General features: G+C 59.2%; 195 protein-coding genes, 2 tRNA genes, 1 riboswitch and 1 other annotated feature (2 of these 199 only partly in view). Of the genes, 115 read left to right on the top strand and 82 right to left on the bottom strand.

Annotated elements, in window-relative coordinates:
• The 3 genes from ftsE to rpoH all read left to right on the top strand — a co-directional run.
• Positions 1 to 270: the 3' portion of a cell division ATP-binding protein FtsE gene (gene ftsE, locus HG264_RS12115; RefSeq protein WP_169407923.1), read on the top strand. The gene continues 393 nt to the left of window position 1, outside the view; the window shows 270 of its 663 coding nt (coding positions 394-663); the start codon falls outside the window, past its left edge; it ends in the stop codon at positions 268 to 270.
• A gap of 2 nt (positions 271 to 272) precedes the next feature.
• Positions 273 to 1307: a permease-like cell division protein FtsX gene (gene ftsX / locus HG264_RS12110; protein ID WP_169407922.1), complete on the top strand. Its 1035-nt coding sequence runs from the start codon at positions 273 to 275 to the stop codon at positions 1305 to 1307.
• A gap of 125 nt (positions 1308 to 1432) precedes the next feature.
• Positions 1433 to 2296: an RNA polymerase sigma factor RpoH gene (gene rpoH / locus HG264_RS12105; RefSeq protein ID WP_169407921.1), complete on the top strand. Its 864-nt coding sequence runs from the start codon at positions 1433 to 1435 to the stop codon at positions 2294 to 2296.
• Positions 2297 to 2356: 60 nt separating this feature from the next.
• Here rpoH and HG264_RS18500 read toward each other — a convergent pair whose 3' ends face one another.
• The gene (locus tag HG264_RS18500; RefSeq protein ID WP_256663667.1) at positions 2357 to 2917 is read right to left on the bottom strand and encodes an AraC family transcriptional regulator; all 561 of its coding nucleotides are present in this window, start codon (positions 2915 to 2917) and stop codon (positions 2357 to 2359) included.
• Between the two features lies 1 nt (position 2918).
• Positions 2919 to 3311, bottom strand: coding sequence for a cupin domain-containing protein (locus tag HG264_RS18495; protein WP_218572989.1), 393 nt, complete (start codon positions 3309 to 3311; stop codon positions 2919 to 2921).
• Positions 3312 to 3468: 157 nt separating this feature from the next.
• On the opposite strand from HG264_RS18495, the gene HG264_RS12095 reads away from it, so the two are divergent.
• The 3 genes from HG264_RS12095 to hemN all read left to right on the top strand — a co-directional run bounded on the left by HG264_RS12095 (position 3469) and on the right by hemN (position 7156).
• Positions 3469 to 4827 carry a tetratricopeptide repeat protein gene (locus tag HG264_RS12095; RefSeq protein WP_169407920.1) on the top strand — a complete coding sequence of 453 codons (1359 nt, stop codon included), beginning with the start codon at positions 3469 to 3471 and terminating at the stop codon, positions 4825 to 4827.
• A 209-nt stretch (positions 4828 to 5036) separates the two neighbouring features.
• The gene (locus HG264_RS12090; RefSeq protein ID WP_169407919.1) at positions 5037 to 5642 is read left to right on the top strand and encodes a hypothetical protein; all 606 of its coding nucleotides are present in this window, start codon (positions 5037 to 5039) and stop codon (positions 5640 to 5642) included.
• 125 nt (positions 5643 to 5767) lie between these two features.
• Positions 5768 to 7156 (top strand): oxygen-independent coproporphyrinogen III oxidase, encoded by a 1389-nt coding sequence (hemN, locus tag HG264_RS12085; protein WP_169407918.1) that lies wholly within the window; start codon positions 5768 to 5770, stop codon positions 7154 to 7156.
• Positions 7157 to 7198: 42 nt separating this feature from the next.
• Here hemN and mtgA read toward each other — a convergent pair whose 3' ends face one another.
• Entirely contained in the window at positions 7199 to 7957 is a 759-nt protein-coding gene (gene mtgA / locus HG264_RS12080) for a monofunctional biosynthetic peptidoglycan transglycosylase (RefSeq protein ID WP_169407917.1), read from the bottom strand.
• A gap of 51 nt (positions 7958 to 8008) precedes the next feature.
• On the opposite strand from mtgA, the gene HG264_RS12075 reads away from it, so the two are divergent.
• The 6 genes from HG264_RS12075 (at position 8009) to gloA (ending at position 11853) form a co-directional block, all read left to right on the top strand.
• Positions 8009 to 8383: a DUF423 domain-containing protein gene (locus tag HG264_RS12075; RefSeq protein WP_169407916.1), complete on the top strand. Its 375-nt coding sequence runs from the start codon at positions 8009 to 8011 to the stop codon at positions 8381 to 8383.
• A 72-nt stretch (positions 8384 to 8455) separates the two neighbouring features.
• Positions 8456 to 8656 (top strand): sulfur carrier protein ThiS, encoded by a 201-nt coding sequence (gene thiS, locus HG264_RS12070; RefSeq protein WP_169407915.1) that lies wholly within the window; start codon positions 8456 to 8458, stop codon positions 8654 to 8656.
• A gap of 49 nt (positions 8657 to 8705) precedes the next feature.
• On the top strand, positions 8706 to 9497 hold the full coding sequence (locus HG264_RS12065) for a thiazole synthase (RefSeq protein ID WP_169407914.1): 792 nt from the start codon (positions 8706 to 8708) through the stop codon (positions 9495 to 9497).
• A 103-nt stretch (positions 9498 to 9600) separates the two neighbouring features.
• Positions 9601 to 10248 (top strand): tRNA (guanosine(46)-N7)-methyltransferase TrmB, encoded by a 648-nt coding sequence (gene trmB / locus HG264_RS12060; RefSeq protein ID WP_256663859.1) that lies wholly within the window; start codon positions 9601 to 9603, stop codon positions 10246 to 10248.
• Between the two features lie 122 nt (positions 10249 to 10370).
• Positions 10371 to 11219: a crotonase/enoyl-CoA hydratase family protein gene (locus HG264_RS12055; RefSeq protein ID WP_218572988.1), complete on the top strand. Its 849-nt coding sequence runs from the start codon at positions 10371 to 10373 to the stop codon at positions 11217 to 11219.
• A gap of 91 nt (positions 11220 to 11310) precedes the next feature.
• Positions 11311 to 11853 (top strand): lactoylglutathione lyase, encoded by a 543-nt coding sequence (gene gloA / locus HG264_RS12050; protein ID WP_169407911.1) that lies wholly within the window; start codon positions 11311 to 11313, stop codon positions 11851 to 11853.
• A gap of 1 nt (position 11854) precedes the next feature.
• On the opposite strand, the gene HG264_RS12045 is transcribed toward gloA, so the two are convergent.
• From HG264_RS12045 to HG264_RS12000, 10 genes are all read right to left on the bottom strand, one after another.
• Positions 11855 to 12289, bottom strand: a complete 435-nt coding sequence (locus HG264_RS12045; RefSeq protein ID WP_169407910.1) for a thioesterase family protein — start codon at positions 12287 to 12289, stop codon at positions 11855 to 11857.
• Positions 12290 to 12341: 52 nt separating this feature from the next.
• Complete coding sequence (locus HG264_RS12040) at positions 12342 to 13505, bottom strand: iron-containing alcohol dehydrogenase (protein WP_169407909.1); 1164 nt, start codon at positions 13503 to 13505, stop codon at positions 12342 to 12344.
• Between the two features lie 116 nt (positions 13506 to 13621).
• A complete protein-coding gene (locus HG264_RS12035) occupies positions 13622 to 13972 on the bottom strand; it encodes a hypothetical protein (RefSeq protein WP_169407908.1) in 351 nt (116 codons plus the stop codon).
• Between the two features lie 241 nt (positions 13973 to 14213).
• Entirely contained in the window at positions 14214 to 16121 is a 1908-nt protein-coding gene (locus HG264_RS12030; protein ID WP_169407907.1) for a beta-ketoacyl synthase, read from the bottom strand.
• Between the two features lie 451 nt (positions 16122 to 16572).
• Entirely contained in the window at positions 16573 to 17442 is an 870-nt protein-coding gene (locus HG264_RS12025) for a PHB depolymerase family esterase (RefSeq protein ID WP_169407906.1), read from the bottom strand.
• Between the two features lie 381 nt (positions 17443 to 17823).
• The gene (locus tag HG264_RS12020) at positions 17824 to 19164 is read right to left on the bottom strand and encodes an aspartate aminotransferase family protein (RefSeq protein WP_169407905.1); all 1341 of its coding nucleotides are present in this window, start codon (positions 19162 to 19164) and stop codon (positions 17824 to 17826) included.
• Between the two features lie 300 nt (positions 19165 to 19464).
• Positions 19465 to 21495, bottom strand: a complete 2031-nt coding sequence (locus HG264_RS12015) for a TonB-dependent receptor (RefSeq protein WP_169407904.1) — start codon at positions 21493 to 21495, stop codon at positions 19465 to 19467.
• 62 nt (positions 21496 to 21557) lie between these two features.
• On the bottom strand, positions 21558 to 22817 hold the full coding sequence (locus HG264_RS12010; RefSeq protein WP_169407903.1) for an osmoprotectant NAGGN system M42 family peptidase: 1260 nt from the start codon (positions 22815 to 22817) through the stop codon (positions 21558 to 21560).
• Positions 22818 to 22850: 33 nt separating this feature from the next.
• Positions 22851 to 24602: an N-acetylglutaminylglutamine synthetase gene (ngg, locus tag HG264_RS12005; protein ID WP_169407902.1), complete on the bottom strand. Its 1752-nt coding sequence runs from the start codon at positions 24600 to 24602 to the stop codon at positions 22851 to 22853.
• Positions 24603 to 24707: 105 nt separating this feature from the next.
• On the bottom strand, positions 24708 to 26480 hold the full coding sequence (locus tag HG264_RS12000; protein ID WP_169407901.1) for an N-acetylglutaminylglutamine amidotransferase: 1773 nt from the start codon (positions 26478 to 26480) through the stop codon (positions 24708 to 24710).
• A gap of 264 nt (positions 26481 to 26744) precedes the next feature.
• Between HG264_RS12000 and HG264_RS11995 the strand changes: the two genes are divergently transcribed.
• On the top strand, positions 26745 to 27212 hold the full coding sequence (locus HG264_RS11995) for a MarR family winged helix-turn-helix transcriptional regulator (RefSeq protein ID WP_169407900.1): 468 nt from the start codon (positions 26745 to 26747) through the stop codon (positions 27210 to 27212).
• 54 nt (positions 27213 to 27266) lie between these two features.
• On the opposite strand, the gene HG264_RS11990 is transcribed toward HG264_RS11995, so the two are convergent.
• Entirely contained in the window at positions 27267 to 28727 is a 1461-nt protein-coding gene (locus tag HG264_RS11990; protein ID WP_169407899.1) for a phospholipase D-like domain-containing protein, read from the bottom strand.
• Positions 28728 to 29096: 369 nt separating this feature from the next.
• On the opposite strand from HG264_RS11990, the gene HG264_RS11985 reads away from it, so the two are divergent.
• Genes HG264_RS11985 through HG264_RS11975 form a run of 3 tightly spaced genes read left to right on the top strand, consistent with a single transcriptional unit; the run spans position 29097 to position 32244 of the window.
• Positions 29097 to 31670 (top strand): YdbH domain-containing protein, encoded by a 2574-nt coding sequence (locus HG264_RS11985; protein ID WP_169407898.1) that lies wholly within the window; start codon positions 29097 to 29099, stop codon positions 31668 to 31670.
• Positions 31671 to 31689: 19 nt separating this feature from the next.
• Positions 31690 to 31881, top strand: coding sequence for a YnbE family lipoprotein (locus HG264_RS11980; RefSeq protein WP_169407897.1), 192 nt, complete (start codon positions 31690 to 31692; stop codon positions 31879 to 31881).
• 18 nt (positions 31882 to 31899) lie between these two features.
• Positions 31900 to 32244, top strand: a complete 345-nt coding sequence (locus HG264_RS11975; protein WP_169407896.1) for a YdbL family protein — start codon at positions 31900 to 31902, stop codon at positions 32242 to 32244.
• Between the two features lie 524 nt (positions 32245 to 32768).
• Here the strand turns inward: HG264_RS11975 and HG264_RS11970 are convergent.
• Positions 32769 to 32972 (bottom strand): hypothetical protein, encoded by a 204-nt coding sequence (locus HG264_RS11970; RefSeq protein ID WP_169407895.1) that lies wholly within the window; start codon positions 32970 to 32972, stop codon positions 32769 to 32771.
• Between the two features lie 197 nt (positions 32973 to 33169).
• Here HG264_RS11970 and HG264_RS11965 point away from each other — a divergent pair, with 197 nt between their 5' ends.
• Together HG264_RS11965 and HG264_RS11960 are read left to right on the top strand one after the other, a co-directional pair.
• Entirely contained in the window at positions 33170 to 33640 is a 471-nt protein-coding gene (locus HG264_RS11965; protein ID WP_169407894.1) for an NfeD family protein, read from the top strand.
• 20 nt (positions 33641 to 33660) lie between these two features.
• On the top strand, positions 33661 to 34590 hold the full coding sequence (locus tag HG264_RS11960) for an SPFH domain-containing protein (RefSeq protein ID WP_169407893.1): 930 nt from the start codon (positions 33661 to 33663) through the stop codon (positions 34588 to 34590).
• Positions 34591 to 34668: 78 nt separating this feature from the next.
• Here HG264_RS11960 and HG264_RS11955 read toward each other — a convergent pair whose 3' ends face one another.
• Together HG264_RS11955 and HG264_RS11950 are read right to left on the bottom strand one after the other, a co-directional pair.
• Positions 34669 to 37812, bottom strand: a complete 3144-nt coding sequence (locus HG264_RS11955; RefSeq protein WP_169407892.1) for an efflux RND transporter permease subunit — start codon at positions 37810 to 37812, stop codon at positions 34669 to 34671.
• Positions 37809 to 39065 carry an efflux RND transporter periplasmic adaptor subunit gene (locus HG264_RS11950; protein ID WP_169407891.1) on the bottom strand — a complete coding sequence of 419 codons (1257 nt, stop codon included), beginning with the start codon at positions 39063 to 39065 and terminating at the stop codon, positions 37809 to 37811. Before HG264_RS11950 ends, HG264_RS11955 begins: the two co-directional genes overlap by 4 nt.
• A 576-nt stretch (positions 39066 to 39641) precedes the next feature.
• Between HG264_RS11950 and HG264_RS11945 the strand changes: the two genes are divergently transcribed.
• The 3 genes from HG264_RS11945 to HG264_RS11935 all read left to right on the top strand — a co-directional run bounded on the left by HG264_RS11945 (position 39642) and on the right by HG264_RS11935 (position 43240).
• A complete protein-coding gene (locus HG264_RS11945) occupies positions 39642 to 41336 on the top strand; it encodes a long-chain fatty acid--CoA ligase (protein WP_256663666.1) in 1695 nt (564 codons plus the stop codon).
• A gap of 119 nt (positions 41337 to 41455) precedes the next feature.
• Positions 41456 to 42433 carry a calcium/sodium antiporter gene (locus HG264_RS11940; protein WP_178102810.1) on the top strand — a complete coding sequence of 326 codons (978 nt, stop codon included), beginning with the start codon at positions 41456 to 41458 and terminating at the stop codon, positions 42431 to 42433.
• A 90-nt stretch (positions 42434 to 42523) separates the two neighbouring features.
• Positions 42524 to 43240 carry a VC0807 family protein gene (locus HG264_RS11935; RefSeq protein ID WP_169407890.1) on the top strand — a complete coding sequence of 239 codons (717 nt, stop codon included), beginning with the start codon at positions 42524 to 42526 and terminating at the stop codon, positions 43238 to 43240.
• Positions 43241 to 43275: 35 nt separating this feature from the next.
• Here the strand turns inward: HG264_RS11935 and HG264_RS11930 are convergent, their stop codons facing one another.
• From HG264_RS11930 to HG264_RS11890, 9 genes are all read right to left on the bottom strand, one after another.
• Positions 43276 to 44400 (bottom strand): aminotransferase class V-fold PLP-dependent enzyme, encoded by a 1125-nt coding sequence (locus HG264_RS11930; RefSeq protein WP_169407889.1) that lies wholly within the window; start codon positions 44398 to 44400, stop codon positions 43276 to 43278.
• Positions 44401 to 44700: 300 nt separating this feature from the next.
• Complete coding sequence (locus HG264_RS11925; RefSeq protein WP_169407888.1) at positions 44701 to 45306, bottom strand: TetR/AcrR family transcriptional regulator; 606 nt, start codon at positions 45304 to 45306, stop codon at positions 44701 to 44703.
• 110 nt (positions 45307 to 45416) lie between these two features.
• Entirely contained in the window at positions 45417 to 46247 is an 831-nt protein-coding gene (locus HG264_RS11920; RefSeq protein WP_169407887.1) for an ABC transporter permease subunit, read from the bottom strand.
• Positions 46244 to 47149 carry an ABC transporter permease subunit gene (locus HG264_RS11915; protein ID WP_169407886.1) on the bottom strand — a complete coding sequence of 302 codons (906 nt, stop codon included), beginning with the start codon at positions 47147 to 47149 and terminating at the stop codon, positions 46244 to 46246. Before HG264_RS11915 ends, HG264_RS11920 begins: the two co-directional genes overlap by 4 nt.
• Positions 47146 to 48282 (bottom strand): ABC transporter ATP-binding protein, encoded by a 1137-nt coding sequence (locus HG264_RS11910; protein ID WP_169407885.1) that lies wholly within the window; start codon positions 48280 to 48282, stop codon positions 47146 to 47148. The genes HG264_RS11915 and HG264_RS11910 overlap by 4 nt, the downstream gene beginning before the upstream one ends.
• An 89-nt stretch (positions 48283 to 48371) precedes the next feature.
• On the bottom strand, positions 48372 to 49475 hold the full coding sequence (locus HG264_RS11905; RefSeq protein WP_169407884.1) for a polyamine ABC transporter substrate-binding protein: 1104 nt from the start codon (positions 49473 to 49475) through the stop codon (positions 48372 to 48374).
• Positions 49476 to 49693: 218 nt separating this feature from the next.
• Positions 49694 to 51067: an aspartate aminotransferase family protein gene (locus HG264_RS11900; protein WP_169407883.1), complete on the bottom strand. Its 1374-nt coding sequence runs from the start codon at positions 51065 to 51067 to the stop codon at positions 49694 to 49696.
• A gap of 72 nt (positions 51068 to 51139) precedes the next feature.
• Positions 51140 to 52486: a glutamine synthetase family protein gene (locus HG264_RS11895; protein WP_169407882.1), complete on the bottom strand. Its 1347-nt coding sequence runs from the start codon at positions 52484 to 52486 to the stop codon at positions 51140 to 51142.
• 7 nt (positions 52487 to 52493) lie between these two features.
• Positions 52494 to 53255 carry a gamma-glutamyl-gamma-aminobutyrate hydrolase family protein gene (locus tag HG264_RS11890; protein ID WP_169407881.1) on the bottom strand — a complete coding sequence of 254 codons (762 nt, stop codon included), beginning with the start codon at positions 53253 to 53255 and terminating at the stop codon, positions 52494 to 52496.
• Between the two features lie 300 nt (positions 53256 to 53555).
• Here HG264_RS11890 and HG264_RS11885 point away from each other — a divergent pair, with 300 nt between their 5' ends.
• Together HG264_RS11885 and HG264_RS11880 are read left to right on the top strand one after the other, a co-directional pair.
• Positions 53556 to 54938 carry a glutamine synthetase family protein gene (locus HG264_RS11885; protein ID WP_256663858.1) on the top strand — a complete coding sequence of 461 codons (1383 nt, stop codon included), beginning with the start codon at positions 53556 to 53558 and terminating at the stop codon, positions 54936 to 54938.
• 108 nt (positions 54939 to 55046) lie between these two features.
• Positions 55047 to 55841, top strand: a complete 795-nt coding sequence (locus HG264_RS11880) for a zinc-dependent peptidase (RefSeq protein WP_169409112.1) — start codon at positions 55047 to 55049, stop codon at positions 55839 to 55841.
• Between the two features lie 106 nt (positions 55842 to 55947).
• Here the strand turns inward: HG264_RS11880 and HG264_RS11875 are convergent, their stop codons facing one another.
• Positions 55948 to 56625: a DUF2931 family protein gene (locus tag HG264_RS11875; protein ID WP_169407879.1), complete on the bottom strand. Its 678-nt coding sequence runs from the start codon at positions 56623 to 56625 to the stop codon at positions 55948 to 55950.
• Positions 56622 to 58556, bottom strand: coding sequence for a PAAR domain-containing protein (locus HG264_RS11870; RefSeq protein ID WP_169407878.1), 1935 nt, complete (start codon positions 58554 to 58556; stop codon positions 56622 to 56624). Before HG264_RS11870 ends, HG264_RS11875 begins: the two co-directional genes overlap by 4 nt.
• 246 nt (positions 58557 to 58802) lie before the next feature.
• On the opposite strand from HG264_RS11870, the gene aguB reads away from it, so the two are divergent.
• Both aguB and aguA read left to right on the top strand, forming a co-directional pair.
• Positions 58803 to 59681, top strand: coding sequence for an N-carbamoylputrescine amidase (gene aguB, locus HG264_RS11865; protein ID WP_169407877.1), 879 nt, complete (start codon positions 58803 to 58805; stop codon positions 59679 to 59681).
• Between the two features lie 6 nt (positions 59682 to 59687).
• Entirely contained in the window at positions 59688 to 60785 is a 1098-nt protein-coding gene (aguA, locus tag HG264_RS11860; RefSeq protein ID WP_169407876.1) for an agmatine deiminase, read from the top strand.
• Positions 60786 to 60847: 62 nt separating this feature from the next.
• Here the strand turns inward: aguA and vapC are convergent, their stop codons facing one another.
• From vapC to argH, 3 genes are all read right to left on the bottom strand, one after another.
• Entirely contained in the window at positions 60848 to 61258 is a 411-nt protein-coding gene (vapC, locus tag HG264_RS11855; protein WP_150301754.1) for a tRNA(fMet)-specific endonuclease VapC, read from the bottom strand.
• A complete protein-coding gene (vapB, locus tag HG264_RS11850; RefSeq protein ID WP_169407875.1) occupies positions 61258 to 61488 on the bottom strand; it encodes a type II toxin-antitoxin system VapB family antitoxin in 231 nt (76 codons plus the stop codon). Before vapB ends, vapC begins: the two co-directional genes overlap by 1 nt.
• A gap of 200 nt (positions 61489 to 61688) precedes the next feature.
• Positions 61689 to 63089, bottom strand: a complete 1401-nt coding sequence (gene argH, locus HG264_RS11845) for an argininosuccinate lyase (protein ID WP_169407874.1) — start codon at positions 63087 to 63089, stop codon at positions 61689 to 61691.
• Between the two features lie 110 nt (positions 63090 to 63199).
• Between argH and HG264_RS11840 the strand changes: the two genes are divergently transcribed.
• The 7 genes from HG264_RS11840 (at position 63200) to HG264_RS11810 (ending at position 69922) form a co-directional block, all read left to right on the top strand.
• Positions 63200 to 64279: a sensor histidine kinase gene (locus tag HG264_RS11840; protein WP_169407873.1), complete on the top strand. Its 1080-nt coding sequence runs from the start codon at positions 63200 to 63202 to the stop codon at positions 64277 to 64279.
• Between the two features lie 3 nt (positions 64280 to 64282).
• Complete coding sequence (locus HG264_RS11835) at positions 64283 to 65032, top strand: LytTR family DNA-binding domain-containing protein (RefSeq protein ID WP_169407872.1); 750 nt, start codon at positions 64283 to 64285, stop codon at positions 65030 to 65032.
• 72 nt (positions 65033 to 65104) lie between these two features.
• On the top strand, positions 65105 to 66043 hold the full coding sequence (gene hemC / locus HG264_RS11830) for a hydroxymethylbilane synthase (protein ID WP_169407871.1): 939 nt from the start codon (positions 65105 to 65107) through the stop codon (positions 66041 to 66043).
• A gap of 8 nt (positions 66044 to 66051) precedes the next feature.
• A complete protein-coding gene (locus HG264_RS11825) occupies positions 66052 to 66801 on the top strand; it encodes a uroporphyrinogen-III synthase (RefSeq protein ID WP_256663665.1) in 750 nt (249 codons plus the stop codon).
• Between the two features lie 10 nt (positions 66802 to 66811).
• On the top strand, positions 66812 to 68221 hold the full coding sequence (locus HG264_RS11820) for a uroporphyrinogen-III C-methyltransferase (protein WP_169407869.1): 1410 nt from the start codon (positions 66812 to 66814) through the stop codon (positions 68219 to 68221).
• Positions 68214 to 69464 carry a heme biosynthesis HemY N-terminal domain-containing protein gene (locus tag HG264_RS11815; protein ID WP_169407868.1) on the top strand — a complete coding sequence of 417 codons (1251 nt, stop codon included), beginning with the start codon at positions 68214 to 68216 and terminating at the stop codon, positions 69462 to 69464. Before HG264_RS11820 ends, HG264_RS11815 begins: the two co-directional genes overlap by 8 nt.
• A 5-nt stretch (positions 69465 to 69469) precedes the next feature.
• A complete protein-coding gene (locus HG264_RS11810) occupies positions 69470 to 69922 on the top strand; it encodes a DUF3592 domain-containing protein (RefSeq protein WP_169407867.1) in 453 nt (150 codons plus the stop codon).
• Positions 69923 to 69935: 13 nt separating this feature from the next.
• Here the strand turns inward: HG264_RS11810 and HG264_RS11805 are convergent, their stop codons facing one another.
• The 4 genes from HG264_RS11805 to trxA form a co-directional block, all read right to left on the bottom strand.
• Positions 69936 to 70910, bottom strand: a complete 975-nt coding sequence (locus HG264_RS11805) for a 2Fe-2S iron-sulfur cluster-binding protein (RefSeq protein ID WP_169407866.1) — start codon at positions 70908 to 70910, stop codon at positions 69936 to 69938.
• Complete coding sequence (ubiD, locus tag HG264_RS11800; protein ID WP_169407865.1) at positions 70907 to 72376, bottom strand: 4-hydroxy-3-polyprenylbenzoate decarboxylase; 1470 nt, start codon at positions 72374 to 72376, stop codon at positions 70907 to 70909. The genes HG264_RS11805 and ubiD overlap by 4 nt, the downstream gene beginning before the upstream one ends.
• 153 nt (positions 72377 to 72529) lie before the next feature.
• Positions 72530 to 73795: a transcription termination factor Rho gene (gene rho / locus HG264_RS11795; protein ID WP_169407864.1), complete on the bottom strand. Its 1266-nt coding sequence runs from the start codon at positions 73793 to 73795 to the stop codon at positions 72530 to 72532.
• 212 nt (positions 73796 to 74007) lie between these two features.
• Positions 74008 to 74334, bottom strand: a complete 327-nt coding sequence (gene trxA, locus HG264_RS11790; RefSeq protein ID WP_150301767.1) for a thioredoxin TrxA — start codon at positions 74332 to 74334, stop codon at positions 74008 to 74010.
• A 167-nt stretch (positions 74335 to 74501) separates the two neighbouring features.
• Between trxA and ppx the strand changes: the two genes are divergently transcribed.
• Complete coding sequence (gene ppx / locus HG264_RS11785; protein WP_169407863.1) at positions 74502 to 76007, top strand: exopolyphosphatase; 1506 nt, start codon at positions 74502 to 74504, stop codon at positions 76005 to 76007.
• On the opposite strand, the gene ppk1 is transcribed toward ppx, so the two are convergent.
• Genes ppk1 through HG264_RS11770 form a run of 3 tightly spaced genes read right to left on the bottom strand, consistent with a single transcriptional unit; the run spans position 75986 to position 80513 of the window.
• Complete coding sequence (gene ppk1 / locus HG264_RS11780; RefSeq protein ID WP_169407862.1) at positions 75986 to 78217, bottom strand: polyphosphate kinase 1; 2232 nt, start codon at positions 78215 to 78217, stop codon at positions 75986 to 75988. The genes ppx and ppk1 overlap by 22 nt on opposite strands.
• 9 nt (positions 78218 to 78226) lie before the next feature.
• Complete coding sequence (gene hemB / locus HG264_RS11775) at positions 78227 to 79240, bottom strand: porphobilinogen synthase (protein WP_169407861.1); 1014 nt, start codon at positions 79238 to 79240, stop codon at positions 78227 to 78229.
• A gap of 43 nt (positions 79241 to 79283) precedes the next feature.
• Complete coding sequence (locus HG264_RS11770; RefSeq protein WP_169407860.1) at positions 79284 to 80513, bottom strand: GGDEF domain-containing protein; 1230 nt, start codon at positions 80511 to 80513, stop codon at positions 79284 to 79286.
• A gap of 250 nt (positions 80514 to 80763) precedes the next feature.
• Here HG264_RS11770 and HG264_RS11765 point away from each other — a divergent pair, with 250 nt between their 5' ends.
• Positions 80764 to 81312: a DUF6436 domain-containing protein gene (locus HG264_RS11765; RefSeq protein WP_169407859.1), complete on the top strand. Its 549-nt coding sequence runs from the start codon at positions 80764 to 80766 to the stop codon at positions 81310 to 81312.
• Here HG264_RS11765 and HG264_RS11760 read toward each other — a convergent pair whose 3' ends face one another.
• A complete protein-coding gene (locus HG264_RS11760) occupies positions 81313 to 81759 on the bottom strand; it encodes a YaiI/YqxD family protein (protein ID WP_169407858.1) in 447 nt (148 codons plus the stop codon). It lies immediately after the preceding gene.
• A 24-nt stretch (positions 81760 to 81783) separates the two neighbouring features.
• Positions 81784 to 83697, bottom strand: coding sequence for an ATP-binding cassette domain-containing protein (locus HG264_RS11755; protein ID WP_169407857.1), 1914 nt, complete (start codon positions 83695 to 83697; stop codon positions 81784 to 81786).
• A 106-nt stretch (positions 83698 to 83803) separates the two neighbouring features.
• Here HG264_RS11755 and HG264_RS11750 point away from each other — a divergent pair, with 106 nt between their 5' ends.
• Positions 83804 to 84298 carry a TIGR02444 family protein gene (locus tag HG264_RS11750; protein ID WP_169407856.1) on the top strand — a complete coding sequence of 165 codons (495 nt, stop codon included), beginning with the start codon at positions 83804 to 83806 and terminating at the stop codon, positions 84296 to 84298.
• Positions 84299 to 84322: 24 nt separating this feature from the next.
• Here the strand turns inward: HG264_RS11750 and HG264_RS11745 are convergent, their stop codons facing one another.
• The 6 genes from HG264_RS11745 to HG264_RS11720 all read right to left on the bottom strand — a co-directional run bounded on the left by HG264_RS11745 (position 84323) and on the right by HG264_RS11720 (position 87468).
• Positions 84323 to 84847: an AlgP family protein gene (locus HG264_RS11745; RefSeq protein ID WP_169407855.1), complete on the bottom strand. Its 525-nt coding sequence runs from the start codon at positions 84845 to 84847 to the stop codon at positions 84323 to 84325.
• Positions 84848 to 84849: 2 nt separating this feature from the next.
• Positions 84850 to 85332 carry a sigma D regulator gene (rsd, locus tag HG264_RS11740; protein ID WP_169407854.1) on the bottom strand — a complete coding sequence of 161 codons (483 nt, stop codon included), beginning with the start codon at positions 85330 to 85332 and terminating at the stop codon, positions 84850 to 84852.
• A 181-nt stretch (positions 85333 to 85513) separates the two neighbouring features.
• On the bottom strand, positions 85514 to 86032 hold the full coding sequence (locus HG264_RS11735; protein WP_169407853.1) for a disulfide bond formation protein B: 519 nt from the start codon (positions 86030 to 86032) through the stop codon (positions 85514 to 85516).
• A gap of 190 nt (positions 86033 to 86222) precedes the next feature.
• Complete coding sequence (gene secB / locus HG264_RS11730) at positions 86223 to 86720, bottom strand: protein-export chaperone SecB (RefSeq protein ID WP_169407852.1); 498 nt, start codon at positions 86718 to 86720, stop codon at positions 86223 to 86225.
• A 54-nt stretch (positions 86721 to 86774) separates the two neighbouring features.
• Positions 86775 to 87032, bottom strand: a complete 258-nt coding sequence (grxC, locus tag HG264_RS11725) for a glutaredoxin 3 (protein WP_169407851.1) — start codon at positions 87030 to 87032, stop codon at positions 86775 to 86777.
• A gap of 1 nt (position 87033) precedes the next feature.
• Positions 87034 to 87468 carry a rhodanese-like domain-containing protein gene (locus HG264_RS11720; protein WP_169407850.1) on the bottom strand — a complete coding sequence of 145 codons (435 nt, stop codon included), beginning with the start codon at positions 87466 to 87468 and terminating at the stop codon, positions 87034 to 87036.
• A 181-nt stretch (positions 87469 to 87649) separates the two neighbouring features.
• Between HG264_RS11720 and gpmI the strand changes: the two genes are divergently transcribed.
• The 4 genes from gpmI (at position 87650) to HG264_RS11700 (ending at position 92697) form a co-directional block, all read left to right on the top strand.
• Positions 87650 to 89188 (top strand): 2,3-bisphosphoglycerate-independent phosphoglycerate mutase, encoded by a 1539-nt coding sequence (gene gpmI, locus HG264_RS11715; protein ID WP_169407849.1) that lies wholly within the window; start codon positions 87650 to 87652, stop codon positions 89186 to 89188.
• Between the two features lie 13 nt (positions 89189 to 89201).
• Positions 89202 to 90386 carry a murein hydrolase activator EnvC gene (locus HG264_RS11710; protein ID WP_169407848.1) on the top strand — a complete coding sequence of 395 codons (1185 nt, stop codon included), beginning with the start codon at positions 89202 to 89204 and terminating at the stop codon, positions 90384 to 90386.
• An 89-nt stretch (positions 90387 to 90475) separates the two neighbouring features.
• Positions 90476 to 91759, top strand: coding sequence for a S41 family peptidase (locus HG264_RS11705; RefSeq protein ID WP_169407847.1), 1284 nt, complete (start codon positions 90476 to 90478; stop codon positions 91757 to 91759).
• Positions 91756 to 92697 (top strand): divergent polysaccharide deacetylase family protein, encoded by a 942-nt coding sequence (locus HG264_RS11700; protein WP_169407846.1) that lies wholly within the window; start codon positions 91756 to 91758, stop codon positions 92695 to 92697. The genes HG264_RS11705 and HG264_RS11700 overlap by 4 nt, the downstream gene beginning before the upstream one ends.
• 331 nt (positions 92698 to 93028) lie before the next feature.
• Here the strand turns inward: HG264_RS11700 and hisF are convergent, their stop codons facing one another.
• The 4 genes from hisF to hisB form a co-directional block, all read right to left on the bottom strand.
• Complete coding sequence (hisF, locus tag HG264_RS11695) at positions 93029 to 93802, bottom strand: imidazole glycerol phosphate synthase subunit HisF (protein WP_169407845.1); 774 nt, start codon at positions 93800 to 93802, stop codon at positions 93029 to 93031.
• Between the two features lie 38 nt (positions 93803 to 93840).
• Positions 93841 to 94578: a 1-(5-phosphoribosyl)-5-[(5-phosphoribosylamino)methylideneamino]imidazole-4-carboxamide isomerase gene (gene hisA / locus HG264_RS11690; RefSeq protein WP_169407843.1), complete on the bottom strand. Its 738-nt coding sequence runs from the start codon at positions 94576 to 94578 to the stop codon at positions 93841 to 93843.
• A gap of 108 nt (positions 94579 to 94686) precedes the next feature.
• Positions 94687 to 95334 (bottom strand): imidazole glycerol phosphate synthase subunit HisH, encoded by a 648-nt coding sequence (gene hisH / locus HG264_RS11685; protein ID WP_169407842.1) that lies wholly within the window; start codon positions 95332 to 95334, stop codon positions 94687 to 94689.
• A gap of 3 nt (positions 95335 to 95337) precedes the next feature.
• A complete protein-coding gene (gene hisB / locus HG264_RS11680) occupies positions 95338 to 95931 on the bottom strand; it encodes an imidazoleglycerol-phosphate dehydratase HisB (RefSeq protein WP_169407841.1) in 594 nt (197 codons plus the stop codon).
• A 111-nt stretch (positions 95932 to 96042) separates the two neighbouring features.
• On the opposite strand from hisB, the gene HG264_RS11675 reads away from it, so the two are divergent.
• The 20 genes from HG264_RS11675 (at position 96043) to HG264_RS11580 (ending at position 114968) form a co-directional block, all read left to right on the top strand.
• On the top strand, positions 96043 to 97155 hold the full coding sequence (locus HG264_RS11675; RefSeq protein ID WP_169407840.1) for an NAD(P)/FAD-dependent oxidoreductase: 1113 nt from the start codon (positions 96043 to 96045) through the stop codon (positions 97153 to 97155).
• A gap of 64 nt (positions 97156 to 97219) precedes the next feature.
• A complete protein-coding gene (locus tag HG264_RS11670; protein WP_169407838.1) occupies positions 97220 to 99388 on the top strand; it encodes an AsmA family protein in 2169 nt (722 codons plus the stop codon).
• The gene (gene mutY, locus HG264_RS11665) at positions 99385 to 100431 is read left to right on the top strand and encodes an A/G-specific adenine glycosylase (RefSeq protein ID WP_169407836.1); all 1047 of its coding nucleotides are present in this window, start codon (positions 99385 to 99387) and stop codon (positions 100429 to 100431) included. Before HG264_RS11670 ends, mutY begins: the two co-directional genes overlap by 4 nt.
• 32 nt (positions 100432 to 100463) lie before the next feature.
• On the top strand, positions 100464 to 100736 hold the full coding sequence (locus HG264_RS11660) for an oxidative damage protection protein (RefSeq protein ID WP_169407834.1): 273 nt from the start codon (positions 100464 to 100466) through the stop codon (positions 100734 to 100736).
• Positions 100737 to 100822: 86 nt separating this feature from the next.
• A tRNA-Phe gene (locus HG264_RS11655) sits at positions 100823 to 100898 on the top strand.
• A gap of 560 nt (positions 100899 to 101458) precedes the next feature.
• Positions 101459 to 102340, top strand: coding sequence for a DMT family transporter (locus HG264_RS11650; protein ID WP_306085233.1), 882 nt, complete (start codon positions 101459 to 101461; stop codon positions 102338 to 102340).
• Between the two features lie 240 nt (positions 102341 to 102580).
• On the top strand, positions 102581 to 103348 hold the full coding sequence (locus tag HG264_RS11645) for an ABC transporter ATP-binding protein (RefSeq protein WP_169407830.1): 768 nt from the start codon (positions 102581 to 102583) through the stop codon (positions 103346 to 103348).
• Positions 103349 to 103360: 12 nt separating this feature from the next.
• Positions 103361 to 104110: an ABC transporter substrate-binding protein gene (locus HG264_RS11640; protein WP_169407828.1), complete on the top strand. Its 750-nt coding sequence runs from the start codon at positions 103361 to 103363 to the stop codon at positions 104108 to 104110.
• A 46-nt stretch (positions 104111 to 104156) separates the two neighbouring features.
• Positions 104157 to 104849 carry an ABC transporter permease gene (locus HG264_RS11635; protein ID WP_169407827.1) on the top strand — a complete coding sequence of 231 codons (693 nt, stop codon included), beginning with the start codon at positions 104157 to 104159 and terminating at the stop codon, positions 104847 to 104849.
• Positions 104846 to 105547, top strand: a complete 702-nt coding sequence (locus tag HG264_RS11630; RefSeq protein ID WP_169407825.1) for an ABC transporter permease — start codon at positions 104846 to 104848, stop codon at positions 105545 to 105547. Before HG264_RS11635 ends, HG264_RS11630 begins: the two co-directional genes overlap by 4 nt.
• A gap of 3 nt (positions 105548 to 105550) precedes the next feature.
• A complete protein-coding gene (locus tag HG264_RS11625) occupies positions 105551 to 106774 on the top strand; it encodes a methyltransferase (protein ID WP_169407823.1) in 1224 nt (407 codons plus the stop codon).
• Between the two features lie 306 nt (positions 106775 to 107080).
• A tRNA-Thr gene (locus HG264_RS11620) sits at positions 107081 to 107156 on the top strand.
• A 250-nt stretch (positions 107157 to 107406) separates the two neighbouring features.
• Positions 107407 to 107895: a helix-turn-helix domain-containing protein gene (locus HG264_RS18830; protein WP_372240166.1), complete on the top strand. Its 489-nt coding sequence runs from the start codon at positions 107407 to 107409 to the stop codon at positions 107893 to 107895.
• Entirely contained in the window at positions 107892 to 108068 is a 177-nt protein-coding gene (locus HG264_RS18825; protein WP_169407820.1) for an AlpA family transcriptional regulator, read from the top strand. Before HG264_RS18830 ends, HG264_RS18825 begins: the two co-directional genes overlap by 4 nt.
• Positions 108069 to 108711: 643 nt before the next feature.
• On the top strand, positions 108712 to 109848 hold the full coding sequence (locus tag HG264_RS11610) for a DUF3883 domain-containing protein (protein ID WP_169407819.1): 1137 nt from the start codon (positions 108712 to 108714) through the stop codon (positions 109846 to 109848).
• A 177-nt stretch (positions 109849 to 110025) separates the two neighbouring features.
• Entirely contained in the window at positions 110026 to 110955 is a 930-nt protein-coding gene (locus tag HG264_RS11605; RefSeq protein WP_169407817.1) for a LysR family transcriptional regulator, read from the top strand.
• Between the two features lie 48 nt (positions 110956 to 111003).
• Entirely contained in the window at positions 111004 to 111900 is an 897-nt protein-coding gene (gene rarD / locus HG264_RS11600) for an EamA family transporter RarD (protein ID WP_043106078.1), read from the top strand.
• 420 nt (positions 111901 to 112320) lie between these two features.
• A protein-coding gene (locus tag HG264_RS11590) for an IS3 family transposase (RefSeq protein ID WP_169407816.1) occupies positions 112321 to 113543 on the top strand; the annotation gives its coding sequence in 2 pieces (ribosomal slippage) (positions 112321 to 112606 and positions 112606 to 113543; 1224 coding nt in all).
• Positions 112599 to 112715, top strand: a sequence feature (AL1L pseudoknot). (Overlaps the previous gene by 117 nt.)
• Before the next feature lie 31 nt (positions 113544 to 113574).
• Positions 113575 to 113982: a restriction endonuclease subunit S gene (locus HG264_RS11585; protein ID WP_256663664.1), complete on the top strand. Its 408-nt coding sequence runs from the start codon at positions 113575 to 113577 to the stop codon at positions 113980 to 113982.
• A 74-nt stretch (positions 113983 to 114056) separates the two neighbouring features.
• Positions 114057 to 114968 carry a restriction endonuclease gene (locus HG264_RS11580; RefSeq protein WP_169407814.1) on the top strand — a complete coding sequence of 304 codons (912 nt, stop codon included), beginning with the start codon at positions 114057 to 114059 and terminating at the stop codon, positions 114966 to 114968.
• A gap of 104 nt (positions 114969 to 115072) precedes the next feature.
• Here the strand turns inward: HG264_RS11580 and HG264_RS11575 are convergent, their stop codons facing one another.
• Genes HG264_RS11575 through HG264_RS11560 form a run of 4 tightly spaced genes read right to left on the bottom strand, consistent with a single transcriptional unit; the run spans position 115073 to position 121084 of the window.
• The gene (locus HG264_RS11575) at positions 115073 to 116245 is read right to left on the bottom strand and encodes a hybrid sensor histidine kinase/response regulator (RefSeq protein ID WP_169407812.1); all 1173 of its coding nucleotides are present in this window, start codon (positions 116243 to 116245) and stop codon (positions 115073 to 115075) included.
• The gene (locus tag HG264_RS11570; RefSeq protein ID WP_169407810.1) at positions 116242 to 116814 is read right to left on the bottom strand and encodes a chemotaxis protein CheB; all 573 of its coding nucleotides are present in this window, start codon (positions 116812 to 116814) and stop codon (positions 116242 to 116244) included. Before HG264_RS11570 ends, HG264_RS11575 begins: the two co-directional genes overlap by 4 nt.
• On the bottom strand, positions 116811 to 117641 hold the full coding sequence (locus HG264_RS11565) for a protein-glutamate O-methyltransferase CheR (protein WP_169407809.1): 831 nt from the start codon (positions 117639 to 117641) through the stop codon (positions 116811 to 116813). The genes HG264_RS11570 and HG264_RS11565 overlap by 4 nt, the downstream gene beginning before the upstream one ends.
• Positions 117641 to 121084, bottom strand: a complete 3444-nt coding sequence (locus tag HG264_RS11560) for a response regulator (protein WP_169407808.1) — start codon at positions 121082 to 121084, stop codon at positions 117641 to 117643. Before HG264_RS11560 ends, HG264_RS11565 begins: the two co-directional genes overlap by 1 nt.
• Before the next feature lie 844 nt (positions 121085 to 121928).
• On the opposite strand from HG264_RS11560, the gene HG264_RS11555 reads away from it, so the two are divergent.
• Together HG264_RS11555 and HG264_RS11550 are read left to right on the top strand one after the other, a co-directional pair.
• On the top strand, positions 121929 to 122951 hold the full coding sequence (locus HG264_RS11555) for a CNNM domain-containing protein (RefSeq protein WP_169407806.1): 1023 nt from the start codon (positions 121929 to 121931) through the stop codon (positions 122949 to 122951).
• 178 nt (positions 122952 to 123129) lie between these two features.
• Positions 123130 to 123897 (top strand): GntR family transcriptional regulator, encoded by a 768-nt coding sequence (locus HG264_RS11550; protein ID WP_150300097.1) that lies wholly within the window; start codon positions 123130 to 123132, stop codon positions 123895 to 123897.
• Between the two features lie 80 nt (positions 123898 to 123977).
• Here the strand turns inward: HG264_RS11550 and HG264_RS11545 are convergent, their stop codons facing one another.
• Both HG264_RS11545 and HG264_RS11540 read right to left on the bottom strand, forming a co-directional pair.
• Positions 123978 to 125333 carry an NCS1 family transporter gene (locus HG264_RS11545; protein ID WP_169407804.1) on the bottom strand — a complete coding sequence of 452 codons (1356 nt, stop codon included), beginning with the start codon at positions 125331 to 125333 and terminating at the stop codon, positions 123978 to 123980.
• A gap of 76 nt (positions 125334 to 125409) precedes the next feature.
• Positions 125410 to 126153: an aspartate/glutamate racemase family protein gene (locus HG264_RS11540; RefSeq protein ID WP_169407802.1), complete on the bottom strand. Its 744-nt coding sequence runs from the start codon at positions 126151 to 126153 to the stop codon at positions 125410 to 125412.
• A 153-nt stretch (positions 126154 to 126306) separates the two neighbouring features.
• Here HG264_RS11540 and puuE point away from each other — a divergent pair, with 153 nt between their 5' ends.
• Genes puuE through HG264_RS11525 form a run of 3 tightly spaced genes read left to right on the top strand, consistent with a single transcriptional unit; the run spans position 126307 to position 128613 of the window.
• The gene (gene puuE, locus HG264_RS11535; protein ID WP_169407801.1) at positions 126307 to 127242 is read left to right on the top strand and encodes an allantoinase PuuE; all 936 of its coding nucleotides are present in this window, start codon (positions 126307 to 126309) and stop codon (positions 127240 to 127242) included.
• A gap of 9 nt (positions 127243 to 127251) precedes the next feature.
• Positions 127252 to 128100, top strand: coding sequence for a bifunctional allantoicase/(S)-ureidoglycine aminohydrolase (locus HG264_RS11530; RefSeq protein ID WP_169407800.1), 849 nt, complete (start codon positions 127252 to 127254; stop codon positions 128098 to 128100).
• Positions 128101 to 128112: 12 nt separating this feature from the next.
• Positions 128113 to 128613, top strand: coding sequence for an ureidoglycolate lyase (locus HG264_RS11525; RefSeq protein WP_169407798.1), 501 nt, complete (start codon positions 128113 to 128115; stop codon positions 128611 to 128613).
• A 20-nt stretch (positions 128614 to 128633) separates the two neighbouring features.
• Here the strand turns inward: HG264_RS11525 and HG264_RS11520 are convergent, their stop codons facing one another.
• Positions 128634 to 129755, bottom strand: coding sequence for a hypothetical protein (locus tag HG264_RS11520; RefSeq protein WP_169407796.1), 1122 nt, complete (start codon positions 129753 to 129755; stop codon positions 128634 to 128636).
• A 191-nt stretch (positions 129756 to 129946) separates the two neighbouring features.
• A riboswitch (cobalamin riboswitch) is annotated at positions 129947 to 130179 on the top strand.
• A gap of 116 nt (positions 130180 to 130295) precedes the next feature.
• Between HG264_RS11520 and btuB the strand changes: the two genes are divergently transcribed.
• The 12 genes from btuB to HG264_RS11460 are packed head-to-tail and all read left to right on the top strand — an operon-like array spanning position 130296 to position 141494.
• On the top strand, positions 130296 to 132110 hold the full coding sequence (gene btuB, locus HG264_RS11515) for a TonB-dependent vitamin B12 receptor (protein ID WP_169407794.1): 1815 nt from the start codon (positions 130296 to 130298) through the stop codon (positions 132108 to 132110).
• Between the two features lie 11 nt (positions 132111 to 132121).
• On the top strand, positions 132122 to 132697 hold the full coding sequence (locus tag HG264_RS11510; protein ID WP_169407792.1) for a hypothetical protein: 576 nt from the start codon (positions 132122 to 132124) through the stop codon (positions 132695 to 132697).
• Complete coding sequence (gene cobO / locus HG264_RS11505; RefSeq protein ID WP_169407790.1) at positions 132694 to 133305, top strand: cob(I)yrinic acid a,c-diamide adenosyltransferase; 612 nt, start codon at positions 132694 to 132696, stop codon at positions 133303 to 133305. The genes HG264_RS11510 and cobO overlap by 4 nt, the downstream gene beginning before the upstream one ends.
• Positions 133302 to 134594 (top strand): cobyrinate a,c-diamide synthase, encoded by a 1293-nt coding sequence (locus HG264_RS11500; protein ID WP_169407789.1) that lies wholly within the window; start codon positions 133302 to 133304, stop codon positions 134592 to 134594. The genes cobO and HG264_RS11500 overlap by 4 nt, the downstream gene beginning before the upstream one ends.
• The gene (gene bluB / locus HG264_RS11495) at positions 134591 to 135238 is read left to right on the top strand and encodes a 5,6-dimethylbenzimidazole synthase (protein WP_169407788.1); all 648 of its coding nucleotides are present in this window, start codon (positions 134591 to 134593) and stop codon (positions 135236 to 135238) included. Before HG264_RS11500 ends, bluB begins: the two co-directional genes overlap by 4 nt.
• 34 nt (positions 135239 to 135272) lie before the next feature.
• Positions 135273 to 136181 carry an adenosylcobinamide-phosphate synthase CbiB gene (gene cbiB / locus HG264_RS11490; RefSeq protein WP_256663663.1) on the top strand — a complete coding sequence of 303 codons (909 nt, stop codon included), beginning with the start codon at positions 135273 to 135275 and terminating at the stop codon, positions 136179 to 136181.
• Entirely contained in the window at positions 136174 to 137175 is a 1002-nt protein-coding gene (gene cobD / locus HG264_RS11485; RefSeq protein ID WP_169407786.1) for a threonine-phosphate decarboxylase CobD, read from the top strand. The genes cbiB and cobD overlap by 8 nt, the downstream gene beginning before the upstream one ends.
• Positions 137163 to 138620: a cobyric acid synthase gene (locus tag HG264_RS11480; RefSeq protein WP_169407785.1), complete on the top strand. Its 1458-nt coding sequence runs from the start codon at positions 137163 to 137165 to the stop codon at positions 138618 to 138620. The genes cobD and HG264_RS11480 overlap by 13 nt, the downstream gene beginning before the upstream one ends.
• Positions 138617 to 139141, top strand: coding sequence for a bifunctional adenosylcobinamide kinase/adenosylcobinamide-phosphate guanylyltransferase (gene cobU, locus HG264_RS11475; RefSeq protein WP_169407784.1), 525 nt, complete (start codon positions 138617 to 138619; stop codon positions 139139 to 139141). The genes HG264_RS11480 and cobU overlap by 4 nt, the downstream gene beginning before the upstream one ends.
• Positions 139134 to 140195 carry a nicotinate-nucleotide--dimethylbenzimidazole phosphoribosyltransferase gene (cobT, locus tag HG264_RS11470; RefSeq protein WP_169407782.1) on the top strand — a complete coding sequence of 354 codons (1062 nt, stop codon included), beginning with the start codon at positions 139134 to 139136 and terminating at the stop codon, positions 140193 to 140195. The genes cobU and cobT overlap by 8 nt, the downstream gene beginning before the upstream one ends.
• Positions 140192 to 140731, top strand: coding sequence for an alpha-ribazole phosphatase family protein (gene cobC, locus HG264_RS11465; protein ID WP_169407780.1), 540 nt, complete (start codon positions 140192 to 140194; stop codon positions 140729 to 140731). The genes cobT and cobC overlap by 4 nt, the downstream gene beginning before the upstream one ends.
• A gap of 22 nt (positions 140732 to 140753) precedes the next feature.
• Complete coding sequence (locus HG264_RS11460; protein ID WP_169407779.1) at positions 140754 to 141494, top strand: adenosylcobinamide-GDP ribazoletransferase; 741 nt, start codon at positions 140754 to 140756, stop codon at positions 141492 to 141494.
• A gap of 10 nt (positions 141495 to 141504) precedes the next feature.
• On the opposite strand, the gene HG264_RS11455 is transcribed toward HG264_RS11460, so the two are convergent.
• Positions 141505 to 141795, bottom strand: a complete 291-nt coding sequence (locus tag HG264_RS11455) for a DUF2218 domain-containing protein (RefSeq protein ID WP_169407777.1) — start codon at positions 141793 to 141795, stop codon at positions 141505 to 141507.
• A gap of 137 nt (positions 141796 to 141932) precedes the next feature.
• Positions 141933 to 142994 (bottom strand): nitronate monooxygenase family protein, encoded by a 1062-nt coding sequence (locus HG264_RS11450; protein WP_169407775.1) that lies wholly within the window; start codon positions 142992 to 142994, stop codon positions 141933 to 141935.
• 327 nt (positions 142995 to 143321) lie between these two features.
• On the opposite strand from HG264_RS11450, the gene HG264_RS11445 reads away from it, so the two are divergent.
• Positions 143322 to 145445, top strand: a complete 2124-nt coding sequence (locus HG264_RS11445) for a bifunctional diguanylate cyclase/phosphodiesterase (protein WP_169407773.1) — start codon at positions 143322 to 143324, stop codon at positions 145443 to 145445.
• Here HG264_RS11445 and HG264_RS11440 read toward each other — a convergent pair.
• The 6 genes from HG264_RS11440 to HG264_RS11415 form a co-directional block, all read right to left on the bottom strand.
• A complete protein-coding gene (locus HG264_RS11440) occupies positions 145435 to 146400 on the bottom strand; it encodes a hypothetical protein (protein WP_218572985.1) in 966 nt (321 codons plus the stop codon). The genes HG264_RS11445 and HG264_RS11440 overlap by 11 nt on opposite strands.
• Complete coding sequence (locus HG264_RS11435; protein ID WP_169407772.1) at positions 146367 to 147890, bottom strand: hypothetical protein; 1524 nt, start codon at positions 147888 to 147890, stop codon at positions 146367 to 146369. The genes HG264_RS11440 and HG264_RS11435 overlap by 34 nt, the downstream gene beginning before the upstream one ends.
• Positions 147838 to 149742 carry a glycosyltransferase family 2 protein gene (locus tag HG264_RS11430; protein ID WP_169407770.1) on the bottom strand — a complete coding sequence of 635 codons (1905 nt, stop codon included), beginning with the start codon at positions 149740 to 149742 and terminating at the stop codon, positions 147838 to 147840. The genes HG264_RS11435 and HG264_RS11430 overlap by 53 nt, the downstream gene beginning before the upstream one ends.
• Positions 149743 to 149744: 2 nt before the next feature.
• Positions 149745 to 150635, bottom strand: a complete 891-nt coding sequence (locus HG264_RS11425) for a hypothetical protein (protein ID WP_218572984.1) — start codon at positions 150633 to 150635, stop codon at positions 149745 to 149747.
• Positions 150632 to 152560: a cellulose biosynthesis cyclic di-GMP-binding regulatory protein BcsB gene (locus tag HG264_RS11420; protein WP_169407769.1), complete on the bottom strand. Its 1929-nt coding sequence runs from the start codon at positions 152558 to 152560 to the stop codon at positions 150632 to 150634. The genes HG264_RS11425 and HG264_RS11420 overlap by 4 nt, the downstream gene beginning before the upstream one ends.
• Before the next feature lie 234 nt (positions 152561 to 152794).
• Entirely contained in the window at positions 152795 to 153649 is an 855-nt protein-coding gene (locus HG264_RS11415; RefSeq protein ID WP_169407768.1) for a thioesterase family protein, read from the bottom strand.
• A gap of 219 nt (positions 153650 to 153868) precedes the next feature.
• Here HG264_RS11415 and HG264_RS11410 point away from each other — a divergent pair, with 219 nt between their 5' ends.
• Complete coding sequence (locus HG264_RS11410) at positions 153869 to 156331, top strand: mechanosensitive ion channel family protein (protein ID WP_256663662.1); 2463 nt, start codon at positions 153869 to 153871, stop codon at positions 156329 to 156331.
• A 285-nt stretch (positions 156332 to 156616) separates the two neighbouring features.
• Here the strand turns inward: HG264_RS11410 and HG264_RS11405 are convergent, their stop codons facing one another.
• Positions 156617 to 157507 carry an alpha/beta fold hydrolase gene (locus HG264_RS11405; RefSeq protein WP_169407767.1) on the bottom strand — a complete coding sequence of 297 codons (891 nt, stop codon included), beginning with the start codon at positions 157505 to 157507 and terminating at the stop codon, positions 156617 to 156619.
• 93 nt (positions 157508 to 157600) lie between these two features.
• On the opposite strand from HG264_RS11405, the gene ligD reads away from it, so the two are divergent.
• The 3 genes from ligD (at position 157601) to HG264_RS11390 (ending at position 162709) form a co-directional block, all read left to right on the top strand.
• On the top strand, positions 157601 to 160210 hold the full coding sequence (gene ligD, locus HG264_RS11400) for a DNA ligase D (RefSeq protein WP_169407766.1): 2610 nt from the start codon (positions 157601 to 157603) through the stop codon (positions 160208 to 160210).
• A gap of 9 nt (positions 160211 to 160219) precedes the next feature.
• Positions 160220 to 160444 carry a DUF2188 domain-containing protein gene (locus HG264_RS11395; protein WP_169407765.1) on the top strand — a complete coding sequence of 75 codons (225 nt, stop codon included), beginning with the start codon at positions 160220 to 160222 and terminating at the stop codon, positions 160442 to 160444.
• Positions 160445 to 160729: 285 nt separating this feature from the next.
• Positions 160730 to 162709, top strand: coding sequence for a PAS domain-containing sensor histidine kinase (locus HG264_RS11390; protein WP_169407764.1), 1980 nt, complete (start codon positions 160730 to 160732; stop codon positions 162707 to 162709).
• 214 nt (positions 162710 to 162923) lie between these two features.
• On the opposite strand, the gene HG264_RS11385 is transcribed toward HG264_RS11390, so the two are convergent.
• Entirely contained in the window at positions 162924 to 163655 is a 732-nt protein-coding gene (locus HG264_RS11385; RefSeq protein ID WP_256663856.1) for an outer membrane protein OmpK, read from the bottom strand.
• 634 nt (positions 163656 to 164289) lie between these two features.
• On the opposite strand from HG264_RS11385, the gene HG264_RS11380 reads away from it, so the two are divergent.
• Genes HG264_RS11380 through rfbC form a run of 4 tightly spaced genes read left to right on the top strand, consistent with a single transcriptional unit; the run spans position 164290 to position 168103 of the window.
• Positions 164290 to 165336, top strand: coding sequence for an NAD(P)-dependent oxidoreductase (locus HG264_RS11380; RefSeq protein ID WP_169407762.1), 1047 nt, complete (start codon positions 164290 to 164292; stop codon positions 165334 to 165336).
• 58 nt (positions 165337 to 165394) lie between these two features.
• Entirely contained in the window at positions 165395 to 166171 is a 777-nt protein-coding gene (rfbF, locus tag HG264_RS11375; RefSeq protein ID WP_169407761.1) for a glucose-1-phosphate cytidylyltransferase, read from the top strand.
• A 36-nt stretch (positions 166172 to 166207) separates the two neighbouring features.
• Positions 166208 to 167515 (top strand): NAD(P)H-dependent oxidoreductase, encoded by a 1308-nt coding sequence (locus HG264_RS11370; protein ID WP_169407760.1) that lies wholly within the window; start codon positions 166208 to 166210, stop codon positions 167513 to 167515.
• A 39-nt stretch (positions 167516 to 167554) separates the two neighbouring features.
• On the top strand, positions 167555 to 168103 hold the full coding sequence (gene rfbC, locus HG264_RS11365; RefSeq protein WP_169407759.1) for a dTDP-4-dehydrorhamnose 3,5-epimerase: 549 nt from the start codon (positions 167555 to 167557) through the stop codon (positions 168101 to 168103).
• Here rfbC and HG264_RS11360 read toward each other — a convergent pair.
• The 3 genes from HG264_RS11360 to HG264_RS11355 form a co-directional block, all read right to left on the bottom strand.
• Positions 168071 to 169123, bottom strand: coding sequence for a glycosyltransferase family 2 protein (locus tag HG264_RS11360; RefSeq protein ID WP_169407758.1), 1053 nt, complete (start codon positions 169121 to 169123; stop codon positions 168071 to 168073). The genes rfbC and HG264_RS11360 overlap by 33 nt on opposite strands.
• 402 nt (positions 169124 to 169525) lie before the next feature.
• Positions 169526 to 169657 carry a putative transporter small subunit gene (locus HG264_RS18490; protein ID WP_218572983.1) on the bottom strand — a complete coding sequence of 44 codons (132 nt, stop codon included), beginning with the start codon at positions 169655 to 169657 and terminating at the stop codon, positions 169526 to 169528.
• A 45-nt stretch (positions 169658 to 169702) separates the two neighbouring features.
• Entirely contained in the window at positions 169703 to 171355 is a 1653-nt protein-coding gene (locus HG264_RS11355; RefSeq protein ID WP_169407757.1) for a sodium:solute symporter family protein, read from the bottom strand.
• A 463-nt stretch (positions 171356 to 171818) separates the two neighbouring features.
• Here HG264_RS11355 and HG264_RS11350 point away from each other — a divergent pair, with 463 nt between their 5' ends.
• From HG264_RS11350 to HG264_RS11340, 3 genes are all read left to right on the top strand, one after another.
• Positions 171819 to 172259, top strand: a complete 441-nt coding sequence (locus tag HG264_RS11350; RefSeq protein WP_169407756.1) for a hypothetical protein — start codon at positions 171819 to 171821, stop codon at positions 172257 to 172259.
• A gap of 368 nt (positions 172260 to 172627) precedes the next feature.
• Complete coding sequence (locus HG264_RS11345; RefSeq protein WP_218572982.1) at positions 172628 to 173806, top strand: acyl-CoA dehydrogenase family protein; 1179 nt, start codon at positions 172628 to 172630, stop codon at positions 173804 to 173806.
• Between the two features lie 18 nt (positions 173807 to 173824).
• The gene (locus HG264_RS11340) at positions 173825 to 174967 is read left to right on the top strand and encodes an acyl-CoA dehydrogenase family protein (protein WP_169407754.1); all 1143 of its coding nucleotides are present in this window, start codon (positions 173825 to 173827) and stop codon (positions 174965 to 174967) included.
• A 61-nt stretch (positions 174968 to 175028) separates the two neighbouring features.
• On the opposite strand, the gene HG264_RS11335 is transcribed toward HG264_RS11340, so the two are convergent.
• Entirely contained in the window at positions 175029 to 177545 is a 2517-nt protein-coding gene (locus tag HG264_RS11335) for a bifunctional diguanylate cyclase/phosphodiesterase (protein WP_169407753.1), read from the bottom strand.
• A 397-nt stretch (positions 177546 to 177942) separates the two neighbouring features.
• Here HG264_RS11335 and HG264_RS11330 point away from each other — a divergent pair, with 397 nt between their 5' ends.
• From HG264_RS11330 to cydC, 6 genes are all read left to right on the top strand, one after another.
• Positions 177943 to 178305 (top strand): CidA/LrgA family protein, encoded by a 363-nt coding sequence (locus HG264_RS11330; protein ID WP_169407752.1) that lies wholly within the window; start codon positions 177943 to 177945, stop codon positions 178303 to 178305.
• Positions 178302 to 179027: an LrgB family protein gene (locus HG264_RS11325; RefSeq protein ID WP_169407751.1), complete on the top strand. Its 726-nt coding sequence runs from the start codon at positions 178302 to 178304 to the stop codon at positions 179025 to 179027. The genes HG264_RS11330 and HG264_RS11325 overlap by 4 nt, the downstream gene beginning before the upstream one ends.
• A gap of 201 nt (positions 179028 to 179228) precedes the next feature.
• A complete protein-coding gene (locus tag HG264_RS11320) occupies positions 179229 to 180635 on the top strand; it encodes a cytochrome ubiquinol oxidase subunit I (protein ID WP_169407750.1) in 1407 nt (468 codons plus the stop codon).
• Position 180636: 1 nt separating this feature from the next.
• Positions 180637 to 181638 carry a cytochrome d ubiquinol oxidase subunit II gene (cydB, locus tag HG264_RS11315; protein WP_169407749.1) on the top strand — a complete coding sequence of 334 codons (1002 nt, stop codon included), beginning with the start codon at positions 180637 to 180639 and terminating at the stop codon, positions 181636 to 181638.
• 64 nt (positions 181639 to 181702) lie between these two features.
• Positions 181703 to 183313 carry a thiol reductant ABC exporter subunit CydD gene (gene cydD / locus HG264_RS11310; protein ID WP_218572981.1) on the top strand — a complete coding sequence of 537 codons (1611 nt, stop codon included), beginning with the start codon at positions 181703 to 181705 and terminating at the stop codon, positions 183311 to 183313.
• On the top strand, positions 183306 to 184982 hold the full coding sequence (gene cydC, locus HG264_RS11305) for a thiol reductant ABC exporter subunit CydC (protein WP_169407748.1): 1677 nt from the start codon (positions 183306 to 183308) through the stop codon (positions 184980 to 184982). The genes cydD and cydC overlap by 8 nt, the downstream gene beginning before the upstream one ends.
• A gap of 417 nt (positions 184983 to 185399) precedes the next feature.
• Here the strand turns inward: cydC and HG264_RS11300 are convergent, their stop codons facing one another.
• On the bottom strand, positions 185400 to 188690 hold the full coding sequence (locus HG264_RS11300) for a carboxyl transferase domain-containing protein (RefSeq protein ID WP_169407747.1): 3291 nt from the start codon (positions 188688 to 188690) through the stop codon (positions 185400 to 185402).
• Between the two features lie 216 nt (positions 188691 to 188906).
• Positions 188907 to 191306: a penicillin-binding protein 1A gene (locus HG264_RS11295; protein WP_169407746.1), complete on the bottom strand. Its 2400-nt coding sequence runs from the start codon at positions 191304 to 191306 to the stop codon at positions 188907 to 188909.
• A gap of 185 nt (positions 191307 to 191491) precedes the next feature.
• On the opposite strand from HG264_RS11295, the gene HG264_RS11290 reads away from it, so the two are divergent.
• The 12 genes from HG264_RS11290 (at position 191492) to HG264_RS11235 (ending at position 208780) form a co-directional block, all read left to right on the top strand.
• Positions 191492 to 192556, top strand: a complete 1065-nt coding sequence (locus tag HG264_RS11290) for a pilus assembly protein PilM (RefSeq protein ID WP_169407745.1) — start codon at positions 191492 to 191494, stop codon at positions 192554 to 192556.
• Positions 192556 to 193134: a PilN domain-containing protein gene (locus HG264_RS11285; RefSeq protein WP_169407744.1), complete on the top strand. Its 579-nt coding sequence runs from the start codon at positions 192556 to 192558 to the stop codon at positions 193132 to 193134. The genes HG264_RS11290 and HG264_RS11285 overlap by 1 nt, the downstream gene beginning before the upstream one ends.
• A complete protein-coding gene (locus HG264_RS11280; RefSeq protein ID WP_169407743.1) occupies positions 193131 to 193751 on the top strand; it encodes a type 4a pilus biogenesis protein PilO in 621 nt (206 codons plus the stop codon). The genes HG264_RS11285 and HG264_RS11280 overlap by 4 nt, the downstream gene beginning before the upstream one ends.
• Positions 193752 to 193756: 5 nt before the next feature.
• The gene (locus HG264_RS11275; protein ID WP_169409107.1) at positions 193757 to 194281 is read left to right on the top strand and encodes a pilus assembly protein PilP; all 525 of its coding nucleotides are present in this window, start codon (positions 193757 to 193759) and stop codon (positions 194279 to 194281) included.
• A gap of 57 nt (positions 194282 to 194338) precedes the next feature.
• Positions 194339 to 196507, top strand: a complete 2169-nt coding sequence (gene pilQ, locus HG264_RS11270; RefSeq protein WP_169409106.1) for a type IV pilus secretin PilQ — start codon at positions 194339 to 194341, stop codon at positions 196505 to 196507.
• Positions 196507 to 197013, top strand: coding sequence for a shikimate kinase AroK (gene aroK, locus HG264_RS11265; RefSeq protein ID WP_169407742.1), 507 nt, complete (start codon positions 196507 to 196509; stop codon positions 197011 to 197013). The genes pilQ and aroK overlap by 1 nt, the downstream gene beginning before the upstream one ends.
• A gap of 143 nt (positions 197014 to 197156) precedes the next feature.
• The gene (gene aroB, locus HG264_RS11260; protein WP_169407741.1) at positions 197157 to 198248 is read left to right on the top strand and encodes a 3-dehydroquinate synthase; all 1092 of its coding nucleotides are present in this window, start codon (positions 197157 to 197159) and stop codon (positions 198246 to 198248) included.
• Positions 198245 to 199723 (top strand): AAA family ATPase, encoded by a 1479-nt coding sequence (locus tag HG264_RS11255; RefSeq protein ID WP_169407740.1) that lies wholly within the window; start codon positions 198245 to 198247, stop codon positions 199721 to 199723. The genes aroB and HG264_RS11255 overlap by 4 nt, the downstream gene beginning before the upstream one ends.
• A gap of 459 nt (positions 199724 to 200182) precedes the next feature.
• On the top strand, positions 200183 to 204631 hold the full coding sequence (gene gltB, locus HG264_RS11250; protein WP_169407739.1) for a glutamate synthase large subunit: 4449 nt from the start codon (positions 200183 to 200185) through the stop codon (positions 204629 to 204631).
• 93 nt (positions 204632 to 204724) lie between these two features.
• Positions 204725 to 206143 carry an FAD-dependent oxidoreductase gene (locus HG264_RS11245; RefSeq protein WP_169407738.1) on the top strand — a complete coding sequence of 473 codons (1419 nt, stop codon included), beginning with the start codon at positions 204725 to 204727 and terminating at the stop codon, positions 206141 to 206143.
• Between the two features lie 132 nt (positions 206144 to 206275).
• Positions 206276 to 207358, top strand: a complete 1083-nt coding sequence (hemE, locus tag HG264_RS11240; protein WP_169407737.1) for a uroporphyrinogen decarboxylase — start codon at positions 206276 to 206278, stop codon at positions 207356 to 207358.
• Positions 207359 to 207505: 147 nt separating this feature from the next.
• Positions 207506 to 208780, top strand: coding sequence for a bifunctional O-acetylhomoserine aminocarboxypropyltransferase/cysteine synthase (locus HG264_RS11235; protein ID WP_169407736.1), 1275 nt, complete (start codon positions 207506 to 207508; stop codon positions 208778 to 208780).
• Between the two features lie 485 nt (positions 208781 to 209265).
• Here HG264_RS11235 and HG264_RS11230 read toward each other — a convergent pair whose 3' ends face one another.
• A complete protein-coding gene (locus HG264_RS11230) occupies positions 209266 to 211062 on the bottom strand; it encodes an SLC13 family permease (protein ID WP_169407735.1) in 1797 nt (598 codons plus the stop codon).
• A gap of 268 nt (positions 211063 to 211330) precedes the next feature.
• Here HG264_RS11230 and HG264_RS11225 point away from each other — a divergent pair, with 268 nt between their 5' ends.
• The 7 genes from HG264_RS11225 (at position 211331) to HG264_RS11195 (ending at position 222946) form a co-directional block, all read left to right on the top strand.
• The gene (locus HG264_RS11225) at positions 211331 to 213121 is read left to right on the top strand and encodes an acyl-CoA dehydrogenase C-terminal domain-containing protein (protein WP_169407734.1); all 1791 of its coding nucleotides are present in this window, start codon (positions 211331 to 211333) and stop codon (positions 213119 to 213121) included.
• Positions 213122 to 213840: 719 nt separating this feature from the next.
• Positions 213841 to 215628 (top strand): acyl-CoA dehydrogenase C-terminal domain-containing protein, encoded by a 1788-nt coding sequence (locus HG264_RS11220; protein ID WP_169407733.1) that lies wholly within the window; start codon positions 213841 to 213843, stop codon positions 215626 to 215628.
• A gap of 800 nt (positions 215629 to 216428) precedes the next feature.
• A complete protein-coding gene (locus HG264_RS11215; RefSeq protein ID WP_169407732.1) occupies positions 216429 to 217100 on the top strand; it encodes an ABC transporter ATP-binding protein in 672 nt (223 codons plus the stop codon).
• Positions 217093 to 219570: an FtsX-like permease family protein gene (locus HG264_RS11210; protein WP_169407731.1), complete on the top strand. Its 2478-nt coding sequence runs from the start codon at positions 217093 to 217095 to the stop codon at positions 219568 to 219570. The genes HG264_RS11215 and HG264_RS11210 overlap by 8 nt, the downstream gene beginning before the upstream one ends.
• Entirely contained in the window at positions 219560 to 220657 is a 1098-nt protein-coding gene (locus HG264_RS11205) for a lipocalin-like domain-containing protein (RefSeq protein ID WP_372240164.1), read from the top strand. The genes HG264_RS11210 and HG264_RS11205 overlap by 11 nt, the downstream gene beginning before the upstream one ends.
• Positions 220658 to 220716: 59 nt before the next feature.
• A complete protein-coding gene (locus HG264_RS11200; protein ID WP_169407730.1) occupies positions 220717 to 221886 on the top strand; it encodes an alcohol dehydrogenase catalytic domain-containing protein in 1170 nt (389 codons plus the stop codon).
• Between the two features lie 19 nt (positions 221887 to 221905).
• Positions 221906 to 222946 (top strand): proline racemase family protein, encoded by a 1041-nt coding sequence (locus HG264_RS11195; protein ID WP_169407729.1) that lies wholly within the window; start codon positions 221906 to 221908, stop codon positions 222944 to 222946.
• Between the two features lie 17 nt (positions 222947 to 222963).
• Here HG264_RS11195 and HG264_RS11190 read toward each other — a convergent pair whose 3' ends face one another.
• The 8 genes from HG264_RS11190 to HG264_RS11155 all read right to left on the bottom strand — a co-directional run bounded on the left by HG264_RS11190 (position 222964) and on the right by HG264_RS11155 (position 228617).
• A complete protein-coding gene (locus HG264_RS11190; protein WP_169407728.1) occupies positions 222964 to 223536 on the bottom strand; it encodes a HupE/UreJ family protein in 573 nt (190 codons plus the stop codon).
• Between the two features lie 2 nt (positions 223537 to 223538).
• A complete protein-coding gene (gene ureG / locus HG264_RS11185) occupies positions 223539 to 224180 on the bottom strand; it encodes an urease accessory protein UreG (protein WP_169407727.1) in 642 nt (213 codons plus the stop codon).
• A gap of 10 nt (positions 224181 to 224190) precedes the next feature.
• Entirely contained in the window at positions 224191 to 224877 is a 687-nt protein-coding gene (locus HG264_RS11180) for an urease accessory protein UreF (protein ID WP_169407726.1), read from the bottom strand.
• Positions 224864 to 225355, bottom strand: a complete 492-nt coding sequence (ureE, locus tag HG264_RS11175) for an urease accessory protein UreE (protein WP_169407725.1) — start codon at positions 225353 to 225355, stop codon at positions 224864 to 224866. Before ureE ends, HG264_RS11180 begins: the two co-directional genes overlap by 14 nt.
• Positions 225356 to 225365: 10 nt before the next feature.
• Positions 225366 to 227066, bottom strand: a complete 1701-nt coding sequence (ureC, locus tag HG264_RS11170; protein ID WP_169407724.1) for an urease subunit alpha — start codon at positions 227064 to 227066, stop codon at positions 225366 to 225368.
• A 62-nt stretch (positions 227067 to 227128) separates the two neighbouring features.
• Positions 227129 to 227434 carry an urease subunit beta gene (locus HG264_RS11165; RefSeq protein WP_169407723.1) on the bottom strand — a complete coding sequence of 102 codons (306 nt, stop codon included), beginning with the start codon at positions 227432 to 227434 and terminating at the stop codon, positions 227129 to 227131.
• A 9-nt stretch (positions 227435 to 227443) separates the two neighbouring features.
• Positions 227444 to 227746: an urease subunit gamma gene (locus tag HG264_RS11160; protein WP_169407722.1), complete on the bottom strand. Its 303-nt coding sequence runs from the start codon at positions 227744 to 227746 to the stop codon at positions 227444 to 227446.
• 13 nt (positions 227747 to 227759) lie between these two features.
• Positions 227760 to 228617, bottom strand: coding sequence for an urease accessory protein UreD (locus tag HG264_RS11155; RefSeq protein ID WP_169407721.1), 858 nt, complete (start codon positions 228615 to 228617; stop codon positions 227760 to 227762).
• 430 nt (positions 228618 to 229047) lie between these two features.
• Here HG264_RS11155 and HG264_RS11150 point away from each other — a divergent pair, with 430 nt between their 5' ends.
• A complete protein-coding gene (locus tag HG264_RS11150; RefSeq protein WP_169409104.1) occupies positions 229048 to 229998 on the top strand; it encodes an adenosine deaminase in 951 nt (316 codons plus the stop codon).
• Between the two features lie 225 nt (positions 229999 to 230223).
• Positions 230224 to 230686 carry the beginning of a hypothetical protein gene (locus HG264_RS11145; RefSeq protein WP_169407720.1) on the top strand. The gene runs 965 nt beyond the window's last position, so 463 of the gene's 1428 nt are visible here — the first part of the coding sequence; the start codon lies at positions 230224 to 230226; its stop codon lies beyond the right edge, outside the window.

Here is a 230686-nt window from a genome sequence, read left to right as displayed (position 1 = left end):
AATCTGTATCCCATCTCCCTGTCCGGTGGTGAACAGCAGCGAGTCGGTATTGCCCGGGCGGTGGTTCACAAGCCCGCCCTGCTACTGGCCGATGAGCCCACGGGTAACCTTGACCCGGCGTTATCGGCGGAAATCATGACGCTGTTCGAGGACTTCAACCGTGTCGGCGTGACAGTTCTGATCGCCAGTCACGATCTGCCGCTGATTGCGCGGCTGGATCATCGCATGCTTACCTTGCGCGAAGGTCGCCTGGTCAAGGACGGGGAGTAGGCATGGCCGAAAACAAGCGAAACCCGGGGCCGCGCACGCGTCAGCCTGCTGAAACGCCCGAGGTCAAACGCAGCAATACGCCGAAAGGCGCGGCCCGCTCGCAGCGCAACTGGAAACATCCGCTGCGCAGCTGGCTGGGCAGTCATCGTGACAGCGCATCTCAGGCGCTGCAGCGCTTGCGCAGGCATCCGCTGAGCAGTGCCATGACCATCCTGGTGATGACCATTGTGCTGGCATTGCCTACCGGGCTCGCTGTGTTGATTGGTCAGATCGAGCGCCTGGGCGTCGACTGGCAACGTGCGGCGCAGTTATCTGTCTATCTACAGGATGAAATGAACGGCAGTGCCGCCGAGCAATTACGCGACAGCATTGCTGCGCTGGATGAGGTGGACGAGGTTCAGTTGCTGGACAAGGCCCTGGCTCTTGCCGAGTTCCAGCAGCACTCCGGCATGGGTGATGCGCTGGAGCAGCTGTCCTACAATCCCTTGCCTTCGGTGATTCTGGTCACGCCGGCAAGCATCGAAGGCGGCGCCTCGGCGCTGCAGCCGTTAAGGGATCGCATTGCCGGTATGTCCGGGGTCGAGCTGGTGCAGATCGATCTGCTCTGGGTTGAGCGCCTGACCTCGATTCTAGCCATGCTTGAACGCTTCACTGGTGGCCTGGCGGTGCTGTTGATCTTCGCTCTGCTATTGGTAATGACTACCACCATTCGGCTGGCAATCGAAAGCCGCCGTGAAGAGATCCAGGTCATCAAACTGGTCGGTGGCACCGATGCCTTCGTGCGTCGGCCGTTTCTGTATATCGGTATGGTTTACGGGCTGGTCGCGGGGATACTGGCCTGGCTGTTGCTTGCCGGCGGTATCGCCTGGCTGAACACGACGGTGCGTCAGGTGGCGGCGCTGTATCAGAGCGGTTTCGAGTTATTGCCGATGCCGGCGGGGGACGGCCTGCTGCTGGTCGCTGGCGCTGTGCTGCTCGGCTTGCTCGGCGCATGGCTGGCAGTGGGTCGTCATATCCGTGACATTGAACCGCAATGAAAATGTTACATGGATGTAACATACTGTTTTATAAAGAATTAGTCTTGCTTTGATGAACTTCGTCAGGCGTTCACAGTCTCATCCAGCGGTGATACACTGAGCCGTCAATTTTTCGGAGTTCAAACATGAGCACTGCTTTGCAGCCCGTACATAACCTTGTTCCCGGTGCGAACCTAGAGGCGTATGTCCAGACCGTAAGCAGCATTCCGATACTCAGTGTTGAGGAAGAGCGCGAGCTGGCAGATCGTCTGTACTACCACGAAGATCTCGAAGCGGCCCGTCAGCTGGTGATGTCGCACCTGCGTTTCGTTGTGCATATCGCCCGCAGCTATTCCGGCTATGGTCTGGCTCAAGCCGACCTGGTTCAGGAAGGTAATGTCGGCCTGATGAAGGCCGTCAAGCGATTCAACCCGGAGATGGGTGTGCGTCTGGTGTCCTTCGCGGTCCACTGGATTCGTGCAGAGATTCACGAATTCATTCTGCGCAACTGGCGCATCGTCAAGGTCGCGACTACCAAGGCCCAACGCAAACTGTTCTTCAACCTGCGCAGCGCCAAGAAGAAGCTTGCCTGGCTTTCCCACGACGAAGTCAGCGCCGTTGCCGAAGATCTCGGCGTCGCAACCCGCGAAGTGCGCGAGATGGAGAGCCGGCTGTATGGTCAGGATCTCGGTTTTGACGGCGCGCAGGATGAGGATGACGACGCAGCCTATGCGCCAGTCCATTACCTGGAAGACAAGCGCTATGATCCCGCAACCCAGCTGGAGTCGGCGGACTGGACAGACAGCTCTGTCAACCAGTTGCAGCAGGGGCTTGAGCAGCTCGACGAGCGTAGCCGGGATATTCTCTACCAGCGCTGGCTGGCCGAAGAGAAAGCCACGCTGCATGAGTTGGCGGCCAAGTACCAGGTCTCGGCTGAACGCATCCGGCAGCTGGAAAAGAACGCGATGAACAAGTTGAAGAAGAATCTGGCGATCGAAGACGCGGCGTGACGCTGTTCGACCGCTAAAAAGGGTACCTTCGGGTGCCCTTTTTTGTTTCCGCTGCGCTAATCAGTGTCGCTTGCTGCGCCGCCAGGTAGCTGGCGGTAGACCATACTCACGCCGGAAGGCACGGCTGAAGGCCCCTTCCGATTCATAGCCGATATCAAAAGCTATCTGCGCAATACAATCTGAACTCTCCAATAAGCGCGCTGCGGCCTGTTCCAGCCGATGGCGTAGCAAATAGCCCATGGGCGCTTCACCGAGGGTGCGGACAAAATGGTCTGCAAAGGCGGAACGGGATAGGCCGACTTCCCTTGCCAGTTGGTCCGTCGTCCAATGGCGGGCCAGTTGACCGTGCAGCAGTTCCAGGGCGCGCGCCACCAGCGGGTCACGCAGTCCGGCAATCCAGGCTTCTGACTGATCTGATTGTGCTGCCGCGTATTGCTGAACGGTTTCGGTAAGCATGAGTTCAGCAATCTTCGCCAGCATGGCTGGGGATTGCCGTCGCCCTGTCGCCAGTTCATGGGCGGCAAATTGAAACAGATTCCTGATCCAGCCGGCCGGGCTGTCTTCCTGAACGCTCAACTTCAATGCGCGGGGTAGCAGGGCAATGATCGGGCTGCGCTTCATGTTATGTCCGAGAAAGCCGCAAAGCAGTGACGTCCGGTCGCCCCCCCGCGCCATAAACGAGGCGAGTCAGACCACCGTCAGCGGCCGGTTGCAGAAATTGTTCTGGGCAAACCGGGGCCAGCTCCGATGCACTGCTCAGGATATGCGGGTCGTTGCGCGGCAGTACCACGATGTCCCCGCCATAGGCCTGGAACGAAGGCATGCCTTCGACACTCACGAAGCAGTGACCGGCAAGCAGGTAGTGGTAGGCGATGAGATGGCGTGGGGGCGGCGTGAAAGGGCCGCAATCATCCGGCGTGACCTGGGCTTTGATGCACCAGGGTGCGCTGAACTCGGCATCCAGGAAGATGCTCCCGCTCAGGTGTAACGATCCGAGCAGCGATGAATCACCCACCTCCTTATCTCCAGGTCGGCGGATCGGTCATAAGATCCGGTGTTTTGCGCATTCTTTGCCGTGGCCCGGCTGAATAAGCTTAGCAGCAATCCACAGCGCCGATGGTAGCGGTAGCGCGCGGAGCGGGCAGTTCGGATGATTTAACGGAGAAAGAATAATGATTACTGATAGACAAGGCGAAGCATTGAGCGGCACGAACCCGGTGGCTGCGGAGTTGTATGATCAAGCGGTCGAGGCCTTCAATTTGTATCGCGGCGATCCGGTGGCGCTGATTGATCAGGCGATTGACGCAGCGCCTGACTGCGCCATGACGCAAATCTTCAAAGCCTATGTGTTTGCGCTGGCGACGGAGCCCGAAGCAAGCCGGCAAGCTGCCGCGCTGGTGAAAGAGCTCAAGTCCGGGCAATTGGCCGAGCGGGAACAATCCCATGTCGCCGCGCTGGAATACATTCTGAAGGGCAACTGGACCCGAGCAGGGCTACAGCTGGACCTGCACAATGCGGCGCATCCCAGAGATATGATTGGCGTGCAGGCAGGGCACCTGGTCGATTTTTACCGGGCTAACAGCCGTAACCTGCGCGATCGCATTGCGCGGGTATTGCCGCAATGGTCCACCGACACACCGGGTTACGCTGTGGTGCTTGGAATGCATGCCTTCGGGTTGGAAGAAACCGGCGATTATGCCAGGGCCGAAGACGCCGGGCGCCGTGCGGTATCCCTGCAGCCGCTGGATTGCTGGGCGCACCATGCTGTGGCCCACGTAATGGAAATGCAGGGTCGTGCCGAGGAGGGCATCGACTGGATGGTCTCGCGCGAGCCTCACTGGGCGGGCGACGATAATATATTCAAGGTACATAACTGGTGGCACCGCGCGCTATGCCATCTGGAGCTCGGTGAAAATGAGCAGGCATTGGCGCTGTATGACCAGGCCGTCTGGGGCGCGCCGAGTTCGATTGCGCTGGAGCTGGTCGATGCCTCTGCGCTGCTCTGGCGTCTGCATCTGGCTGGGGTGCAAGTCGGCCATCGCTGGCAAGCGGTGGCGGATAACTGGGCCATTCACGTCGAAGAAAGCGATTACCCCTTCAACGACTGGCACGCAGCCATGGCGTTCCTCGGCGCAGGCAGGGACGCGGCCCTGCAGCAACTGCTGGCAAACCTGAGGAGCCGGTGCGCCGGTAATTCGGAAACTGCCCGATGGGCGGGCGAGGTAGGCTTGCCACTGGTAGAAGGCTTTGTCGCCTTCTGGCGGGGCTCCTACACCCTGGCCGCGGAGCGCCTGCACCCGGCGCGCTTCATCGCAAATGCGTTCGGGGGCAGTCACGCTCAGCGCGACACTATCGATCTGACGCTGGCCGAGGCGGCGTTGCGTGGCGGCCTGCACAGTCTGGGTCGCTCGCTTGCCAATGAACGTCTGGCGCTGAAGCCGCGCAGCCTGATCAACCAGAGGTTCCTCGCGCGTGCGGCCAGGGAATATCGACCTGCGGAGCAGGCGGCCGCCGTGGGGCTCGCCGGTTAGCCGAATGGGCCAGAGTGCGTCAAAGCTCTGGCCCATTTTGCAAGTCTTGATCTGGCTCAATTGCACACAGCACCACATCGGTGAAAATAGGCCCTGGCTGACCTGAAGTCGCATGGCTGTTGCAATCGAGCCAGCCCCGCTCAGCCTTTCAACGAGGAGGGCCGGGCTGCATAATGATGCCGAATCCGCATTCTTGATGGAGTAACGGCATGTCCCTGCAAATGGGCGTTCGCACCCTGACCATTCTGGTTGTCGTGGTGCTGGGGTTTTTCGCCCTGGGTAACTGGATGGCTGAGCAAAACGCACCTGGCGAGATGCAGTGGCACGGTGAGTACCAGGACGCCCTGTGGCAACCCTTACAGCAACAGACGCTAACGCTGGCGGGTGTCGATGCAGCGCTTGGAACAGGTAGCCTGTGGCTGGTCAATGCTGAAAATCAACCCTTGCTGGTCAGTCGTTATCCGCTCGAAAGTGACGGCTTGGACTGGCGCGTGCAGGCAGTGATTGACCTGGATGTGGCACAGACCGAGAGCCTGGTACGTGCTCAGGCCTGGACAACAGACTCGCCGGAGCAGGCGATATCGCCCGGTGTGGCCGCCGCATTGGCGGGGCGCCTGGTAAGGCGTATCAGCCTGATTCCCGAGAAGCCGGTGGATGTCGTGAGCTTCCAGGGCTCGCTGGGCAATCCGGCCATGCGCATGGATGTGGGTGAAGGCAGGCAGGCCTGGGTCTATCCTGAACAGGGTGCGGTGGTTGCTGTGAGTGAAGACCAGGCTCATTCAATCATGTTTGGCCCCAGCGACGACTACGAATAGCGCTGTCGGCGGCCATACCTCGAACTGCGTATTGTGCCGGTAGGCGCGATTTCTGATCATTATTCGTTCTGTCTGTTGCCGGCAAAATCGAAGCCGCGGCAGGCGCTTAAAGTTGTGGAGTAGATATGGACCAACGGCTGAGTTTCAATCGTGATCTGATCGAGAAGTACGACCGGCCCGGACCGCGTTACACGTCCTATCCCACTGCGCCGCAGTTTCACAAAGCCTTTGCCATGGATGACTATCGGGCGGCGGCCAAGGCCAGTAACGAAGTGGCTTCGCCCAAGCCGCTGTCGGTGTACATACACATCCCGTTTTGCAAAAGCCTCTGCTATTACTGCGCCTGCAACAAGATCATCACCCACAAGACCGAGCGCGCCGTCGAGTATCTGGAATACCTCAAGCGTGAAATTGCCGAACAGGCGAGCCTGTTCGATTCCTCACGTCGCCTGACCCAGTTGCATCTGGGCGGCGGTACGCCAACCTATTTCACCAGCGAGCAGCTGGCTGACCTGATGCAGACGCTGCGCAACGCCTTCAATATGGATGACAGCGATGCGCATGAATTTTCCCTCGAGGTCGATCCGCGGACTGTCGCGCCGGTGCAGATCCATACGCTGCGCGAACTGGGCTTCAACCGACTGAGCTTCGGTGTGCAGGATTTTGACGAGAAGGTGCAGGCGGCGGTCAATCGGATCCAGAGCGAGCAGCAGACCCGTGATCTGGTCATGGCTGCGCGCGAGGCAGGCTTCAAATCAGTGAGTGTTGATCTGATCTACGGTCTCCCGCTGCAGACGGTTGCCAGCTTCGATGCCACGCTGGACAAGATCATCGATCTGCGTCCCGACCGCATCGCCGCCTACAGCTATGCGCATTTGCCCGAGCAGGTGAAGGCACAGGGCCTGATTCGCATGGAAGACATGCCGCCGCCCGAGCGCAAACTCGAGCTGCTCGAGCTGACCATTCGCCGCCTTACCGATGCCGGCTACGTCTATATCGGCATGGATCATTTCGCCCTGCCAGAGGATGAGCTGAGCCGCGCGCAGGCAAATGGCACGCTGCAGCGCAACTTTCAGGGCTACTCGACCCATGCCGACTGCGACCTGATCGGCATCGGTGTGTCGTCGATCGGCAAGGTGGGGGATAGTTATAGCCAGAACGTGAAAGAGCTGTCGCGTTATTACGCACGCATGGATGAGGGTATGCTGCCGGTGCAGCGCGGTTACAAGCTCAGCGAAGACGACCGTCTGCGCCGCGATGTGATTACCGACCTGATGTGTCACGGTCGGGTGGATTTTGCAAAGTTTGAGCAGCGCTATCAGATCAATTTTGCAGAGTACTTTTCCGACGCGCTGGCCCTGCTGCGCGAGCATGAACGCGACGGTCTGGTGGAGCTGCATGATGATGTGCTGGTTCTGCTGCCGCAGGGTCATCTGCTGATGCGCAGCGTCGCCATGACCTTTGATGCCTACCTTGGCGACGAGCAGAAGGGCAAATTCTCCCGCACTGTGTGACCTCAAGCCTGCCTGGTGCTCGGCGCCCGGCAGGCCTTTTGCTCACTTCAGCGAAACCCGTTCCCGCCAGTAGTCAATGCTCAACCAGTCGGGCGGTGTCCGGCTCGCTTCCATCTGATCCAGATAGTGCCTTCCACCGAGCTGGCGAGCCTGGCGCTGGATCCAGCTGGCGCGGCGTTGCACGTAATCCGAGGGTCGGGCCGCGCTCCAGCGGATCGGACTCGGCAATACGGCGGCCAGTTGTGCGGCCTGGCGATCAGACAGGGTGCCGGCACTGACGTTGAAATGGTGTCTGGCTGCAGCATCGATACCGAACACGCCGTTATCCCATTCCGCCACGTTCAGATAGATTTCCAGAATCCGCTGTTTCGGCCACAGGATTTCTATCCATGCCGTGAACCAGACTTCCAGGCCCTTGCGGATCCAGCTGCGTCCTGACCAGAGAAACTGGTTCTTCGCGACTTGCTGGCTGATAGTGCTGGCGCCGCGCAGGCTGCCGCCCTCCAGGTTATGCTCCATCGCCGCACGAATGGCCTTGAGGTCGAAGCCGTGGTGCTGGGCGAAACGCTGGTCTTCGCCAGCGATGACCGCCATCTTGATGCTGTCGGAAATGTTTTCGTAGGGTACCCACTGATGTCGGATGTCGACGTCACTTCCCTGCTGGCGAAACTCGACCCAGCGCTCTACCATCAGCGTCGAGCCGGGGGAGGGGATCCAGCGCAGCAGAATGACCGGGATCAGGCTCAGCACCATCAGGTACAGCAGCCAGCGAGCTGAGGTGCGTAACAGTTTTTTCAACATGGGCGAATCGGTGTCAGAGTTGGCCCGCAGTATAGACCGGGGGATTTAACCATGGCCAAGTTATTGCTTTTGCTGGCGTCCATCAGCGGCTTCTCCGGCGTAGCGCTGGGCGCCTTTGCCGCACACGGTTTACGCGGGAAGCTGCCAGACAATCTGCTAAATGCCTTTCAGACCGGGGTGCAATATCAGTTGTGGCATACCGCTGCCCTGTTCGGCATTGCGCTTCTATTGCTGCGCTGGCCGGATGTGGCGCTGTTCAAGACGTCCGGTGCGCTGTTCGCGCTCGGTATCCTGCTGTTCAGTGGCAGCCTGTATGCCATGGCGTTCACCGGGCTGGGCAAGCTGGGCATCATCACCCCCATTGGTGGCGTCCTGTTTCTCCTCGCCTGGCTGTGCCTCGGAGCCGGTGTCTGGCGCACGCTGTAACGCGCGTGGCGTGGCCAGCGGTGGACAAAGCAGGCTATCATTGATGCTTTCCTGACTACGTTCGAGTATCCCATGCAGATCCAACTAAATGGCGAAGCCTACGCTCTGGAGAACCCGATTACGCTGGCTGAACTGGTCGAGCAACTGGGTTTGAGCGGCAAGCGCCTGGCCGTAGAGCTGAATCTGGATATAGTGCCGCGCAGCCAGCACGCCGAGACCCGACTCGCCGACGGTGACCGGGTAGAAATTGTTCACGCCATAGGTGGCGGCTAGGGTTGCTGCCGTTTCTTCGGCCGGCCTTATCCCCCAAATCGGAGCTCTCATGACTGACCTGACTCAGGACGCGCTGGAAATTGCCGGCGTGCGTTACCGTTCCCGCTTGCTGGTAGGCACCGGGAAGTACAAGGACATGGACGAAACCCGCGATGCCATCGAAGCCTCCGGCGCCGAGATCGTCACCGTGGCCATACGCCGGACCAACATCGGCCAGAACCCGGGCGAACCCAATTTGCTGGATGTTCTGCCACCGGATCGTTTCACCATACTGCCTAACACTGCCGGCTGCTTCACCGCTGAAGACGCAGTGCGCACCTGCCGTCTGGCGCGTGAGCTGCTGGACGGTCACAAGCTGGTCAAGCTTGAAGTGCTGGCGGACCAGAAGACTCTCTTCCCCAATGTTATCGAGACCATCAAGGCGGCCGAAACGCTGGTCAAGGAAGGCTTTGATGTCATGGTCTATACCAGCGATGACCCGATCATCGCCCGTCAGCTGGCTGAAATCGGCTGCGTCGCGGTTATGCCGCTGGCCGGTCTGATCGGCTCGGGTCTGGGTATCTGCAACCCCTACAACCTGCGCATCATCCTCGAAGAAGCTACCGTGCCGGTGCTGGTGGATGCGGGCGTGGGCACCGCCTCGGATGCGGCGATTGCCATGGAGCTGGGCTGCGCGGGCGTGTTGATGAATACGGCTATCGCCCATGCGCAGCAACCGGTGTTGATGGCTGAGGCCATGAAACATGCGGTCCTGGCCGGACGCGGTGCCTATCTGGCTGGACGCATGGAGCGCAAACTGTATGCGTCGGCTTCTTCGCCGCTGGCCGGCACTTTTTTCTGATTTCTTTTGAGTTCCAGACATGACTGACAGCCAGACCCCGACTGACCTGCCCGAGAACGACACTAAGGGCGAACATCCGCGCAGGGCTATCCGCAGCTTTGTCATGCGTGCGGGACGTATGACCGACGCCCAGAAACGCGGCATAGAAGTCGGCTGGCCCAAGTTCGGGCTTGAGCTGGAAAGTGGCCTGCTCGACCTGGATGCGCTGTTTGGTCGTCAGGCGCCGCGTACGCTGGAAATCGGCTTCGGTATGGGGCAGTCCTTGCTGGAAATGGCTGCCGCCGCACCGGAACAGGATTTCATCGGCGTGGAAGTGCATCGTCCCGGCGTCGGCTCACTGCTCAATGGCGTGCTCAATGCAGGGCTGAGCAACCTTCGCGTATTTGATTGCGATGCTATTGAAGTGCTCGACAAGACCATTCCTGACGCCAGCCTGGACCGTGTGCTGCTGTTTTTCCCGGACCCCTGGCACAAGAAGAAGCACAACAAGCGCCGTATCGTGCAGCTGGCGTTCGCCGAAAAGCTCCGGCTCAAGCTCAAGCCGGGCGGCGTATTCCACATGGCTACCGATTGGGAAGCCTACGCCGAGCATATGCTCGAGGTGATGAGCGCCGCCCCGGGATACCGCAATCTGGCCGAAGACGGCGCCTATGTACCGCGTCCCGGGGAGCGCCCGATAACCAAGTTCGAGCGTCGCGGCGAGCGCCTCGGTCATGGCGTTTGGGACCTCAAGTTCGAGCGGGTGGAATAGCCGCCAGCGCTGGTTCGATCGGCGTTGCCTATGGCTGTGCATTGGCAATGCCAAGTGTCGTAGCCTGCGCCGAGTCGGACTCTTACACTGTTTGGCCTTCCCATATTCGCAGGAGTGCCGCAGTGAGCTATTCAACGCTGGATTATCAGGTCGAGGATGGCATCCTCATTCTGACCCTCAATCGACCCGACCGCATGAACGCCTTCAATGCCGATATGCGTCGTGAGTTGCTCGAAGCCTTCGATGCCGCCGATGCGGACGACAATGTGCGCGTCATCATCATGACCGGCGCGGGCAAGGCCTTCTGCGCCGGTGCGGACCTTGAAAGCGGCGGCGACACCTTCAACCGTCACAAACGCAGCAACGCCGATCTGCGTGACGGCGGTGGCACTGTATCCCTGCGTATTTTCGAATGCACCAAGCCGGTAATCGGCGCGTTCAATGGCGCGGCCGTGGGCGTAGGCGCCACCATGACCCTGCCCATGGATATCCGTATGGCTTCGACCAAGGCACGGTTCGGCTTCGTTTTTGCCCGCCGTGGCATCACCATGGAGGCCTGTTCAAGCTGGTTCCTGCCGCGTCTGGTCGGCGTGCAACAAGCGGCAGAGTGGGTCTATACCGGCCGCGTTTTCGATGCTGAAGAGGCGCTGCGCGGCGGCCTGGTTCGCAGTCTGCACGAGCCTGAAGAACTGTTGCCCGCAGCCATGAAGCTGGCCCGCGAGATTGCCGACAACACTTCACCGATGTCCACATTGCTCAATCGTCAGATGCTCTGGCGCATGCTCGGCGCCGATCATCCGATGGAAGCGCATATCGTCGATTCCCGCGCGATTGCGTTCATGGGCGAATCCGCCGATGCGAAGGAGGGAGTGCAATCCTTCCTGGAAAAACGCCCGGCGCGCTTCACCCTGCGCCCCAGTCAGGACCGTCCGGACTTCTTCCCCTGGTGGCAGGAGCGGCCTTTCCGCTGATTGCCAGGTTGGTGCCTCGTCACGTGGCGAGGCGCCAACTGACTCTGAGATGATAGGCTCCGAGAAAGCTATTCAATGAGGAGCCGCTGTCATGTCACGCCATTTCGAAAGCGCTGAAGGTCTGTGTGAGAACCGCGACGCTGCAACCGAGGGCTTCGTACTCAATCAGACCATGCTGCGTATCAAGGATCCGGCTGCTTCGCTGGATTTCTACACCCGTATCATGGGTATGACGCTGGTCAAACGGCTGGATTTCGAAGAGATGCGCTTCAGCCTGTATTTCCTTGCCGCAATCGATGAACAGGATCTCGGCTACTGGTCGCAGGAATCTGATGTGCGACTGGTGCAGACCTTCGGACGCCCGGCCATGCTTGAGTTGACGCACAACTGGGGCACCGAGACTGACCCGGATTTCGCCTATCACAACGGCAATGACAAGCCCCAGGGCTTCGGTCATATCGGATTCGCCGTGCCCGATCTCGACGCCGCGTGCGAGCGTTTCGAGTCCCTCGGAGTGGAATTCGTTAAGCGCCCGAACGACGGCAAGATGAAGCGCATCGCTTTCATCAAGGACCCGGATGGCTATTGGATCGAGTTGTTTACGCCCGGGCAATTGCCTGAGGTGTTGGGCTGAGTCATACCAGTAGTTGTTCCAGAGCCGCGCGTGGTCCCGCAGGAATGGGGCAAGCGCGGTTGCTGGCGCGCTCGACGAATACATGTACGAAACGCCCGGCGGCGCAAGGCTCCGCTTCCCCTGTTTTGAATACCGCCAGTTCGTAATGCACCGAGCTGTTTCCCAGCTTGGCGACGCGCACACCCACTTCGATACGCTCTGGAAAGGCCACAGGCTTGAAGTAATCACAGGCGGAGCTGACCACAAAGGCCACCTGTTCTCCGTTGTGAATATCCAGCCCACCCTGTTCAATCAACCAGGTGTTCACAGCGCTGTCGAAAAAAGCATAGTAGGTGACGTTGTTGATGTGTCCGTACACATCGTTGTCGTGCCAGCGGGTGGTGATGGGGTGCAGATAAGGGTAATCGCTGCGTGACGCGGTGGTGGTTTCGCTCATGAATTGTCCTGAAAGCGGACCGCGAAACGACTCGCAGTCCGAAAGTCTTAAATCAGTAGGCTTTCCGGTAAATGGCCAGGGCGTCCGCTTCGGTCAACTCGCGGGGATTGTTGATCAGTAGACGTTGCTGCAGCATTGCATCGCGAGCAAGCATGGGCAGGCTGTCTTCGGGTACACCGGCATCGCGCAAGCGGCTTGGCAAACCATTGTCCGGGCTAAGTCTGGATAGTGCCGCGACGAGTTGTGCGGTCAGGCTGGCATCGTCGCCGGGTTGCAGGTCATTGCCAAGGATGATCGGTGCCAGTTCTGCGTACAGCGGCGCAGCATGCGAAGCGTTGTATTCAATAACTGCAGGTAATACCAGGGCGTTCGACAGGCCGTGCGGAATATGGAAATGCCCACCCAGGGGATAAGCCAGCGCATGCACGGCCGCAACCGGGGCGTTGGCAAACGCCTGACCGGCCAGCAGGGCGCCGAGGAGCATGGCCTGACGCGCTTCGCGGTTCTGTCCGTTATGCACCGCCTCGCTCAGGTTGGCTGAGAGCAGGCGCAGCGCTTCGCGGGCCAGCATATCGGACAGCGGATTCTTTTTGACCTTGCTGGTGTAGGCCTCGATCGCATGCACCATGGCATCGATGCCGGTGGCTGCGGTGACCGAGGGCGGAAGGCCCAGCGTGAGATCGGCATCGAGTACGGCCAGATCAGGTAGCAACAATGGCGAAACCACGCCCATTTTGGTGGTTTCACCGGTGGTGATGATCGCAATCTGGGTAACTTCCGAACCGGTTCCCGCTGTGGTGGGCACCTGAATCAGCGGCAGGCGGCGTCCGCGGGCATTGCCTACACCGTAAATGTCGGGCAGCTGTTGTGAGCACTCGGGGTGCGCCAGCAGCGCGACCAGCTTGGCTACATCCATCGAACTGCCGCCACCGAAGCCGATCACCAGCTCGGCCTGCATGGCACGCCCTTGTTCAACCGCAGCCAGCACAACCGCTTCCGGCGGATCGGCCTCTACCGCATCGAATATCTGGTACTGAATGCCGGCGTCTGCAAAGCCGGGAAGAAGATCGTTCAACAAACCTAACTGAATGATGCCGGGGTCGGTCACTATCAGCACGCGGTGAGCGTCACGCTCTTGGCAAAGCTCGGCCAGACGCAAGGCGGAGCCGGGTTCGCAGAGTATTTGTGCGGTAGTAGCGAAGCTGAAGGGGGACATGCTGACCTCGGTTCAGTTGAGACAGATAGCTGAACTGTACGGTGTATAGGGCAGCCGCATCAAGGAACAGGTGGCGGGCGTGACGCCGCTGAAAGCCAGCGGCGCCGCGATAGTGCTTACAGCGGTGTCTGGCTGCTGTCAGTGCCGGCCTGATGGGTAGTCTGGCTGCGTGGCTTGGTCAGGAAATAGGCGACCAGAGCGAAGGCACCGGCAGCAATCGCCAGCGTCACGACGGGATGTTGCTTGACCATCTGCCCGGCTTGCTGAAGTGAATGGGAGGCGCGGTGGTTGTGACCGCCGAGATGCATGTCGTGCATGCCATGGCGTGCACGTTTCTGCAGCTGTCTGAAGCCGTGGCTGGATTCCTTGGCGGTGTCCTTATAAAAGCGGCGTGCAACCGCACCCAGGTGGTGCGCTTCTTTTTCGGCTTCTTTGCGGGCAGCTGATACTTGCTTGCTGAATGACATAAGTGTGCTCCTTTGACCTGAATGCTCAAGGAACCGTGAAAATGATCGGCGCGGTCATGCTGCGAGTCGCTATTTCAGCTTGCTACCACCTGACTGTCGCGTTTTATCTTTTCACAGGTTCCAGCGGTTCCAAGTTATGGACTACAACTCAGAGCAAAGGTGCGGTGACGATTACGAATCGCCCGATATGGCGAGGCTGATGCGGGGCGAAGCCGGCTCAATGGTCCGGCTTCCCAAGCGCTTAATCGAGCATGTCGCTGAAGCGGTCATCCTTGCGGAATATAAGGGGCTGGTCAAAACCCGGCACTATCATCTGTTCTGTCGACATCTCTATCTGCCGGTCGTCGATCATGTCCTGCCCAAAGTTGTAGATAACCTCCAGTTGGCCTTTCAGGGCACGCTGCTCGTAAGCCAGTGCCGAAGCCCGGACTGCTTCGCGCCGGTCAGCATATTCGGCGAAACGCTCTTCGCCGTGACGCTTGCGAAGCATCCTCTCGACTACCTGGGGAGCCAACACCACCGCGCTGGCGTTATTGCCGCCGAAGCCCTTGGAGTTGATAAAGCACACCTCGAGCGGATCCTGCGCGCGGTTTACGTCACGGGTGCTGATGCGCAGATGCTGTTGGTGGACGTCGTCCGCCACTTCATCGATGGTCTTGATGCCGGGAATGATTTGGTATTTGAACGTGCCCAGCGCCGAAGCCAGCTGATCACCGCTGGCGCTGGCCAGTGAGTGCCCGACGAACGCCTTGACCGCCGCCACCGGCCAGTCGGCAATGCCAAAGGCATCGGCAACACGGTCCAGCAGTTCTGACTCGGTTACCCGGTTGGCCGGCGTGCTGGATCCGTGCGCATGCACGAAGCTGCGCCGACGCACCCTGTCTTCGCCGAGGATCTGCATGGCGCTGTGCACACACTTGGCCATGGTCAGGTAGTTGCCTGGCCCCGGCGCTGAAATCGATTTCTTGTAGCCGTCGGCGCTGACAAACACATCAGGAACTGAACCGTGGATATCGGCGCCCAGCTCCATCGCCAGTTCATCATCCATCAACAGGAAGAACTGGCTGGATTCTGCAAGGGTGAAACCGCAGTTCTGACCGAAGGGCCGGCTCGCGCGTCGGAAATCGACATCGGGTTTGCCCTCGATGTTACGCAGCCCTTCCTCGGTACCCAGCGCGCCCATCGCGCCGTAACCTTCAATACATTCCTGAGTGATCGGCGCTTCGCTGCTGCCGACCAGGGCGACCCGGGCGCGACCGCTGGTGATCATCTCGGTGGCTTTCTGCAGGTTGTACAGGAAGCTGGCGCAGGCACCGGTTATCGCGCCGGTAGTCCCGACGCTGCCAAGGATGTAGGCGTTGATAAAGTCCGCCGGCATGCTGTTCAGGCCCAGCGCGAGTTGCTTGGCGCTGACCCTGTTTCCCTTGAGCCGGGACTGCATCATGCCGCCGAAGCTGAATTCATCCAGCTGGCTCATGATGCTGCTGGCGAACACGGCGACTTCATCGGGCTGGATACGCTGGGTAATGTCATTCCAGGCTATACCGCTGGAACGCAGCGCATCGGTGGCGGCGACGATAGTCATCTGCAGGCCGCGCGGGTGGAAGCGCGATGCATATTGCTCGCCGGGCTCGAAGCCGCTGGGTAGCTGGCCAGCGGACTTGACCGCCAGCGGGCGGTAACTGTCGACCTTGATGTCGCAACCGTCATACATGGTGACCATCACTTCGGCCGCATTCAGGGGCTCGACCACCCAGTCCGATGGCAGCGGTTCGGGCAACTGTTTTGCCAGGGTAATGAACGAGAAGGGTTTGCCGGCTTCGCCGGTGACTGTCAGGTTCTTGTGCCAGTGCGCGGCGTCTACATCCAGGTGACGTTTTTCTACCCGGCGTACGAGGGTGCTGTCGAGTATCTGTTGACCAAAGCGCTCCTCGATATCCGCCAGGCTGAGCGGCTGCTCTTCATCGTCGAGATATTCATCGTCCTCTACGCGCACCAGTTTCATGAGCACGGCCAGTCCGGCCAGCGTCTGCTGCCGTTCGTCCGGGCTCAGAGATTCAATGATGGTGCGGCGAAAGCCATGGTGGAATGAGCTACGGCCAGCGGCGTTGTATCCGCCGAACCCGACAATGACTGGTAAACGCGACATCTCGCAGGACTCCTCACTGTACCCCGGCGCGCGCCCGCCACGCGTGACGAACAGGCTGAACTCGATGGTCGCCGGGCAAGTATCCCGGTCTGGCCATTAATCCTGAGGAAGCTCTGAAAGCCAAGGGACTCGACGGAAAAGGCGGTTCATACCACTGTTATGACCCCGCCATTACTCACAGAACGGGGTTGCGGTGCGGTTTGAGTGCGTTCCGTCAGGCCGGCGCGTGGCTGATTCTCGGAGCTTCCTTAACAAATCCAGGGAAAATTATGGTCTTGAATGCATTGGTTGACGAGGAATGTAACCCGTCAGTCACGTTTAGACCATGCTGTATCGGTAAGAAACATGCCCGAGGCTACGCCGAGCGGGTATCCGGCGCGCGTGCGCAACCGCCAGCAAGCTGGCGGCTGCGCACCTGTTGGCCGTTGCGGCCGCGGAGTGCAGAAGTATCTCAGGGCAGGGTGTGATTCTTGAGAAAATTCCAGCTGGCCTCGGCATCCCAGGCTTTGTGGCCGCCCCTGTTTGCGGTACACAACACTGCCTCGGTGTCGCCGTCACAGTTGCTATAGCCTTTGCAGTTATTGCCTATGTCGGTAGCCGTGCCGCTGCAGTTGTTGATGTCCGCCCATTTTTCCAGGCTGCCTTCTGCGCCGAGGAAGGTGATGGGATCCAGACGGTAGCGGGTCGGCGGAGTGGATTCACCTCCCTCAAACGGCACGATGGAGTCGCGGGTGCCGCGCGCTGCGAACACCGATACCGGACGTGATGGCTCGCAGGTGGTTTCCTCGAGCATGTCAAATGCCGCGGGTGCAACCGCTGCGAAAATGTCTGCCGCCCGGCATGCCAGGCTATAGGCCATGCCGCCGCCGTTGGAATAGCCGGTGGCGTAAATGCGTTTCTCGTCGACGCAGGCCTCGGCTGATACTTCTTCGACCACGGCGCGGGCAAAGCCGACATCATCCACGGCGCGCGATTCAGTGCAGCAGGGGCCCAGGTTCCAGGCGTTATTGATGCCCTGCGGATACGCAACGATGAAGCCTTCCTCGTCGGCGACTTCCCGCGTACCGGAGTTGCTGATCTGGTAATCAGCGCTGGTCATCAGCGCATGAAAATCCAGCATCAGGGGCGTTTCACTGGCGTTGTTATAGGACGCTGGCACGTAGAGTACATATTCGCGACGTTGGCCACCGACATTGATGGTGCGGGTAGTTTCGCCGGGGCGCAGCTCCTTGTCAGTGCAGGCTACCGGGCCATCCGGCGGCGGATCTGTCGGCCCGGGACCCGGTGTGGGTGGATTGAAAGCCATTGCCACAGGCGACATTAAGCAGACAGCAGACATTAACAAGCGGATCTTCACGATGTTTGTTCTCCGGATCTAGGGCCAGAGCGAGACGATCATCTAAAGGCGCCCCGGCGGATTTCGGTCCCGGCGCGCTCGAATCCAGCGCAGCGAAACCCTCACGCAGAGACAGCAGAACCCTGCAATGAACGATTGTTCATTATCAGGTTCGCCGGTTATCTGAGTAGAGGCAATCTGTAGCAGGGATTGTTGCGGACGGGTTCGCATCCGGGGCCGGTTTAACCCCGAATCCCCCTAGCCCCGTTTTTCAAAGGGGGAATTGACCGAGAGCTTGTTCGAGCGATGTGCGACGGATCGTACGGTGGAGAGTCTGGAATGACTCGGTTCCGCTGGAGGAGGCGCTTATGGCGTACGGCGGAGCACTTTTTCCAGCGTCTCGATGATGCGATCGATATGCGGCTTTTCGATGATCAACGGCGGCGAAAGAGCGATGATATCGCCGGTGCAACGTACCATCAGGCCTTCCCAGAAGCATTCTTCAAACACTTCATAACCGCGGGCACCGGGAGCACCTTCGCGCGCCGCCAGATGTATCGCGCCTACCAGGCCGGCGTTGCGGATATCAATCACATTGTGCAAATCCTTCAGGCTGTGCAGCGACTCTTGCCAGTAGATTTCCAGCTGTTGCGCGCGGGTCAGCAACCCATCGTTGGCATAGATATCCAGTGTCGCCATGGCTGCAGCGGCGGCAACGGGGTGACCGGAATAGGTGTAGCCGTGGAACAGCTCGATCACATTCTCCGGCCCCTGCATGAAAGCGTCCTGGATCTGCTCGCTGACAAACACGGCGCCCATGGGAATCGCGCCGTTGGTCAAACCCTTGGCGGTGGTGATGATGTCCGGGGTTACCTCCCAACGCTGCGCGGCGAAGGCGTCGCCAAGGCGGCCGAAACCGGTGATGACTTCGTCGAAGATCAGCAGGATGTCGTGTTTGCTGGTGATCTCGCGCAAGCGCTTGAGATAACCCTGTGGCGGAAGCACCACGCCGGCGGAACCGGCCATGGGCTCGACAATGACCGCTGCGATGTTCTCACTGCCGTGCAGGGCAATGATCCGTTCCAGGTCGTCTGCCAGCTCCACCCCGTGTTTGGGTAAACCGCGGGTGAAGGCGTTGCGCTCGATATCCAGAGTGTGCGGCAAATGGTCCACGCCGGGCAGCAGGCTCCCGAATGCCCGGCGATTGTTGACCAGGCCGCCGACGGAAATGCCGCCGAAGCCCACCCCGTGATACCCCAGCTCACGGCCAATCAGACGGGTTCGATTGGCCTGACCACGGCCACGCTGATAGGCAAGGGCGATTTTCAGTGCGGTATCCACCGATTCCGAACCTGAGTTGGTGAAGAACACGCGATTCAGTCCGGCTGGCGCAATGTCCGCCAGGCGTTCCGCCAACTCAAAGGCCAGCGGATGGCCCATCTGGAAGGAGGGCGCATAATCCAGCTTGCCGATCTGCTTGCTGACCGCCTCGGTTATCTCTTGACGGCCATGTCCGGCATTGCAGCACCAGAGCCCGGCGGTGCCGTCCAGCACTTCACGCCCCTGAACATCGGTATAAAACATGTCCTTCGCGCTTTCCAGCAGGCGCGGTCGTGATTTGAACTGGCGATTGGCAGTAAAAGGCATCCAGTACGGGTCTAGGCTGAGGTCCTGGTGGATGTCGAAGCGGGGCGGCATGCTATTCATTATGGGCTCCTGGCGCGGGCCGGTTTGTGGTGTGCCTGGATCGAGTCTATGTAAAAAATAGCAAACAAAGAAGCCTCGTCGAGCGAAATAAACCGGCTCTATGGTGGCTTCGTAAAATATATTGAATGGCGACGAGCTTTCGCATAGGCAGCATGAGTAGACCGCGGCTATCCGCCCTGCGTTAGTGGCGACAAGTTCCATATCGAGTGGGCGCTTGCCGGTTCCCAGGGATCACCGGTACTCAGAATGCGGCATCTCAGTGGTCGTTCCGATGCTATTGAGGCCGGTATCGCGCCCAGCTCAACGCCACTGATACTCCACACCCAGCCCCACCAGCCATTGCCTGTCCGGCGCCGGCTCATAGAAACGCCCGCCCGCGCCGTTGATGATGAGTGAGCCGATGTACTCCTTGTCGCCGAGGTTGTCGATCCGGGCGAAGGGCTCCAGCGCCAGCTGGCCTATCTCGTGCCGATAGCCGGCACGCCAGTTGAATACGGCGTAGCCCGGCGCCAGGGCGCTGTTATCATCCGTGGCATAGCGATGGCTCAGGCTCTGCGCCTCCACAGCGGTGGTGAAGCCGGTCCCTGGCGGCTGCCAGCTGAGTTCGGCAAACAGGCTGTGTTCCGGCACGCCGGGGAGCTGCCGGCCGGATAGGTCGTCGCCATCACTGTTGCGATAGCGGTCAAAGGTGGCATCCAGATAACTGTAGGCGAGGTAGGCTCCAACGCCGTGGGCGAACTGCTGATCGATCGACAGCTCCAGCCCGCGACGGGTCGAGCGGCCTGCGTTGGCATAGGTGGAACGGCCGGTGCCCAGTTGATCTGGACCGGTGACAATCTCATTCTTGACCCGGCTTTCGAACAGGGCGACGTTGACCTGGGTGCCGTCTTTGCGCAGCTTCAGGCCGATCTCTGCGTTGCGCGACAGACTTGGTTCCAGTCCGAAATTCAGCCCACTGCCCTCGGGTAGGTAAGCCAGCTCCTGAAAGGTCGGCGTTTCAAAACCCTGGCCGAGCGCAGCGTACAGACTGACCGTCTCGGTCCATTGATAACTGACACCTACCGCGGGATTGGTCTGGTTGTAGCGCACGCTGCCGCTGTCGTTCTGACCATCGAGCAGGAAGTCATCATCCGAATCGAATTCGATGCGGCTGTGTCGGACCCCGGCGGTCAGACTCCAGCGCGGATCAAGCTGCCAGGTGCTGATGAGATAGGCTTCCTGACCGTCGACCCGGTTGAATTCATCGCGCTTGAGCGCACCCTTGAAACCTTCATTGTTGACGAAGCCCTTGCGACCTTCGCCCTGGTAGTCGTAGGTCAGGCCAGCGGCCAGCTCCACGGGCAGGCCGAACAGCTCGGTGTCGCGCTGCCAGCCCAGTTCGCCGCCACCGAAACGGCGATCCAGTTCAATCACGCCGCCACCGGAGTATTCCAGTCCTCCGGCAAACGCCAGGTATTGCTGCACGTCGCGCTCGCCGCCGTAGATCATCAGCGTGATTTCATCGTCGTTACTCAGCCGTCGCTGATAGTTCAGGCCGGCCTGGTTGTGCGTGACCGACTTGCGAGTATTGAACCTATAAGCGCCCGGCACCGCCTGGCGGCGATCCCCCCGCAAGGCTTCGGCGGTGAGGCCCAGCGGGTCTTCCGTTTCCGGCTGATCGAGCAGGTTGACCAGTAACGTCAGGTTGGAGGCATCGTCAATATCCCAACCCAGGCGCAGATTGGCCAGGTCGCGGCGAGTGTCGCTGTGATCGCGATAGCCGTCGGTTTCCAGTCGCGACACATTGGCGCTGACATTCAGATCGCCATGCTGACCGCCATAGCGCAGACGCGAGCGGCGCAGCCCGTCGGGGCCGAACGCGGTCCGGGTGTCCAGCGTCGGATAGAAGGGCGCCTCGCCGGTGAAGCCCTGGATGATTCCGCCGGAGGCGTTGCCGTACAGTGTAGTCAGCGGGCCACGCAGTACTTCGATGCGCTGCAGACTGTCCAGATCGAAGAGCGCTGGCTGGCCCTGTCCGTCCGGCATGGTCAGCGGAATACCATCCTGCACCAGGCGCACACCGCGCACGCCAAAGGCGGCGCGAGCACCGAACCCGCGGGAGGATATCTGCAAATCCTGCGCATAGTTCTGCCGATTCAGTGCGACCACACCCGGCACGCGCTGCAGCGACTCTGAAATATTCGCACCCAGACTTTGGGGAGTGATCTGATCCCCTGCAAGGGTGTCACGCGCCAGGGGCAGGCGCACTTCTTCGTCGCCGCGCTCGCTGCCCAGCACCACCTGGGCGGGTAGACTCAGCTGTCGTTCCTGGGCCTGCAGTGTCGATGTCATAACAGCAAGTGCCAGACCGGCAAGGACCAGCGTTGGGAGATTTTGCATGGGCAGCGATACGCTCACGTATTGTTGTTGTCGAGGTGCCGGTTGGTTCCGGTCAATCGTTTGGTTTCTTCCAGCTCCGGAAGATCGCCGTCCATGCTCTCATGGGCGAACACTCTTTCCAGCGGCGGCAGGTGGGTCTCATTGTTGGACATGGTCTCGGGGTCGAGCTGGCGCTGGAAGTTTTCCCTTGGCGCATCGTCGCGTTTGTCGTGTTCGAATACCGGCGGGCTGAAAGCATAGGCCGTCAGCAGGCGAGCGACCGCTTCGAGGCTATCGCGATGGGTGCGCTCGTAGCCATGCGTGGCGTCTGTGCCAAAGGCGATCAGCGCGGTGCGGATATCATTCCCCGAGCGGATCGCCGACTCGGCATCGCTGTGGTAATAGCGGAACACATCACGGCGAACCGGTATTTCGTCGCGCTGGCACAGGCTGAGCAGATGGCGTGACAGGTGATAGTCATAAGGTCCGCCCGAGTCCTGCATGCACAACGACACCGCGTGCTCACTGCTGGTTTGCCCGGGAGCGGAGGGCGCGATATCCACGCCGACGAACTCGCTGACATCCCAGGGCAGCGCGCCGGCGGAGCCGGTACCGGTTTCCTCGGTAATGGTGAAAATGGGGTGCAGGTCCATCGGCAGCTGTTCGCCGCTTTCGACAATTTGCTTGATGGTGGTGAGCAGCGCAGCGGCGCCGGCCTTGTTGTCCAGATGCCGAGCGCTGATATAACCGCTATCAGAAAACTCCGGGAGCGGATCGAAGGCAACGAAGTCGCCAACGTTGACCCCCAGCGCCTCGGTTTCGGCACGGCTGGTGGTGACGGCATCAATGCGCAGCTCGACGTTATCCCAGCTCACAGGCAGGGCGTCCACTTCCTCATTGAAGGTGTGCCCGGAGGCCATGAGCGGTAGCACGCTTCCGCGCAGACAACCGTGGTCCCCGAACAGGCTGACCCGGCTGCCTTCGGCGAAGCGGCTCGACCAATGCCCGATTGGCGCCAGTTCGAGTCTGCCATTGGGCTTGATGCTGCGCACCATCGCACCGATGGTATCCAGATGCGCTGCGATGGCGCGGTCCGGGCTGTTCTGGCGCCCTTTGATGGTAGCGCGGATAGTGCCTCGCCGCGTCAGTTCGTGGGGCACGCCCAAGGCGTCCAGGTGTTCTGACACATATCGCACGATGCCATCGGTGAACCCGGTCGGGCAGGGTATGGCAAGCATCTCGAGCAGGGTGCCTTTCAGAAAGCCCATATCCGGGCCGTAATGCTTATAAGGCATAAAATCTCCGTTTTCGGGCTGTCGCGTCTGGCATCAAGGATGCGCGCGACTCAGCGGAAACAGCAAGTCGATGAAGCGCTCGGCGGTTGGCTGGGGCTCGTGGTTTGCCAGTCCGGGCCGCTCATTGGCTTCGATAATCACGTATTCGGGTTGGTCGACTGCCGGCACCAGGAAATCCAGCCCGACCACCGGATTTTCCAGCGCCTCGGCAGCACGGATCGCAGCCTGCTTAAGCTCCGGATGCAGCCGCTCGGTCACATCCAGCAGAACGCCACCGGTATGCAGGTTAGCGGTGCGCCGCACATACAGATGCTGACCGGCGGGCAGTACGTCGTCTAACGAATAGCCCTGGGATTCCACCGTGCGTCGGGTCTCGGCATCCATCGGAATCCGGCTTTCGCCGTCCGTGGCGGCCTGTCGCCGGCGGCTTTGTTTTTCGATGAGTCGAGAGATAGGGCTGCTGCCATCGCCGCAGATTTCAGCAGGCTTGCGGATCGCCGCCGCTACCACTTCATAGTTGATGACCAGTACCCGCAGGTCGTCCCCGGGGTGATAGCTCTCGAGCAACACTTCGGTGTCGTATTGCCTGGCTTCGGCGATCGCCTCTTCCAGCGCCTCGGCGTCGCGGATATTGACTGCCACGCCGTGGCCTTGTTCACCATTGTTCGGCTTGACGGCGAGCGCCTTGTGTTCGGCAAGAAACGTCGCGTTCTGCTCTGGCTCGCCCGCCAATTGAAACTGCGGCGTACGCAGCCCACGGCGCTGCAGGGTACGGTGGGTGAGCTTCTTGTCCTGGCACAGGGTCATGCTCACCGCGCTGGTTACGTCGCTGAGCGATTCGCGGCAGCGGATGCGCCGTGCACCATGGGTCAGTATGAACATCCCGGCGGGCGCATCCTCTATCACCACTTCGATCCCCCGGCGGCGCGCTTCACGGGTGATAAGGCGGGCGTAGGGGTTGAGCTCCTTGTCCGTCTCCGGACCAATGAACAAGGGCTGGTTGAAGCTGTTCTTGCGCTTGATCGCGAAGGTGCGCAATTTGCGGAAGCCCAGTTTGCGATAGAGTGTCTTGGCCTGGTTGTTGTCATGCATCACCGACAGATCAAGATAGTTGCAGCCACGGCTCATGGAGTATTCGACCAGATGCCGCACCAGCGCTTCGCCAATGCCTAGTCGCATGCTCTGACTGTCAGCCGCAAGGCACCAGAGGCTGGAGCCTTTCTCCGGGTCATCGAAGGCTTTGGCATGATTGAGCCCCATAACGGTGCCAATGATTTCGCCGGTATCTTCGTCTTCGGCCAGCCAATAGGTGGGGCCACCCTCTTCACGCGCGGTAATGCGCTCAGGATCGACCTTGACCATGCCCGCCGAGGCGTACAACACATTGATTGCGCTCCAGTCATTGGCATTTTGCGGTCGACGGATCTGGAAGCCATGCGAGCTCTGGTGCGCCGGGCGGTAGTCGCTGAACCACAGGCGCATCGTGTCTGAGGGGTCGAGGAACAAATGCTGCGGCGCATAGGACAGCACCACTTGCGGGTCCGCTACGTACAACGCGATATCGCGCTCGCCGGGGCGTTCTTCGAGCAGAGTGTTGGCCAGCACCTCGTAATCGGAGAAGGTCTGGCCTACCAGCAAGCGTCCCCAGCCGCATTGGATGGTTACTGGTTCAGTGCGGCGTGTTTCCAACGCACCCTGTTGGGCCTGTCCGGCGCGCATGCTTTCGTAGGTTGGCGCCTGGCCGCGCATCAGCCGGTGCTGGTCGGGATGCAAGTGCTTGGTCATTCGAGCGTTATCCTCTTCTGGCCCACTGACATGAATCGGGCTATTGGGTGATATGCGGCGTGGCCGCCAATGCTTTCCCTGTCCAATCCTGACTCCGGCGGTCGATCAGAGTTCGTGGGCCTCCAGCCATAATCCCAGGACGGCGAGCTGCCACAGCTTCGATCCGCGAAGCGGCGTGATATGGCTCTTCGGGTCTTGCAGCAGGGTGTCTACATAATCGGTATTGAACAGGCCACGCTCGCGGGCCCGCTGGCTGGTCAACGCTTCGCGTACCCAGTCCAGGGTGCCGCCCTCCAGATACTTGAGTCCCGGCACCGGAAAATAGCCCTTGGGCCGATCAATCACTGCAGCGGGAATCACCTTGCGTGAGGCTTCCTTGAGCACATATTTGCCTTCGTCCGGCAGTTTGTACTTACCGGGAATGCGCGCTGCCAGCTCGACGACTTCGTGATCGAGGAAGGGCACGCGTGCTTCGAGCCCCCAGGCCATGGTCATGTTATCGACGCGCTTGACCGGGTCATCCACCAGCATCACCGAGGTGTCCAGACGCATGGCCTTGTCCAGGCCGCTGGTCGCGCCGGGCTGGGCAAAGTGATCGCGAATGAACTCGCCAGCGTAATCCTGCTGTGCCCAGGCGGGTTGAACCGTACGGCGGTACTCCGCGAAGTCGCGGTCCATGAAGGCCTGTTGATACGCTGCCAGCGGGTCGTCTGCCTCATCGACCTTGGGATACCAGTGATAACCGGCAAAGATCTCGTCCGCGCCCTGGCCGCTCTGCACTACCTTGCAGTGCTTGGATACTTCCCGCGATAACAGATAGAAGGCGATACAGTCATGGCTGACCATCGGCTCGTTCATTGCGCGGAAAGCGCTGGGCAGCTCGGTGAGAATTTCCTGTTCGGGAATCATCAGCTGATGGTGGTCGGTGGCAAAATGCTCGGCGATCAGGTCTGAATATTTGAATTCGTTGCCGGCTTCACCGTTCACGTCAGCAAAACCAATCGAGAAGGTCTGCAGCTTGTCTGCACCGGCTTCGCGCAGCAGCCCGACCAGCAGACTTGAATCCACCCCGCCAGACAGCAATACACCGACATCCACCGCCGCCAGATTGCGCCGTTTGACCGAGGCGCGCAGGCTGTCGAGCACACGGTCCTGCCAGTCGTCGAAGGTCAGATCCTGCTCTTCGGCGCGGGCACCATATTGCACGGTCCACCAGCATTCCTGCTGCTGGCTGCCGTCCGCGTTAATCCGCAGCCAGTGCGCCGGTGGCAGTTTTTCGACCCCGGCCAGCATGGTGCGTGGCGCCGGCACCACGGCATGAAACGACAGGTAGTGATTGAGCGCTATCGGGTCGATGGATGTATCGACCCCACCGCCCCGCAGCAACGCGGGCAGGCTGGAGGCAAAGCGCAGACGCTCGTTGGTGCGGTTGAGATACAGCGGCTTGATACCCAGGCGGTCACGGGCAAGAAACAGACGCTGCGCATCGCGCTCCCAGATGGCAAAGGCGAACATGCCGTTCATACGCGGCAGCAGTTGTTCACCCCAGGCGTGATAGCCCTTGAGCACGACCTCGGTATCACCCCCAGAATGAAAGCGGTAGCCCATGGACTCCAGCTCGGCGCGCAATTCAGGATAATTGTAGATGGCACCGTTGAAGACCATCGAGAGGCCAAGTTCAGCGTCCGCCATGGGCTGACCTGAAGCAGCGTGCAGATCCATGATTTTAAGGCGGCGGTGGCCAAAACCCACCGGCCCCTGTGACCACAGGCCAGCGCTATCCGGGCCACGTTTGATCATGTGATGCGTGATTCTGTCCAGGGCGCCCATATCGGCGGGCGACCCGTCAAAGCGAAGTTCTCCAGCTATTCCACACATAGTCTCGTCCGTTGGAAAGAAAATGGGCCAAAAGCGCTTTCTCGGGTGTTTTGGCTATGTGATCGCCGATTAAAACAGCCAACTATTTTGAAGTCAAAATACTAATGTTGTAGCATTCCTGTTTCCGATGCGCTGAAAGCGCCGCTTTATAGGGTTTTTGGTTCTAATTAGCGCGTCGAAAAAGTTTATCTAGTTATTACTGTAATATTTAGGGTTTGTGGCAAAATGCCGCCTTTGTTCGACGTGCCGCCGGAGTCAACCACCATGCACATGATGCACGACCTTTACCTTTCCCTCAGACGACTGCAGCGGGCCAGCGAGATTCATGCCAAGCGCCTTGGCCGGCACAGCGGACTGACGCCTATCCAGCTATTGATCCTGCACAGCATCAAAGCCATGGGCGAGGGCACTCTGGGCCAGCTGGCAAAGCAGGTCAGCGTGTCCCAGGCGACGCTCAGTACTATCATTGACCGCCTCGAGAACCGAGAGTTGCTTCATCGTATTCGCAGCCAGCGTGACAAGCGCAAGGTGCATCTGGCCCTGACCGATAAAGGTCTGGCTGCGATCCAGGCAGAACCCGCCCTGTTGCCAAGCCAGTTCCTTGAACGGTTCGGCCAGTTGGCTGATTGGGAGCAACTGATGTTGTTGGCCAGTCTGCAACGGGTAGCCGGCTTGCTTGAAGCGGATCAGAACGGATCTGCCGCATGGTTCGAGAACGAGACTGTGGCCTGATCAAAGGAGCCGCCTCCGGGACTGGAGGCGTACGCGGACAGGGTTGGCTAACGATCAGAACGTAGAGAGGCCGGTGGCCTCCATCAGCCGGTACAGGGCATAGCGAGCCCACGAGTGATCGGCGAATGTTCCATAGGGCTGGCTGTATGTCGCGCCGTTAGCATTTGACCAGACCTTTTCAAATACCTGGCGGCTTTCATCCAGTGCGGGGTGCTGGCTGGCAACCAGCCGGACACTGGTCTCCTGATTGAGATCATCGAGGTTACGGCGGGTGAAGTTGGCCGAGCCGCTGATCAATTCGGCGGTACCGTTGGCCCGCTCCAGCCGGATCCATTTGCGGTGGCATTGCTCGCCCTGGGTAAAACACCAGCGCAACTCGATACCGGCTTTATGCAGATCCCAGGCAGCCTGGCGGTTCGGAATGCCATTCTTTTCGCGGCCGAAGGCGTCGCGGTTCGGATCCAGAATCGCTCTGATATTCACGCCGCGCTGGTGAGCGCGAATCAGCGCGCTGATTACCGGCCGGTGGGATAGATAAAACACTTCCATATCCAGGCGGTCGCCGCGTTCTGCCGAGTTGATCATGTCCAGTAAGGCGTCGCGAATCGCGCCTTCCGTCAACACCTGGATCGCGGGATCGATGACTTCAGATGCCGGTTCCGGTGGTTGCGGCCAACCAACACCAGCCGCTGCGTCGGACATCTCCAATACGGCACGCTCGGTCTGCAGCAGATCCAGCGCAGCGGCACCACTGAAGCGGATGGCGGTATTGCTGTGCCGACTGCTTGCATCCTGTGGGTTGGCCGAAGTGACCAGGCCAACCCAGTCATTTCCCTGGTCGACGACCAGCGTCTTGCGGTGGTTAGCGCGGAAATTAAGCAGATGTAGATAGGTTCGCAGTGTTACGTCCGTGTCGGCCACCGGGTTCGGCAGCCACCCGCCGTCAGGGTTGTTACCCACCCAGCTGCAACACAGCATCCACAGCCCGGACCAGACCGGGTTCGACGCGGGCAATTGGTTGATATTGCTGTACACAATCTGCACGCCGGCTTCATCAAGACGTTCTAGATGCGTTGACCGTATGCCGCCGTAGAGATGATTGAACGGGTCGGTGATCAATACCACCTGAATGTCCGGTTGAGTTTGCCGCGCTGCGATCAGGGCATCGGTCATCTGCCCTGTCAGCCCGCGATAGCTGTCCTGAGCGGAGAACTCATTAAACAGGAACATGTCGACCACGATGAGTTTACGCGCCTGGCCGATCAGCCTGAATACCTCGTCGAATATCTGCTGCTCGCTGACCGCCTCGCCTTCGGTTGAACGGTAGGTTTGGTCAGTCAGCAAAGCCAGGTCGCTAGCTGGGCGCAGCGGGCCGGTAAACGACATGCCGGGCGGCAATGGTCGTGTCGCCTGATACAGCGCCAGGGCGACCCAGGTCAGCAGAAATACCAGCGCGATACGGCTGCGCAGTCGGAGGTGGCGTCGCGGGCGGTTCAACCGCGCTAATGCATCCATGTATCAGCTCCAGGCCCAGGCGTGTGATATCCAGCGCCATGCTAACCTGACAACAGACATTTGGGGAGATGTAGGGTCTGTTGACGTTTCATCGCGGCCGCGACGGAGGCCCGTTTGGTGCAGAACAAGGCGAGAGGAGAGGGATTTGGTCATTCCAAATAAACGACGAGCAACGCAGTGCTGCGCCAAACGGGGTCCGTCCCTCCGGGTTGCGCGTCAAATACCGCCATGCAGTGTTGCAGGACTTGGCAAGGGGATAACCATTACCTGCGTCCCGCGCCTTGCCTGGCGGCATTTGACACAGCAACGCGGCCCGCTATGAAACGTCAACAGACCCTAATGCGGACTTCGCTCCGGATCCTGATCGTAGTGCTTGCATTAATAACGCTGGCCGGCATCTTTGCCGTGCAGTCAGCGCAGCGAGCGTTACGGGATGCCGGCGTCGAGCATCTCGACTGGCGAGGCGTAAGCTGGTCGGGCAGCACGTTGAGCGTGGCAGAAATCACTGGCCGGTACGCAGCCGAACAGGGTGATCTGGGCTTTGCCGCCTGGGGTGTTCAAGTCAAACTGGTGTGGCAAGCGGGGCCGCGTCTGCAGCTGATTGATGTCCGGGATCTGGATCTCGACTGGCGCCCCACGCCCGGTATGACCTTTGAAGATCCCATGCTTGATTCCAACCCGGGTTCGACGGCCCCGGCGTCGCTCGACCAACCGCCCGCTTCGCTGGATCCGCGCGACTGGCTGCATATGCCGCACTGGTTCCCCGACAAGGCTGCTGTCCGCGATTTGGATCTGAGCATGCCCTGCCAACAGGCAGTCTGCGAGCTCAGCGGTTCACTTGATGTACGCCGCGATCCCGCCGTTGCCAATTCGGTCAGCGGGCAGCTGTCCCTGCTGTCCGGCGCGGAAAGTCTGGCATTGAGCTTCGACTTGCGCGATGAGGCGGATGCCTTCGTGCTCAACAGTGAGCTTGCGCTCTCGGGCCAACACGCGCTGGCGCTACACGCGGATTGGCGCGGTGTCGGAGATGCTGCTCGATGGCAGGGCAGCTTAAGCGTGCCCGACTGGCCAGATGCAAACTGGTTGTTTGAGTTTGTGGACCCGTGGCTCGCGCCGGGCAGCTTACCTTTAGTGCAGTTGCCGACAGGTCTGCAGTTCGATGCGAACTGGGCGCTGCAGCCCGGTCGAACGCCGCATTATTGGAAAGATCTGCTGGCCGGAGCTGTGCGTGTAGAGGGTCAGTTCAATCTACCGCAGCCCTGGGTCATTGAAGATATCGGGGCCGTCAGCGGGGCGGCTGATTTTGATTTTGAGGGCGATCAGGGCAACTGGTTGTTGCACCAGGGCACTGCCACCGTACAGCTTGACCGGTTGAGCTGGCCCGGCTTGGCGAACCTGCCCGCCGACGTACGCCCGGTCTCGGTGCGCGCTGTAGTTGAACCTGAGCCCGGTTCCACGCAAGGCTGGCGAGCCGCGTTGCCGCTGACGGTCAAGGCAACTCTGGACGGTCCGGTTACCGGTACGCTCGATACCAGGCTTAGTCTGAGCAACAGCCCGGCGCTGCAAGCTCAGCTACATGAGGGTCGTCTGCAGCTGGCCGCCGACAATATCGAATATGCCGACGCCCGGTTCCATGACCTGCAGGCCGATATGTTTTTCCAGGGACTGGTCAATCAACAACTATTAAGCCTTACCCTGGGCAAGTCATCCGGTCTTGATTCGGCTGTGATGCAACTGAGCGGGCCAGGCGTCTCGCTGACCGATGCGCGGCTGGAGCTGGCCGGACTCAAACTTGATATGCCGCTCGACGGGCAGGGCGCGATACAGCTGGACGCACCCATCCGCCTTGCTGCGTCCAGGCTGGAACATGCCGTGCTACGCCCGCAAAGCTGGAATCTGGTCGGCAAGCTGGGCTATGGCGACGAGCAGCTCGATTGGGAGGGTGTGGCCGCTGCGGCTAGCGGACTGCAATTTGGCCTGAACATGACCTGGTCGGCGAACGCCGGCTGGCGAGCACGGCTGGCGCCTGACGCAATCTTTTTGCGTGCGGCCAATCCGCTCGCGCTTACGCTTGCCGATTGGCCTGCGTTGCTCGACCTGAGCGCAGGCCGGCTGATCGCCAACTTCGATGCCAGCGGTAATGCCTCGATTGAGCGGCTATCCGGGCGAATAAACCTTTCGGGTGGCAGCGGTATATATGACCGCATGGAATTCGACGGCCTCGAGCTGCCGCTGAGCGTAGAGCTGAGGGGTGAACAGGCTACTTTCACAGCGTCTTCTATAACGCTGCAAAGCCTGAATCCAGGCCTGCCAGTTGGCCCGGCCCGTATCGCCGGCCGCTACCAAACGACGCTTGAACAGATGTTGGCTGGTGAGCTGCGTATCGAACACGCCTCTACTGAAGTGCTGGGGGGTCGGCTATTGGTGCAACCGGCCACAGTCGATTTCTCGCAAGCACGCCAGAACCTTATGGTCCAGATGCAGGGCGTCGAGCTGACCGAGCTGTTTGAAGCCTATCCAGCGGAAGGACTCAGTGGCAACGGCATTATTGATGGTCAGCTGCCGGTCACCCTGACGGATAATGGCGTGATCATCGAGAACGGTTCAGTGAAGGCACGTGAGCCGGGAGGCGTCATGCAGTATCGCTCGGATAAGCTTGCTGCGCTGGGCGATAACCCGGGCATGCGAGAGCTGGTGCTGGCGCTGAATGATTTCCGGTACAGTGTGCTCGCGAGCGATATCGACTATGCCGAAAACGGTACACTCGTACTCGACCTGCGTCTTGAGGGGCATAATCCGGAATTGCAACAGGGGCGTCCGGTGCATCTCAACGTACGTCTGGAGGAGGATATCCCGGCGCTGTTGGCCAGCCTTCAGCTGAGCGGGCAAGTCAGCGATATCATTCAGAAACGGGTTCAGGAGCGGCTGCTGCAGCGGCGCTGACCCAGCAGAGGAGAGCCTCATGCGTTGGCGACTGTTTCCGATGGTGGCAATGGCTGCGGCGTTCATGGTGGGTTGCACGCCCACCGTAAAAGTGGAAGCGCCCAGCGAACCGATCAACATCAACCTGAACGTAAAGATTCAGCATGAGATCTACGTCAGGGTGGACAAGGAGCTTGATGAGCTCTTCAGTGAATCAAGTGGGTTGTTCTGACAATCCCGGGGGAATGACATGCGTATGAGTATCAGAATGGGCGGTCTTCTGCTGGCGCTGATGATGAGTCTGCCTGCACTGGCGATGAGTCTGAACGAGGCGATGTCGGCGTTGCCGGCGGCGAAAGCGGCCGGCCAGCTTGGCGAGCAGCCCAACGGTTACCTCGGAGTGGTGAACCCGGGCGGCAATGCCGCTGAGATTGCCAGCCAGATCAATCAGGCGCGCCGCAATGAATATCAGAAACTGGCCAAGGAAAACGGCATTCAACAGCGCGACGTCGAATCCATGGCCGGCAAGAAAGCCATCGAGCGTACAGCGTCGGGGCAGTACATCATGCTCAACGGGGTATGGATGAAGAAGTGACGGTTGGCACCGACCCTGAGTCTGTTGTGAGCCTTGTGAGTTGTCGCGAGGCGACAGGGCTGCGCCGACACGCTGCAAGTACATCCCTGTAAGCTCGTCGATGACATCCTTGTCATCGGACGGTCGGCTCAGCCTCATCGCCTCGCTTCGCGGGAACACTGAGTTGTTGGATGGCTCGTCCCAAAACGTCTTTTCTACATCACGCCGATGCCCAACCAAGCCCACCGGCGGTCAGGGTGGAGCAAGTGTTGAAAACAGGGATGTTTTCATCAAGCCCCCAAGGATGGGTTCACGGCGTCTTGCGTAATCCTGGCGGGCGGTGCGGCGATTTGCTTCGATCTGGTCTAGTGGATCACAGCTTTGAATCTCCCCTAACCCCTCTTTGTCAAAGAGGGGGATTGGCCGGAGTGGTGGCTGATCAGTGTTTCAGGCGTGAGCATGCTTGGTGCTGCCATCTCGCTGGTGCTAATGGCTCCAGATCACTCTACGAGACTGGCGGGAATAGCCTCAAAGCCTGTTAGCACCTATTTGTCAGCATCCGCGTCCTTCTGCCGTTCCTCGTCCTTCTTGAAGTTCTCCCAGTCTTCCCAATCATAGGGCGTGCCGGCCTTGGGGGGCTCGGGGTGGGTGGCGCGTTCCAGCGACTTGCCCTTCAGGCTTGAGTCCTTGAGTTCGTCCTTTTTGTCTTCTTCCAGTCCGTGCTTTTTCAGATATTCATCGGCGCGCATATAACCTCCGCAGGAGTCGGCAAAAAACCGGTGTGGTTATATCTCCGACAAGCCGAATCCGGCGCTGTTGCATTTTGCCTGATGCAGGCGGTGGGCGAGACAGCTTATCGCCACGACACTGTGGTGCAATCCCGCACGCACTCCATCGCATTCTGCTAGGCTTCCGCCTTTGACGGCATATCTAAGGGATGAGTTTGATGCTTACGATTGATCTGTTCAGCAGCTATGGCTTCTGGCTGGTGCTCGGTTTACTGCTGTTGATTTCAGAGCTGGCAGCGCCGGGCGTTATCGCCGTGTTTTTTGGAATCGGCGCGTTGGTGGTGGGTCTGTTGACCTTGGCTGGCGTGATCGAGAGCCTGCCGATACAGCTCTTATGTTTTTCGATGGTGAGCATTCTGGCGTTGTTCGGCTTGCGTCGGCGGTTTCGCCGATGGTTGCACGGTGACGTATCGGACCGGGCCACCGGGCCAGACCACGGCGATCTGGTGGGTGCTCGCGTGGCGGTACTGGAAGACTTCGAACAGGGCCAAGGCGCTGTGCAATTGAACGGGGCGAAATGGGATGCCGAGTCCGACGAGCCATTGAAAACCGGCGACGCGGCATGGGTATCAGCCCACCGCGGCATCGTTTTAAGGGTGACTGCGAAGCGCCCAGTGACAGCTAGATAACAACACAACGGAGTAACAGCATGGAAATCGCTACTATTGTTTCATTGGCCTTCCTGGCCCTAATTGTCATCACCATTGCCAAGACCGCGCAGATTGTTCCGCAACGGTCCGCCTACGTGGTCGAACGGTTGGGTAAGTACACCAAGACACTGGATGCAGGCTTCCATCTGCTGATTCCTTTTGTCGACCGGATCGCCTATCGCCATACCCTCAAGGAAGAAGCCATTGATGTCGAACGTCAGGCCTGTGTGACCAAGGACAACATCCAGGTCGTGGTCAACGGCGTCATCTATCTGCAGGTGGTCGATCCCAAGGCGGCCAGCTACGGCATCAACGATTACCGCTACGCCGCCATGCAGCTGGCGCAGACCACGCTTCGTTCGGTGGTCGGCAAGATCGATCTGGACAAGACCTTCGAGGAACGCGAAACCATCAACGTGCAGGTCGTCGATGCGCTGGACGAAGCCGCCCGTCCCTGGGGCGTGAAGGTCATGCGTTACGAGATTGCCGATATCGAGTTGCCTGCGACCATCCTCGATGCGCTTGAAAAGCAGATGCGTGCCGAGCGGGAACGTCGCGCTGTTGTGGCGCAGTCCGAAGGCGAGCGCCAGGCCAAGATCAACGTTTCCGAGGGTATCAAGCAGGAAACCATCAACCTGTCCGAAGCCGACAAGATGCGGCAGATCAACGAAGCCGAAGGTAAGGCGCGTCAAATCGAGCTGGTTGCTGAAGCCACCGCCCAGGGCTTGCGTCTGGTTGCCGAGGCGATCAACACCCAGGGCGGCAAGGATGCGGTAGCGCTGCGCGTGGCCGAGCAGTATGTGAATGAGTTCGGCAAACTGGCCAAGACCAACAACACCATGATTCTGCCAGCCGAGCTGAGCAATATTGGCGCTGCCGTCGCGGCGATTACCAAGACGCTGGATACGGTCAAACAGCCGAATATCTGATCGGTCAGATAACCTGACGCAGTGGCATTGCCGGTGCGTCAGGTGTTCAGCAGTACCCCTCGCTCGTGCGCGTCAACCTTATCCTTCAATCTCCGCCGTAGCGGCCTTGCCGCGATTTTCCTTGTATCCCTCGAGCACTGACAGCAACGCCGGAATGACCAGCAGCACCAGCATGGTCGAGAAGCCCAGACCGAAGGCGATCGAGGTCGCCATGGGGATCAGGAATTGCGCCTGCAGGGAAGTCTCGAACAGCAAGGGCAGCAGGCCGCCAATGGTAGTCAGGGAGGTCAGCAGCACGGCGCGCAGCCGCTGAACCACGGCCTCGCTGATTGCTTCGTTGATGGGCAGCCCGCGCTTGCGTTGATCCTGATAGAAGCTCACCAGAATGATCGAGTTATTGACCACAATGCCCGACAGGCCGAACAGGCCGAACATCGACAAAATGGTCATGTGCAAACCCATGACCCAGTGTCCCAGCAGCGCGCCGACCAGTGCCAGTGGGATCACCGACATGACGATCAGCGGTGTAGTCCACGAGGTAAACACCCAAACCAGCACTGAATACATCAACAGTAGGCCGATGATCAGGCCGGCTTTCATGTCTGCCATGGTCTCGCGCTGATCCGCCGAACGGCCTTCGAAGCTGTATCGCACGTTGTGTGCGGCGGCCAGATCGGGCAGCACGCCGTTGATGACTTCCATCACCTCGCCGGCGGTGGTTTGCGTCGGGTCGAGATCGGCAGTGACTTCCACCGCGAGATGCCCTTCGGCATGACGCAGTGCCTCAAAACCCTGCCCGGCGCTGAAAGTAGCAACCTGAGCCAGCGGTACGAAGCGGCCATCGTCCAGCCGAATGGTCATATCGCCGAGGCTGGCCAGTTGCTCGCGCTCCCTGCGCGGTAGTTGTACGCGTACTTCGATCTCATCCGAGCGCTGCTGATAGATCTGGGCGAGCCGGCCGTCATAGGCGGCGCGCAGTTGTCGCCCAAGGCTTTCGGTACTCAGTCCCAGTGCCTGCCCATAGGGCGTCAGGCTGTAGATCAGTTGTTCGCGGCCCCAGGCCATATCATCTTCAGTGCTGATAACGCCGCCGATCGACGCAATCATCACACCCAGCGCATCGGCAGCCTCTTTCAGCTGGACCGGATCGTCGCCGGTCAGGCGCACGTTGACATCCTTGCCGGGCGGGCCGCCGGTGCGTTCGTTGATCACCAGGCGGTCGATGCCTGCCGGAAGTCTGATGCGCTCGCGCCAGGCCCGTATGAATTGCTGATTGCGCACCTCCCGATGGTCCGGCGATGCCAGCTCGACCATGATTGATCCAAGCTGGTCTCCGGCCCGTCCGGTGCCAGACGGGCCGGTCACTTCACCCAGGCTCACCACAGCCGTCAGGATCAGATCTCCACCGAGCGCCTGCTCAGTGTCATTCAGGGTGTTCTGCAGGTGGATCAGAAACCGGTCGACCTGCTCCCGCGGCGTGCCGGCAACAAAACTGACGCTGGCGTTCAGCACCTGGGGTTCGGGGGTTGGAAAGAAGCTGAAGCCGATACGGCCGCCGCTGATAAGTCCGACGGTAAGGATGACACTGACCAGCGCGCAGGCGAGGGTGGCTCCCCGGTGGCGCAGGGATAACTCACTCAAACGCCGGAATCGCTGCTGGCGGAAGCGATCAAACCCCGCATCGAAGCGCGACCGCACAGCGTCCACTCGATTGCCGACGTTGCGTAGCCAGCCCGTACCGGTATCAATCTGCTTGGGTTGGAAGGCGTTGCGCAAGTGGTGGGGCAGAACCAGAAAACACTCCAGTAGCGAGGCGATCAGAATGCAGATCATCACCGTCGGGATGTCGCCAAGGATACTGCCGTAGATGCCGCCAATCATCAGCAGCGGCATGAACGCGGCGATGGTGGTGAGCGATGAGGCGACGACGGGCCAGAGCATGCGGTGGGCGGCGCCATCCGATGCCAGTCCCGGTTGCTCGCCACTGCGAAAATGCGCGTCGGCGTCCTCGCCGACCACAATCGCATCGTCGACAATTATTCCCAGCGCCATGATCAGGGCGAACAGCGAGATCATATTGATGGAGCCGCCGATCAGCCAGAACACTACAAGTGCAGCGAGGAAAGCGGTCGGAATGCCGACTGCCACCCAGAGCGCAACGCGACCCGGGAGAAACAAATAAAGCAGCAGTACAACCAGTACCAGGCCGCTAACACCATTATTGATGAGCAGACTGATACGCTCGTCGATCGCCTCCCACGCCTGGTCGTGGACATGCAGGGAGAGGTCCGGCGGCAGCGTCGGCCGCACCTCGGCAAGCCAGTCGTTGAGGATTTCCGCTGCTCTCAGCGAGTCGCCATTCTCGGCGCGCTGTACGATCAGCTCCACCGCCGGGTAACCCTTGAAGCGTAGCTCCGGCTGATTGCGCATGGCCTCCTGGCGAATGCTCGCCACATCGCCCAGACGCAGGTGGTTGCCTTCGCCGGGCTCCAGCGGCAGGTTGGCAAATTGCTCGGGCGCGCGGCGCTGCTCGACGGCCCGGAGTTCACGGGCCGCGTCAAACTCACCGGCGAGGCCGGCGGGTAGATCCCGGGATTCGGCAGCGACCCGTTCGGCTATCTGATCCAGCGACATGCCGAGTTCCTGCAGTCGCTGATTGGATATCTCGATACTGATCTGCTGTTCCGGCAGCCCGCGGATTTCGACACGGTCAACGCCGTGATCGAGCAGGTCGATTTCCAGACGGTTGGCGGCGCTGCGTAACTCATGGTCGGCCAGCGGACCATATAGCAAGATCTTGGCAACCGGTTCATAGCGGGCGATTCGAGTTACTTCGGGGCGTTCCGCATCGCCTGGCAGGTTGCGGAACTCATCCACCTGCTGGCGCGCATCGTCCAGTGCCACTATCGGATCAGTGCCTTCGCGAAATTCCAGGGTGATACTCGATACGCCCTGGGCGGACGTGGAGGTCATCGATTTGAGGTTTTCGACATTGCGCAGGCGTTGTTCCAATGGCTGGGTAATCGCCTGCTCTACGTCCTCCGCTGCGGCGCCACTCCAGATGACCCGCACGGTGACAAAATCGAGTGCGAAGGTGGGGAAAAACTGGATGTTCATGCGCATCAGGCCGAGCACGCCGCCACCGAGCATGATCAGCATCAGCAAATTGGCGGCGACCTTATGGCGAACAAAAAAACTTATCGCACTCGACTTGTCGCTCATCGGACCGGCTCCGGCGCATTACCCTTGTCCGCCTCGACAGCATCCACCTTCAGGCCCTGCATGGCATTGGGCAAATGGGTAGTGATGATCTGCATACCGGGTTGCAGCTCGGGCGACTGCACCAATACCCAACGCTCGCCCGACTCCATGAGGATTTCGCCGACCTGCTGGATGGCCAGGCGCTGCATGCGCCCATCGAGCAACTGATAGATGGTGTCGTTCCCGTAGATGGAGCTGTAGGGCAGCGCCACGCTGTTGTCACTGGCTGGTCGCGCTACGCTGATCGCCAGCAGGTTGCCGGCGCGCAAGCCGGGGTGCGGCTGGTCCAGTGTGAAGAGCGCCTCGACGCCTCGTGTATCGGCCTGGCCAGCAATGCGTTGCAGGGTCAATTGCACCGGTGGATCGGTATTCAATGCCGTAGCGGGCAGCCGCTTGCCGCTGTTCAATGCGTTGATGAACGCCTGGCTGTAGATCTGTGGCAGCGTGGCTCGCAGCTCCATGTCTCGCAGCGGGTAGAAGTCCAGCAATGCGGCGTTGGTTGCGACCTGGTCGCCGACAGCCACGCGCACGTCACCGACCACGCCGTCAAAGGGCGCTCGAAACCGGCTGCGTTCGACGTCCCGTTGTGTGCTTTCCAGTTCGGCACGGGCGCGCTCGACCCGCGCCTCCAGGCCGGCCATGCGGCTCGGGTAGCCTTCAATGTTTCGCTCGCGTATGGCCACAGTGAGCGCTGCGCGGTCCAGCGCGTCGGTAGTGGCATCCAGTTCGGCCTGTGGAGAGAGTCCCCGGTTGACCAGTTGCTGCATTCGTTCGAGCGCCTTATTGGCGTTGGCCTGAATGCGGCGCTCGAGAGTCAGTGCGCTTTGGTCATTCTTGTGGGCCAGACGTGCATTCTCCAGCTGCGACTCGGCATCGGCCAGATCGGCCCGGGCCTGCTGTAGTCTAGGCATGACGTCCGCCTCATCCAGCGCAACCAGCAGTTCGCCTTCCTTGACCTGCTCGCCGTCGCGTACCGGCAGTTCGGCGATTCTGCCCGGCATCGGAGCCACGCTGGTCAGACGCAGGGGGGATTCGAGTCGGCCGTACAGTGTCAGGCTGGGTTGAAAGGCGTCGGGTTGAATGAGCAGAGTCTCTACCCGCCAGCTACGCTCAGTCGGGGTAATGGGTTCGGGTACCGGTCTGGTCACTTTGAGCAGGATAAAGCCGAGAATGCCGACAGCAATAATTGTTATTGGTACGAGACGCTTGCGCATTGTAAATCTCAGGCAAAAAAATCAGTGGCTCTGTATAGCCTTTTGCAGGCATGCGTAGCAATAGCCGCAGTGACGCAGCTGTTTGGCCTGTGAACGAGCCGGCCCGCGAACCCTTCTGCTGCGGCTCAGCGGCGCCTATAACGTGATATATCGGCGGTGGATGCACGTTTCTGAAGTGCCAGCGTCAGGCTAGGGTCTGTTGACGTTTCATCGCGAGCCGCGTTGCTGTGTCAAATGACGCCAGGCCGGGCGGCGTTCCGCCAGGCGCGGGACGCAGGTAATGGTTGTTCCCTTGCCAAGTCCCGCAACGCCGCATGGCGTCATTTGCCACGCAACCCGTAGGGACGGGGCCCGTTTAGCGCAGCACTGCGTTACTCGTCGCTCATTTGGAACAACCACAAAAACGCCTGGAGCGTTTTTGCGCGCAAGCCCCGGAGGGGTGAAGCACATGGATGTGCTGAGCAAATTTCTCTCCTCGCGCCTTGTTCTGCATCAAACGGGTCTCCGTCGCGGCCGCGATGAAACGTCAACAGACCCTGGTTTCATACTTACAAAAACAATACGCGGAGTACTATTGTGAATAGCGAAATGCCCTGGTTGCGATCCTATCCGGATAATGTTGACTGGAACGCTGCGTTGCCGGCTCGACCGGTCAATGAATTGCTGGCCGATGCGGTACGCCATTTTCCAGATAACCCCGCCATCAACTTCCTCGGTCACCGCTTGAGCTACCGTCAGCTGGATGATCTGATCTCCCGGGCCGCAGCGGGACTGCAATACCTGGGCGTAGGCCCCGGCGTGCACGTGGGTCTGTATCTGCCTAACACACCGCATTATTACATCAGCTTTTTTGCGGTCTTGCGTGCCGGCGGAACTGTGGTGAATTACTCACCTCTGGACGCCGAGCGCACACTCGAACATAAAATCGAAGACAGCGAGACCGAAGTAATGGTGACGCTGGATCTAGCAGCCTTCTATCCAAAGATGGCCAGTCTGCGCGAGCGCACCCGTTTGCAAACCCTGGTTGTCGGCGGTATGACGGATTTCTGTGGGCCGGGCGTGACGCCCGGAGCTGACCAGCTGGGGCCTGCCGTAGAGGTGACGTTCGACGAGAGCTGCGTTGCGTTCAGCCAGTTGCTGGACAACACCGGCGAATATCGTGTCTTTGCGCTGGACGATGCCGAGTCGACGCTGGCCGTGCTGCAATATACCGGCGGTACGACCGGGGCGCCCAAGGGGGCGATGCTGACCCATGGCAATATCGCTTCTGCCTGCGCACAGCTGAAGGAAATTCTCGAGGTGGCGCTGACGCCTGGCCAGGAGCGGGTCCTGGCTGTGTTGCCGCCTTTTCATATCTATGCGCTGATGATCAACATGGTGTTTGGCCTGAGCATGGCCTCCGAGGTGTACCTGCATCCACGGTTCGACGCGCCGACAGTGCTGCGTGAAATCAGCCAGAACAAGATCACGACCTTCCCGGGCGTGCCGACCATGTTCATCGGCCTGCTGGGACACCCCGACACGCCGCAACATGACCTGACCTCCCTGAAGTTGTGCAATTCAGGCGGTGCGCCGTTGCCTACCGAAGTGCAGCAGCGTTACTTCGAGATGGCCGGCTGCAGTCTGCGCGAAGGTTGGGGCATGACCGAGACGACGACAACCGGGACCTTCTCGCCCATGGGTGCTGAACCACGTCCGGGCTCATGTGGCATTCCGATGCCGGGCACGCGTATTCGCATCGCTCCGCTGGACGGCTCCCCAGGCACCCTCGCTCCGGGGGAGCGCGGCGAAGTCTGCATCAGCGGGCCAAACGTGACGGTAGGCTACTGGAAACGTCCGGATGCCACCGCCGAGGCGATGACAGACGACGGCTATCTACGTACCGGTGACATCGGTTATATGAATGAGGATGGCTACCTGTACATCGTTGACCGGACCAAGGACATGATCCTCTGCAGCGGTTTCAACGTGTATCCGCGCACCATCGAAGAAGCGATTTATGAACATCCGTCGGTCGAGGAGGTCTCTGTTATCGGCGTCGAAGACGCCTATCGGGGGCAGGCACCCAAGGCGTTTATCAAGCTCAAGGCTGGCGCTGAGGCGTTCGATTTTGCTGAGCTGCAGGCGTTTCTCGAGCCACGTCTGGGACGTCATGAACGGTTGCAGGCAATGGCCATACGCGACGCCTTGCCGAAAACACCGGTAGGCAAGCTGTCGAAGAAGGAACTGTACGAAGAGGAGCGGCTAAATCTGGTCAGTCAAACCGCCTGATCGGCCTATGAATGGGCGCTCGCTTTGTCGGATAATGCCGGGCCTGTGAATGTGTCGTTGCGACAGCAACAATGCATCCACAGGCCTTATTTCATTCATAGAACGCAAGGTTTCATTTCATGCTGATGGCACTGCTCGCTGTAATCGCCGGACTCGCACTTCTTGTCTGGAGCGCTGACCGCTTCGTTGATGGCGCTTCGGCCACGGCGACACACGCGGGCATGCCGCCACTGTTGATCGGCATGCTGGTGATTGGCTTTGGTACTTCCGCTCCGGAAATGGTCGTTTCGGCGTTGGCAGCCTCGCAGGGCAACCCCGGCCTCGCACTGGGCAATGCCTACGGTTCCAATATCACCAATATCGCGTTGATCATCGGTCTGGTCGCGGTGATCAGCCCCATCGTTGTGCACTCCCAGGTTGTACGCAAAGAGCTACCCGTGCTGCTCGGCATTACCCTGCTGGCCGGTTATCAGTTGATCGACGGCAATCTCAGTCGGATGGATGCCTGGGTTCTGCTCGGCGCCTTCGCTTTGCTTATGGGCTGGTCGATCGTGCAGGGACTGCGCGGCCGGGGCGATACCCTGGAGAGTAACTACGACGAAGAGCTGAAAGAACACGCCATGCCGCTGAAAAAGGCGCTGTTCTGGCTGATTGTAGGGCTGGTGTTGCTGGTGGTCAGCTCCCGCGTGCTGGTCTGGGGCGCGGTCTTCATCGCCCAGAGTCTCGGCGTCAGCGATCTGATTATCGGCCTTACCGTGGTAGCGGTAGGTACCTCCCTGCCGGAACTTGCCTCCGCTCTGGTGGCTGTGCGCAAGAACGAGCATGACCTGGCACTGGGTAACGTTATTGGCTCGGGGATGTTCAATACGCTTGCCGTGGTGGGTATTGCTGCGGGCATCATGCCGCTGGCTGTCGAGCCGGTGGTGTTGTACCGCGACTGGATGGTGATGGCAGCCTTGACCGTAGCGCTACTGATCATGTGTATCGGGTTGAATGGCAAACAAGGCCGTATCAACCGTCTGGAGGGCGGGGCGCTTATGCTGGCTTACATCTGCTACACAGGCTATCTCGCCTTTACCATCATCAGTGCCGGCTAGCGGGCAGAGCTAAAATTCTGCCCGGTCGGGCTCTGTGCTGAGCGCGTTCCGTGTAACATGACCAGACCATCCGGAACTGCCTGAGCCATCATGACCGACGTAACACAAGAGAAAATACCGCAGCACAAACCCCGGCCGATGGTCGATCTACTGGTCAGTATCGTTATCCCATCGGTGATACTGATGAAGTTCAGTGGTGAGGATGACCTCGGCGCCGCGCAAGCATTGGTTCTCGCACTGGCCTTTCCCATCTGCTGGGGCCTGTTCGAGTTGGTGCGCTATCGCAAATTCAACTTCATCGCCATGCTCGGCGTGATCAGTGTATTTCTGACTGGTGGTATCGGCCTGATGGAGCTGGACCCCAAATGGCTGGCGATCAAGGAAGCGGCGGTGCCGGGCTTGATTGGTGTTGCCGTGCTGGTGTCGACCCGCACATCCTATCCGCTGATTCGTACACTGCTCTACAACGACAGGGTGTTGAATGTGCGCCGCGTCAATGAGCGGCTGGAAGAACGTGGGCTGATGGATATATTCGAATTGCGCCTGTTGAAAGCAACCTACTTTCTGGCGGGCACCTTCTTTTTCTCCTCTCTGGCCAATTACACCCTGGCCAAATGGATAGTGGTCAGCCCGGCGGGGACCAGCGCGTTCAATGAGGAGTTGGGGCGCATGACCCTGGTCAGCTATCCGGTGATAGCCATTCCTTCGATGGTCATGATGATGGCGATACTGTTCTATCTCTGGCGGACGATTCATGGCCTGACGGGCCTGAAGATGGAAGATATCGTCGCGCACCCGCCAAAATAGATCAGAGGAAGCCATTGCGGCTTCCTCTGTGTTTGTTACAGCCGCTCTAACGCTTCGCGCAGCCTGGCAACGGTTTGCTCAACATTGTGCAGCTTGTCCAGACCGAACAGGCCGATGCGGAAGGTCTTGAAGCTGGCCGGTTCGTCGCACATCAGTGGCACACCTGATGCGGTCTGCAGGCCATGCTCGATGAAGGCCTTGCCGCTCTGGATGCCATCGTCGGTGGTATAGCTGACGACCACGCCAGGCGCTTCGAAGCCCTCTGCAGCAATGCTCTTGAAACCCTTCTCGGCAAGCAGCGCTCGAACCGCCTTGCCCAGTGCTAACTGCTCCTGCTTGACCTTGTCGAAGCCGTAATCGCGGGTTTCCAGCATGGTGTCGCGGAACTGCTTCAACGCATCGGTGGGCAGCGTGGCGTGATAGGCATGGCCGCCGTTCTCATAGGCTTGCATGATCTGCAGCCATTTCTTCAGATCACAGGCGAAGCTGTTGCTGGCCGTATCGGCGATGCGCTCGAGCGCCAGCGGGCTGAACATGACCAGCGCGCTGCAGGGCGAGGCGCTCCAGCCCTTCTGCGGAGCGCTGATCAATACGTCGATGCCACACGCCTGCATGTCGACCCAGAGGGTGCCGGAGGCCACGCAGTCCAGTACAAACAGACCACCCACTTCGTGTACCGCATCGGCCACTGCGCGCAGGTAATCGTCCGGCAGAACGATGCCTGAAGCGGTTTCCACATGAGGGGCGAATACCAGATCCGGTTTGCGCTCGCGGATCGTCGCCACCACTTCTTCGATTGGCGCAGGGGCAAAGGGGGACTGTTCGTCGGTGCCGGTTTGCTGCGCTTTCAGCACGATCTCTTCGGCGGGCAACCGGGCCGCTTCGAAGATCTGACTCCACCGATAGCTGAACCAGCCGTTGCGGATAACCAGACAGCGCTTGTCCTGGGCAAACTGGCGGGCGACTGCTTCCATGCCATAGGTGCCGCCACCCGGCACGACCGCGACACCGGCGGCCTGGTAGACGTCCTTGAGAGTGCCGGAAATGTCCCGCATGACCTGCTGAAAGGTGGTGGACATGTGGTTGAGCGAGCGGTCGGTGAAAACCACAGAATATTCAAGCAGACCGTCGGGATCGACGCTTGGGTGCAGGCTGGACACGGCAGGTTCTCCAAATCAGGCGGAAGGTTGCGCCGAACACAGCCGGCGCGCCAAAGATCCTATGCTACCTGATCTGACCGATGATTTATCGGGGATGCTCAACCGCGCCGTTCTGGTTTGCCGGGCAATTAACGGACACGCCTGAGACGTGGTCGGTGAATCCGCGATCGCGCCGAGACGATGCGCGATACCTGCCAAGCCAGCCCTGTCGGCGCGCAGGCGCACGCCAACCCCAAGGAACCCCAGCCCCCAGCTCTCACCGCTCGACCCAACAGCAGCCCGCCGAGCCGGGCCGAAATATCACCCGGTACACAAGCTCCAGCAGGCATCCCGGGCGGCCTCGATATCGGCCAGATCCAATCGCAGGTAGCCGTCGCGCTCAGCCTTCATCATATTGACGAAGGCACCCCACACCAGCGCCATCAATACCTCGGCGCGGATATCGCTGCGGTAGGTGCCCTTGTTTTGCATGCTGCGGTAATAGGCCAGGACGGGGGCGAGTATCTTGCGTTCGAGTTCGCGGCTGGCCTGATCGAGATACGGCCGGTGGTCCTGTAGCTCCATGAAGCGATAGGAGTCGGGCGCTTCCCGGGTGAATTCGACCATGCGCTGCCAGATGACCGCAAACTGCTGCTGAGGGTTGAGGGTGTCGTCCAGCTGGCCATAAAGGCGTTTGCTCATCGCGAGCTTTTCTTCACGGAACAGCTCGTTGACCAACACCTCTTTGCTGACGAAGTAGCGGTAGATAGTACCGGTCCCGACACCGGCTTGTTCGGCAAGCGTAGGCATGGGCACGCCATTGACACCACCTTCGGCAAATACGGTCAGCGCAGCGCGAAGGATCGCGCTACGCTTGTCCTTTATCCGTGGCCGTGGTGCCTTGTTTCCCTTCGAATGACTGTTCATTTGCGCATTCTAAAGGCAAACACCCGATGGGTGCAGCCCCCACGTCAGCGCAGATGTGCATTGCCGGTCATCCACATCTGCGTGAGGCCGGTGGCAGCCGCATTGACGGGTCAGGCTCGCAGGTCTTTCCGTGCGCCGCGGGCTCGCCGGTCGGCGCTGCGTACAATGAGCCAGGCGAGCAGAGTGCAGAGCGCGACAGCCAGCAGGATCACGCTGGCGATGGCATTGATTTCAGGTTTGACGCCCAGCCGCACTGATGAGAACACCTCCATCGGCAGGGTGGTGGCGCCGGGCCCCGACACAAAGCTGGCGAGTACCAGATCATCCAGCGACAGGGAAAACGCCAGCAACCAACCCGCGGCAATCGACGGCGCAATCATCGGTACCGTGATCTGCAGGAAGGTCTTCCATGGCGGACAGCCAAGATCCAGCGCCGCCTCCTCCACTGACTGATCGATTTCCCCGAGTCGGCTGCTGACCACAATGGCCACATAGGAAGTGGCAAAGGTGGTGTGGGCGATCCATATGGTCACCATGCCTCGCTCAGCCGGCCAGCCCACGGCCTGGGCCATGGCCACGAACAGCAACAACAGCGAAAGACCGGTAATCACCTCAGGCATGACCAGCGGCGCTGTGACCAGACCGGAGAACAGGGTGCGACCACGGAAGCGCTTGATGCGGGTCATGGCGAAGGCCGCCAGGGTGCCCAGCGCCACCGCGGCGGTGGCGGTGAAGAAGGCAATCTGCAGACTGCGCTTCACCGCGTTCATCAAGGCGGTGTTGTCCAGCAGGCCGATATACCAGTGGATCGACCAACCGCCCCAGACTGTTACCAGTCGCGAGGCGTTGAACGAATAGATGACCAGGATCACCATCGGCAGATAGATGAACAACAGGCCCAGCCAGAGTACGCCAGTGGAGAATGCTGGACGCCGGTTCATGCGTTGCGCTCCATGGCCCGTGACTGGTTGTAATGAAAGAGGATGATCGGAATCAGCAGCAACGCAAGCATGACGATCGCCAGCGCGGACGCCACCGGCCAGTCACGGTTGTTGAAGAATTCCTGCCAGAGTACGCGGCCAATCATCAGGGTCTCCGGTCCACCCAGCAATTCGGGCACCACAAACTCGCCGACCACCGGAATGAACACCAGCATGGAGCCGGCAATGATGCCGCTCCTGGATAGCGGGACGGTGATCTTCCAGAAGGCCTTGATCTTGCCCGCGCCGAGATCCATGGCGGCTTCGAGTAGCGTGTTGTCATGCTTGATGAGGTTGGCGTAGAGCGGCAGGATCATGAATGGCAAATAAGCGTACACAACGCCGATATAGACCGCCGCGTCGGTGTTGAGAATCTGCAGCGGCGAGTCGATCAGGCCGGCCCACATCAGCGTCGAGTTGAGCAATCCATTGGTACTCAGGATGCCCATCCAGGCGTATACGCGAATCAGTATGGCAGTCCACGTCGGCATCATGATCAGCAACAGGTAGATCAGCTGTTTGTCCCGCGGGGCGCGGGTAATGGCATACGCCATCGGATAGCCCAGGACCAGGCAGATCAGCGTCGAAAACAGGGCAATTTTCAGCGAGCCAAGATAAGCCGCGTAATACAACGAGTCCTCGCTGAGGAAAATGTAGTTACCGAGGTTGATCGCGATGCTCAGCGACTGTTCGGCGTACTCCAGCAAAGGCTGATAGGGCGGTATGGCGATCGCCGCTTCAGAAAAGCTGATCTTCAACACGATGGCGAAGGGCAGCAGGAAAAACAGGCCCAGCCACAGGTAGGGAGCGCTGATAACCCAGAAGCGACCGGTTGGCAGAAGGCGGGACGTCAGCTTGCTCATGAGGGCAGGACGACCCCGCTATCGTTTTCCCAGCTGATGTAGACCTTGTCATCCCAGGTCATGCGCGTCATGCGCCGTTCGGAGTTGGCAAAGAACGCTTGCACGATCAGGCCGCTGTCGAGCTTGATGTAGTACACCGAATGTCCGCCGAGATAGGCGATGTCATGTACTTCGCCGTGCGCCCAGTTATATTCCTGGTCGGGCTTGTCAGGGCTGACCCAGACCTTCTCCGGACGCAGGGCAAAAATGGTGTGCCGGTCTTCTGCCCGGGTACTGATGCCGTGGCCGATATAGATGGGCCGGTCCAGTTGCGGACATTCGATAATGGCGTGGTCTTCCATGTCGACCGTCAGCTCGCCCTCGAAAATATTCACGCTGCCTACAAACTCGGCCACGTGACGACTGGCCGGACTTTCGTAGATATCCATCGGCGTGCCGACCTGGGCAATCCAGCCCTGATGCATGATGGCGATACGCTGAGCCATGGTCATGGCTTCTTCCTGGTCATGGGTCACCATGATGCAGGTTACGCCGACGCGCTCGATGATCTCGACCAGCTCCAGTTGCATTTGCGAGCGCAGCTTCTTGTCCAGTGCGCCCATCGGCTCGTCCAGCAGCAGCAACTTGGGGCTTTTGGCGAGCGAACGCGCCAGGGCCACGCGCTGACGCTGACCGCCCGAAAGCCGGTGCGGTTTGCGTCCTGCATATTCGCTCATGCGGACCAGCTTGAGCATTTCGGCCACGCGGTCCTGGATGTCAGCCTTCGACATCTTGTCCTGCTTCAGACCAAAGGCAATGTTCTGCTCGACAGTCATATGCGGGAATAGCGCATAGGACTGGAACATCATGTTGATTGGCCGCTTGTGCGGCGGCAGATCGGTCAGATCCTGACCATCGAGGATAACCCGGCCTTCGGTGGGCCGCTCGAAGCCGGCAAGCATTCGCAGCAAGGTGGATTTGCCGGAGCCGGACCCGCCGAGCAAGGCAAAAATCTCGCCTCGGTTGACCGTCAGGCTGACGTCATCAACCGCCAAGGCATCATCGAAGCGTTTGCTGATCCGCTCGATCTTTACGAATTCGTCAGGTTTGGCCTTGGCCATCGCCTGCTTCATGGCCCCTGCAGCGCCAACCATAGTGTTCTCCGTGCTCGGTATCGAATAAAGGCGTTACAAGGTCGAGGCCTGGCGTTTGTGCACCAGACCTCAACACTGCCTGTGCTGACTCAGCGACCGGATTTGATCCGGTTCCAGGAGCGGGTGATGATCCGTTGCGCCGCCAACGGACGCGGTTCGGCAACATACAGCTTCTGCATGACTTCCTCGGTCGGATAGATGGCCGGATCATTGAGGATTTCGGCGTCGATCAACTCGTTGGCAGCCTTGTTCGGGTTGGCATAGGCGACGTAGTCAGTGATCGGCGCGACGACGTCAGGGCGCAGGATGTAATTGATGAAGGTGTGTGCGTTGTCCGGATTGGGCGCATCCTTCGGAATCGCCATCATGTCGAACCACAGCTGTGTGCCTTCCTTCGGAATGGTATAGGCGATATTCACGTTGTTGTTCACTTCTTCTGCACGGGCAGCGGCCTGGAATACATCACCGGAAAAGCCGACAGCCACACAGATGTCGCCATTGGCGAGGTCACTGATGTAGCGCGAGGAATGGAAGTAGCGAACCGACTCACGCACGCTCAATAGCAGATCTTCGGCCTTTTTCAGGTCGTCCTTGTCGGTACTGTTCGGATCCAGGCGCAGATAGCCGAGCGCGGAGGTGATCATGTCATCGCCGGAGTCGAGCATGGTAATGCCGCAGCTGGCCAGTTTGCTGGCCACCTCAGGCTTGAAAACCAGATCCCAGGAATCGACAGGCGCATCGTCACCCAGCACGGCTTTGACCTTCTCGACGTTGTAGCCGATGCCGTTTGTGCCCCACATGTAGGGGATAGAGTGCTTGCTGCCCGGGTCGATGCTTTCTATCTGTTCCATCAATAGCGGGTCGAGGTGCTTCATGTTCGGCAGCTTGTCATGATCCAGCTCCATGTAGACGCCGGCATCAATCTGTTTGCTGAGAAAGTGGTTGGAGGGCACCACCAGATCGAAGCCTGAGCGGCCTGTCAGCAGACGGGCATCAAGCACTTCGTTGGAGTCATAGACGTCGTAGCTGACGTCAATGCCGGTTTCCTTCTCGAAATTGGCGATGGTGTCTTCGGCGATATAATCGGACCAGTTGAAGACTTTCAGTTGTCCGTTCGCCTGCGCAGTCGCAGCGCCACCAAGCAGGGCAGCAGTAGCCAGGGCCAGAAACGTTTTTTGTACCGAGTTTTTCATAGCGCCTCCTGTGCAGGCTCCAGCCACAGTATGTTGCCTGCCTTGTTATAAGCCGGGCAGCTGCCCTGGCTCGATTATCAATTCCTTTCCACCGCTTCAGTTTGCACGCTAACCGAACCAGTAATGAGCAGATTAGCTGCTCCGTGCTTTTTTACAGTGCCTGGCCGGGCGGCGAATTCTATTCGACGCGTCGGTGTTCGGATAGTCGACGGCTTATATCAACCCCCTAATTGTTCGGCCGTCAGATCCAGACAGCGCCAGATCAAGCCTACCAGCTCGTCGATCTCGCCAATACTGATCACCAGCGGTGGCGACATGATCATGGTATCGCCCACGGCGCGCATCACCAGGCCATTACTGACACAAATGTCCCGGCAGAGCGAGCCGGTGCTGCCTTTGTCGGCAAACCGCTCGCGAGTGGCCTTGTTCTTCACCAGCTCGATAGCTCCGAGCAGGCCTGTGCCGCGCACTTCACCCACCAGCCGGTGCTCGGCCAGCTCGGCGATCTTTTTCTGCAAATAGGGTGCCGCTTCGTTTTTCACGTAATCGACGATCTTCTCGTCGCGCAGGATGCGCAGATTTTCCAGCGCCACCGCAGCAGCGACCGGGTGGCCTGAATAGGTGTAGCCGTGGAAGAATTCGCCGCCCTCGTCGATCAGGGTGCGTGCGACCCGGTCACCGACGACCACGCCGCCCATCGGCAGATAACCCGAGGTCATGCCCTTGGCGATTGGCATCAGATCAGGCTCGAGATCGAAATGCTGACTGCCGAACCATTCACCGGTGCGCCCGAACCCGCAGATGACTTCATCGACCACCAGTAGAATGTCGTGTTCGGCGAGGATGCGCTTGATCTCGGGCCAGTAGGTTGCCGGTGGGATGATTACGCCGCCCGCGCCCTGAATGGGCTCGGCGATAAAGGCTGCGACCTTATCCTCGCCCAGCTCACGGATCTTTTCCTCGAGCTGCCGCGCGGCCCAGATCCCGAACTCGTCCGGCGTCATGTCGCCGCCTTCTTCGAACCAGTACGGCTGGGGAATATGAACGATGCCGGGGATCGGCAGATCGCCCTGGGCGTGCATGGGCGCCATGCCACCCAGGCTTGCGGCCGCAACGGTCGAGCCGTGATAGCCATTTACCCGGCCGATGACGGTCTTTTTGCCGGGCTTGCCCTTGAGATCCCAATAACGCCGAACCATGCGCAGCACGGTGTCGTTGGCTTCTGAACCTGAACCGGTAAAAAACACGTGGTTCATGTGCTGCGGCGCCAGCTCGGCAATCGCCGCAGCAAGTTTCACCGCGGGCGGATTGGCGCATTGGAAGAAGCTGTTGTAATAGGGCAGCTCTATCATCTGCTTGAAAGCGGCTTCGGCCAGCTCGGTACGGCCGTAACCGATATTGACGCACCACAGACCGGCCATGGCGTCCAGAATCTGGCGGCCTTCACTGTCCCACAGATAGACACCCTCGGCGCGCTCAATGATCCGCGTCCCGCGCTCGCCTAAATCCTTGTGATCGGTGAAAGGGTGCAGATAGTGCGCAGTGTCCAGCGCCTGAAGTTGCGCTGTGGTGTAAGTGTTTTCAGTGCTCATGCGACCCCTCTACTGCGTTGCTAAGCCCGGACCATCGCAACCGGGCGCCTCGATGACTGAATAAAGACTTCTTCAGACACTCAACAAAAGGAACTCGCGTTCCCAGGAGCTGATAACCCGTTTGTAGTTTTCATGCTCCACGCGTTTCACCGACACGTAACCCCGGCAGAACTTCTCACCCAGCACTTCGGAGATATCCTTGCACTGTTCCATGCGTTCCAGCGCGGCCTCGAGAGAAAAGGGCAGGCGCAAGTTGCGTCGCTCATAAGCGCGACCCTTGACCGGAGCAGAGGGATCGATCTTGCCGACCATGCCCAGATAGCCACACAGCAAGCTGCCGGCGATGGCTATGTAGGGATTGGCATCCGCGCCCGGAAGGCGGTTCTCGATGCGGCGATTCTGCGGACCGGAATCCGGCACCCGCAGCCCGGCAGTACGGTTCTCCTCACCCCATTCAACGTTGACCGGTGCGGAGGTGTCGGGCAGAAAACGGCGGAATGAATTCACATTGGGCGCAAACAGCGGCAGGACTTCAGGGATGTACCGTTGCAGGCCGCCTATGTGATACAGGAACAGCTTGCTCATCGAGCCATCGGCATTGGAGAACACGTTTTTGCCGGTTTTCAGGTCCAGAATACTCTGGTGCAGATGCATCGCGCTGCCGGGCTCGTTGGTAATCGGCTTGGCCATGAAGGTAGCGGTAATGTCGTGCTTGAGCGCTGCTTCGCGCATGGTGCGCTTGAACACCAGTATCTGATCGGCCAGATGAAGGGGATCGCCGTGACGGAAGTTGATCTCCATCTGCGCGGTACCTTCTTCATGGATCAACGTATCCAGATCCAGCCCCTGGGCTTCGCACCAGTCATACATGTCTTCGAACAGCGGATCGAATTCGTTGGCTGCATCAATGGAGAACGATTGGCGGCCAGTTTCCTGGCGACCTGAACGGCCAATCGGCGGTTGCAACGGCAAGTCAGGATCCTCGTTGCGCTTGGTCAGATAAAACTCCATCTCCGGCGCAACGATAGGTTGCCAACCCTTATCTTCGTATAGCTTGAGCACTTTCTTGAGCACGTTGCGCGGCGCCATCTCGATCGGCACGCCTTTCTTGTCGTAGCAGTCGTGGATGATCTGCGCGGTCGGCTCGATGGCCCAGGGCACCAGGTAGATAGCGGTATGGTCAGGCTTGCAGATCATGTCGATATCGGCGGGATCGAGCAGATCGTAATAAATGTCGTCTTCGACATAATCACCGGTCACAGATTGCAGCAGAATGCTCTCCGGCAGACGCATGCCTTTTTCCGAAATGAACTTGAGAGTCGGTGCGATCTTTCCACGGGCAATGCCGGTCAGATCGCTGACCATACATTCGACTTCGGTGATCTTGCGTTCCTTCAACCAGCTTTCGATGTGATTCATAACTTCCTCAGAGTTGCCGGGCAGCATAAGCCCGGCAGGCGTCGCCAAACGCATTGAATATAGCGGAGTAGAAAGTGTTCTCGGTGACTTTCCATTCCGGATGCCATTGCACGCCCAGCGCAAAGCCGGACGCATCAATAACGGAGAAGCCTTCAACCAGGCCGTCGGGTGCGTATGCTTCAGGCCGCAGCCCGGGCGCCAGATCCTTTACGCCCTGTGTATGCAGGGAGTTGACCTGGGCCGTGCTGCGGCCAGAGATCCGATGTAGCAGGCCCCCCGGCTCGATGCGCACTTCGTGTGCCGGACCATACTGCAAATCCACCGGCTGGCTTTTGTCCTCGCGGTGTTCAATATAGCCGGTCACTTCGTGAAGGCATGGATGCAGGGTGCCGCCGAAGGCGACGTTCATTTCCTGGAAGCCTCGACACAGCCCGAGCACCGGAACGCCACGCTCGATGGCAGCTTTGATAAGGGGCAGTGTCGTTTCGTCGCGCTGAGGATCATGATGGGTACCCTCCATGCTCGGAGCCCCCTTATAATGATGCGGTTCAACATTGGACGGTGAGCCGGTGAACAGCAGACCATGGAAAGTATCCAGCAGTCGACCGGTATCGATGCGATTACCGAGCGCGGGAATCAGTAGTGGTAAACCGCCGGCTCCATTGACGACTGCGAGGATGTACTTCTCGCCGGCGATGTGAAATGGGTGCGGCCCCGTCTTGTCCGTGCAACAGGAAATACCGATAAGAGGCGTGTTCTGAGACGACATGGTTAGGCTCTAAGCTGGATGGCCGTGTGCGGATTGTTGTTCGATTTTTCATACAATAGCAACAAAAAATAGCCGGTACAAAAGCCCTCTTGCACGCCTAGTAACAATACTCGAAACACCTCTTTAAGCCCGCGAAAATAGCGGGAAAAGCAGTGCGCCGCGCTCTAATCCTAGGGCTTCGGCTCGCTTGACTCGATCTGGCCTTTCGGATTTACTCTGACCCTATAACCACTGTGGTTGATATATTTTACAAACAACAGGTGACAACCCATGCATCCCCAACCCGGAGCGGATACTGTGATACCGATAACCAGGACGGTAGACAGTATCCAGGAAGCTGAGGCGTTCCTCGCCGAGCATCCGGAAGTTCATTTTATTGATCTGCTTATTGCCGATATGAACGGCATCGTCCGCGGCAAACGCATCGACCGCTCTGCTCTGATGAAAGCCTTCGAACGGGGTATCGCTTTACCCGCGTCGGTCTTCGCGCTGAACATCCAGGGCACAACTGTCGAAGAAACCGGGCTTGGGCTTGAGATGGGCGATGCCGACCGCATCTGCCTGCCGATCCCCGGCACGCTGTGCATGGAACCCTGGCAGAAGCGCCCCACTGCGCAGCTGTTGATGACCATGTATGAGCTGGATCGCAAGACACCCTTTTTTGCCGATCCGCGCTATGTGCTGCAGCGTATCGTTGAGCGGTTCAGCGAGCTTGGCCTGAAGCCGGTCTCGGCCTTCGAGCTGGAGTTCTACCTGATCGATCAGGAGAACATCACCGGCCGGCCGCAGCCGCCGCGCTCGCCGATGTCCGGCAAACGGCCGAACTCGGTCCAGGTCTACTCCATGGATGATCTGGACGAGTACGCCGAATTCCTGCAGGACGTCATCGAGGCTGCCCACGAGCAGGGCATCCCCGCTGACGCCATTGTGGCCGAATCCGCACCGGGCCAGTTCGAGGTCAACCTGCATCACGTCGACGACCCGGTGGTGGCCTGTGATTACAACGTCCTGCTCAAGCGAGTGATCAAGAACGTCGCTTACGACCATGAGATGGACACCACCTTCATGGCCAAGCCGTATTACGATCAGGCCGGCAATGGCATGCACGTGCACATCAGTCTGATCGACAAGGACGGTGTGAACATCTTTGCGCCGAACCCCGACGGCAGCCTGAGTGACAGGTTGCGTTGGTCGATTGGTGGCCTGCTGCAGACTCTCCCGGAATACATGGCGTTCCTGTGTCCTAACGTGAACTCCTATCGGCGTTTCAGTCCCAGTTTCTTCGTGCCCTGCGCGCCGACCTGGGGCATCGATAACCGCACTGTTGCTGTTCGCGTCCCGGGCGGCGAGCCGGATGCCATGCGTATCGAGCATCGTCTGGCGGGCGCTGACGCCAACCCTTATCTCCTTATGGCCGCGCTACTGTCGGCGATCCATTACGGCATCACCAACAAGATCGAGCCGCCTCCGATGACCGAAGGCAATGCCTACGACCAACATGAGGCTTCGCTGCCGACCAACCTGCGCGACGCGCTGCGCTTGCTGGAGCACTCCGAGGTCATGCAGGAGTACATCGGCGAGGAATATCTGGATGTGTTCGTGTTGTGCAAGGAAAGCGAGCAGGAGGAGTTTGAGCGGACCATCTCCGACCTTGAATATATGTGGTATTTGCACACAGTCTGATCGTTGAAACGCGCGACCAAGATCCCGCCACCGTGGCGGGATTTTTGTTCCTGCGTGTTATTGTCGCTGCGAGAAAACTGGACGGTCGATTCCTTGATTATCAAAGACATGAAATCGGCGCAGCGCCCGCCGCCAAGAGTCTGGCGAAGGCTGGGTACGTGGCGGGAAGACAGGCAGCTTCGACGATTGAGCATTTCCGCCGGTGACTGGCAGCGAGCGTTGGGCGACTGGTCCGTATACCGTCGTTATTCCGAGCTGGAGCGCTGTTGGCTGCATGAGGCGGCGCTGCGGCTGCTCCTGCGCAAACATTTCGTCGGTGTGGACGGTCTGGAAATCAGCGACGCTATACGTCTTCGTATTGCGGGTATGGCCGTTGTGCCGGTGCTCGGATTAGGGCTGGACTGGTACGACGGCTGGCAGACGCTGATCCTGTACGACGGCCCTTTTGTTGCCAATCACAGCTGGCAGGACGAGTACGGCATTGTTCATCAGGAAACCAGCGAGCGCAGCGGAGAAGCCTGGGAGCACGGGCCAATTGTTCTATCGCTGCGGGACGTGCTGGATGCCGACCAGCACGACGGCTACAACGTGGTGATTCATGAACTGGCGCATACTCTGGATATGCGTAGTGCCTCTGCCAACGGCGCGCCGCCGCTTCATTCGGGTATGGACGCGGTAGCCTGGAAGCGCGACTTGTCGGCCGCCTGGGACGATCTGGCACGCCGTGCCGAGCTCGGCGAGCGGTTGCCTGTAGATAGTTACGCACTCGAGGACCCCGCCGAATTCTTCGCTGTTTTATCCGAAACCTTCTTCGAGTCACCGCGTTCACTGCAATCCGCCTGGCCGGCTGTGTACGGTCATCTGGTCGCGTTCTATCGGCAGGACCCGTTGGCGCTGACTTAGCAGAATCGGCTGTAAACGTTGGGTCCGGGTGACTGCTAACTGAACAACTCCTAACAGAGCAGCAATGGCGCGCCGATCACCAGCGGGTCCGTGATATGGCGCTTTTTTACCAGCTGTCGAAGGGGATGCCGTGGTCATCAATGTATTGCTGGGCTGCCGGCGCTAAGGGTAGAGCGTAACGGCCGTTGGTCTGACCTTCACTCGGCCCATCAGGGCTGATCGTGCCTTCGAAGCGCCCGACTTCGAGCGGCTCTAGACAGTCACCGCTCAACCAGGCCTTGGCAATGCCGCCTGGCGCCAAGCCGATCGTGATGATTTTTCTGTAGTCCTGAATATGCTTGCCGTCAAAACGGCAGAAAGCGGTGTAGGGGGTGAGCATCTCCTCTCGATTTTTTTCGAAGATAGGAATCGCTACGCGGTAAGTTTGCGGTTCAGCTAGTGATTGCCAGCGTACAAATACGATTTCTGGTAAATCAATTCCGGTCATCGGGCGTGTCTTTCCCGCCCCTGGCCGGAGTGGCCAGCCCTTTGGATTGCCACGATTGTCCGGAGGGTTCTGAATGGCTGAAACGCCCCCGTGTACTCGGAAATAGGCCAGCCCTCGCTGGTCCAGCACATCGACGCTTTCGACCCAGACCTCCATATAATTGGGTGCTAACAAGCCTATCTCCCAGGTCCGGTATGGCAGCTCAGGTGGTGGCGGTCGCAGGGGGTCGGGTGCGAGATTACTGGCGCAGGCGGTCAAGGTGATCAGGAGCCCGACTACAAGTGACAGCTTTCTCATGCTGGGTAGCCCCGCTGTGGCCGGTCTGGATAGACGGCGCGTTTATTCTGATTTCTAGGTTTGTTCACCAGTAATCCACTGACTGAGCTCCAGTTGGCGGAGCTGTGTATATACCTGCTATGCAAAAAGCGTCTTTCCGTCTCATTTAACACTGCACTTTGCCCAGTCATCGTAGATCGCATAACCTTGTTTGCGATTGACTGAAGATCCTCTGGGATAGCGAATACGGGTGTTTCAGGAATAAGTTTGAAAGGGGCACGGCTTTCACTCGCTTTTGCGTGCATTACCCGCAACGCGATTCTTGATAATTCGCCGCGTACCTCTCTATCCAGCCCCAAAGCCAGGAGCATGTTTTCTGAACCTTGACTGCTTTGGCCGTGGCCTGATACAGGTATAGAAAAATTCAGAGGAATCAGTTCACCTTCGCCCGGAAGCCCTTTCTCCAACAGCTGCCGCTCTTCTTCTGCGCGCGCCCGCCACTCTCTGGAGCGTTCAAGCTTCGCCTTGTCGATGCTTTGCATTGAATAATAGGCATCGCGAAAAAGACGGGGCCTGCCGATTAATATGCGTTCGCGAACGAGTAACGGATAGCCGCCACCGAGGTTCGAATGCACGCCAGGCAGCGCAAGCTCTTCGTGCGCGTCTTCCACGCGGTTAAGGCTGAAATTGTGCCGATGTTCATCGGCTGCAGTCAGATGCACAACTTTTCGAGCGCAACCGGGCGGCAAATAGAGGTTCACTCCCGGATTTCGGCTGTCCCCAACGCTGATATTGCCACGTAGAGGATCGGCGATGGCCGCTACGGTATCAAAAAGACCGATGAAATTGATGCATGCGTGGGTCGACCAGTCGAACTCGGGGGCCAGGGCTGATAAGTCATGATTAATATGGGTGGCGAGTATCCCACCATTCGGTTTAAGCACTTCGTTTGCGAAATGCCGTGCTGCAGCGGCGCCCCGACTGAAGCCGAAAATATCGAACTCGATTCGTTCAATTAACAGCTGAGGATTGCCATTTAAAAGTCGGCGCAGTTCCGCGACTAGTAGCGATGGGCTTTTTTGTACCTTGGCCACCACGCCCGTTCTGCCTTGCCCCGCAGCTAAGCCCCAGGTGGAGTCCTCGCTACCACTGCTGGTGCCTATGCCGTCCATATAGACTGCAAGGCTTGCCTCGTTGGCAACTTCTTCTACCACCGCATCACTTTGGTCCTCATACAGGTCATACAACAACGCGACATTGCTCTGCTCGTTCCCGTAGCTGCTACCGGGTAATTGGTCGTAGTGACCGTCGCCAGTGGTGTCACGGTAGTCATGGGATTCGCAAAGCTGGCGGATATGGCTCAGTGTCTCTTCATCGAACTCCTGCAGATCCTGGCGTCGGCACTCTGCGGTAAGCGCCGCGTTGCCAAGATTGTTCCCCGTGCCGTCGAAGAACATGCCCACGCGCAAGGTGATGCGCTGTTGAAGAGGTAACTCGCGCTCTTCTTCCTCCTCTTCTTCTTCCAGAGAATAGAGCGTGCCGTCGATAACAGTACTTTCCGTGGGGTGTTCTGCCGTCTCGTTCAGGCTCGTGGCAAGCAGGCTGGTAGTGCCAACAGTGACCGATGAAGCCGAGGCTGTCTGGCTCTCGCCATTGTTAGTAATGGCCGCGCTGACGTTGCCGCCAATGATAATGGTGCCGGAGCCGCCAATCACAACGTCGCCATGATTGCCGGAACTGCCCAATACCACAGCCGGACGCCCGTTGATCAACACTGAGGGAATTACCGCCCCTTCGATGGCACTTCCGCAAGCGGTCTGATCGCCCTGGCGGGCGGCGGGCTGACCGTCGAAGAGGACGTCTGTCGAGCCGGTGACGATGGCATTGGTGCCGTGACCGTCTTTTGGGCACTGGGTCGGGTCGCCCATCCGGGCAGCGGGTTTGCCTGACATGCCAAGCTCCTTTTGGCGGGTAGTACTGCAGAAACCTAAACCCTATGGCTATTGGCTGGCACGGACAATCCGCTTGATGCTCGGGTGTGACGCGGTGCCCAGCATATTCGATAACTACAGCAGCGGAGCCCTGTGCCGACAGCCGTGCAAGGATGGAATCGATACCGCATCTGATCGTGGCAGCCTCGGTTCTTTCGGGCCCGATGGGTTATGCTTTGCTCATTCAGTCATTTGCCGGAGAAAGCCATGTCCCGCCTTGTAACCGTCGCCGCCACCCAAATGAGCTGCAGTTGGGATCGTCAAGACAATATCGCCAAGGCAGAGCGTCTGGTGCGCGAGGCGGCAGCCAAGGGTGCGCAGATCATTCTGATGCAGGAGCTGTTCGAGACGCCTTACTTCTGCCAGAAGCCCAATCCGGAATACCTTCAGCTTGCAACAGAAGTCGATAAGAACCCTGCGATCAAACATTTTCAGGCGCTGGCCAAGGAGCTGGAGGTGGTGTTACCGATCAGCTTTTTCGAACTGGCCGGGCGCGCGCGTTTCAACAGCATCGCGATCATCGATGCGGACGGCCGCAATCTGGGCGTGTATCGCAAGAGCCATATCCCCGACGGCCCCGGTTATCACGAGAAGTATTACTTCAATCCCGGCGATACCGGATTCAAGGTGTGGAAAACCCGCTACGCCGCCATTGGTGTGGGTATCTGCTGGGATCAGTGGTTCCCGGAAGCGGCTCGGACGATGGCCTTGATGGGTGCGGAAATCCTGTTCTACCCCACCGCGATTGGCAGCGAGCCACATGACCCGACGATCAGCTCGCGCAATCACTGGCAGCGGGTGCAACAGGGGCACGCCGGCGCGAATCTGATGCCGCTGGTGGCCAGTAACCGCATCGGGCTGGAAGAGCAGGACGGTTACGACATTACCTTCTATGGCTCGTCCTTTATCGCCGATCAGTTTGGCGAGAAGGTGCAGGAAGCCAATCAGACTGACGAAGCCGTGCTGGTTCAGCAGTTCGATCTGGATCAGCTGGAGCATATCCGCAGCGCCTGGGGGGTATACCGCGACCGCCGTCCGAATCTGTACGGGCCGATCAAGTCACTGGATGGTTCACTGGAGTCCTGATCGCCTATGTACAGTTTGCACAGTACGCCGCGTCACGACGGTTACCACATGCCGGCCGAGTGGGCGCCGCATGCACAAACCTGGATGATCTGGCCCGAGCGCACCGACAACTGGCGCATGGGCGCCAAACCAGCCCAGGCTGCATTTGCTGAGGTGGCCCGGGCTATCGCCAGTTTCGAACCGGTTACCGTGTGCGTGTCCGCGGCGCAGTATGAGAATGCAAGCCTGCAGCTGGACCACCCTGGCATTCGGGTAATCGAGATCAGCTCGGATGATGCCTGGATACGCGATACCGGTCCTACCTTCGTCATCAATGGGCAGGGCGGTTTGCGCGGTGTCGATTGGACATTCAACGCCTGGGGCGGCTTCAAGGGCGGGCTTTACTGGCCGTGGCAACGTGATGACCAAGTGGCCGACAAGATTCTCGGCCTGGAGCGCTGCCCGCGTTACCGCACCGAGGGCTTTGTGCTGGAGGGGGGCGCGATTCATGTGGACGGGGAAGGAACGGTACTGACCACCGAGGAATGCCTGCTCAATCCAAACCGCAATCCGCATCTGGCGCGTCAGGAAATCGAGCTAATGCTGGCGGATTACCTGAATATCGAGAAGGTCATCTGGCTGCCCTATGGGCTGTTCAATGACGAGACCGATGGCCACATCGACAACTTCTGTTGTTTTGTGCGGCCGGGCGAGGTGCTCCTGGCCTGGACCGATGATGAAGAAGACCCGAATTTCCAGCGTTGTCAGGCTGCCTTGAAAGTACTGCAGGCCAGTCGCGACGCGCAGGGCAGGGAGCTGGTCGTGCATCGCATGCCCATCCCGGGGCCGCTTTATGCCACGGCTGAGGAATGTGTTGGGATTGACCGGGTCACAGGCACACAGCCGCGTGATCCATCGATCCGCCTTGCCGGCTCATATGTCAATTTTCTGATCGTGAATGACGGGATTGTTGTACCGGGTTTCAATGATCCGCAGGATCAGCCTGCGTTGGAGATACTCCAGGAGCTGTTCCCGGAGCGGCGTGTCGTCATGGTCCCGGGCCGGGAAATTCTGCTCGGGGGTGGGAACATACACTGCATTACTCAGCAGCAACCGGCGCGTTAGCACCGGGCTGGTTGTAAGCGACGTGCGCGTGGTGGCTTGCCACCGGAAAATCCTCGCTCTGGTTATACGCTGGGCGGGATCCAGTCCTCGATTCGTAAGCCCGGGACGCGCTCAAACTCGCGCCGATTGTTGGTAACTACGATCAGCCCCTGCGAGCGGGCGTGACCAGCGATCATCTGGTCGTAGGGGCCGATCGGCGTGCCTGCTTTGGCGAGTTCAGCACGGAGCTGGCCCGTGTGTGCGGCGGCTGCCTGGTCGTAGCTCAGCACTTCCAGACGCGTTGCAAACCCTTCTATGACGGCCAGGTTGCGCTCGGGATTTGAGGACTTCTCCGCACCGTAGATCAGCTCCATCAGCGTTATGGTGCTTATGCACATCTGACCGTGATGTTGCGTAAAAGCCTCGCGTACAGATTGAGGCCGGTTTTTGATGGTGAAAATGCATATATTGGTGTCGAGCATGAATTTCAGCATCAGAACGCCTCGCGTTCCTGCTCTGGTGGTTGCTCGCGACCGATCATGAAATCGGCAGTGACGCCTTCTCCTTCAAACCAGCTATCCCAGGATTCCCCGGCTGGCGTGATGAGTCGAGCTCTACCGAGCCTGACAATATCAACTCGATGCACGTCATCAGGCAGTGCGGCAGCCTTGGGCAGTCGTATCGCCTGGCTGCGGTTGCTTTGAAAGACAGAGCCTTGTTCCATCGAGCACCTCCAAAGGTCTATAAAACACACAGCCAATAATAGTCAGGTCTAGGGATATGTCAACGGGATATACATGCAGATCCGGCTGCTTTATTACGGTTACGTGGTGCTTGAAAGCAACCCAGTAAAAAGCCCACCATACGAAGCGCATGGCGGGCTTGGGTTGTCAGTGGACTACCTGATCTTTTCCATGGCAGCTTTTATCGGCCCGGCGCCACCAGCTCCCGGCCGCGCTGAACGGCTGCCAAAACCTGGGCCGGTGCAGTGCCACCAATATGATCGCGGGCGTTTACCGAACCTTCCAGCGTTAACACGTCGAAAACGTCCTGCTCGATCTGGTCGCTGAACTGGCGCAGCTCGTCCAGGCTCATTTCGGCCAGATCCTTTTTATTGTCTACGCCATACTTTACCGCGTGCCCGACAATCTCGTGGCAGTCGCGGAAGGGCAGGCCCTTGCGCACCAGATAATCGGCCAGGTCAGTTGCGGTGGAGAAGCCGCGCAATGCCGCTTCGCGCATCGCCTCGACCTTTGGCTCGATTGCCGGAATCATGTCGGCAAAGGCGCGCAGGCTGTCGCGCAGCGTATCGACTGCGTCGAACAGCGGCTCCTTGTCTTCCTGATTGTCCTTGTTGTAAGCCAACGGCTGGCTCTTCATGAGTGTCAGCAGGCCCATCAGGTGACCGTAAACGCGGCCGGTCTTGCCGCGCACCAGTTCAGGCACGTCGGGGTTCTTCTTCTGCGGCATGATCGATGAGCCCGTGCAGAAGCGGTCAGGCAGATCGATGAAGTTGAACTGCGAACTGGTCCAGAGCACCAGTTCTTCGGAAAAACGCGACAGGTGCATCATCGCCACGCTTGCCGCTGCGCAGAATTCGATAGCGAAATCACGATCGGAGACGCCGTCCAGCGAGTTGCCGGAGATCGCGTCAAAGCCCAATAGCTCGCAGGTTACGCTGCGGTCGATGGGGTAAGTCGTGCCGGCCAGGGCGGCGCTGCCCAGCGGCATGCGGTTGACCCGCTTGCGGCAATCCAGAAGACGCTCGCTGTCGCGGGCCAGCATCTCGAACCATGCCAGCAGGTGATGCCCGAAGGTCACCGGCTGGGCGGTCTGCAAGTGGGTGAAGCCCGGCATGATGACAGCGGAATGCTTCTCCGCCTGATCAAGCAGCCCGGTTTGTAGACGCTTGAGCTCAGCAAGAATGATATCGATCTCATCGCGCAGCCAGAGGCGGATATCAGTGGCGACCTGATCGTTGCGCGACCGGCCGGTATGCAGTTTCTTGCCCGTGATGCCGATACGGTCAGTAAGTCTGGCCTCGATGTTCATATGGACGTCTTCGAGTTCGACGCTCCACTTGAACTCACCGGCTTCGATTTCGCTGCGGATTGCCTGCAGACCATCAATGATGGTGTCGCGCTCGTCCTCGGTGAGCACGCCAACCCGGGCGAGCATCGTAGCGTGAGCAATAGATCCCTGGATGTCATGCTTGTACAGGCGCTTGTCGAAATCCACCGAGGCGGTGAAGCGTGCTACGAAGGCGTCGACCGGTTCGCTGAAACGGCCACCCCATGATTGATTGGTAGTCTGATCTTGGCTCATGTGTCGGATCGATCCGCTGACAATTTAAAGACGCATAGCATACCATCCCAGACTGGAACGATGCCGGTCGGCTAATGGTTGATGGTCGATCGCTTATGGAGATACAACGAATGAATGGAATCTGGTCGCTGCTGAATAAGCCCCACGAAGGGGAGGACTTTTTCCTCCCGGATCTGTGTTCATCGGTGGCCGTGTTTACGCTGGTGGTGCTGGCCGAACTGGTGGTCATGCTGTGGGTGCTGGCGCAGCCGGGGGCTGGTGGGTTCGACTGGTTGCAGCTGGCTATGGCATCGCTGTTTGTGCAATGGATTGTGCTGCTGTCCGCCGCGCTGCTGTGCCGGATGCGGCCGTGGATGCAACGTCGCCCGTTGTGGCTGGCGATATCCGCATGCTATGCGGTGGTCATTGGCCTGACGTTGCTGTTCACCGTCCTCGCTGAGTGGGTATTGCAGCAGGGCATGGCCGGTGCGCCACCGCTGCGAGTCGATCTGCTGCTTCGCCACGGCCTGATCGCTCTGATCATGACCAGTCTGCTGCTACGTTATTTTTACCTGCACCAGCAGCGTCAACTACAGGTTCAGTCCGAGCTGCAGTCGCGCTTGCAGTCGTTGCAATCACGCATCCGGCCGCACTTTCTGTTCAATAGCCTCAATAGCATTGTCAGCCTTATAGGAAGCCAGCCGCAGCAGGCGGAGAATGCGGTGCTGGATCTGGCCGATCTGTTCCGTGCGAACCTGTCCGAAGCCGGCGGCGTTGCCACCTGGGCACAGGAGAAGCGCCTGTGTGAAGGCTATCTGCGTATCGAGAAGTACCGGCTCGGCAAACGATTGGAAGTGCAGTGGCACACCGAGTCGCTGCCGCCGGACACGCCCATGCCGCTACTGACCCTGCAACCGCTCCTGGAAAACGCCATTCTGCATGGCCTGTCACCGCAGCTGGAGGGAGGTGACATCAGCATTTATGCGGCCTATGTCAATGGTCGGGTTGAACTGGAGGTCTCGAATAGTTGTCCAGAGGTACTAGATAGCCACCAGGGAGCCCGCATGGCGCTACACAATATAAGAGCACGGCTTGCTGCACTCTTTGGTCCACAGTCTCGAGTCGAGATCTGGCGAGACGGTCCGCGCTTCTTCAGCAAGCTGGTCTATCCTTGTATAGAACAATCGCCAACTCACCAGAGAAGTCATTGAGGCATGAAAGTACTGATCGCCGATGATGAACCCCTAGCCCGCGAGCGTCTGGCCCGATTGGTCGCCGCGCTGCCGGAGTACAGCGTGGTGCCGGAAATGGCCGCCAATGGGCAAGAGGCGCTGAAGCTCATCGAAGAGCATCATCCGGATATCGCGCTGCTTGATATCCGCATGCCGGGGCTTGATGGCCTGCAAACAGCGGCGAAACTATGCGAACTCAATGATCCGCCGGCTGTGGTGTTCTGCACCGCCCATGGCGAATACGCGCTGGATGCCTTCGCCGTCAGCGCGGTGGGTTATCTGCTCAAGCCGGTGCGTAGTGAGGATCTGGAAAGCGCGTTGGCCAAGGCGCAAAAGCTCAATCGACTGCAGTTGGCGAATCTGGGGAAGGCCGGCGTAACCGAGGCGACCAACCAGGCGCGCAGTCATATCAGTGCTCGCACGCGCCGTGGCGTGGAGTTGGTGCCCATTGAAGACGTGTTGTATTTCATCGCCGACCATAAATACGTGACCCTTCGTCACTGTGAGGGCGAAGTGCTCCTGGATGAACCGCTCAAGTCCCTCGAAGATGAATTTGGCGATTACTTCGTGCGCATCCACCGCAACGCCTTGGTGGCGCGCAACCGTATCGAGCGGCTGCAACGCAGTGCCATGGGCCACTTCCATCTTCAACTGAAGGGTTTGCCAGACGAGACCTTGACCGTCAGTCGGCGCCACGTGCCGGGTGTGCGCAAACTGATGGAGCAGCTGTGACGCGGATCGCTACCGCATGGATGCCTGTACAGCCATGGCGTATCATGCCGGCTGGCAATGAAAGAGAATCCCATGAGTCGACAACTGCGAATCGCCACCCGCAAGAGCGCACTGGCCCTGTGGCAGGCCGAATACGTCAAGGCGCGTCTTGAAGCAATACACCCCGGACTGAGCGTATCGCTGGTTCCCATGGTGAGTCGCGGCGACAAGCTGCTGGATTCGCCGCTGGCAAAGATCGGCGGCAAAGGCCTCTTCGTCAAAGAGCTTGAAGCAGCACTGACCGCAAACGAAGCCGACCTCGCCGTCCACTCCATGAAGGACGTACCAATGCAGTTCCCGGAAGGGCTGGGTCTGTACGTTATCTGTGAGCGTGAAGATCCGCGCGATGCCTTCGTTTCGAACAACTTCGAGTCGGTTGACGCCCTGCCGCACGGCAGCGTGGTCGGCACGTCCAGTTTGCGACGCCAGGCCCAGATCATGGCGCGCCGTCCCGACCTGAAAGTAAATTTCCTGCGTGGCAATGTGAACACGCGTCTGGCCAAGCTGGATGCCGGTGACTATGACGCCATTATCCTTGCTGCTGCAGGTTTGATGCGGCTGGGCTTCCACGATCGCATTCGATATGCCATGCCGCCGGAAGAGAGCCTGCCAGCAGGTGGTCAGGGCGCAGTGGGCATTGAATGCCGTACAGATGACACCGAATTGCATGCCCTGTTGGCTCCTTTGAACGACGAGGACAGCGCATTGCGGGTGCGCGCCGAGCGCGCGCTCAATCACCGTCTGAACGGCGGTTGTCAGGTACCGATTGCCTGCTACGCGGAGCGTCAGGATGGCGAGATCTGGCTACGCGGCATGGTTGGAGATCCTGACGGTACCAAAATGCTTACAGCCGAGGCCCGTGGCCCCGAAGCTACGCCGGAAGAGCTGGGGATTGCCGTTGCTGAAGACCTGTTGGCACAGGGGGCCCAGGCCATCCTTGATGCGGTCTATCTGGGGGCTGCGCCGGAGTGACTTCTGCGGTGCTGCTGACCCGCTCGGATGCTGATAACCAGCGTCTGGCAGGCAAACTGGCCGGGCTGGGTATCCCTGCGCTCAGCGTGCCACTGCTGCGTATAGACGAGCTGGACGAGACGCCGGATCAGCAGCGACTGATCCTTGATATCGACCGCTATCACGCGGTCATGGTGGTGAGTCCGGTTGCAGCCCGTCTGGGGCTGGAGCGTCTCGACGCTGCCTGGCCGCAACCGCCGGTGGGTATCGACTGGTTCGCTGTCGGTGAGACAACGGCAAGCGTACTCAGAGAGTACGGACTGCCAGTGCACACACCGGACTCGGGGCAGGACAGTGAAGCACTGTTGCGTTTGCCGATCTGGAGTGAGCTGCTGGCGCGTCCGGATCTCAAGGTCCTGGTCTGGCGTGGCGTCGGTGGCCGCGAGCATCTGGCCAATCACGTTCGGGCAGTGGGCGGGCAAGTAGATTATCTTGAACTGTACCGGCGCGAGCCGCCTCAAGGTCTGGCTGCGGCGCTCGAATCGGCTAGCCAGGCCGATATCCGCGGCATTGTACTGGCAAGCGGTCAGGGGCTCGAACATTGGCACGCTGCTGCAGGCAGGCGCTGGCCCGAGCAGAGTACCTGGCGTTGCTGGGTGCCGAGCCAGCGCGTCGCCGAGCGAGCGCAAGCGCTTGGCTGCACCGACATCATAGTATGCGAAGGCGCGGACGATTCCGCAGTACTGACGGCAGTAGCCGCTCATCCGCTGACGCGATAAGGGGAATAGCGTGGAACCGACAGGACCTAACAAGAACGACCGGAACGATAAAGCCGGGACAAACAAGCCAGACGCGTCTCACACATCGATATCCGGGAAACCCGGCGAATCGACTGTCGAGAACGGCCAGCCTGCGGTATCTACTCCGGGCGACGCGGCGGCGCCGGTCACGGCTTCCGAGGCGTCTGTTACGGCCACGCCCGCAACAGAGCCAGGCAAACCTGCTTCCGATAAAGCCGAGCACTCCACGAAGGACAAGCCCGCCACCGAAAAGCCTGGCGCGGCCAAACAGTCCGAAGCCAGCACGCCACCAAAGACTGCCGGAGCTGGCACGCCACCGCCGGTCAAGCCGCGCGACAAGTCAGCGTCCGGTTCAGGCGGCGGGCGTGGGCTTTCTGCTCTGGCGCTACTGATTGCGCTGGGCGCACTGGGTCTGAGCGGCTGGCACTGGTATCAGCAGCAATCAGAACCGGATGTTTCCGCGACGCTGGATGCACGCTTTGATGAGCTGGCCGCTAATCAGGAGCAGTCGCTTCGCCAGGCGCGCGAACAGATGCAACAGCAGTTGCAGGATGTTCCCTCCAGTTCGGACGTCGATGAGACGCGGCGTCTGGCAGCGGATCTGCAGCGCAGCCAGCAAGCGCTGTCACAACAACTCGATGAAATGCGGGGCGATACGGACGCAGACTGGAAGCTGGACGAAGCTGAATACATGCTCAGGCTGGCATCGCTACGTTTGCTTGCAGCGCAGGATGTCGAGTCAGCCGGCGAATTGCTGCAATTGGTCGACCGGATTCTGCGCGAGCAGCCGGACAGCGGCGTTTTCGCCGTGCGGGAGGAGCTTGCACGGTTCCAGACACAGCTGGAGAACCTGCCTGAAATCGATCGTCCGGGTGTGTATCTACGGCTGGCCGCGTTGCATGACCGGGTGAACGATATCGTTGCTCTGCCGGTACGAGAATTCAGTGCAGAGGAGCCGGGCGCGGAAAGCTCTGATCAGGAGGCAAGCCGGTTCGATCGGGTCATGGCGCGTCTCGAGCGTTACGTGCGGGTCGATTTTCAGCGCGGTAAGGTCATCACTCCGCAACTGACTGCAGCGGAAATGAACCGGGTCCGACGCACGCTCCAGCTGGCTATCGAGCAGGCGCAATGGGCTGCGCTTCGGGGCGAAGCCGAGATATTCCGGTCCAGTCTCGAGCAGGCCGACTCGGTATTACAGCGCTTCTTTGAAGCCGACAATCCCGAGGTCAGCATGCTGCGTGAGCAGTTGGCGAATGTGGCCGAACAGGACATATCGCTCGACCCGCCGGATATAGCGCCCGTTCAGCAAGCCCTGGCAACCTACATGCAGAGTCGCCGCCAGTCCAATGGTCAGCGCGGCGGCAATGGCGATAGCGCAGGGGAGACTGGTAATGAGTAAAAGCTACATTGCCATCCTTATCGTATTGCTGGTGGCTGCGCTGCTCGGCATGGCGGTGGCCGAAGACCCAGGCTATCTGCTGATTGCCTGGCGCAACCTGTCCATCGAGACCAGTGTCTGGGTCGGTGTCGCTTTCATCATCGGTCTTTGGGTACTTGTTGCGTTGCTGCGCACCGTGGTCCGGCTATTGGGCGCATCGGGTAGGCGTATCAATCCCTGGTCGCGGCACAACCGCCATCGTCGCGCTGGTGTGGTAACCACCCGCGGGCTGCTTGAGTTTGCCGAGGGGCATTGGTCCAATTCATTGCGCCTGCTCAAACGTGCTGCGCCCCATGCGGAACAGCCTTTGATCAACTATCTTGCTGCAGCCCGCGCCGCCAATGAGCTGGAGGATTTCACCGAGTGTGACGACCTGCTGCGTGAAGCCTACGAAACAACCCCCCGCGCTGACGTGGCCATTGCGGTGACACAAGCCCAGCTACAGATGGCACGCGGTCAGCTGGAGCAGGCGTTGGCTACCCTGACGCGCGTACGCAAGGACCACCCTCGTCATCTTTATGCGTTGAAACTGATGAGCCAGCTGTACGCCCGCCTCGAGGATTGGCAGCGCTTGCAACACCTGTTACCCGAGTTACGCAAACACGAGGTGCTGCGGCCTCAGGAGCTTAAGCTGCTGGAATACCGTGTTTATACCGAACTGCTGACTCAGGCGGGGCTGCGTGGCATTCATCACGAGCCCGGACAGGACAACCCACTCAACGAGATCTGGCAGCAGATGCCCAAGCCGCTGCGCCAGGACCCGAGACTGGTTGAAGTCTACGCCCTGCAGCTTCATGCCATGGGCGACGGTGCTCGGGCGGAGGAGGTGCTGCGCACCGCGCTGAAGCATGCCTTCAACGACCGCCTGGTTCATCACTATGGACTGGTGTCCGGCAAGGAGCCGGCACGGCAACTGGCGACGGCCGAGCAGTGGTTGGCGCAGCACCCTCACGATGCCACATTGCTGCTGGCGCTGGGCCGCTTGGCGTTGCGCAACAATTTGTGGGGCAAGGCGCGAACCTATCTTGAAGCGAGTTTTGCCAGCAAGCCGGATATTCAGACGTGCGCCGAGCTGGTGCGATTGCTGGAGCATATGGGCGATGACGCAGCGAGTCGGCTGGTCCAGCGCAAGGGCTTCGGGCTGATGATGCATGATCTGCCAGCGCTGCCCTTGCCGCAGTTGAGCAACAGTACGGCGGAATAAAGGGAATGCTCCAGCAAAACAATTCCGCCGCCATTGTGCGGCGTGCGGTACGCCGTGGACTGATCATTCTGGCGGTGTTCCTGCTGCTGGTTGGCTCGTGGGAAAGCCGCCAACGTATCGGTTATCAGCCAGTGGAAGCGAGCGTGATAACGGAGCGCTGGGTGCCTGGCGAGTGGCTTGGTGAGGTGCGTGAGCTGGGCGTTCGCTACCGCTGGCAGGCCAGTCAGTATCTGGTATTCATTCCGGTGGGCATGCTGGATGCCTTGAGCGGGCTGGATGAGCTTGCCGAAGGCGATCAGGTCGCGCTGGCGATTGACCCTCAGGAGCCGCACCAGGCGATATTCGACCGGCTGACCCAGCGCTACCCGGTAACGCTGGCGACTGTTGGGCTGTTATTAGTGGCGCTGCTGATATTGCTTGCTCTGGCAGCGCTGCGGCGCAGACGTCGCCGCAGCTAGCTCAGGCTCGGTCTTAGTTGCGCGGAGCGTAGGCAAACACATCTGAGTGCATCTGTTGCGCCGGCATGCCCGCAGACGTCAGTGCATCCAGGGTCGCGTAGACCATCCCGGGCGAACCGCTGACATAGAACTCATAGCGCTCCAGGTCAGACAGATCTTCACATACCGCCTCTGGCAACAGGCCTTGACGACCTGACCAACCCGGGTCATCGCTGACGACCTTGTGCAGATAGATATTGGGTTCGGCCTGCCACTGTTGCCAATACGGGGCCTGGTAAAAATCCGCTGCACTGCGCACGCCCCAGTACAGATGGATGGGATGCGTGAACCCGATACGGATGCTGTGCTGGATCATGCTCTGCATTTGCGCCAAGCCGGTACCGGCGGCGATCATCACCAGGGGGCGATCAGGCAGGTCGGCCAGATGCGAATCACCGAAGGGTATTTTCACGCGCGCCATGCGCTCTCGACGAATGTGTTCTACAAGGGTCCAGGCAGAATGCTCACGCACCAGGATATGCAGCTCAATCAGGCGGTCTTCACCCTCTTCGGAGGCGATGGAAAAGGCAGAGGCCTGTTCGTCAGGTCGTTCCAGTAACAAGTACTGGCCGGCGTGATAGCGCAGCGGCTTTCCCGCCGGCGGGCGTAGCCGGATGCGCCAGACATCGCCGCCCAGCTGCTCGGCATCGATCAGCTGGCAGGACAGGTTGCGCAGCGGCAGCTCGCCCGGCCCCAGCACGTTTTCCCAGTACAGTTCGCAGTCGTTCAGTGGCTCTGTCACGCAGGTATACAGCTCGCCGCTGTGCTGTTCCGTAGCGGCGCCGGTCTTGCGAACGGTGCCGCTGATAAGGTTGGCGGCACAGATATGGCAATTTCCGTTTCGGCAGCTCTGTGGAACGTCGAATCCCAGACGCCTTGCGGCATCCAGGATGCGTTCACCGGGCAATAACTCCAACACATGCCCCGAGGGCTGCAGCGTTACTTTCATGTATCGATTCCCAACTCGGCCCATATTGCATCCACGCGCTGCACAACAGCTGGATCCTGGCTGATAGCGACGCCCCACTCCCGGGTGGTTTCGCCGGGCCATTTATTGGTGGCATCCAGCCCCATCTTGCTGCCAAGGCCTGACACTGGGGACGCAAAGTCCAGATAATCGATGGGCGTGTTGTCGATCATCACGGTATCGCGTTTTGGATCCATGCGCGTGGTGATTGCCCAGATCACATCATTCCAGTCCCGGATATTGATGTCGTCATCGGTAACGATAACGAACTTGGTATACATGAACTGGCGCAGGAACGACCAGACGCCCAGCATTACGCGCTTGGCATGCCCAGGGTATTGTTTCTTCATGGAAACCACGGCCATGCGATACGAGCAGCCTTCCGGCGGCAGGTAGAAGTCGGTGATCTCGGGAAACTGCTTCTGCAGGATGGGTACAAACACTTCGTTAAGCGCCACGCCCAGAATAGCCGGCTCATCCGGCGGACGGCCGGTGTAGGTGCTGTGGTAGATCGGCTTCTCGCGACGGGTGATTCGCTCGACAGTGAACACCGGGAAGCGGTCCACCTCGTTGTAGTATCCGGTGTGGTCGCCGAAAGGCCCTTCCTCAGCCATTTCACCGGGATGGATAACGCCCTCAAGCACGATCTCGGCACCTGCCGGAACCTGCAGGTCGGAACCGCGGCATTTGACCAGCTCGGTGCGCTGACCTCGCAGCAAACCGGCAAAAGCATATTCGGACAAGCTGTCAGGCACAGGTGTGACCGCGCCGAGAATGGTCGCAGGATCCGCGCCAAGCGCTACCGCAACCGGGAAAGGTTGGCCGGGATGTTTATCGCACCATTCCTTGAAGTCCAGCGCGCCGCCGCGGTGGCTAAGCCAGCGCATGATTACCTTGTTACGGCCGATGACTTGCTGGCGATAAATACCCAGGTTCTGGCGATCCTTGTTCGGACCTTTGGTCACCACCAGGCCCCAGGTGATCAGCGGGCCGGCATCGCCCGGCCAGCAGGTCTGCACCGGAATCGCTCCGAGATCCACGTCATCACCTTCCAGCACCACCGCCTGGCAAGGAGCGTCCCGCAGTACCTTGGGCGCCATGGAAATGACTTTCTTGAAGATCGGTAACTTGGACCATGCATCCTTCAGGCCCTTGGGCGGATCAGGCTCCTTGAGGAACGCCAGAAGCTTACCGATTTCACGCAGCTCGCTGACATCGTCTGCGCCCATGCCGAGGGCGACCCGCTCGGGCGTACCGAACAGGTTGCCCAGCACGGGCATATCAAAACCGGTCGGGTTTTCGAACAGAAGAGCGGGGCCGGCTTTGCGCAGGGTGCGGTCGCAGATCTCGGTCATCTCGAGCACGGGCGATACGGGAGTCTGGATACGCTTGAGCTCACCGCGCTCTTCCAGGCCTTTGATGAAATCACGGAGGTCGGAGTATTGCATATAAGCCTCAAGCTTCAAGCTTCAAGCGGCAAGCAGTATGGAGAGCATTGCGGCCTGGGTGGGCTGGTCAGGCTGCAGCGTGCTGATAGAGCCTGTCGTGTCACAGAAGCCTCAAGCCGCACCGCTTGCAGCTTGAGGCTTATCGCTTGTAGCTTAGTTTTTGCTGCGCTTCATGGACTGGAAGAATTCGTCGTTGGTCTTGGTGTCCTTCAGACGATCCAGCAGGAATTCAATCGCAGCGATCTCATCCATGGAGTGCAGGATCTTGCGCAGGATCCACATGCGCTGCAGCTCATCTTCGCTGGTCAGCAACTCTTCGCGACGGGTACCGGAGCGGTTGATATTGATGGCGGGGAAGACGCGTTTCTCGGCAATCTTGCGATCCAGGTGGATCTCCATGTTGCCGGTGCCCTTGAATTCCTCGTAGATCACTTCGTCCATCTTCGAGCCGGTATCAACCAGTGCGGTAGCGATGATGGTCAGGCTGCCACCTTCCTCGATGTTCCGCGCAGCGCCAAAGAAACGCTTGGGCTTCTCAAGCGCATGGGCATCAACACCACCCGTCAACACCTTGCCGGAGCTGGGGATTACGGTGTTATAGGCGCGCGCCAGACGGGTGATGGAGTCCAGCAGGATGATGACATCCTTCTTGTGCTCTACCAGTCGCTTGGCTTTCTCGATAACCATCTCGGCGACCTGAACGTGCCGGCTTGGCGGCTCGTCAAAGGTAGAGGCGACTACTTCGCCGCGCACGGTGCGCTGCATTTCCGTCACTTCTTCCGGGCGCTCATCAATCAACAGAACAATCAGATGGCACTCGGGATTGTTCCGCGCGATGTTAGAGGCGATGTTCTGCAACATCAGCGTCTTACCGGCTTTGGGCGGTGCTACCAGCAGTCCCCGCTGACCCTTGCCGATGGGTGCGCACAGATCAATGATGCGCGCCATGAGATCTTCCGTGGAGCCGTTACCGGCTTCCATTTTCAATCGCTCATCGGGGAACAGGGGGGTGAGGTTTTCAAACAGAATCTTGTTCTTGGTATTTTCGGGGCGGTCGAAGTTGATCGAATCAACCTTGAGCAGCGCGAAATACCGTTCGCCGTCCTTGGGAGGGCGAATCTTGCCAGCGATCGAATCACCCGTTCTCAGATTGAACCGGCGGATCTGGCTTGGTGAAACATAGATGTCGTCCGGCCCGGCAAGATAAGAGGAGTCAGCCGATCGAAGGAAACCAAAACCGTCTTGTAGAATTTCCAGAACACCATCGCCGTGGATATCTTCACCACTCTTTGCGTGCTTCTTCAAAATGCCGAAGATGACATCCTGCTTCCGCGATCGGCCCATGTTCTCGAGGCCCATCTGGTCGGCAATTTCTAACAGTTCGGTAATTGGTTTTTGTTTAAGTTCGGTCAGGTTCATAGGTTCGATGAGTATGATGTCTTTCGGCAGGACGGTTAGTAACAGGCCGCCACGTGAGGATGGGGCGATGGATTTGGCTGAAGTAGGGAAGCCATTGCCGCGGGGTGCGACAGGGAGTTGGAATGCAAATCTAGCACTGCAACACGGTTGCGTCTAGAGAAAACGCAGAGAAAAAACCCTCCCTGAACCGAAAAGTCCAGGGAGCGGGAACATCAGATGTTGCTATCAAGAAACGCCGACAGCTGAGACTTGGACAGGGCGCCGACCTTGGTCGCTTCTACATTGCCATCCTTGAACAACATGAGAGTCGGAATGCCGCGCACGCCGTACTTCGGTGGAGTATCAGTGTTTTCATCGATGTTCAGTTTGCAAATCTTCAGTTTGCCGTCGTAGTCCTTGGCGATTTCATCCAGAACCGGGGCGATCATCTTGCATGGGCCACACCACTCAGCCCAGTAATCGACCAACACGGGGCTATCTGCCTTAAGCACTTCAGTCTCGAAGCTGCTATCGGTGACATGCACGATCAAATCACTCATGAGTCTCTCCAGGGAGTTTTTAGTAAGCAGGCAGGAATGGCAGACATGATAGCACCACCGCGTGACATAGCAAAAGCCAGCGGGCTGGATCGCGTGACGTGATCGCTGGCCAGGCAAAAACACACTTCGGGATGCTAGAATTCGCAGACGACAATCCGAGGTGCCGCATGGCAAACAAGCAAAGGTCCGATTTTCCGCTGGTGGCCGCGATTGATCTGGGTTCGAACAGTTTCCACATGGCGCTGGCCCGGGTTGAGCATGGCGAGATGCGTATCCTCGAGCGGCTGGGCGAGAAAGTTCAGTTGGCGGCGGGGTTGAATGACGAGCGCGAGCTCGATGAGGATGCCATGCAGCGCGGGCTCGACTGCATCCGGCGCTTCGCTCAGATGATCAACGGGCTGCCGGTGGGTGCGGTAAGAATAGTCGGCACCAGCGCACTGCGTGATGCACGTAATCGCAGCCAGTTCATCAATCAGGTGCAGCAACTGCTTGGGCATCAGGTCGATGTGATTTCCGGTCGGGAAGAAGCGCGGCTGATCTACCTTGGCGTTGCGCACACCTTGTCTGATGACGAAGGTAAGCGCCTGGTAGTCGACATCGGCGGTGGCAGTACGGAATTCATCGTTGGCGAACGTTTCGAGCCGCTGCTGCGCGAAAGTCTGCCCATTGGCTGCGTCAGTTATACCCGCAAGTTCTTCGCCGATGGCATCATTTCCTCCAGCAACTACTCCCGCGCCTATACGCTTGCACGTCTTGATCTGATGCAGATCGAGCAGAACATTCAGCGTCTTGAGTGGCGTGAAGCGGTTGGCGCCTCCGGGACTATCCGCTCGATCGGCCAATGTCTGCAGGCTGCCGGGCAGGGACAGGGTGAAGTCACCCGGGAAGGCTTGCAACGCCTCAAGCGCAAGCTGATCAAGGCTGGCGATGTGGAGCAGTTGTCACTTCCGGGTCTGAAGACCGATCGCCGTCCTATATTGCCAGCCGGCGTGGCCATCCTCGAAGCGATATTCGATGCGCTGGATGTAGACCGCATGGATCATTCTGAAGGTGCGCTGCGCGAAGGGGTGCTGTATGACCTGTTGGGTCGGCACCGCCATGAGGATGTCCGTGAGCGGACGCTTGGTGCGCTGGCAGAGCGGTACCATGTGGATCCGGGTCAGGCCTGTCGGGTTGAACGCAAGGCGATGAGTCTGCTCGGTAAGGTTGCAGAAGCCTGGGGGCTTGAGGATGCCAAGCATGCCGACCTGCTGGGTTGGGCGGCACGCCTGCACGAAGTGGGCAAGGGCATCGCGCATAACCAGTACCACAAGCACGGCGCTTATTTGCTGGCGCATTCCGATCTGGCCGGTTTTTCGCGTCAGGAGCAGCACGCGCTCGCCCTGCTTATCCGCGCCCAGAAGCGTAGCCTGCCGGGCAAGGATCGACTCAGCGAGTTCGGTGAAGAAAGCGTATTGATGCTGCGGATGTGTATGCTGCTGCGTCTGGCTATCCTCTATCACCATATCCGCGGTTACCAGGAAATGCCGGCGCTCAAGGTGCAGGCCGGCGATGCTTTTCTGGTGCTGGAGTTTCCGCCTGGCTGGCTGGATCGCAATCCGTTGACCCAGGCTGACTTCGATCAGGAAGCGCAGTTCTGGGCCAAGGCGGGTTATACGCTGACGGTGCGTTGAGGCGAATTACTCAGTTTCTCCAGCAGCGTACTTTGCGCACTGCGTGGAATCTGGTTGCCGGTCGGGGTGCTGCGCACGTAGGTGCCGTCCGGCTGCAGGATCCAGCTCTGGGTATTGTCAGTCAGAAATACCTGCAGTTCCTGCTTGGCTCGGGTAATCAGCTTTTTGCCTTCAAGCGGGAAGCAGGTTTCCACGCGGTGATCGAGGTTGCGTTCCATCAGGTCTGCGCTGGACAACCACACCTGTTCGACCCCGCCATTCAGAAAGTAATACACGCGGCTGTGCTCAAGGAAGCGACCAATAATTGAGCGTACAGTGATGTTGTGAGACACGCCCGGGATTCCCGGACGCAAACAGCACATGCCGCGCACGATAAGGTCGATTTTCACGCCCGACTGCGACGCCTTGTACATTGCCTTGATGATCTTGGCGTCGGTCAGCGAATTAACCTTGGCGATAATATGCGCAGGCTTGCCGGCCTGGGCCGCAAGCGTTTCGCGATTGATCAGCTCCAGCAGGCGTTTCTTCAGCGTGAAGGGTGCCTGCAGGAGCTTTTTCATACGCAGCATCTTGCCCATACCAATCAACTGGTTGAACAGCTTGTGTACGTCCTCGGTCATCGCAAGGTCAGATGTCAGGATGCTGTAGTCGGTATATAGACGAGCGTTCCCGGCATGGTAATTACCCGTGCCCATATGTGCATAGCGGCGCAGGATTCGGTCTTCACGGCGCAGGATAAGCATCATTTTAGCGTGCGTCTTGTAGCCCACCACGCCATAGATCACCACCGCTCCGGCCTGTTGCAGGCGGCTGGCCAGCTGCAGGTTGGATTCCTCGTCAAAGCGCGCACGCAGCTCGATCACTACCGTGACTTCCTTGCCGTTCCGGGCCGCTTCGACCAGCGCGTTGACGATTTCCGAGTTCGCCCCTGTGCGGTAGAGCGTCTGTTTGATTGCCAGAACATTCGGGTCCTGCGCGGCCTGGCGCAACAGATCAGTTACCGGGCTGAAGGACTCATAGGGATGCAGCAGCAGAATGTCCTGTTTGCTGATCGCCTGGAACAGGTTGTCCGCGCTGGACAATATCTTCGGCAGGCCAGAGCTGAACGGGGGGAACTGCAGTTCCGGATGATTTTCCAGCGCCGTGACCGAGAACAGCCGGGTCAGGTTGACCGGGCCCTGAACCTGATACAGCTCCTGATCGGTCAAGCCAAACTGCTTGAGCAGAAAGTCGGTCAAGGGCTTAGGGCAGTTGCTGGCGACTTCCAGCCGCACCGCATCGCCATAGCGGCGTGACAGAAGCTCGCCACGGAGCGCGCGAGCCAGGTCGTCCACCTCGTCGGGGTCCACAATCAAATCGGCATTGCGCGTCAGACGGAACTGATAACACCCCAACACCTTCATTCCGGGGAACAGGTCGTCGGCGTGCGCGTGAATGACCGATGAGAGGAAAACGAAGTCGTCTTCTCCGGTGGATAATTCCTGTGGCAGGCGGATAAGCCGGGGCAGGGAGCGCGGGGCCGGAATAATCGCCAGGCCCGAATCGCGGCCGAAGGCGTCCGTGCCTTCAAGCTGGCAGATGAAATTGAGACTCTTGTTAACCAGCAACGGAAACGGGTGCGTAGGATCCAGTCCGATGGGGCTGATGATCGGCGCTACTTCCTGACGAAAATAGCGACGCACCCACATGGTCTGCTTGTGGGTCCACTGATGTCGGCGTACGAAGCGGATGCCCTCCGCAGCCAGCTGCGGGAGAAGCACGTCGTTGAGAATCGAGTACTGACGGCTAACCTGCTCATGGGCCAGTTCACTTATCCGGCTCAGCACCTGCTGCGGTTGCAGTCCGTCGGGACCGGTCTGCTCACGGGCGAAGGTGATCTGCTTCTTCAGGCCCGCCACACGGATTTCGAAGAACTCATCCATATTGCCGGAGAAGATAAGCAGAAACTTCAGCCGTTCGAGCAACGGGTAGGACTCATCCAGAGCCTGCTCCAGCACCCGGATGTTGAATTGCAGCTGCGACAACTCGCGATGAATGAACAGTTCCGGTGCGTTGATATCCGCTGCGAAGGGGGTCGGCGTTGGCGGCTGTACGACCGGCATCAGCCGCGCCTCGTCGCTTTCTGACTCAGGAATGACAAAGCTTTCCTGCGGGGTGTGATCGGACGCGGCAATCGGATCATCTTCGCGTGCGCGGTTGGGCTGCTGCATTGTTTCCTCTTAGCCGCGCTCGCGTAACTGGCGGGCTGCGGTCTTGGCGTAATAGGTCAATATGGCGTCGGCGCCGGCACGTTTGAAGCTGATCAGTGATTCGAGGATCACTGCATCGCTGAGCCAACCGTTGGCGATGGCCGCCTGGTGCATGGCGTACTCGCCGCTCACCTGATAGACGAAGGTGGGGACGCCGAAGGTATCCTTCACCCGACGAATAATGTCCAGATACGGCATACCAGGCTTGATCATTACCATGTCCGCGCCTTCGGCCATATCCTGAGCGATTTCCTGCAGGGCCTCGTTGCTATTGGCCGGATCCATCTGATAGGTCGCCTTGTTGCCCTTGCCGAGGTTCCCCGCCGACCCGACAGCGTCTCGGAAAGGCCCGTAGTAGGCGCTGGCGTATTTGGCCGAATAGGAAAGAATCCGGGTGTGTACATGCCCGGCGGCTTCAAGCGCCTCACGCATGGCGCCAACGCGGCCATCCATCATGTCCGAGGGCGCCACGATGTCGGCACCGGCTTCGGCATGCGACAGCGTCTGTTTGACCAGCGCTTCAATGGTTATATCGTTTTGTACGTAACCATTGTCGTCGATGATCCCGTCCTGCCCATGCGTGGTGAAGGGATCGAGCGCGACGTCGGTAATGATGCCGAGCTCAGGGAAGCGTTCCTTCAACGCACGGGTCACACGTTGCGCCAGACCGTCGGGATTCCAGGCTTCGGCAGCGTCCAGGGACTTGCGATCCAGAGGCGTGACGGGGAATAACGCAATGGCCGGTATACCCAACTCGACGATCTCGGCAGCTTCTTCCAGTAGCAGATCAATGGACAGCCGCTCGATACCAGGCATCGAAGCGATCGGCTCGCGCTGTTGTGTGCCTTCCAGAACGAATACCGGATAGATCAGGTCGTCAGTGCTCAGCTGGTTTTCGCGCACAAGCCGGCGCGAGAAGTCATCCCGACGAAGACGACGAGGACGGCTGAGTGGATATTGACGGCTGGTGTTGGCAAAGCTCACGTGGACTCCCGTGGCGCAGACAAAGCGCCCATCTGGTTGACATTTATACGTCCAGATTATGACGGAATTGAGACAGTAAGCGTAATGCCATTTGATCCTGGAGATTTTCGGCCGGCTCGGGCGCGAGCTCCACGCGGTTGCGGCCCAAGGCTTTGGCCCGATATAGGGCCGTGTCAGCGGCCGCCACCAGCGTGTCGAAGGTGAAGCCTTGCTGGTCGGTGCACGCGATGCCCAGGCTGGCGCTCAGTTTCACCGGTGCGTTGGCTGACTGCCACGGCTCGTCACACAGACCCAGTCGGATACGTTCGGCTACCTGGCGGGCACTTTCGGTATCCAGGCCGGGCAATATCAATATGAACTCTTCACCACCGAAACGGCCGAGCAGATCGTTCGAGCGCATGTGCTGCCGGATGCGCGCTACCATATGGCATAGCGCGGCGTCACCAGCTTGATGACCGAATTCGTCGTTGATACGTTTGAAATGATCGGCATCCAACATCAACAATGTCACCGGAAACGACTGCTCTCTCGCGACCTGGAGAACCCGCGTTGCTTGCTCCTGCAGGCTGCGCCGATTGAGCGTGTCGGTCAGTGCGTCGCGTTGGGACAAGGTGTGCAACGCCATGGTAGTGCGGTAGTGGGTCATGAGGATAAAGCCGCTGGCCAGGCCAATCTGGGCGACCATGGCGCCGAGCAGTGTCACGCTCTGCATCGGACTGTTGACTACAACGTGATCAGCGCCCAGTTTCAGGCTGGAAAGCGCCCGCAGGGTCAGACCGACAGCGCAGAACAGCGCGACGCCTCCGGTGAACCAGTAAGCCGTGCGCAGTGGCCGTTCAGCCGGGATCAACAGCTCTCGGGCGCAGAGCATGCTCATGCCGGCGAGTATGATTGACGAGACGCCGAGACGGGCTGCATAGCTTTCCTGCTGAAAGCTGAAGATCGACATCAGTAATATCATTGTTGCAGCAGCGGCGATCGGACCAGTCTGAGGTTGGCTCAGTCCTTTGAACGCGCGTATACCGAGCCATGACACGCCGATGCCTAGCGCCATCAAGCCGTTGGCAATGACGACGGAAAGGCTGTCGTGGACGACATCCAGATTGGTGTTGAGTAGCAGGCCGAGCATCAGGGCGAAGTTGCCGACGGCCCAATGACGTAATCCTTTATCGGCGCCCGCATGCCACGCGGCTATCGTCAATAGCAACGTCATGCACAGGGTAACCAGTGAGAGGGTTACGCCCAGAGTGATGAGGTCAAGTTCTGCGGGCATGTGAGACTATCGTCCTTGTCCGGCAGAAAGCGGCCGGCTACTTCGAATATCCAAGTTAGGATCCGTTTGGAATTACAACCATACCAGCAGACCATTAGCGTCTGGATCGGTTCCATTTGGAAATGTGGTCAAGTCGGCAGTTAAATTTTCGCCCCAGTGCCGCGAACGGTGTCGATCGTTCGCTGCACCGCTTAATTGGGTGAGGCTTGAATGAACAGCCGGCCCTGCTGGCCTTTTGAGATACCCGGGAATGAAAAAGGTTCATCGTAATCTGGTGGTGGTATTGCTGGTGGCATGCTGGGGGGCGGGGCTTGTATGGGCGCTGAGCTGGTACGAGAGTCGCTACGTAAGAACCTTCGAACGGCCGGCCTTCTTTGACGGGCTTGCTGTGCCACCACCATCTGATACGCCACGCGTGCAGGTCCTGCATGTCTGGCAGGCCGGCTGCCCCTGCAACGGAGGACATCAGGCCTATGTGAACGACATGACCGAACGCTTTGCTGCCCAGGGGGTAGTCTTTGCGCGTGCCGGTGCTCGAGATATCGATGCCTTGCCGCGAGCGTTGCGGCAATTGCCTTACTGGTCGATGCCGGAGGCGTGGTCTGGCTGGCCAGGTGCGCCTGCTGTGGCGATCTGGGGAGCGGACGGGCGTCTCGCTTATGTGGGGCCTTATAGCGACGGGGCGAGTTGTAGTGAAGAGAGCAGCTTTGTCGAGCCGGTGATCCAGGCTTTACTGGCCGGCCGCAAGGTCGACATCACCCGGCAGGACACGCTGTCCTGCCTGTGCGAACTTGACTGACTACATCCTGGACAGGAGCCGATCAAGAGAATTGGCAAAGGCTTGCTTGTCCCGGTCGTTATAGGGCGCTGGACCGCTGCGACCGGCCAGGCCGGCTCCGCGCAGCTCGTCCATAAGATTGCGTACTGCCAAACGTTCACCGACGCTCGATTCGTCGTAGATCTCGCCACGAGGATTGATCGCGGTTACCTTGCGTTCAACCAGACCGGCCGCCAGCGGAATATCCGCAGTGATCACCAGATCGCCGGGGCGCGAGTGATCGATGATGTATTGGTCAGCCACGTCCGCACCGCTTGGTACTATCACCTGACGAACACCTGGTCCGGGAGGAAGCTGCTGTGCACTGTTTGCAACCAGCACCAGCTCGATCTGCTGGCGCTTCGCAGCCTTGACTACGATATCCCGAACCGGGCGAGGGCAGGCGTCGGCATCAATCCATAACGTCATGCGGTTACCTTTGAAAGGATAAGATCAGGCGGAATGGCTTTCGAGTTCTTCACTTGCTTCCAGCCATTGCTCTTCCAGTTGTTCTATTGTCTGGCGACAGGCAGCCTGCCGGCTTAGCAGCGTCTTCAGCTGATCTTTCATGTCTGAGGAGTATATTTCGTTATCTGCCAGGCCGGCTTCGATATCAGCCAGCTCGGCTTGTGCTTCACTCATTTGTTTTTCCAGCTTGTCGACCTGTTTTCTGAGCGGTGCCAGGCGTTTGCGCTCCTCCGCCGCGAGGCGCCGCTGGGTTTTCGCATCGATCCGTTCGCCTTCGGCTCCGGCGTCTGCCGGTGCATTGGCAAGGCGGAGATCTTCAGCCTGTTGCTGCCGGAACCGCGCCAGCCAGCGAGTGTAGGTATCCAGGTCTTCTTCGTACGTCTGCAGTTTGCCGTCGGCAACCAACCAGAGTTCATCGGTCGTATCGCGAATCAATGCCCGGTCATGTGATACCAGCAACATGGCCCCCTCGAAGGCCTGCAGGGCGAGCGTCAAGGCGTGGCGCATCTCCATATCCAGATGGTTGGTCGGCTCGTCGAGCAGCAGCAGGTTGGGTTTCTGCCAGGCAATCAAGGCCAGCGCCAGGCGGGCTTTTTCGCCACCGGAAAAGTGTAAGACCGGCTCTTCTGCGCGGGCGCCGTGAAAGTCGAACCCACCCAGGAAGTTGCGTAGTGATTGTTCGCGTTCCTGGGGCGCTATGCGTGCCATGTGGAGCAGCGGGCTGGCTTTGGGGTCAAGGCTGTCCAGCTGATGCTGGGCGAAGTAACCAATCGCCAGATGCTCGCTGGATTTCAGCTCGCCATCCATCAGCTCCAGGCTGCCGGCGAGCGTCTTGATCAAGGTTGATTTGCCGGCACCATTCGGACCCAATACGCCTATGCGAGCCCCTGGCACCAACTGCAGCTTCACCTGCCGCAGAATCGCCTGGTCGCCATAGCCCAGCACGCCTTCACGCAGATCGATCAGCGGACTGGGTTGTTTGTCCGCCTCGCGGAAGCTGAAGGAAAAGGGCGAGTCGAGGTGCGCCGGGCTCAGCGTTTCCATGCGTTCCAGCGCTTTGAGCCGGCTTTGCGCCTGCTTGGCCTTGGTCGCCTGAGCGCGGAAGCGCGCAATATACTTTTCCATGTGCTCGCGCTGCGCCTGCTGCTTCTCGAACGCGGCTTGCTGCTGTGTCAGGCGCTCGGCACGGGTGCGCTCGAACTGCGTATAGCCGCCCCGGTACAGAGTCAGCTGCTTGTTTTCGACGTGAACGATATGCTCAACCACTGCATCGAGGAAATCGCGATCGTGAGAGATCAGCACCAGCGTGCCCTGGTAAGACCGGAGCCAGTCCTCCAGCCACAGGATGGCATCCAGATCCAGGTGGTTGGTAGGCTCGTCCAGCAGCAACAGGTCAGACGGACACATCAGCGCCTGCGCCAGATTGAGTCGCATCCGCCAACCGCCGGAGAAGTCGCCTACCCGGGCTTCGCACTGTTCGGAGCTGAAGCCCAGGCCTGCGAGCAGAACCCGCGCGCGGGCATCGGCACTGAAGCCATCGTGGGACTCGAGTTCAGCGTACAGCGAACCAAGCGCATGGTTGTCATGCTGCTCCTCGGCACGCTGCAGTCGCTGCTGGATCTCGCGCAGGCGCTGATCCCCGTCAAGTACATAATCGACCGCCACGCGATCCAGGGTGTCTATTTCCTGGAGCATATGGGCAATGCGCCAGTCGGCGGGTATTGTGCAACTGCCAGCGTCCGGCGTGAGCTCGCCGCGGAACAGCGCAAAAAGGCTGGATTTGCCGGCACCATTGGTACCGAGCAAGCCGGCTTTCTGGCCTGGATGCAGAGTCAGGTCGGCATTTTCGAGTAGACGCAGGGCGCCGCGCTGAAGCGTCAGAGATTCAATTTTGATCATGCGCGGGAGTATATCAGCGCACCGGGACACGTGAGCCGTTCGGTGGTTGTGATAGCGGCGTCGCCGTTGAATTCGGGCGACAGAAAGCCGCTCTAAGGGGGCGAAGGTGAACGATATTGAACAGGTTGATGCCGGCGTGATGTTGCGCCAGTACGCCGAAGCGGTATATGAGCGGCCCGGGGTGGAGCCGCTGTTGCTGGATCTGCAGGATAACTACGGCTGTGATGTGTTATTGCTGCTCTACGCCTGTTGGCTTGGTCGGCGCCGCGAAGCAGCTTCTTACTCGCGCTGGGAAGCCATTGTCGATTGGCATTGGCCATGGCAGGCCCAAGTCGTCACGCCGTTGCGAACGGCCAGACGCTTCCTAAAAGGGCGTGAAGCGTCGGTTGAGCTGTATAGACAGGTCAAGGATTGCGAGCTGGAGGCGGAGTTACTTCAGTTAGAGCGCCTGGCGACCCATGACCGCGGTGTAGCGATGGATATCAGGCAGGATGACTCAGTCGCAGAGCAGCTCGCGGCCTGCTGCGATGCGCAGGGTGTTGAGGTGAATGCGGTGCTGCGTGAGCAGCTTGATCGATTGGCGATGCTGGCGACGCCTTGATAGGTACGCCGCCAGTGCTTTTTATCAGGCGTTGGTAGTGGCGCCGGCAGTGGCTGGCTTCTTGGCCGGACTCTTCGAGCGCCCCCGGCGTTGACCGTTACGTGGCCGCGACGGTGGAGCCTGATCGGGGTTGTCACGTTTCTCGATCGCCTGGCTGACTTGCCCGTCGATCCGCTCGAAGCCCTTGGCCAGGCGTAACGTCTGGCGGATATCAAGGCGCAGCTGCTTGACGTAGGCAGCGGCTGCGTTTCGCGCTTTATTCAGTTCCGCTAGCGCTGCTTCCAGCTCCTCAACCCGGTTCTGGGCCTTGTTGACCGACTTATGCTCTTCGCCGCTCTGACGTGCAGCCAGTTTATCGCGCGCCTCGGTAAGCTTGTCATCCAGCTTGGCTTTCTGGCGTTCGAGTTTCTCCAGCGCCTTGACGGCGTCATGTTCGGCTTGTTGGCAGGCTTCACCCAATTGCTCGTTAAGCGTGCGGGTCAGGGTCTGCAAAAGGTGCAAGGGTGTTGGCACCCGAGAAGATTTCTTGCCTTGGCTAGTGGCTGTCACAATTACTCCAGTTTTTCAGGGGCGCTGAGCATGTCCTGATGGCAGTTATGCAACACTTCGATGAGGCAGTCCTCGAGTTCGAAGCGCTCGTGCAATAAGCCGCCCAGCACCTTGAGGTCCTTCTGCATGGTTTCTTCGTCGAAATCGGTCGTGTCGCCGTATCGGTCGTTGAACGTTAGCGCGGCCTGGGTAATGGTTTGAATACGGGGATAAACCTGGCCTGCCAGATCCAGGCTGCGAACGTCCTGTAGTTCCTCAGCCTCGCGGGTCAGCTGTTCGTAGATTTCAAAATGCCCGGCGCAGACATAGTCGATCAGGATGGTGCAAAAGGAGCCAAGTGCCTGCTCGGAATTGGCCGCAGACGGAGCGCGGTCGCGCAAAGCGCTGAACTCCAGGACAACTTGTTTACGCTCGGCCAGCCAGCGATCGACCATTTCATTAACACCGCCCCAGCGTTCCTGGGCTGTAGTGCAGCTGTCCAGCATTTTACACCTCATCAGTGAGCGATCGTCTTACCGGCGACCGAGATCCGGAGTGCTTGATTCGTTGTTGTGGCCACAGAATAGGCCAGTCCGGTCTTCGGCATCAAGAGCTGAGGCTGTCGAAGAACTGTCGCCGCATCTCACTACAATGTGCTTGTGTCAGCGAATCGTCTCTCGCGCAGATCTAACCGTGCTTACGCAACAGCTGTAACAGACCGAACAGTGCAAAACCGATAAAGGCAATCAATGTGTATTCGGCGATGCTCAATCCAAGGAACGTCCAGGTGACCGCTGCGCAATCGGCGGTGCCGCTGAATACCAGACGGAGCATTTCCTGGAAGGGCAGTACGTCCATCATGTAATCGAGGCTCGGCAGGCAGGAGGGCAACTGGTCCGCTGGCTGATGCTGCAGCCATACCTGGCGGCCGGCGATCGCGACACCGAAGGCTGCTGAAAGGGTAATCAGCAAACCATAGATACGTGCGGCAACGGGCCGTTTTCCGGTCGTAGCGCTGGGTACAGGATTGTGCAACACCGCAGCGAGACTGATCAGGCCGATAACGATGAACACGACACGCTGGACTATACACAGCGGGCAGGGCTCAAGGCCCATGACGTGTTCCATATACAACGCAACCGCTAGCAGCACCAGACATAGAATGAAGGAAAGCAGATAAAGCAGGCGGGAGGCGGGTTGGGTCATGCGTGCATCCGTCAGGGGGGGGTGGGCGGTGGCCTACCTTAGAACAAGGCTTGTGAGCTGACAAGCGGGACCCGCGCTAGCGGAGCACACCGACCACAATACCGGTCGGCATGTCTCGCGAGCAGGTCGTGTCTGCAGTAGAAACCTGTTCAGGCAATGCGGCTCGCTGGGAGCCATTCCGCCGATCAGATCAGGCAGTGCCAGCGGCTTCCTGTTGCCGACGCTGTTCGTTCTGTGCGTAAAGCGCATCAAAATTGACGGGCGATAGCATCAGCGGAGGGAAGCTGCCACGGCCGACCAGGCTGTCGATCGCTTCACGGGCATAAGGGAACAGGATGTTGGGGCAGAAGGCGCCGAGTGTGTGACGCATCGCTGCTTCATCCAGCCCGCTGATGGCAAAGATACCCGCCTGCTGGACTTCAGCAATGAAGGTGGTTTCGTCTTCGCCGTTGGTAACGGTAGCGGAAAGACTCAGCACGACTTCATGGATACCGTCCTGAAGCTGGGTATGGCGGGTGTTCAGGTCGAGATTGACCTTGGGGTTCCACTGAGTCTGAAACACCGCCGGCGACTTCGGCGACTCGAAGGAAAGATCCTTGACGTAGATACGCTGCAGGCTGAACTGCACGGCAGGCTGATCCTGGCCTGCGCCGTTGGCAGTTTGATTGTTCTGGTTGTCGTCGGCCATATTCGGTCCTTAAGTATGTTGTTTTTGATGTGGTAACGGCGGAATCTTTGCGGGTTATTCGCCCAGCATGGGATCCAGTTTGCCGGAGCGTTCCAGTGCGAGCAGTTGATCGCAGCCACCAACGTAGGTGTCGTTAATCCAGATCTGCGGGACCGATGTGCGCCCGCCGGCAAGGCGAGTCATTTCGGCCCGAACTGCTGGTTGACCGTCAACCACGATCTCCTTGTACTGAATCTTCTTGCTGTCCAGCAACTGCTTGGCGCGAATGCAGAAAGGACAATAATTGCTGCTATAGATAGTTACTTCAGACATGTCATTTCACCAGTGGAAGGTTGTCGGCGCGCCATCCGCTGATGCCCCCGATCAGCCTGTGCACATTGTTGTGCCCGGCTGCCTTGAGCTGTTTGGCGTAAGTCCCGGCATGCTGACCATTGGCGCAAACCAGGATGATTGGCTTGTCCTTGTACTTGTCCAGTTCTACCAGACGCGTTGGCAGGCTGTCATGGGGAATGTTGATCGAGTCGACGATATGGCCAGTCGCATAGTCCTTCTTGGGACGGATATCGACCACCTGGGCATTTTCCCGGTTGATCAGGTTGGTGGCTTGCTGCGTGGTGATGGACTTACCCGCCTTGCGACCCTCAGTGATGATCAGCAGAGTCACCACCACCAGAAAGGCGAGCGCGAGCAGATAATGGTTGCCGAGAAACTCGGTGAATCGTTCGATGAACTGCAAAAGAGCCTGCATTGGACGTGTTCCGGGGTCGATAAAGTCCGCCAGTATACACAGCACGTCTGGGTCACAGAACCTCCCCCGCGCATGACAGCCCGGTGCGCTACAAGTAAACTGTCGGCAACATGCCTGTCGGGTCTTGCGAGGCCGCCGGCGGGTACGCTTTCCACGAAGACAACCTGCGAGCCTACTCCGTATGACAGCTGCCCCAAAACCACTGGTACTGATGATTCTCGATGGCTTCGGTCACAGCGAATCACCCGAATCCAACGCCATCATGGCTGCCCGGACCCCGGTCTGGGATCGGCTCTGGTCGACCGCGCCGCACACGCTGGTGTCGGGCTCGGGCATGGATGTCGGATTGCCGGATGGTCAGATGGGCAACTCGGAAGTTGGCCATATGAATCTGGGCGCTGGCCGCGTCGTCTACCAGGATTTCACGCGCGTCACCAAGTCGATCATGGAAGGAGACTTCTACGAGAACCCGGAGCTGTGCAAGGCAGTTGATGCTGCGATCAAGGCGGACCGGGCTGTGCACGTCATGGGCCTGCTGTCCCCGGGCGGCGTGCATAGCCATGAAGAACAGCTGGTGGCGATGGTCGAGCTGGCTGCGCGCCGTGGCGCCAAACAAATCTACGTGCATGCGTTTCTCGATGGGCGTGATACGCCGCCGCGCAGCGCAGCGCCCTCGCTTGAATTGCTGGAAGAAACCTACCGGCGCATTGGCAAGGGCAGAACGGCTAGCTTGATTGGTCGCTATTTCGCCATGGATCGGGACAATCGGTGGGAGCGCGTCGAAGCAGCCTACAACCTGGTCGCTGAAGGTCAGGCGAGTTTCTCCGCCGTGGTCGCGGCTGAAGGGCTAGAAGCAGCCTACGAGCGCGGCGAGAGCGACGAGTTCGTCAAGGCAACCACGATTGGCACACCGGTGCGGGTGGAAGACGGCGATGCGGTGGTGTTCATGAACTTCCGCGCCGACCGCGCCCGTGAACTGACGCGCGCGTTTGTCGAACCTGATTTCAACGGATTTACCCGCCAGCGCCAGCTCAAGCTGGGCGGCTTTGTCATGCTTACCCAATACGCGGCGAACATTCCGGCGCCGTGCGCATTCCCGCCGTCCTCGCTGGACAATGTGCTGGGGGAGTACCTCGCCAAGCAGGGCAAGACCCAGCTGCGGATTGCCGAGACCGAGAAGTACGCCCACGTCACCTTCTTTTTCTCCGGCGGACGCGAAGAGCCTTTCGAAGGCGAAGAGCGCATTCTTATCCCGTCTCCCCAGGTGGCAACCTACGACCTGAAACCCGAGATGAGCGCGCCGGAAGTGACCGATCGTATCGTCGAAGCGATTGAGCAGCAGCGGTACGACGTCATCATCGTGAACTACGCCAACGGCGATATGGTGGGGCATACCGGTGTGTTCGAGGCGGCCGTGGCTGCGGTCGAATGCCTGGATGCGTGCATCGCACGAATCACCGACGCGCTGGGCAAAGTCGGCGGCGAGGCTTTGATCACCGCTGACCATGGCAACGTTGAACAGATGTCCGATGACAGCACGGGTCAGGCGCATACCGCGCACACCTGCGAGCCGGTACCTTTCGTCTATGTCGGCCAGCGCAACGTTACTCTGCGCGACGGCGGCATTCTGTCCGACGTTGCGCCGACCATGCTGACGTTGCTCGGTCTGGAGCAGCCGGCTGAAATGACAGGTCGGTCCATTGTCAGTCTGGTGTCCTGAGGGAGCGGCGGCGATGCGAGTCAGCCAGCCGCGGCGAAGTGCGCCTTGGCGTGCCGGGGTGCTGGTCGCGCTGATGGCATTCGGCGGCGCGCTGGCGCTTCCGGCTTTGGCGCAGGATTCGCGCGAAGCCAAGGCAGAACTCAAACAGACCGAACAGGAGATCGCCCGGCTGAAGAAAATGCTCGGCGAACTCAAGCAGGATATGTCCGGGCTAGAGCGGGAACTTAAGCAGAGCGAGTCGGAAATTGGTCGCCTGCAGGAGGAAAGCGAAGCCCTTGAGCAGCAGATCGAGGAGGGCGAAACCCGCATTGATGACCTGCGCGGCCAGGCCGAAGCGTTACAGGTGGCCCTTCAGGAGCAGGAACAACAGATCGCCCGTCAGGCGCGTTCTGCCTATATGGCCGGTCAGCAGGATTACCTGAAGCTCGTTCTGAACCAGGACGATCCCGCCCGCGTCGCACGGATGATGCGCTATTACGAATACGTCAGCCGCGCGCGTATGGAAGAAATCACCACCTACAATCACACTCTGGCGCAGATCCGGCAGGCCAGCGCGGCGATTGCGCGCGAGCAGGCGCAGCTGCATGAAAATCGCGAGCAATTGGCCGAGCGGCAGCAAGCGGTGGAGGCAGAGCGCGAAACGCGGGCGGAACTGCTGGCCAGTCTCAAAAGCGAAAGCCGCACCAGCGAACAGCAACTCAAACAGCGCCAGTCCGAACGGGCTGAGCTGGCTGCACTGATCAAGAAGCTTGACGAAGCCATCACCAGTATCCCGACCCCTGCCGGCAGCCTGCCGTTTGCGGACGCCAAGGGCAAATTGCCGCTGCCGGTCAAGGGCAGTATCCAGTCGAAGTTTGGTAGCCAGCGGGGCGACGATGCGCGCCTTAAATGGGATGGTCTGGTTATAACTGCCGAAGCCGGCACACCCGTACATGCCATTCACGGTGGCCGCGTAGTCTTTGCCGACTGGCTACGGGGTTCGGGTCTGCTGCTGATTCTCGACCATGGCAATGGTTATCTCAGCTTGTACGGCCACAATCAGACGCTATTGCGCGACGTCGGTACATGGGTCCAGCCAGGCGAGGCCATTGCCACCGTGGGTAGCAGCGGTGGGCTGTCCAGCTCGTCGCTGTATTTCTCTATCCGCAAACAGGGCCGTGCACTGGACCCGTTAGCCTGGTGTATGCTGTCGAGCTAATGAGCACGCCATGAGCACTACGCCCTGATCTGGCGTAGTGATTCACCGGGGTTTCTCAGATCAAATCAATCCTGTGTTCGGAGAGTTAGATGACCGCTGCGCGTACCTTGTCCGCTATCTGCCTGAGCCTCGCTCTTGCTGTCGTTCCGGCTCATGCCCAGCGCCAGGACGAGGCGCCTGCTGCACCTCTGCCTCTGGACGATCTGCGTACCTTTGCTGAAGTACTCGAACGCATTCGCGCCGCCTACGTTGAGCCGGTGGATGACGCCACGCTACTGCAGAATGCCATTCAGGGCATGCTCGAAGGGCTGGATCCGCATTCGTCTTACATGGAGCCCGAAGCTTTCCGTGGGTTGCAGGACACCACAACCGGCCAGTTCGGTGGGCTAGGCATCGAGGTTGGACAGGAAGACGGCATGATCAAGGTCATCTCGCCGATCGATGATACCCCCGCAGCCAAGGCTGGCATCCAGGCCGGCGATCTGATCGTCAAGATCGATGATCGGCTGGTCAAGGGTATGACCCTTATGGAAGCGGTGGAACTCATGCGCGGGGACGCGGGCACCAAGGTCGTGCTGACGCTGGTGCGCGGTGAAGGCCGACCCTTTGATGTCGAGCTGGAGCGCGCTGTGGTCAAGGTTGCCAGCGTGCGCACCGAAGATCTTGGTAAGGGTTACGCCTATCTGCGGATCACCCAGTTCCAGAACAACACGGGTGACGAAGTACGCCGCACCCTCAACACGTTGACCAGGAACGATGAATTCAAGGGGCTGGTGCTGGACCTGCGTAACAACCCCGGCGGTGTGTTGCAAAGCGCCGTGGAAGTGGCGGACAGCTTCCTCGATAAAGGTCTGATCGTGTACACCAAGGGGCGGCTCAGCAACTCCGATATGCGCTTCAATGCCACCAGTAACAATCCAAGCAAGGACGTGCCCGTGGTGGTATTGATCAACGGCGGCTCGGCCTCGGCTTCCGAGATTGTCGCTGGCGCGCTGCAGGACCATTCCCGCGCCGTGATCATGGGGACTGACAGCTTTGGCAAGGGCTCGGTGCAGACGGTGCTGCCGCTCAACAATGACCGCGCGCTGAAGCTCACTACCGCGCTCTATTACACTCCCAATGGGCGGTCGATTCAGGCACAGGGCATCGTTCCGGATATTCGCGTCGAGCGTGGCCATCTGGTTCGGGATGAGCAGGAGGCTGGCTACCGCGAGGCGGATCTTGAAGGTCATCTGAATAACGAGAATGGTAACGAGCGGCCGACTATTCGTACGCCGGTGAGCCAGGGGGATAACCCCGAGGAAGCCGATTATCAACTCAGCCAGGCGCTTAACCTTCTCAAAGGTCTGAATATCACTCGCGCCAAACAATGAAACCGTTGGTTTTGGGGCTGCTGGCAATAGTGCTCGCAGCCTGCAGCGACCCTGCGCCCGAATTCCCTGCTAGTGAGCAGACTGCCAGGCAGCTCGGCAAATCAGTCGAAACCCGGTCGCCTGCTATCCGGCCGGCTACACCCGAGGCGGATCACCTGCGCGCGGAGTGGATGCGTATCGAGCATGCCGGCTGGGAAACACTGGCCCAGCAGGATGAGCCGCCGTTAGAACCAGCAACGGCGGCCGGGCGGGATGATCAGGGCGAAATGCCTGCGCTGGGTATTATCATCGACGATCTGGGGCATAATTATGCGCGCGGTCGCCGGGTTATCGATATGCCAGCACCCGTCACGCTGGCGATCCTCCCACATACTGCCATGGCCGCCCGGCTAGCTAAAGAAGCCAGCGCAGCGGGACGCACCGTCATAGTGCACCTGCCCATGCAGAACGGCGCGAACCTGTCGCCTGGCCCGGGTGCGCTCTTTGCCGATATGGACCGCGATACGTTCACCGCCACGCTGGAAGACAACCTGGAGGATTTCGGGCCAGTAGCCGGTGTCAATAATCACATGGGCAGTTTGCTGACCACGCTGCGCCCGCAGATGAACTGGTTGATGGCTGAGCTGCGTGAACGTGATTTGTTCTTTGTGGATAGCCGGACCTCAGCGCAGACACAGGCCGCATTCGCTGCCGAAGAACATGGCGTTGCGCATATTTCCCGGGATGTGTTTCTCGATAACGAGCTCTCGCCGGTAGCACTGCAGAATGCTTTCGGTCGTGCTTTGGCAGAGGCGCGGGAGAAGGGTGTGGCGGTTTTGATTGGGCACCCGCATGAGCAGACGCTGGCGTTTCTTGAACGGGTATTGCCGGGCTTGGAAGAGCGAGAAGGGGTGCGGGTGGTGGCGATTGGGGAGTTGCTGGGGCAGGGTAGGCGCTGAGTGTTATGGTCCGAAAACAAGGCGTCCTGCGGACGCCGTCGCGCCGGGGGCGACCCTCCCACAAAATGCAAAACCGTCGTCAGCGCCGTTCTGTTTTTGGGAGGTCGAGAGGCACCGCGATCTAGCCATAGCTCAATTTATCGACAGTATGCACTTACCCGTGGGAGGGTTGCTCTCCCACAAATGCAAAACCGTTGCCAGCGCCGTTCTGTTTTGGAGAGATCGAGAGGCACCGCGATCTAGCCATAGCTCAACTTATCGACGGTATGCACATACCGGTGGGAGGGTCGCCCCCGGCGCGACGGCGGCCGAAGGACGCCCTGGGGTTGGTTTACAACCGCATCTCAATCCCGCGCTCAGCCATATACGCCTTGGCTTCCGCGACGGTGTATTCACCAAAGTGAAAAATACTTGCCGCGAGTACCGCATCCGCCCCGCCTTCCAGTACGCCATCCGCCAAGTGCTGCAGATTGCCGACGCCACCGGATGCAATAACCGGAATATGCAGCGCATCGCTGATGGCGCGGGTGACGCCGAGGTCGAAGCCGCTTTTCATGCCGTCCTGGTCCATGCTGGTCAGCAGGATCTCGCCGGCGCCGAGGGCCTGCATCTTGCGCGCCCATTCAACCGCGTCCAGCCCGGTGGGTTTGCGGCCGCCATGGGTAAAGATCTCCCAGCGCGGTGTTTCGCCTTCGGCTGAGACGCGCTTGGCATCAATGGCTACAACAATGCACTGGCTGCCGAAGCGGTCAGCCGCCTCGCCAACAAACTCCGGATTGAACACCGCGGCGGTATTGATCGACACCTTGTCAGCGCCGGCATTCAAGAGGTTGCGAATATCGCTGACGGTGCGCACGCCGCCGCCCACGGTCAGCGGAATGAAGACTTCGCTGGCCATGCGCTCTACTGTATGCAGCGTGGTATCGCGTTCCTGATGGCTGGCGGTAATATCCAGAAAGGTGATTTCGTCCGCGCCTTCTTCGTTATAGCGCCGGGCAATCTCCACCGGGTCTCCGGCGTCACGGATGCTCTCGAACTTTACGCCCTTGACCACGCGGCCGTTATCTACGTCCAGGCAGGGGATGATTCTTTTTGCCAGTGCCATCTTCATATCTCCATTAGAACAAAGCCGGCTGCCGGCTATTAGCCTCGGGCCGCGTCGCAAAGCGCCTGGGCTTCGGCGACGTTCAGCGTACCTTCGTAGATTGCGCGCCCGGTGATGGCACCGACAATTCCCGGTGCGCGGGCATCCAGCAGGCTCTGAATGTCGCCCAGGTTGTGGATGCCGCCAGAAGCGATGACGGGAATCGAGGTAGCGTTCGCCAGCGCGGCAGTGGCTTCAACGTTGCAGCCCTGCATCATCCCGTCCTTGGCGATATCGGTATACACGATCGCTGATACGCCGTCGGCTTCAAAGCGCTTGGCCAGATCCGTAACCTGGATTTCGCTGACTTCAGCCCAACCGTCGGTGGCGACGAAGCCATCCTTGGCATCCAGTCCGACAATCACCTTGCCGGGGAATGCGCGGCAGGCCTCGCCAACGAATTCTGGCTGCTTGACCGCCTTGGTGCCGATGATCACGTAGCTGACGCCGGCGCGAACGTAATGTTCGATCGTCTCCAGTGAGCGGATGCCACCGCCAATCTGGATCGGCAGGTTCGGATAGCGGCGCGCGATAGCCGTAACCACTTCACCGTTGACCGGCTTGCCTTCGAAGGCGCCGTTCAGGTCAACCAGGTGCAGACGGCGACAGCCGGCCTCAACCCACTTGGCTGCCATGGCTACCGGGTCATCTGAAAATACAGTGGCGTCATCCATAAGGCCCTGGCGCAAGCGCACGCACGCGCCGTCCTTGAGGTCGATAGCGGGAATGATTAACATGGAATGTGTTCCTTGAATTGCGGCGTCGCTGTAGACAGAAGGCTTGGGTTGGCAGGCTGGTCACCGAGCGGTTTATCCTGCCTGCTGACTCAAGCGGTATGTTCGGGTTTACCAGCGTCCATCCCAGGCCAGAAAGTTCTGCAGCAGTTGCAGACCATTGGTGTGGCTCTTTTCCGGGTGAAACTGGGTGGCGAAAACATTATCCTGGGCCAGCGCCGCAGCAATGTCGACGCCATAATGACAGCGGCCGGCCAGTTGTGTCTGCCGCGCCGGAACGCCGTAATAGCTGTGCACGAAATAGAAGCGCGCGTCCTGTTCAATACGGTGCCACAGCGGGTGATCAAGCGTTTGCTTGACCTGATTCCAGCCCATGTGGGGAACCTTCAGGCGAGTGCCATCCGCTTCGCTTAACTCATCGCCGAAGAACTTCACCTTGCCGGGAAACAGTCCGAGACCGTCCACGCCGCCGTTCTCCTCGCTGTGCTCAAGCAGCATCTGCATGCCGACACATACACCCAGCAAGGGTTTCTGCGTAGCGACCTGGCGCACCACCTCGTCCAGGCCAAGTTGGCGCAATTCACTGACGCAGTCGCGGATCGCGCCGACACCGGGCAATACCACGCGGTCGGCGGCCAGGATGATCTGCGGATCGCTGGTCAGTTCAACGTGGCGCGCGCCGACGTGCTCGAGCGCCTTGGCGACCGAGTGTAGATTGCCCATGCCATAGTCGATAACGGCTACGTGAGTGTTCGCCATGGATTAGAGGCAGCCTTTGGTGGAGGGCATCATGCCGGCCATACGCGGGTCTTCTTCAATGGCCATGCGCAGTGCGCGTCCAAAGGCCTTGAACACGGTTTCGATCTGGTGATGCGTGTTGGTGCCACGCAGCGTGTCGATGTGCAGGGTCACTAATGCGTGATTTACGAAGCCCTGGAAGAACTCCTGGAACAGATCGACGTCGAAGCCACCAACCGTTGCACGGGTAAAAGGCACGTGCATCTGCAGGCCGGGGCGTCCGGAGAAGTCGATCACTACGCGCGACAGTGCTTCATCGAGCGGAACGTACGCGTGACCGTAACGACGAACGCCTTTCTTGTCGCCCATCGCCTGGGCGAATGCCTGGCCGAGGGTGATGCCGACGTCTTCCACAGTGTGGTGGTCGTCAATATGCAAATCGCCACGACAGTGTATCTTCATGTCGATCAGGCCATGCCGGGCTATCTGGTCCAGCATGTGCTCAAGGAAGGGAACGCCGATATCGAAGTCCGCCTGGCCGGTACCGTCCAGGTTGATGTCGACTTTGATTCGCGTTTCCAGCGTGTTGCGCTCGACGCTTGCCTTGCGCTCAGCCATGGCAGTTCTCCAGTAATACGATCAAGGCCGAGCATTATACGTACAGCACGGGGTGCGGGCTACATCAGGGCTCAGGAATGTGGAACAGGGTAATTCAGCAAGGGAACCGCAATGAACGATTGTGACGTAGTGGTAGCAGGGGCCGGTGTGGTCGGCCTGGCAATAGCGCAGCATCTGGCCGCGGCTGGCCGTTCGGTAATGGTGCTGGAACAGGAAAGCTGGCCAGGCCAGCACGCATCAAGCCGCAACAGTGAAGTCATTCATGCGGGTATCTATTATCCGCCGGGTTCGTTGAAAGCGGCATTGTGCAAACAGGGGCGCGACCTGCTGTACGACTGGAGTGAGCGCCATAACGTACCGCATCGGCGCATCGGCAAACTGTTGGTGGCAGTGGAGCCCGGTGAGATAGCCGCGCTGCAGGCGCTGCACGACAACGCCTCGGCCAACGGCGTCGAGCTGCAATGGCTGAACGCCGAACAGGTGCACGAGCTGGAGCCGGACGTAAAGGCGGTCGCCGGGCTGTTCTCGCCGTTGACCGGTATCATCGACAGCCATGCGCTGATGCAATCATACGAAGCGGCGTTGCAGTCCCATGGCGGAACGCTGGTCTGCAATGCACGTATTGAAGCTGTCGAGCAGACTCCAACCGGCTTGCGAGTCTCAGGCCACAGCGCCGGCGAATCCTTCGAGCTGAGCACTGCCTGGTTGATCAACGCAGGCGGGTTGTTCGCGCAACAGCTCGCAGCCCACGTGCAGGGATTTCCGATTTCGGCGATACCGCCTGTGCACTACTGCAAGGGCAGTTATTTCGCTTATAGCGGGCCGTCCCCCTTCCGGCATTTGGTTTATCCTATGCCTGAAGCCAATACCGCAGGGCTCGGTGTGCATGCGACGCTGGATATGGGCGGCCAGCTGCGCTTCGGACCGGATGTGCTGTATCAGGACGATCTGAACTATCAGGTAGACCCTTCGCTGGCGCCGAGCTTCGCCCGGGCTATTCGCCGTTATTGGCCGCAATGCGAGCCTGAGCGTCTGGTGCCGGGCTACGCTGGTATCCGCGCCAAGCTCAGTGGTCCCAGTGAGGTGGCGCGTGATTTCACTGTGCAGGACGCGCGCGCTCACGGTGTTTCCGGGCTGATCAACCTGTTCGGGATTGAGTCGCCGGGCCTGACATCCAGCCTCGCTATCGCAGAGAAAGTAGCCATGCTGATGGACAGGCTCTAAGGTAATGCGTTTTACGAAACAAACAGCGGGCCGAGGGTCCGGGAATGAATAACAAGGGGTACCCATGAAAGCGCTGAAAATAGTTGGTCTGGTGGTGTTCGGCTTACTGGTGCTGGGGGTGGGGCTGCTGTTTTTCCTGACTCGCATATTCGACCCGAACGACTACAAGGAAAACATTCAGCAGGCTGCGCGTGAGCACGCCAACGTCGAGTTGACGCTGGAAGGTGACATCGCGTGGTCGTTGTTTCCCTGGTTGGGTATCGAGCTCGAGCAGGTGGGTGTCGCGCCGCTCGATCAGCCTGATCAGCAGCTGGCGCAGGTCGGCTCCATGGGTCTCGGCGTCAAGGTACTCCCGCTGTTGCGCAAACAGCTGCGCATGGATGATGTGATCCTCGACAGCGTCACGCTTAACCTGGTTCGCAACCAGCAGGGCGTTGCTAACTGGGAGTCAATCGGTGCCAGCGAAGAGGTGGTGCAGGAAGAAGGCGCTACCACCGAGGCAGAGCCGGAGCAGGGCGGTACGGATCTGGACATTGCCATCGAGAGCGTCCGCATTACCAACGCCAACGTACGTTACACCGATGAGCAGGCCGGCCAGAGCTTGCAGATGGAAGACATCAATCTGACCACCGGTGCTCTGATTGAGGGTGAGTCGTTCGATGTCGAGTTTCTTGGACTGTTGATTGTCGACGATCCGGCATTGCGCGTGCGGATGGATCTGAACAGCGTGGCGCGTTTTGACCTGAGCCAGAATCGCTATGAGCTGGAAGCTATCGATCTCAAGGTCGATGCCAGCGGCACGCCGTTTTCAGGCCGTGCGGTCAATCTCGAGCTGCAGGGCAACGCACTGGTGGATCTGACCGAGCAGATCGCCGAACTCAACGAAATGCGCCTCACCGTCGCCGACATGCGTGCTACCGGTCAGCTCAAGGCCACTGACCTGGATGGTGAAATGAAGCTCACCGGCAATCTGGATGCTGCAGAATTTGACGGCCGCAAGTTCATCCGCTCGCTGGGTCAGGAGCTGCCGGAAACCTCCGACCCCCGCGCTTTGGAAGCGGTGGCGCTATCGGCCAACATCGATGGCTCCGCCAACAGCCTTATGCTCAACGATCTCAAACTGGTCGTCGACGGTAGCGAGCTGACCGGCAACGCAGGGCTGGCTGACTTTGAGCGTCAAGCGCTGCGCTTCAATCTCACCGGTAACACTTTGAACATCGACAAATATTTGCCAGCTGAGGAAGAGCCGAGCGAGGACGCAGCTCCGACGCCGGTACTGCCTTCGGGCGGTAGCCGCACCGGCGTAGCGCCGCCGGCCTGGAGCGACGAAGCAGTGCTGCCGCTGGAAACGCTCGCTACACTGGACATTGACGGACAGCTGAGCTTGCAGGAAGTCATCGTTACCGGTCTGACCATCAGCCCCTTCGAGGTCAGCGTGCTGGCCAATGACGGCGTCGTCCAACTCCGGCAGTTGAGTGGTGGCGTGTTTGGCGGCGAGTTTTCTGCCCAGGGCGAAATCAACACCCGCAGCACGCCCACTACCGTCAGTATCGAACCTGTTTTGACCGGCATCGATTCGCTGGCGCTGCAGGAAGCTTATGAACAGCCGCCGCAGATACGCGGGCTGGTCGATCTCAACGCGAATTTGCAGGCGCAGGGCAACAGCATCTACCGCTGGATGGATACGCTCGATGGCAACGCCAGTTTCACTGTCAATGATGGCGCACTGGTCGGCGTGAACCTCGAGCAACAGTTGTGCCGCGCCATCGCGCTGGCAAATCGCAAGGCGCTGTCGGAGTCGCGCGGCGGGCAGGATACGCCGTTCCGCAGTTTGCAGGGCAGCTTCAATATCGAGAACGGGCAGGTGCGTAACGAAGATCTGGTCGTAGCGCTACCGGGCATTGCAGCCAAAGGTCGTGGCAGTGTGAATCTGCCGCAGCAGAAGATGGATTACCGCATTGGCCTGGAGATTCAGGGCGACACCCGTGAAATGCCGGATCCGGCCTGCCAGGTCAATGAGCGCTACGCCGGTATCGAATGGCCAATCCGGTGCGAAGGCTTTCTGCACAACGCTGCGAGCAGCTGTGGTGTGGATGGCGATGGCGTAGCCAAAATCGCCGGTCGATTGATCGGCGATGAGGCAAAGCGCAAGGTCGAGGAAAAGCTTGAAGACAAATTGGGTGAGCAGGCTCCGGCAGTGCGTGATGCGTTGCGAGGTCTGTTAGGCCGGTGAGTCCTACAGCCTTTTCGCAGGCGGTACTTGAATGGTATGACCGCCACGGGCGCAAGGATTTGCCCTGGCAGCAGGATATAACGCCCTACCGTGTGTGGGTGTCGGAAATCATGCTGCAGCAAACTCAGGTGGCGACGGTTATCCCGTACTACCAGCGCTTCATGCAGGCATTGCCTGACGTTAACGCGTTGGCCGCTGCCCCCGCTGATGAGGTGCTGCACCTGTGGACCGGACTTGGGTATTACAGTCGCGCACGCAACTTGCATAAGGCAGCGCAAACCGTCGTCGAACACTTTGATGGAGAGTTTCCCGCCAGTGTGGAAGGGCTCACCCAGCTGCCGGGGATAGGTCCATCCACTGCGGGGGCCATTGCCAGTCTGAGCATGGGCCTGCGCGCCCCTATTCTCGATGGCAACGTCAAGCGGGTACTGGCTCGTTACCAGGCGGTCGAAGGCTGGCCGAGTGAGCGCGCCGTGCATGACCGGCTCTGGCAATTGGCCGAGCATTTCACACCCACAGAGCGCGTCAATCACTACACTCAGGCCATGATGGACCTGGGCGCCACGCTGTGTACCCGTAGTAGGCCTAGCTGCCTGGTATGTCCGCTGCAAGCCGGCTGCCAGGCGCGACGGCTCGGCGAGCCCACCCGTTACCCGAACCCGCGCCCGAAGAAAGTGTTACCGGTGCGCCAATGCGTGATGCCAATGCTGGTCAACCCGGATGGTGATGTGTGGCTCGAGCGGCGGCCCGACTCGGGCCTCTGGGGCGGCCTGTGGAGTCCTCCGCAGCTGGATGACTTGAACGGGCTTGAGCTGCTCGTCGAGCGCCTGGGCTGGCAGTCAGCAGCGCCGCAGGCGCTCGAGCCGCTACGGCACACCTTCAGCCATTTTCATCTGGATATTCAGCCGTTGATTGTGCAGGTCGAGCCCGGTCATGCCGTGACCGAACCGGGGCAGGTCTGGTATAACCTGCGCCAACCTACCCGCCTTGGACTGGCTGCGCCGGTCAAGAAACTACTCAAGCGGGCCGAATTGCTCATTTAGCCGACTTATTCATCTTTCTGAAGGAGTAGTCCATGACTCGCACGGTAATGTGTCGCAAGTACAAGCAGGAGCTTCCGGGACTCGATCGTCCCCCTTACCCGGGTGCGAAAGGGGAGGCCATCTATAACGATGTTTCGAAAAAAGCCTGGGACGAGTGGCAGGCTCATCAGACCATGCTGATCAACGAACGTCGCCTGAACATGATGGACGCCGAGGATCGACGCTTCCTGCAGGAAGAAATGGAAAAATTCCTTTCCGGCGATGATTACGCTCAGGCCGAGGGTTACGTGCCTCCGGCGCAATGAGCGACAGGTAAGCGGCTGAAAAAAGGAATTATTTTCCAGGCTGCGCTTGACACATAACCTCTTAAACCGTTTAATAGCGCCCCGTTGCCCAGATAGCTCAGTCGGTAGAGCAGAGGATTGAAAATCCTCGTGTCGGCGGTTCGATTCCGTCTCTGGGCACCATTAATTTGAACAAAAAGGCTCACCTCCGGGTGGGCCTTTTTGTTTTCCGCCTGCCGCACGATGTCGCACTCCTTTCTTCGTATTCCACTATGCGGTCGGTGGGGTTCGCTGCGTCTAGTACGCGGTTTTTAAGCCGTTTCGATAAATGTATCCTTATGTTTCTGTAACAGCGGGTCACCCATTTGTGGTGTACGTTGAATAAACCACCCTTTGGCAGTAGTGGCCCTATGACCTATAAAAACAAGCTCAAACCCTGTGCCTGGCCTAGATGTGACGGGCTGACCTTCGGCCGTTATTGTGCCGACCATCAGCCTCTGGCGGCGGCCGCCTGCGCCGAGCCTGAAGAGAGGCGATCTGATACGCGCTACCCGGAAGACCGAAGCAGGTGACCGGGCCCCTGAGCAGCGGCTGATCCCTCGTTCGTTATAGCGTTACGCTCATCCCATCTTGATATGCGCCACGCGTCCGTCGTGTTGCATTCCAGGACGCTCATTGCTCCAATCGGGTGCGCTTGGCATGCTTGGAGCACGTTACAGTCACGCTGAATCTGATTCGGAGTACTGGTTATCCGCGCTTATCTTTACTTACTGCTCGCCGTGTTGCTCTATGCCGGCAATATCCTGGTGGGTAAGGCGGTGGCCGGCACGTTGCCGCCCGTTACGCTGGCCCTGGGACGGGTGCTGGTTGCGTTGATCGCGGTGGTCTGTCTGTTCGGTCCTGCTGCGTATCGGCAGCGTCAGTTGCTGATTCAGCAGTGGCGAGGTCTGCTGGCGGTCGCCGTATCTGGCGTCGCGCTATTCAACGTCTTCGTTTATGCCGCGCTCCAATACACCAGCGCGACCAACGTGGCGGTACTGGAATCGGGCGTGCCGGTCATCACTGCGTTGTGTATGGCGGCATTTTTCGGTGAGCGCCTGAGAGGATCCCAGTGGCTTGGCATTGTCCTTTCGGTTGCAGGCGCGGCGTGGGTGGTATCTGCCGGACAGCTGAGTGCACTACTGGAGCAGGCGAACCGGGGAGATGTGCTAATGCTCCTGGCCGTATGTGCCTGGGTCGGCTATTCCTTCACTATCAGGCGCTGGCTGGTCGGGATGCCCGCTTACGCTACCCTGGTCCCGCTGATGGCCATCGCTGCGCTGATACTGGCGCCGATGGCACTGGCTGAGAATCTATTGTCGGAGCGGGTCTGGAGCCTTGATACAGAGGCCTTCCTGGCCTTGCTCTATCTCGGTCTGGGCCCCTCGCTGGTCGCCTTCGTGGCCTATAACCGCGCTGTGCTACTGGTGGGACCCTCGCGTTCAGCGGTACTGCTGAATCTGCTTCCGCTGGTCACCATGGCTGGCGGGTTCTGGTGGTTGGGCGCTCCGATTACTCTGGTGCAGATCATTGGTGCAGTGGTAGTGGTGGTCGGCGTCACGCTGGTGGTGTTTGAACGGCGGTAAATGGGCTGCGGCCGGCGAGCAACAACGCGCTCTGAATGTCGATCATTACGTGGTTTATGGAAAGACTTTTGCATGAATATTCTATCCATGACCCGATGAGTGCTCTTGGTCATGTAAGTGAGCTGTGCTAGTTTTGCGCGCATGACAGACTGATTGCAGATTCATTGCGTGGTCTATTCGGGCGACTCGCCCAAACTTAATGTATACGCGTCTGCGGGCGCATGGATCGGAAAGCCTTACGTGACACCGCCAGCTTTGGAAGTGCGTGACCTGCACAAGCGGTACGGCGACCTTGAGGTACTCAAGGGCGTGAATCTCACTGCTCGCGACGGTGATGTTATCTCTATCCTGGGCTCCTCCGGGTCGGGTAAGAGCACGCTGTTGCGCTGTATCAACCTGCTCGAGAATCCCCATAAGGGACAGATCCTGGTAGCTGGCGAAGAGATGAAACTCAAGCCCGGCCGCGACGGTGCGCTGGTCGCAGCCGACAATAAGCAGATCAATCGCCTGCGTGCCAATGTCGGTTTCGTCTTCCAGAGCTTCAACCTGTGGCCGCATATGAGCATTCTCGACAACATCATCGAGGCGCCACGGCGCGTGCTGGGGCAACGCAAAGCTGATGCCATTGCCGCGGCCGAGCTGTTTCTGGAGAAGGTGGGCATCGCCGACAAGCGCCATGCTTTTCCCGCGCAGCTCTCGGGTGGTCAGCAACAGCGCGCCGCGATTGCCCGCACGCTGGCCATGCAGCCACGCGTCATTCTGTTTGACGAACCGACTTCTGCCCTGGACCCGGAGATGGTCCAGGAAGTGCTGAACGTGATCCGAACGCTGGCCGACGAAGGACGTACTATGCTGTTGGTCACCCACGAGATGGGCTTTGCAAGGAATGTGTCCAGTCAGGTTGTGTTTCTGCATCAGGGACAAGTCGAGGAAATCGGCACGCCCGAACAGGTCTTCGATAATCCCGTGTCCGAACGTTGTAAACAGTTCATGTCCAGCCACAGGTAAGGAGTTGTAACCATGAAAAGCTACAAGAAGGTTTTGCTGGCCGCTGCTATGTCCCTGTTCATGGGCGCCCCGGCGATGGCGGAAACGCTGCGCATCGGCACTGAAGGCGCCTATCCGCCCTTCAATATGATCAACAGCAAGGGGGAGGTTGTCGGCTTCGATATTGATATTGGCATGGCCCTTTGCGAGGAAATGGGCGTCGAGTGCACCGTGGTCACCTCCGACTGGGACGGCCTGATTCCAGCGCTGAACACCCGCCGTTTCGACTTCCTGATTGCCGGCATGTCTATCACTGACGAGCGTAAGCAGGCTGTGGATTTCACTGAGCCGTATTACACCAACAAGTTGCAGTTTGTCGCGCCGAAAAAGTCTGATTTCAAGGTGGATGAAGCCAGCCTGGAAGGTAAGACCATCGGCACCCAGCGCGCCACGCTTGCGGGTCAATGGCTCGAGGAAAACTTGGGCGACGTGGTCGATATTCGCCTGTATGACACTCAGGAAAACGTCTATCTCGAGCTGAACTCAGGCCGCATCGATGGCGCCCTGGCGGACAAGTTTGTTCAACATGACTGGCTGGAATCTGAAGCCGGCCAGAACTTCGAATTCAAGGGCGAGCCGGTATTTGATGACGACGAAATCGGCATTGCCGTGCGCAAGGGTGATCCGCTGCGCGAGCGTCTGAACAAGGCACTGGCAGCCATCATCGAAGACGGCACCTACGAAGAGATCAACGCCAAATACTTCCCCTTCAGCATTCGCTGATCTCACGGCCGGGTCCTGCGAGACCCGGCGCGACTGAAAAATGCCCATGTTTGATTTGCACGGTTTTGGTCCAGCCCTTATCGACGGGACCTGGATGACGATTCGTTTGTCCCTGGCGGCGGTAGCGCTGGGGCTGTTACTCGGTCTGCTTGGTGCCAGCGCCAAGGTCTCAGGCAACGTACTGCTGCGCGGCGTTGGCGGCCTGTATACCTCGGTTGTGCGCGGCATTCCGGAAACCCTGTGGGTGCTGATGGCTTACTTCGGCACCGTATCGCTGATGAACGCGCTAGGCAGTTATTTCGGCAATCCCTATCTGACGCTGAGCCCTTTCCTGGCTGGGACGCTGGCGCTGGGGTTATGTTTCGGTGCCTACGCGACCGAAGTATTCCGCGGTGCACTGCTGTCGATATCCCCCGGACAGAAGGAGGCCGGGTTAGCGCTGGGCATGTCGAACATGCGCATCTTCTGGCGTATCACCCTGCCGCAACTATGGCGAGTCGCTCTGCCGGGGTTGGGTAACCTGTATCTCATTCTGTTGAAAGACACGGCGCTGGTATCGCTGATTACCCTCGAAGAAGTGCTGCGCAAGGCACAGGTTGCCGCCAACGCTACCCGGGAACCCTTCACATTTTACTTCACCACCGCTCTGATCTATTTGGGCCTGACAGTCATCATCATGGCCGCGCTGCACTGGTTTGAGCGCAGGGCCAACCGCGGTTATGCAAGGACGGAACTATGACCTGGGCCGAGCGTTGGGCAATGATTCAACCCTGGCTGCCGCAGCTCTGGGAAGGCACGCTGGTAACACTGGAACTGGTCGGTCTGGCTGTATTGATCGGGCTGATTCTTGCTATCCCGCTGGGATTAGGCAGGGCGTCGCGCCACTGGTATATCCGCGCAGTGCCTTATTCGTACATCTTCTTCTTCCGCGGCACGCCGCTGATCCTGCAGCTGTTTCTCGTCTACTACGGGCTGTCTCAGTTTGAAGTAGTGCGCAAGAGTAGTCTCTGGCCTTACCTGCGCGAACCTTACTGGTGTGCGTTGATTACCATGACGCTGCACACCGCCGCGTATATAGCCGAGATCCTGCGCGGTGCGATCCAGGCAGTGCCGCCAGGTGAAGTCGAAGCAGCCAGAGCGCTCGGCATGTCGCGGAGCCAGGCATTGCAGTACATCATCCTGCCGCGGGCAATCCGCATTGGTCTGCCGGCCTATGGCAACGAGGTCATTCTCATGCTCAAGGCCAGCGCGGTGGTTTACACCGTCACGCTGATGGATCTGATGGGCGTGGTGCGCACCATCAATTCGCGCACCTATCAATTCGAACTGTTCTTCCTGGTAGCGGGCCTGATCTATCTGACCATCACTATTCTGTTTACCCAGCTGTTCAAGCTGGTTGAACACTGGCTCAAGATCGAGGCCAGCCGCAAGCGCTGAGTCATGGACTTTCTTGAGCGCTTTCAGCAACTGGACGCCTGGTTAAATGAGCACCAGGCCGTCTGGCGCGCACGGCCTTTCACGCAACTGCAGCTAGCCTGGGAGCAGGATTGGCCAGAGCTTTCAGCCTTTCTGCGCAGCCGCTCGCTGGAGCAGGCCGAACACAGCCACAACCAGCCCCACCTGTTAGACGCGCCCGCGCCCTTTGCTGAACTGGCAGCACAGTCGCAATTACTCAGCCGAGTGGAAGACTGGTCGCGCGAGCCGCCGATGCAGCTGCCCGAGCTACTCACCCGCAATGTGCCGGGGCGCAAATGGCAGCAGATCACCCGCTTCGCCGATATCTCCAAACAGCGATTGCCGCAGCCCGCGCAACACTGGCTGGATTGGTGTGCCGGTAAGGGGCATCTGGGGCGACTCCTGGCCTTTACCAGCGGGCAGCCATTGAGCTGCCTGGAATATGACGCTGCGCTCAATGAGCAGGGCAGGGCGCTCAGCCAGCAGTGCGGTATTCAGGCGTCCCATCTGGATGCCGATGTGCTCAGTGCCGACTCGTGGCTGCATCTGCAACCGCATCACACGCCAGTTGCCCTGCACGCCTGTGGTGAACTGCATATGAGCCTGCTGCGCCAGAGTGTCGTGCGGGGCTGTGGTCAACTGGTGCTGTCGCCTTGTTGTTACAACCGGATCGAAACCGACCGCTATCAGCCACTCTCGACCGCAGGCCGCAGGGCGCGACTCAACCTCAGCAAGGACGATCTCGGGCTGCCACTGTTGGAAAGCGTTACAGCAGGGCAGCGGGTGCGGCGGCTGCGTGATCAATCGATGGCGTGGCGTCTGGCCTTTGATCTGTGGCAGCGCGAAGCACGCGGTGTGGATAGCTACCTGCCGACGCCCGCCAGACCGCAAAGCGCTTTGAATGCCGGTATATCCGACTTTTGCCGCAGCTTTGCCGCGCATCACCAGCTTGATCTGCAAGAGCCGACAGATTGGAGTGCGCTGGAAAGACGCGGCTGGCAGCGCTTGGCTCACGTGCGTAACCTCGAGCTGGTCGGCGCACTGTTCCGGCGTCCTCTGGAAATATGGCTGCTACTCGACCGGGCTCTTTTTTTGCAGGAGTCAGGCTACTGTGTACAACTCGGTCAATTCTGCCCTGTAAGCCTTACGCCACGTAACCTCATGCTGCTCGCCCATAAAATAACTGAACAGCCCGCTCCCAGCCTGTGAACGGCTTGCACACAGAGTTATCCACAGATTTGGGTTGTGCGCGGTTATCCCCGACTACTGTGCATAATCATGTTGACGACAGCTTGATAGAGTTCCAGGAGCCTTTAATTACGCGGCCTGTAGCGTGCCGATCAAAAAATAACCTGAGTGGATAGTTTCACAAAAACAAGAGGTTAACCCTGCTTTGTCAAGTGCTGCGACAGAAACCATACACAAGTGCGATTAATCGTCGCATCGGCAAAAAAACAGTGGATAACCCGCTACAGGGGTTTACAGATCAGCCCGCATCTATATAATTCACCCCGCGCCGGTATAGCTCAGCTGGTAGAGCAACTGACTTGTAATCAGTAGGTCCCGAGTTCGACTCTTGGTGCCGGCACCATATAAATCAAGAATTTAGGCCCGCCCTTAAAAGCGGGCCTTTTTTCTTTCTGGTGTTTGGGTACCACTTTGGATACCACTTTTCTCCGCGATCATGCGTCTTCCCGCTTCTTACACCTTTCGCTAAAAAAACCGAAACTCGGTGTTTTATCGCACATTCTCCATCTCGCTTTCGTATTTCATAGGTATCGCCAATTCACGTAGGAGACGAAGGCGATGACTTTTATTTCGATTTGCAAAGGTGGACATGTATGAATATCGAGCTCATGTCGACCGTTTTTCCCTTGGAGTGTGACCCCCGCGACAAGAACCTAATGCTGTTTTTAGCGTTTCGCAGCAATGCAGAGGGGTTGGCTTGGCCCGGAGTGGCTCGTATAGCGGAGGCAATTTCCCAGTCCCTGCGGTCGACACAAAGAAGGCTTAAGCGTCTTGTCGCCCAAGGGTTGTTGGAAATTATCCCTCGTACGGCTGCGGGTGGCCGTCAGACATCAAATTTTTATCGTTTGCTTCCCGCGGTGTCTCAAGCCTCCGCCACTGAGACCAGCATAGCCGGCAACGGGTCGGATTTGTCACTCTCGAGGGTGACAGCATGGGTGTCGCCCCAAGAATTAACAAAAGAAAGAAAATCTTCAGGGGTGGCATCTGGCGGCGAAGTTGGCAAGTACCACCTGCAACAGCTGCAGCAAAGGCTGAGGGGGAGATTCAGTACTAAGGTGGTCACAAACGGAGGCGATCAATGATTACTAGCGAGGTGCTTAAGACCACCGATGAAATTTGCGCCATATTACGTGTCAGCCGTCAGACTCTTTGGCGGCTGACGAAAGAAAACCCATCCCTTCCAGGAAGAGTCAGAATCGGCCGGTTAACGCGTTGGTCTGAGAAAGAGCTGATAGGGTGGCTCAGCAGTCAGTGAGGCGATGGGAAAAGACGTCGTCCATCGACGGAAATGTTCTAGGCGGGCAGACAGCTGTCCGTCGCGAAAGGTAGGTGTCGGCTCGAAACGGGTCATGACCACAGTTCCCAGCGTCAATGATGCGCGCCCATTGGGCCGAGACGGCTCTTCGGGCTCGGTGCGCAGCCAGCTCGACCGGCCCAGCCGGGTGATGCCGATTCGTTTGCTCTTTTGCTCTTTTGCTCTGGCTCACACCTGACGGGTATCCTCTCAACTAAACCCCACCGCGACCTCATGCACCTACCTACGCTAGTAATTTGCCGCTACAGTGCCGATAGCCCCTTAGTCTATTGCAAGGATTTCTGTCCGGATGGCTTTACCTTTTCAACCCAAAAGCTTGATCTTCGATCTGGAAGTCGGCCCGGCCAGAGCGGGCCAATCCGACCGAATATTCATGGCCGGCGCCTTGCGCCCTGACACGGGCAAAGAGCTTGAACACAAGGTCGACAAGGACCTGTCAATTGCCCTCGGGCTAGGTACAAGTGTGAGTGGTGGGAGGTGGTAATGCCGAGGCTTGTAGGACGGCAGACTCATCGTATCAATGTAACTCTGGAGGCCGAGCCGTTTGATGCTGCGGCCGCATCATTACTGATGGGCCGATAAAATGTCTCAGCTCTTTCACCTGCGAAGCCACGTTGCCGTGCAGGCTGCGATCGATGAGTTCGTGCAGCTTGGCCGAACCAAATTTCTGGCGCGCTACGGCTTCGGCAAGTCGCGCGATTACCTTGTGCGTGACCCGAAAACCGGCACTGACTGCGATTCCAAAGCCATCGCCGGCGTAGCATTCGGCAAGCAGTTTCCTGACCAGGGACCGCTAGCTGCGGACAGCTTTTCCGGTGGCGAGGCGACTGTCGTTCCTGCATTGACCAGCCTCGGGTTTCGCATCATTCGCATAGGCGAAGACTGGTCCGAAGCGGAGGTGGAGGCCACGGTCACCGACTACTTCGACATGCTCCGTGCCGAGGCCGGCGGCGAGCCGTACAACAAGTCCGAGCACAACCAAACACTGCGCCGCCTACTGAACGGCCGCAGCAAGTCCTCGGTCGAGCTCAAGCACCAGAACATCAGCGCCGTGCTCGATGCGCTGGGACTGCCTTATATCAACGGCTACAAGCCCAGAAGTAACAGTCAGCTATTGCTCCGTAAAACCGTACAAGCGTATGTCCTAAAGCACCAGCAACGGATCGGCTCAATCGTCGATGCCCTGGAGGAGGTAAGGTTGCCGGGTGACAGAACATATCTGGCCGCTCTGGTCGAAGCGCCGAAGCGTGAAATACTCGTGCGCGGCCCCACGCCCACACGGCAACGCCTACCACGCAAATTCGACTATGCCGCCCGCGACGAGGCCAACCGCAAGCTGGGGCGGGCAGGGGAGCAGTGGGTAATTGGCTACGAACAGCAACGCCTTAGCGAACTAGGCCACCCAGAACTGTTCCAGCGACTGGATTGGGTGGCAGACATACAAGGAGACGGTGCTGGCTTCGACATCCTCTCGTTCGAAGACGATGCCCGTGAACGCTTCATCGAGGTGAAAACGACCAATGGTGGCGTAGCCTCTTCATTCCTAATCAGTCATAACGAATTGATGTTTTCCCAAGAAGTAGAGGAGCAGTTCCATCTGTACCGGGTGTTTCAGTTCAGGGACGGACCACGCCTCTATACCCTGTCTGGCGACCTAGCGCAGCACGTACATTTGAAACCGACGGACTATCGGGCGAGTTTTCGGAGCGTAGTGGGGTAGAGCCTGGATGGACTAGGGTTGATAGGCTGCTATCGGCCAAAGGCAGTCATTCCCACTCGTAGTATGGCAAGACTTATTGATGCACCGCATGCATCTATGAAGTGCAAATCACCAACATTGTTCATTCTGAATAGCGCTCTCATACTGTAGCCACATTCAGCCAAGCGCCTTTACGTCATGAACTCCGAGCTGCTCGACAATCGACACAGCGATGAAATAGCCGCACTGCTCGCAGTCGCCGACGAAGGCTCGTTCGTGGCTGCCGGACGCCGCTTGCAGCGTCATCCTTCGATTGTTTCGAAGCGCGTAGCGGCGATGGAGGCTCGCTTGGGCGTGCGGTTGATCGAACGCTCCACTCGCCAGGTTCGTCTGACGCATGCAGGCGCGCAGCTTGTAGAGCGCCTGCGTGCTGCGCTGGCGTTGATTTCGCAGGCTCAGCAAGAGGCGGCGCTGGGTGCGATGGAGGCGCGTGGCACGTTGCGCCTGGCGCTGCCGGCGACCATGGGTAGAGTTTGGCTCGCGCCGCTGCTGCCGGAGTTCCTCAAGAGCCACCCACAAATAGAGGTGGTGGCGGACTACAGCGATCGCTTCGTCGACATCATCGCTGAGGGTTTCGATGCCGCTATCCGGATCGGTGAGCTTAACGACAACCGGCTGATCGCCAAAAAGCTCAGCGATCACCGGCGCATCCTCTGCGCCTCTGCCGATTACCTCGCGCAACACGGCCGTCCCGCTACACCAGAGGAACTTTCCAGTCACAACTGTCTGCGTTTCAGTGGCTTTGCCAACTTCCCCGAATGGCGTCTGTGCAACGGCAAGCGCCAGGAGCGGGTGGCGGTAAAGGGAGCGCTGACAGCGAATGACGGCGAGTCGCTGCTCGCAGCCGCCCGCGCGGGCGTGGGCATATTGGCTGCGGGTGAGTGGTTGATGAGTCGCGACCTGGTCGAGGGCCGTCTGGTTCGCGTGCTGCCGCAGTGGTCACTGGATGGCCAAGGCGGGATTTATCTGGTAAGGCCCTCGGCAAAATTTTCCCCGGCCACCACCCTGGCCTTCAAGGAGTGGATCGAACGCAAGTTCGCCAACGGCCCACCCTGGGCGCTCGCGTAACCCTGAGTTTTCTCCCCATCGTCCACTGACTCGCTACACGGAGGCTTCGTGTACAAAGGCATCGCTTTGTCTGTTGCATCGTCCTGCATGTTTGCTGGCCTCTACTACTACGCGACCCTGCTAGCGCCCTTGAACGGCGAGGAAGTATTCGCTTGGCGCATGCTGCTGACGCTGCCCTGCGTCACCCTGTTTATGCTGATCGGTCGGGAGTGGAAGCACGTCGTGGCGTTGTTCGCCCGCCTCCGCCAAACCCCGTGGCTGATCCTCGGCCTGTGTTGCAGCAGTGCGCTGCTCGGCACCCAGCAGTGGCTTTTTTTGTGGGCACCATTGAACGGTCGGGGCCTGCAAGTTTCCCTGGGCTACTTCCTGCTGCCGCTGAGCATGCTGCTGATCGGCCGGGTGTTCTACCGCGAGCGCCTTTCTACGCTTCAAAAGGCCGCCGGATTGGCCGCCGCACTGGGCGTAGCCCATGAGTTGTATCAGGTGGGCGGTTTCTCCTGGGAAGCGCTGCTGGTTGCTTTGGGCTTTCCCCTGTATTTCGTCCTGCGCAGCAAGCTGGGCACTGCTCATCTAGGCGGACTCTGGTTTGACATGCTGCTGACACTGCCATTCGTTGTCTGGTTTATAGTCGCGCAGCAATCGACCACCAACCACTTCGCGCAAGCGCCGAGCCTGTTCTTGATGGTCGTCGTACTGGCGGTCATCAGTGCCGCCGCTTTCATGTGCTACACGGTCGCCAGTCGCATCCTTTCATTCAGCCTGTTTGGCCTACTGGGGTATGTGGAGCCTGTGCTGATGGTCGCAGTGGCTCTGCTTATCGGTGAACAGATCCAGACGCACGAATGGCTGACCTATATCCCCATCTGGCTGGCGGTCGGCTTGTTGGTTCTAGACGGAATGCGCCATATGAGGGGTGGGTTAGAGCCGCTCAGGGACGTTGCATAAGGTCACTAGGCAACCCGATTCTGGCCAATATCCAACGCCTGCTCAGGGGCGAAAGGTAACCTGGCGTAAATGGCTGCTCTTGGCCGAGAGCGGCCTACTGTGAACGGCGCTATTCGTCTCCATCTCGATTCCACTGGGCGACCAGCTCATCGGTATGATCCGGGATCTGTGGTGTCTTGCTGAGTACGAGGCACCGGAAATTGCCGACGTACTCCTCGACCAAATAAAGAGCATGGTATTGAAGTCGAAGGCGGTTGACCTGCCCGCTGGTATGGCGCATTAGCAATAGGAAAGCCATGTGCTAGGTGAGGAAGGCTATCTCCCGTCCAGCACCCTTGCACCAAGCCCTCATGTCGCCAGGCTCTACCAACTGAATCACACCGGGTTTCGTGGAGGCCTCAACTCTTGAGAGAATGAGGCATGACAAAATCCAACAGCTACTCCCCTGAAGTCCGTGAACGTGCTGTGCGCATGGTTCTGGAGAACTTGAAGGACTACCCCTCCGAGTGGGCAGCCATCGAATCCATTGCACCCAAGATTGGTTGTGTCCCGCAGACGCTGCATGGCTGGGTGCGCAAACACCAGACCGACAACGGCCAGCGACCCGGTCAGACGACTGAGGAACGGGACCGTATCAAGGCTTTGGAGCGCGAGAATCGTGAGCTGCGTAAAGCGAACGAGATCCTCCGCCTGGCCAGTGCTTATTTTGCCCAGGCGGAGCTCGACCGCCGCAACAAACCCTGAACGCCTTCGTTGACGAGTACCGTGACCGTTACGGGGTCGAGTCGATCTGCCGCGTGGTGCAGATCGCTCCGTCTGGTTACTACCAGTATGCAGCCAGAGCGCGCCAACCCGAGCTACGAAGCGCACGTGCTAAGCAGGACGAGCTGTTGAGCGATGAAGTCCAGCGTGTCTGGGATGACAACATGCAGTGCTACGGCGTCGTGAAGGTGTGGAAGCAACTCAAGCGAGAAGGCGTTCACGTCGCCCGATGTACTGTGCAACGGTTGATGCGCCGGCTTGGTCTACAGGGCGTTCGGCGCGGTCATGTGATCCGTACCACGATGCCTGATGAGAAAGCGGTTTGCCCGCTCGACAAGGTCCAGCGTCACTTCCATGCTGGTCGACCAAATCAACTGTGGGTCTCAGACTTTACCTACGTTTCTACGTGGCAGGGCTGGCTCTATGTAGCCTTCGTTATCGATGTCTTCGCTCGACGAATCGTTGGCTGGCGTGTGAGCAGCAGCATGAAAACAGACTTCGTCCTGGATGCGCTGGAACAGGCCCTCTGCGCCCGACAGCCAGGCCAAATGGACGGTCTGGTTCACCATAGCGACAGGGGTAGCCAGTACGTCTCCATCCGTTATACGGAGCGTCTCGCTGAAGCTGGAATAGAGCCCTCTGTTGGCAGCAAAGGAGACAGCTATGACAACGCCTTGGCTGAAACCATCAACGGCTTGTATAAGGCTGAGCTGATTTATCGTCAGTCCTGGCGCAGCCGAGAAGCAGTGGAAATCGCTACCTTGAAATGGGTTCACTGGTTCAACCACCAGCGCCTACTGGGTTCGATCGGATATATACCGCCGGCAGAAGCTGAGGCAAACTTCTACCAGCAACACAACGGTCAGGCTATGGCGGCCTGACTTAAATCAAATGGCCTCCACGAAACCCGGTGTGATTCAATATGTCGCTTTGCTCCTCCAATCTCCGGGTGGTTACAGAGCGTTGGCGGAAAAAACAAAGGGTGTTGCCCAACGAGGGATTAACCTCGCTGACGTAAAACGTCTCGTCACACCGTTGCCAACGCTAAGCGAACAAACCGAAATCGTCCGCCGAGTAGACCAACTCTTCGCCCACGCCGACCGCATCGAGCACCAGGTCAACAGCGCCCTGGCGCGCGTCAACAACCTCACCCAGTCCATCCTGGCCAAAGCTTTCCGGGGCGAACTCACCGAGCAATGGCGTAAAGCCAATCCAGAGCTGATCAGCGGGGAAAACAGTGCGGAGGCGTTGCTGGAGAGGATCAAGGCGGAGCGGGCGGCAGCGCCCCAGGGAAAGCGTGGGCGTAAGGTTTCAGCCTGAATAGCGCAGACAACTTTGAGGGTGCTGCGTCTGCAACGGCGGTCCAGCGCCAATCTTTATCAAGGAGCAATCCTATGGCGATTCCGGATTTTCAAAGCCTGATGCGACCGGTGTTGGCCGCAGTGGCCGACGGTGCGCCTTTGGCGCTGAGTAGTCTGCGTGAGCAAGTCGCCAACAGCTCGCAGGCCACTGAGGCCGAGCTGCATGAACGCGTGGCGTCCGGCAAGCAAACGGTCATCAATAACCGCATTGGCTGGGCACGCACCTACCTGAACAAGGCTGGCCTGTTGCACATACCGGCCAAGGGGATGATGCAGATTACCGAGCGGGGACTTGAGGTGCTCAGCACAGGACCCGAGCGCATTACCGTCGGCTGGCTCAAGCGTTACCCGGAGTTCGCCAGCTTCCATACCGCGCGTCCGGCCGATAGCCCAATCGCGGCAGAACAGAGTGAACCGGTCGAGCAGGCCACCCCCGATGAACAGCTATCCAGCGCGCATCAAACCCTAATGAAGTCGCTCGCTGATGAATTGCTTGAGCAGGTGCGTGCCGCCACGCCTACCTTTTTCGAGCGGGTGGTCGTAGATCTGATGATCGCCATGGGCTACGGCGGCTCGCGTAAGGAGGCCGGTCAGGCGACTCAAGCCACCAGTGATGATGGCATCGACGGCATCATCAAAGAGGACAAACTGGGGCTTGACGTTATTTACCTGCAGGCCAAGCGCTGGGCAAACACGGTACATCGCCCGGAAATTGATAAATTCATCGGTGCGCTAACCCGTCGAAGAGCTCGTAAGGGCGTCTTCATAACTACTTCGGACTTTTCCGTCGGTGCCCGTGAAGCAGCGCTGAGTCTGGATATGAAAGTGGTGCTGATTGATGGTGTTGAGCTGGCCGCTTTGATGGTAGAAAACAACCTAGGCTGTAGCGTCAAGCATGTTTACGAGGTCAAGCTGCTGGATAGCGATTACTTCGACGAAGATTAGAATTTCTTTTTCGATTTCACCTGCCTGCCGGTGTGGCGGCATTCGGCATGAGGGCCAGGATGGCCCACAACGAGGAGGGTCGGGATTTAACCTCCTCGCGTCCCTCAGTTATGCGCAGCGCTCGGCTTGATAGGCTCGGTACTTGGCGTAACGACCTTGGGTAGTTCAAGCGTAAAGGAACTGCCCTTGTTCGGACCTTCACTCGAAACACTTATGGTCCCGCCGTGCAGCTCAACCAGCTGTTTGACTAGCGCAAGGCCGATCCCCAGCCCGCCATGGGCATGCTGAAGATGGTCTTCGACCTGCTCGAACATGTGGAATATCGCTGTGGAAGCTTCCAGCGTCAGGCCTAATCCGTTGTCGGTAACAGTCAAGCTGGACGCGGTCGGCGTGCTGTCGAGCGTGATGTCGATGTGTCCGCCGCTGGGAGTGTATTTGGTTGAATTGTTGAGAAGATTGGCGATGCACTGGGTGATGCGCACCTGATCGGCCAAGAGCTCGACCGGGTGGTCGGGCAGATTCACGCTAAGAGTATGGTTCTGCGCCTCGATCGCCGCTTTAGCCATCTCGACTGCCGACCATACAGCCTCTCGCAAGTCACACACCGCTAAGCGAAGCTCGATTTTGCCCTGCGTGACGCGCGACACGTCCAGAAGGTCGTCGACCAGTCGGACGATATGCGACATCTGGGTTTCCATCAGGCTTCTGATCTTTCCTGCCTGCGGTTCAGCTGGTTTGCGCACGAGCAGTTCCAGCCCGCTCTTGAGTGCGGTCAGTGGGTTGCGGAGCTCATGTGCCAGCACGGCAAGAAACTCATCCTTACGCTTGTCGGACCGTTGCAGAGCCTCTGCCTGTGCTTGCAACAGGTCGCGTTGCTCGGCGAGCAGCTGACGCTGAAGGAAGAGTTCGAAAAAGACGTCGGTCTTGCTGCGCAGAATGTCCGGCTCGATCGGTTTCTGAATGAAGTCGACGGCACCGGCTTCGTAGCCCTGAAACCGGCGTTCAGCGCTATGGGTTCCTGCCGTGACGAAGATGATAGGGATCCGTCGTGTGCGCTCGTTGCCGCGCATCAGCTCGGCCAATTCGAAACCGTTGAGCCCAGGCATCTGAACATCGATCAATGCCAACGCCACATCGTGATCGAGCAGCAACTCCAGTGCTTCGTCGCCGGATTGCGCCTTCAGAAGCATGAGACCTTCGCGTCGTAAAAGTGCCTCCAGAGAAAGAAGATTCTCGGACAGGTCATCGACCAGGAGAAATTTGACTGGTGTGCTCATTCGGAGATCCTCGACAGGTAGGCGGCAATATCGGGAAGCGACATAACCTGCGCTTGCGGACATGCCGCTATGGCGGCTTCGGGCATGGCCCTGGCGTAGGCCCTCTCCGGGCTTTGCACGATTGCCGTGCCGCCTGCTGCGGATATGGCCTGCAACCCTCGGGCGCCGTCCTGATTGGCGCCCGTCAGGATGATGCCGATCAACTGATCACCCCAGACATCGGCTGCGCTTTCCAGCGCTACATCGATTGAGGGGCGCGAGAACAGCACTTCTTCCTCGTTCGATAGGGCTATGCTCTGCCTGTCTTCCAGCAGCATGTGGTAGTTCGGCGGGGCGAAGTAGATGACGCCGGGCATGACGGGTTCCTTGTCTTCCGCTTCGATCGCCCGCAGATTGCATTTGGCGTCGAAGATGTCAGCGAGCACGCTGGGTTTGTCCGAAGGGACATGCACGACCACAAAAATCGGCAGTGGGAATGCGGCGGGAAGCGGCGGCAGGAGGACTGACAGCGCCTCAAGTGCGCCTGCTGATGCGCCGATGATCACGGCTCCCTTCGATGCTCCGGTCATGAATCCGTCCTTTGATAAATTTTCTCTGTGCGCACGAAATCACGGAAGGCATTGGCGTGCGTCGAGAACCTCAGACTCTCCTTGGCGCCGAGCCCGAGAAAACCCTGTCGCGGCAGCGAATCCTTGAACAGACCCACCACGCGATCCTGCAGGTCACGGTCGAAGTAGATCATCACATTGCGGCACGATATCAGGTGCATCTCACCGAAAACCTGGTCTGTAACCAGACTGTGGTCGGAAAAAACCACGTTTCGACGCAGGCTCTTGTCCAGAATGCAACGGTTGTAATGGCTGTGATAATAATCGGACAGGGACGTCTTGCCACCGGCCTGGCGATAGTTTTCCGAAAACTGTCGAACGCGTTCCGCATCGTAGATACCGGCTTCGGCCTGATGCAATGCGTCCGGGTTGATATCCGTGGCGTAGAAAAGCGTGCGCTCTTCCAGGCCTTCTTCGCGGAAGAGGATAACAAGCGAGTAGAGCTCCTCGCCGGTACTGCAGCCTGCCACCCAGACCTTGAGCGAAGGGTAGGTCCGCAGATGCGGGATGACCTGTTGCCGAATGGCCAGAAAATAGCTCGGATCACGGTACATTTCACTGACCTGGACCGTAAGGTAGCGAAGCATCTGCGGCAACATGTCGGGATCATGCAGCACGCGCTCCTGCATGGCTGAAATGGTCGCAAGACCCATATTCTCTTTCGCTTGCCTCAAGCGCCGTTTGATCGACGACATGGCGTAGTCGCGAAAATCGTAATGGTACCGGTGGTACAGGGCTTCGAGCAGCAGGCGGATCTCGATGTCTTCGATCTTTTCGAACGTCTCCATTATTGCGGCATCCACACCCGGACCAGCGAGAGCAGCTTCTCTACGTCAAGCGGCTTGGCCATGTAATCGTTGGCGCCGGCTTCGATGCATCGCTGTTGATCGTCCGGCATGGCCTTGGCTGTCAGTGCGATAACGGGCAACTTCTTCCAGTGCGGATTTTTGCGGATATGGCGGGTGGCCGTCAGACCGTCCATGACAGGCATCATGACGTCCATCAGAACGAGATCGATGTGGCGCTCCGGCTGGTCGAGTGACTGATCCAGTTTCTGCAGCGCCTCTGCGCCGTTGCGCGCAATCTCGATCAATGCGCCGCGGGGCTCGAGGATATTGGTCAGCGCGTAGATATTGCGCACGTCATCTTCCACGATCAGGATGCGCTTGCCTTCCAGCAGCGCATCACGATTGCGAGCCTTGCGGATCATTTTCTGTTGCTCGTCCGGCAGTTCCGAGACCACTTGATGCAGGAATAGCGATACCTCGTCCAGAAGCCGCTCCGGCGATTTCGCACCCTTGATGATGATCGATTTGGAATAGCTGCGCAGCGTCTGTTCTTCTTCGCGAGTCAGTACGCGCCCGGTGTAAACGATAACCGGCGGGAAGGCGTGTGCGGCGTCCTGGCTTATGGTTTCCAGGAGGTCGAAGCCGGAGGCGTCCGGCAGCGACAGGTCGAGCACCATGCAGTCGAATGTCTGCTCCCTGAGCAAGGCCAGGCACTCGGCCGCGGTGCCAGCGCCGACCGTTTCGACGTCGTGCGAGCTGATCAGCTCGCTTACTGCCTCACGCTGGACCTGATTATCTTCGACGATCAGCACGCGCCGCAGGTTCTGCGAGATTTTCGCTTCGAGCGCTTGCAGCACCCCGATCAGTTGTTCGCGTTGTACCGGCTTGAGTGCATAGCCGATGGCGCCCAACGACAGAGCGCGCGCTGAATAGTCATCGGCAGAGATGATATGCACAGGGATATGGCGAGTGCGTGTATCGCGCTTGAGGCGATCAAGGACCGACAGACCAGACTGATCGGGCAAGCCCACGTCCAGCACGATGGCGCTTGGCAGGAACTGGCGAGCAAGCTCCAGCGCTTCATGTGCTGTTTCTGCAACCAGCGCCAGGAAGTTGGACTCGCGCGCGAGATCACGCAGGATCAGTGCAAAGGATCTGTCGTCCTCGATGATTAAAAGCCTGCGAGCCGTGTCGTCACCCTTCAGGCGATCGTCGTCGACCACGCCTGTGCTCTGCAGCTGGGTTCTCGGCTGCAGTGCCGCAGGCGGAGTGGCGAAACCCGGTACCAGCGGTAACGCCTGAACTTCGGGCGCCGGCGTGCTGACGATAGCGCCATGGTACCGCTGCGGTATGACCACCGTGAAGGTGCTACCCGACCCAGGGTGGCTTTTCAGCTGAAGGGTACCGCCCAGCAACCTGACTACTTCGCGGGAGATCGAAAGGCCCAGGCCGGTCCCGCCAAACCTGCGGCTGATGGTGCTGTCAGCCTGATGAAAGGCCTGGAAGATGTGCGCTTGCTGATCCTGTGCGATACCGATGCCGGTGTCGATTACCGAAATGGCGATCTGGTCGTCGCTCAGCGAGCGCAAAGTCAGCGTTACGCTGCCTTTGTCGGTGAACTTGATGGCATTGGCAATCAGGTTCTTCAGCACCTGTTCCAGTCGCTGCGGGTCGGTTTCGATGGAGGGCGGGGCATCCGCTGCGACCTCCAGTGAAAAGGCGAGGCCCTTGTCGTTGGCTAGCGGATCGAAAAGATGGCGCAGGGAATTGACCATCCGTTCGGTCGATACCGTTTCGGGCTGAATCTCCACATGACCCGCCTCGATTTTCGACAGATCCAGAATGTCGTTGATGAGGTTCAGCAGGTCGTTGCCCGAGGATTGAATGGTCTGGGCGTATTTCACCTGCTCGGGCGTGAGATTGTCTTCCGAATTGTCGGCAAGCAACTTGGCAAGAATCAGCGACGAGTTGAGCGGCGTACGCAGTTCGTGGGACATATTGGCCAGGAAATCCGACTTGTAGCGGCTTGCCTGCTCGACCTCCTGGGCCTTCAGCTGAATCGCCACGTTGGCTTTTTCCAGCTCATCGCGCTGGCCTTCCAGCTCCTGCGCCTGTTCTTCGAGTTGTGTGTTGGTCTGTTCCAGCTCGACCTGCTGTTGCTCCAACCGCGCCTGGGATTCCTTCAGTGCTCGGCCTTGCTCTTCCAGCTCCTCGTTGGAGACCCGCAACTCTTCACTTTGAACCTGCATTTCCTCGGCTTGACGCTGCGTTTCGGCAAGCAGCGCCTCGAGCCGGGCGCGAAACTCGGCTGACTTGATCGCCGCGGCGATGGTCCCCGACGAGTGTTCAAGCATGGCGAGCACGTTATCGCCGACGGGATTGAGAAACCCGAGTTCGAAGAGCGCTTTGACTTCGCCGTCCGTCGTTGCAGGTCCCAGCGCAAGGAAGCGCGGCGTCTGCTGGCCGAGACTGGAGCCGAAGCTGATATAACCCTCTGGTAGCTCGCCGACGGTAATCGGGCGCTGGTCTTCCAGTACATGGGCAAAAAGGCTGTCATTGCCCTTGAAATGAGCTGGAAGATCGCCGTTTTCAGGGACGCCATATCGCGCCAGCAGCGAGTACCGGCCGTTGTCCTGCGAATAGATGGCGCCTGCCACGGCACCGAGATGATTGCTAAGGAAACGGAGTATGTTTTGTCCCAGCTCCTCGGTTGACTGCTCGCCCATGACCACCGACGCCAGACCCACCTGCGCGCCTTGCAGCCACTGTTCACGTCGACGCTCCAAAGTCGCTTTGCGGATCAGGGCGGCGATGATCAGCGTCAGGATTATTCCGAGCGCGCCGGACAACGCGCTGGTGATGAACGCGACCGTATAGGCCTTGTTCATGGCTTCCATCCGCTGAGTCCGCAACACGCCTTCTTCTTCGCGCAGCTCCGAAATCACCTGCCGAATGGCATCCATTTCGGCCTTGCCACGCTCAAGGTTCGCACCGGCAATCGCTGCTTCCCGTCCTTCGCGCGCATAGATGCCCAATATGATTTCCAGTTCCTGGAACCGAGTGGTGACGTACCCCTGAAGCTCCTCAAAACGCCAGCGTTGCGCCTCGTTGTTCGCGAGCAGATCCTCGACCACCTGCATCCGGTTTCTTACCTGGGAAACCGCTCGGTTGTAGGGTTCGAGGTAGCGCTCCTCGCCCGTGAGCAGAAACCCCCGCTGACCGGTTTCGGCATCCTGCACCTCCACCAGCAGACGATCGATGGCGACAATGACCTTATGCGTCTGCAACACTTTCTCGTTGCTCGATTTGAGAAGCTGCGTGGTGTAGATCGCAACCGCTGTGCTCAAAACGAAGAATACGAAGGCGGCCGCCAGGCCCGCAGCAACTTTCAGGTCGAGGCCAAGTGTGCCCTTGGTACTCGCACCCGCACTTTTTCTATGCATTTGATGTACGCAAATTCAAATCAGCGCGATGTTTCGGACGGTTCAGGCAGTGGATTGATGACTGCCCGCACGGAGTCACATATTGCGCTGTCGATTAAAGTTTGGCTGGAACGCCCGGATTGAACGACCCAGCATGGGTTGGCGTGGCCACTTGTTACCGACCGGACCGGCGGAGTGTAACATTGAAGGGAGATAGCGGCGAAAGCGGTGGCAGACGGTAATCCAGAGCCATCCACAGAAGGCCAGCTATCGCGCTATCGCCGAGTGACCTGTCAAGGATAGCGACGGAAAGGGGAAAGTCGATTGATCCGCTGTGTAGGGCGTGGCTTGGCAAAGGCGCGCCCAGACCACAGGCGCGCCAGAGCCTAGCTGTCTATCAAGTGTGTACGTGCTCGCGTGCTGTAAGCCCGACGCTACCATGCTGGCAGTGCCGCCAATGACGCGACCAATAGCGGTCGTCAGCAACATGAACATAAGAATGGTTACCACAGTCCAGGTAGTTAGGCCGTGCAACGCGCGGTCACGGCGGTCCTGGATCATGGCCAGCGCGCCGGCAACATAACCACCAACAAAAAGCGCAATAAGCGCGCTGATGACCAGATAGATGGCGGAGCCTGTACCAAGCCCGGCTTCGGTGCAGGCCAGGGGGCTGTCGGCGGGGCTGCGGCCTTACCGTCTCCATGCGCTGTGCCTATGCTAGGCTTGATGCTCAGGAGGGCGTTGCCGAGATAAGCAGCACGAACACAAACCGAAACAAAAATGTGATGATGGGCGCGAATTTTGCTCACCGTAACTCATCTGAAACTGGCTACAATCGGCGGCTTCTAAGCCACGATGGTCTTGTATGACTCTCCTGATAGCGTTCGCTATTCTTTCAATTTCAGTTTCCTTCCTTTGTTCGATTCTAGAAGCAGCGTTGTTATCGATGACGCCCAGCTACATTGCTAACCAGAAAGCGGACAAACCACAGCTGTACGAGCGGTTGAAGCATCTGAAAGAGAATGTGGACCGGCCGCTTGCTGCAATCCTTACGCTCAATACCGTCGCTCACACCGTGGGTGCCACCGGCGTCGGGGCGCAGGTTACGGTGGTGTTCGGGGATGGTTATCTGGGCGTTGCGTCGGCGGTCATGACGCTGTTGATCCTGGTGCTCTCGGAGATAGTGCCCAAGACCATCGGCGCTCGGTATTGGCCGAGCCTGGCACCGATTCTGCCGACGCTGCTTGGCGGTATGATCTGGATACTGAAGCCCTTCATATGGTTGTCGGACCTCGTCACCCGTTGTTTTGGCGGGCAGCCGCCGACGCATGACATTCGCCAGGAAATCAAGGCGCTTACGCTGCTCGGCCGGGAGCTGAACGAGCTGGATGACGACGAGCAGCGCGTCATCGGCAATATCCTGGATCTTCATACGATCAAGGTGCGCGACATCATGACTCCCCGCGTTGTCTGCGAGCATGTAGGGCCGGAGGTTGCGATCAGCGACTTCATCGACAGGGTGGCTGTGAGTCAGTTTTCCCGTTACCCGGTTATTGACCAAAACGAGCAGCCGCTGGGCGTGGTGTTCCGGTATGACCTGGTAGGAGCCCAGCAAAGCGATGCGCCTATCGAAACGCTGATGAAGCCGGTCAAGGTTGCTCAAGACACATTGAGTGTAGAGGCCTTGATGAGTCAGATGATGAATGAGCAGCAGCATATGTGTCTGATCTACGACGAGTTCGGCAGTTGGGGCGGGTTGGTCACGATGGAAGACATTATCGAAACCATTCTAGGTAAAGCGATTCTGGACGAAACAGACGATATCCCCAATATGCGCCGGTTTGCGAGACGCTTGTGGGAGAGCCGCCTCAAAGCAGCTCGCGATTAACTGAGGCTCTCAGAGCCCTGACTTGAGCGGCGCTCGGCCGGATCTGTTCCGGCCAGCGCTGTCAGGTGTCACCGCTAGCTCGATCATGAGCGCAGATCTTCGTCGTTGTATTCCCCTCGCTTGTATACAATGTGGCCCGCCCTTACTGTTTTGCCCTGCATAAAAGAGACACCATTACATGAAGGAACGCCGATCGGCGCCCGCCGCTAATGACACTGATGCTGTCGCCCCGAAAAAGCCTGCCCGAAAGGGCTCCGGACGCCACGAGTCGATTTACCAGGCCATCAGCAACGCGGTGATTGAGCACCGTCTCAAGCCCGGCGCGCGCCTGCGTGAGGATGCCCTGGCCGAGGTGTTCAGTATCAGCCGCACAGGCATCCGCAAGGTATTGCAACGGCTGGCGCTGGAGCAGTTGATCACCCTGACCCCGGGTAAAGGTGCAGCTGTGGCGCGCCCATCGGCGAAAGAAGCGCGTGAGGTCTTTGACGCACGGCGGATGATCGAGAGTGCGCTCATGTCGCGCCTGGCCAGTCGGGTGACGGCTGCGCAGATCAAAGAGCTGCGCGATCTGGCCCGGCAGGAATTACAGGCGCTGAAGGGACATGAGCAGAGCGCGGCAATCAAGGCGTCGGCGGCTTTCCATGGGCGTCTGGCTGAGCTGGCGGGCAATCAGACCCTCGCACGTTTTGTCGCGCAGCTGTGTTCGCGCTCTTCACTGATTCTTGCTGTATACGGGCATCCAAATGATCTGGGATGTGATTGCAACGATCACAACCAATTGGTTGATCTGCTCGAGGCGGGAAATAGTGACGGTGCGGCTGCATTCATGCAGTCCCATCTGCATGCGATCGAAGCGTCGTTATCCATCGATGGCGTGGAGGATGAAACGCCTGATCTGCACGATGTGTTTGCCGTATATCAGGGCGAAGAGAGCGAAACGCTCTGAGGCAGGGACGCTGGCGTAAGCATGCCGGAGAAGGGGCGGCTGACCTCGGAATTACCAAGATCAGCCGCCTTCAATCGCTGTTACTGACGGAAGCGCTGGCAAGGCGCCCAGTGTTTCATGAGCAGGAAGTAGGTCAGTCCTGCCGGAATCAGGCTGGCATACCAGGAGACTGACGAGAACGTCAGCGCCACCACCGCGCCCACGGCCGTCGCGACCAGTGCCGCGTAATTCAACCCGCTATAAGGTCCCTGAGCATCGTAGAGATGCTGCAGATTCAGCGTGCGCTTGCGGATCAGATAGTAATCAACCACCAGAATCGCAAAGATTGGCCCGAGGAACGCCGAGTACGTCTGCACGAAGAGTTGCAGGCCGGCCGCGGATTCTTCGGTAACCAGCTTCCACGGGAAAGTAGCGAAAGCCAGCAGGCCGACGATGATGGTTGCCGGGCGAAACTTGAGCTTGAACACATCCATCAGGATGTAGGTCGGTGGTACCACGTTGTTCAGTACGTTGGTTGTGACCTGGGCGAAGGCGATGAACAGCAGCGTAGTCATCAGCAACGGCGTGTTGTCCACTGCGTTGGCGAAAACCTGAATAGGATCAGCCACACCGGTTGCTTCCGAAACCATGTATCCAATCAGACCCATGAACAGCGTGCAGGGCAGAATCGACATCGAATACAGCGTGGTCAGCAGCGACGGACTGGAGCCGTGCTTGTGCTCGCGAGAGTAATCACTGACGTTGAGAATCATGGTGCTGTAGATGCCCAGGAACAGCATGGTCGCGCCCCAGAAAGGCAGGCCCCAGGAGCCTTCCATGGTCAGCAGATTGGCCGACAGCTCATCCCCGTAGCGCTGCACCGTGCTGTAGAACATGTACACCAGCGACGCGAGAATGAACGCGCTGCCAATGTTCTCCAGCCATTTGATCCCCTGAAAGCCCATGACGGACAGTCCGATCTGCAGGAACTGAAAGGCAATGAAGAAGAAGATCAGGTTGTCGAAGCCGAACAGCGTGGCAGAGACCATATTCAGCGCGCCGGCACCGATCCAGCTCTGAAAGCCGTACCAGACGATCGCCGGCACCGCGCGGACCAGGCCCGGCAAACGGGTACCGGCGAAGCCGAACGCGCTGCGCGCCTGAACCATGAACGGAATGCCGTATTTATAGCCGGCTGCACCATTAAGGGTCAGCGCGACCCCGATGACGAAGCAACCGATGGCGATGGCCAATGTTGCTTGAATAAGGTTGAGGCTGCCGACGACGCTGGAGCCCATGGTGAAAGTGCCGATCGAGACGCAGCCGCCAAACCAGGCCAGCAGATAGGAAATCCGCCCCATGATGCGGGTTTGTTGGGGCGCCAGTGATTCCTCGCCCGGGGCTTTGGTTGCGCTCTCGCCGACGGGTTCGGCTGATGTGCTGGTCGCTAGGCTCATGAGGCTGACTCGCTGTCCATGTTGTTTTTCATTGTTTTGCTCCTGGCTAGGGTTTTGAATTTTTTTAAAGCAAGGTTCAGTCCAGCTTCAGGTTGGAGTAGCGCTCGAAGCGTCCAACGAAGGGCTTGGGCCGGGGGAACGCGAGATCACCGTACTTGCTGGTGTTGAGTCCAAGCCCCACCAGCGCTTCGGCCAGCTTGATGGCAGCGGTCACGCCTTCCACCACGGGCAGGCCGACGGCCTCGGTAATCTGGGGCGTCAGGTCGGCCATACCGCCGCAGCCGAGCACGACGGCGCCGATGTTGTCCTCGTGCTTGGCACGCAGGCATTCCTCGATGATGAGTTCCAGCGCGCGGTCAGGGTTGTCTTCAAGATCAAGCACGGGAATGTCCGCCGCGCGAATACGCCGGCAGTTATGGCTGAAGCCGTAACTTTCCAGCAGATGTTCGGCGATGATCATGGTGCGGGGCAGGGTCGTGACAATCGAAAACCGCGTGCTGATCAGGCTGGCCATATGAAAGGCCGCCTCTGCGATCCCGATTACCGGCGCGCGCGTCAGCTCCCTGGCCGCGTAGATGCCCGGGTCGCCGAAGCAGGCGATGACGTAGGCATCGGTACCTTCACGTTCGCCTGCGAGAATCTCTTCGACAACGCCCATGACGCTGACGGCTTCGTCAAAATGGCTCTCGATCGAAACCGGGCCGCTGTCGGGTTGGGAGGCCGTGATGCGCGTACCGGGCGAGGCGACAGCCCTGGCTGCTTCGCCGATGGTCTCCGTCATGGCTTGGGTGGTATTGGGGTTGATGACGCGGATGTGCATGGCTGTGGCCTGTAGCTGGATTTGTACACAAAGTTTGAGTTTAATTGTATACAATCAATCCGGTCAAAAAAGATACGATCTGTTTATCGGAGCAGATAAGTGGCGGGTGTCCAGACGCCACAACGTATTCACCATGTAAAAAGGTCAACAGTCATGAGTATCAGTGCCTCTTACCCACGGAATCTCGTCGGCTACGGCAGAAATCCGCCCCACGCCAACTGGCCTGGACAGGCCCGTATCGCCGTTCAGTTCGTGCTCAATTACGAAGAGGGCGGAGAAAACTGCGTGCTGCATGGCGACAGTCATTCGGAGAAGTTTCTCTCGGAAATCGTGGGTGCTGAGGCCTTTCCCGCGCGGCACATGAGCATGGAGTCGATCTACGAATACGGTTCTCGCACTGGCGTCTGGCGGATTCTCAACGAATTCGAGAAGCGTGGTCTGCCGCTGACGGTGTTCGGCGTGGCCATGGCTCTTGAGCGGCATCCCGAAGTGGCGATGGCGTTCAAGGAGCTGGGCCACGAGATCGCCTGTCACGGCTGGCGCTGGATTCATTACCAGGACGTGCCGGAAGCTGTCGAACGCGAGCACATGCAACGCGCCATCGAGATATTCCAGCGTCTGTACGGCGAGAAGCCGCAGGGCTGGTATACCGGTCGCGACAGCCCCAATACGCGCCGGTTGGTGCTGGATGAGGGCAGCTTCCTGTACGACAGCGACTACTACGGCGACGATCTGCCGTTCTGGACCCGCGAGGCTGACAGTCAGGGCGAGCTGCATGATCACCTGATCGTGCCCTACACGCTGGACACCAATGACATGCGCTTCGCCGCGCCGCAGGGATTCAACACCGGCGATCACTTTTTCACCTACCTGAAGGATGCATTTGACGTGCTCTACGCCGAAGGCGACGAGCAACCGAAAATGCTCTCGGTCGGGCTGCATTGCCGCGTGATCGGGCGTCCCGCACGCTTTCGGGCGTTGCAGCGTTTTCTGGATTACATCGAGGCCCATGATCGGGTCTGGGTGACACGCCGTATCGACATTGCCCGTCACTGGGCCGAACATCATCCTGCTCCAGCCGCCGTATAAGGAATCACCATGGCCCAGCGTCCAAACGAACCCAGAACCTATTTCGCTCCCACGGGTGGGCATCCGCCGCAAACGCAGCTGCTGACTGATCGCGCGGTATTTACCGAGGCCTATGCTGTCATTCCCAAGGGCGTGATGCGTGACATCGTCACCAGCCATCTACCCTTCTGGAGTGGTACTCGCCTGTGGGTGTTGTCGCGGCCTTTGACCGGTTTTGCCGAGACCTTCTCGCAATACATCATGGAAGTGCAGCCAGGCGGCGGCAGCGACAAGCCGGAAACCGACCCGCAGGCCGAAGCCGTGCTGTTTATCGTCGAAGGCGAACTGGCGCTGACCCTGAACGGCGAGCAGCACGTCATGCAGCCGGGTGGCTATGCGTTCATTCCGCCGGGCAGTGACTGGACGGTGCGCAACCGCTCTGACGCCGCGGTGCGCTTCCACTGGATTCGCAAGGCCTACGAGAAGGTGGAAGGCGTCGACGTGCCGGAGGCTTTCGTGACCAACGAGAACCTGGTCGAGCCGATTGTGATGCCCGACACCAACGGCTGCTGGAGTACCACGCGCTTCGTCGATACGCAGGACATGCGCCACGATATGCATGTGAACATCGTCAACTTCCTGCCCGGTGGTGTGATCCCCTTCGCTGAGACTCACGTGATGGAGCACGGTCTTTATGTGCTCGAAGGCAAGGCTGTCTATCTGCTGAACAAGGATTGGGTCGAAGTCGAAGCGGGTGACTACATGTGGCTGCGCGCCTTCTGCCCGCAGGCCTGCTATGCCGGTGGTCCAGGACCCTTCCGCTATTTGCTGTACAAGGACGTCAACCGCCATATGAAACTGCCGACCTACGGCCGCTGAGCGAGCGAGCAGATGAGCGAACAACCATTACAGCTGACGGCTGAACCCCTGACGCCCGAGGCCTTCGTGGCCTTTGGCGATGTGATCGATCACCGCCACGCCGAGTTCTTCATGATCAACAGCGGGCGCACCCGCCGTTACCACGATCTGGCAAAGGTTGAGACGCTGGGCGACGACGCTCGCACGCTGATCAGCATCTTCGTCAGTCAGCCCGTACAGATGCCGCTGGAACTGACCTTCCTCGAACGTCATCCGCTGGGCAGTCAGGCTTTCATTCCGTTGCGCGGGGAGCGTTTTGTGGTGGTCGTCGCGCCGCGCGGCGACGTGATCGATCCAGCCCAGGTGCGCGCCTTCGTCACCGACGGCAGGCAGGGCGTGAACTATCACGCCGGCACCTGGCATGCGATCCAATCCGTGCTCGAGACTGAAGGCGAGTTTCTGGTCGTGGATCGTGGCGGCGCAGGGCACAACTGCGACGAGCACCCGCTTGAGGTACGGGTGAGCCTGGCGTAAACGGGCTGACTATTTGATCTTCACCGTGACTGGTTAGGCAGGGTTCTCGTCACCCAGTCCGCGAAATAAGGATCCTCCACCTCATAACGGCCTTGCCCTACGGGTGCAATTACCGTGTTGCGCATGAGCCGGTTGACTGCGTTCTGGATAGGATGAATGTTGATCTTATCCAGGCCCAGCCGTTCAGCGATGAAGGCTCGCGCGTCCTGGCTATAGATTCCCTGCGGATTGCGAGAGAGCACCCATCGTACGACGGCCTGATCGACGGGCTTCATCTCTGTCCAGGTGTCGGAATAGGTTTCGTCCTGACTGTTTTCCTGGATGTATGCGCTGGTCGCGGCGCGAATATCAGTACCTCCTCCCAGAATGAGCTGGTCCAGTACCTGGCGATAGTCAAAAGGCACCTTCTTGATCATCTTGAACGCGGCCTGGCACGCATTGATATCCAGCGTGCGTCCGGTAGCCATATTGAAAGCCGTCGCCATATGCTCAAGGTACCCACGGCCGAATTCAGGCAGTTCAATCTGTTGTGCGCTACTGAATAAAGGCGCATTTCTCCTCTTGAACAGCTTTTGCAGCCCGCTGCGACTAGATCCGGTGTAGATCACCCTGACCTGCTGCCTGTTGGTATCGATCATCCCTCTGAGCGCGAACACCAGGGGCTCGAATGCCGAGTTGGTAGCCAAGTGCTGTACCTCATCCAATGCCAACAGGACGCGGCGACCGTCATTCATCAATGCATCGAACATTTCCTGAACCGCTTCCAGCTTTTGACGCCTATCGGCCTCTGCTAACTCGAGACGTAAGCCCCCGACTGGCGTATCAATCCCGCCCCCGCGCAGCCTGGAGAGCACTTGCTTGGCCTTGGTTGTGAATCTGAACTGTCTCGAGGCCTTTTGCAGACCGAGGATCATGCTGTCGACAGGGTCGGCCATTCGGTCCCAGAAGTTCACGTATACGGTCAAATAGTCTTGCTGCTCTGCAGCCATGGGCAAGAGATCTTCCAGCAGGAACTCTGTTTTTCCCATTCGGCGAGGGGCAAACAAAGTCAGCGCAGTGGTGGCCCCAATATCGAACCGGTCCAGAACCTGTTCGGCCAAGTCAGTGCGAGCGTAATGCCACTTGATAGTCGTGGTAGCCATACTTAGTATCGTTTAGTAAAGGTGGTTACTAACTTAGTACGTTGGTCTACTAAGTGCAACTAAAGGCGCTTGCTTACGGTTGAGAATCCTTCGTTTTTGTTATCAGGGACGGGTGTCCCGTACTGTCATGCCCATTGAAGCGCACTGATTTGCCATCCAGCTCGCCCTTTACTTCCTCACGCAAAACTCCTAACCTTCCGGCTGCTTCAGGTTCCTGCCAGTAATTGGCGGGTGAAACTGGGAAGCCGGTGCGTCTGTTCCAGACAATTCCGGCACTGCCCCCGCAACGGTAAATGAGTGCCGGCCACTTCGGTGTGCCAGGCGGATGATCCAGCAAGACCACTGTGCTTCGCATGGGAAGGTCGGGTCATCGGAGTCAATCCACTCATGAGTCCGGAGACCGGCCTGTCGCATGTCACAGTAGTGCGGCGGGCACTGCGGGTGGAGCGATTTCATCTGTGTCGAAACCGTTTGCCCCTGTCCGTCGCGGCTGCTTTTAACCAGCCATGCCGTACGGGTGAGTACGGTGACGGAGCACCGATGAAATTTGCACGCACAACCCTGGCGCTGGCCCTGACGGCCGTTGCCTGCCTGTCCCATGCAGAATCCCTTTCCCTGAACCATCAGGTCGTTACCGCCACGCGGACCGGCCAGTCCCTTGGCGCCAGTCTGGGTGCGGTTACCCGCATTGATCGCGCCGATATCGAACGTCTTCAGCCCACCGATCTGCCGGATCTGCTGCGCCGTACGCCTTCGGTAAGCATCGTCAACAATGGCGGCCCGGGCAAAGCCGGCAGCATTGGTATCCGCGGTAGCGGTTCGGGACATGTGTTGGTGCTGATCGATGGCGCGCGTATTGGTTCAGTGACCAGCGGCGATGCGGCGCTGCAGAATCTGCCCGTAGAGCAGATCGAACGCATCGAGATCGTGCGTGGCCCGCGCTCCAGTCTGTATGGCTCCGAAGCCATTGGCGGGGTGATCCAGATCTTCACTCGCCGGGGCAAGGGTGGGGAAGCCAAGCCCTGGATGTCGCTGACTGCGGGCAGCCGGAATCACCATGCCGGTAGCGCTGGCGTATCCGGTGGAGTGGGTGATGGCTGGTACAGTCTGGGTGTTACCAGTCTGTCGACCCGAGGTATTAATGCGCGGCCGAGTCATGGCGAGCCGGATCATGACGGGTATCGCGAGCTGTCTGGTAATGTCCGCGCGGGTTACCGTTTCGATAATGGTCTGGAGCTCGAAGGCCATGTGCTGGAGTCCCATTCCAGCAACGACTACGACTCTGGCTTCAAGGCTAATTCCGACGCGGTACTGACCACCCATGGCGTCAATGCCCGTTTTGCGCCGCTAACGCCATGGCGCGTGTCGCTGCAGGCTGCACGCAGCGAAGACAAGAGCGACAACTTTAACGGCAGCACTTTTTTCAGTCGCTTTGATACCCGCCGCGACACACTCGGCTGGCAGAACGATATCGATCTGGCGCCCGGTCATCTGCTTACGGTGGGCTATGACTATCTGGCCGATGAGGTCAGCAGCACCACCGAATACAGCGAGTCCCGGCGCAGTAACCACGGCTATTACGCCCAATATCTTGGCCAGCGCGGTGTGCACGAATGGCAGGCGAGCCTGCGCTACGATGACAACGAGCAGCACGGCGAGCACACCACCGGCAATCTCGGCTATGGCCTGACCCTGTCTGACAACCTGCGATGGGTGGCCAGCTACGGTACCGCGTTCAAGGCGCCCACTTTCAACCAGCTGTACTACCCCGGCTTCGGCAATCCGGACATCAGCGAAGAGACCTCCCGCAACCTGGAGACGGGCCTGCGTGGTCAACACGACTGGGGTCAGTGGTCGGTCAATCTGTTCCGCAACGAAGTGGAAGATCTGATCGCCAGCGTGAACCTGGGTGGCGGCATCTATCTGGCGGAGAACGTCGACAAAGCCGTGATCAAGGGCATTGAGTTCGAGATGGACAGCCAGTGGCTTAACTGGGACTGGCGCACCAACCTGACTTTGCAGGATCCCGCGAACCGGTCCTCCCGTCCTGGGCAGGGCGATCTGCTGGCACGCCGCGCCGAGCAGCTGTTCAATCTGGATATCGATCGCCGCTTTGGGCGTATCGGTGTCGGCGCCAGCCTGCATGCCGAAGGCCGCCGCTGGGATAACGCATCCAACACTACCGACCTGCACGGCTATAACACCGTCGACCTACGTGCCACCTACTGGTTCAGCCACGCCTGGCGGCTGCAGGCGCGGGTCAGCAATCTGTTCGACACCCAATACGAAACCGCCGCCAGCTATCAGCAGCCAGGCCGGGCCGGTTATTTGACTGTGCGCTACCAACCACTCTAAAGGAGAAAACTATGTTGGCACTATCCAAACGCAGCCAGATGGCTGTAGGCGTTGTACTCGTACTCTTGATGGCAATCAGTCGCGGCAGTCACTTCAGTGCAGTGAATCTGCCCAGTGCGTCCTGGGCGGTGTTCTTCCTGGCGGGGGTGCTGTTGCGTCCGCGCTGGGCATTCCCGTTGTTGTTTTTGCAGGCGTTGGTTATGGATCTGATGTCGACCGGTTGGGCCAGTGATAGCCATTGCATGACGCGGGCCTACTGGATGCTGGTGCCGGCCTATGGCGCGCTCTGGTTTGGCGGTCGGTTGTATGCCCACTGGCACCGTGAGCATGTCTCCAGTCTGCTGATTCTGGTGCCCACGGTGGCGATCAGTGCATTGGTGTGTCAGCTGTTTTCCAGCGGTGGCTTCTATTGGCTGTCGGGTCGGCATAGCGCGCAGACCATGACCGGCATGTTCGAACGCATAGCCACCTACTATCCACAATACCTGAGCACCCTGGCGCTCTATGTAGGTTTGGCTGCGCTGGTGTACGTAGCGTTGCGCCTGCTCACTGGTCAGCAGGTTGCGGCCGGAGATCACAAGGTATGAGCGAGATTCCCGGCCGCGACGAGCGCCATCGCCTGCGCATGCAACGCAAGAAGGCGCTGATGGACGAAAAAATCGCCCAGGCGCAGGACGAACACGGCCTGCTGCTGGTGCTGACCGGCAACGGCAAGGGCAAAAGCAGCTCTGCCTTCGGCATGGCGGCGCGGGCTTTGGGCCATGGCATGCAGGTCGGCATCGTGCAGTTCATCAAGGGCTCGAGCAGCACCGGGGAGGAGACCTTCTTCCGGCGTTTTCCTGATGAGGTGCGCTACCACGTGATGGGCTCCGGCTTCACCTGGGAGACCCAGGACCGCCAGGACGATATCGCCAAGGCGCACGCTGCCTGGGAGGTGGCGGTCGAGTTGATGAGTGATCCGGCGGTGGGCCTGGTGGTGCTGGATGAGTTGAATATCGCGCTCAAGTACCGCTATCTGGATCTTGAGCAGGTGCTGCGCGATATCGCCTCGCGGCCGATGCATCAGCATGTGGTGGTGACCGGCCGCGGCGCGCCGGATGAGTTGGTTGAAGCAGCGGATACGGTGACCGAGATGGGCATGGTCAAGCATGCCTTCAAATCCGGCATCAAGGCGCAGCAGGGGATCGAATTTTGAATACCCGTTCCTGCCCGGCCTTGTTGATCGCCGCACCTGCCTCGGGCCAGGGCAAAACCACTATTACTGCGGCGCTGGCAAGGATGCATAGCCGGCAGAGGCGACGTGTACAGGTATTCAAATGCGGCCCGGATTTCCTCGATCCGATGATCCTGCAACGCGCCAGTGGTCGCCCGGTATACCAGCTTGATCTGTGGATGACCGGGGAGGCCGATAGCCGTCAATTGCTGTGGCAGGCGGCGGGCGATGCCGACCTGATCCTGATTGAAGGCGTGATGGGGTTGTTCGATGGCACGCCCTCGGCGGCGGATCTGGCGCGCCGTTTTGGCGTGCCGATTCTCGGGGTTATTGACGGTTCCGGCATGGCGCAGACCTTCGGTGCCATGGCCCACGGACTGGCGCATTACCAGCCCGATCTGCCCTTTGCCGGCGTGTTGGCAAACAAGCTTGGCAGCACCCGCCATGCTGAAATCCTGCGCGACTGTCTGCCCCAGGGTATGCACTGGTACGGCGCCTTACTACGCGATGCGGCGCTGGCGTTGCCCAGCCGGCATCTGGGTCTGGTTCAGGCTGACGAGGTGGATGACATTGACGTTCGCCTCGATGCCGCTGCGGACGCGTTGGAAGCCAGCGCAGGTGCGCGGTTGCCCGAGGCGGTTCGCTTCGCAGGCGAGCCGGTTGCAGAGCTGGAGCCGCTGCTCGCCGGTGTGCGTATCGGCGTCGCCCGCGATGCAGCCTTTGCGTTTCTGTATCAGACCAACCTCGATCTACTGAAGCGTATGGGCGCCGAGCTGGTGTTCTTTTCGCCGCTGGCCGACAGCGTGCTGCCCGATGTTGATAGCCTGTATCTGCCCGGCGGTTACCCGGAGCTGCATCTGCAGCAGCTGTCGGCTAACACTGAGCTGGCGGAGGCGATCCGCCGTCATCACCGCGCCGGCAAGCCGATGCTGGCTGAGTGCGGCGGGATGCTCTATCTCTGTGAGACGCTGACCGATGCCGAAGGTCTATCAGCCGAGCTGGTCGGGTTGCTGCCTGCGCAGGCAGTCATGCAAAAGTGCCTCGCCGCGCTGGCCCTGCAGCAGGTTGCGTTTCCAGAGGGCGTGTTGCGCGGTCATACCTTTCACCATTCCTCGCTGGATTGTGCGTTGGAGCCGCTGGCGCGTGGCGAATGCCCGAACTACCGGCGCACCGCCGAAGCGGTCTACCGCGTAGGGCGGCTGACGGCGTCCTATATCCATCTGTATCTGCCAAGCGATCCCAACGCCGCGGCAGCGTTGTTTCGGCCATGAATAGCCAGGCGTTTTCTGCCGCCGAGCGCGAGGCGGTTTATCGCGCCATCCGCGAGCGTCGGGACATGCGCCACTTCAGCGGCGGCAGCGTTGCGCCGGAACAGCTGGCGCGTCTGCTCCAGGCAGCGCATCAGGCGCCCAGTGTTGGTCTGATGCAGCCCTGGCGATTTGTCCGGGTGCTGGATCTCGCTGTGCGGCGGGTCATTCATGGCCTGGTTGACGCCGAGCGCCGTCTGACTGCCGAAGCGCTGGGTGAGCGCAGCGATGATTTTATGCGGCTCAAGGTGGAAGGCATTCTCGAATGCGCCGAGCTGTTGGTTGCGGCGCTGCCGGAAGGCCGGGAAGCGCATGTGTTCGGCCGCCGTACCTTGCCGGAGATGGATCTGGCCTCGCTGTCCTGCGCCATTCAGAATATGTGGCTGGCCGCCCGCGCCGAAGGCTTGGGCATGGGCTGGGTGTCGCTGTTCGATCCGCTGGCACTGGCGCGATTGTTGAACATACCTGCTGGCGCACGGCCCGTGGCGGTGCTCTGTCTGGGCCCGGTCGATGCGTTTTACGCGCGCCCCATGCTGGAGGAGCTGGGATGGACGCAGGGTAGGCCGTTGGATGAGCTGGTATTCACCGACCGTTGGGGCCAGTCATGACACAGCCCCGACACATGCCTGGCTGTGAGCGGATGTGCTGATGGCGCCGATCATGCTGGCCGCGCTGCTGCTGGATCAGTTGCTCGGCGAGCCCCGGCGCTGGCATCCGCTGGTCGGGTTTGGCGCTTTTGCATCCATCCTCGAACGGCGCTTCAATCGCGGCACATCGAAGCGTTTGGCTGGGTGTTTCGCCTGGACGTTAGCGGTATTGCCACTCACGCTGATGGCCTGGCTACTCAGCCTGATTCCCGATATCGGCTGGCTGGTCGAGCTGTTACTGCTGTATCTGGCCATAGGGTTGCGTAGCCTGTCCGAGCATGCGTTACCGGTCGTGCGCGCCTTGGCCACGGGCGATCTTCACGCCGCCCGTGAATGCGTTGGCCGGATCGTCAGCCGTAATACTAGCGGGCTTGATGAAACCGCCGTGGCGGCAGCGACCACCGAGTCGGTTCTGGAAAATGGCAGCGATGCAGTCTTTGCTGCCTTGTTCTGGTTTGCCGTGCTGGGCGCACCGGGGGTGGTGGTGTATCGACTGGCCAATACCCTCGATGCGATGTGGGGCTACCGCAATCCGCGTTATCAGCAGTTCGGCTGGGCCGCGGCGCGGATTGACGATGTGTTGAATTTTGTCCCGGCGCGGCTGGTCGCGCTGACCTATGCCCTGTGTGGTAAGACCCGGCTAGCGCTGCGCTGCTGGCGCGAGCAGGCACCACGCTGGGACAGTCCCAATGCCGGTCCGGTCATGGCCGCAGGTGCGGGCGCATTGAGTGTGCAACTAGGCGGGCCCGCGATTTACGGCGGCGTCTTGCATGAACGTCCTCTACTCGGCGCCGGGCCGGCACCCGGTGCGGTAGATATTTTTCGGGCAATGCGCCTGGTGCGCTGCGGCGTCGTGTTATGGGTGCTGATCGCACTGGCATTATGGGGATTGAACCTTGCTTGAACACGGCGGGCGCCTGCGTCAGGCAGCCATCACCTATGGCATTCCAATGGATGACTGGCTGGATCTCTCCACTGGACTGGCACCCTACAGCTGGCCGTTGCCCTCGATACCCGCTGAGGCATGGCAGCGTCTCCCGGAGAGCGATGACGGTCTCGAGCAGGCTGCACGCGATTATTATCAGGCCGAGAGCCTGCTCCCCATAGCCGGCTCCCAGGCGGCTATTCAGGCGTTGCCGGCGTTATTTCCGGGACGGCGGGTTGGCTTGGTCGAGCCGTGCTATGCCGAGCATCACCATGCCTGGCGACGCGCTGGGTTTGCACCACTGGCTCTGGCCGATGACGAGGTCGAAGAGGTGCTCGACCATATCGACGTGCTGGTGGTGGTCAACCCGAACAATCCGACCGGCCGTCTTTTTGCGCCGGAGCAATTATTGGACTGGCACGTACGACTGGCCAGCCGTGGTGGCGGCCTGATCGTGGACGAAGCTTTCATAGATCCCACCCCGGAAATCAGTCTGGCGCCCTACACCAGCGCACCCGGCCTGATTGTGCTGCGCTCGCTGGGCAAGTTTTTCGGGCTGGGCGGCGCGCGGCTGGGCTTTGTGCTGGCCGAACAATCGCTGCTTGTTTGCCTCGCAGAGATATTAGGCCCCTGGAACATCAGCGGGCCGGCTCGGCATGTCGGGCGGCATGCGCTGGCAGACAAACCAACCCAAAGAATCTGGCGCGAGCAGATGCATACCGATAGCCAGCGCCTTGCGAGCTTGCTCACTGCATATGGGTTGGCACCGCAGGGCGGCTGCGCATTATTTCAATGGATACCGCATATCCGGGCTGCTGCGCTGCATCAGGCGTTGGCCGAACAAGGAATACTGACGCGGCCGTTCGATCAGCTGTCGGCACTGCGCATCGGCCTGCCGGGTAGTGAGGCCGGCTGGAGACGATTCGAATCTGCACTGGCACAACTTTCCCCGGAGATGAGATGCCCACGTTAATGGTCCAGGGCACCACCTCGGATGCCGGCAAGAGCACGCTGGTGACGGCGTTGTGTCGATGGCTGGCTCGGCGCGATATCAAGGTCGCGCCGTTCAAGCCACAGAACATGGCGCTCAATTCGGCGGTAACGGTCGACGGTGGCGAGATCGGCCGCGCCCAGGCGGTGCAGGCTGAAGCCGCAGGGCTGGCTCCGCACACCGACATGAATCCGGTGCTGCTCAAGCCCAACACCGATGTCGGCGCGCAGGTCATCATTCAGGGTCAGGCGGTCGGCTGCATGGATGCAATTGAATACCACGCCTACAAAACCACAGCCATGCAGGCGGTGCTCAACTCACATGTTCGGCTCGCCAGCCAGTATCGAGTGGTGATGGTCGAAGGTGCCGGCTCACCGGCCGAAATCAATCTGCGCGAGGGCGATATCGCCAATATGGGCTTTGCCGAAGCGGTGGATTGTCCGGTGCTGCTGATTGCCGATATCGACAAGGGCGGTGTGTTCGCCCATCTGGTGGGTACGCTCGAGCTGTTATCGCCGAGTGAGCGTGCGCGGGTAAAGGGCTTCGTGATCAATCGATTCCGTGGGGATATTACGCTGCTGCAACCCGGTATCGACTGGCTGGAGCAGCGCACTGGCATTGCGGTGCTGGGCGTATTGCCCTACCTGCATGATCTGCATCTCGAAGCAGAAGACGCCATCAATGCCCGGCAACCGGACAAATGCGAACACACGCTCAAGGTGGTGGTGCCGGTGCTGCCACGGATGAGCAATCACACCGACTTCGATCCGCTGCGCCTGCATCCGCAGGTCGACTTGCAACTGGTGTGTGCTGGGGAGCCGATTCCGGCAGCCGATCTGATCATACTGCCGGGCTCCAAGAGCGTTCGGGCTGATCTCGAAATCTTGCGTGAGCAGGGCTGGGACAGCGCAATCAAACGGCATCTCCGCTATGGCGGTCGGCTTCTAGGCATCTGCGGTGGCTTTCAGATGCTCGGCGCGCAGATCCATGATCCGCTGGGGCTGGAGGGGCCGCCCGGCAGCGCCGACGGTTTGGGACTGCTGGATTTCAGCACGACTCTGTACGCGAACAAGCGCCTGGCGCAAGTGAGCGGACATCTGACGCTCGGTCAGGCGACCGTACGCGGTTATGAAATACACGCCGGCGTGAGCACCGGCCCGGCTCTGGATTCGCCTCTGGTTAAGCTCGAGGGTGGAAGACTCGACGGCGCGCGCAGCGCTGATCAGCTCATTGCCGGCACCTATTTGCACGGTCTGTTTGAGTCACCCGACGCCAGCCGCGCGCTTTTGCAATGGGCCGGTCTCGATGCGCCGGTAATACAGGATTACGCGGCCTTGCGAGCACGCGACATCGACCGCCTCGCCGATCTGGTCCAGAACCATCTCGACACCGAAAGACTTGATGTCTTGTTAGGAATACATCCTTGATTGAGCTGATACTCGGCGGCGCCCGCTCGGGCAAAAGCCGGCTGGCTGAACAGCGCGCCCGCGCGTCCGGCCTGCCCGTTACCTACATCGCTACCAGTCAGGCACTGGACGCATCCATGGTCGAGCGCATCGCCATGCATCAGCAGCAGCGCCCTGCGGAATGGGCGTTGGTTGAAGAGCCATTGGCACTGGCTGATGTGTTGCGCCGCGCCTGCGCCAGCGACCAGTGCGTGCTGGTCGATTGCCTGACGCTCTGGCTGACCAACCTGTTGCTGGACCCGGATCCGCAGCGCATGGCCAATGAACAACAGCAACTGCTCGATATTCTCCCCGGGTTGACCGGACAGGTCATTCTGGTGAGTAACGAAACAGGGCTCGGCGTGGTGCCAATGGGTGAGCTGACCCGCCGCTATGTTGATGCCGCCGGCTGGTTGCATCAGAGTCTGGCGCAATTGAGCGATAGGGTGACCTTCTGTGTGGCCGGTTTGCCGATGACGCTGAAGGGGAAAAGCCATGACTGAGATATGGTGGCAACGCGACGCTCAGCATGTGAATGTGCAGGTCCAGCAGCAGAGCCTGGCGCGTCAAAGCCAGTTGACCAAGCCCCCCGGCTCGCTGGGCCTGCTTGAGGAGCTGGCCGTTACGCTGGCCGCATTGCAGAGTCGTTCGCGCCCGGCGATCGACTATCCGTGTATCGATATCTTTGCCGGCGACCATGGCGTGGTGGAGGAGGGCGTGTCGGCTTTTCCCCAGGCTGTTACCGGCCAGATGCTGCATAACTTCGCAGGGGGCGGCGCGGCGATCGCTGTGCTTTCCCGCGCGCTGGATGCCCAGTTACGGGTTTATGACCTGGGCCTGGCGCAGCCGATAAAGCCCCCGCCTGGCGTAACCCAGCGTCACATCGCCCCCGGCACGGCCAACTTCACCCGTGGGGTGGCCATGACCACAGCGCAATGTCAGCAGGCATTGAATGTCGGCAGAGACGCGCTGGTGGAAGCGGCTATTGGTGGCTGTTGCGATCTGTACATTGCCGGGGAGATGGGCATCGGCAATACCACCAGCGCCTGCGCTCTTGCCAGTGCGTTGCTTGACATTGCGCCGCAGCAACTGGTCGGCGCAGGGACCGGTCTCGACGTTGTGGGCGTGGCGCATAAGCTCGAAGTGATCGAGCGTGGATTGCAGCTGCATGCGGCGCGGCTAGCCGATCCCTTCGATGCGCTGGCCTGTGTTGGCGGGCTGGAAATCGCAGCGTTGGTCGGTGCCTATATCGCGGCCTCGCAGTACGGCGTGCCGGTATTGGTGGATGGCTATATCTGCACGGTCGCGGCTCTATGCGCGGTACGCCTCAACCCATCGTGCCGGCCCTGGTTGCTGTTTGCCCATCAAAGCGCAGAACCGGGCCATGCGGTATTGCTGACTGCCCTTGATGCACGGCCGCTGCTTCAATTGGGCATGCGCCTGGGTGAGGCCAGTGGCGCGGCCATGGCGATACCGCTGCTGCGGCTGGCTTGCACCCTGCACAATGAAATGACCACCTTCGACGAGGCGGCGGTTTCCGGAAGCACCAAGGCATGATTGTCGATCTGCTGCGCCACGGCGAAACCGAATCCGGCGGTGGCTTCCGCGGCAGTCTGGATGATGCACTGACCGAGACCGGCTGGGAGCAGATGCGCCAGGCGGTTCGCGAAAACCTCAAGTGGGATCTGATCGTCAGCTCGCCTTTGCAGCGCTGCGCAAGGTTCGCTGCCGAACTGGCGCAGCAACGGGGAGTCGCATGGGATATCCAACCTGACTTGCGCGAGCTGCACTTCGGCGAATGGGAGGGGCGACACCCACGAGATCTGATGCAGGATCAGGCAGATTTGCTGGCACGTTTCTGGGATGATCCCTACGCCTTCACGCCCCCGGGCGGAGAGCCGGTTGCAGCGTTCAGGCTACGGGTACTGAACGCCATGGCCGGGTTGCAAGACGCGTATGCTGGCCGGCGTGTTCTGATCGTCAGCCATGCCGGTGTCATGCGTCTGTTGCTGGCCCGGGCCCGGTCATTGCCGGATCGTGACCTGTTACAGGTTGAGGTAAGCCACGGCCAGTTGATCCGCTACACCTGTTGACCCGCGTTACGGAGAGTTCCGCATGACCCCAATGATGATCGCCCTGCAATTTTTGACCATCCTGCCGATCCGGCTGCGACGGCCGCCGCAGGGGGAAGAATCGGGGGCCTCGCTGCTCTGGTATCCGGTGGTGGGGCTGGTCATCGGCTTGCTGTTGATTGTGCTGCAGTGGCTGCTCGCAGACTTGCCGATTGCCTTGCAGGCAGCCCTGCTGCTGAGTTTCTGGGTGCTGATTACCGGTGGGCTGCATCTGGACGGGTTGGCCGACACTGCTGATGCCTGGGTGGGTGGGCGCGGTGATCGCGAACGCACCCTGGCAATCATGAAGGACCCTAATTGCGGTCCGATGGGTGTATTGGCGCTATTGCTGGTTCTGCTGGTGAAGTACGCAGCGCTGATCACCGTTATCGAATCCAATCTCTGGTGGGTGCTGCTGGTAGCGCCCTGGATAGGGCGCTGGCTATTGCCGGCACTGTTGCAGACCACTCCCTATGTGCGCCCCGGCGGCCTGGGGGAATCCATATACGAGCACATGCCGCGTGGCTGGCTGCCGGCGGTGCTCTTCGTCCACGGCTTCGCCATGCTGATCATCGGTGGATTCACCTGGCTGGTCGTGGTGTTGTTGTTCGCTGTGATCTACCGCGCTCTCCTCAAACGGCGCATCGGCGGGACTACCGGTGATACCGCCGGCGCTCTGGTCGAGCTGGGTGAGGCGCTGGCGCTGGTGGCTCTGGTGTGGGCCAACGGGCCCTTTGGATTATGAACGAGTCGGCTCAGTTCTGACGCTGCCACTGCACAACCAGCGTTTCCCGGGACGCAAAGCGCACCAGATGGTCGGCCATGACCTGTTCAGTGCGGTCGAGCGCTTCCTGGTCGTTTGCTTCGATTGTCATCCGCAGCAGCCCGTTGGTCGCATCCAGTAATCCTTTGCTGCCGAAGGGGAATAGGACCTCGCCGTGCGCGTCGTCGAAGGTCACCTCGACCTTGTGACTGAGGTGGCGACACAGTTTCTTGAGGTTGGTACTGGCAGAGGCGGTGCTGACTTCGCTGATTGAGCTGAGCATAGGCTGTCTCCTGAAAGAAGAGGGCCGGCACGCATCGACAAAAGGATTTCGGCCAGCCATAAGCTGTAAATGATAACCCTTCTCAACAAGAACGGCAATGACGTCTAGCGTGCACTCCGGCTCCACTCATGGATGGTTCAGTCTGTTTGCATCTCCCGCACCAACACTTCGACCAGCTCCGCCGCTGGCATGGCCCGTGCCAAGGGAGCGCCTTGCCCCGCCCATTGCACGGCAAAATCGTAGTCGCCCTGGTTGTTGGCCGCTGTACTCAGCGCTTTGGTCGCGACGTACGCGGTGGGGTAGTCCGGTCGTGTGGGTGCGTTAGCGCCGCCAACTTCCGTGAACATCCGGTTGATCATTCCGCGTGCTGGCCGACCTGAAATATCCATGCTGATAGCAGTCCGCTGGGTGCGTTCACTTTGCAGCGCCTGCCGGTATTGCTCGTTGGCCGAGGACTCCGGGCAGGATACGAACGCCGTGCCCATCTGCACAGCGCTGGCGCCCAGGTTCAGCGCGGCGACAATACTGCTGCCGTTCATGATGCCACCGGCGGCGACAATCGGCAGATCGGTCATCCCGGCCAGTACCGATACCAGGGCGAAGGTGCCGATCAGCTGGTCATCCTCCGGGTCAAAAACGCCTCGGTGTCCGCCAGCTTCGGCTCCCTGGGCAATCAGCGCGTCGACCTTCGCCGCCTCGGCCAGCCTGGCTTCGGCGGCTGTGGTGACGCAGGCAAAAGTCTTGATTCCGGCGTCTTTCAGTTGCTCGATCCAATCGTTCGGCGGCAAGCCGAAGTGAAAGCTGGCAATGGCAGGGCGCTCTTCCAGCAGAACCTTCAACATATCCTCCGACGCAAGAAAGCTGGGGTAGGGCTCGCTAATGGAAGCGGGCGGCTCGGCGCCATATTCAGCAAACAGCGGGGCCAGATAATCCAGCCAGGCTTTCTCGACCTCCGGCCTGGCTACCGGCGGGCGGTGACAAAACAGATTGACGTTGAACGGCGCATCGGTCAGCGCACGGGTTTTCTGGATCAGCTCGCGAGCCTGTTCTGGCTTGCTGCCACCTAAGCCAATCGAACCCAGCGCGCCAGCGTTGGACACCGCAGCCGCCAGCTCCGGCGTTGAAACGCCGACCATCGGTGCCTGGATAATCGGGTGTTGAATGTTCAGAAAGTTGAGGATGTCTGCGCGTTGAGTCATAGGTCACCGGTTGGCTGCGTGGGGGTGGCATCGATTGTAGGAAAAATTCGTCGTGGCGACACGGCGCGATATAGGTATGCGCAAAAAAGTCGTCTGGGTTGAAACCGGTTTTTTTTCGTCAGTTTGATGTTTCCACGGAGCTGGTGTAGCGCAAGGCGCACTACACGCCCGGGGAGCGGCTGGCCGCGCGAGGTTGGTTGGCGTGCGGCTCGGGCCGGGTTCGGACGCGCCGACAAAGGCTGGGTTTCTTTCTAAATCAAAGCCCTGTCACGTAATTGCAATTGGCCACTGTTTTAATGCTCGACTTGTCATCAATAGGGGCAGTACGTGTCGGCCAAAAAAGATCTGTCCCGCCTGCTCAAGCAGGCGGACACCCTTCATCCTGAGATGAAGATAAGCGAGGTTGCGGAACGCATATTGGTTTTGAGTAACCAGCGGTTTCTCTCCCTCGCGGTTGTCGACTGCGCCAACCGTCCGCTCGGAACGGTGAGCCGTTACCGGCTGCAGGATATTTTCCTGCAGCGCTATGGCAGGGAGCTCTGGGGCCGCAGGCCGGTGACCGATGTCATGAACAGCTCTCCATTGCTGATCCCCTTGTCCCTGAGCATCGAGGAGGCCGCTGGCTCCGTGACCACCCACGTACAATATCCTGTTACTGAAGATTTCATTTTTATCGACGAGCATGGTCAATACCAGGGGCTGGGCATCGTGCTGGACCTGTTGGATGCGATGTCGAAAGATCTGGCGGAGAATCGCCGGGCCCTGTTACGCGCCCAGCAGATCGCCGGGCTGGCCAGCTGGGAATGGAACGCGCAGGACGACAGCCTGCTCTGGTCACACCAGCTCAATCGCATCCTGCAGGTCGAGCACGCACTAAGCGAGGCTCCGCTGGCAAGTCTGGTGAAGGTATTCGACGCGGAATCCCAGGCACGTTTGCGAACCTTCTTCAGCACGGATTACGAAGCCGTTCCGCAAACCCTGGAGCTGAAAACGAACGTTCAGGGTGGCGAGCAGCGCCTGATCGAGTTTCAGGGCGAGCATTTTCTCGACCCCGAGACTCGGGACCACCGGGCGGTAGGCACCATTCGCGATATTACCGAGCGACGCCTGACCGAGGAACGGCTGGCCCATCTGGCCAACTACGATCACCTCACCAAGCTACCAAACAGGTATCTGTTTCAGGATCGTCTGCAGCACGCGATCAGCCATGCCAACCGCAGCGGGCAATCCGTGGCCCTGCTGTTTCTGGACCTGGATCGCTTCAAATGGATCAATGACGCGCTGGGCCATGCCGCCGGGGATGAGCTGCTGATTCAGGTCGCGCAACGGTTGACCAGCCTGCTGCGCTCCTCCGATACGGTTGCACGCCTGGGCGGTGATGAATTCACCATCATTCTCGAAGACATCACCGACACTCACCAGATCATCCACGTGGTGGAGCAGCTGCTCAAGGGCTTCGATGACAAGTTCAACCTCGGCGCCCGCGATGTATCGGTCTCAACTAGTCTGGGCATCGCGCTGTATCCGGGCGATGCCAAGGATGTCGACTCCTTGCTCAAGAGCGCCGATGCGGCCATGTACCGGGCCAAGGAACATGGCCGCGATGGTTACAGTTTCTATACTGAGGAACTCAATCGCCAGGCGGATCGGCGTTTCCAGCTGGAACACGGGTTGCGCAGGGCGCTGGAGCGCGGCGAATTCGAGCTGTATTTCCAGCCGCAGCTGCATACCGAGTCCGGTAGGCTGAACAGCGCCGAGGCTCTGCTGCGCTGGTTTCCCGAGGGCGAAGAAGTCAGTCCGGTTGAATTCATTCCGCTGCTGGAGGATTTGCGCCTGATCGTCCCGGTTGGCCGCTGGGTACTGCAGCAAGCCTGCGCAGCGGCTGCCAGCTGGCAAGCCAACGGCTTGCCCGGGGTCCGCGTGGCGGTCAACCTGTCGGTGCACCAGCTGCGTCATAACGATTTCGTCGCAACGGTGAAGGACACGCTGAAGTGGACCGGACTGCCACCCGACCTGCTGGAAATCGAAGTGACCGAAAGCGTGCTGGTCGATGATCGCGGCAGTGCTGCGGCCTTGCTTGAGCTCAACGATCTTGGCGTGCGGGTTGCCATTGATGACTTCGGCACCGGTTACTCATCACTGGCCTATCTCAAGCGGTTCGACGTCGACACGCTGAAGCTGGATCGCACCTTTGTCAGCGACCTGACGCTGGATGAAGACGATGACGCCATTGCTTCAGCGGTTATTCGACTGGCGCACACGCTGGGTATCACCGTCACGGCCGAAGGAGTGGAGACGACCTCCCAGAAAGATTTTCTCAGGGAGCGTCATTGCGATCATATTCAGGGCTTTCTGATTAGCCGTCCGGTGCCACAGGATGAATTTCTGCACTGGGCAGCCACAGTGGCGAAGGTAGCCGAGGCGGAACGCCCCGAGCCGATCACCGCTTGAATATCTCCTGCGCCGGTTTGTTCTGAATGGTGAAGTCGGTGTCATTCACGCCGCCGGCGTTCGGGTCGGTATACCAGGCCCAGATTGCCAAACCATCTATCTTGCCGGTTTCGTCCAGGGCATCGCGCCAGCTGGTCAGTACCTCGTTCTGCAAGCCGAGATCGACGGGCAACTCGCGCTCCTCGGGACTTTCCCAGGGCGCGGAGAGGCTACCGGTGGCGGAGCGCAGGCCGAGCTCTGCGACCCAAACCCGGCGCTGGGCACGCTGGCCCAACGTGTACAAACGGTCAGCCATCTTGCGCATCTCCTCGCCGCGGGTTTCCTGGTCGGTCGATAGCTCTGCATAGAGGCTGGTGGCGACGACATCGAACAGCGTCCAATAACGGAATTGCTCAGCGCTTTCCAGACTATGTGTCACGTAAGCGATGGGGCCGGAATATACCTTGCGTACCGCGGTCACCACCGGTTGCCAGTAACCGGAGTTCTGCAACTGGCGCAGTTCGCTGCCGACCACCAGCGCTTCAGCGCCTTCATCCTCTGCGACCTTGGCCAGTTTCAGCAAGCCATCCCGATAGGCATGGAACCAGGCCATGCGGTCGGTGGGAGCGGCTTCGCCGGCCCAGCTCTCGGGAATCCACAGGTGCACCTTGAGGATCGGATCGAGCCCGGCGTCGCGCATCTGTCGCAGGCCCGCTGCAACCAGCTCGGGGCTGCTGTCGCCGCCGATCACCGGATCGTTCGAGTCGGGCTCGGCCTGCCACATGAAGGCAACCAGCAGGGCTTTCTCGGCTCCGCTTGCAGCGAGGCGTTCCAACGACTCCTGAGCCGCATCGCTGCCCCACTGGGCGTCACCGGATATCTTGACGTTGGCGCCCATCCACATTTCGGTTTCCTGTGCAAAACCCAATGCAGGGAGCAAGATCAACGCAAGCGCGATAAGTTTTCTTTTTGCCATACCCGCCATGCCCCTCGTTCATACGCTAGTTGATATCCCGGACGGCCGTGGGCCCAAAGCCCGGGGAAATGTAGGTTGCTTGCATCTTCCATCGTCTGCTGGCTGCCCGGTTCGGCCACCACGATCTGCGGCGGCATTCGATCGGGTGTCGCCATCGCCAGTTTGTATCGATCGCTGAAAGGCAGGATCAGGTTGCGGCCGTTGCCGCGCGCAGCGATGACCGCGTAACCTGTCTGATCATCAATAAGCGTGGGCAGGGATGAATCCGCCAGCCATACGCCTACCAATGCCTCGTCAGTAATGGGCGCCGGTACGCGCTCGCGCAGCGCCTGGGTCCAGGGCTGCATATCCGGTGACGGCATTTGTTGCATGACTATCCAGCCAAGGGGAATGCCGGCCAGCAGCAAGGCGGTAACGACCGTTCGCTGGCGCTGCATCTCACGCAGTCCCAGCGCTGCGGCGGCCAGCAGCAGGGCGAGAAATTCCACCGGTTCGGATGTGTACCACACCAGTGTCGCCATGGCGCCGGCGCAGACAGTGACGCAGGCGATGATCACCGGACCGACCCAGGCGCGGGGCCGGACATTCCAGGGTGCCAGCAACAGCGAAGGGAACGCCATCACGCCTGCCGCTGTGAGCCATATCAGCGGCACCCACCACTGCCCGCCGAACTCCAGCAGCCAGGGTAGATAGGGCGTTGATTCGAATCCGCCACGGAATGCCGAGCCGGTCTGCTTGAGAAAGATCAGCGCATCGTTGAAGAACAGCCAGTTCAGATAGGCCCAGCCGAGCACCGCAAACACAAAGGGCACATAGCAGACCAGATAAAACGCCAGCGGTGCGCGCCTCAGCAATGAAGGCGGTGCGATCAGCACCAGCCAGGGTGCCAGCGCCACGGCGATAAACATGGCGCGGGTATCGACAAAAAACAGCAGGCACAGCCAGCCTGCGAAACGCAGATAGCTGAACACTTCAGGATCGTTGCGAAAGCGACGCAGTGATCGGCTCAGTCCGTAAAAACACAGCAGCCCCAGCGCCAGATCCTGACCGGATAGCGCGGTCCAGAGAAAGAACGGGTGCGCAGCCAGCAGTGCGGTCCACAGCGTTGCGAATATAAGACCATGGGACTTGTTCAGATCACGCCAGACCAGCGTGACAAACAGTGAAGCGACCAGGATGTCGAGCAGATAGGGCACACGCGTCAGGCTGATGCCCGGGATACCGCTGAGCAACAGGGTCAGGTAGGGCGAGACCTGCGGCGAGAGAAACCCCACATCTTCAATATAGAGCTTCGATGCGTCGCGCATGATCAGCACGCGGGCGTAGCGTGCCAGCGCGTCGCTACCCTGGTATCCGTTGCCGAGTATGTGCGCGCACAATGCTGCCAGCGCCAGTAGCGCAAGCAGAAAGACCAGCAGGCCGCTCGGAAAGCCCGCGTTACTCTTCCAGCGCGGCCTTACGCTCGTCAGCCATGTACTTGCTGATGCCATGGGTCGTCTTTTCCCAGTAGAAGGGTTTGCGAATGAGCTGCCAGAGCCCCTTGTACGCCGCGATGGATTGCAGCATCCAGTACACAGGGACCGTTAGTGCGTAGGGCGTCAGGCGGTAATAGTCATGCTTGAAGCCCGCCACCAACGTCATGTAGATGAAAAAGCCGTTACCCAGCAGCAGGTTCAGTACGCTCAGGTAGAGCAGGGCCGGCGGGAAGGCCACGTCAAACAGACGAATCCCGGCGAACAGCCAGACGAAGTAGATAGCCCATAGCAATGGTGCGGCCAGGGCGGTGAGAAAGTTGCCGCCAATAAAGAACTGGAAGCCCCAGAAGCCGCGAAAGCCGGTTGACCGGTAAAGATGCACCGGGTCGCGCATGTGCACCAGCCAGGTCTGCATGTAACCCTTGAACCAGCGCGAACGCTGGCGGATCCAGTTGGGCACGCTGACGTTGGCTTCTTCGTAGGTGGTCGAGTTGACCACGCTGACGCGGTAGCCGCGTTGGGTCATGCGCACGCCGAGGTCGGCGTCCTCGGTAACGTTGTAGGGATCCCACGCATTCACGCCGCGCAAGACTTCGAGGCGGAAATGGTTGGAGGTGCCACCCAGCGGAATGGGGATGCGAAGGTGTTCCAGCGCCGGCAGGTAGAAGTCGAACCAGAGGGTGTATTCCAGCGCGAACATGCGGCTCAGCCAGTTCTCGTGCGCGTTGTAGTAATTCAGGCGGGCCTGGATGCAGGCAACGTTCGGGTCAGCCTTGCGGAATGCGAGAACGGCGCGCTTGAGCTGATCGGGCTCGGGTTTGTCTTCGGCATCGTAGATGGTGATCAGCTCGCCGCGGGCAAACTGCAGCGCATAATTACAGGCCTTGGGCTTGGTCTTGGGGTGTGAAGGCGGTACGCGGATGATCTCGAATATCGCCTCCAGTCCCAGCTCCTTGGCGGCCTCGATGGTGTCGCTGTCATCCTCTTCAAGCACCAGCTTGATATCCAGCTTGGAGGTTGGATAGTCAAGATTGCGCAGGGCGCTGGTAATGATCGGCAGTACCTCGGGTTCCTTGTACATGGGCACCAGCACCGTGTACACAGGCAGATCATCCTCCGGCAGCTCGGCAAGCTCCTCGTCGGTGATCTTGATATCGATGCGCCGTTTGGCGCCAAACCATACCAGCGCAAAGCGCAGACCGAAGGTGGCCAGAAAGGCCACAGTGATCAGTGCGTTGATGGTGATGATGGTGCTTACCGGAAAGAACGCCAGACCCAGCAAGGTCAGGCTCGCCAGCAGATAGAGCGCCAGCAGTTGAGGCTGGGTAATGACCTGGCGTGCGGAATGCTCGGGCGTGCGCTCAGCCAGCAGATTCAGGGCGTCGCTGGTCAGTTGGTGCTCTGCGCCCTGTTGCAGACTCCAGAGAATGTCGAACTTGGAGGTGCCGACAAAGAGCACATCTTCGCCGAAGGTCTTGCGCGCCCACTCGAACACCTCGGGGGTCGGATCGGCTACTGCGATCACCAGATTGCCGTACTGACGCCGCCACGGAATAGCCAGACGCTGCGCGAACTCGGGGAACAGCGCACGGTCCACGCTCACTTCCACCGGCTTTTCCAGCAGATTCACGAAGCTCAGACCAAACTGCGCGGACAGCAAGCGATAGAACGAGAAAGCGCTGACCCAGCGGTGCGCGAGGACGATGTCACCCAGCCGGGAGTTCCAGCGTTTCTGCAGGCGCAGCGCGGTTTCCAGCTGCTCGGGTTGCAGCAGTCCCGCGTCCAGCATGCTCTGCCCGATCGGCGTATGCAGCGCAGCGGAATCCGGCACGCGTCCGACGGCAAAAGCGTTACTGCCGAGAGACATTTCTAGAATCTCCACCATGCGGCAACGAAGGGTCCACCCGCAGCACCGGTGTTACGGCCATCAACCGGCTGCATATAGCCAGCTTGTAGTTGGAAGCCGTCTGTTATCGAATAGAGACCGGACAGGGACAGCTTGGTCAGGTCGTAGTCGGTACTGTTGATGTAGACCAGATCAGGGTCGCGTGCTTCCTCGGGTTCGTTATTACCGCTGTCATTGCCCAACCCTTCGATATGGTTGAACTCGCCAATGAGCATCAGCTTCGGTGTGAGCGACAGCCCGACCGTTGCATCTGCACGAATTTCATCTGCCGGGTTACCGGTACGCTTGCGACCGGCAATACCGGCATCGATATAGCCGGAACGCTCCCCTAGCATGAAGCCCCGGCCAATGCTGTAGCGCAGCTCGAAGTGATAACCCCCCTCGCCCAAGGCGACGTCGGCGTCTTCGCTATAGGTAGGCACGCTGACAATGGCTTGCAGGGAACCCACCCAGTCCTCGCTGAAGCCTGGGTTCAGACGGTAACGCACGCCGAATTCCTGATCGCCGAAGCCGCGCGTGGTGTCATTGAAGTCGTCCGGGAGGTTGTCGCTGCGGTAACGCACCTCGTTGAAGTAGAAATTGCCGACCAGCGTCAGATCGGGAGTCAAACCGTGCTCAACATAGAGATTGATCTGGTCCTGGCGACTGCGGCCGTTGTCATCGAAATGCGTATGATCGCCGCTGCTGTCGAACACGTCGGTATCATCGGTATGGCTTAACTTCAGGATCGCCAGCGTCTTGCCTTCTTCCTGCACCCAGGCGTTCGCCAGCACCGGCGCGGCAGCCGGCAATGTCAGCAGGGAGGCAGCAGCAATCCTGCACAGGGCAGGTCTGAGAAAGGAGAGGGTCTTCATGATTTTTTCCTTATTCTTCGGGAGACCACAATGGCCACCAGAGTCAATACCACCCAACCAATGACGAACAACCAGCCGCGATAGCGCGCGACACGTTCCCACCAGGTCGAGTAGTCCGGATATTCCACCTTCATCAGGGCATAGTCCCTGGTATCCAGGGATACCAGCACGCCCCGTTCATCACCAAACACCAGGTCGCCGGTGCTTTGCTCGAGCCCCGGCGGCACCTTCGGCAAGCCATCGTCCAGCGCGCGCAGCCAGATGCCCCGCTGGGCGCCGCTGCGCAGCAAACTGGTGAAGCTGGTCCCGGGCAGCTCGCCGGAGTCCAGCAGGATTCTGTCCTGGTTATCGCGTATCCGCACTCGACCTTGGTCTACCGCAATCGAGGAGTCGAAACCCTCGGGTGGCTGCGAACCCAGCCATATGAAAGGGCGGTTGCCGCTGGGCGCCATCGAGGTGCTGACAAATTCTGCCATACGCGGATCCAGCGCCAGGCTACGGCCCAGGGACGCCAGCACACTGATCCATTCGTGGGGACGCCCCAGCGCATCGGGCGGCAGGTGCACGAAATAACGGTCCGCCAGTTCATAACCGAAGGCTGCCACACTTTGTGACTGGCCTCCGGCGGGTCTGGTTTCCACGGCTGATGAAGTAAGCAGTTGTGCGTAACCCGAGGGTGGCGCGGCGGTACAGTCAGCGCCCGGGCGGATCAGCAGTACACGGATCGGCTCGGAGGCGGACGGTTTGACCTCGTTCAGGCCGATGCGCACCGATTGCGGACCGCCATCGGCTGAGAGCTGCTGAACGGCGCGCAGCATGTTGTCCTGCATTACATAGAGCGTTAGGGGTTGCTCAGCCGAGCTGGGCGGAACGACCAGATTGAGATTCAGTGCGGTAGGCAGTCGTCCTGCGGGCAGCGCATTGATATCGATGGCCCATTCAGCGCGATCAGCGAAGGGGCGCGCATTGCCGTCGACTCCGAGCTGTGTCAGCTGCACCGAATCACTGGACGCGGTGGGAGCCGGCGAACTGATGCTTTCCGGGTAGCCGGAGCTGGTCAGCAGTGCGCCCCAGGGGTCGGCCAGTGCGTCGATAAAAAACGGCTCAGTCACGGCCAGCAATCGCGAAGTAGGTCGTTGCGGGTCGGGCGCAACTACATCGATATTATGCCCGGCTGCCAGGCGCACCCCGATCTGCGCGAGCTCCCTGCGCGAGGCGATAGCGATGTCAGCGCCCGCTTCAAGACCGGTGTGTTCGACGTCATGGCCGCGCTCCTGCAACTCGTGGGTCAACAGCCAGGCGGCACGCAGAGCCTCAGGGTCGGGGGCGGGCTGGGAAATGGCGATACGCACTTGGTGTGGCAGCGTGCTGATGTAGCCACGCACACTTGGCGCCGGGCCCTGGTCGAGCTGATAAGCGACAGCGGTGTCAGGCTCGATGGTCAGATAAGTCTGCTGAGCGCGCGGCGATGTGCAACGGTCCATCGGGACACTGGATCTGGCGCGCACCCGCACCTGCAGATAAGGCAGGCGCAGGTCTTCTTCCTGCAGCGGGATCGAAAGCATGCGGGTCTGCGCCATCTTGCCGTTCCCGGTTGAGGCCGAGGTGGCGTCCTCGCTGATATCCGCCACGCCGATGTTTTCCCGTGGCGTACCGTTGAGTAGCACCTGCAAGGAGGCATCCGGCCCCAGCCAGGCGGCGGGTGAATAATGCAGTTCGAGCCTTGGATCGCTGACCTGCGCATCGAGTGGCATGGGCATGTAGAAAGCCACGCTGCCTTCGGCGGTGATCTGTTGCAATCCCTGATAGTGGCCCAATGAGCCTAGCGTGCGGGTGATGTGTTGCGCAGCTGGCGCCTCGCTGGCAGGCGCGGTGTCAGGTGTGTCTGAAGGTTGTTGAGCATGGGTCGGAACCGACACAAGCATTACGCAACATAATAATAGCCAATTCGGCATCCAGCCGAGTGTCGGTCTCATTGTTAGCTTGCCCTCGCAGGAAGCCCGTCCAATGGGCAGACATTCAGATAATCAGCGGCGTGTACGCCGGGAACAGACCCTAAGAAAATAGTCGCGATTCGGCGACCTGTACAACGATTGCCAGCAATCTGATGGCTTAGCTCGTACTTGGTTCCACTCGGTTGTCAATTAACTGGATGAGAGCTATGTCGCAGGATGAAGCATCATGTTTTCCAGTTGTTGACGTAGTGCTGCAGGGATCGGGACGGGGCGGTTCGAGGCAATATCGATCACGACCATGACGCTGTTGGCGGTTGCCTGCATGCCCTTGTCGTTGGCGGCATAACCGGTGAATACGAATGAGCTGTTGCCGATACGGTTAACAGTCGAAGCGAGGTTCATGATGTCGAAGCTGGGACGGTAGTGTTCGAAGGTAATGTCCACGGACGCCACCAGCACCCCGAGGCCGCCAAAATCCAGCTGCCGGACGGCATTGTAGCGAGCCTGTTCCATGTACTGGGCGAGCGCTGCCTCGCTGCGCTGAGCGTCAACATCCAGATCACCGTAACGGGGCGTCAGCTGGCAGGTCACCGGAAATTCCGCAGCGCGCTGCAGCACATCGCGGTTGCCCGGGTCTGGCAGCGGCTCAGGCTCGCCCGCGATCATGCCGGCCAGCGCATCGCGCACATCGGCGGGCAGCGCAACCCGCTCATGTTTGTTGAAAGCGCCCATCAGACAGTCCTGACTGCCTACATGGTTGCCATTCTGGAACAGGTCACTGCGCACCCGATAGCAATCTTCTTCAGACGCCAGCACGCGCACCTGTGCCTGCACGTCGCTGCCATACCAGGTTACCAGCCGATACTGGGTGGTGCTGCGCAGCGGACGTAGGCGCACCTCATCCGAGAACCAGGCATCCGGCCCGAAGCGCTCAAGGTGAGCGCGCATGCGGGCTTCCTGATGCAGCTGATAAATGCGCGAATTGTTAACGTGCCGCCAGGTATCCAGGTCGGTAAAGCGGGGCGAAAGCGAACATTCGAAGAGCGTATTTGTGGTCATGGGCCTGGTGATTCCTTGAGTGCAGCGCAAAAGCATGAAGACATCACCCATTTGAGGCAAGCAGTACGCCCCTCTATAGATAGTTCGTATATCCGGTTATGAACGTGAGCGTCAGCCGAGGCTCCAATGATCCGTTGGCGTCAGATTTCCCGGTATTGCCAGCCTGATCGGGTACGCCGGACGGCGGTTGTCCATGTGCGGAAAAGTCGGCAGGAGCTTATGTATAAAGCAGTAGTTCATCGGATCTGTATCTTGATGCTGATGCTCGGCCCGGTTACGGGTTGGGCCGCGACGACGGCTGACGCGGAGATAACTGCACCGGAAGCGCGTCGCGCACTGCAAACCCTGCAAGACGAAACGCAGCGTGAGGAGGTGGTGCGTACGCTGGAAACCATTGCCGCTGGCGCGGACGCTGGTGACGAGCCGGCTGGCGAAGAAAACGGCGAGGGCGCTGCGGCAGAGGAATCCCCGATTGCGCAGATAGTACCGCTGGAAGAGGGCGGCCTGATCGCCCGGACCCTTGAGCAAGTGGGGCAATGGGCGGATAGCCTGGCCGAGCAGCTGGCACGCCTCGGCAATGCGCTTACGGAGCTGCCGGCCTGGTTTGAGGCCACCTTTGTCAGCGAGGTGGGGCGGGCCCTGCTTGCCCAGGTACTGACTGATCTGGCTATCGTCTTCGGCATTGGTCTGGGGCTGGAATGGCTGCTGCGCAGAGTTTTGCGCAAGGGCGCGCAGACGCTCATCGACAGCGCCGACGAAGCAGATCAGCGACCGGCGATTCCGCGCAGGCCCGCCGCGCCCATCTCCAGTGAGGATCTGGCCGAACAGGCCGTAGCCGGACTGCGCCCGATTCAGGACGGCACCGCTCTGGTGCATGTGCAGCGCGACGGTGTCGAGCAGGTCGAGTCTGTAACGGTCGGCGTAGTCAAGTCCGGCTCCGACCCGGTGATTGAGCCTGGCACGGGAGAGCAGGTCAGCGGGACATACGTGCCGGTCAACAAGGCCAGCAAAGCCGAGCCGGAGTTGACGGCGTTGCGTCACCTGCCGTTTGCGTTTGCCAGCTTCGTGCTGGATCTGCTTCCGTTGGGACTGTTCTTCGGTATCGCTGCGTTGACCCTGCATTTTCTGCCGGGGCTCGATTCACGCACGCACGAAGTAACCAGTGAGTTCGTCATGGCCTACGTGATCACTCGGATTACCATGGCCGTGGTGCGATTGTTGGCCTCGCCGACCCGTTACAGCCTGCGGATCGCGCGGATCAGCGATAACGCGTCACAGTTGTTGCACCGTTGGGCCAGAGGGCTCGTGGTTTTGGCCACCTTTGGCGTGGCCATTGCCAACGCCGTGGAGATTCTCGGTACTGGACCGTCAGCGCGCTTGCTGATCATCAAGAGCGTTTCCCTGCTGGCGCACATTGCGGTGGTGATTCTGGTGTTCCGCATTCGTCATCGGGTCGGCGCGCTGATCGCCGGTCCGCAGGAGCGCTCAGGTACCTGGGCCGTGTTGCGGCGGTGGCTGGCGCGGATCTGGCCCTATCTGGCGAGTGCGCTGGTGCTGGGCTCGTGGTTGATCCGGACCATGCATATCGAGGACGGCTTTCCCCGATTGATCGAGTTTGTCGGGGTGTCCGGCGCGATTATTGTGCTCGGGCGTCTGGTGGCGGTCCTGGCTCTGGGCGCACTGGGTCGGCTGGTGGATGAAGACGAAGAATCGGAGCAGGCCAACGGATTGCGCCACCGGCTGGCTGAGGATTATTACCCTCTGCTGCGCGCGCTGGTGATATTCATCATCGCGGCCGCCACCTTGCTGGCGTTGCTGCAAGCCTGGGGGCTGGATGCACTTGCCTGGTTCGCGCCTGGCACGATTGGCGGCAGTCTCGCCTCGGCGGCGCTGACGATTCTGGTCGCGGTGATCCTCGCCATCATCGTCTGGCAGACGACCAATGCGGCTATCGACAGGCGCATCAAGCGTTGGCGAGAGCAGGGCGATACGGTACGGGCAGCGCGTTTGCGCACCCTGTTGCCCATGCTGCGCTCGGGGCTGATGATCATTATCGTGCTGGTGGTCGGCTTCACTGCGCTCAGCCAGATCGGGATCAACACCACGCCGTTGTTGGCGGGCGCAAGCATTATCGGCGTGGCCGTCGGCTTCGGGTCGCAGAAACTGGTGCAGGACTTCATCACCGGCATCTTTTTGCTCATGGAAAATACCATGCAAGTCGGCGATTGGGTCACGGTGGCGGGTGTGTCAGGCACGGTGGAAAACCTCTCCATCCGCACGGTTCGCCTGCGCGCCGGCGATGGATCACTGCACATAGTGCCGTTCAGTTCAGTATCAACGGTCAATAACACAACCCGCGGGCTGGGCAACGCGGCGGTGCGTATCAGCGTTCGTTACGACACGAACATCAATCAGGCAATCTCGGAGCTCAAGGCCATTGGCGCCGGGCTGCGCGCCGACCCGGCATTCGAGCAGTTGATAATTGCTGATCTGGAAGTCTGGGGCGTGGATGCGGTAGACGGTTCGATGTTTACCCTGGCCGGCCAGATGCGCTGCGTGGACAAGGGCCGCTGGGGCGTGCAGCGTGAGATGAACCGGCGCATTCTTGAGCGCTTCCGCGAACTGGGGATACATGTGGCTGACCCGCGAGAGCGGCTGGTGGGGAGCATCAAGACGCGGTAGCGGTGATCGTGAGACTCGACATGAGCTGGAGTAGTAACACCGAACGCTCCACGGCGTCTGCAGGGCGCCCCGGGATTGCTGAAAACGACATGGCTGGCTTGGCGGCCAGCGTGGTGCCGGGGGCGACACTCCTGCGGGGCGGTGCAAGCTGCTTGCGCTGGTTTCGTCTGGCAGCACCGCTTCGCTGCAAGGGCGCTATCGCCCCGAGTCGGGCCTCCCACATTTGGTTCTGCGTGGGGGGGAGCGCTCGAGAAGACTGAACGCCAGGGTTCCCCCAACGGAGCTCTATCGCTGTCCCAGAAAGTCCTTCAAGGCATCCATGAACGCAGCTGGCCGGTGGTGATGCACATTATGTCCTGCACCCTCCACGCTGATGATCTGCGCGTTGGGGAAGTGCCTGAAGCGGCCATCCTTTTCGGGGTTCGAGGCCCAGCTTTCCTCGCCGTAGATCAGCAGGACGGGGCATTCGATCGTCTGCCACAGATCGCTCGGCTCAGGTGAAGCAACCTCGGCCGCGCCACCGCCGCGTATCTTGGCGTCGTATTTCCAGCGCAGCTGACCATCGTCGGCAGCGGCCAGCCCATGGCTGCAAATGTGCAGCGCGGTGGCGCGGTCGACAAGCGGGTCGTGGCTCATCAGCCGGTCGACTGCCGCCTCGATATTGGGATAGCGGCTGGTGGTCTTGTTGTCCAGCTTGCGCGCCTTTTCCACCCAGGTGCGCAGCTGGCCATGTCGGGGGGTGATATCGCGTTCAGCGCGTACTTTTGGCGACGACCCCAACCCTTCGATCACGCAGAGCCGTTTAACCTGTTCCGGAAACGCTGCGGTGTAATGGATGGCGATGTTGCCACCCAGCGAATGGGCTACCAGCGTTGCCGACGGGTTGCCCAGCTCGTCCATCAGTGCGGCGATGTCCGGCACATAATCGGGAATGGAGTAGGCGCAGCCGGTGCTCCAGTCGCTGTCTCCATGCCCCCGCAGATCCGGAACCACTACGTGCCAGTGTTCACGCAATTGCAGCGCTACCTGATCCCACACCCGGCCGTGCTCCAGCCCGCCGTGCAGCAATACCAGCAATGGCGCATCGGGGTTGCCCCAGTCGAGATAATGCAGACGCAGGCTACGCGAAGAGTAGAAGTGGCTTACGGGTAGATCGGAGCTGTTCGGGTCGGGCATTTTAATCGGTCCAGTTTTGTGGCGCCGGCGCTGTAGTGAACCTTCCAGGCCGGGGCTGTTCTTTATTGGAAAGAGCGAAGTAGAGGTGTATTCATGGCGGCACTCGAGGAATACAACCGCAAACGGGACTTTGCTGCAACGCCTGAGCCGTCCGGCGCGAGTAAATCGAAGCGGGCGGGCAAGCGTGGAAAGGCGAATCACGCGTTGCAGTTCTGCATACAGAAGCACGACGCCACGCGCCTGCATTATGACTTCCGGTTAGAGCTGGACGGTACGCTCAAGAGCTGGGCGGTGCCAAAAGGGCCGAGCCTGGACCCCAAATCCCGCCGCCTGGCTGTGCATGTTGAAGACCATCCGCTGGACTACGTCACCTTCGAAGGCAACATCCCGGAAGGGCATTACGGGGCTGGCGATGTGATCGTCTGGGATCGCGGCGTGTGGCTTCCCGAAGGTGATCCCCACGAGGCCTACCAGAAGGGCAAACTGAAGTTCGAGCTGCAAGGAGAGAAGCTTGCTGGCAGCTGGAATCTGGTACGCACCAACATGGATGGCAAGAAGGAACAGTGGTTTCTGATCAAATCCAAGGATGACGCCGCACGGCCGGCAGCTGAATACGACGTAACGGAAGAGCAACCACACAGCGTACTGAGTGATCGCACCATTGTTCCGAAGCAACGTGGCGGTAAAGCGGCGAAGCCACAAGCGGTGGAAAAGGCTCCAGCGAAGACGAGCCGCAAGAAGCGATCATCCGGACTCAGCGGTGCGTCGAAGGACGCTTTGCCTGAGATGTTGAAGCCGGAACTGGCGACTCTGGTCGAGAGCGTGCCGGATGGCGACTGGCGCTACGAGATCAAGTTCGACGGGTACCGCATCATGGCCCGTATCGACGATGGCGACGTGCGGCTGTTCACCCGCAACGGACACGACTGGACCGCGAAAATGCCGCGTCAGGCCGAAGCCCTGGCCGCGCTTGGGCTTGAAACCGCCTGGCTGGATGGCGAAATCATCGTCGCCAATGATGACGGCGTGCCGGATTTCCAGGCCTTGCAGAACGCCTTCGAGACCAACAAGAGCGGCGCGATTGTTTACTACCTGTTCGACATGCCTTACCTCAACGGCATGGACCTGAGAAAGGTGCCCCTCGAGCAGCGCCGCGCTGCCCTGGCCGAAGTGCTGGAGCGCAGTGAAGACGATATTCTGCGGTTTTCCGAGGATTTTGAGGAATCCCCAGAAGCGATGCTCAACAGCGCTTGCCAGATGAAAATGGAAGGGCTGATCGGTAAGCGTGCTGGCAGCAGTTATGTGTCACGTCGCAGCAACGACTGGATCAAGCTCAAATGCAGTCATCGCCAGGAGTTCGTGATTGTCGGCTTCACCGATCCGAAGGGCAGCCGCAGCGCATTCGGCGCTCTGTTACTCGGCCTGCATGATGAGGACAGCGGTGAGCTGCGCTATGCCGGCAAGGTCGGCACTGGTTTCAACGAGGCGACGCTACGCAGCGTGCATAAAGCCTTGAAGCCGCTGGAGGTGAAGAAAGCCTCGGTCGTGAATCCGCCCACCGGCGCCGATGCGCGCGGCGTTCATTGGCTGAAACCCCAGCTGCTGGCCGAAGTCGCCTATGCCGAAATGACCAAGGACGGCAGCGTGCGCCATGCCGTATTCCACGGCTTGCGCAGCGACAAGCCAGCCGAAGACATCACCCGCGAGCGACCGGCTACGACGAAAACGAAAAAAAGCGCAGCAGACGAGTCCGACACACAAGCGACCTCAAAGTCCAAAGGACAATCGACCGCGGCTAAGGCCGGCAAAACCAAGGCCAGCGGTAACTTCCGTATCACTCATCCGAAACGCGTGATCGATCCCTCAAGCGGGGCGACCAAGGGCCAGCTGGCGGAGTATTACGTCCGCACCGCAGAGTGGATCCTGCCGCACCTGGCCAACCGGCCGGTGGCGTTGGTACGTGCGCCGGAGGGTTTGTCCGGTGAGCTGTTTTTCCAGAAGAACCCGGACCGTCTGTCCATTCCGGATATCCAGACCATGGGCAGGGAATACTCCGGGCAGCCGGTGATGATGATCAATAGCCCGGAGGCGCTGATCGGCGCTGTGCAGATGAGCACCATCGAGTTTCACACCTGGAACGCGACGTCTGCAGATCTCGAGCGCCCTGACCGATTCATTCTTGATCTTGACCCGGATCCTGCGCTGCCGTGGAAGGCGATGGTGGAAGCGACGCAGCTCACCCTGACCGTGCTTGATGAACTTGGTCTGATGGCGTTTCTCAAAACCAGTGGCGGCAAGGGTATCCATTTGGTGGTGCCGCTCAAGCCCAAGGACGATTGGGCGCAGGTGAAGACCTTCAGTCAGGCCATCGTCAAACATATGGCCAAGTTGCTGCCGGACCGTTTTACGGCGGTATCCGGCCCAAAAAATCGCGTCGGACGGATCTTTATCGACTACCTGCGCAACAGTCAGGGGGCGACCACAATCTGCGCCTATGCCGCACGCACGCGGGAGGGCATGCCGGTATCGGTGCCGATTTACCGCGATGAAATCAATGAACTCAAGGGGGCCAACCTCTGGACCATACATAACCTGCACGAACGTCTCGGCGAGCTGGGATCGGATCCGTGGGACGGCTATGAGAAGGCCCGCCAGACAATCACCGCGGATATGCGCAAACGACTCGGACTCAAGACTAGATAGGAGATTGCGATGGATAACTACCACGTGAGTCAGACGGACAACGGCTGGGAATTGAGAAAGGAAGGCGCCGCACGGGCTGCTCGCACCGCATCGACCAAAGCCGAGCTGCTGGCGCTGCTTCCGGGTTATATGGAAGGTAAAACCGCCTCGGTGAAAATTCATTTGCGGGACGGCACTATCGAGGAAGAGCGAACCTATCCGCGGCGCGCGGACCCGTCCGAAAGCCCGGGATGAGTGTGCGGTCCCTTTTGTGCCGAAACGGGCGTCAAAATGTCCCGAAAAAGAGAACAGCCCCAGTCGAGTCAATTGCTACAATCCAGGCTGGTTTACCGTTGAAGGACATTCCTGCACCGATTGGCGTTGCCCATCGGGCCCGCCCGATAACGACTCGCCTGGTAAATGTGTCTGGCCGATGCAGTGAAAGCAAGCCGCGTTTGGCGTTTTCGTGACGCCGGTTCGGTATACAGTCTTTCGATGTGTATCATGAACGGCTAACGAACATATTGCGGGTATAGAGCGATGAACAAGGTTGAACGGCTGGAAGCTTCGCTGACCGATGAAGGGCGATATCGATTGCTCATCGATGCGGTGACAGACTACGCCATCTATATGCTGGACCCTGACGGCATCGTCGCCAGTTGGAATCCAGGAGCTGAACGCTTCAAGGGGTATTCCGCTGACGAAATAATCGGTTGTCACTTTTCGCGCTTCTATCCCGAAAGTGAGCAACGTGCCGGGCGGCCGCAACTTGGACTCGAGACAGCGGCCCGTGAAGGTCGCTTCGAAACAGAAGGCTGGCGCATCCGCAAGGACGGCACGCGTTTCTGGGCGAACGTCATTATCGATCCGATCAGAGATTCTACCGGCGGAATCCTTGGGTATGCCAAGATCACCCGCGACCTCACCGAGCGCAAGATGGCCGAGGAGGCGTTGCGCGAGAGTGAGCAGCAGTTTCGTCTGCTCATAGAAGGCGTGACGGATTACGCTATATATCTGCTCAGTCCGGGTGGCCTGGTCACCAACTGGAATGCCGGCGCCGAGCACATCAAGGGTTATAAGCGGGAAGAAATAGTCGGTCAGCATTTCTCCCGTTTTTATACGCCAGAGGACCGTGCTGCCGGTAAGCCCGCAGCCAGTCTTGCAACGGCCGCACGCGTTGGACGCTTCGAAAGTGAAGGCTGGCGAATGCGCAAGGATGGCAGCCGGTTCGTTGCTCATGTGATTATCGATGCGATATACGATCCTGAGGGCAACCTGACGGGATTCGCCAAGGTCACCCGGGATATCACCGAGCGGGTTGAACGGGAGAAAGAACTCGAGCAGGCGCGTGAAGCACTGTTTCAGGCGCAAAAAATGGAAGCCGTGGGCCAGTTGACTGGCGGTATTGCGCACGATTTCAACAACCTGCTGACCGTGGTGCTGATGAGCCTGGAAATGGCACGCAAGCGGCTCCCGGACGACACGCGGGTGATGCAATTCATTGAAAATGCGATCGAAGGAGCGAAGCGAGGGGCGACCCTTACGCAACGCATGCTCGCCTTCGCGCGAAAGCAGGAACTGCGGATCGAAGCGGTCTCCGTGCCTGAATTGGTCGGAGGCATGTCCGGCTTGCTGGAAAGCTCGATCGGACCTTCAATCACTATCAGCACGCATTTCGACTCGGCATTACCGTCGGTCAAGGCCGACGCCCATCACCTGGAAACCAGTTTGCTTAATCTGGTTGTCAACGCGCGCGATGCGATGCCGGACGGCGGGACCATCGCGATTTCCGCCAGCGCGGAATATCATGCCGGTGGCGAGACGGGCGAGCTGGAGCCGGGCGAATATGTCCGACTCTCGGTGACCGATACTGGTGAGGGGATGGATGAAGCCACCCTGGCGCGGGTCACCGAGCCCTTCTTCACTACCAAAGGCGTAGGCAAGGGGACCGGGTTGGGCCTGTCCATGGTTCACGGTATGGCTGGACAGCTCGGCGGTAAGCTGGTGATTACCAGCGGGAAGGGCAAAGGCACAACGGTCGTAGTATGGCTGCCGGTAGCGGTGAGCGAGCCGGAACCCACCCATAAGCTGGATCCGGATACTGTCGCTGGGTTCAAGGGGCCGTTGAATATCCTGGCGGTGGATGACGATCCGCTGGTGCTCACCAACACGACAGCGATGCTCGAGGAGCTGGGGCACAACGTGATCGAGGCCAATTCCGGCCCGCAGGCGCTTGAACTGTTGCGCGAACGTAATGTGGATCTGATCATTACCGATCATGCGATGCCGGTTATGACCGGCTTGCAACTGGCTGAGATTGTCCGGGCCGAACGTCCGGGTCTGCCAATCGTGCTGGCTACCGGCTATGCAGAATTGTCGCGCCGGGTCAGGATTCCCCAGAAGATTCCACGCCTCGGCAAGCCCTTTGGCGAGGATGCACTGGCCGAGGCAATTACCCAGGCGCTGATCTTTGTTGCGCCGAATTCGCCCAGCGAGCCCGCTGATACAGCTTCTGCCTGACGTTTCCCCTGCAATATCCCGGCGTTACTCTGCCGTCTAGCTTCCTTGAGTGCTCCCGTCGCGTATCCACTTCCATGCTGTAGCATCTGAATCGAAACCAGGTCTGCTGTTCGACCGGCTTTGCCGGTAAAACGCTTGAGTTAAAGGTTACAGGATCAGCAGGCAGGAGCAGTGCGCACCGATGCTCAGGCGAGCACCGGTGTGATGGCAGCGGTCAGAAGTGTACTTTTACCAGTAGATTGGTGACGTTCTGGTTGGTGTCGAAATCGCGGCTGTTTCGTATGCCGTACTTGTCCTTCCAGTAACTGTATTCGATACCGGCATAGAATTGTTTGGCTTTCCAGCCCATCGCCTTGCCCAGATCGTATTTGATCTGAGGGTTGAAATGGAAATTGGCGTGGGGCCCGTCTCCGTCGTTATCCACCACCCAGTCGATATAGCCATCGATCAGAATATCTGACTTGCCAGCGGGCAGGGTCAAGCCCCAGACGGGCGTAATCTGCCAGCTGCCCCGGTTGCCGTCGGGCGTATCTGCGTGCCGATAATAGGTGTTGAGCTGGAAATAATCGAAGCCGGGAAGATCGAGGTCCACTGCCGGACCAAGCAGGTAGTTCTTGATGTCGCCACGTCCGAACTCGTATGCGCCCGCCAGCAGTACATCCTTCACCGGCCCGAAACTGATGGATTGTCCGCTCAATTTGCCAAGGGACAGGCGCGGTGCGATCTCACCGTAATAGGTACTGTTGTTGCCTGCTGCGTCCTTGCGACCGTTGTAATGAATACTATCGATGAACATGAACAGGTCGCCGGCGTTCCAGCCACTGGCGTGCTCCAGGGTGAAAGTCTGCTGGGTTTTCGGATCGATCTCGAAATCGGTGCCGTAGAGGTAGGTCAGGCTGTTGTCCTGCCATTGTAAGGGGGAGGCCGCAGCGAGGCCGCTGACCATAGCGAGACTGCCCGCAACGGCGGCCTTTATTCCTTTGCGCATCAGAATTACTCCGGTAAATGGTAAAAAGCCGCGCCATATTAAAGCCTTTACGGCAAAAGGAAACACGCGGTAACGCTCCGACAGCGGTTGCAGCAATCTCGCCATTTCGTAAGAGGCAACCGCGCGCTGAACTCACCCTCTCGATGCCAGTCGAAAATGAACAGTCTCTGCATTCGGAGTTTATATGCTCAAGTTTCTCGCCAGTACGGCCGGCATCATATTCCTGATTGGTCTCGCAGTAGTGATCGGCTTTTTTATGCTCATTTTCTGATCCCCTCGGCATCCACTTCTTCGTTCTGCTCGGCGCTGGCTTCTTCTGAGTCGACCGGCGTCAGAGTGACCCTCCTGTTTTCCGCTCCGCCGGTACCCGTTTCGGGATGACCGCTCGTCGTCTGCTGCGGTTAGCTCCCTTCAATAAGTCATTAATTTACAGAATGTTTCGGCCAGGACTGCGAAAAGGTAGCGGACTGATGTCACAGATCTGGCTCGGTCTGAAGGAACTTTGCATTGCCATCCGTATCATAGGACCAGTTAAAACAAGTGTTTAACGCTATAAACCGCAACCAGCCTCGCTTGGCGCAAGGAAGGCCCTATGAAAATTCTCGTCCTCGGTAACCTCGGTTATGTTGGTCCCTCAGTCGTCAGAGAGCTGGCATTACGCCATCCTGACGCTGTAATTCACGGGTTTGACAATGCCTATTTCGGCCACTGCCTGACCGGCGCAGTGGCTTCCCCGGAACGTTACCTCGATCGCCAGTTTTATGGTGACGTCCGCACTATTTCAGCTTCAATGCTTGAAGGTTATACAGCCGTAATAGAGCTCGCGGCTGTCTCGAATGACCCAATGGGTAACCGCTTCGCAGCCGTAACCGAAGCGATTAACCAGAAAGCTACTGTCTCCATAGCGCAACGCGCTGCACAGGCCGGTGTTCGCAATTTCGTGTTTGCATCCAGTTGCAGCGTATATGGCGTCGCGCACGGTGCTCCACGCTGCGAGACCGATCCTGTCGCGCCCATGACGGCCTACGCGAAGTCCAAGATCGGCGCTGAGGAAGAGCTGGCGAACATTGAGAGTGACATGGTGATCACCTGTTTGCGATTCGCCACGGCCTGCGGGATGTCCGACCGGCTGCGGCTTGACCTGGTACTGAATGATTTTGTCGCCTGCGCCTTGAGCGAGGGCCGCATTACCGTGCTGAGCGATGGCTCGCCGTGGCGTCCTTTGATCGACGTGGCTGATATGGCCCGCGCTATCGATTGGGCCGTGCAGCGCCCGGCGAGCAATGGAGGGCGGTTCCTGCGGGTGAATACTGGTTCAGACGAGCGCAACCATCAGGTCCGGGATCTGGCGGCTGCCGTGGCGGACGCAGTGCCTGGCACGTCGGTCAGCATCAATACTGACGCGCCGGTCGACAGTCGGTCATACAAGGTGGACTTCAGCCTCTTTGCGAAGCTGGCGCCTGATCACCAACCGCTGATGACGTTATCTGACTCCATTGGTCAGCTGATCGAAGGGCTCCAGCGGATGAAGTTCAACGATGCCGACTTCCGGGCATCACCGCTGATGCGGTTGCATGTTCTGCAGGGCCATATTGCACAGGGGCGTCTGTCGGAAGATCTGACTTGGCTACCCGCGTAAAAACCAACAAATCTGCCCGTTCGCCCGGGTCAGCTTGCCTGCCTAAGGAGAGGTAAATATGAAAGTCGTTATATTTGCTGGCGGTTTTGGTACCCGCCTGAGTGAAGAGACTGCAGTCCGGCCCAAGCCGATGGTTGAAGTGGGTGGCAAACCCATTATCTGGCACATCATGAAGATGTACGCCCATCATGGGTTTAACGAATTCATCGTGCTGGGTGGCTACAAGGTTGATTACATCCGTGATTACTTCCTGAACTATCGTGGTATCCGCTCCGATTACACCATTGATCTAGCCACTGGCGCCGTCGAATGGCACGACGAACTCCAGGAAAACTGGAAGATCACCGTGCTGGATACCGGCGGCGACACCATGACTGGCGGCCGACTCAAGCGTGCTCAGAAATACCTGATGGATGGCCCGTTCTGCCTGACCTACGGCGACGGCGTGAGCGACGTGGATATTACAGCGCTGGTCGAGTCGCACCGCGCCTCGGGCTGTTGGTGCACGCTTACCGCGGTCTCGCAGCCTGGCCGCTATGGCGCTCTGCGCTTGTCCGACAACCTTAGCCACGTTGATGCCTTCCGTGAAAAGGGCGCCGCCGACGGCGGCCTGATCAACGGTGGATTTTTCGTTTGTGAGCCTGAGGTATTTGAACTGATTGATGGTGACCAGACAGTTTGGGAAAACGAACCCATGGACCGTCTGGTAGAGCGTCGCATGCTGGGCAGCTTTGCGCACAAGGGGTATTGGCAGAGCATGGACTCGTTGCGTGACAAGGTGGTGCTGGAAGAGGTTTGGGCACGCGGGGCGCCCTGGAAACTCTGGAAAGATTGATAACCACCACCTGCTTACGCCTGTCGGAGATGTTCGATGATTATTGTTGATACGGCGCTTGCCCGGCGCCAGGCTGAGGGTCGGCCTATTCGTGTAGGGATGATCGGTGCAGGTTTTCAGGCGAGCGGCATCGCCCTGCAGATCATGACCGCTACCCAGGGTATGACGCTGTGTGCGGTGGCCAACCGCAATATCGCGGCGGCGGTCGGAGTGTTTGATCAGGTCGGCATCCAGCCGACCCGTTGTGATTCCCAGGCTTCTCTGGAGGATGCGATCAAGTCCGGTCGCGTTGCTGTAACGGAAGACGCTGAGGCGCTTGCGCGGGCTGAAGGGCTCGACGCGATCATTGAGGTGACAGGCTCGATCGAATTTGCTGCGCGGGCAGTGTTGGCTGCGCTGGAAGCGGGCAAGCACGTTGTACAAATGAACGCGGAACTCGATGGAACCATAGGCCCGATCTTGAAAGCCAAGGCAGACGCCGCGGGAGTGGTTTATACCTTTTCCGACGGCGACCAGCCGGGTGTTCAGATGAACCTTTACCGCTTCGTCGCAGGCCTGGGCGTTAAACCGGTTCTGTGCGGCAATATCAAGGGCCTGCACGATCCTTATCGGAATCCGACGACACAGGAGAGCTTTGCCAAGCGGTGGGGGCAAAAGCCGGCCATGGTCGCCTCCTTCGCCGACGGCACCAAGATCTCTTTTGAGCAGGCCATTGTTGCCAATGGCACCGGCATGCGGGTTGCTCGTCGCGGAATGATCGGGCCGGATTTCTCAGGGGGCGATCCCGGGGCGCCGCTGGTCCCGATCGAAGACACCTTGTCCGCCTTTGAGCCTCACCTGGATGGGTCAAGCCCCGGGCTGGTTGATTACGTGGTGGGCGCACGGCCGGGGCCTGGGGTATTTGTGCTGGGTACGCTGGATAACCCGCGGCAGCGGCATTATCTGGAGCTGTACAAGCTCGGCAAGGGCCCTTTTTATTGCTTTTACACGCCCTATCATCTGTGTCATTTCGAGGTGCCTAACTCGGTGGCGCGTGCAGTGCTGTTCGATGACCCTGTGCTGACACCGAAGGCAGGTCCCATGGTCGGCGTGATCGCGGTGGCGAAGAAAGATCTGCAGGAAGGTGAGCTCATCGGTGATTTCGGTGGCTACGAAGTCTACGGCGTGGCGGAGAATATCGAGCCGATACGTAGCGAGCGGCTGCTGCCAGTTGGTCTGGCGCTGGGCTGCACACTCAAACGAGCGGTCAAAAAAGACACTCCGCTGACATTTGACGATGTCAACGTGCCCGCTGGGCGAGTGGTCGATCGTCTCTACGCTGAACAGGAAAAGATGTTTGCCTGATACCGCGCGTGTGCGCGGTTATCTATCAAGGAGCAACAAATGTTATTTCACGAAACGACGCTTAAGGATGCCTGGCTGATTGAACTGGAACCGCGCGGTGATGAGCGCGGTTTTTTTGCGCGTACAATGTGCCGGGAGGAATTTGCCAGACATGGGCTGATTACCGAATATGTTCAACAAAACACCTCGGTCTCTGCTCGCCGCGGAACGCTACGGGGTATGCATTACCAGGCTGAACCCTACGCCGAAGCAAAGCTGGTACGGTGTCTGCGCGGAGCCATTGTTGATGTCATCGTTGATCTGCGCGAGGGCTCGCCAACCTATCTCAAGCATGAGCTATTCGAACTTACCGACCGGAATCGACACCAGCTCTACGTGCCGCCGGGTTTCGCCCATTCGTTCCAGACATTGGCGGATGATGTGGAGGTGAGTTATCTGGTTTCGGCTCCGTACACGCCGGAGGCAGAGCGCGGCTTGCGCTATAACGATGAGCAGCTTGGGATTGCCTGGCCCGAGACGGTGACGACCATCTCGGACAAGGACGCGGCATGGCCGTTAATCATAGACCGCTCTGAGAAACTGTTCTGACATATTATCCTCGTTGACTGGCTCGAACCTGCCAACGACCACTGAAGGGGTAGCCAGCTGTTGCGGAGCATTCAATATGAAGCTGCGCACGGTTACCCCCAGATTGGCGAAGGGGGCATCAATCGCTTCCACGTCCGGTGAAAAGTGGCTGCTCTCTATCAAACCGTGAAAAACAATCTTCGCTTTGGCGAATTCCTTCATCCCGATTAGCTGCCCGATAAGTTTTATCTGATGAATAACTGACAGAATCAGGCGCCGCGGGCGATAGTACTTTCTTGCGACAAATACTTCGTTGCGTACGTAATGACGATGGTATTTGAGGCGGTTTGGGTTGTGTTCAGCGAGAACGCTGATCGCACCGTTCTCCTGTCTCAGGTGCAGTACCTTGCTGTTCCCAACAATAAAACCAGGCGCATTCTTGGTGATGCGCAAAGTGTACTCGGTATCTTCGCCCCAGATAAACATCGAAGCCAAAGGCAATCCATACTCTTTCAGCGTTGCCCTCGGAACCAGTATCGACACAAAAGTTGCCCTGCGTACCGGGACGATGCCGTGCTCCAATGTCAGAGGCCAGTTCTCATAATCTATACGGTTGCGTCGCTGGTCCATGGACGGTGCGTTGGTGATCAGCCCGCCCTCCGTATACGCAGTGGACAGCAGGAATGCCCGGGCCAGCGATTTCTCTTCCAGTAGCTCGTCAGCTTCTTGCAGGCGCTGAAGGGCATCGGGGCTGGGAATGACGTCATCATCCATCATCCAGACGAAATCGGCGCCTTTCTGATAAGCAATTCGAAACCCGGCATTGAACCCGCCAGAGGCCCCAATGTTATGAGAAAGAACGTGTACTTCAAGGTTGGGAAGATCAAGCTCTTTGAGCATCTGTTCTGTGCCGTCGGTGCCGGCGTTATCGATAACAATCACACCATCACAGGCTCGAGTTTGGCTGTATACCGCTCGTAAACACCTTTTAAGCAAATCCTTTCGATTATAGGTGAGTATCACCGCAAAAATCTTTTTCATACCGTCTTCCTAGTATGTTTGATTGTCCCTACTGCGCTGTAAGCAGTATGGTTAATAAGCTGCGTACGCACACGTTATTTTACAAAAATACATATAGCCGACTGCACCCTCTCAAGACCGTCCTTCGTAGAGGTTGTTCAAAACATATTGATTTATTTGGTTAAAAGTTTGGTGCTTACTTTTAGCTTAGAAAGCATTGGAGAGCAGGTTGGCGGCTATATGAAAAATTAAACTAAAAAGACGAACGTTATCTAGACGCGTATCACATCCTGCGTCATGGGAAATGCCGTTTGAGACAGGCGGCCAGGAGAGGGCGAAAAGGGAGGCAGGAAGGTCAGGGAGGCGGGCAAATAATTGATAATGCATGCGAGCCGAGTCTCAGCCCGCATGCGTTTTCCGAGACTAAACCAGGTCGCGGTTTTCTTGCTTGGCTTTTCGCATATCCTTCAGCGTGGCGGTCAGGATAAGCGCGAGGACGACCAGCGAAGCCAAAGGCCAGACCAGAATGTAAGAACCCAATAATAGTGATTGCATAATATTTCTCCTGTTGCCGCCGTAAGCAGGCGGCGGTTAGTCCAATTACGACTGAGCAGCTTCGGGGCTGTGGTCGTAGTCGCCGACGTCGCGGCTGATTTTGGCGAAATCAAACTTGTGTGAGCTCAACAGGCTGATAGCCATGCACACAATGGTGCTTGCGCCGTAGGCCGTCAGCGAGGCCAGCAAAACGGTATAGTCGCGCAGGAAGCCCAGAGCGAAATACGCCAGGGCCAGCGCGGCCAGGACGCCGATAACAATGCCGGCGCGGCGGCCGAAGAATCCGAAGCTCATCAGGCCAATAACGACGCCGCCGCCAGCGGAGCCGAGCAGTTCGAAGAATACGCCGATCACACCGGTCATGGGCACCAGCTCGAAGCGCGCCAGGCAGAACATTGCCAGGCCTGCCACAACCGCCCAGGTAAAGGCCGCATTGGTAACCCGGTCCCAGAAGCAGCTCGCGATGACCGGGAACACGATTGCACCCCAGAGCGCGCCCACAAATACCAGCATGATCAGGATATCCAGCGAAAAGCTGGCGAAAATGACGCCGAGGAGCGTCGCCACGATCATGGTTATCCTGCCGATGAGCAACATCTTGGTCGGATCGGGATTGTTCTTGGCGATGTTCTTGCCGTACACGTCAGCCATCACGATAGCGGAGAGGGCCGAGAGGTCAGAGTCTGCCGTTGATGATAACGAGCCGATAACCAGAATGAAGAACAGACCAATGAACACCGGAGGTAGATACATCGAGACCATCTGCGGAATCAGATTGTTCATGTTGCCGTCTATTGGCTCGATGCCGGTTATCAAGGCCATCAGGCCGATCATGCCAAGGCCGATCACGATAGCGCCGTAGCCTATGGTGGCTGTGATAAAGGTCGGCTTGATGTGGTTCTCGTCTACGGCAAACAGACGCTGCGAGATGGTCTGATTACCGATCGCGTAAGCCAGTACAGCAACAAAGAATGGCGCTCCCTGATTCAGAATGGCGTCCATGGAAAACAGGTTCGCCTGTTCCGGCGTGAGCACATCCATCTTGTCGATGAGCGCGCTTGGTCCACCCAGGGAAAAGAGCACTGCGGGGATGATGACAATGGCAATGGCCATCATCGCCATCAGCTGGGCGAAGTCAGTTAATACCGAAGCGCGGAAGCCTGACCAGATCGTATAGGACAGCACGCCCACCCCGGCGATAATCACGCCGGCCTGAAAGGACAGGGGTGAAAGGACCGAGACCAGCGCACCGGATGCCGTGAAATTGACCATCAGGCTGATGATGCTGCCGAGCAGGTTGGATGAAGCAAGAATCAATTGGCTGGAGGCACCGTGCCGGGCATGTATCAATTCGCCCAGTGTGTGCGCGTTCGGAGCAAGTTTGCGGAACCGGCGGCCGAAGGGGTAGATGAACAAAATCATCAAGGCGCCCCACAGGCCATAGTGCAGCGGGCCGGAAACGCCGTAGGTATAACCAGAGGTGGCGGCCGCGTAAAATGAAGCGGCCCAGATCCAGGTGGCGGTCATACTGGCGGCGCCGAGGCCGAAGCCGATGCGGTGGTTGGACACCATAAAGGCGTCGGTGTTTTCCTTCTTATCCTTGATCAGCAGCGTTAGCAGATAGGTGCCGCCATAAAACGCGAGCAGCAGAAGCAAAACAGTCAGCGTCGAGAATTGGAAGAGTGTGGAGTCGTTCAAATCATCGTCCCTTTGTGAATTGACAGGGCTGGAAATCCATAAATATCAAACGAGGACCCAACAGCGGTTAAATTACGGAAACAAGCAAGCACGGCGCGTTGAAGCTCTCGCCCAGGCACAAACAGAAGGGGTATAGCCCGATAGATTTCGGCGCAGATGGCCGATGAAAACGCGATTCTGGCCCGGGTTTGCTACGTCCGGTGATGGACTACCCTATCAGTTCACTTATGATCAGTCCACCCGCCACGCTGTATCCTAGCCTTTTGCCAGCATTACTACCGAGAGCTGTCAAGGGTAAACTGCATGCTTTCCGCATTGATCAAGCCGGCCTCAAGGGGGCGGTGAGGGCGTTTAATACAAGGAATGAGGTATAACGCACCGACACTCTGAGCCGTGCGGTAGATGATATTCAGCGCATCAGGCGCGCTTGATCCCTACTGAGAAGTGAGAGCTGAACACCTTCATGAACATGATTCGCCTATTGGCGTATGGCGTAGTACTCGGTCTGTCAGTGTCCGGCTGTGGTAATGGCGGAGCTGACCAAAGCGTGCTCGGAGATGAAGCCGAACAAGCCGAGCTCAGCGCGCTTAACGACAGCACAGTCGGGTTCGACTCTCTGGCGTCCACGCAGAATATCGATGCCAGCTTTGCGTCGACTGATGGTGCCAGCATCAGGCCTCCGGATGCCGTCGCCGAGCCGATTACCACCGTCGAGACCAGGCTAGCTGAACCTGCAATTCCTGAAGCCGGTCAAAATATAGCGGTGGAACCGATCAAGCCAGAAGACGAGGCAATCGTGCGTGACGCGCTATATACCCTGGGCGAGGACCGCTGTACTGCTGAGGCCGAGTCCAAAGTGGAATGTCCAGCCAAGCCTGAACCAGGCGATCAAATCAAATTCTGAGTGGTTTCAGCGTCCAGGGGGCCATGTTGGCCTCGTGACGTTAGTGAGAGCCTCGTCCGGCGCTCAAGTTCCTTGCTCTCCCGCGATCTTCATCGGTTCTGCCCAACGGCATGGCCGTTCGGCTCGTCGACGACCCCCGCGGTCAGTATCGGCCTGTTCTCTTCTTACACTTACTTGGCCATTCAGGTTCCTGGGCGTCCGGCTCTGTTGAAGCGTGACATCAGTCTCGCTTGATGAGACGGCAGTAAGGCTGCACTCAATTCCGTTTGCTGATGAATCGTCATTCCGCTTGCTGACTGCGCAGCGCACGCAGGTTATGCGGAGTATCTTGATCAAATCCTAATCGCAGCTTCATGAGGAGAACCAAGGTGACCGATCTTGATGTATTTCGACAGGAAACACGCGACTGGCTGGAAGCAAATTGCCCGCCGTCCATGCGTACGCCGATGAGGCCGGAAAGTGATCAATGCTGGGGCGGGCGCAACTTCCAATTTTCCAGTGATGATCAGCGACTCTGGCTGGAGCGCATGGCTGCGCGCGGCTGGACGGCGCCGGATTGGCCGCGTGAGTATGGCGGAGGCGGGCTGAGTCAGGCCGAGCATAAGGTATTGCGTGAAGAGATGGCACGAATCCAGGCACGGCCGCCGCTCTCCAGTTTCGGAGTGTGGATGATTGGCCCGGCCATACTCAAGTTCGGCTCGGAGGCATTGAAACAGCAGCATTTGCCGCCCATCGTGCGAGGTGAGATCCGCTGGTGCCAGGGCTATAGCGAACCGGGTGCAGGCTCGGATCTGGCGGGCCTGCAAACCCGGGCCGAAGATCATGGCGACCACTTCGTGGTTAATGGCCAGAAGATCTGGACTTCCTATGCGGATCAGGCCGACTGGATGTTTTGTCTGGTGCGTACCGACCCCGATGCGCGCAAGCAACTGGGCATTTCCCTGGTTCTGTTCGATATGACGACGCCAGGCGTGAGCACCCGTCCGATCAAGTTGATTTCCGGCAATTCGCCTTTCTGTGAAACCTTTCTCGACAATGTACGCGTGGGGAAGAACCAGGTGGTAGGCGAAATCAATCAGGGCTGGACTATCGCGAAATACCTGTTGACCCATGAGCGCGAGATGATTGGTGGCATGGGCCGCACAGCGGCCGGCCAACAGACACTACCGCAGTTTGCGGTGGATTGCGTCGGGCTCGAAAACGGCCGCCTGGCTGACGGATTGTTGCGGGCTGAGGTAGCGCGGTGGGCGATCGATGCAAATGCCTTCGAGCTGACCGCTGAGAGAGTGCTTGATGAAGCCAAGGCGGGTCAGGGCGTGGGGCATAGTTCGGCGATGCTCAAGTACTACGGTACCGAGCTGAACAAGCGACGCCAGGAGCTGATGATTGCGCTGCGCGGCAGCGATGGGCTGGTATGGGAAGGCGAAGGCTCCCGGCAAGGTGCCTTGCCACGGATGTGGCTGCGCTCAAAGGGCAACTCCATTGAGGGCGGTACCAGTGAAATTCAGCTCAACGTAATCGCGCGCAATATTCTCGCGCTTCAGTAAACGACTCGAGGATGCATCATGGCTGCATTGGTATTGAATGAAGAGCAGAACATGCTCAGGGACGCCGCCCAGCGTTTTTTCAGGGAGAACGCTCCGGTTGCCCAGCTGCGGGCGCTGCGCGACAGTCGCGACGAGACAGGCTTTTCCACAGAACTCTGGCGCAACATGGCGGAGATGGGCTTCGCTGGGACACTGATATCCGAGGATTTCGGCGGCTCGGGTTTCGGGCATGTAGGCATGGGCCAGCTATCAGAACAGGCCGGGCGCAACCTGAGTGCGTCACCGCTATTTTCCAGCTCTGTACTGGCGGCAACGACACTTTCACTGGCCGGTTCCAACGAGCAGAAGCGCGCAATGTTGCCAGCGATTGCCAGCGGCAGCCTGATCGTGGCGCTGGCAATCGATGAGAAAGCCCGACATCAACCCTGGTCTATCAATACGACCGCGCAGAATCTGGATGCAGGCTTCATCATCAATGGCCAGAAGAGTTTCGTGGTCGATGGCCACGTCGCGGACAGATTGATCGTAGCCGCTCGCACCAGTGTGGGTAATCAGGATAGCGATGGCATCAGCCTGTTCATCATCGATCCGGGCACTGAAGGCGTCAGGGTTGAGCGGACCATCATGGCGGACAGCCGCAACGCCGCGCGGATAAGCCTGGACCATGTTCGAGTGGGCGAAGAGGCATTGCTTGGTGGACTGAATCAGGCTGATCCGGTACTCGAGTCGGTGCTGAACGCGGGGAACGCGCAGCTTGCTGCGGAATTACTGGGTTTGTCGTTGGAAGCTTTTGAGAGAACTGTCAGTTTTCTTCAGGAGCGCAAGCAATTCGGTGTGGTGATCGGATCGTTCCAGGCGCTGCAGCACCGGGCGGCACACATGTTCAGCGAGCTGGAGCTGGTGAAGTCGGTGGTGTTGAAGGCACTCGTCGCGCTGGATAACGATGCCCCGGATACCTCGGTGCTGGTCAGTCTGGCCAAGGCCAAGGCGTGCGAAGTGGCTGAGTTGGTAACCAACGAAATGATACAGATGCATGGCGGCATGGGCATGACTGACGAGTTCGACGCTGGTCTGTTCATCAAGCGGGCCCGCGTTGTGCAGCAACTGCTTGGTGACTACCGTTATCACGCTGATCGCTTTGCCCTGCTGCATGGGTTCTGATTGACCCGGTAATGCAGGAGTGAGGGGGTTGTGCCTTGCGAGGCCAGCCCCCGGTCCCGGTTCAGGAACGTTCGACCGCGGCCTCGACGAGCAATCTGGAAGCCTCCTCCGGTGTTAGCGGTGAGTCGAGTTGGTTACCCAAGGCATACTTACATTCGTTGCGCTGTATCAAAGCCAGCTGTGTCGGCGTGTCAATGCCGTCAGCCATGCTCTGCAAGCCTAATCGGTGTGCGGTGCTGATCAGGCTGTTCAGAATGATTTCCCTGTCGCGCGTTATGGGTTCGCTGATAAATGACCGAGCAAATTTTATGGTGTCGGGCTTGAATGACTGAACTTGCTGCAGCGATGAATAACAATCGCCGAACTCTCCGATGATGATCGATACCCCCAGCTCACGCAGCGCCTCGAGCTTGAGGGTCGTTGCAGCGGGATCTTCCATCGCCAGTTCTTCTGAAACTTCTAATTGCAGATAGCGTGGTTCGATACTCCAGGCTTCCAGACTTTTGCGTATTCGTGCCGGCAGGTTATCCATCCTGAATTTGGTCGGGCATAGGCTCACCACGACTGGAACCGGTGTCAGGCCTTCATCCTGCCAGCGTTTCAGCTGCGCCAGAACCTGTTGAAGTACCCAGTCGTTCAGCGCAAGCGCCTGACCACTGGCTTCGGCTATGGGCTGAAATTCCTCCGCGCTGATTTCGCCCAGTTCCGTGTTGAACCAGCGCAGACTGGCATGCAGCCCGGCCAGGTGCCGATTGCCCAGCTCCCACCGAGGTTGGTAACGGAGTGACAATTCCAGGTGCTCCTCGGCTTCGCGCAGCAGGTTTTCCAGCTGCAGGATGTGCGCCATTCGCGCCTGCAGATCCTCGCTGAGGAACCGGTAGGTGTTGCCTCCGTCCTGCTTCGCCAGCTGCAATGCTGCTGCGGCGCGGCGGGTCAGCTCGTCGAGCGTGTTGCCATCGTCCGGGTAGATGGCGATACCGATAGACGCGGTAAGGGGCGCGACATGTTCACCAAAAGTCAGCGGACGGGCGATTGCATGGCAGAGACGTTCGGCTACATGCGCAGCGGCTACGCTATCGAGCGCCGGCAGCGTGAGGATGAACTGGTCGCCGCTTTCCCGTGAGAGCACGTCTTCTTCCCGCAGAATGCCACGCAACCGGTCTGCCAGAGCGGCAAGTAGTTGGTCCCCGGCCTGGTGGCCGTGGGCCAGATTGATTTGCTTGAAATCATCCAGGTTTATCTGCATCAACGCGAAGCTGCCCTGGTTGCGGGCGGTGAGGCGAAGCGTCATTTCGGTCCGCTGGATGAACAGCTTGCGATTGGGCAGATGGGTCAGGCTGTCATGTTGGGACAGCCTCAAGATCTCGGATTCCTGCTCCTTGGTCTTGGTAACGTCACGCGCTATCACAAGATAATGATGGCCGTCAGCGCCTTGTTTCGGTGCGGCAGAAATCTGGAACCATACGGTCCTGCCGTCAATTCGCGAGCGGAAAGGCTCGCTCTGAGCGTGTCCGCGCTGCTTGGCCTCAATGAAGGTCCGCTCGCAAATCGGGATCGCCTCGGGTGGAAGCAAGGGAACCATTTCCCGGCCGACCATCTGCCGCCTGCTCAGGTCCAGTTCATCACTGTGCGGCGCATGAAACTCCATAACCTTACCGGATTTGTTAACCTCAACCAGAATGTCCGGCAACGCGTCGAAAATAGCTTGCAGCCGCTGTTGAGAGGCGTGCAACGCAGCGAAGGGGCGCTCGACGGTCTCGATGAAGACCGCGCGAAACAAAAACAGGTAGGAAGCCACCTTGAGCAAATGGCCGAGCAAGGACATGGTGTCGTTGGTCGCGCTGTAAAGTGTCAGGCAGAACTCACTGAGCGCCATGGCGCAGACGGCACCGAATAGCGAGGCAGCATCGAATGACAGCGGACCGCGCATGGCGCGCCATAGCAGAAAAGCCGCTATCAGGTTCAGCGTGACGAGCAAATATTCGAACCCGACCTTGAAGAGCGTCAGGCCCGAATGGGGATAGAAGGTAACTGGCATTGCCCTCGGGAAAAAGTACAGCGCAGCATGCAGCGCTGATACCGCGGCCAATACTCCTAGCAGCAATGCCCAGCGGTTCGGCGCCCTAGCGACATCGTTCCAGGGCGCGCGAATGGCAATCCACAACAGGGCAAGTGCCGCCAGCAGCCGCGCGCTCAACCAGTAGATGATGGTGTTATCGATGTGCGCCGGTACGAGGAACCCCGGATTGCCCGGAAACGTCAGAGTGTGAGAGATATCCAGCAGCGCAACACCCAGGAACAGACAGGCAAGTACCAGCAGGTTGGCAGATTGTTTACGCCGATGAGTTTCCCAGCCGACCGCGAATACCAGGCTGGCAACGACGATGGAAAATACTTCCAGCAGGGTATGTGCAGATAAAAAAACAGCCGGAGGCAGCGTAGACAGCGGTAGCAGCGATGCCATCAGTAGCACCAGGGCCATGGTGATGGCGAGCCCTACCGCCTTGCGCAGCGCTGGGTGATGGCTGTTGTGGCGGCTCTGTATCAGGGTATCGACGGAGAGCTTGCTGAGGATCAAATCGCGGTTCCTTAATCTTTCTGCGCGAGCCATTGCGCGGGTTCTACCGGAACGGGATGCGGTCGTGCCCGCTTCCTTTTCCTTCTGCATTTCCAGTGATCCGGGCTCAGTGCATTGGAGCGCTAAACCAGGCGCTTGGGCGTATATATCTGGTTGGCTCCCCGGACCCGGCCAGGCCGCTAATAGGCACAGACTACCGGTCATTTGACCGGTTCGCCACAACCAATAGCGGTGCCGTTTCACCGGCGCAATAGCCAAAAAACCGGCATTGCACTGGGGCTCGAAAAACCCTTTGCAACCGAGGCGTCATCGGTTGATTGACTAGTGGTTTGCAAGAGGGGTGGGCTTTCCCTGCAACAGTGATTAACCTTCGCTTTATTTGCGGCGGGAACTCGCTATGTTGCTTCGCGGATTGACCTGGTTGATCACCTTTCAACTGCTCGGAACCGGACTGAATGTTCTGGTGCTGCCCTTCGTGCCGGGCCCTATTATCGGCATGCTGCTGCTGTTGATCTGTCTGTGTTTGCGTGGCGGTGTCAGTGACTCTCTGGACCAGGCTGCGAGCGGGTTGTTGAAATATCTGCCGCTGCTGTTGGTGCCCCCGGCAGCCGGCGTGATGCTCTACGGGAAAGAGCTCGCAGCAGACTGGGCGGCCATCCTGGTCACCATGTTGCTGTCTTTTTTGCTGACGCTGCCGTTCTGTGGCTGGTTGATGCAGCGTTTGATCCGTAAGCAACGCCGTATCGAGGCAGATCAATGAGTGGCTCGGTTGAGGCCGCGCTTCAGGCTGTGATCGAACATCCGCTATTTCTGATTGGTGTAACGCTGGCTGCCTACCAGATCGGCCTCACACTATACGAACGCTCCCGTATGGCGTTATTCCACCCGATCATCGTTTCGGTGCCGCTGATCTTGTTGGTTCTCTGGACGCTGGACTTCGACTATCCCAGCTATCGGGAAGCCGTGGTGCCGATGGCCATTCTGCTTGGGCCTACGACAGTGGCGCTGGCCGTTCCCTTGTATCTGAATCTGCGCAGAATTCGTCAGTTTTTAAGGCCGGTGGTCGTCACGCTACTGCTGGGCGGGCTGTTTGCCACGCTCAGCACGCTGCTGATTGGCTGGCTGATGGATGCTGACCCGATGATCCTGATGACCATGACACCCAAATCGCTGACCACGCCCATCGCCATGCTGGTGGCAGAACAGATAGGCGGTGTCGCGGCGCTGGCTGCAGTGTTCGTGATGATTACCGCAGTGTTGGGCGCCTTGCTGGGCCCCTGGTTGCTGCGGCTGTTCCGCATAACGCATCCGGCGGCGTGGGGCATCGCCATGGGCATTGTCGCTCACGCGGTGGGTACCTCCCGCGCATTGGAGGAAGGGGAGGAAGCCGGTGCGTTTGCGGCACTGGGCATGAGCATGATGGGGGTGGGGTCGGCGGTATTGTTGCCGCTCGGCGTGGCGCTATGGACGCTGTGGTTCTGACGCACCCAGGCGATCAGTTGTGGCCTACACGGCGCGGGTTTGCAGCTTTCCGGGTGGCCGGTTAGAGCGCTTCGCTGAATAAAGAATGGAACGCCTATAGCGCGAAAGTGGTCACAGCTTCGAGCTGGTTGGCACGACGCGCACAACGCAGGGCTGATCGGCAAAACCCAGCTTCGCCAGTTTCCGACAGGAGTCCTGCTCATGGAATTGGATCCGTTGTTGTTATCACGCTTCCAGTTTGCCTTCGTCGTGTCCTTCCATGCGATCTTTCCGGTGTTTACGATCGGTCTGGCTTCGTACATTGCTTTCCTTGAAACGATGGCGTTCCGTACCGGCAATCCGCTATGGACTCAACTCTCCAAATTCTGGGTTCAGGTGTTTGCCGTGGTATTCGGCATGGGGGTGGTGTCGGGCATCGTGATGTCCTTCCAGTTCGGCACCAACTGGAGCAATTTTTCCTATGCTGCAGCCAACTTCATAGGGCCCGTACTCAGCTATGAAGTGGTAACCGCGTTCTTTCTCGAGGCGGGCTTTCTAGGCGTGCTGCTGTTCGGACGGAACCGGGTTCCGCAGGGGATGCACCTATTCGCCGCATGCATGGTGGCGCTGGGCACTTTCATTTCCGCATTCTGGATTCTCGCGGCAAACAGCTGGTTGCATACGCCAGAGGGCACTGAGCTGCGCGACGGCGTGTTTCATGTTACGTCCTGGGTCGAATCGATTTTCAACCCGTCCTTCCCCTATCGCTTCACCCATATGGCTATCGCTTCCTTTCTTACCGGGTCATTTGTGGTGGCTGGGGTCAGCGCGTGGTATCTGCTCCTTGGTCGGGAGGTCGAAGCCAACCGCAAGGCGCTGTCGATGTGTCTGTGGATGATCCTGTTTCTCGCACCGGCGCAGGCTGTGGTGGGCGATCTGCACGGCCTGAACACCTTCAAGCATCAGCCGATGAAAGTCGCTGCGATGGAAGGCAACTGGGATACCGATGTGGGTGTGCCGCTATTACTGTTTGCTCTGCCGGATAGGGAGTTGCAGGCCAATCGGGTGGAATTCGGCATTCCACGCCTGGGCAGCATGCTGTTGACTCACACCTGGGACGGCGAAGTGCCCGGTCTGCGCGAGATCGACGTGGAAGATCAGCCGCCCGTGTGGATCGTGTTCTTTGCCTTTAGGGCTATGGTCGGCATGGGGCTGCTGATGATCGCCTTCGGACTTGCAGGCCTGTGGCTCCGCCGCGGTCAACGCTACCATCAGACGCGCTGGTTCCTGCAGGGGTTGCGCTTCATGAGTATTACCCCGTTCATCGCCGTCACCGCCGGCTGGATAGTGACAGAAGTCGGCCGGGCGCCCTGGATAGTCTATGAGACTTTGAGGCATGAGCAGGGCCTCACGCCTTCACTGACGGGCGGGATGGCCCTGTTCACGCTGATCGGCTACGTGCTGGTGTACGCAGCGATCTTTGGCGCTGGCCTGTATTACCTGTTTGGTGTTCTGCAGAAAGGGATCACCGTCGAAGAGCCGGATCTCTCCGATCACGCGGATCAGGCCGAGCGGCCCAAACGTCCGTTATCGGCCACCCATGTGCGCTTTGAACACGAGGAGCATTGATATGGGCACCATTGATCTGTCAATGATCTGGGCGGTGATCGTCGCTTTTGCAATCATCATGTACGTGTTGATGGACGGCTTCGATCTTGGCGTCGGCATCCTGTTTCTGTTCGCCCCGGATGAAGAGGCGCGCGACGTCATGATGAATTCCGTCGCGCCTATCTGGGACGGTAATGAGACCTGGCTGGTACTGGGCGGTGTGGGGCTGCTGGCGGCCTTTCCGCTGGTCTATTCGATCCTTTTGCCGGCGCTGTATATCGGCGTATTCCTGATGCTGGCGGGACTGATATTCCGTGGCGTTGCGTTCGAGTTCCGCTTCAAGGCGAAGACTTCGCGCTATCTGTGGAACTGGGCCTTCGCCCTCGGTTCGATCGTTGCGTCCTTCGCCCAGGGTGCGGTGGTCGGCTCTTATATCGAAGGGTACAAAACCGAAGGGCTGGTGTACGCCGGCGGTCCGCTGGACTGGCTGACTCCCTTCACTGTTCTGACCGGGATCGGCATTCTCGCCGGCTACGCCTTGCTTGGCTGCACCTGGATGATCCTCAAGACGGAGGGTTACATTCAGCAATGGGCGTACCGGCTTGCGCCCTGGCTGCTGGCGGGCGTGTTGCTGATCTTTCTTGCGGTCAGCCTGTGGACGCCTTCGGTAGATCCGTCTGCCTATGAGCGGTGGTTCGAGGCGATTCGCTGGATCTGGATATTCCCGGTCCTCGCTGCCTTCTTTGCTTTCCAGGTCTGGCGCGGGATTCGCCAACGCCGGGAGGCATTGCCCTTCGTGGCCACCATGGGCATGTTCGCCGCCACCTACTTCGGCTTGCTCTGGACCCGCTGGCCCTACGTCATTCCGCCAAACTTCACCCTGTGGGACGCGGCCTCCGCGCCTGAATCGCAGCTTTTTCTACTGGTGGGAATGTTGTTCGTCATTCCGATAATTCTTGTATATACCGCTTGGGCGTATTGGGTATTCCGCGGCAAGGTAAGAGTTGGAGAAGGCTATCACTGAGCCGGCAGGCCCGCCGGATTCGGCTCGACATTGGTTGGCCCGTCAGCAGGCTAAGGTCAGGCCTTTGCTGCTTGGTGTAGTGACCGCCGGGATGATCAATATCCTGGCGTTAATCTGTCTGGCCGGGCTGCTCGCCTTGATTGTCTTCCGCACGTTGATTGAGGGACAGACATTAGGATCGCAGATCGGGCCGGCGATCGGATTGATAGCAGCAGTGATGGTCCGTGCAGTCAGCCAGGCGGCGCAGGAATTTTTCGGCCAGCTCGCCAGTGCCAGGGTGCGACAGCGGGTGCGCAGCGAACTGCTCGGCGAGTGGGCAGCGCAGGGTCCGGTGCAACTGGCCGGTCGCTCCAGCGCGACCCTGGCCTATTACTGGGTCGAGCAGGTCGAAGCACTGGACAGCTACTTCGCCCGCTATCTGCCCCAGCAATGGTTAGCCCTGCTTGGCCCGCTGTCGATTCTTGCGGTTGTATTCTGGCTGGACTGGCTCGCCGCGCTGTTCCTGCTGATAGCCGCGCCCTTGATCCCGACGTTCATGGCGCTGATCGGCATGAGTGCAGAGCGCTTGAGCCAGCAACATGTTCTCGAAGCAGGGCGTCTGGCCGGGCATTTTCTCGATCGGGTACGCAGTCTTACCAGTCTGCAACTGTTCGGTCAGGTTGAAAGGGCGAGCACTGACGTAGCCGCGGCAGCCCAGCAGTATCGAGCCGTCACCATGCGCACCCTGCGAGTGGCTTTTCTGTCTTCTGCGGTACTGGAGTTTTTCGCCTCTGTGGCGATTGCCGTCGTCGCCATGTATATCGGATTTGGTCTGCTCGGCTACATCGACTTCGGACCCGCCCCGCAACTGACACTGTTCAGCGGTTTGTTCATCCTCTTGCTGGCGCCGGAATTCTTTCAACCGCTGCGCAACCTTGCTCAGTTTTATCATGACCGCGCCGCCGCGCTGGGCGCAGCTGATGCGCTGGTTGGATTGTCGACAGGTGTAGACAGCGAACCGCCACACAGACGCGCTGTCAGCACGAGCCCACGCACAGACAGCGTGGTGGTTAACCAGGTCAAGGTTGGTTATTCAGGTCGGAGCCCGGTGTTGAGAGACGTCAGTTTCTGCATCCGTCGCGGCGAAGTGGTCGCGCTGGTCGGACCCTCCGGATCGGGCAAGTCAACGCTGCTCAGTTGTCTCGCGGGGTTCATCCAGCCCCAGGCAGGCGAGGTCTCGTTATTCGGTCAGCTCCCCGGGGCCGAGCCGGTCGCCTGGCTTGGTCAGAAGCCCTTTCTGATCAAGGGGAGCTGGGCTGACAACCTGCGGTTGATCGCACCGGATGCAGACGTACCCGCTATGTATGCAGCGCTGGAGGCTGCCGGACTGAACGATGTGCTTGCAGCACAACCCCAGGGGCTCGACACCCAGCTGGGCGAGGGTGGTCGTGGCTTATCCGGCGGACAGGCCCAGCGCCTGGCGTTAGCGCGGGTATGGTTGATTGATGCCGAGCTGGTTCTATTGGACGAGCCGACCGCAAGCCTCGATCCGGACAGTGAGGCTGAGGTGATCGAAGCACTTCTGGCGTTGGCCCGCAGCGGCCGAACCCTTCTGATCGCTACCCATCAACCAGCCATCGTGGCGATGGCCAACCGGACGCTGAGTCTGCGCGGCGGGAGGCTCAAGGATGAATGAGCTGCGGCCGTGGCTGACGCTGATACTGGTCAAGCGCGCTCGGTTGATGATCGGCGCATTACTGATCGCAGCGACCTTCCTCAGCGCCATAGGGCTGCTGGCGCTGTCGGGATGGTTCATTACCGCAACCGGCGTTACCGCCATGCTCTGGGCTGCAGGTCAGCGCATTGCGTTCGACGTGTACGTGCCCGGCGGCGGCATCCGCTTCTTCGCCCTGACCCGCACGGTTGCACGCTACACGGAGCGTATCTACAACCACAACAGCGTGCTCGGCCTGTTGGCTGATTTGCGCAGCACGCACTTCGCTGCGCTGGCACGTCTAGATGGCGCGACCCTGAGCCGACTCCGCGCCCCCCAATGGCTCAACCGCCTGACGGCTGACATCGATACGCTGGACACGCTCTATCTACGACTGTTGGCACCGCCCGCTGTGGCTTTCTTCGGCGTATTGCTGGTGTGCGGCGTCATTGCGCTGTTTCACCTCGCATTGGGCGTACTGCTGGGTATAGTGCTGCTGATCCTGCTGTGCGCCTTGACCTTTGGCATGGCCGCCTGGGCCATGCGTCTGAGCGCAGCACGGGTCGAGCAGCTCGACCAGATGCGTACGCTGAGCATCGAGCAGCTGCAGGGCCTTGCCGAGCTGACCGCCGCGGGTACCCTTGTGCGCCATCAAACGCAACTGCTGCAAGCCAGTCAAAACATGCTCGATGACCAGCTGAAACTGCAGCTGCGAGTCGCCCTGGGTCAGGCGCTGGCCGCCGCCGGTGTACTATTCTGCATGCTCATTGGCTTCTTTGGCGCGCTCTGGGCAACCGAGCAAGGCACGTTGAGCGGCCCCGTCGCTGTATTGATAACACTGGCATTACTGGCACTGGGCGAAGGCTTGGCCCCATTGCCTGGCGCCTTCGCGCAATACGGCGCCACCCGTGCCGCCGCGGCGCGATTGAATAAACAGGTTGCGCTAAGCAGCCAACTGGCGGAACCGACAGCGCCGCATCCAGTACCTGCCGACCTCACACTGAAGTGGGATGCTGTCGACGTAGAGTACGCCGGGATTGCCAATCTTGACCTGACCGTGCCGGCAGGCACTTCATTGGCCATCATCGGCCCCTCCGGATGCGGCAAATCCACCCTCGCACAACTCGCCGCCCGGCTAATCGATCCCGACGCGGGCAGGGTGCAAATCGGCAAAGCCGCGCTCAGTCAGTTAGCCCTGCAGGATTGGCGCGCTCACGTCGGCTATCTGACCCAGCAGACCGAACTGCTGCACGACAGCATCGCCGCCAATCTGTTGTTGGCCGCGCCGGATGCAACCGATGCACAGCTCTGGCACGTGCTGGAAAGGGTGGAGCTGGCGGACATGGTCGAACAATTACCCGCCGGACTGGATACCTGGGTAGGGGAGTCCGGCAAGCAACTCTCAGGCGGAGAGGGCCGCCGGCTCGCCCTCGCAAGGGTGCTGCTCAAAGGCAGCCCGGTCGTCATACTCGACGAGCCATTCAATGGTCTGGATAAAGCAACAGCAGAGCGCGTTCGCAGGAATATCGAACCATGGCTGGCTGGCCGCACCGTATTACTGCTAGGACATGCACCAGGATTACTACCCAGAGCAGACAGGACGCTGTCCTGGTCCGAGCTCCAGAATGGAGTCACAAAGACCTTGATTTGAGGTTTGGGACAGCAAGCCCAACGTCACACGAAAGCTAGTCAAGCCAGCGGGCCGAGCCGCTGGCGCAAGTGTTGAAAACCGGGACGTTTTCGTCAAGCCTCCAAGGACGGATTCACGGCGTCTTGCGCTGGCGGCACAACGCGCAGGCTCACGCCAATTACACGCCAGCCAGCGTAGGCAATGCGCAGCACTATCGAAGCCGCAAGCTCAACGTCCGGCGGTTTTGACTTGGCTTTTGGACAGCAAACTCAAAACAACACAAATGCCCGACTGGCCAGCGGACTGAGCCGCTGGCGCAAGTGTCGAAAACAGGGATGTTTTCGTCAAGCCTCCAGGGACGGATTCACGGCGTCTTGCGCCAGTGGCTCTGTACGCCGGCCTATCAGCACAAACCGCCAGCGGCTCGAACAACATCGCCTACCAGGTATCCACAAAAGGCCGGGTCCCACGCTGCCGCGACTCGGGCGGCGCCGAACTCAGCCCGCGCAACAACCAATCGCGCGTTTCCAGCGGATCAATCACCGCATCGATCTCAAGGAAGCTCGCCATGCTGATGCCCTTGCCGCGTGTATAGAGCTCGCTAACCAGCTTATCGAACAAGGCCTGACGATCCTGCTCATCGTCTACCGCCGCCAACTCCTTGGCGTAACCGAGCCGCACGGCACCTTCCAGACCCATCGCACCGAACTCGCTGCTCGGCCAACCAATGGTAAACATCGGTGCATGAAAGCTGCCGGCCGCCATTGCCTGCGCACCGAGCCCGTAACCCTTGCGCAGCACGATGGTAAAGAAGGGCACCGTCAGGCTCGCAGCCGTCACAAACATGCGCGAAACATGCCGCACCGTGGCCTGTTGCTCAGACTCCGGCCCGACCATGAAACCGGGCGTATCGCACAGGGATACCAGCGGCAGTCCGTGCGCCTGACACAGCTGCATGAAGCGCGCGGCCTTGTCACCTGCAACCGCGTCAATCGCTCCGCCAAGATGCATAGGGTTGTTCGCCATCAAGCCAAAGGCCTTGCCGTCGATACGAAGCAGTGCCGTGATCAGGCCCGGCGCAAACTGGCGGCGCAGCTCCAGCACCGATCCGTCATCGGCCAGCGTCTCGATTACCTCACGGATATCGTAGGCGCGAAGACGGTTCTCCGGAATCAGGTGCCGCAACCGGCGTTGATCAGTGCAGTCTCCACTTGGCAGATCACCCTGGAAATAGGACAGATACTGTTTGGCGACCCGAGTCGCTTCCGCCTCATCCTTGACCAGCACATCAATCACCCCGTTGGGTGCCTGAATACCGGTTGGCCCGACTTGCTCCGGCGTGAAACGCCCGAGCCCGCCGCCTTCGATCATCGCCGGACCGGCCATCCCGATGCTGGCATTCTCGGTCGCAATGATCACATCGCAACACCCGAGCAGTGCCGCATTGCCGGCGAAACAGCGTCCGGAGACTACGCCCACCAAAGGAACCTGCCCGCTCAGCCGCGCCATACGCATGAAGGTTGTACAATCCAGCCCGGCCACACCCACCTTGTCGATATCACCCGGCCGTCCGCCGCCGCCCTCGGTGAAAAATACCAGTGGAAGGCGCCACTGCTCAGCCAGTTCGAGCATGCGGTCAGTCTTCTTGTGATTCATTACGCCCTGGGTGCCGGCAAAGACCGTGTAGTCGTAACTCATGGCCATGCAGCGCGCTGTCTCGTTACCAAACAGCTCCGCGTTTACCGTACCGATGCCGGCGATCAGGCCGTCAGCAGGGCTCATCTTCAACAGTTCTTCATGACTGCGTCGCGTGCGTTGCGCAGCGAGAGCGAAGCCGCCGTATTCCATGAAGCTGCCTTCGTCGAGCAACTCAGCAAGATTCTCGCGGGCAGTACGCTGGCCAGTCTTGCGGCGTTTGGCTACGGCGTCGGGTCGCTGTTCATCGGTGAGCTGCCCGCGGCGCTGCAGCACCTCGTCGAGATCAGCCCGTATGTGCGCCAGATCCAGTTGTTCTTCGCTCTGGAGGGCGTTGTTCTGGATGTCCGCTGGCTCAATGAACAGCAGCGGACTGGATTCAAACAAATTGTCGCCGGGGGCTGCCGCCCGTCCACGGACTATGCCGCTCTGAGTCGCCTTGACCTCGAACTCCATCTTCATGGCTTCGATAATCGCGACCTGCTGTCCGGCGGTCACAGCGTCGCCGGTGTTGACGTCAAGGCTGACGAGAACGCCCTGTACCGGAGCATCCAATGAAACGCATCCGTGCGGCACGGCGGTGGTGCGGCTGGCCGGAGCGTTTTGCTCGGCAGCGTGCTGTTCGAAGTAGAACTGTGGATGCGCTTCGCGGGTGGGTTGCAGCAATTCAGATGCATGGGCTTCGATAAAACCGGTGCTGACCTGATAATCCACCAACCCGGGATGCCGTAGCAGGTTTTGCAGAAACGGTTGGTTGCTGGGTGCGCCTTCCAGTCGGAACTCGCACAGGGTGCGATAGGCCCTGCGCAGCACGGCCGGGAAATCAGCCGGCGCATGCACGATCAGTTTTGCCAACAGCGAATCAAAACCGGGATGGCTCGTATAGCCGGTATAACCGCACCCATCGACACGCACACCGGGCCCGCTGGGTGGGTCATAAGCGGTTAACGTACCGCCGGCGGGACGCGCGCTGCCATCGCTCTGCATGCTTTCCAGATTGATGCGCAGCTGTATGGCATAGCCTCGCGGCGCAGGTATTTGAGGCTGTTGTATGTCCAGTTCCGACAAACTCGCCCCCGCAGCGAGCTGAATTTGCAGCTGGGCCAGATCAATGCCCGTCACCGCTTCCGTAACGGTGTGCTCGACCTGAATCCGCGGGTTGGCTTCCATGAAGATGAAATCGCCGGTGTCCTGATCGAGCAGAAACTCCACTGTGCACAGGCCGCGGTAGCCGACTGCCGCGGTGAGCTTCAGCGCAGCATCGAGCAGGCGCTGGCGCAGCTCAGGATCAAGATTGGGCGCGGGAGCGATTTCGAGGAGTTTCTGGTTGCGCCGCTGCAAGGTGCAATCGCGTTCCCAGAGATGCGCCACTGCCGAGCCGTCGCCGACAATCTGGACTTCAATGTGGCGGGCCCGGAGGATCAGTCTCTCGATATACAGGTCGGGATTGCCAAAAGCTGCCTCGGCTTCAGAGCTGCAGCGGGCGAAGGCTGCTTCCAGTCCGGGCGCATTCCGGACAGCGCGCATGCCACGGCCGCCCCCGCCAGCCAGCGCTTTCAGCATGACGGGTATGCCAGCACCCAGCGATGCCATGAAGGCGCGGGCTTCGTCCAGACTGGTCGGTTTGTTGGTGCCTTGAGCCAGAGGGATATCGTGTTCGGCGGCGAGTCGGCGGGCGCTGGCCTTGTCGCCAAACACGTCGAGTACCTTGGCATCGGGGCCGATAAAGGTTAACCCGGCGGCAGTGCATTGCCTGGCGAAGTCGGCGTTCTCGCTGAGGAAACCGTAACCCGGGTGAACCGCGTCGCAGCCCTGTTCCAGGGCGATGGCAATCAGCTGAGCGCTGTCCAGGTAGGCGGTAACGCCGCGTCCGCGCAAGGGGACGGCAATATCTGCCTTGCGTACGTGAAGCGACAGGGAATCGTCTTCAGAAAATACCGCAACGCTGCGGATTTCGAGTTCGGCGGCGGCGCGGGCCAAACGCACCGCAATTTCGCCACGGTTGGCGATCAGCATGCTCTTGAAAGGCTTCATATTCGTCCTCGGCGGGTGGCCAGGCGATCGAACCGCTCGGAGGAACCCTGAGCGGTTTCAAGCGATTACAGGTTCGCTGCGTTGAATAACGAACCTGAAGCCGGGCGCGGCCCCTTTGTTATTGTCAGGCAGCTCGCAGCTTAGAGTCAGAGACCCGTAAAAAGCAGCGACCGTTTCTGCCTCGAATATGCTGACAGTGCTCCAGCTTATAGCGCGTCAGAATAGCTCAAGCGGGGTGACAGCGCCGTCGTCGCGGTAGCCGTTGTCGTCCAGTTCGCCAAAGGAGGGCGGGGCGTCCTCTTCCTTGAATATTTCCAGAATGCTGTCGTTACTGCCGGGCCGCGCGCTGCGGCCGGTGTTCGGATCGATGCGCATGGTGAGCAGGCCATCAGGCATCGGCTGGCTGTTCTCTGGTTCGCCATCCAGCGCAGCATCCATGAACCTCATCCATATCGGCAACGCCGTGGTACCGCCATACTCGCGTCGACCAAGCGGCGCTGGCTGGTCGAAGCCAACCCAGACGGTGGCGACCAGATCGGCGTTATAGCCCGAGAACCAGCCATCCTTCTGGTCGTTGGTGGTGCCTGTTTTGCCTGCCAGGTCGCTGCGCTCCAGCGCCTTTGCTCTCACTGCCGTTCCGCGGTTGATCACGTCCTTGAGCATGCTGGTCAGCTGGTAGGTGGTGCGGGGGTCTATGACCTGTTCGGCCAGTAATACCTGTTTAGCTTCGTCCGGGTCAGCATTGCTCCGATAACTGTCGATGGCATCATGTCGCTCTGCGAGGCGCTGCGGCGTCATCGCAGGCTGGGCAATGTGTATGGTTTCGCGATGGCGGTCCTGAATCTCCTGGATCAGATAGGGTTTAACCGCGTAGCCACCATTGGCTATGACGGTGTAGCCCTGCGCTATTTGTAGCGGCGTTAACTCCGGCGTACCAAGGGAGGCAGAAAGGTTGCGCGGCAGCTCCTCGCGGGCAAATCCGAAACGTTCCATGTAGGTCAAAGCGTTATCGACGCCAAGATCCTGCATCAGCCTGACAGACACCAGGTTACGCGAACGGTACAGCGCTTCCCGGAGCCGGATCGGACCCAGAAAATCGCCCCCTGAATTGCGCGGCCGCCAATCGGTATCCATGTATTGATCAGAGAAAACAATAGGTGCGTCATTGACCATGCTGGCTGGGGTATAGCCGTGATCGAGCGCAGCACTATATAGAAAGGGTTTGAAGCTGGAGCCCGGTTGGCGGCGTGCCTGGGTGGCGCGGTTATATTTGCTCTGAGCGAAGGAAAAACCGCCGGTCAGAGCTTTCAGGCTGCCGTCCTGTGGGTCCAGCGCGACCAGTGCGCTTTGCGCCTGTGGGATCTGTGCCAGGCGGTATTGGCCCTCGGTATCGGTCGTGCGAACCCGGATGATATCGCCGGCTGCGAGTACATCGCTGGGTTGCTTGGGCACCGGCCCCAGACTGTTGATATTCAGGTAGGGCCGCGCCCAGCGCATGTCGTCCCATTCGATGCGGCCCTGATCACCGTTGCGAAATTGGATCCGGGCATGCTCAGGCGCGACCTCGGTGACCAGCGCAGGCGCCAGGCCGCCAATGTCTGAGTATTTTGCCAGCAAAGCAGGCCACTGTTGAGGATCGACGTCCGAATGGCGAGCTACTGGTCCACGATAGCCGTGACGCCTGTCGTATTCCTGAAGGCCGTCGCGGAGCGCCTGGTCGGCGAGCTCCTGCAACTGGCTGTCAATCGTGGTGAAAACATGAAACCCGTCGGTATACGCAGCATCACCGTAGCGCTGGATCATCTCGAGACGGGCCATTTCAGCAACGTACGGGGCATCCAGTTCGGGGTTAGCGCCGTGGTTCTTCGCATTGTTAGGCGTCGCGAGCGCTTTCTCATAAGCAGCCTGGTCGATATACCCAAGACCCAGCATGCGTTGGAGAATCCAGTTGCGGCGGGCAAGCGCGCGCTCTGGATCGGCGATTGGGTTGTAACGAGACGGCGCCTTGGGCAAGCCGGCAATCATTGCCATATCCGCCAAGGGTAGCTCGGCGATGGGTTTGCCATAATAAATGTGGGCGGCGGCTTCGATACCGTAGGCACGGTTACCCAGATAGATCTTGTTGACGTATAGCTCGAAAATCTCTTCCTTGCTCAGGCTTCGCTCGATCTGCAACGCCAGAAAGATTTCGTTGAGTTTGCGTGAGAATACCCGCTCGCTCGACAGGAAGTAGTTTTTTGCCACCTGCATGGTAATGGTGCTACCGCCCGTCTGAATCTCACCCGTGCGGGCAAGTTCTCCAGCGGCGCGCAGCAGGCCGGCCGGGTCAACCCCGTGATGGTTGAGGAAGTTATCGTCCTCGGCGGCCAGCATGGCCAGTATAAAGTTCTGTGGGATCTGGTCGAAACTGATTGGGAATCGACGCATTTCTCCAAATTCAGCAATCAATTTGTGATCTGTGCTATATATCCGCAACGGCGTTTGCAATTGAACGTCACGAAGTGTTTCAACATCCGGCAAAGCGGGGCTAAGATAAAGTGCCATGCCGGTTATGCCCAGGAGGGGGGCGCTCACCAAGGCAAGCAAAGACCAGAAAACGATTTTTATGAAGCGCATAGGGATAGGAAGGTGTTCCCTGATTTATGAAAAGGTTAGCGGTTAGCTTGGTGAGATGCGGTTAGCAGCGTGCATTATAAGCGTTTTGTTTCGAATTTAGCCATTTGCGCTTGTGTGTTCTCTGCTATTTAATGTAGGAAAACATAAACCGTCCGTAAGTGGCGGATGCTGATAGGGAATTGGCTGTGCTAGGGCTCATAAAAAAGAAATCGAATACGCTTCTGGGTATCGATATCAGCTCCACGACTGTGAAGCTGCTAGAACTCAGTCGCTCCGGGAACCGCTATAAGGTCGAGGCCTACGCGGTCGAACCTCTCCCACCGAGCGCGGTGGTCGAGAAAAACATTGTCGAGCTCGAAGGCGTCGGCCAGGCCCTGGAAAAAGTCCTGGCGCGATCCCGTACCTCGGTGAAACAGGCAGCCGTCGCCGTAGCGGGCTCAGCGGTGATCACCAAGATCATCGAAATGGATGCCGGTTTCGATGATGATGAGCTTGAAGAACAGATCAAGCTTGAGGCTGACCAATATATCCCTTATCCCCTGGACGAAGTTGCGATCGATTTCGAAGTCCAGGGAATTTCCCCCCGAAATCCTGAGCGAGTCGAAGTATTGCTGGCGGCCTGCCGCCGGGAAAATGTCGACATTCGTGAAGCGGCTCTCGCATTGGCTGGCATCGACGTCAAAGTCGTTGAAGTTGAAGCCTACGCCATGGAGCGCGCCTGTAGCCTGGTTACCGACCAGTTGGACAGCGGCCAGCATGATCTGACCATTGCCGTCGTGGATATCGGCGCGACGATGATGACGCTCAGTGTGCTTAGCCAGGGCCGGACTATCTACACCCGCGAGCAGTTATTCGGGGGCAAGCAGTTGACTGAAGAGATTCAGCGTCGCTACGGTCTTTCGCAGGAAGAGGCAGGGTTGGCCAAGAAGCAGGGCGGTCTACCGGACGATTATGAAACAGAGGTGCTGGGGCCTTTCAAGGATGCTGTGGTCCAGCAAGTGTCGCGCTCGCTGCAGTTTTTCTTCGCGGGCAATCAGTACAACGACGTCGACTACATCCTCCTTGCAGGTGGCACATCGTCGATTCCCGGGCTCGATCAATTGATCCAGCAGAAGCTCGGGACCACGACGCTGGTGGCCAACCCCTTTGCAAACATGACCCTTTCCAACAAGGTAAATGCGGTTGCGCTCAGTAATGACGCGCCGGCATTGATGATTGCCTGCGGTCTGGCAATGAGGAGTTTCGACTAATGGCGCGCATCAATCTACTGCCTTGGCGCGAGCAGCTCAGGGAAGAGCGGAAGAAGGAATTTCTGACCATTCTGGCTCTGATTCTGGTCTTTACCGGCGCTCTGGTGTTCCTGGCCGATCGGCATCTGAACGGCAAAATCGATCATCAGAACGCCCGTAACGAGTTCATTTCCAAAGAGATTCGGGTGCTCGAAACCCGTATCAAGGAGATCGAAGAGCTACAATCTCGCCGTACCCAGCTGCTGGACCGGATGAAAATCATCCAGGACCTTCAGGGCAACCGCCCCATCATCGTTCGCGTATTCGATGAAATGGCGCGTACCTTGCCTGACGGCGTGTATTTCACATCAGTCGACATGAAAGAGTCGACCATCAATATCAAGGGCGGTGCCGAATCCAATAGCCGGGTTTCCAACCTGATGCGCCAGATGGACGCCTCGGAATGGCTGACCTCACCAAACCTGACAGCCGTGCGTGCGGTGACTCAGGGGGCTCTGGATCAGGCCAACGTTTTTGAACTGTCAGTGCGTCAGACGGAACCACAGACGCGTGCCGCTGAGGGAGAACAGCAGCCATGACTTTCGCTCAATCCATGGAAAGTTTGAAAAAGATCGACGTTAACGATCTTGATTTCAACAATATAGGAGCCTGGCCGGGCGCACTGAAGGTGATCGTAGCAGTATTGGTCTTCGTGATCCTGGCGTTCCTCGGCTACCACTTTCACCTTAAGGATCTGCAGGCCAGCCTGCAGAGCAGCCAGGCCAAGGAGGAGAGCTTGCGCAAGGAGTTTGCCGACAAGTCGTTCCGTGCGGCGAATCTGGATGCGTACAAGGAGCAATTGGCAGAAATCGAGGAGCGTTTCGGTACGCTGCTCAAACAGTTGCCGAGTGACACCGAAGTACCCGGGTTGCTTGAAGATATCACTCAGATGGGCCTGAACAGCGGGCTGGAGTTCGAGTCGATTACCTTGCAACCTGAAGCCGCCAAGCAGTTCTATGCCGAGTTGCCAATCAGCATCCAGGTTCAAGGCAACTACCATGACATCGGCACCTTCGTCAGTAGCGTGGCAGGGTTGCCACGCATCGTAACGCTGCACGATTTCACCATTGCGCCCGTCAGCGAGGGTAACCCGGATCTGCTCAAGATGAGCATTCTGGCCAAGACCTATCGCTACAACGAAGCAGGAGCGCAATGATGAGCATGCACAAGCGTTTGGCCGGGCTCGCCATTGTGGCATCGGCCGTATTGACCGGCTGTGGCGGCGATGACTTCAATGATTTGCAGGTTTTCATGGAAGAAACCAGGGCCCGTCCGGCCGGCACTATCGAGCCGCTGCCACGTTTCAGTCCTTATGAAGCCTTCGTCTACAGCGCGACGTCGTTGCGCAGCCCCTTTCAGCCGCCTATCCGGATTGACCTGACCCAGCGTCAGCGCGGTTCGCAGGACATCAAGCCGGACGAAGACAGAACTCGGCAGTTTCTCGAAGGCTTCAATATCGAAGGGTTCGAAATGGTCGGCACACTTAGTAATCAGGGCGGTATGCAGGCGCTTATACAAGGCGCCGGTAGCGTGCACCGGGTGAAGATTGGCGACTACTTGGGCCGTAACCACGGCCGTATCGTCAGCATCGAGGAAGGTCGTCTCGATGTGGTCGAGATAGTGCCTGACGGCGAAGGGGGATGGTTGGAGCGTCCGCGTACCCTCAGCTTGCCTGAGCGCGGTTAGGACAACCAGGGAGAGATAATCATGAACTGCAAACAGTCACGCGTGGAACGCAACCAAATGCCTCTAACCAGGAAGTTATCGCTTGCAGCAGCCCTGGCGCTGTTGAACCCGTTGGCCATCGCGGCCGACCTTCAGACACTGGACGTCGCCTCGCTGCCGGGTGAACGCGTCGAACTCAAACTCAGTTTTGACGAACCCGTTGCCGCACCGAAAGGCTATACCATTGAGCAGCCTGCCCGTATCGCTCTGGATTTGCCTGGCGTGAAGAACAAGCTGGGCGAGCGCAGCCGCGATCTCGGCCTCGGAAATGCGCGTAGCGTGACCGTGGTTGAAGCCGGTGACCGGACTCGCCTGATCATCAATCTTACCGATCTTGCGCCTTACGCCACACGGGTCGAAGGCAACAATCTGTTTGTCATGGTCGGCGCCGATCAGGCGCCGGGCTATAACGCTCCGGCGAAAGCTGCGGCGCCCAGCGCCTCGACAACCGCCAGTTGGCGTGCTGCCGACGAACCGGCCGTGGCAGCAAAATCACCAGCGGCCGCTTCGGGCAAAGCCATTCGTGGGCTGGATTTCCAGCGCGGTGAACAGGGCGAGGGTAACGTTATCGTCGACTTGTCCGATCCGTCCGTACGAGTCGACGTGCAGGAACAGGGCGGCCGTGTACGGTTGACCTTCCCTGGCACGCGTCTGCCTGATGAGCTGCGCGTACGGTTGGACGTCAAGGATTTCGCAACGCCGGTCAATTTCGTCAACGCCAGCACTAGCGGTAACGATACAACCATCAATATCGAGCCGAACGGATTCTACGAGCATCTGGTATACCAGACCGATAACCGTCTGATCGTCAGCTTCAAACCATTGAGCAAGACCGAGGTTGAACAGCGCCGTGCTGCAGATTTCGCTTACACAGGTGAAAAGCTGTCGCTTAATTTCCAGGACATCGAAGTGCGTTCGGTGCTGCAGTTGATTGCAGATTTCACTGACATGAACCTGGTCGCCAGTGACACCGTCTCAGGCAGCATCACCTTGCGATTGCAGAATGTGCCTTGGGACCAGGCGCTTGATCTGGTGCTGAAAACCAAGGGGCTGGACAAGCGTAAAGTAGGTAATGTCCTACTGGTTGCGCCCGCCGACGAGATCGCTGCACGCGAACGCCAGGAGCTGGAATCCCAGCGGCAGATCGCCGAGCTGGCTCCGCTGCGTCGCGAGCTGATCCAGGTTAACTACGCCAACGCAGCAGACATTGCTAACCTGTTCGCGTCGGTAACCGCAGGCGAGGGCGAACAGCGCGGCTCGATTACAGTCGATGACCGCACCAATAGCATCATTGCTCTGGAAACCCAGGACAAGCTGGATGAGCTACGCCGCATCGTTACCCAGCTGGATATTCCGGTTCGCCAGGTCATGATCGAGGCGCGCATCGTTGAAGCCAACGTGGGTTTCGACAAGGCGCTTGGCGTGCGCTGGGGTGGCAATCTGCGGATGGGTAATCGTTTCGATCTGTTCGGCAAGGACGGCCAGACCGGTGTGGTCGAAGACCCTAACGCGCGTGGCCAGCTGGGTGATGAGGATTATATTCCTTCACGCAACACCGGTGGCTTCATCGGCATCCCTGAGCGTCCTTTCAATACACCGTTCGTAGATATGGGTGTACTGGGTGCGACCTCAGGTGTCGGCATCGGGTTTATCACCAACAACGCCGTGCTTGATCTGCAACTGTCGGCAATGGAAAGCACCGGTAACGGGGAGATCATTTCTCAGCCCAAGGTCGTGACGTCCGATAAGGAAACCGCGAAAATCCTCAAGGGTTCGGAGATTCCATACCAGGAAGCCAGCTCCAGCGGTGCAACCACAACCGCCTTTGCCGAAGCCGTACTGTCGCTGGAAGTGACTCCGCAGATCACGCCGGATAACCAGGTGATCATGGAAGTGATTGTGACCAAGGACGAGCCGGACTTTACCAACGAAGTGAACGGGGTGCCGACTATTCGCAAGAATGAAGTCAATGCGAAAATTCTGGTAGCCGATGGAGAAACCATCGTTATCGGTGGGGTGTTCTCCAGTGAAACTTCAAAAGGTCAGCAGAAGGTTCCGTTCCTGGGCGACCTGCCAATCTTGGGCAGGGCGTTCCGTCGTGATATAACGTCGGAAAGCAAGACCGAGCTGCTGGTGTTCCTCACGCCACGCATCATTAATAGTGGAGCTATTTCCCTTGCCAAGTAATGCGTAACGTTTTTCTGATAGGCCCGATGGGTGCTGGTAAGAGCACCATCGGGCGTCTGCTCGCCAAGGAAATCGGATACCCCTTCAAGGATTCTGACCGGGAGATAGAAGCGCGTACAGGCGCCGATATCCCCTGGATTTTTGACGTTGAAGGGGAGGAAGGTTTTCGTGAGCGTGAGCAGGCGATGATCGCTGAACTGGTCAAGGAAGACGGGATCGTTCTGGCCACTGGCGGTGGTGTGGTTATGCGCGAAGCCAACCGTCAGGCGCTCGGTGCCAACGGTCTGGTGGTCTACCTGAGAACCAGCGTGGAACAGCAGCTGCAACGCACTGCAAAAGATCGGCAGCGTCCGCTGCTCCAAACTCCTGATCCGGAAAAGGTTCTGCGCGACCTGATGGCCAGGCGTGACCCGCTCTATAGCGAGATCGCTGATCTGACTATCGATACGGACCAGCGCGGCCCCAAGATTGTGGTCAATACAATCTTGAGCGCACTTAAGGCTTAAATCGCGTTTGCGTTGAGCAATACGACCTGGCAGCCCGGATTCCCGGGCTGTCTGCCGTTCGATCGAACTAAAAAACCAGCAATACCGGCCTGCGCACCCCGTGCGTCTGAGGTATGCTTGCGTGGACTTAAGGGAGAGGCTTCATGCAGCAATTGACCGTTGAACTGGCTGACCGCAGCTATCCAATCTATATCGGCAGCGGGTTGCTGGATCAGCCCGATTTGCTGAGAGCGCATGTTTCGGGCAAGCAAGTGTGCGTCGTCACTGACGATACGGTTGCGCCGCTCTACCTTGCTCGGCTTTTGGGGTCGCTTGCGGGTTATCAGGTAGAACAGGTTGTCCTGCCAACTGGCGAGGCCTTCAAGAATTGGAGCACCTTGCAGCAGATTTTCGACGGGCTGCTTGCTGCCCGACATGACCGGGGTACTACACTTATTGCGCTGGGTGGCGGGGTCATCGGCGACATGACCGGTTTCGCCGCTGCCTGTTACCAGCGCGGGGTGAATTTCGTTCAGATTCCGACGACGCTTTTGTCACAGGTCGACTCATCCGTGGGTGGCAAGACCGGCATCAATCATCCCGCTGGTAAAAACATGATCGGGGCCTTTTATCAGCCTCAGGCAGTCATTATTGATACCGACAGCCTGCATACCCTGCCTGAGCGTGAAATCAGTGCCGGTCTGGCCGAAATCATCAAGTACGGCCTGATCAGGGATCGGGATTTTCTGGACTGGCTGGAAGCCGAAATGCCCGCTTTGAGGGCGCTCGAGCCGTCGGCTATTACCGAAGCCATTGCCCGCTCCTGCGCAATCAAGGCAGATGTTGTAGCGGTTGATGAGCGGGAGGGCAGCCTGCGGGCCATCCTCAATCTGGGGCATACATTCGGCCATGCCATTGAAGCGCATCAGGGTTACGGAAGCTGGTTGCACGGCGAGGCTGTGGGCGCCGGCATGGTCATGGCGCTGGACCTGTCCAGGCGCTCAGGTTGGCTGAGCAAGAGTGATTACGATCGCGCGGTCTCGATAATCCGCTCAGCGGGGCTTCCGGTCGCGCCGCCGCAGAATATGACAGCCGACGACTTCATGCGCTTGATGGCGGTGGACAAGAAAGTGATCGGCGGACAGTTGCGGCTTGTGCTGTTGCGTCAACTGGGCGAAGCGGTCGTCACTGCCGATTTTGATGTGGCGGCATTGCAAGCCACCCTGCAATCAGAGTATCTATCAGAGCCCTTATGAACGCCGAATCTAAACCTGACTATGCTGCTGTCGAGGCCGACCTGCTCAGCCATTACGAGCTTAGTCATGATCCTTTCCTGCCACGCACGCCGGGATTCCGCTTTTTCACTGCGCGGCGCAAAAGCGTGCTTGCTGAACTGCACCATCTGGCGCGTTTCGCGCAGCAGCTCATGGTGGTTACCGGCCCCCGCAGCAGTGGTAAAACATTGCTTCGACAGGTTCTGGTTGCCAGCAGCAACAAGGACCATGTGCAATGTGTAGTTGCTTCGGCCAGGGAGCTGACCTCTGCTGACCTGCTGTTAGGCTTTATAACGCAGGCGATCAACGCACCCGCCAGGACAGAAGCCGGCGTACGTGATAAAGCCGCTGAGCTGTTCCAGACAGGTATCCAGCTGTATATCGTTATCGATGATGCGCATCTTCTGGATCCGCAGGTACTGCAAAGCCTGGCTGATCTCAGTCAGATCGATATGCGGGGCGCTCCAAGGGTTTTCCTGTTCGCGGAGCCCTCGATTGATGCAGCGCTGCGTACCGTGCAGATGCCGCCCGAACGGGCGTGGTTGCATACCGTTGAGTTACAACCGTTTCGCCCTGATGAAACGCGAGACTACCTGGCGCAGCGACTCGAGGCGGCCGGGCAGGGTCTTGAACTACTCAGCGATGATCAGCTCGACTGGATACACCGGCAGAGTGAAGGCTGGCCGGGTCGGATCAATCTGGTAGCCAGGGAGGCGATGCTGGCGGCAATCGCGCCTCCCGCGCTGCATCCGCAAAGGGGTTCCGCATTTCCGCTTCGCTCATTGATCGCATTGATACTGGTGTCAATTGCAGTGGCGGTGGTGTGGATGATGGGGGGCAGTGAACCTGAACCTGAACGCACAGTGCTGGAGTTGCCCAAGCCGGTCGCCACCATTGATGTGCTTGATGCGGATGCAGCTGGCTCTGGCGGCCAACCCCTGAATATCGCACCGCCACCTTCCCGTTCTGCACCGCTGCCCGCTGAGACGATACCTGAGCTGGTGCCCTCCGAAGCTGAACCTGTCGTTGAGATAGAGCCCTTTTCAGCGGAGCAGATTGCGCCCGCCTCTCAAACGGGGGGTGCCGATCCCGCTCCGAGAGGGCCAGGTGATGAACAATCAGCAAGTGGGCAAGCCGGAAGCAGTCAGGTAAACACACCTGAGCCTACCGGGAGTTCGGGCTGGTACCGCCAGCAACCTTCTGGCAGCTATGCACTGCAGTTGTTGGGGACACGCTCGGAACAGGCTGCCGCTGACTTCGTTACTCGTCACAGCGCTTTGTCTGACTTGTATTATTTCGAGACAGTACACGAGGGCAAACCCTGGTTTGTCGTGACGCAAGGCGCATACGCTGGTCGCACGCAGGCGCAGCAGGCGATCGCCGGTCTGCCCGAGGCTGTACGCAAACTTAAACCCTGGCCGAGAAGTATGGCCGGGATTCAACAGTCCTTGCCCTAGCAGGATGTTGTAACGCCGCGCCGGGCTTTTATCTCGAATAGACTGGCTGGCAATTCAAAGGCAGCACCTGCTTCCGCATGGTGCTGCGTTTCCCTGTCCAATCGTCAGCCTTCGGCCCAGTTGTTCCAGCTCGTCCGAGGCTGAATAGCTGCTTTCGGCCTGCTTACCCGGACTCAACTGCGCTCGGTACGGGGGCTGCAGCTCTATTAACTGTGGTCCGGCAGCTCATATGAACTCGATATTTGCTGCCCGTCGCAACGTGCTGCTGAATCGCGAGGTCCCGCGATTCAAAATTCTTCTCTTTTTACGACATTTATAGTCGCTTTTGCGGCACTGAATTATTGTCGGCATACCAGGTGCTGTGTACAATCACCTTCCCATTTTGAGGTGGCGCAGCCCGGTCCGCGTCTGTCCGGTTTCTGTAAGCGTCTGAATTCATTACATTTTGAGAGTGTGCCTATGAAAGCCGGTCTATATCAGCCAGACCAGTTCAAGGATAACTGTGGCTTCGGTTTGATTGCCCATATGGAAGGGCAACCCAGTCATCACTTGCTGAAAACGGCCATCGAGGCCCTGACGTGCATGACCCACCGTGGCGGTATCAATGCCGACGGCAAGACCGGTGATGGTTGTGGCTTGCTCATTCAAAAACCCGACGGGTTTCTCCGTGCTGTGGCCCAGGAGTCGCTTGGCGTTACGCTGCCGGAACAATACGCCGTGGGTATGGTTTTCATGGGTGCCAGCCAGGCAGCGACCGAGGCAGCCAAGCAAGCCTTCGCCGATGCATTCACTGACCAGGGTTTGCAAGCGCTGGGCTGGCGTGAAGTGCCGGTTGATCCGAGCGTGCTCGGCCCGTTGGCGCAAAGCTGCATGCCACGAATCGAGCAGGTCTTCATATCGGGCGAAGGCTACGACGAACAGCAGTTCGGCATCCGTCTGTTCTATGCGCGGCGCAAGGCTGAAATCGCCATGCAGGCTGACGACGAGTTTTATGTCTGCAGCCTTTCACACAAGGTGATTTCCTACAAAGGCCTGATGATGCCGGCCGATCTCGACAAGTTCTATCCGGAGCTGGGTGACAGCCGCATGGAAACAGCGATCAGCGTATTCCACCAGCGGTTTTCTACCAACACGCTGCCCAAATGGCCGTTGGCCCAGCCGTTCCGGCTGATTGCGCATAATGGCGAAATCAACACCATCACTGCCAACCGCAACTGGGCGCAGGCGCGGCGCAACAAGTTTGCCAACGAGATGTTGCCTGATCTGGGCAGCCTGTCGCCGATCGTCAATGTCAAAGGCTCGGACTCCTCCAGCATGGACAACATGCTGGAGTTGTTGATCACCGGCGGTATGGATCTGTTCCGCGCTATTCGCATGGTGGTTCCGCCTGCGTGGCAGAACGTTGAAACCATGGACGCCGACCTGCGCGCCTTCTACGAGTTCAACTCCATGCACATGGAAGCATGGGACGGTCCGGCGGGGATCGTTCTGACCGAAGGTCGCTACGCCGTCTGCCTGCTGGATCGTAATGGCTTGCGCCCGGCGCGCTACGTCGTCACGCGTAACGGCTACATAACGCTCGCCTCGGAAATTGGCGTTTGGGATTATCAACCGGAGGACGTGGTCAGCAAGGGCCGTGTCGGACCCGGTCAGATTCTCGCCGTCGACACTCACACCGGTGAAGTACTGCACACCGGTGACGTCGAAGACCGTCTGAAATCACGGCACCCCTACCGCAAGTGGTTGAAGGAAAAAGCGGTGCGGGTCCAGGCCACCATGGACGACCGCGACCACGGATCAGAATTTCTGAAGCCAGAGCAGCTCAAGCAGTATATGAAAATGTTCCAGGTGACCTTTGAGGAACGTGATCAGGTACTACGTCCGTTGGCCGAAAATGGTCAGGAGGCGGTCGGCTCGATGGGTGATGACACGCCCATGGCAGTGCTTTCCAGCCGTGTGCGCCCGGTGTATGACTATTTCCGCCAGCAGTTTGCCCAGGTGACCAACCCGGCAATCGACCCGCTGCGCGAGTCTGTTGTTATGTCGTTGGAGACCTGTCTCGGCGCCGAACGAAACGTATTCGAAGAAACCGCCGACCATGCCGACCGGGTAATCCTGAGTACTCCCGTCATGTCGCCTGCCAAGTGGCGGACCCTGATGACCATGGATCGCCCCGGGTTCGATCGGATCACTATCGATCTCAACGCACCTGCCGATCTGCCGCTGGGTGACGCCGTCAAGCGTATTGTGTCCCAGGCTGAAGCGGCTGTGCGTGAAGGCAAGACGCTGTTGGTCCTCAGTGACCGGAATATCAGCCAGGGTATGCTGCCGGTTCACGCGTCGCTGGCCGTTGGTGCCGTGCATCATCACCTGATCGCCCAGGGCCTGCGTTGCGATTGCAATATTCTGGTAGAAACCGCCACTGTCCGCGACCCGCACCATTACGCCGTGCTGGTCGGCTTCGGCGCGAGCGCGATCTATCCCTACCTCGCGTACGAAGTGCTGGGCGATCTGATCCGCACCGGCGAAGTGATCGGTGATTTGTACGAGCTGTTCAAGAACTACCGCAAGGGCATTTCCAAAGGCTTGATGAAGATCCTGTCGAAGATGGGCATCTCCACCGTGGCCTCCTATCGCGGCGCGCAGTTATTCGAGGCGGTGGGCCTGGCGGACGAGGTGGTTGATCTGTGTTTCAAGGGCGTAGCCAGCCGTATCCAGGGCGCGCGGTTTGAAGACATACAGCTCGAACAGGCGCTGCTGGCGAAGGAAGCCTGGAATCCGCGCAAGGCGATTCAGCAAGGCGGATTGCTCAAGTTCGTATTTGGCGGCGAGTATCATGCATACAACCCTGACGTTGTGCGCGCGCTTCAGGATGCCGTCCAGGGCGACAGTTACGACAAGTACCTGGAATATGCGGCGCTGGTAAACCAGCGCCCGGTAGCGGCACTGCGTGATCTGTTGAAGCTGCGGGAGGATCAGACGTCAATCCCGTTGGATAGCGTCGAACCCATCGAAAGTGTTCTGAAACGCTTCGATTCGGCGGGTATATCCCTGGGTGCATTGTCGCCCGAGGCACACGAAGCGATCGCCGAGGCGATGAACCGGCTCGGTGCGCGGTCCAACTCCGGTGAGGGCGGCGAAGATCCGGCGCGCTATGGCACCGAGCGCAGCTCCAAGATCAAGCAGATCGCCTCCGGACGTTTTGGCGTGACGGCTGAGTATCTGGTTAATGCGGATGTATTGCAGATCAAGGTTGCCCAGGGAGCCAAGCCCGGTGAGGGCGGTCAGCTGCCGGGCGGCAAGGTTAACGAATTGATCGCACGTCTGCGGTACGCGGTACCCGGTGTGACCCTGATTTCGCCGCCGCCGCATCATGATATCTATTCGATCGAGGATCTGGCCCAGCTGATCTTCGACCTCAAACAGGTCAATCCGGCTGCGCTGGTATCGGTCAAGCTGGTATCAGAGCCCGGCGTGGGGACCATTGCTGCCGGGGTGGCCAAGGCCTACGCCGATCTGATTACCATCTCCGGTTACGACGGCGGCACCGGCGCCTCGCCGCTGACCTCCATTCGGTATGCGGGCTCGCCCTGGGAGTTGGGTCTGTCGGAAGCGCACCAGACGCTGCGTGGCAACGATCTGCGCGGCAAGGTGCGGGTGCAGACTGATGGTGGTCTGAAGACCGGCCTGGATGTGATCAAGGCCGCCATCCTCGGTGCTGAAAGCTTCGGCTTTGGTACCGGTCCGATGATTGCGCTGGGTTGTAAATATCTGCGGATCTGTCACCTGAACAACTGCGCGACCGGTGTTGCCACCCAAAACCGTCATCTGCGGGACAACCATTACATCGGTACCGTGGAAATGGTGATGAACTATTTCACCTATGTCGCTACCGAGACGCGTGAATGGTTGGCCAAGCTGGGCGTCAGTTCATTGCAGGAATTGATCGGCCGCACCGATCTGCTGGAAATCCTCCCGGGCACAACCGGCAAGCAGCAGAATCTGGACTTGAAGCCGCTCCTGTTCAGCGAGCATGTTCCCGCGGATAAGCCGCAGTATTGCGAGTCGCCGCGTAACCTGCCGTTCGACAAAGGCCTGACTGCTGAAAAAATGGTCGAGTTGGCCCGCACGGCCATCGACGGTGCGACCGGCGGCGAATTCGAGATGACGCTGACCAACTGTGATCGCTCGATCGGCGCCCGGGTATCCGGCGAGATAGCCAAGGTGCATGGCAACCAGGGCATGACCAGCTCGCCGGTGATATTCCGCTTCAAGGGCACCGCCGGGCAGAGCTTTGGCGTCTGGAATACCGGCGGTCTGCACATGTACCTGCAGGGCGACGCGAACGATTATGTCGGCAAAGGAATGACCGGCGGCAAGCTGGTGATAGTGCCGCCTGCGGGCAGTCCGTTCCGCTCCGAGCAGACCTCGATCATCGGCAATACCTGTTTGTATGGGGCTACCGGCGGCAAGCTGTTCGCTGCGGGCGTGGCCGGAGAGCGTTTCGCTGTGCGTAACTCGGGCAGCCATGCGGTCATCGAAGGCGCTGGTGATCACTGCTGCGAATACATGACGGGTGGCATGATCTGCGTGCTGGGCAAGACGGGCTACAACTTCGGGGCGGGCATGACCGGTGGTCTGGCCTATGTGCTGGACATGGACAACAGCTTCTTCGACAGGCTGAACCACGAGCTGGTGGAGCTGCGCCGTGTCACCAACGAATCGATGGAGGCGTATCGCAGCCATTTGACCCAGGTACTGACGGAATATGTAGAGGAGACAGGCAGCGCCTGGGGCGCAGAAGTGCTGGATGACCTTGATAACTACATTCGTCGTTTCTGGCTGGTCAAGCCGAAGGCTGCGAATTTGCGCGCCCTGCTGACGACCACTCTGGCTAACCCCCAGTAACTGTCAGTGAACCCAACTGCCCCGGCGAATGCGCAGGCAACTCAGCGCATTCGTTACAGAGAATTCAGCAGCGCGGCTGCGAGGTAATTTGATATGGCTGACCGTTTGAATAACGATTTTCAATTTATAGATGTAGGCCGCAAGGATCCCAAGAAGCGCCCACTGCGTGCGCGCAAGACGCAGTTCGTAGAGATCAACGAGCAGTTCAAGCCGGAGGAGGCCTCAGATCAGTCGCACCGCTGTCTCGAGTGCGGAAACCCCTACTGCGAATGGAAGTGCCCGGTCCATAACTACATTCCAAACTGGCTGAAGCTGGTGTCCGAAGGCAACATTCTTGAGGCAGCGGAGATGGTCCACAAGACCAACACGCTTCCGGAAGTATGCGGCCGCGTCTGCCCTCAGGACCGCTTGTGTGAGGGTGCTTGCACCCTCAACGACGGCTTCGGTGCGGTGACTATCGGTTCGGTGGAGAAGTACATCGCCGATACCGCCTTTGCCATGGGCTGGCGTCCGGATATGTCGCAGGTAGTGCCCAGCGGTAAGCGTGTCGCGATTATCGGCGCTGGCCCGGCCGGACTGGGCTGTGCCGATGTGCTGGCCCGCGCCGGCGTGACGCCGGTGGTGTTTGACCGCAACCCGGAAATCGGTGGCCTGCTGACCTTCGGAATTCCCGAGTTCAAGCTGGAGAAAACCGTGCTGTCCCGTCGCCGGGAGGTGTTCGGCGGTATGGGTATCGAATTTCGCCTGAACACCGAGATTGGCAAGGATGTGGCCATGCAGGATTTGCTGGCCGAATATGATGCCGTATTCATGGGGATGGGCACCTATACCTATATGAAGGGCGGCTTCCCGGGCGAGGATCTGCCGGGCGTCTATGACGCGCTTGATTTTCTGGTGGCGAACGTCAATCGCAACCTCGGCTTCGAGAAATCCGCTGAAGACTACATCGACATGAAAGGGAAGAGGGTCGTGGTTCTAGGAGGCGGCGATACGGCAATGGATTGCAACCGGACCTCTATTCGTCAGGGCGCCAAGTCGGTGCATTGCGCCTACCGTCGAGACGAAGAAAATATGCCCGGGTCGCGCAAGGAAGTGAAAAACGCCCGGGACGAAGGAGTAAAATTCCTGTTCAATCGCCAGCCGATTGCCATCGTCGGCGAAGACCGCGTCGAAGGCGTCAAAGTGGTTGAAACGCGCCTCGGCGAGCCCGACGCCCGCGGGCGTCGCAGCCCCGAACCGATCCCCGGTTCCGAGGAAGTATTGCCGGCCGATGCCGTCGTCATCGCCTTCGGATTCCGTCCTAGCCCCGCGTCCTGGTTCAGCGATTTCCAGATCGAGACTGACGGCCAGGGTCGGGTCACTGCACCGGAGATGGCGCGCTACAAGTTCCAGACCAGCAATCCCAAGGTATTTGCTGGTGGGGATATGGTGCGTGGTTCCGATCTGGTTGTAACCGCCGTGTGGGAAGGGCGTCAGGCAGCTGAAGGTATCCTCGAATATCTGGACTTGTAAGCACATGGAAGGGCGCCTGCGGGCGCCTTTCTTCTCTCTGCAATGAGCTTTCCCCGCGTGCGTCAGGCGGGCTCTGATCTTCCTCGCGTTTTATCGGTACAATGGCCGCTGATCCCGCTATTGGACCTTCCCATGTATGAATTGAAAAATGACCGTTTCCTGCGCGCTCTGATGCGCCAGCCCGTAGACGTGACCCCCGTGTGGATGATGCGGCAGGCTGGCCGTTACCTGCCCGAGTATCGGGCATCACGCAGTCGCGCCGGAGATTTCATGGGGCTGTGCACTAATCCGGAGATGGCGTGCGAAGTAACGTTGCAGCCGTTGGAGCGCTATCCGCTGGATGCGGCGATTCTGTTCTCCGACATTCTCACCATCCCCGATGCGATGGGTCTCGGCCTGCATTTCGAGACCGGTGAGGGGCCGAAATTCCGTAAGCGCATCGACACTCCAGCAGATATCGAAGCGCTTGTAGTACCTGATCCGGAGCAGGATCTGGGCTACGTGATGAACGCCGTCCGGACAATTCGCAGCGAACTCAATGGCCGTGTGCCCTTGATCGGTTTCTCCGGCAGCCCCTGGACGCTGGCAACCTACATGGTAGAGGGCGGCTCGTCGAAGGACTTCCGCAAGAGCAAAGCGATGCTTTATGACCAGCCTGAAGCCATGCATATGCTGCTCGACAAGCTGGCCGATTCGGTTATCTCCTATCTGAACGGGCAGATCATGGCCGGCGCCCAGGCGGTGCAGATTTTCGATACATGGGGTGGCAACCTGTCTGCCGATGCCTACCAGAAGTTCTCGCTGGCCTATATGCGCAAGATCGTCAACGGTTTGATTCGGGAGCACGAAGGCCGCAAGGTTCCGGTGATCCTGTTCACCAAGAACGGCGGATTGTGGCTGGAAAGCATGGTCGATACTGGCGCAGACGCCTTGGGGCTGGACTGGACTATCGATATCGGTGTTGCACGTTCACGGGTGGGTTCGCGTGTTGCCCTGCAGGGCAATATGGACCCGACCGTGCTCTACGCCAAACCAGAGGCCATCCGCGCTGAAGTCGGCCGCATCCTGGCCAGTTACGGTAAAGGTTCGGGGCATGTCTTCAACCTCGGTCACGGTATTACTCCGGAAGTGGACCCTGCGCATGCCGGAGCCTTTATCGAAGCGGTTCATGAGCTTTCTGCGGCCTATCACGACCCTTCCGCCGTTGTGACCTGAATACCGGCAACTCCCTGTCAGCGGGCCTGCTCAGGCCCGCGTTGATTCCACTCCATCCCAAACCTTCCCTGTGCTCCGGTACTTGATCGAGGGCACTGCTTTGCGCATGCTGCATAGCACCTCATCACTCAACGGAAGGACATAATAATGAAGCTCGAGACTCTGGCGATCCACGCGGGCTACAGCCCGGATCCGACCACCAAGGCCGTTGCCGTACCGATTTACCAAACCACGTCCTACGCCTTCGACAGTACCCAGCACGGGGCGGATCTGTTTGATCTGAAGGTGCCTGGCAACATTTATACGCGGATCATGAACCCCACCAATGACGTGCTTGAGCAGCGCGTTGCGGCATTGGAAGGAGGTGTGGGCGGGCTGGCGATGGCATCGGGGATGGCAGCAATTACCGCCGCCATCCAGACGATTGCAGAAGTGGGCGACAACATCGTTTCGGTCGCGAAGCTGTACGGCGGTACCTATAACCTATTCGCCCACACTTTTCCGCGGCAGGGGATCGAAGTGCGTTTCGCTGCACACAATGACATCGCTGCGCTGGAAGCCTTGATCGACGAACGCACCAAGGCGGTATTCTGTGAGTCCATCGGCAACCCCGCCGGCAACATTATCGATATCGCTGCCCTGGCCGAAGCGGCGCATCGACATGGCGTGCCTTTGATTGTCGACAACACCGTCGCTACTCCGGCGCTGTGTCGCCCGATCGAGCACGGCGCAGATATCGTTGTGCATTCGCTGACCAAATACATCGGCGGGCATGGCACCACAGTAGGCGGCATGGTCATCGACGGTGGGCGTTTTCCCTGGGCTGATAATGCCGAGCGGTTCGCAATGCTCAACACCCCCGACCCGTCCTACCACGGCGTGGTCTATACCGAAGCCTTCGGACCGGCTGCGTTTATTGGTCGCTGCCGCGTAGTGCCGCTGCGCAACATGGGCGCTGCGCTGTCTCCGATGAACGCTTTCCAGATCCTGCAGGGGCTGGAAACGCTCTCGCTGCGCATGGAGCGCCATTGCGAGAATGCGTTACGGGTCGCCGAGTATCTGAAACAGCATTCCCAGGTCGAATGGGTGCAGTTCGCAGGCTTGTCTGACCATCCCGAACATGAGCTGGCCCAGCGTTACATGGGCGGCATCCCCGCGGCGATTTTGTCGTTCGGCATCAAGGGCGGCCAGGAAGCAGGCGGACGTTTTATCGACGCGCTGAAGCTGGTTGTGCGACTGGTGAACATCGGTGACGCCAAGTCTTTGGCCTGCCACCCAGCGTCCACGACGCATCGACAGCTGAACGATGAAGAGCTGGAGAAGGCCGGCGTGCCGCGGGACATGGTGCGCCTGTCGATCGGCATCGAGCATATCGACGACATTCTGGCTGATCTTGAGCAGGCCCTCGCCGCAGCAGCCTGAACCCGAGTCGGCGCGGCCAACCCCGCGCCGGCTAATCCTCGAGCAAACTCAAACCGCCGGTCTCTCACTTCCGACCTCCAGCTTTTCGCCTTTCGAAGGTATCTCAGCGAGGCCAGATCAAAAGCTGAATCCCCCTAAACCCTTTTTTAAAGGAGGAACTGGTTTGGGGCGGCTATTGGTTTTGTTTTCAGGCGATACCGCGCAAGCTGCTTTAAGTGACCATAGCGAGCCAAGCGCGGTTTGTTATCTCTGGGCTACACCGATGGTCGACCAAGTCCGCCGACTGTCAGGATGGAGCAAGTGTCGAAAACAGGGATGTTTTCGTCAAGCCCCCAAGGACGGGTTCACGGCGTCTTGCGGAGTCCTGGCGGGCGGTGGGCGATTGGCTTCGTGCATATCAGCGCGTTCGGCTCGAAAAGCTAATACCCTAATTTTCTTTCCTGGCGGGGCGAAGCTTTCAGTTTAGCGCTTCCGCTTTCCCGCCTTTATGCCGGAAACAACGGCCACACCCACGGAATAACCAGCGTAGCGGTAATCCACATGATCAGATTCAGGGGTATGCCGATGCGCATAAAGTCGCTGAAACGGTAGCCCCCGGCGCTGTAGACGAAGGTATTTGTCTGATAGCCGATCGGGGTGGCAAAGCTGGCACTTGCAGCGAACATCACCGCAACGACAAAGGGCCGCGGGTCCGCGCCCAGTTGCTGGGCGACGCCGATGGCAATCGGGGTCAGCAGTACCGCAACGGCGTTGTTGCTGATCACCTCCGTCAGTACCGACGTCAGCAGATAGACGAACGACAGCATGAACAACGGTCCCAGCAGGGGGGAAAGCGCTACCACCTGATCGACCAGGCTTTCTATCAGACCTACCTTGTTCATGGCGATACTGATCGAGAGCATGCCGAAGATCAGCGCCAGAATACGCCAGTCAATTGCCTTGTAGGCATCCTCAGTATCCAGGCAACCGGTCGCCACGACGGTCACCGCCGCAATCATCGCCAACCCTTCGATGGGCATGATATTCAGCGCTGCCAGCAGCATCACTAGTAGCACTGCCGCGATGGCGATGGGCGCCTTGTTACGTCGGTAGGCGCGTTCCTGCACCGTATTCAGGCTGATCAGGTCGCCGTTATCCGCGAACTTGCGGATCTGCGCGGGTGATCCCTCGACCAGCATGACGTCACCAAACTGCAACTGAAAGTCGTCCAGGTTTTCCTGAATGTTCTCATTCTGTCGATGCACGGCCAGCACGTGAATGCCGTAGCGTGCGGTCAGGTTGAGATCGCGCATGGGCCGGTGGCTGTAACGTGAGCTACGACCGACGATGGCTTCGGCCAGTGTCACGTCGCGGGTCGAGATGGTTTCGAAGTTAGCCGCCTGGTTACGGTTGAAGGTGAGCAGGCCGTTCTCTCGCAGTTCCATGAAGTCGCGCATATTGGCGTGCAGTACCAGACGATCTCCTGCCGCCAGCACGGTGGTATTTACCGGCGTCGACAGTTCTTCATCGCCGCGGAATATCTTCAGTACCTGAATACCGCTTTCGCCATTCAGATTAGCGTTGGCGATGCTCTGGTTGATCACGGCCGAGTCGTGGGGTACCAGCAGCTCGGTCATGAACGGGCGGCTCTGGTCGGGACGCAGTTGCTTGGAGAGGCTTTCGCGGTCCGGAAGCAACCGATGTCCAATCAACATGATAAACACCAGACCGATTACCGCCATGATCAGCCCCGGCAGGAAAATATCAAACATGCCGAAAGGTGCCACGCCATGCTGCCGCGCTACCCCGTCCACCAGGATGTTGGTCGAGGTACCAATCATCGTCATGGTGCCGCCGAGGATAGTGGCGTACGACAGCGGGATCAGAAGCTTTGAGGCTTTGCTTCCCACCTGAGCGGCGAGCGTCACCGCCACGGGTGTGAGAATGGCGACCACCGGCGTGTTATTGATGAAAGTCGACAGCACCATGCCGGTCAGCATCAGGCTGAACAAGGTACGTAACGGACTCCCACCACCCATGCGCGCCAGCCATCGTCCCAGGGTTTCGACGCAGCCGGTACGTTCAAGCGCTGCGGATAAAACAAACATGCAGGCGATGGTGATCGGGGCGCTGTTCGATAGCACGCCGAGTATGTCTGCAGGGGTCAGCAGGGTGGTCACCAGCAGGATGGCCACAGCGATACCTGCCACCACATCGGGACTGAACTTTTCGCGGGCGAAGGCGTAGAACACCCAGCACAGCAGGGCCGCGACGCCGATCATTGGTAGAGAATCCCAGCTCATGTGTTACCTGTTGATGCGTTCACAAGACTTCATCGCGAAGCCCGGGTCCGACACATTAGAAGGGATCGCTTAAGCTGTCCAAGGCCTAAAAAGGATTTTGTTATTCGTTTAAAGAATAACAGGAGCCCGCGAAATTATGGCACTTCATCAAGCAGGCTAATGCGCTCGCGGATGTGTTGACGTCGCAAGTGGGCATCCGTAGTGTTCAAACGTTTGTATGAATAATCGTTCAGTCAGGATGCCCGGCTGATTTAGTGGAGACATTGCTATGCCTGAGTACAAAGCCCCGTTACGCGATATGCGCTTCCTGATTGACGAGGTGTTCGATTTCGGCGCCCGCTACGAGAACTATGGCCTGACCGACGCGTCGCCAGATCTGGTCAGCGCCATCATGGAGGAGGGTGCGCGCTTCGCTGGTGAGGTTCTGGCACCGCTGAACCGCACCGGGGACGAGGAAGGCTGCCACTTTGAAGATGGCGTTGTCACCACCCCGCAGGGTTTCAAGGACGCCTACCGGCAATACGTGGATAACGGCTGGGGCTCCATGACCGGCCCGACCGAATATGGCGGTCAGGGCTTGCCGTTCTCGCTGGGGTTGGTGATCAGCGAAATGATCGCATCCGCCAACTATGCCTGGAGCATGTATCCAGGCCTGAGCCACGGCTGTGCTGCGGCCATCCGTGCACACGGCACTCAGGAGCAGAAGGATACTTATCTGAGCAAGCTGACCCCGGGTGACTGGACCGGCACCATGTGCCTGACCGAGCCACATTGTGGTACGGACCTGGGCCTGATCAAGACGCGTGCGGTTCCTCAGGCTGACGGCAGCTATCAAATTACCGGTACCAAAATCTTCATTTCCTGCGGTGAGCACGATCTGGCGGAAAACATCGTTCACCTGGTATTGGCCAAGCTTCCCGACGCCCCGGCCGGTACCAAGGGTATCTCGCTGTTTATCGTTCCCAAGTTCCTGCCTGATGCCAATGGCGAGAGCGGCGAGCGTAATGCGCTCAAGTGCGGCTCAATCGAGCACAAGATGGGCATCAAAGCGTCTGCCACCTGTGTGATGAACTTTGATGGCGCGACCGGCTTCTTGATCGGCGAAGCGAACCGCGGCCTGAACTGCATGTTCACCATGATGAACCATGCGCGTCTGGGTACCGGCATGCAGGGTCTCTGCCACGGCGAGGCGTCCTATCAGAGCGCGGTGGCCTACGCGAAGGACCGTTTGCAGATGCGCTCGCTGTCCGGCGCGGCGGAACCCGACAAGCCAGCTGATCCGATCATCGTGCATCCCGATGTGCGTCGCATGCTGCTGACCATGAGAGCCTTCAACGAGGGCAACCGGGCACTGGCCTACTACGCGGCGCAATTGCTGGATCAGGCGCATTACTCCAAGGACGAAGCGGTCAGGGCTGAGGCGGAAGACCAGCTGGCGTTCCTGACGCCGATCTGCAAAGCGTTCATGACCGATACGGGCCTGGAAGTGACCAGCCACGGTATGCAGGTGTTTGGTGGTCACGGTTACATCCGCGAATGGGGCCAGGAGCAGCAGATGCGCGACTGCCGCATTGCGCCTATCTATGAGGGCACCAACGGCATTCAGGCACTGGATTTGCTGGGCCGCAAGGTCCTGATGAGCCAGGGCAAACTGCTGCGCGTATTTACCAAGCAGGTGCACCAGCTGTGCCAGCAGTACGAAGGTCACGCGACCCTGGGCGAATACGTCAATAAGCTGAGCGAGCTGAACAAGCAGTGGGGCGAGCTGACCCAGCAGATCGCCATGCGTTCGATGCAGAACCGCGAAGAGGTTGGAGCCTCATCAACCGATTTCCTGATGTTCTCTGGTTACGTCACGCTCGCGTTCGTGTGGCTGAAGATGGCAGTCGTCGCGCAGGAAAAATTGGACGCCGGTACCAGCGAGGCAGACTTCTATCAGGCCAAGCTGGCGACTCAGGCGTTCTACTTCAAGCGGCTGCTGCCACGTGCCCAGGCACATCTGGCTGCACTTGAAGCCGGCGCGGATACGCTGATGAAGATGCCAGCCGAGCAGTTCTGATCTGGCAGGTGTAATACAAAGCCCCGACTGGTTCGGGGCTTTTTTATCATCAACTGAGGGTTCGGCTGCTTACCTGGATAGGGTTGCTGCTGACATGTGTGCCCAGCCCCGCGCGCACGGCAACTGCCGCAAGACGCGGTAAACCCATCCTTGGGGGCTTGACGAAAACATCCCTGTTTTCGACACTTGCACCAGCTGCCGAGCCCGCAGGCCAGACAGACTTCTGCGTTGCGTAGAGTCAGCTACGGCCTCACCCCCAATATACGTTGCTCGTTGCTCGTTGCTTTTCGTGGGAGGCCCGCGCGCACGGCAACTGCCGCAAGACGCCGTAAACCCATCCTTGGGGGCTTGACGAAAACATCCCTGTTTTCGACGCTTGCGCCAGCTGCCGAGCCCGCAGGCCAGACAGACTTCTGCGTTGCGTAGAGTCAGCTACGGCCTCACCCAATATTCGCCGCTTATCGCTTTTCGTAGGAGGGTCGCCTTCGGCGCGACGGCGTTCGCAGGACGCCCCAATATCTCTCCGTCAGCTCCAAATCCCGATCCGCAGGCCGCACGAACTATGGCGTTATATCGATCCGCAACTCTGCCCACAAATTTTTGTGACCAAACTTTCGTCTAAAGTCATTTAAAGACGGTATCGGTCTTTTTGTTGTCGCGCTACAATCCTTTGCATATTCCGGGATGGCCCGGGTGATCCGACTGCTAGAGGAGTTTCCATGGCCGATTATAAAGCCCCCCTGCGCGATATTCGTTTTGTACTCAATGAAGTGTTCGAGGCCGATAAACTGTGGCAGAGCCTGCCCGGTCTGGCCGACACCATTGACGCCGAAACGGCAGACGCCATGCTGGAAGAGGCGGGCAAGATCACTTCGCAGACAATCGCCCCGCTGAATCGCAGTGGAGATGAGGAAGGTGCGCAGTGGAGCAACGGCGAGGTCACGACGCCGACCGGTTTCAAAGAAGCCTACCGCACCTATTCCGAAGGCGGCTGGGTCGGGCTCGCGGGTAACCCTGAGTTCGGTGGGCTCGGCATGCCCAAGACACTGGGCGTGCAGGTTGAAGAAATGGTTTACGGTGCCAACAACAGTTTTGCTCTGTATCCGGCGCTGACTGCGGGTAGCTGTCTGGCGCTGGACGCGCATGGCAGCGAGGAGCTCAAGCAACGCTTCCTACCCAATATGTACGCCGGCACTTGGTCCGGCACCATGTGTCTGACCGAGCCACATTGCGGCACCGACCTCGGGATTATCCGCACCCGCGCTGTTCCGAACGAGAACGGCTCCTACGCCATTACCGGGACCAAGATCTTTATTACCGGTGGTGAGCACGACCTGACCGAGAACATCATTCACCTGGTTCTGGCCAAGCTGCCTGACGCGCCGGCAGGTCCAAAGGGTATTTCGCTGTTCGTAGTTCCGAAATTCCTGGTTAACGAAGATGGCAGCCTGGGCGAGCGCAACGCGGTCAGCTGTGGCTCCATCGAACACAAGATGGGCATCAAGGCATCCGCTACCTGTGTGATGAATTTCGACGGTGCCGAAGGCTATCTGGTTGGCGAGATCAACAAAGGTCTCAATGCAATGTTCACCATGATGAACTACGAGCGCCTGTCCATCGGTATCCAGGGTATCGGCTGTTCCGAAGCGTCATATCAGAGCGCCGTGGCCTACGCCCGGGACCGTATTCAGAGCCGTGCGCCCACCGGTGCCGTTCAGCCTGACAAGGCCGCTGACCCGATCATCGTGCATCCCGATGTACGCCGCATGCTGCTGACCATGAAGGCAATGACCGAAGGCAGCCGGGCTTTCTCGACTTATGTCGGCTCGCAACTGGATATCAGCAAATATGCCGAAGACGCCGACATCCGCAAAAAGGGTGAGGATCTCGTCGCCCTGCTGACGCCGATTGCCAAGGCGTTCTTCACTGACATCGGCTTGGAGAACTGCGTGCATGGCCAGCAGGTGTTCGGTGGCCATGGTTATGTACGCGAGTGGGGCCAGGAGCAGTTGGTGCGTGATGTGCGCATCTCTCAAATCTATGAAGGCACCAATGGCATCCAGGCGCTGGATCTGATGGGACGCAAGACTGTCGCCAATGGCGGTGCGTTCTTCAAGGTGTTTGCTGAGGAAGTGAAAACTTTCGTTGCTGACAATCAGGATCAGGCGTTAGCTGAGTTCATCCAGCCCCTGGCGGATGCCTTGACCAATCTGGAGGACCTGACCGCGCAGGTGATCGAGCGTAGCCGCAGCAATCCGAACGAGATCGGTGCCGCCTCGGTCGAGTATCTGCACGTGTTCGGCTACACCGCCTATGCCTACATGTGGGCAAAAATGGCAAAGGTTGCCCAGGCCCGTCTGGAACAGGATGCTGATGGTTTCTATAAATCCAAGCTCGGCACCGCGCGGTTCTTCTACAAGCGTTTGCTGCCACGGGTACAGTCACTGAGCGCCTCCGTCCGCGCAGGCAGTGAGCCTTTGTATGAGTTGGATGCTGACCAATTCTGAGGCGCGGTGCTCTTCTGACGCTGTGTAAGCCTTTGCTTACACAGCGTGGTGGCAAACGACTATTTGCACCACCCATGACCCTGCGTACTATCGGTCTGGCTAGGAGCAAGCAAGGAAGCGCAAGAGACCAACAGGGATCAGGGAGCGCTACCAGGGAAGAAATATCAGGGATAGTGCCAGGATGGCAAGATCGCAGGATAGCGGTCAACACAGTGTCAGGAAGACGCTGCATTAAGGAAGATGATCAGGGAAACAGCCCAGGACGGCAGGATCGCAGGGAGTGATCCGGACAGTGTCAGGAAGACACTGCGTTAAGGATGATGATCAGGGAGAGCCAGGAAGGCAGGATCGCAGGATGTGATCTGGAACAGTGTCGGGATGACGCTTACGTTAAGGACGATGGTCAGGGAGGGAGCCAGGACGGCAAAGGTCGCAGGATGGCGATCAAGGACAGTGTCAGGATGACGCTTTGTTAAGGACGATGGTCAAGGATAGAGCCAGGATGGCGTGTCGTCAGGAAGATGACCAGTTGTAACGCCGGGATGGCATGATCGTTAAGGATAATGATCACAACCAAGTTCTATAAAACCTCGCTTCGGCGGGGTTTTTCTTTTTGTGGTGCAGGAAGCCTCCGGTGCCAGCTTGAATCTGCAGGCTATTGTTAGCCGCTTCGAACTTCTCAATACACCGCCCGGTGTGGCAGTCCTATACTGCAGGCATGAATCTATACCTCAATCTTTCTTTACCTTTCCTCGACGTGCGATCTGAGCGTTGGCCTATGCCATCCGCGGTGGCTGCGGATGCTTGACGTTAAGACGTTAACCAAGCGCTATGCGAGCCCGCAAGGGTGGCTACAGGTGCTCAATGGTGTCGATTTGCGCTTGGAGGCCGGCCATACACTGGCGCTGATGGGCGAGTCTGGCAGTGGCAAGAGTACCCTTCTGCATCTGGTGGCAGGGCTGGATCAGGCAGACAGTGGCGAGATCAAGGTTGCCGGCTCGTCACTGGCCGGGCTTGGCGAAGCGGCTCGCGCTGCCTATCGACGTGACCAGGTCGCGGTAATCTTCCAGCAGTTCAATCTCATCCCGTCGTTGAAAGTAGCGGACAACTTGGCTTTTCAAGCCCGGCTGGCCGGACGTGAGGACGCCCCCTGGCTGACCTTTCTGGCTGAACGTCTGGGGTTGGCTAGGTTACTTGACCGCTATCCCGAGCAGCTGTCTGGCGGACAACAGCAGCGGGTCGCCGTCGGCCGTGCGCTGGCAGCAAGACCTCCTTTGATCCTGGCGGATGAGCCCACCGGCAATTTGGATGAACACACAGCTGACGAGGTGATGACCCTGCTGCTGGAGCTGGTCAGGGAGGCGGAGTCGAGCCTGCTGATGGTGACGCATAGCGCCCGGCTGGCAGCCCGTCTGGACCGACAGGTGACGCTGTCTGCGGGCCATATCATTGGTGACAGTCTCGATGATTGACCGCTTGGGCTGGGTGCTGCGGACCCTGCTGAGCCACTGGCGGCGCCATCCTCTGCAGGGCATCTGTCTGCTGGTTGGGTTGTGGCTTGCGACGGCGTTGTGGACAGGCGTTCAGGCGCTCAACGAGCAGGCGCGTGATAGTTATGATCGCGCTGCCGGCCTGTTTGGTGAGGACAACCAGAGCGTGCTGGTCAGTCCGGGTAATCAGGGGTTTGATCAGCAATATTTCGTTATTCTACGTCGCGCAGGCTGGCCAGTTTCACCGATTCTGCAGGGCAGCGTTACCTTGGCTACGTCCGATGATTTGGCAGGCAAGCGTCTGCGGCTGACGGGCATCGAACCGCTGAGTCTGCCGACGCAGGGCAGCCTGGTCGGCGCGATGCGGCAGGTTGATCTGATTGAGTTTCTGGTTCCGCCGGGGCGGACCTGGATTGCGCCGGACACGCTCGCCGAGCTGGGCCTTTCCACCGGCGCTACCGCTGAGTTGGCGAACGGGCAGACTCTGCCGCCATTGGAGGCTGTCGAATCCGTCCCGCCGGGCGTGTTACTGGTCGATATTGGCGTGGCGCAACGGGCTCTGGGCGAGCCGGGAAGACTCAGTCAGTTGTTGGTGGACAGCTCGTTCGCCGCGGATCAACCAGCTTTGCCGGAACAGGTCGCATTGCGCTGGGATATACGTGACGAAGGGGACCTGCAGCGCCTGACCGACAGTTTTCATATGAACCTGACGGCGCTGGGTCTGCTGGCGTTCATCGTCGGGCTTTTCATCGTGCACGCTGCGGCGGGGTTGGCCATGGAGCAACGCCGCGGTTTGCTGCAAACACTGCGCGCCTGCGGCACCAGCTTGCGTCTGGTGGTGTGCGCCCTGTTGCTGGAATTGCTGATTCTGGCGCTGACAGGCGGGAGCCTCGGCGTGCTCAGCGGCTTTGCGCTGGCTTCCTTGCTGGTCGGAGATCTGGCGGCCAGTTTGCGGGGCTTATACGGCGCCCAGGTAGCCGGTCAACTGGTGCTCGATTCACAGTGGTGGCTGGCCGGCCTGGCAATGAGTCTTGCCGGTACCTTGCTGGCTGGCGGCAGCAGTGTGTTGAAAGCCATGCGCCTGCCGGTGCTGGCCTGGGCGCGCCCGCAGGCCTGGCGGGACGCGCAGGCGCGCAGCATCAGACACCTGGCGATCATGGGCGTGCTGCTGCTATTGATCGCTGGCGTATTGATCTTCTTCGGTGATGGGCTGGTGGCGGGATTCATGTTGCTTGGCTGTCTGTTGCTCGGTGCCGCCTGGCTGCTGCCGCTGATGCTGAGCCTGTTGCTGCGAGGCGGAATGAAGCTGGCGCGCAGCCCGCTCGGGCATTGGTTCTGGGCCGACAGTCAGCAGCAACTGTCCGGATTGAGTCTGGCGCTGATGGCCTTATTGCTGGCGCTTGCGGCGAACATTGGCGTAGGCAGTATGACCGAGGGGTTCCGGCTGACCTTCACCAGCTGGCTGGATCAGCGTCTGGCAGCCGACCTCTATTTGCGCCCCGAATCCCAGGCTCAGGCAGACAGCATCGAGCAATGGCTAAGCCGGCAGTCAAGCGTGCAGGCTCAGCTACCCAGCTGGCAGGTACAGAGTCGGGTCGGGGGTTGGCCAACCGAAGTCAGCGGCGTTATTGATCATCCGCTCTATGCGCAGCGTTGGCCGTTGATTGAATCGATTCCAGGCGCCTGGGAGCAGTTGGCCCGGGGGCGCGGCGCGGTGATCAGCGAACAACTGGCCTACCGGCTGGAAATCGAGTTGGGGGAGACCATCGAGCTGGAAACGCCCAGCGGCACCTGGACGTTACCTGTGCTGGGACGCTACGCCGATTACGGTAATCCCAAGGGTCAATTGCTGGTGTCGGCCGAGCAACTCAACCAACGCTGGGCCGGTCTGGAGGTGAGCAGTATCGGCCTGCTTGTTGATGATGGCGCGATTGGTGATCTGGTTGCGGGTTTGCAGGAGAGATTCGAGCTGGGCGGTTTCAGTCTGATCGATCAGGCAGCGCTGAAGCGCTATTCGCAGCAGGTATTCGAGCAAACGTTCGCCGCGACCGCTGCGCTCAATACCCTGACGCTCGGGGTGGCGGCCGTTGCGCTCTTTACCAGTTTGCTCAGCCTTGCCGATGCCAGGCTCAGCCAGCTGGCACCGTTGTGGGCGATGGGCTTGCGACCGTCCCGCCTGGCCTGGCTGAGCCTGGCGCAAATGCTCATGCTCGCCACCTTGACCTGCGCGCTGGCGATTCCAGTCGGGCTGGCGTTGGCCTGGTGCCTGGTTGAGGTGGTCAACGTCCAGGCGTTCGGCTGGCGGTTGCCCTGGCACTGGTTTCCCTATCAATGGGTGACGCTGGCGAGCTTTGCCCTGCTGGCGGTGTTGCTGGCCAGCATCGGCCCAATGTGGCGCATAGTCAGAGTCGGGCCCACCCAGTTGCTGAGGCAATTCGCCCATGATGCATAGAATCTGCGGCATCTTCGCCTTGCTTGCTGTATTGGGGTCGGCCGGTTGCGACTCTGAGCCACCAGTGGATGCGGGATTCGCCGGTCTCGGCGAGCAGGCAGAGGGTTTCACTCAGGTGACCCCGGACCGCCGTTTTGAATTTCCTGCTGATCACGGCGCGCATCCGGACTACCGCATCGAATGGTGGTACGTCACCGCCAACCTTACGGATGAAGACGGACGAGAATGGGGCGCACAGTGGACCCTGTTCCGTCAGGCGCTGCAGCCGCAGACGCAGCTGGAGTCCGAGGCTGGCTGGAACAGCACTCAGGTCTGGCTGGGGCACTCTGCGGTTACCCATGGCGATGGTCACAAGTACGCGGATCGGTTGGCGCGAGGTGGCGTGGGGCAGGCGGGTGTGCGGGCGCAGCCCTTCGAAGCCTGGATAGATGACTGGTCACTCGCGCAGGCCGCAGACGCGCAAGGACAAGACAGTTTCAGCGCGCTGTCGGTGAAGGCAGCCGGCAAGGATTACCGTTATCAGCTCGATCTGACTGCGGACCGCGCCGTTGTGCCTCAGGGCGAACAGGGTTATAGCCGCAAATCCGAGGGTGATCAGGCGTCCTACTACTACAGTCAGCCTTTTTTCAACGTCGAGGGTGTTATTGAATGGGAAGGTGAGCGCCATACAGTCTCCGGGCAGGCCTGGCTGGACAGGGAATGGAGCAGTCAGCCGCTCGCCGCCAACCAGCAGGGCTGGGACTGGTTTTCCCTGCACTTGGAGAGTGGTGAGAAGCTGATGCTGTTTCGCCTGCGCAGCACAGATGACAGTCACTATTACTCAGGCACCTGGATTCAACCGGATGGCGAAACCCAGCCATTGGCTCCTGACGCAATAGTGCTGGAGCCGCTGGGCGAAACGGCCGTAGCGGGACGAAATATGCCCACCCGTTGGCGCCTCGAAGTACCCGGCAGGGATTTCGAGGTGATCACCGAGCCGCTGAACGCACGCGCCTGGATGGGCACCACCATCCCGTACTGGGAAGGCCCGATTCGTTTCAGCGGAAGCCATGCGGGAGTGGGCTATCTTGAGATGACCGGATACTAGCCGGGATATGAGCCTCTGCTAAGGTGGTTCGAGGCAAATCTTTTCCCCGAGGATCCCATATGGCTGGCAGCGCTCCGATACCCATTCCGCCCACCATGTCCGCAATGGTCCTGACCGGGCACGGTGGTCTGGACAAGCTGGAATACCGTCAGGATATTCCCGTACCGCAGCCCAAGCCCGGTGAGGTGCTGGTCAAGGTTACCGCCACGGCCAAGAACAATACCGATCGCAAGGCGCGCGAAGGGTTGTATCCCACCCGGGACAAGGCTGAAATGACCTCATTCCAGATCGCAGGAGCACCCACCTTGACCTTCCCCCGCATTCAGGGCGCAGATGTGGTGGGAACTGTCGTGGCGGTCGGTGATGGTGTTGCGCCGGAGCGAATCGGTGAGCGGGGCCTGCTGGATTTCAACCTGTACGCTGATGACCGGCGAGATATCAACCTGACGCCTGACTATTACGGGCACGGTGCCGACGGCGGATTCGCCGAGTACATCGCCGTGCCCTCAGCACAATTTCATCAGATTGAAGACCCCGAGCTGGCCGACGCCGAGCTGGCGGCGATGGGCATGTGTTCCTACCAGACGGCGCTGCACATGCTGAACGTGGCAAAGGTGCAGGTCGGCGAGCGGGTGTTGGTCAGTGGCGCCAGCGGTGGCGTGGGCACGGCGCTGATTCAGCTGTGTCGCATTCTCGGCGCTATTCCCTATGCGCTGAGCCAGCGCGACAAGGCTGACGGGCTGCGTGCGCTGGGCGCCGAAATGGTGTTCGATCGCTCCGACATGAGTCGTTTCACCGATACCGTCCGCCAGGCCACGGGTGGCAAGCCGATCGATGCGGTGATGGATCTCGTTGGCGGCGAGATGACCAATCGCTTCATCGATACCATGATTTTCGACATGAGCCGCCGCACAACCTATCCGCGGCTGAGTATTGCCGGCGCCAGCGGGGATAACCTCAGCGAGATCATGTGGACGCGCATCTACCTGTATCAGGTGCAGATATTCGGGGTATCGCACGGCACGCGGGAGGAGGCCGAACAGTTGATTGCCTGGATCCGCTCCGGTCAGTTGCGCCCGGTGCTCTTCGGTGCATTCAAACTGTCCGAGCTGCATGCGGCGGAGCGGTTCTTCGTCGAACGCTCAAGTAACTTTCTCGGCAAGATCGTCATCGTTCCTGATTCAGAATGGGCGCAGCACGGCGCGCGCTTTGCCCTGAGGGCGGACTGATGAACCTGAGGGCGGACTGATGAGAGAGGAGCTTACGCTGAAATTGATGGATACCCATGCCGGCGGTGACGTCAGCCGAATTGTGGTTGGCGGTATTGGGCCCTTGCCAGGCAACACGGTCAGGCAGCAGGCTCAATACCTGGCAGACGAAGCGGACGGGCTGCGCCGGTTGCTGCTGACCGAACCCTACGGCATGCCCGAAATGTCTGTGGATCTCATCGTGCCCCCGAACGATCCGGCTGCCGAGCTGGGATATATCGTCATGGAAGTGATGGGCTATCCGATCTACTCGGGCTCCAACACCATCTGCACCGCTACCGCTGCTTTGGAATGCGGCATAGTGCAGAAGCGTGAGGGCCGGCAGCAGTTCGTCATGGAATCAGCCGCCGGCCAGGTACGAATTGACGCGGTAATACAGGATGGCGTGGTAGAGGCCATCACCTGCGAAGGCCTGCCGACGTATATTCACAGCTATCGCAACAGCATCCACGTGCCGGCGATTGGCGATGTGACCTATAGCGTGGCCTACAGCGGCGGCTTTTATGCATTGATAGACGCGCCCGCTCTGGGATTTTCGCTGGTGCGTGAAGAAGAGCTGGAACTGGCTGCCTGCGCGCATGCCATTGTCGATGCCCTGCAAGCCGAACGGGGCTTTTCGCATTACACCCTGGGTGAAGTCGGGCCGCTGCCTTTTCTGCATTACATGGGGCCGGTGGAGCAGCTGTCAGACACCTTTTACCGGTCACGCTCCGCGACTTATGTACATCCGGGCGTGATCTGTCGCAGTCCCACCGGGACCGGCACCTCGGCACGGCTGGCGCTGATGCACTATGAAGGCAGCATCAAGCCAGGCGACCGGCTTGAAACCGTTTCGCTACGCGACAGCGGTTTTATCGGGGAATTTACCGGTATCAGTCAGGCCGGCGAGCATCAGCTGGTGGAGAACAGCATTACCGGGAAGGGCTACGTTCTGGCGCGCTCGGATATCGTGATCAATTGCGAGGATCCGATGGTGGAATGTGGCGGTCTGCTGCATATTCTCAGCAGCCGCCAGCAGTGAATGCCCCGTGGTGCGCCTCAGGTCAGCGCGAGACCAACGCCGGCCAGAGCAATCGCAGCGCCGATGACCCGCGACAGCCAGGTCGACCGCCAGCTACCCAATCCGGCACCGACCAAATGCAGTGCGGCAGTGCTCAGGCTAAAGCCGAGCATATACAGCGTCATTTCAGTGCCGTGAGGCATCTCACCGCCATGCGCCACGCCGTGCATTACCGCAAAAGCGGACACCAGTACTGCGCCAGGTAAAAGCGGCACGCGCTTGGCCCATAGCAGCAACAGCCCGAGCGCCAGCACAGATGTGACTATCCCCAGCTCAACGCCCGGAACCCTGATGCCGGCCATGCCCAGACCTGCGCCGGCGAGCATGAAGGCGACAAACAGCACCGGCAGCAACCAGCGCGCCCGACCGCCCAGTTGCGCCGCCCAAAGCCCGACTGCAACCATGGCGAGCAAGTGGTCAAGCCCGCCAATGGGGTGCCCGAGCCCTGCGGCCAGGCCGCCGACGTCGGCGTGCCCTGGGTGAGCCTGCGCCAGCGTTGGCAGGGCGATGAGAGCGGTCAGGGTGAAGGTACGGCTTATCAGATGACCCATGGTCAGACTCCTTCTTGGGTAGGGGCGGGCAAGGGGCGCAGCATGCCCTCGCGAACAATAAAGGCGATGATGTCTGCGACACCGGCGCCACTTTTCAGATTGGAAAACACGAATGGCCGCTCGCCGCGCATCTTTTTCGCGTCACGATCCATGACGCCGAGATCAGCGCCGACCAGCGGGGCCAGGTCGGTCTTGTTGATGATCAGCAGATCCGAGCGGGTAATGCCGGGGCCGCCCTTGCGCGGAATCTTGTCACCGGCGGAAACGTCGATCACGTAGAGCGTCAGGTCTGACAACTCCGGACTGAACGTGGCTGCAAGGTTGTCACCGCCGCTTTCCACCAGGATCAGCTCCACTCCCGGGAAGCGTTCCTGCAGCTCCGCCACGGCGGCGAGGTTCATCGAGGCATCCTCGCGAATTGCCGTATGCGGGCAGCCGCCGGTTTCCACGCCGAGAATACGGTCAGCCGGCAGCGCCTCATTGCGCAGCAGGAAATCGGCATCCTCGCGGGTGTAAATGTCGTTGGTGATGACCGCCAGGTTGTAGTGGGGATACAGGTGCTCGCATAGCGTGTTCACCAGGGCGGTCTTGCCGGAACCGACCGGGCCGCCAATCCCCACGCGCAATGCGGGTTTGGTATTCATGTGGTGCTCCTTATGATCGAAACAGTCTTGTGTATTGGTGTTCGTGCCGCGCGCTGGCGAAGGCCAGGCCGGGCAAGCCGGCGCCGAGTTCGTCGTCACGCAGTTGTAAGGCCGCATCGGCAATCAACGGCAGGCGCGGCAACAGGCGGTCGAGCAGGCGCTGGGCATCGGTCTGGCCGAGCGGAATCAGTTTGGTCGCGGCACCGGCCTGGTTTTCCAGCCAGCTCCAGAGCACACCGAGGGCCAACTGCCGCGTGCCGGTCTGCCAATGCCAGCCAGCCATGGCGAAGGCAGTCATCAGGGCGATGGGCTCGCCCTTGGGCCAGTCCAGCGCCGGCGGAACCTCCAGCGAGCAAAGCAGGCGCAACAGGGCGCCGCCTTGCTGACTGTCTTCCAGATACAGCTCGGCGGTTTCGCGATTGGCCAGCAGCCAGCCGTTCCACTCGCTGACGGCATCCAGATCGCCGTCATCCATGGCTACGTATTGCCGCATCAACACCGGAATATCGAGAAACCCCAATGATCGGGTCGCCAGACCGTCAAGCCACTCAGCCGCTGAGTCGAGATCGGTTATCCAACCCTGCTCGACCACGTATTCCATGCCCTGCGAGTAGGCATAGCCGCCAATGGGCAGCGCCGGGCTGGCCAGTTGGAGAACGCGAAGCAGTGCTCTGTCCGACTGTTCAGTGCCCGACATGCTGCTGGCCGTTCAGCCGAACGAAAGGCGCGGGTGGCGTGGCGACGCTATGGGCGTGACCGTGGTAAGCGCCGGGCTCTGGGTTGAATGGTGCGACGATATCCTCCACCTCCAGGCGCATCCCTGTGAGCATGGCTTCCAGGACATGATCGCGCAGATAGCGCAACTGGCCGGGCAACACTTCCAGCGCAACGTGACGGTTGCCCAGGTGGTAGGCGGCACGTGCCAGCAGCAGCGGGTCATCGCATAGCACCCGAGACAGCGGCTCCGGTTCGGCGTGAATCATTACCACGGTATTGTCGTTGGCCAGCAGCCGGTCGCCTTCGCGCAGCACGCGGCCACGCGGCAGAAACAGCCCCACCTCGACGCCCGCCCGCGTGCGGGTGCGCAGCCGGCTGCGGGTACGCATTTCGTACGTCAGCTCCAGCTCATGCTGAGCCGGCCCCGTATCGTCCAGCCATTGGTGACATTCGAGCATCCAGGCCTCCTCAGAAAAGAAAATAGCGTTGTGCCAGCGGCAGTTCGTCGGCGGGATCGCATAACAGAGCGACCCCATCGGCCTCAACGATGTAGGTCTGCGGATCGACGCTGATCACCGGCTGATAATCGTTGAGCTTCATGTCCGCCTTGCTGATGGTCCGTGTGTTGCGCACGGCTTCAAGGCGCCGGGACAGCCCGAGCCTTTCCTTGATGCCCGAATCCAGCGCGGCCTGGGACACAAAGGTGATGCAGGTGTGGTTCATGGCCTTGCCGAGCGCGCCGAACATTGGCCGGTAGTGCACGGGCTGGGGCGTGGGAATCGATGCGTTCGGATCGCCCATCGGCGCTGCGGCGATCGCGCCGCCCTTGAGGATCAGGCTGGGCTTGGCGCCGAAAAAAGCGGGCTTCCACAGCACCAGATCAGCGAGCTTGCCCGGTTCGACCGAGCCCACCAGATGCCCGATGCCCATGGTGATGGCTGGATTGATGGTGTATTTGGCCACATAGCGACGCGCGCGGAAGTTGTCCGACCAGTCGTTGTCCTCTGGCAGTGCACCGCGTTGCACCTTCATCTTGTGCGCGGTCTGCCAGGTGCGGGTGATGACCTCGCCGACCCGGCCCATCGCCTGGGAGTCCGAGGAGATCATGCAGAAGGCGCCCAGGTCATGCAGGATGTCCTCGGCGGCGATGGTCTCGCGGCGGATGCGAGAATCGGCGAAGGCGACATCCTCGGCAATGGCCGGGTCCAGATGGTGACAGACCATGAGCATGTCGAGATGCTCATCAACGGTGTTGATGGTATAGGGGCGCGTCGGGTTGGTGGAGGAGGGCAGCACGTTTGGCTCGCCGCAGGCCTTTATGATGTCCGGCGCATGACCGCCGCCCGCACCCTCTGTGTGATAGGTATGGATGACCCGGCCCTTGATCGCCGCGAGGGTATCCTCGACGAAACCCGACTCGTTAAGCGTGTCGGTGTGAATGGCCACCTGCACATCGTAGGCATCGGCGACACTCAGACAGCAATCAATCGCCGCCGGGGTGGTGCCCCAGTCCTCGTGCAGCTTCAGACCCATGGCGCCGGCTTCGATCTGCTCTTCCAGCGCGTCGGGCAGGCTGGCATTACCCTTGCCAAGAAAGCCTAGGTTCATCGGCAATGATTCGGCCGCTTCAAGCATTCGTGCAATATGCCAGGCACCCGGTGTACAGGTGGTGGCATTGGTGCCGGTGGCCGGACCAGTGCCGCCGCCGAGCATGGTGGTGACGCCCGATGTCAGCGCCTCGTCAATCTGCTGCGGACAGATAAAGTGAATATGCGCATCCACGCCACCTGCGGTAAGGATCATGCCCTCGCCAGCGATAATCTCGGTGCCGGGCCCGATGATGATGTTCACGCCGGGCTGGATGTCCGGATTGCCGGCCTTGCCCAGGTGTTGGATAAGCCCGTCCTTGATCGCCACGTCGGCCTTGAATATGCCTGACCAGTCCAGAATCAGCGCATTGGTGATGACTGTATCAGGCGTATCCGCGCGGCCGCGCTGGCTCTGGCCCATGCCGTCACGAATCACCTTGCCGCCGCCGAACTTCACTTCCTCGCCGTAGCGGGTGTAGTCCTTTTCGACACTGATCCACAGCTCGGTATCGCCGAGCCGTACCCGGTCGCCGGTAGTCGGGCCGTACATCTCCGCGTAAGCCTGCCTGCTTATTTCCATCTTGCCTCCCGTTGCGGTCCTGCTCTATGGCGGATCGCTGCAAATCGATGTTCAGGGTGCATTCAAAGACTGCCCATTACCTGGCCGCGAAAGCCGAACACCTTGCGCTCGCCGGCCAATGCCACCAGCTCGACCTCACGGTTCTGGCCCGGTTCGAAGCGCACCGCGGTGCCGGCGGCGATATTGAGCCGGAAGCCCCGGGCGGCTTCACGATCAAAACGCAGCGCCGCATTGGTTTCGGCGAAGTGGTAATGCGAGCCGACCTGCACCGGCCGGTCGCCGCTATTAGCCACGCTCAGGCGCAACGTTTCGCGGCCGGCGTTCAAGGTCAGCGAGCCTTCAAGCGTCTGGATTTCTCCGGGTATCATCGGTGCGCCTCATATGATCGGGTCGTGAACGGTTACCAGCTTGGTACCGTCCGGGAAGGTGGCTTCAACCTGCACTTCAGAGAGCAATTCCGGCACGCCGGGCATGACCTGTTCGCGGGTGAGCAGGGTGCGGCCGTAGCTCATCATGTCTGCCACGCTGCGGCCGTCGCGGGCGCCTTCCATGATGGCGGCGCTGATGTAGGCCATGGCTTCGGGGTAGTTCAGGGTCACGCCGCGTGCCAGGCGGCGCTCGGCGACCAGTGCTGCGGTAAACAGCATGAGCTTGTCTTTCTCACGGGGCGTTAGCTCCATGGGTGCACTCCGTTCAGGTATTCCAGATCCGCGGCGCGCAACCGCGCCGCCCATTGATGTACGGCCGTAGCTGCTGCCACAGCCGCATGAAGGTAAGTCGCGCGTGTGCAGCGCAATGGCCGAGGTAACGGCCGATGAACAGGCCGTGGCGTTGGGTGAAAACCAGTTGGGGGGCATCGGCGTACTCTTCGCGCAGCGCATCCAGTGCGTCGCGATCCAGCGTCAACGTGGCCAGCCAGGTGCCGCTGACGAAGCAGTCACCCAGCCCCCAGCGGGCTGACAGCAGCGCATCGCCCCCCACAAAGCGGTTACGCTCGATATACAGCGGTTTGCCGTCACGCCAGATGTCCAGGTGCTGGCTCACACAGCCGCTGGCAAAACCCTCGTTCGCAGCGGGTCGGCCCAGGCACAGTAAGTCCCACATGCACATCTGCGCATCGGCTTGAAGGTCGATACGCGTGGCAAGCTTTGCGTTGCAGCCCTCGAAGGCAATGGTGTCCTGCGGCAGATATTCGAGCGAGCCACCCGCGGCGACAGAAAGGCGCGTGAGCTGCTGCTGCAGGGTGCCGTTCTCGCGGGCCCGATAGCACTTGCCCGAGGAGGGCGTGGTGAGCAGTGCGGCAGCATCCTCACCGATATTGGCGTTGAGTCGCAGCGTGTCGCCGCTGACCAGTCCGCCTGGCGGATGCAGGATGTATAAGTGCGGGCAGTCCAGGCCTTCCGGGTGCAAAGGACGCTGTATGCGGAGCGGGCCGCGGTGGTGCAGTCGATCGATAACGGTGCGTCCAGCCCGGCGACTGACGCCGATGTCCAGCCCGGCCTGCCAGCTGATGGCGCTATCGACTTGTTCGAGATGCCAGGCTGCAGTCATCGACCTTCCTCAGTTGAAACGTTTGCTTGAATCGGTACAGGGTCAGCGCTGCGCCAAGGCGTGACGCAGTGAGCGCAGCGGTGCACTGGACGAACAGGCATAAACCGGGCCAAGGTTGTTATCGCTGCAAAACGGCCGATAGCGGAGGATTGAGGGCGATCACGTTTGGCGGGTGTGCGCTAAAACGGGGCGTTGTGCGAAAGCGCTGCACCAGTTTTGTTCAATCATGCTCAGCGCCGGGCCGGCCGCGTCGAGAGCGGCCCGCTCGCAGGATCAATATGCCGACCGCGCCTGACGCTCAGGCCATGATTAAAAAAGCTGGCCAGGAAGTCAGGAACCATTACCATGCGCCGCAATTGTGCATGGCACAGCTCATGCTTGGATCAACGGAATGGCGCCACTCAAAGGCGCAGCCCGACCGGAGGTAGAGATGGACGAACAATGGCTGGTGGATTTACCCAAGGCTGAACTGCACTTGCATCTGGAGGGATCGCTCGAGCCGGAGCTGCTCTTCAGCCTCGCTGAGCGCAACGCGGTCAACTTGCCCTGGACGGATGTCGAGACGCTGCGCCAGGCTTATGCCTTCAACAACCTTCAGGAATTTCTTGATCTGTATTACCAGGGCGCTGACGTGTTGCGCACGGAACAGGATTTCTACGATCTCACCTGGGCGTATCTGCAACGCTGCAAGGCCCAGGGGGTGGTACATGTGGAGCCCTTTTACGATCCACAAACCCATACCGAGCGGGGTATTCCCTTCGAGGTCGCCCTCGAAGGGATCAGTTCGGCGATGCGCGACGGGCGCGAGCAGTTGGGCATCAGCGGCGGGTTGATACTGAGCTTCCTGCGGCACCTGTCCGAAGACGATGCCTTCAAGACACTCGAACAGGCAATGCCGCACCGGGATGCCTTTTTCGCCGTCGGGCTCGATAGCTCGGAGATGGGCCATCCGCCGAGCAAATTCGATCGCGTTTTCGCCAAGGCGCGATCGGAAGGCCTGTTGGCAGTGGCGCACGCAGGGGAGGAAGGACCACCGGAGTACATCTGGCAAGCGCTGGATCTGCTCAAGGTCAACCGGATCGACCACGGTGTGCGCGCCGCAGAGGACCCGCGGTTGATAGAGCGGCTGGTGGATGAACAGATTCCCCTGACCGTGTGCCCGCTATCGAACATCAAGCTTTGCGTGTTTGACAGTATGCGCGAGCACAACATCCTTGAGTTGCTGGACAAGGGCGTGAAGGTCACGGTGAATTCAGATGATCCCGCGTACTTCGGTGGATATGTGCTGGAGAATTTCGTGGCGTTGCGCGACGCGCTGGGCATGACGCAAGACCAGGCCCGCCAACTGGCGCAGAACAGTCTCGATGCCAGGCTAGCCTGAGCCCCGGAGCAGCGCTCAGGCTCCCGCCGACCTCGCCGTCCAAGCCCACCGCTCTATGCTAGGATGGCAGCGGGTCTGGCGGTACGGCGTGCCGGTTGAATCAGCAGATCATTCTTCGAGTTGAGCGCGCCCGGGTGGGTTGACCCGGTCGTCAACCGCACGCAAAACCAACCGGGCCAGCTAGCTGTTTCTCGGCTTGTTCACCGCATGGCAGGGGGAGGGGGCGTGTATTCACTCAAGCGCAAGGGCGATTACCGTCTGCAGTTGACTCGAACGTTGCGCAAGCCGGGTCGACATAAGGTCGAGGTTTACCTGTTCACCCCGCACGACAGCAATCTTTCAGTGTGGACGCTCAGCGAACAGCAATTCTTCTTTACCTCTCTGGAGCACCGCTTCGGGCTGCTGGGGCTGCCGGACAAGGATCGCGTGAGCAAGGCCGACCGTTCCTTCGTACTGCTTTCTCCCTACTACGAAATCATGTATGGCTCCTGGTTGTTCCAGTATCGCGCCTCTATCGACCGCCTGCGCCAGCAGGTTCAGAACGCGGATGTGCTTGAGGAACCGCTCAAGCGAGCCCTCCGGTTGAGTCAGAATTTCGCCCAGCGCGTGCGTAAATCGAGTCCGGAACAGAGCAACCAGAGACGGTATTTCCGGCAGATGGATATCTATTTTTCATGGCGTGCCGAGC

This window comes from Pseudomonas sp. gcc21 (assembly GCF_012844345.1).
GTDB lineage: Bacteria > Pseudomonadota > Gammaproteobacteria > Pseudomonadales > Pseudomonadaceae > Halopseudomonas.
This window is presented reverse-complemented; position numbering and strand designations above follow the sequence as displayed.

Excerpts from the sequence above, each read along its gene's own strand:
- ftsX (WP_169407922.1), top strand. The coding sequence starts at position 273 with ATGGCCGAAAACAAGCGAAACCCGGGGCCGCGCACGCGTCAGCCTGCT.
- rpoH (WP_169407921.1), top strand. The coding sequence starts at position 1,433 with ATGAGCACTGCTTTGCAGCCCGTACATAACCTTGTTCCCGGTGCGAAC.
- HG264_RS18500 (WP_256663667.1), bottom strand. The coding sequence starts at position 2,917 with ATGAAGCGCAGCCCGATCATTGCCCTGCTACCCCGCGCATTGAAGTTG.
- HG264_RS12095 (WP_169407920.1), top strand. The coding sequence starts at position 3,469 with ATGATTACTGATAGACAAGGCGAAGCATTGAGCGGCACGAACCCGGTG.
- HG264_RS12090 (WP_169407919.1), top strand. The coding sequence starts at position 5,037 with ATGTCCCTGCAAATGGGCGTTCGCACCCTGACCATTCTGGTTGTCGTG.
- hemN (WP_169407918.1), top strand. The coding sequence starts at position 5,768 with ATGGACCAACGGCTGAGTTTCAATCGTGATCTGATCGAGAAGTACGAC.
- mtgA (WP_169407917.1), bottom strand. The coding sequence starts at position 7,957 with ATGTTGAAAAAACTGTTACGCACCTCAGCTCGCTGGCTGCTGTACCTG.
- HG264_RS12075 (WP_169407916.1), top strand. The coding sequence starts at position 8,009 with ATGGCCAAGTTATTGCTTTTGCTGGCGTCCATCAGCGGCTTCTCCGGC.
- thiS (WP_169407915.1), top strand. The coding sequence starts at position 8,456 with ATGCAGATCCAACTAAATGGCGAAGCCTACGCTCTGGAGAACCCGATT.
- HG264_RS12065 (WP_169407914.1), top strand. The coding sequence starts at position 8,706 with ATGACTGACCTGACTCAGGACGCGCTGGAAATTGCCGGCGTGCGTTAC.
- trmB (WP_256663859.1), top strand. The coding sequence starts at position 9,601 with ATGCGTGCGGGACGTATGACCGACGCCCAGAAACGCGGCATAGAAGTC.
- gloA (WP_169407911.1), top strand. The coding sequence starts at position 11,311 with ATGTCACGCCATTTCGAAAGCGCTGAAGGTCTGTGTGAGAACCGCGAC.
- HG264_RS12045 (WP_169407910.1), bottom strand. The coding sequence starts at position 12,289 with ATGAGCGAAACCACCACCGCGTCACGCAGCGATTACCCTTATCTGCAC.
- HG264_RS12040 (WP_169407909.1), bottom strand. The coding sequence starts at position 13,505 with ATGTCCCCCTTCAGCTTCGCTACTACCGCACAAATACTCTGCGAACCC.
- HG264_RS12035 (WP_169407908.1), bottom strand. The coding sequence starts at position 13,972 with ATGTCATTCAGCAAGCAAGTATCAGCTGCCCGCAAAGAAGCCGAAAAA.
- HG264_RS12030 (WP_169407907.1), bottom strand. The coding sequence starts at position 16,121 with ATGTCGCGTTTACCAGTCATTGTCGGGTTCGGCGGATACAACGCCGCT.
- HG264_RS12025 (WP_169407906.1), bottom strand. The coding sequence starts at position 17,442 with ATGTCGCCTGTGGCAATGGCTTTCAATCCACCCACACCGGGTCCCGGG.
- HG264_RS12020 (WP_169407905.1), bottom strand. The coding sequence starts at position 19,164 with ATGAATAGCATGCCGCCCCGCTTCGACATCCACCAGGACCTCAGCCTA.
- HG264_RS12015 (WP_169407904.1), bottom strand. The coding sequence starts at position 21,495 with ATGACATCGACACTGCAGGCCCAGGAACGACAGCTGAGTCTACCCGCC.
- HG264_RS12010 (WP_169407903.1), bottom strand. The coding sequence starts at position 22,817 with ATGCCTTATAAGCATTACGGCCCGGATATGGGCTTTCTGAAAGGCACC.
- ngg (WP_169407902.1), bottom strand. The coding sequence starts at position 24,602 with ATGACCAAGCACTTGCATCCCGACCAGCACCGGCTGATGCGCGGCCAG.
- HG264_RS12000 (WP_169407901.1), bottom strand. The coding sequence starts at position 26,480 with ATGTGTGGAATAGCTGGAGAACTTCGCTTTGACGGGTCGCCCGCCGAT.
- HG264_RS11995 (WP_169407900.1), top strand. The coding sequence starts at position 26,745 with ATGCACATGATGCACGACCTTTACCTTTCCCTCAGACGACTGCAGCGG.
- HG264_RS11990 (WP_169407899.1), bottom strand. The coding sequence starts at position 28,727 with ATGGATGCATTAGCGCGGTTGAACCGCCCGCGACGCCACCTCCGACTG.
- HG264_RS11980 (WP_169407897.1), top strand. The coding sequence starts at position 31,690 with ATGCGTTGGCGACTGTTTCCGATGGTGGCAATGGCTGCGGCGTTCATG.
- HG264_RS11975 (WP_169407896.1), top strand. The coding sequence starts at position 31,900 with ATGCGTATGAGTATCAGAATGGGCGGTCTTCTGCTGGCGCTGATGATG.
- HG264_RS11970 (WP_169407895.1), bottom strand. The coding sequence starts at position 32,972 with ATGCGCGCCGATGAATATCTGAAAAAGCACGGACTGGAAGAAGACAAA.
- HG264_RS11965 (WP_169407894.1), top strand. The coding sequence starts at position 33,170 with ATGCTTACGATTGATCTGTTCAGCAGCTATGGCTTCTGGCTGGTGCTC.
- HG264_RS11960 (WP_169407893.1), top strand. The coding sequence starts at position 33,661 with ATGGAAATCGCTACTATTGTTTCATTGGCCTTCCTGGCCCTAATTGTC.
- HG264_RS11955 (WP_169407892.1), bottom strand. The coding sequence starts at position 37,812 with ATGAGCGACAAGTCGAGTGCGATAAGTTTTTTTGTTCGCCATAAGGTC.
- HG264_RS11950 (WP_169407891.1), bottom strand. The coding sequence starts at position 39,065 with ATGCGCAAGCGTCTCGTACCAATAACAATTATTGCTGTCGGCATTCTC.
- HG264_RS11940 (WP_178102810.1), top strand. The coding sequence starts at position 41,456 with ATGCTGATGGCACTGCTCGCTGTAATCGCCGGACTCGCACTTCTTGTC.
- HG264_RS11935 (WP_169407890.1), top strand. The coding sequence starts at position 42,524 with ATGACCGACGTAACACAAGAGAAAATACCGCAGCACAAACCCCGGCCG.
- HG264_RS11925 (WP_169407888.1), bottom strand. The coding sequence starts at position 45,306 with ATGAACAGTCATTCGAAGGGAAACAAGGCACCACGGCCACGGATAAAG.
- HG264_RS11920 (WP_169407887.1), bottom strand. The coding sequence starts at position 46,247 with ATGAACCGGCGTCCAGCATTCTCCACTGGCGTACTCTGGCTGGGCCTG.
- HG264_RS11915 (WP_169407886.1), bottom strand. The coding sequence starts at position 47,149 with ATGAGCAAGCTGACGTCCCGCCTTCTGCCAACCGGTCGCTTCTGGGTT.
- HG264_RS11910 (WP_169407885.1), bottom strand. The coding sequence starts at position 48,282 with ATGGTTGGCGCTGCAGGGGCCATGAAGCAGGCGATGGCCAAGGCCAAA.
- HG264_RS11905 (WP_169407884.1), bottom strand. The coding sequence starts at position 49,475 with ATGAAAAACTCGGTACAAAAAACGTTTCTGGCCCTGGCTACTGCTGCC.
- HG264_RS11900 (WP_169407883.1), bottom strand. The coding sequence starts at position 51,067 with ATGAGCACTGAAAACACTTACACCACAGCGCAACTTCAGGCGCTGGAC.
- HG264_RS11895 (WP_169407882.1), bottom strand. The coding sequence starts at position 52,486 with ATGAATCACATCGAAAGCTGGTTGAAGGAACGCAAGATCACCGAAGTC.
- HG264_RS11890 (WP_169407881.1), bottom strand. The coding sequence starts at position 53,255 with ATGTCGTCTCAGAACACGCCTCTTATCGGTATTTCCTGTTGCACGGAC.
- HG264_RS11880 (WP_169409112.1), top strand. The coding sequence starts at position 55,047 with ATGAAATCGGCGCAGCGCCCGCCGCCAAGAGTCTGGCGAAGGCTGGGT.
- HG264_RS11875 (WP_169407879.1), bottom strand. The coding sequence starts at position 56,625 with ATGAGAAAGCTGTCACTTGTAGTCGGGCTCCTGATCACCTTGACCGCC.
- HG264_RS11870 (WP_169407878.1), bottom strand. The coding sequence starts at position 58,556 with ATGTCAGGCAAACCCGCTGCCCGGATGGGCGACCCGACCCAGTGCCCA.
- aguB (WP_169407877.1), top strand. The coding sequence starts at position 58,803 with ATGTCCCGCCTTGTAACCGTCGCCGCCACCCAAATGAGCTGCAGTTGG.
- aguA (WP_169407876.1), top strand. The coding sequence starts at position 59,688 with ATGTACAGTTTGCACAGTACGCCGCGTCACGACGGTTACCACATGCCG.
- vapC (WP_150301754.1), bottom strand. The coding sequence starts at position 61,258 with ATGCTGAAATTCATGCTCGACACCAATATATGCATTTTCACCATCAAA.
- vapB (WP_169407875.1), bottom strand. The coding sequence starts at position 61,488 with ATGGAACAAGGCTCTGTCTTTCAAAGCAACCGCAGCCAGGCGATACGA.
- argH (WP_169407874.1), bottom strand. The coding sequence starts at position 63,089 with ATGAGCCAAGATCAGACTACCAATCAATCATGGGGTGGCCGTTTCAGC.
- HG264_RS11840 (WP_169407873.1), top strand. The coding sequence starts at position 63,200 with ATGAATGGAATCTGGTCGCTGCTGAATAAGCCCCACGAAGGGGAGGAC.
- HG264_RS11835 (WP_169407872.1), top strand. The coding sequence starts at position 64,283 with ATGAAAGTACTGATCGCCGATGATGAACCCCTAGCCCGCGAGCGTCTG.
- hemC (WP_169407871.1), top strand. The coding sequence starts at position 65,105 with ATGAGTCGACAACTGCGAATCGCCACCCGCAAGAGCGCACTGGCCCTG.
- HG264_RS11815 (WP_169407868.1), top strand. The coding sequence starts at position 68,214 with ATGAGTAAAAGCTACATTGCCATCCTTATCGTATTGCTGGTGGCTGCG.
- HG264_RS11810 (WP_169407867.1), top strand. The coding sequence starts at position 69,470 with ATGCTCCAGCAAAACAATTCCGCCGCCATTGTGCGGCGTGCGGTACGC.
- HG264_RS11805 (WP_169407866.1), bottom strand. The coding sequence starts at position 70,910 with ATGAAAGTAACGCTGCAGCCCTCGGGGCATGTGTTGGAGTTATTGCCC.
- ubiD (WP_169407865.1), bottom strand. The coding sequence starts at position 72,376 with ATGCAATACTCCGACCTCCGTGATTTCATCAAAGGCCTGGAAGAGCGC.
- rho (WP_169407864.1), bottom strand. The coding sequence starts at position 73,795 with ATGAACCTGACCGAACTTAAACAAAAACCAATTACCGAACTGTTAGAA.
- trxA (WP_150301767.1), bottom strand. The coding sequence starts at position 74,334 with ATGAGTGATTTGATCGTGCATGTCACCGATAGCAGCTTCGAGACTGAA.
- ppx (WP_169407863.1), top strand. The coding sequence starts at position 74,502 with ATGGCAAACAAGCAAAGGTCCGATTTTCCGCTGGTGGCCGCGATTGAT.
- ppk1 (WP_169407862.1), bottom strand. The coding sequence starts at position 78,217 with ATGCAGCAGCCCAACCGCGCACGCGAAGATGATCCGATTGCCGCGTCC.
- HG264_RS11770 (WP_169407860.1), bottom strand. The coding sequence starts at position 80,513 with ATGCCCGCAGAACTTGACCTCATCACTCTGGGCGTAACCCTCTCACTG.
- HG264_RS11765 (WP_169407859.1), top strand. The coding sequence starts at position 80,764 with ATGAAAAAGGTTCATCGTAATCTGGTGGTGGTATTGCTGGTGGCATGC.
- HG264_RS11760 (WP_169407858.1), bottom strand. The coding sequence starts at position 81,759 with ATGACGTTATGGATTGATGCCGACGCCTGCCCTCGCCCGGTTCGGGAT.
- HG264_RS11755 (WP_169407857.1), bottom strand. The coding sequence starts at position 83,697 with ATGATCAAAATTGAATCTCTGACGCTTCAGCGCGGCGCCCTGCGTCTA.
- rsd (WP_169407854.1), bottom strand. The coding sequence starts at position 85,332 with ATGCTGGACAGCTGCACTACAGCCCAGGAACGCTGGGGCGGTGTTAAT.
- HG264_RS11735 (WP_169407853.1), bottom strand. The coding sequence starts at position 86,032 with ATGACCCAACCCGCCTCCCGCCTGCTTTATCTGCTTTCCTTCATTCTA.
- secB (WP_169407852.1), bottom strand. The coding sequence starts at position 86,720 with ATGGCCGACGACAACCAGAACAATCAAACTGCCAACGGCGCAGGCCAG.
- grxC (WP_169407851.1), bottom strand. The coding sequence starts at position 87,032 with ATGTCTGAAGTAACTATCTATAGCAGCAATTATTGTCCTTTCTGCATT.
- HG264_RS11720 (WP_169407850.1), bottom strand. The coding sequence starts at position 87,468 with ATGCAGGCTCTTTTGCAGTTCATCGAACGATTCACCGAGTTTCTCGGC.
- gpmI (WP_169407849.1), top strand. The coding sequence starts at position 87,650 with ATGACAGCTGCCCCAAAACCACTGGTACTGATGATTCTCGATGGCTTC.
- HG264_RS11710 (WP_169407848.1), top strand. The coding sequence starts at position 89,202 with ATGCGAGTCAGCCAGCCGCGGCGAAGTGCGCCTTGGCGTGCCGGGGTG.
- HG264_RS11705 (WP_169407847.1), top strand. The coding sequence starts at position 90,476 with ATGACCGCTGCGCGTACCTTGTCCGCTATCTGCCTGAGCCTCGCTCTT.
- HG264_RS11700 (WP_169407846.1), top strand. The coding sequence starts at position 91,756 with ATGAAACCGTTGGTTTTGGGGCTGCTGGCAATAGTGCTCGCAGCCTGC.
- hisF (WP_169407845.1), bottom strand. The coding sequence starts at position 93,802 with ATGGCACTGGCAAAAAGAATCATCCCCTGCCTGGACGTAGATAACGGC.
- hisA (WP_169407843.1), bottom strand. The coding sequence starts at position 94,578 with ATGTTAATCATTCCCGCTATCGACCTCAAGGACGGCGCGTGCGTGCGC.
- hisH (WP_169407842.1), bottom strand. The coding sequence starts at position 95,334 with ATGGCGAACACTCACGTAGCCGTTATCGACTATGGCATGGGCAATCTA.
- hisB (WP_169407841.1), bottom strand. The coding sequence starts at position 95,931 with ATGGCTGAGCGCAAGGCAAGCGTCGAGCGCAACACGCTGGAAACGCGA.
- HG264_RS11675 (WP_169407840.1), top strand. The coding sequence starts at position 96,043 with ATGAACGATTGTGACGTAGTGGTAGCAGGGGCCGGTGTGGTCGGCCTG.
- HG264_RS11670 (WP_169407838.1), top strand. The coding sequence starts at position 97,220 with ATGAAAGCGCTGAAAATAGTTGGTCTGGTGGTGTTCGGCTTACTGGTG.
- HG264_RS11660 (WP_169407834.1), top strand. The coding sequence starts at position 100,464 with ATGACTCGCACGGTAATGTGTCGCAAGTACAAGCAGGAGCTTCCGGGA.
- HG264_RS11640 (WP_169407828.1), top strand. The coding sequence starts at position 103,361 with ATGAAAAGCTACAAGAAGGTTTTGCTGGCCGCTGCTATGTCCCTGTTC.
- HG264_RS11635 (WP_169407827.1), top strand. The coding sequence starts at position 104,157 with ATGTTTGATTTGCACGGTTTTGGTCCAGCCCTTATCGACGGGACCTGG.
- HG264_RS11630 (WP_169407825.1), top strand. The coding sequence starts at position 104,846 with ATGACCTGGGCCGAGCGTTGGGCAATGATTCAACCCTGGCTGCCGCAG.
- HG264_RS11625 (WP_169407823.1), top strand. The coding sequence starts at position 105,551 with ATGGACTTTCTTGAGCGCTTTCAGCAACTGGACGCCTGGTTAAATGAG.
- HG264_RS18830 (WP_372240166.1), top strand. The coding sequence starts at position 107,407 with ATGAATATCGAGCTCATGTCGACCGTTTTTCCCTTGGAGTGTGACCCC.
- HG264_RS18825 (WP_169407820.1), top strand. The coding sequence starts at position 107,892 with ATGATTACTAGCGAGGTGCTTAAGACCACCGATGAAATTTGCGCCATA.
- HG264_RS11610 (WP_169407819.1), top strand. The coding sequence starts at position 108,712 with ATGTCTCAGCTCTTTCACCTGCGAAGCCACGTTGCCGTGCAGGCTGCG.
- HG264_RS11605 (WP_169407817.1), top strand. The coding sequence starts at position 110,026 with ATGAACTCCGAGCTGCTCGACAATCGACACAGCGATGAAATAGCCGCA.
- HG264_RS11580 (WP_169407814.1), top strand. The coding sequence starts at position 114,057 with ATGGCGATTCCGGATTTTCAAAGCCTGATGCGACCGGTGTTGGCCGCA.
- HG264_RS11575 (WP_169407812.1), bottom strand. The coding sequence starts at position 116,245 with ATGAGCACACCAGTCAAATTTCTCCTGGTCGATGACCTGTCCGAGAAT.
- HG264_RS11570 (WP_169407810.1), bottom strand. The coding sequence starts at position 116,814 with ATGACCGGAGCATCGAAGGGAGCCGTGATCATCGGCGCATCAGCAGGC.
- HG264_RS11565 (WP_169407809.1), bottom strand. The coding sequence starts at position 117,641 with ATGGAGACGTTCGAAAAGATCGAAGACATCGAGATCCGCCTGCTGCTC.
- HG264_RS11560 (WP_169407808.1), bottom strand. The coding sequence starts at position 121,084 with ATGCATAGAAAAAGTGCGGGTGCGAGTACCAAGGGCACACTTGGCCTC.
- HG264_RS11555 (WP_169407806.1), top strand. The coding sequence starts at position 121,929 with ATGACTCTCCTGATAGCGTTCGCTATTCTTTCAATTTCAGTTTCCTTC.
- HG264_RS11550 (WP_150300097.1), top strand. The coding sequence starts at position 123,130 with ATGAAGGAACGCCGATCGGCGCCCGCCGCTAATGACACTGATGCTGTC.
- HG264_RS11545 (WP_169407804.1), bottom strand. The coding sequence starts at position 125,333 with ATGAGCCTAGCGACCAGCACATCAGCCGAACCCGTCGGCGAGAGCGCA.
- HG264_RS11540 (WP_169407802.1), bottom strand. The coding sequence starts at position 126,153 with ATGCACATCCGCGTCATCAACCCCAATACCACCCAAGCCATGACGGAG.
- puuE (WP_169407801.1), top strand. The coding sequence starts at position 126,307 with ATGAGTATCAGTGCCTCTTACCCACGGAATCTCGTCGGCTACGGCAGA.
- HG264_RS11530 (WP_169407800.1), top strand. The coding sequence starts at position 127,252 with ATGGCCCAGCGTCCAAACGAACCCAGAACCTATTTCGCTCCCACGGGT.
- HG264_RS11525 (WP_169407798.1), top strand. The coding sequence starts at position 128,113 with ATGAGCGAACAACCATTACAGCTGACGGCTGAACCCCTGACGCCCGAG.
- HG264_RS11520 (WP_169407796.1), bottom strand. The coding sequence starts at position 129,755 with ATGGCTACCACGACTATCAAGTGGCATTACGCTCGCACTGACTTGGCC.
- btuB (WP_169407794.1), top strand. The coding sequence starts at position 130,296 with ATGAAATTTGCACGCACAACCCTGGCGCTGGCCCTGACGGCCGTTGCC.
- HG264_RS11510 (WP_169407792.1), top strand. The coding sequence starts at position 132,122 with ATGTTGGCACTATCCAAACGCAGCCAGATGGCTGTAGGCGTTGTACTC.
- cobO (WP_169407790.1), top strand. The coding sequence starts at position 132,694 with ATGAGCGAGATTCCCGGCCGCGACGAGCGCCATCGCCTGCGCATGCAA.
- bluB (WP_169407788.1), top strand. The coding sequence starts at position 134,591 with ATGAATAGCCAGGCGTTTTCTGCCGCCGAGCGCGAGGCGGTTTATCGC.
- HG264_RS11480 (WP_169407785.1), top strand. The coding sequence starts at position 137,163 with ATGCCCACGTTAATGGTCCAGGGCACCACCTCGGATGCCGGCAAGAGC.
- cobT (WP_169407782.1), top strand. The coding sequence starts at position 139,134 with ATGACTGAGATATGGTGGCAACGCGACGCTCAGCATGTGAATGTGCAG.
- cobC (WP_169407780.1), top strand. The coding sequence starts at position 140,192 with ATGATTGTCGATCTGCTGCGCCACGGCGAAACCGAATCCGGCGGTGGC.
- HG264_RS11460 (WP_169407779.1), top strand. The coding sequence starts at position 140,754 with ATGACCCCAATGATGATCGCCCTGCAATTTTTGACCATCCTGCCGATC.
- HG264_RS11455 (WP_169407777.1), bottom strand. The coding sequence starts at position 141,795 with ATGCTCAGCTCAATCAGCGAAGTCAGCACCGCCTCTGCCAGTACCAAC.
- HG264_RS11450 (WP_169407775.1), bottom strand. The coding sequence starts at position 142,994 with ATGACTCAACGCGCAGACATCCTCAACTTTCTGAACATTCAACACCCG.
- HG264_RS11440 (WP_218572985.1), bottom strand. The coding sequence starts at position 146,400 with ATGGCAAAAAGAAAACTTATCGCGCTTGCGTTGATCTTGCTCCCTGCA.
- HG264_RS11435 (WP_169407772.1), bottom strand. The coding sequence starts at position 147,890 with ATGGCATCAGCAAGTACATGGCTGACGAGCGTAAGGCCGCGCTGGAAG.
- HG264_RS11430 (WP_169407770.1), bottom strand. The coding sequence starts at position 149,742 with ATGTCTCTCGGCAGTAACGCTTTTGCCGTCGGACGCGTGCCGGATTCC.
- HG264_RS11425 (WP_218572984.1), bottom strand. The coding sequence starts at position 150,635 with ATGAAGACCCTCTCCTTTCTCAGACCTGCCCTGTGCAGGATTGCTGCT.
- HG264_RS11420 (WP_169407769.1), bottom strand. The coding sequence starts at position 152,560 with ATGCTTGTGTCGGTTCCGACCCATGCTCAACAACCTTCAGACACACCT.
- HG264_RS11415 (WP_169407768.1), bottom strand. The coding sequence starts at position 153,649 with ATGACCACAAATACGCTCTTCGAATGTTCGCTTTCGCCCCGCTTTACC.
- HG264_RS11410 (WP_256663662.1), top strand. The coding sequence starts at position 153,869 with ATGTATAAAGCAGTAGTTCATCGGATCTGTATCTTGATGCTGATGCTC.
- HG264_RS11405 (WP_169407767.1), bottom strand. The coding sequence starts at position 157,507 with ATGCCCGACCCGAACAGCTCCGATCTACCCGTAAGCCACTTCTACTCT.
- ligD (WP_169407766.1), top strand. The coding sequence starts at position 157,601 with ATGGCGGCACTCGAGGAATACAACCGCAAACGGGACTTTGCTGCAACG.
- HG264_RS11395 (WP_169407765.1), top strand. The coding sequence starts at position 160,220 with ATGGATAACTACCACGTGAGTCAGACGGACAACGGCTGGGAATTGAGA.
- HG264_RS11390 (WP_169407764.1), top strand. The coding sequence starts at position 160,730 with ATGAACAAGGTTGAACGGCTGGAAGCTTCGCTGACCGATGAAGGGCGA.
- HG264_RS11385 (WP_256663856.1), bottom strand. The coding sequence starts at position 163,655 with ATGGTCAGCGGCCTCGCTGCGGCCTCCCCCTTACAATGGCAGGACAAC.
- HG264_RS11380 (WP_169407762.1), top strand. The coding sequence starts at position 164,290 with ATGAAAATTCTCGTCCTCGGTAACCTCGGTTATGTTGGTCCCTCAGTC.
- rfbF (WP_169407761.1), top strand. The coding sequence starts at position 165,395 with ATGAAAGTCGTTATATTTGCTGGCGGTTTTGGTACCCGCCTGAGTGAA.
- HG264_RS11370 (WP_169407760.1), top strand. The coding sequence starts at position 166,208 with ATGATTATTGTTGATACGGCGCTTGCCCGGCGCCAGGCTGAGGGTCGG.
- rfbC (WP_169407759.1), top strand. The coding sequence starts at position 167,555 with ATGTTATTTCACGAAACGACGCTTAAGGATGCCTGGCTGATTGAACTG.
- HG264_RS11360 (WP_169407758.1), bottom strand. The coding sequence starts at position 169,123 with ATGAAAAAGATTTTTGCGGTGATACTCACCTATAATCGAAAGGATTTG.
- HG264_RS18490 (WP_218572983.1), bottom strand. The coding sequence starts at position 169,657 with ATGCAATCACTATTATTGGGTTCTTACATTCTGGTCTGGCCTTTGGCT.
- HG264_RS11350 (WP_169407756.1), top strand. The coding sequence starts at position 171,819 with ATGAACATGATTCGCCTATTGGCGTATGGCGTAGTACTCGGTCTGTCA.
- HG264_RS11340 (WP_169407754.1), top strand. The coding sequence starts at position 173,825 with ATGGCTGCATTGGTATTGAATGAAGAGCAGAACATGCTCAGGGACGCC.
- HG264_RS11330 (WP_169407752.1), top strand. The coding sequence starts at position 177,943 with ATGTTGCTTCGCGGATTGACCTGGTTGATCACCTTTCAACTGCTCGGA.
- HG264_RS11325 (WP_169407751.1), top strand. The coding sequence starts at position 178,302 with ATGAGTGGCTCGGTTGAGGCCGCGCTTCAGGCTGTGATCGAACATCCG.
- HG264_RS11320 (WP_169407750.1), top strand. The coding sequence starts at position 179,229 with ATGGAATTGGATCCGTTGTTGTTATCACGCTTCCAGTTTGCCTTCGTC.
- cydB (WP_169407749.1), top strand. The coding sequence starts at position 180,637 with ATGGGCACCATTGATCTGTCAATGATCTGGGCGGTGATCGTCGCTTTT.
- cydC (WP_169407748.1), top strand. The coding sequence starts at position 183,306 with ATGAATGAGCTGCGGCCGTGGCTGACGCTGATACTGGTCAAGCGCGCT.
- HG264_RS11300 (WP_169407747.1), bottom strand. The coding sequence starts at position 188,690 with ATGAAGCCTTTCAAGAGCATGCTGATCGCCAACCGTGGCGAAATTGCG.
- HG264_RS11295 (WP_169407746.1), bottom strand. The coding sequence starts at position 191,306 with ATGCGCTTCATAAAAATCGTTTTCTGGTCTTTGCTTGCCTTGGTGAGC.
- HG264_RS11285 (WP_169407744.1), top strand. The coding sequence starts at position 192,556 with ATGGCGCGCATCAATCTACTGCCTTGGCGCGAGCAGCTCAGGGAAGAG.
- HG264_RS11280 (WP_169407743.1), top strand. The coding sequence starts at position 193,131 with ATGACTTTCGCTCAATCCATGGAAAGTTTGAAAAAGATCGACGTTAAC.
- HG264_RS11275 (WP_169409107.1), top strand. The coding sequence starts at position 193,757 with ATGCACAAGCGTTTGGCCGGGCTCGCCATTGTGGCATCGGCCGTATTG.
- pilQ (WP_169409106.1), top strand. The coding sequence starts at position 194,339 with ATGCCTCTAACCAGGAAGTTATCGCTTGCAGCAGCCCTGGCGCTGTTG.
- aroK (WP_169407742.1), top strand. The coding sequence starts at position 196,507 with ATGCGTAACGTTTTTCTGATAGGCCCGATGGGTGCTGGTAAGAGCACC.
- aroB (WP_169407741.1), top strand. The coding sequence starts at position 197,157 with ATGCAGCAATTGACCGTTGAACTGGCTGACCGCAGCTATCCAATCTAT.
- HG264_RS11255 (WP_169407740.1), top strand. The coding sequence starts at position 198,245 with ATGAACGCCGAATCTAAACCTGACTATGCTGCTGTCGAGGCCGACCTG.
- gltB (WP_169407739.1), top strand. The coding sequence starts at position 200,183 with ATGAAAGCCGGTCTATATCAGCCAGACCAGTTCAAGGATAACTGTGGC.
- HG264_RS11245 (WP_169407738.1), top strand. The coding sequence starts at position 204,725 with ATGGCTGACCGTTTGAATAACGATTTTCAATTTATAGATGTAGGCCGC.
- hemE (WP_169407737.1), top strand. The coding sequence starts at position 206,276 with ATGTATGAATTGAAAAATGACCGTTTCCTGCGCGCTCTGATGCGCCAG.
- HG264_RS11235 (WP_169407736.1), top strand. The coding sequence starts at position 207,506 with ATGAAGCTCGAGACTCTGGCGATCCACGCGGGCTACAGCCCGGATCCG.
- HG264_RS11230 (WP_169407735.1), bottom strand. The coding sequence starts at position 211,062 with ATGAGCTGGGATTCTCTACCAATGATCGGCGTCGCGGCCCTGCTGTGC.
- HG264_RS11225 (WP_169407734.1), top strand. The coding sequence starts at position 211,331 with ATGCCTGAGTACAAAGCCCCGTTACGCGATATGCGCTTCCTGATTGAC.
- HG264_RS11220 (WP_169407733.1), top strand. The coding sequence starts at position 213,841 with ATGGCCGATTATAAAGCCCCCCTGCGCGATATTCGTTTTGTACTCAAT.
- HG264_RS11215 (WP_169407732.1), top strand. The coding sequence starts at position 216,429 with ATGCTTGACGTTAAGACGTTAACCAAGCGCTATGCGAGCCCGCAAGGG.
- HG264_RS11210 (WP_169407731.1), top strand. The coding sequence starts at position 217,093 with ATGATTGACCGCTTGGGCTGGGTGCTGCGGACCCTGCTGAGCCACTGG.
- HG264_RS11205 (WP_372240164.1), top strand. The coding sequence starts at position 219,560 with ATGATGCATAGAATCTGCGGCATCTTCGCCTTGCTTGCTGTATTGGGG.
- HG264_RS11200 (WP_169407730.1), top strand. The coding sequence starts at position 220,717 with ATGGCTGGCAGCGCTCCGATACCCATTCCGCCCACCATGTCCGCAATG.
- HG264_RS11195 (WP_169407729.1), top strand. The coding sequence starts at position 221,906 with ATGAGAGAGGAGCTTACGCTGAAATTGATGGATACCCATGCCGGCGGT.
- HG264_RS11190 (WP_169407728.1), bottom strand. The coding sequence starts at position 223,536 with ATGGGTCATCTGATAAGCCGTACCTTCACCCTGACCGCTCTCATCGCC.
- ureG (WP_169407727.1), bottom strand. The coding sequence starts at position 224,180 with ATGAATACCAAACCCGCATTGCGCGTGGGGATTGGCGGCCCGGTCGGT.
- HG264_RS11180 (WP_169407726.1), bottom strand. The coding sequence starts at position 224,877 with ATGTCGGGCACTGAACAGTCGGACAGAGCACTGCTTCGCGTTCTCCAA.
- ureE (WP_169407725.1), bottom strand. The coding sequence starts at position 225,355 with ATGCTCGAATGTCACCAATGGCTGGACGATACGGGGCCGGCTCAGCAT.
- ureC (WP_169407724.1), bottom strand. The coding sequence starts at position 227,066 with ATGGAAATAAGCAGGCAGGCTTACGCGGAGATGTACGGCCCGACTACC.
- HG264_RS11165 (WP_169407723.1), bottom strand. The coding sequence starts at position 227,434 with ATGATACCCGGAGAAATCCAGACGCTTGAAGGCTCGCTGACCTTGAAC.
- HG264_RS11160 (WP_169407722.1), bottom strand. The coding sequence starts at position 227,746 with ATGGAGCTAACGCCCCGTGAGAAAGACAAGCTCATGCTGTTTACCGCA.
- HG264_RS11155 (WP_169407721.1), bottom strand. The coding sequence starts at position 228,617 with ATGACTGCAGCCTGGCATCTCGAACAAGTCGATAGCGCCATCAGCTGG.
- HG264_RS11150 (WP_169409104.1), top strand. The coding sequence starts at position 229,048 with ATGGACGAACAATGGCTGGTGGATTTACCCAAGGCTGAACTGCACTTG.